The 230686-nt window shown below is 34.5% G+C and carries 186 protein-coding genes, 1 tRNA gene, 1 other RNA gene and 2 pseudogenes (2 of these 190 cut by a window edge); 81 read left to right on the forward strand and 109 right to left on the reverse strand.

Features of this window, described 5'->3' with window-relative positions; translation table 11 throughout:
* The 6 genes from QLQ96_RS20005 to QLQ96_RS20030 all read right to left on the reverse strand — a co-directional run.
* Positions 1–116 carry the beginning of an AAA family ATPase gene (locus QLQ96_RS20005; RefSeq protein ID WP_482492820.1) on the reverse strand. 1348 nt of this gene lie to the left of the window's left edge, so only the first 116 of its 1464 coding nucleotides appear in the window; the start codon lies at positions 114–116; its stop codon lies off the left edge, out of view.
* A 111-nt stretch (positions 117–227) separates the two neighbouring features.
* Positions 228–1346: a vWA domain-containing protein gene (locus tag QLQ96_RS20010; protein ID WP_482492822.1), complete on the reverse strand. Its 1119-nt coding sequence runs from the start codon at positions 1344–1346 to the stop codon at positions 228–230.
* Positions 1347–1452: 106 nt separating this feature from the next.
* Complete coding sequence (locus QLQ96_RS20015; protein WP_482492823.1) at positions 1453–1851, reverse strand: YchJ family protein; 399 nt, start codon at positions 1849–1851, stop codon at positions 1453–1455.
* Positions 1823–2056: a hypothetical protein gene (locus QLQ96_RS20020; protein WP_095931642.1), complete on the reverse strand. Its 234-nt coding sequence runs from the start codon at positions 2054–2056 to the stop codon at positions 1823–1825. Before QLQ96_RS20020 ends, QLQ96_RS20015 begins: the two co-directional genes overlap by 29 nt.
* A gap of 84 nt (positions 2057–2140) precedes the next feature.
* Positions 2141–2296, reverse strand: coding sequence for a hypothetical protein (locus QLQ96_RS20025; protein WP_482492825.1), 156 nt, complete (start codon positions 2294–2296; stop codon positions 2141–2143).
* Positions 2296–2838: a hypothetical protein gene (locus QLQ96_RS20030; RefSeq protein WP_482492826.1), complete on the reverse strand. Its 543-nt coding sequence runs from the start codon at positions 2836–2838 to the stop codon at positions 2296–2298. The genes QLQ96_RS20025 and QLQ96_RS20030 overlap by 1 nt, the downstream gene beginning before the upstream one ends.
* Positions 2839–2923: 85 nt before the next feature.
* On the opposite strand from QLQ96_RS20030, the gene QLQ96_RS20035 reads away from it, so the two are divergent.
* From QLQ96_RS20035 to QLQ96_RS20055, 5 genes and pseudogenes are all read left to right on the forward strand, one after another.
* Positions 2924–3169 (forward strand): hypothetical protein, encoded by a 246-nt coding sequence (locus tag QLQ96_RS20035; RefSeq protein WP_482492827.1) that lies wholly within the window; start codon positions 2924–2926, stop codon positions 3167–3169.
* Between the two features lie 216 nt (positions 3170–3385).
* Positions 3386–3826, forward strand: coding sequence for a KTSC domain-containing protein (locus QLQ96_RS20040; protein WP_482492829.1), 441 nt, complete (start codon positions 3386–3388; stop codon positions 3824–3826).
* A 262-nt stretch (positions 3827–4088) separates the two neighbouring features.
* Complete coding sequence (locus tag QLQ96_RS20045; protein ID WP_482492830.1) at positions 4089–4850, forward strand: DUF4369 domain-containing protein; 762 nt, start codon at positions 4089–4091, stop codon at positions 4848–4850.
* Positions 4851–4868: 18 nt separating this feature from the next.
* A pseudogene (locus tag QLQ96_RS20050) lies at positions 4869–5255 on the forward strand (TlpA family protein disulfide reductase); the annotation flags it as partial.
* 480 nt (positions 5256–5735) lie between these two features.
* Positions 5736–5816 (forward strand) — tRNA-Tyr (locus QLQ96_RS20055).
* Positions 5817–6198: 382 nt separating this feature from the next.
* Here the strand turns inward: QLQ96_RS20055 and QLQ96_RS20060 are convergent.
* Positions 6199–7101 carry a helix-turn-helix domain-containing protein gene (locus tag QLQ96_RS20060; RefSeq protein WP_482492832.1) on the reverse strand — a complete coding sequence of 301 codons (903 nt, stop codon included), beginning with the start codon at positions 7099–7101 and terminating at the stop codon, positions 6199–6201.
* 178 nt (positions 7102–7279) lie between these two features.
* On the opposite strand from QLQ96_RS20060, the gene QLQ96_RS20065 reads away from it, so the two are divergent.
* Both QLQ96_RS20065 and QLQ96_RS20070 read left to right on the forward strand, forming a co-directional pair.
* Entirely contained in the window at positions 7280–8101 is an 822-nt protein-coding gene (locus QLQ96_RS20065) for an SDR family NAD(P)-dependent oxidoreductase (protein WP_482492833.1), read from the forward strand.
* 46 nt (positions 8102–8147) lie between these two features.
* Positions 8148–8687 carry a carboxymuconolactone decarboxylase family protein gene (locus QLQ96_RS20070; protein ID WP_482492834.1) on the forward strand — a complete coding sequence of 180 codons (540 nt, stop codon included), beginning with the start codon at positions 8148–8150 and terminating at the stop codon, positions 8685–8687.
* Between the two features lie 54 nt (positions 8688–8741).
* On the opposite strand, the gene QLQ96_RS20075 is transcribed toward QLQ96_RS20070, so the two are convergent.
* A complete protein-coding gene (locus QLQ96_RS20075; protein ID WP_482492836.1) occupies positions 8742–9647 on the reverse strand; it encodes a helix-turn-helix domain-containing protein in 906 nt (301 codons plus the stop codon).
* 37 nt (positions 9648–9684) lie between these two features.
* Complete coding sequence (locus tag QLQ96_RS20080; protein WP_482492837.1) at positions 9685–10488, reverse strand: SDR family oxidoreductase; 804 nt, start codon at positions 10486–10488, stop codon at positions 9685–9687.
* A 237-nt stretch (positions 10489–10725) separates the two neighbouring features.
* Between QLQ96_RS20080 and QLQ96_RS20085 the strand changes: the two genes are divergently transcribed.
* From QLQ96_RS20085 to QLQ96_RS20115, 7 genes are all read left to right on the forward strand, one after another.
* A complete protein-coding gene (locus QLQ96_RS20085) occupies positions 10726–11550 on the forward strand; it encodes an SDR family NAD(P)-dependent oxidoreductase (protein WP_482492839.1) in 825 nt (274 codons plus the stop codon).
* Between the two features lie 123 nt (positions 11551–11673).
* A complete protein-coding gene (locus tag QLQ96_RS20090) occupies positions 11674–12408 on the forward strand; it encodes a hypothetical protein (RefSeq protein WP_482492840.1) in 735 nt (244 codons plus the stop codon).
* A gap of 41 nt (positions 12409–12449) precedes the next feature.
* Positions 12450–13289, forward strand: a complete 840-nt coding sequence (locus QLQ96_RS20095) for an alpha/beta fold hydrolase (RefSeq protein ID WP_482492842.1) — start codon at positions 12450–12452, stop codon at positions 13287–13289.
* 276 nt (positions 13290–13565) lie between these two features.
* Entirely contained in the window at positions 13566–13697 is a 132-nt protein-coding gene (locus QLQ96_RS20100; protein WP_482492844.1) for a hypothetical protein, read from the forward strand.
* A 213-nt stretch (positions 13698–13910) separates the two neighbouring features.
* On the forward strand, positions 13911–14798 hold the full coding sequence (locus tag QLQ96_RS20105; protein ID WP_482492846.1) for a helix-turn-helix domain-containing protein: 888 nt from the start codon (positions 13911–13913) through the stop codon (positions 14796–14798).
* Positions 14799–14987: 189 nt separating this feature from the next.
* Complete coding sequence (locus QLQ96_RS20110; protein WP_482492847.1) at positions 14988–15788, forward strand: helix-turn-helix domain-containing protein; 801 nt, start codon at positions 14988–14990, stop codon at positions 15786–15788.
* Between the two features lie 88 nt (positions 15789–15876).
* Entirely contained in the window at positions 15877–16734 is an 858-nt protein-coding gene (locus QLQ96_RS20115) for an MBL fold metallo-hydrolase (protein ID WP_482492848.1), read from the forward strand.
* Positions 16735–16813: 79 nt separating this feature from the next.
* On the opposite strand, the gene QLQ96_RS20120 is transcribed toward QLQ96_RS20115, so the two are convergent.
* Entirely contained in the window at positions 16814–16969 is a 156-nt protein-coding gene (locus QLQ96_RS20120; protein ID WP_482492849.1) for a hypothetical protein, read from the reverse strand.
* Here QLQ96_RS20120 and QLQ96_RS20125 point away from each other — a divergent pair.
* The 7 genes from QLQ96_RS20125 to QLQ96_RS20155 all read left to right on the forward strand — a co-directional run bounded on the left by QLQ96_RS20125 (position 16968) and on the right by QLQ96_RS20155 (position 24440).
* Positions 16968–17534, forward strand: a complete 567-nt coding sequence (locus QLQ96_RS20125; protein ID WP_482492850.1) for a YbhB/YbcL family Raf kinase inhibitor-like protein — start codon at positions 16968–16970, stop codon at positions 17532–17534. The genes QLQ96_RS20120 and QLQ96_RS20125 overlap by 2 nt on opposite strands.
* 150 nt (positions 17535–17684) lie before the next feature.
* Complete coding sequence (locus QLQ96_RS20130) at positions 17685–18824, forward strand: L-dopachrome tautomerase-related protein (RefSeq protein WP_482492851.1); 1140 nt, start codon at positions 17685–17687, stop codon at positions 18822–18824.
* 3 nt (positions 18825–18827) lie between these two features.
* Positions 18828–20333, forward strand: a complete 1506-nt coding sequence (locus QLQ96_RS20135; RefSeq protein ID WP_482492852.1) for an L-dopachrome tautomerase-related protein — start codon at positions 18828–18830, stop codon at positions 20331–20333.
* A gap of 31 nt (positions 20334–20364) precedes the next feature.
* The gene (locus QLQ96_RS20140; protein WP_482492854.1) at positions 20365–21303 is read left to right on the forward strand and encodes an NADP-dependent oxidoreductase; all 939 of its coding nucleotides are present in this window, start codon (positions 20365–20367) and stop codon (positions 21301–21303) included.
* A gap of 90 nt (positions 21304–21393) precedes the next feature.
* Positions 21394–22308, forward strand: coding sequence for an AraC family transcriptional regulator (locus QLQ96_RS20145; protein WP_482492855.1), 915 nt, complete (start codon positions 21394–21396; stop codon positions 22306–22308).
* 111 nt (positions 22309–22419) lie between these two features.
* Positions 22420–23277: a helix-turn-helix domain-containing protein gene (locus QLQ96_RS20150; protein WP_482492857.1), complete on the forward strand. Its 858-nt coding sequence runs from the start codon at positions 22420–22422 to the stop codon at positions 23275–23277.
* Positions 23278–23396: 119 nt separating this feature from the next.
* Positions 23397–24440: an alpha/beta hydrolase gene (locus tag QLQ96_RS20155; protein ID WP_482492859.1), complete on the forward strand. Its 1044-nt coding sequence runs from the start codon at positions 23397–23399 to the stop codon at positions 24438–24440.
* A 404-nt stretch (positions 24441–24844) separates the two neighbouring features.
* On the opposite strand, the gene QLQ96_RS20160 is transcribed toward QLQ96_RS20155, so the two are convergent.
* Positions 24845–25318: a hypothetical protein gene (locus QLQ96_RS20160; protein WP_482492860.1), complete on the reverse strand. Its 474-nt coding sequence runs from the start codon at positions 25316–25318 to the stop codon at positions 24845–24847.
* Position 25319: 1 nt separating this feature from the next.
* Positions 25320–26276 carry a heme-binding domain-containing protein gene (locus QLQ96_RS20165; RefSeq protein ID WP_482492862.1) on the reverse strand — a complete coding sequence of 319 codons (957 nt, stop codon included), beginning with the start codon at positions 26274–26276 and terminating at the stop codon, positions 25320–25322.
* A gap of 330 nt (positions 26277–26606) precedes the next feature.
* Here QLQ96_RS20165 and QLQ96_RS20170 point away from each other — a divergent pair, with 330 nt between their 5' ends.
* A complete protein-coding gene (locus tag QLQ96_RS20170; RefSeq protein WP_482492864.1) occupies positions 26607–27725 on the forward strand; it encodes a LytTR family transcriptional regulator DNA-binding domain-containing protein in 1119 nt (372 codons plus the stop codon).
* A 532-nt stretch (positions 27726–28257) separates the two neighbouring features.
* On the opposite strand, the gene QLQ96_RS20175 is transcribed toward QLQ96_RS20170, so the two are convergent.
* Positions 28258–28977 (reverse strand): hypothetical protein, encoded by a 720-nt coding sequence (locus QLQ96_RS20175; RefSeq protein ID WP_482492865.1) that lies wholly within the window; start codon positions 28975–28977, stop codon positions 28258–28260.
* A gap of 881 nt (positions 28978–29858) precedes the next feature.
* Here QLQ96_RS20175 and hxlB point away from each other — a divergent pair.
* Both hxlB and hxlA read left to right on the forward strand, forming a co-directional pair.
* A complete protein-coding gene (gene hxlB / locus QLQ96_RS20180) occupies positions 29859–30410 on the forward strand; it encodes a 6-phospho-3-hexuloisomerase (protein WP_482492866.1) in 552 nt (183 codons plus the stop codon).
* A 36-nt stretch (positions 30411–30446) separates the two neighbouring features.
* Positions 30447–31085, forward strand: a complete 639-nt coding sequence (gene hxlA / locus QLQ96_RS20185) for a 3-hexulose-6-phosphate synthase (protein ID WP_482492867.1) — start codon at positions 30447–30449, stop codon at positions 31083–31085.
* 378 nt (positions 31086–31463) lie between these two features.
* On the opposite strand, the gene QLQ96_RS20190 is transcribed toward hxlA, so the two are convergent.
* The 4 genes from QLQ96_RS20190 to QLQ96_RS20205 all read right to left on the reverse strand — a co-directional run bounded on the left by QLQ96_RS20190 (position 31464) and on the right by QLQ96_RS20205 (position 42251).
* The gene (locus QLQ96_RS20190; protein WP_482492868.1) at positions 31464–31847 is read right to left on the reverse strand and encodes a hypothetical protein; all 384 of its coding nucleotides are present in this window, start codon (positions 31845–31847) and stop codon (positions 31464–31466) included.
* A complete protein-coding gene (locus QLQ96_RS20195; RefSeq protein ID WP_482492869.1) occupies positions 31847–32752 on the reverse strand; it encodes a hypothetical protein in 906 nt (301 codons plus the stop codon). The genes QLQ96_RS20190 and QLQ96_RS20195 overlap by 1 nt, the downstream gene beginning before the upstream one ends.
* A gap of 69 nt (positions 32753–32821) precedes the next feature.
* Entirely contained in the window at positions 32822–41368 is an 8547-nt protein-coding gene (locus QLQ96_RS20200) for a T9SS type A sorting domain-containing protein (protein ID WP_482492871.1), read from the reverse strand.
* Between the two features lie 7 nt (positions 41369–41375).
* Complete coding sequence (locus QLQ96_RS20205; protein WP_482492872.1) at positions 41376–42251, reverse strand: tail fiber protein; 876 nt, start codon at positions 42249–42251, stop codon at positions 41376–41378.
* Positions 42252–42827: 576 nt separating this feature from the next.
* On the opposite strand from QLQ96_RS20205, the gene QLQ96_RS20210 reads away from it, so the two are divergent.
* Positions 42828–44504, forward strand: a complete 1677-nt coding sequence (locus tag QLQ96_RS20210) for a tetratricopeptide repeat protein (protein ID WP_482492873.1) — start codon at positions 42828–42830, stop codon at positions 44502–44504.
* Positions 44505–44914: 410 nt separating this feature from the next.
* On the opposite strand, the gene QLQ96_RS20215 is transcribed toward QLQ96_RS20210, so the two are convergent.
* Complete coding sequence (locus tag QLQ96_RS20215; RefSeq protein ID WP_482492874.1) at positions 44915–45529, reverse strand: YciE/YciF ferroxidase family protein; 615 nt, start codon at positions 45527–45529, stop codon at positions 44915–44917.
* Between the two features lie 384 nt (positions 45530–45913).
* On the opposite strand from QLQ96_RS20215, the gene QLQ96_RS20220 reads away from it, so the two are divergent.
* Together QLQ96_RS20220 and QLQ96_RS20225 are read left to right on the forward strand one after the other, a co-directional pair.
* On the forward strand, positions 45914–46084 hold the full coding sequence (locus QLQ96_RS20220) for a hypothetical protein (protein WP_482496989.1): 171 nt from the start codon (positions 45914–45916) through the stop codon (positions 46082–46084).
* A gap of 54 nt (positions 46085–46138) precedes the next feature.
* Entirely contained in the window at positions 46139–47857 is a 1719-nt protein-coding gene (locus QLQ96_RS20225) for an FAD/NAD(P)-binding protein (RefSeq protein ID WP_482492875.1), read from the forward strand.
* Positions 47858–48057: 200 nt separating this feature from the next.
* On the opposite strand, the gene QLQ96_RS20230 is transcribed toward QLQ96_RS20225, so the two are convergent.
* The 5 genes from QLQ96_RS20230 to QLQ96_RS20250 form a co-directional block, all read right to left on the reverse strand.
* On the reverse strand, positions 48058–48405 hold the full coding sequence (locus QLQ96_RS20230) for a DDE-type integrase/transposase/recombinase (protein ID WP_482492876.1): 348 nt from the start codon (positions 48403–48405) through the stop codon (positions 48058–48060).
* Positions 48406–48720: 315 nt separating this feature from the next.
* Entirely contained in the window at positions 48721–48966 is a 246-nt protein-coding gene (locus tag QLQ96_RS20235) for a hypothetical protein (protein ID WP_482492878.1), read from the reverse strand.
* A 4-nt stretch (positions 48967–48970) separates the two neighbouring features.
* Positions 48971–50317 carry a TolC family protein gene (locus QLQ96_RS20240; protein ID WP_482492879.1) on the reverse strand — a complete coding sequence of 449 codons (1347 nt, stop codon included), beginning with the start codon at positions 50315–50317 and terminating at the stop codon, positions 48971–48973.
* Between the two features lie 16 nt (positions 50318–50333).
* Positions 50334–53426 carry an efflux RND transporter permease subunit gene (locus QLQ96_RS20245; RefSeq protein WP_482492881.1) on the reverse strand — a complete coding sequence of 1031 codons (3093 nt, stop codon included), beginning with the start codon at positions 53424–53426 and terminating at the stop codon, positions 50334–50336.
* Between the two features lie 11 nt (positions 53427–53437).
* On the reverse strand, positions 53438–54478 hold the full coding sequence (locus tag QLQ96_RS20250) for an efflux RND transporter periplasmic adaptor subunit (RefSeq protein WP_482492883.1): 1041 nt from the start codon (positions 54476–54478) through the stop codon (positions 53438–53440).
* A 132-nt stretch (positions 54479–54610) separates the two neighbouring features.
* On the opposite strand from QLQ96_RS20250, the gene QLQ96_RS20255 reads away from it, so the two are divergent.
* Complete coding sequence (locus QLQ96_RS20255) at positions 54611–55507, forward strand: helix-turn-helix domain-containing protein (protein ID WP_482492884.1); 897 nt, start codon at positions 54611–54613, stop codon at positions 55505–55507.
* 293 nt (positions 55508–55800) lie between these two features.
* On the opposite strand, the gene QLQ96_RS20260 is transcribed toward QLQ96_RS20255, so the two are convergent.
* Positions 55801–57261, reverse strand: a complete 1461-nt coding sequence (locus QLQ96_RS20260) for a M28 family peptidase (RefSeq protein ID WP_482492886.1) — start codon at positions 57259–57261, stop codon at positions 55801–55803.
* A gap of 343 nt (positions 57262–57604) precedes the next feature.
* On the opposite strand from QLQ96_RS20260, the gene QLQ96_RS20265 reads away from it, so the two are divergent.
* The 7 genes from QLQ96_RS20265 to QLQ96_RS20295 all read left to right on the forward strand — a co-directional run bounded on the left by QLQ96_RS20265 (position 57605) and on the right by QLQ96_RS20295 (position 70509).
* Positions 57605–58192 carry an RNA polymerase sigma factor gene (locus tag QLQ96_RS20265; RefSeq protein ID WP_482492888.1) on the forward strand — a complete coding sequence of 196 codons (588 nt, stop codon included), beginning with the start codon at positions 57605–57607 and terminating at the stop codon, positions 58190–58192.
* Between the two features lie 208 nt (positions 58193–58400).
* Positions 58401–59444, forward strand: coding sequence for a FecR family protein (locus tag QLQ96_RS20270; RefSeq protein WP_482492889.1), 1044 nt, complete (start codon positions 58401–58403; stop codon positions 59442–59444).
* 254 nt (positions 59445–59698) lie between these two features.
* Entirely contained in the window at positions 59699–63013 is a 3315-nt protein-coding gene (locus QLQ96_RS20275) for a SusC/RagA family TonB-linked outer membrane protein (protein WP_482492890.1), read from the forward strand.
* A 12-nt stretch (positions 63014–63025) separates the two neighbouring features.
* Positions 63026–64402, forward strand: a complete 1377-nt coding sequence (locus QLQ96_RS20280) for a RagB/SusD family nutrient uptake outer membrane protein (protein WP_482492892.1) — start codon at positions 63026–63028, stop codon at positions 64400–64402.
* 22 nt (positions 64403–64424) lie between these two features.
* A complete protein-coding gene (locus QLQ96_RS20285; protein WP_482492894.1) occupies positions 64425–65411 on the forward strand; it encodes an ABC transporter ATP-binding protein in 987 nt (328 codons plus the stop codon).
* An 11-nt stretch (positions 65412–65422) separates the two neighbouring features.
* Positions 65423–67684 (forward strand): Gldg family protein, encoded by a 2262-nt coding sequence (locus QLQ96_RS20290; protein ID WP_482492895.1) that lies wholly within the window; start codon positions 65423–65425, stop codon positions 67682–67684.
* Between the two features lie 11 nt (positions 67685–67695).
* Positions 67696–70509, forward strand: coding sequence for a M16 family metallopeptidase (locus QLQ96_RS20295; protein WP_482492896.1), 2814 nt, complete (start codon positions 67696–67698; stop codon positions 70507–70509).
* Positions 70510–70696: 187 nt separating this feature from the next.
* Here the strand turns inward: QLQ96_RS20295 and QLQ96_RS20300 are convergent, their stop codons facing one another.
* The 6 genes from QLQ96_RS20300 to QLQ96_RS20325 all read right to left on the reverse strand — a co-directional run bounded on the left by QLQ96_RS20300 (position 70697) and on the right by QLQ96_RS20325 (position 75237).
* Positions 70697–71611 (reverse strand): NAD(P)/FAD-dependent oxidoreductase, encoded by a 915-nt coding sequence (locus QLQ96_RS20300; protein ID WP_482492898.1) that lies wholly within the window; start codon positions 71609–71611, stop codon positions 70697–70699.
* 374 nt (positions 71612–71985) lie between these two features.
* Entirely contained in the window at positions 71986–72408 is a 423-nt protein-coding gene (locus QLQ96_RS20305) for an organic hydroperoxide resistance protein (RefSeq protein ID WP_482492899.1), read from the reverse strand.
* A gap of 1 nt (position 72409) precedes the next feature.
* Positions 72410–72844 carry a MarR family winged helix-turn-helix transcriptional regulator gene (locus QLQ96_RS20310; RefSeq protein WP_482492901.1) on the reverse strand — a complete coding sequence of 145 codons (435 nt, stop codon included), beginning with the start codon at positions 72842–72844 and terminating at the stop codon, positions 72410–72412.
* A 28-nt stretch (positions 72845–72872) separates the two neighbouring features.
* Positions 72873–73505 carry an NAD(P)H-dependent oxidoreductase gene (locus QLQ96_RS20315; protein WP_482492903.1) on the reverse strand — a complete coding sequence of 211 codons (633 nt, stop codon included), beginning with the start codon at positions 73503–73505 and terminating at the stop codon, positions 72873–72875.
* Positions 73506–73734: 229 nt separating this feature from the next.
* Positions 73735–74160 (reverse strand): DUF2141 domain-containing protein, encoded by a 426-nt coding sequence (locus tag QLQ96_RS20320; RefSeq protein ID WP_482492905.1) that lies wholly within the window; start codon positions 74158–74160, stop codon positions 73735–73737.
* A gap of 12 nt (positions 74161–74172) precedes the next feature.
* Positions 74173–75237, reverse strand: a complete 1065-nt coding sequence (locus QLQ96_RS20325) for an NAD-dependent epimerase/dehydratase family protein (RefSeq protein ID WP_482492907.1) — start codon at positions 75235–75237, stop codon at positions 74173–74175.
* A gap of 216 nt (positions 75238–75453) precedes the next feature.
* On the opposite strand from QLQ96_RS20325, the gene QLQ96_RS20330 reads away from it, so the two are divergent.
* Positions 75454–76002: a TetR/AcrR family transcriptional regulator gene (locus QLQ96_RS20330; protein ID WP_482492908.1), complete on the forward strand. Its 549-nt coding sequence runs from the start codon at positions 75454–75456 to the stop codon at positions 76000–76002.
* Positions 76003–76071: 69 nt separating this feature from the next.
* Here the strand turns inward: QLQ96_RS20330 and QLQ96_RS20335 are convergent, their stop codons facing one another.
* From QLQ96_RS20335 to QLQ96_RS20350, 4 genes are all read right to left on the reverse strand, one after another.
* A complete protein-coding gene (locus QLQ96_RS20335; protein WP_482492910.1) occupies positions 76072–77100 on the reverse strand; it encodes a rod shape-determining protein in 1029 nt (342 codons plus the stop codon).
* A gap of 765 nt (positions 77101–77865) precedes the next feature.
* Complete coding sequence (locus QLQ96_RS20340) at positions 77866–78621, reverse strand: helix-turn-helix domain-containing protein (protein WP_482492911.1); 756 nt, start codon at positions 78619–78621, stop codon at positions 77866–77868.
* Positions 78622–78755: 134 nt separating this feature from the next.
* Complete coding sequence (locus tag QLQ96_RS20345; protein ID WP_482492912.1) at positions 78756–79793, reverse strand: SDR family NAD(P)-dependent oxidoreductase; 1038 nt, start codon at positions 79791–79793, stop codon at positions 78756–78758.
* Positions 79794–80402: 609 nt separating this feature from the next.
* Positions 80403–80768, reverse strand: coding sequence for a winged helix-turn-helix transcriptional regulator (locus QLQ96_RS20350; RefSeq protein WP_482492914.1), 366 nt, complete (start codon positions 80766–80768; stop codon positions 80403–80405).
* 133 nt (positions 80769–80901) lie between these two features.
* Here QLQ96_RS20350 and QLQ96_RS20355 point away from each other — a divergent pair, with 133 nt between their 5' ends.
* Positions 80902–81684, forward strand: coding sequence for an SDR family oxidoreductase (locus QLQ96_RS20355; RefSeq protein ID WP_482492915.1), 783 nt, complete (start codon positions 80902–80904; stop codon positions 81682–81684).
* A 20-nt stretch (positions 81685–81704) separates the two neighbouring features.
* Positions 81705–82028 carry a nuclear transport factor 2 family protein gene (locus QLQ96_RS20360; protein WP_482492917.1) on the forward strand — a complete coding sequence of 108 codons (324 nt, stop codon included), beginning with the start codon at positions 81705–81707 and terminating at the stop codon, positions 82026–82028.
* A gap of 124 nt (positions 82029–82152) precedes the next feature.
* On the opposite strand, the gene QLQ96_RS20365 is transcribed toward QLQ96_RS20360, so the two are convergent.
* The 5 genes from QLQ96_RS20365 to QLQ96_RS20385 form a co-directional block, all read right to left on the reverse strand.
* Entirely contained in the window at positions 82153–82647 is a 495-nt protein-coding gene (locus QLQ96_RS20365; RefSeq protein WP_482492918.1) for a hypothetical protein, read from the reverse strand.
* Positions 82648–82812: 165 nt separating this feature from the next.
* Positions 82813–83667, reverse strand: a complete 855-nt coding sequence (locus tag QLQ96_RS20370) for a helix-turn-helix domain-containing protein (RefSeq protein ID WP_482492920.1) — start codon at positions 83665–83667, stop codon at positions 82813–82815.
* A 228-nt stretch (positions 83668–83895) separates the two neighbouring features.
* Positions 83896–84474 carry a hypothetical protein gene (locus QLQ96_RS20375; RefSeq protein WP_482492922.1) on the reverse strand — a complete coding sequence of 193 codons (579 nt, stop codon included), beginning with the start codon at positions 84472–84474 and terminating at the stop codon, positions 83896–83898.
* A gap of 263 nt (positions 84475–84737) precedes the next feature.
* On the reverse strand, positions 84738–85892 hold the full coding sequence (locus QLQ96_RS20380) for an acyltransferase family protein (protein ID WP_482492924.1): 1155 nt from the start codon (positions 85890–85892) through the stop codon (positions 84738–84740).
* 102 nt (positions 85893–85994) lie between these two features.
* Positions 85995–86900: a LytR/AlgR family response regulator transcription factor gene (locus tag QLQ96_RS20385; RefSeq protein ID WP_482492925.1), complete on the reverse strand. Its 906-nt coding sequence runs from the start codon at positions 86898–86900 to the stop codon at positions 85995–85997.
* Between the two features lie 537 nt (positions 86901–87437).
* Between QLQ96_RS20385 and QLQ96_RS20390 the strand changes: the two genes are divergently transcribed.
* Together QLQ96_RS20390 and QLQ96_RS20395 are read left to right on the forward strand one after the other, a co-directional pair.
* On the forward strand, positions 87438–88442 hold the full coding sequence (locus tag QLQ96_RS20390) for a DUF1852 domain-containing protein (protein WP_482492927.1): 1005 nt from the start codon (positions 87438–87440) through the stop codon (positions 88440–88442).
* Between the two features lie 29 nt (positions 88443–88471).
* Entirely contained in the window at positions 88472–89500 is a 1029-nt protein-coding gene (locus tag QLQ96_RS20395; protein ID WP_482492928.1) for a methionine synthase, read from the forward strand.
* A 142-nt stretch (positions 89501–89642) separates the two neighbouring features.
* Here QLQ96_RS20395 and QLQ96_RS20400 read toward each other — a convergent pair whose 3' ends face one another.
* Entirely contained in the window at positions 89643–90359 is a 717-nt protein-coding gene (locus QLQ96_RS20400) for a hypothetical protein (RefSeq protein WP_482492930.1), read from the reverse strand.
* 292 nt (positions 90360–90651) lie between these two features.
* Positions 90652–91644 carry a bile acid:sodium symporter family protein gene (locus tag QLQ96_RS20405; RefSeq protein WP_482492931.1) on the reverse strand — a complete coding sequence of 331 codons (993 nt, stop codon included), beginning with the start codon at positions 91642–91644 and terminating at the stop codon, positions 90652–90654.
* Between the two features lie 225 nt (positions 91645–91869).
* On the opposite strand from QLQ96_RS20405, the gene QLQ96_RS20410 reads away from it, so the two are divergent.
* Positions 91870–92331, forward strand: coding sequence for an Lrp/AsnC family transcriptional regulator (locus tag QLQ96_RS20410; RefSeq protein WP_482492933.1), 462 nt, complete (start codon positions 91870–91872; stop codon positions 92329–92331).
* 163 nt (positions 92332–92494) lie between these two features.
* Here QLQ96_RS20410 and QLQ96_RS20415 read toward each other — a convergent pair whose 3' ends face one another.
* Complete coding sequence (locus QLQ96_RS20415; protein WP_482492935.1) at positions 92495–94741, reverse strand: DUF6055 domain-containing protein; 2247 nt, start codon at positions 94739–94741, stop codon at positions 92495–92497.
* Positions 94742–95256: 515 nt separating this feature from the next.
* Here QLQ96_RS20415 and QLQ96_RS20420 point away from each other — a divergent pair.
* A complete protein-coding gene (locus QLQ96_RS20420) occupies positions 95257–97845 on the forward strand; it encodes a tail fiber domain-containing protein (protein ID WP_482492936.1) in 2589 nt (862 codons plus the stop codon).
* A 294-nt stretch (positions 97846–98139) separates the two neighbouring features.
* The gene (locus tag QLQ96_RS20425) at positions 98140–99798 is read left to right on the forward strand and encodes a tail fiber domain-containing protein (RefSeq protein WP_482492938.1); all 1659 of its coding nucleotides are present in this window, start codon (positions 98140–98142) and stop codon (positions 99796–99798) included.
* 718 nt (positions 99799–100516) lie between these two features.
* Here QLQ96_RS20425 and QLQ96_RS20430 read toward each other — a convergent pair.
* From QLQ96_RS20430 to QLQ96_RS20470, 9 genes are all read right to left on the reverse strand, one after another.
* On the reverse strand, positions 100517–101155 hold the full coding sequence (locus tag QLQ96_RS20430) for a response regulator (RefSeq protein WP_482492940.1): 639 nt from the start codon (positions 101153–101155) through the stop codon (positions 100517–100519).
* A 48-nt stretch (positions 101156–101203) separates the two neighbouring features.
* Positions 101204–103135, reverse strand: coding sequence for an OmpA family protein (locus QLQ96_RS20435; RefSeq protein ID WP_482492942.1), 1932 nt, complete (start codon positions 103133–103135; stop codon positions 101204–101206).
* Between the two features lie 16 nt (positions 103136–103151).
* Entirely contained in the window at positions 103152–104063 is a 912-nt protein-coding gene (locus tag QLQ96_RS20440; RefSeq protein ID WP_482492943.1) for a PorP/SprF family type IX secretion system membrane protein, read from the reverse strand.
* 74 nt (positions 104064–104137) lie between these two features.
* On the reverse strand, positions 104138–105856 hold the full coding sequence (locus tag QLQ96_RS20445) for a T9SS type B sorting domain-containing protein (RefSeq protein ID WP_482492945.1): 1719 nt from the start codon (positions 105854–105856) through the stop codon (positions 104138–104140).
* A 166-nt stretch (positions 105857–106022) separates the two neighbouring features.
* Positions 106023–113624: a hypothetical protein gene (locus QLQ96_RS20450; RefSeq protein ID WP_482492946.1), complete on the reverse strand. Its 7602-nt coding sequence runs from the start codon at positions 113622–113624 to the stop codon at positions 106023–106025.
* Between the two features lie 356 nt (positions 113625–113980).
* Positions 113981–114625 (reverse strand): response regulator, encoded by a 645-nt coding sequence (locus tag QLQ96_RS20455; RefSeq protein WP_482492947.1) that lies wholly within the window; start codon positions 114623–114625, stop codon positions 113981–113983.
* 77 nt (positions 114626–114702) lie between these two features.
* Positions 114703–115020: a sensor histidine kinase gene (locus QLQ96_RS20460; RefSeq protein ID WP_482496991.1), complete on the reverse strand. Its 318-nt coding sequence runs from the start codon at positions 115018–115020 to the stop codon at positions 114703–114705.
* Entirely contained in the window at positions 115017–116153 is a 1137-nt protein-coding gene (locus QLQ96_RS20465) for a sensor histidine kinase (protein ID WP_482492948.1), read from the reverse strand. The genes QLQ96_RS20460 and QLQ96_RS20465 overlap by 4 nt, the downstream gene beginning before the upstream one ends.
* A 99-nt stretch (positions 116154–116252) precedes the next feature.
* The gene (locus tag QLQ96_RS20470; protein WP_482492950.1) at positions 116253–116414 is read right to left on the reverse strand and encodes a hypothetical protein; all 162 of its coding nucleotides are present in this window, start codon (positions 116412–116414) and stop codon (positions 116253–116255) included.
* Positions 116415–116687: 273 nt separating this feature from the next.
* Here QLQ96_RS20470 and QLQ96_RS20475 point away from each other — a divergent pair, with 273 nt between their 5' ends.
* Both QLQ96_RS20475 and QLQ96_RS20480 read left to right on the forward strand, forming a co-directional pair.
* Positions 116688–117629: a helix-turn-helix transcriptional regulator gene (locus tag QLQ96_RS20475; RefSeq protein ID WP_482492951.1), complete on the forward strand. Its 942-nt coding sequence runs from the start codon at positions 116688–116690 to the stop codon at positions 117627–117629.
* A gap of 108 nt (positions 117630–117737) precedes the next feature.
* Positions 117738–117896 (forward strand): hypothetical protein, encoded by a 159-nt coding sequence (locus QLQ96_RS20480; RefSeq protein WP_482492952.1) that lies wholly within the window; start codon positions 117738–117740, stop codon positions 117894–117896.
* Here the strand turns inward: QLQ96_RS20480 and QLQ96_RS20485 are convergent.
* The gene (locus tag QLQ96_RS20485) at positions 117868–118056 is read right to left on the reverse strand and encodes a hypothetical protein (RefSeq protein ID WP_482492953.1); all 189 of its coding nucleotides are present in this window, start codon (positions 118054–118056) and stop codon (positions 117868–117870) included. The two genes, QLQ96_RS20480 and QLQ96_RS20485, sit on opposite strands and share 29 nt — an antisense overlap.
* Before the next feature lie 126 nt (positions 118057–118182).
* Here QLQ96_RS20485 and QLQ96_RS20490 point away from each other — a divergent pair, with 126 nt between their 5' ends.
* Entirely contained in the window at positions 118183–118398 is a 216-nt protein-coding gene (locus QLQ96_RS20490; protein ID WP_482492954.1) for a hypothetical protein, read from the forward strand.
* Here the strand turns inward: QLQ96_RS20490 and QLQ96_RS20495 are convergent.
* Together QLQ96_RS20495 and QLQ96_RS20500 are read right to left on the reverse strand one after the other, a co-directional pair.
* The gene (locus QLQ96_RS20495; RefSeq protein ID WP_482492955.1) at positions 118395–118718 is read right to left on the reverse strand and encodes a hypothetical protein; all 324 of its coding nucleotides are present in this window, start codon (positions 118716–118718) and stop codon (positions 118395–118397) included. The genes QLQ96_RS20490 and QLQ96_RS20495 overlap by 4 nt on opposite strands.
* Positions 118719–118736: 18 nt before the next feature.
* Positions 118737–119024: a hypothetical protein gene (locus QLQ96_RS20500; RefSeq protein WP_482492956.1), complete on the reverse strand. Its 288-nt coding sequence runs from the start codon at positions 119022–119024 to the stop codon at positions 118737–118739.
* A 6-nt stretch (positions 119025–119030) separates the two neighbouring features.
* Here QLQ96_RS20500 and QLQ96_RS20505 point away from each other — a divergent pair, with 6 nt between their 5' ends.
* On the forward strand, positions 119031–119132 hold the full coding sequence (locus QLQ96_RS20505) for an SWIM zinc finger family protein (RefSeq protein ID WP_482492958.1): 102 nt from the start codon (positions 119031–119033) through the stop codon (positions 119130–119132).
* On the opposite strand, the gene QLQ96_RS20510 is transcribed toward QLQ96_RS20505, so the two are convergent.
* Positions 119112–119621 (reverse strand): hypothetical protein, encoded by a 510-nt coding sequence (locus tag QLQ96_RS20510; protein WP_482492959.1) that lies wholly within the window; start codon positions 119619–119621, stop codon positions 119112–119114. The genes QLQ96_RS20505 and QLQ96_RS20510 overlap by 21 nt on opposite strands.
* Before the next feature lie 394 nt (positions 119622–120015).
* Here QLQ96_RS20510 and QLQ96_RS20515 point away from each other — a divergent pair, with 394 nt between their 5' ends.
* Positions 120016–120987 (forward strand): IS1595 family transposase, encoded by a 972-nt coding sequence (locus tag QLQ96_RS20515; RefSeq protein WP_482492960.1) that lies wholly within the window; start codon positions 120016–120018, stop codon positions 120985–120987.
* A 161-nt stretch (positions 120988–121148) separates the two neighbouring features.
* On the opposite strand, the gene QLQ96_RS20520 is transcribed toward QLQ96_RS20515, so the two are convergent.
* Positions 121149–121304 carry a hypothetical protein gene (locus tag QLQ96_RS20520; protein ID WP_482492961.1) on the reverse strand — a complete coding sequence of 52 codons (156 nt, stop codon included), beginning with the start codon at positions 121302–121304 and terminating at the stop codon, positions 121149–121151.
* A 62-nt stretch (positions 121305–121366) separates the two neighbouring features.
* On the opposite strand from QLQ96_RS20520, the gene QLQ96_RS20525 reads away from it, so the two are divergent.
* From QLQ96_RS20525 to QLQ96_RS20535, 3 genes are all read left to right on the forward strand, one after another.
* Positions 121367–121639 (forward strand): hypothetical protein, encoded by a 273-nt coding sequence (locus QLQ96_RS20525; protein ID WP_482492962.1) that lies wholly within the window; start codon positions 121367–121369, stop codon positions 121637–121639.
* A 108-nt stretch (positions 121640–121747) separates the two neighbouring features.
* Positions 121748–122125, forward strand: coding sequence for a hypothetical protein (locus tag QLQ96_RS20530; RefSeq protein WP_482492963.1), 378 nt, complete (start codon positions 121748–121750; stop codon positions 122123–122125).
* A 4-nt stretch (positions 122126–122129) separates the two neighbouring features.
* Positions 122130–122489, forward strand: coding sequence for a hypothetical protein (locus QLQ96_RS20535; protein ID WP_482492965.1), 360 nt, complete (start codon positions 122130–122132; stop codon positions 122487–122489).
* 90 nt (positions 122490–122579) lie between these two features.
* Here QLQ96_RS20535 and QLQ96_RS20540 read toward each other — a convergent pair whose 3' ends face one another.
* Positions 122580–123560 (reverse strand): helix-turn-helix domain-containing protein, encoded by a 981-nt coding sequence (locus QLQ96_RS20540; protein WP_482492967.1) that lies wholly within the window; start codon positions 123558–123560, stop codon positions 122580–122582.
* A gap of 533 nt (positions 123561–124093) precedes the next feature.
* Between QLQ96_RS20540 and QLQ96_RS20545 the strand changes: the two genes are divergently transcribed.
* From QLQ96_RS20545 to QLQ96_RS20555, 3 genes are all read left to right on the forward strand, one after another.
* A complete protein-coding gene (locus QLQ96_RS20545; protein ID WP_482492969.1) occupies positions 124094–124282 on the forward strand; it encodes a hypothetical protein in 189 nt (62 codons plus the stop codon).
* Between the two features lie 418 nt (positions 124283–124700).
* Positions 124701–125672, forward strand: coding sequence for a hypothetical protein (locus QLQ96_RS20550; protein ID WP_482492970.1), 972 nt, complete (start codon positions 124701–124703; stop codon positions 125670–125672).
* Positions 125673–125751: 79 nt separating this feature from the next.
* Positions 125752–126519: a hypothetical protein gene (locus QLQ96_RS20555; protein ID WP_482492972.1), complete on the forward strand. Its 768-nt coding sequence runs from the start codon at positions 125752–125754 to the stop codon at positions 126517–126519.
* Positions 126520–126876: 357 nt separating this feature from the next.
* Here QLQ96_RS20555 and QLQ96_RS20560 read toward each other — a convergent pair whose 3' ends face one another.
* The 3 genes from QLQ96_RS20560 to QLQ96_RS20570 all read right to left on the reverse strand — a co-directional run bounded on the left by QLQ96_RS20560 (position 126877) and on the right by QLQ96_RS20570 (position 129079).
* The gene (locus tag QLQ96_RS20560; protein WP_482492974.1) at positions 126877–127467 is read right to left on the reverse strand and encodes a Crp/Fnr family transcriptional regulator; all 591 of its coding nucleotides are present in this window, start codon (positions 127465–127467) and stop codon (positions 126877–126879) included.
* A gap of 644 nt (positions 127468–128111) precedes the next feature.
* Positions 128112–128483, reverse strand: a complete 372-nt coding sequence (locus QLQ96_RS20565; RefSeq protein WP_482492976.1) for a helix-turn-helix transcriptional regulator — start codon at positions 128481–128483, stop codon at positions 128112–128114.
* A gap of 200 nt (positions 128484–128683) precedes the next feature.
* On the reverse strand, positions 128684–129079 hold the full coding sequence (locus tag QLQ96_RS20570) for a response regulator (RefSeq protein ID WP_482492978.1): 396 nt from the start codon (positions 129077–129079) through the stop codon (positions 128684–128686).
* Between the two features lie 307 nt (positions 129080–129386).
* Here QLQ96_RS20570 and QLQ96_RS20575 point away from each other — a divergent pair.
* A pseudogene (locus QLQ96_RS20575) lies at positions 129387–130667 on the forward strand (MFS transporter).
* A gap of 360 nt (positions 130668–131027) precedes the next feature.
* On the opposite strand, the gene QLQ96_RS20580 reads toward QLQ96_RS20575, so the two are convergent.
* The 6 genes from QLQ96_RS20580 to QLQ96_RS20605 form a co-directional block, all read right to left on the reverse strand.
* Entirely contained in the window at positions 131028–131702 is a 675-nt protein-coding gene (locus tag QLQ96_RS20580; protein WP_482492980.1) for a DUF4397 domain-containing protein, read from the reverse strand.
* A 35-nt stretch (positions 131703–131737) separates the two neighbouring features.
* Positions 131738–132184: a DUF2141 domain-containing protein gene (locus QLQ96_RS20585; protein WP_482492981.1), complete on the reverse strand. Its 447-nt coding sequence runs from the start codon at positions 132182–132184 to the stop codon at positions 131738–131740.
* 239 nt (positions 132185–132423) lie between these two features.
* The gene (locus tag QLQ96_RS20590; RefSeq protein ID WP_482492983.1) at positions 132424–133185 is read right to left on the reverse strand and encodes a LytR/AlgR family response regulator transcription factor; all 762 of its coding nucleotides are present in this window, start codon (positions 133183–133185) and stop codon (positions 132424–132426) included.
* Complete coding sequence (locus QLQ96_RS20595) at positions 133166–134224, reverse strand: sensor histidine kinase (RefSeq protein WP_482492985.1); 1059 nt, start codon at positions 134222–134224, stop codon at positions 133166–133168. The genes QLQ96_RS20590 and QLQ96_RS20595 overlap by 20 nt, the downstream gene beginning before the upstream one ends.
* A 183-nt stretch (positions 134225–134407) precedes the next feature.
* Positions 134408–134989, reverse strand: coding sequence for a porin family protein (locus tag QLQ96_RS20600; protein WP_482492986.1), 582 nt, complete (start codon positions 134987–134989; stop codon positions 134408–134410).
* A gap of 454 nt (positions 134990–135443) precedes the next feature.
* Positions 135444–136274 carry a M57 family metalloprotease gene (locus QLQ96_RS20605; protein WP_482492987.1) on the reverse strand — a complete coding sequence of 277 codons (831 nt, stop codon included), beginning with the start codon at positions 136272–136274 and terminating at the stop codon, positions 135444–135446.
* 523 nt (positions 136275–136797) lie between these two features.
* Between QLQ96_RS20605 and QLQ96_RS20610 the strand changes: the two genes are divergently transcribed.
* Positions 136798–139512 carry a S8 family serine peptidase gene (locus QLQ96_RS20610; RefSeq protein WP_482492988.1) on the forward strand — a complete coding sequence of 905 codons (2715 nt, stop codon included), beginning with the start codon at positions 136798–136800 and terminating at the stop codon, positions 139510–139512.
* An 86-nt stretch (positions 139513–139598) separates the two neighbouring features.
* Here QLQ96_RS20610 and QLQ96_RS20615 read toward each other — a convergent pair whose 3' ends face one another.
* The 17 genes from QLQ96_RS20615 to QLQ96_RS20695 all read right to left on the reverse strand — a co-directional run bounded on the left by QLQ96_RS20615 (position 139599) and on the right by QLQ96_RS20695 (position 168920).
* The gene (locus QLQ96_RS20615) at positions 139599–140231 is read right to left on the reverse strand and encodes a hypothetical protein (protein ID WP_482492990.1); all 633 of its coding nucleotides are present in this window, start codon (positions 140229–140231) and stop codon (positions 139599–139601) included.
* A gap of 157 nt (positions 140232–140388) precedes the next feature.
* Positions 140389–141846, reverse strand: a complete 1458-nt coding sequence (locus tag QLQ96_RS20620) for a catalase (protein WP_482492992.1) — start codon at positions 141844–141846, stop codon at positions 140389–140391.
* A gap of 291 nt (positions 141847–142137) precedes the next feature.
* Positions 142138–143499: a DUF3108 domain-containing protein gene (locus QLQ96_RS20625; protein WP_482492993.1), complete on the reverse strand. Its 1362-nt coding sequence runs from the start codon at positions 143497–143499 to the stop codon at positions 142138–142140.
* A gap of 132 nt (positions 143500–143631) precedes the next feature.
* Positions 143632–144126 carry an energy transducer TonB gene (locus tag QLQ96_RS20630; protein ID WP_482492995.1) on the reverse strand — a complete coding sequence of 165 codons (495 nt, stop codon included), beginning with the start codon at positions 144124–144126 and terminating at the stop codon, positions 143632–143634.
* Positions 144127–144319: 193 nt separating this feature from the next.
* Positions 144320–145327, reverse strand: a complete 1008-nt coding sequence (locus tag QLQ96_RS20635) for a VOC family protein (RefSeq protein WP_482492996.1) — start codon at positions 145325–145327, stop codon at positions 144320–144322.
* A gap of 39 nt (positions 145328–145366) precedes the next feature.
* Positions 145367–146224: an SDR family oxidoreductase gene (locus QLQ96_RS20640; RefSeq protein WP_482492998.1), complete on the reverse strand. Its 858-nt coding sequence runs from the start codon at positions 146222–146224 to the stop codon at positions 145367–145369.
* Positions 146225–146386: 162 nt separating this feature from the next.
* The gene (locus QLQ96_RS20645; protein WP_482492999.1) at positions 146387–146596 is read right to left on the reverse strand and encodes a Crp/Fnr family transcriptional regulator; all 210 of its coding nucleotides are present in this window, start codon (positions 146594–146596) and stop codon (positions 146387–146389) included.
* Between the two features lie 261 nt (positions 146597–146857).
* Entirely contained in the window at positions 146858–147154 is a 297-nt protein-coding gene (locus QLQ96_RS20650) for a hypothetical protein (RefSeq protein WP_482493001.1), read from the reverse strand.
* 113 nt (positions 147155–147267) lie between these two features.
* A complete protein-coding gene (locus QLQ96_RS20655; RefSeq protein WP_482493002.1) occupies positions 147268–151962 on the reverse strand; it encodes a hypothetical protein in 4695 nt (1564 codons plus the stop codon).
* 88 nt (positions 151963–152050) lie between these two features.
* Positions 152051–154507 carry a hypothetical protein gene (locus QLQ96_RS20660; protein WP_482493004.1) on the reverse strand — a complete coding sequence of 819 codons (2457 nt, stop codon included), beginning with the start codon at positions 154505–154507 and terminating at the stop codon, positions 152051–152053.
* Positions 154508–154514: 7 nt separating this feature from the next.
* Positions 154515–155858 (reverse strand): PKD domain-containing protein, encoded by a 1344-nt coding sequence (locus tag QLQ96_RS20665; protein ID WP_482493006.1) that lies wholly within the window; start codon positions 155856–155858, stop codon positions 154515–154517.
* A gap of 79 nt (positions 155859–155937) precedes the next feature.
* Entirely contained in the window at positions 155938–157245 is a 1308-nt protein-coding gene (locus QLQ96_RS20670; protein WP_482493007.1) for an IPT/TIG domain-containing protein, read from the reverse strand.
* A gap of 21 nt (positions 157246–157266) precedes the next feature.
* Positions 157267–158112: a hypothetical protein gene (locus QLQ96_RS20675; protein ID WP_482493009.1), complete on the reverse strand. Its 846-nt coding sequence runs from the start codon at positions 158110–158112 to the stop codon at positions 157267–157269.
* Positions 158113–158208: 96 nt separating this feature from the next.
* Complete coding sequence (locus QLQ96_RS20680; RefSeq protein WP_482493011.1) at positions 158209–158925, reverse strand: hypothetical protein; 717 nt, start codon at positions 158923–158925, stop codon at positions 158209–158211.
* Positions 158915–161767, reverse strand: a complete 2853-nt coding sequence (locus QLQ96_RS20685) for a fibronectin type III domain-containing protein (protein WP_482493013.1) — start codon at positions 161765–161767, stop codon at positions 158915–158917. Before QLQ96_RS20685 ends, QLQ96_RS20680 begins: the two co-directional genes overlap by 11 nt.
* 3 nt (positions 161768–161770) lie before the next feature.
* A complete protein-coding gene (locus tag QLQ96_RS20690; RefSeq protein WP_482493015.1) occupies positions 161771–166927 on the reverse strand; it encodes a T9SS type A sorting domain-containing protein in 5157 nt (1718 codons plus the stop codon).
* 4 nt (positions 166928–166931) lie between these two features.
* Positions 166932–168920: a fibronectin type III domain-containing protein gene (locus QLQ96_RS20695; protein ID WP_482493017.1), complete on the reverse strand. Its 1989-nt coding sequence runs from the start codon at positions 168918–168920 to the stop codon at positions 166932–166934.
* Positions 168921–169401: 481 nt separating this feature from the next.
* On the opposite strand from QLQ96_RS20695, the gene QLQ96_RS20700 reads away from it, so the two are divergent.
* Positions 169402–170172 carry a DUF2490 domain-containing protein gene (locus QLQ96_RS20700; protein WP_482493019.1) on the forward strand — a complete coding sequence of 257 codons (771 nt, stop codon included), beginning with the start codon at positions 169402–169404 and terminating at the stop codon, positions 170170–170172.
* Between the two features lie 15 nt (positions 170173–170187).
* Here the strand turns inward: QLQ96_RS20700 and QLQ96_RS20705 are convergent, their stop codons facing one another.
* Positions 170188–171177 carry a YheT family hydrolase gene (locus QLQ96_RS20705; RefSeq protein WP_482493020.1) on the reverse strand — a complete coding sequence of 330 codons (990 nt, stop codon included), beginning with the start codon at positions 171175–171177 and terminating at the stop codon, positions 170188–170190.
* A gap of 298 nt (positions 171178–171475) precedes the next feature.
* Between QLQ96_RS20705 and QLQ96_RS20710 the strand changes: the two genes are divergently transcribed.
* The gene (locus tag QLQ96_RS20710; RefSeq protein ID WP_482493022.1) at positions 171476–172852 is read left to right on the forward strand and encodes a sensor histidine kinase; all 1377 of its coding nucleotides are present in this window, start codon (positions 171476–171478) and stop codon (positions 172850–172852) included.
* Positions 172853–173053: 201 nt separating this feature from the next.
* Here QLQ96_RS20710 and QLQ96_RS20715 read toward each other — a convergent pair whose 3' ends face one another.
* Complete coding sequence (locus QLQ96_RS20715) at positions 173054–173743, reverse strand: SIMPL domain-containing protein (protein WP_482493024.1); 690 nt, start codon at positions 173741–173743, stop codon at positions 173054–173056.
* Positions 173744–173794: 51 nt separating this feature from the next.
* Entirely contained in the window at positions 173795–174433 is a 639-nt protein-coding gene (locus tag QLQ96_RS20720) for a rhomboid family intramembrane serine protease (protein WP_482493026.1), read from the reverse strand.
* Between the two features lie 112 nt (positions 174434–174545).
* Here QLQ96_RS20720 and QLQ96_RS20725 point away from each other — a divergent pair, with 112 nt between their 5' ends.
* On the forward strand, positions 174546–175418 hold the full coding sequence (locus QLQ96_RS20725) for a lysophospholipid acyltransferase family protein (protein ID WP_482493027.1): 873 nt from the start codon (positions 174546–174548) through the stop codon (positions 175416–175418).
* Between the two features lie 323 nt (positions 175419–175741).
* Here the strand turns inward: QLQ96_RS20725 and glmM are convergent, their stop codons facing one another.
* Positions 175742–177130 (reverse strand): phosphoglucosamine mutase, encoded by a 1389-nt coding sequence (gene glmM, locus QLQ96_RS20730; RefSeq protein ID WP_482493028.1) that lies wholly within the window; start codon positions 177128–177130, stop codon positions 175742–175744.
* 203 nt (positions 177131–177333) lie between these two features.
* Here glmM and QLQ96_RS20735 point away from each other — a divergent pair, with 203 nt between their 5' ends.
* The 9 genes from QLQ96_RS20735 (at position 177334) to QLQ96_RS20775 (ending at position 192181) form a co-directional block, all read left to right on the forward strand.
* A complete protein-coding gene (locus QLQ96_RS20735; protein ID WP_482493029.1) occupies positions 177334–177918 on the forward strand; it encodes an acyl carrier protein phosphodiesterase in 585 nt (194 codons plus the stop codon).
* 20 nt (positions 177919–177938) lie between these two features.
* A complete protein-coding gene (gene ggt / locus QLQ96_RS20740) occupies positions 177939–179627 on the forward strand; it encodes a gamma-glutamyltransferase (protein ID WP_482493030.1) in 1689 nt (562 codons plus the stop codon).
* 71 nt (positions 179628–179698) lie between these two features.
* Positions 179699–181483 carry a chloride channel protein gene (locus tag QLQ96_RS20745; protein WP_482493031.1) on the forward strand — a complete coding sequence of 595 codons (1785 nt, stop codon included), beginning with the start codon at positions 179699–179701 and terminating at the stop codon, positions 181481–181483.
* Between the two features lie 64 nt (positions 181484–181547).
* Positions 181548–182501, forward strand: a complete 954-nt coding sequence (locus QLQ96_RS20750; protein WP_482493032.1) for a Fic family protein — start codon at positions 181548–181550, stop codon at positions 182499–182501.
* Between the two features lie 101 nt (positions 182502–182602).
* Positions 182603–185434, forward strand: coding sequence for an excinuclease ABC subunit UvrA (uvrA, locus tag QLQ96_RS20755; protein ID WP_482493033.1), 2832 nt, complete (start codon positions 182603–182605; stop codon positions 185432–185434).
* A 241-nt stretch (positions 185435–185675) separates the two neighbouring features.
* A complete protein-coding gene (locus QLQ96_RS20760; protein ID WP_482493034.1) occupies positions 185676–185807 on the forward strand; it encodes a hypothetical protein in 132 nt (43 codons plus the stop codon).
* 18 nt (positions 185808–185825) lie between these two features.
* Positions 185826–186554, forward strand: coding sequence for an LOG family protein (locus QLQ96_RS20765; RefSeq protein ID WP_482493035.1), 729 nt, complete (start codon positions 185826–185828; stop codon positions 186552–186554).
* Positions 186555–186823: 269 nt separating this feature from the next.
* A complete protein-coding gene (locus QLQ96_RS20770; protein ID WP_482493036.1) occupies positions 186824–189571 on the forward strand; it encodes a gluzincin family metallopeptidase in 2748 nt (915 codons plus the stop codon).
* Positions 189572–189760: 189 nt separating this feature from the next.
* Positions 189761–192181: an alpha-ketoacid dehydrogenase subunit alpha/beta gene (locus QLQ96_RS20775; RefSeq protein ID WP_482493037.1), complete on the forward strand. Its 2421-nt coding sequence runs from the start codon at positions 189761–189763 to the stop codon at positions 192179–192181.
* 184 nt (positions 192182–192365) lie between these two features.
* Here QLQ96_RS20775 and kdsB read toward each other — a convergent pair whose 3' ends face one another.
* Positions 192366–193100: a 3-deoxy-manno-octulosonate cytidylyltransferase gene (kdsB, locus tag QLQ96_RS20780; protein WP_482493038.1), complete on the reverse strand. Its 735-nt coding sequence runs from the start codon at positions 193098–193100 to the stop codon at positions 192366–192368.
* Positions 193101–193158: 58 nt separating this feature from the next.
* A complete protein-coding gene (locus QLQ96_RS20785; RefSeq protein WP_482493039.1) occupies positions 193159–194568 on the reverse strand; it encodes an ATP-dependent DNA helicase in 1410 nt (469 codons plus the stop codon).
* Positions 194569–194848: 280 nt separating this feature from the next.
* On the opposite strand from QLQ96_RS20785, the gene QLQ96_RS20790 reads away from it, so the two are divergent.
* Positions 194849–195670 (forward strand): DUF3822 family protein, encoded by an 822-nt coding sequence (locus QLQ96_RS20790; protein ID WP_482493040.1) that lies wholly within the window; start codon positions 194849–194851, stop codon positions 195668–195670.
* On the forward strand, positions 195667–196272 hold the full coding sequence (locus tag QLQ96_RS20795) for an RsmD family RNA methyltransferase (protein WP_482493041.1): 606 nt from the start codon (positions 195667–195669) through the stop codon (positions 196270–196272). The genes QLQ96_RS20790 and QLQ96_RS20795 overlap by 4 nt, the downstream gene beginning before the upstream one ends.
* Positions 196273–196363: 91 nt before the next feature.
* On the opposite strand, the gene QLQ96_RS20800 is transcribed toward QLQ96_RS20795, so the two are convergent.
* A complete protein-coding gene (locus QLQ96_RS20800; protein ID WP_482493042.1) occupies positions 196364–198478 on the reverse strand; it encodes a TonB-dependent receptor domain-containing protein in 2115 nt (704 codons plus the stop codon).
* Positions 198479–198617: 139 nt separating this feature from the next.
* Between QLQ96_RS20800 and QLQ96_RS20805 the strand changes: the two genes are divergently transcribed.
* The 3 genes from QLQ96_RS20805 (at position 198618) to QLQ96_RS20815 (ending at position 200960) form a co-directional block, all read left to right on the forward strand.
* On the forward strand, positions 198618–199973 hold the full coding sequence (locus QLQ96_RS20805) for a sensor histidine kinase (RefSeq protein ID WP_482493043.1): 1356 nt from the start codon (positions 198618–198620) through the stop codon (positions 199971–199973).
* Positions 199974–199983: 10 nt separating this feature from the next.
* Complete coding sequence (locus QLQ96_RS20810) at positions 199984–200670, forward strand: response regulator transcription factor (RefSeq protein WP_482493044.1); 687 nt, start codon at positions 199984–199986, stop codon at positions 200668–200670.
* Between the two features lie 95 nt (positions 200671–200765).
* Positions 200766–200960: a hypothetical protein gene (locus QLQ96_RS20815; RefSeq protein ID WP_482493045.1), complete on the forward strand. Its 195-nt coding sequence runs from the start codon at positions 200766–200768 to the stop codon at positions 200958–200960.
* A gap of 101 nt (positions 200961–201061) precedes the next feature.
* On the opposite strand, the gene QLQ96_RS20820 is transcribed toward QLQ96_RS20815, so the two are convergent.
* Positions 201062–202309 (reverse strand): cation:dicarboxylate symporter family transporter, encoded by a 1248-nt coding sequence (locus QLQ96_RS20820; RefSeq protein ID WP_482493046.1) that lies wholly within the window; start codon positions 202307–202309, stop codon positions 201062–201064.
* Between the two features lie 29 nt (positions 202310–202338).
* Positions 202339–202668, reverse strand: an RNA gene (gene rnpB, locus QLQ96_RS20825) — RNase P RNA component class A.
* 124 nt (positions 202669–202792) lie between these two features.
* On the opposite strand from rnpB, the gene QLQ96_RS20830 reads away from it, so the two are divergent.
* Positions 202793–203086 carry an SH3 domain-containing protein gene (locus QLQ96_RS20830; protein ID WP_482493047.1) on the forward strand — a complete coding sequence of 98 codons (294 nt, stop codon included), beginning with the start codon at positions 202793–202795 and terminating at the stop codon, positions 203084–203086.
* A gap of 264 nt (positions 203087–203350) precedes the next feature.
* Here the strand turns inward: QLQ96_RS20830 and QLQ96_RS20835 are convergent, their stop codons facing one another.
* The 5 genes from QLQ96_RS20835 to QLQ96_RS20855 all read right to left on the reverse strand — a co-directional run bounded on the left by QLQ96_RS20835 (position 203351) and on the right by QLQ96_RS20855 (position 205770).
* Positions 203351–203722 carry a LysM peptidoglycan-binding domain-containing protein gene (locus QLQ96_RS20835; protein ID WP_482493048.1) on the reverse strand — a complete coding sequence of 124 codons (372 nt, stop codon included), beginning with the start codon at positions 203720–203722 and terminating at the stop codon, positions 203351–203353.
* Between the two features lie 6 nt (positions 203723–203728).
* Entirely contained in the window at positions 203729–204208 is a 480-nt protein-coding gene (locus QLQ96_RS20840) for a BON domain-containing protein (RefSeq protein ID WP_482493049.1), read from the reverse strand.
* Between the two features lie 119 nt (positions 204209–204327).
* A complete protein-coding gene (locus QLQ96_RS20845; RefSeq protein ID WP_482493050.1) occupies positions 204328–204621 on the reverse strand; it encodes a type II toxin-antitoxin system RelE/ParE family toxin in 294 nt (97 codons plus the stop codon).
* Complete coding sequence (locus tag QLQ96_RS20850) at positions 204614–204865, reverse strand: type II toxin-antitoxin system ParD family antitoxin (RefSeq protein ID WP_482493051.1); 252 nt, start codon at positions 204863–204865, stop codon at positions 204614–204616. Before QLQ96_RS20850 ends, QLQ96_RS20845 begins: the two co-directional genes overlap by 8 nt.
* Before the next feature lie 107 nt (positions 204866–204972).
* Positions 204973–205770: a hypothetical protein gene (locus tag QLQ96_RS20855; protein ID WP_482493052.1), complete on the reverse strand. Its 798-nt coding sequence runs from the start codon at positions 205768–205770 to the stop codon at positions 204973–204975.
* Positions 205771–205951: 181 nt separating this feature from the next.
* Here QLQ96_RS20855 and QLQ96_RS20860 point away from each other — a divergent pair, with 181 nt between their 5' ends.
* The 3 genes from QLQ96_RS20860 to QLQ96_RS20870 all read left to right on the forward strand — a co-directional run bounded on the left by QLQ96_RS20860 (position 205952) and on the right by QLQ96_RS20870 (position 208336).
* Positions 205952–206518 (forward strand): hypothetical protein, encoded by a 567-nt coding sequence (locus tag QLQ96_RS20860; protein ID WP_482493053.1) that lies wholly within the window; start codon positions 205952–205954, stop codon positions 206516–206518.
* A 61-nt stretch (positions 206519–206579) separates the two neighbouring features.
* Complete coding sequence (gene dnaX, locus QLQ96_RS20865; protein ID WP_482493054.1) at positions 206580–207665, forward strand: DNA polymerase III subunit gamma/tau; 1086 nt, start codon at positions 206580–206582, stop codon at positions 207663–207665.
* Positions 207666–207892: 227 nt separating this feature from the next.
* A complete protein-coding gene (locus tag QLQ96_RS20870; RefSeq protein WP_482493055.1) occupies positions 207893–208336 on the forward strand; it encodes a DNA polymerase III subunit gamma/tau in 444 nt (147 codons plus the stop codon).
* Between the two features lie 37 nt (positions 208337–208373).
* On the opposite strand, the gene QLQ96_RS20875 is transcribed toward QLQ96_RS20870, so the two are convergent.
* Genes QLQ96_RS20875 through QLQ96_RS20900 form a run of 6 tightly spaced genes read right to left on the reverse strand, consistent with a single transcriptional unit; the run spans position 208374 to position 213663 of the window.
* On the reverse strand, positions 208374–208952 hold the full coding sequence (locus QLQ96_RS20875) for an NAD(P)H-dependent oxidoreductase (protein ID WP_482493056.1): 579 nt from the start codon (positions 208950–208952) through the stop codon (positions 208374–208376).
* 54 nt (positions 208953–209006) lie between these two features.
* On the reverse strand, positions 209007–209567 hold the full coding sequence (locus tag QLQ96_RS20880) for a Crp/Fnr family transcriptional regulator (RefSeq protein ID WP_482493057.1): 561 nt from the start codon (positions 209565–209567) through the stop codon (positions 209007–209009).
* A 3-nt stretch (positions 209568–209570) separates the two neighbouring features.
* Positions 209571–210152, reverse strand: coding sequence for a TMEM175 family protein (locus tag QLQ96_RS20885; protein WP_482493058.1), 582 nt, complete (start codon positions 210150–210152; stop codon positions 209571–209573).
* Between the two features lie 17 nt (positions 210153–210169).
* On the reverse strand, positions 210170–211060 hold the full coding sequence (locus tag QLQ96_RS20890) for a Ppx/GppA phosphatase family protein (RefSeq protein WP_482493059.1): 891 nt from the start codon (positions 211058–211060) through the stop codon (positions 210170–210172).
* A 33-nt stretch (positions 211061–211093) separates the two neighbouring features.
* Complete coding sequence (gene ppk1 / locus QLQ96_RS20895) at positions 211094–213172, reverse strand: polyphosphate kinase 1 (protein WP_482493060.1); 2079 nt, start codon at positions 213170–213172, stop codon at positions 211094–211096.
* A gap of 5 nt (positions 213173–213177) precedes the next feature.
* Positions 213178–213663, reverse strand: a complete 486-nt coding sequence (locus QLQ96_RS20900; protein WP_482493061.1) for a SixA phosphatase family protein — start codon at positions 213661–213663, stop codon at positions 213178–213180.
* Positions 213664–214160: 497 nt separating this feature from the next.
* Between QLQ96_RS20900 and QLQ96_RS20905 the strand changes: the two genes are divergently transcribed.
* The 4 genes from QLQ96_RS20905 to QLQ96_RS20920 all read left to right on the forward strand — a co-directional run bounded on the left by QLQ96_RS20905 (position 214161) and on the right by QLQ96_RS20920 (position 226321).
* Entirely contained in the window at positions 214161–214709 is a 549-nt protein-coding gene (locus QLQ96_RS20905) for a hypothetical protein (RefSeq protein ID WP_482493062.1), read from the forward strand.
* A 35-nt stretch (positions 214710–214744) separates the two neighbouring features.
* Positions 214745–223306: an HYR-like domain-containing protein gene (locus tag QLQ96_RS20910; RefSeq protein WP_482493063.1), complete on the forward strand. Its 8562-nt coding sequence runs from the start codon at positions 214745–214747 to the stop codon at positions 223304–223306.
* Between the two features lie 138 nt (positions 223307–223444).
* The gene (locus QLQ96_RS20915; RefSeq protein ID WP_482493064.1) at positions 223445–224362 is read left to right on the forward strand and encodes a PorP/SprF family type IX secretion system membrane protein; all 918 of its coding nucleotides are present in this window, start codon (positions 223445–223447) and stop codon (positions 224360–224362) included.
* Between the two features lie 12 nt (positions 224363–224374).
* Positions 224375–226321, forward strand: a complete 1947-nt coding sequence (locus QLQ96_RS20920; RefSeq protein WP_482493065.1) for an OmpA family protein — start codon at positions 224375–224377, stop codon at positions 226319–226321.
* 115 nt (positions 226322–226436) lie between these two features.
* Here the strand turns inward: QLQ96_RS20920 and QLQ96_RS20925 are convergent, their stop codons facing one another.
* The 6 genes from QLQ96_RS20925 to pyrR form a co-directional block, all read right to left on the reverse strand.
* Positions 226437–226925 (reverse strand): CAP domain-containing protein, encoded by a 489-nt coding sequence (locus tag QLQ96_RS20925; protein WP_482493066.1) that lies wholly within the window; start codon positions 226923–226925, stop codon positions 226437–226439.
* 205 nt (positions 226926–227130) lie between these two features.
* Entirely contained in the window at positions 227131–227775 is a 645-nt protein-coding gene (gene pdxH / locus QLQ96_RS20930) for a pyridoxamine 5'-phosphate oxidase (RefSeq protein ID WP_482493067.1), read from the reverse strand.
* A 60-nt stretch (positions 227776–227835) separates the two neighbouring features.
* Positions 227836–228741: a ribonuclease Z gene (locus QLQ96_RS20935; protein WP_482493068.1), complete on the reverse strand. Its 906-nt coding sequence runs from the start codon at positions 228739–228741 to the stop codon at positions 227836–227838.
* A gap of 93 nt (positions 228742–228834) precedes the next feature.
* Positions 228835–229167 (reverse strand): ribonuclease Z, encoded by a 333-nt coding sequence (locus QLQ96_RS20940; protein WP_482493069.1) that lies wholly within the window; start codon positions 229165–229167, stop codon positions 228835–228837.
* Positions 229168–229361: 194 nt separating this feature from the next.
* Positions 229362–230288 carry an aspartate carbamoyltransferase catalytic subunit gene (locus QLQ96_RS20945; protein ID WP_074658379.1) on the reverse strand — a complete coding sequence of 309 codons (927 nt, stop codon included), beginning with the start codon at positions 230286–230288 and terminating at the stop codon, positions 229362–229364.
* A gap of 184 nt (positions 230289–230472) precedes the next feature.
* Positions 230473–230686 carry the 3' end of a bifunctional pyr operon transcriptional regulator/uracil phosphoribosyltransferase PyrR gene (pyrR, locus tag QLQ96_RS20950; protein ID WP_125722863.1) on the reverse strand. It continues 326 nt past the right edge of the window, so the window shows 214 of its 540 coding nt (coding positions 327–540); the start codon falls outside the window, past its right edge — the gene reads right to left on this strand; its stop codon occupies positions 230473–230475.

The raw sequence follows: 230686 nt of genomic DNA on the forward strand, positions 1-230686 counted from the left end.
GGTTTCCCCGATTTGATTTTCTCACGAAGATTATTACGCAATTCATCCTTTATGCTTGTACTTTTATATCCAGCGGCTTTTAATTGACCTAATGTCTTTATAGTATTTATTTCCATTGTATTGAAATGTAAATTTTTATTATTTGTTTTGTTTTTAAAGAAATGAGCGTTGCGTTATTCATCCTCAAAAGAAACCTTAGTATCTTATAATCTTAGCAACTTAGAACCTTATTTAACTCTCTTTTTCCTATTCGCTTCGTAATCTTCAAAAATCATTTCGCCTAAACCTTTCAGTCCTGTATAAAATGCCTTTCCTTGATTTGCTTCTGTAAACTGATTTACAAAACGCTGTAAATATGGATCTCTAGCAATCATAAAAGTCGTAATCGGAATATGAAGTTTTCTAGCTTGTTGTGCTTGCGTGTAACATTTGTCAACAATATATTCATCTAGACCGTTACTGTTCATATAATAAGAACCATCACGTTCGCGTACACAACTTGGTTTTCCGTCGGTAATCATGAAAATTTGTTTGTTGGTATTTCGCTTTCTGCGAAGAATATCCATCGCCAATTGCAAACCAGCAACGGTATTGGTATGATAAGGCCCAACTTGCAAATAAGGCAAATCTTTGATTGGAATCGTCCAAGCATCATTTCCAAAAACTAAAATATCTAAAGTATCTTTCGGATATCTTGTTGTGATCAATTCTGCCAAAGCCATTGCTACTTTTTTAGCAGGCGTAATTCGGTCTTCGCCATACAAAATCATACTGTGACTGATATCAATCATTAGAACCGTACTCATTTGCGCTTTGTATTGTGCTTCTTCGACAACCAAATCGTTTTCAGTCAGCATAAAACTTTCAACTCCGTTATTAACTTGAGCGTTTCGAAGACTTTCCGTTAGTGAAATTCTTTCTAAACTATCTCCAAAATTAAATTCACGGAATTCGCCAGTATGTTCGTCGCCATTTCCTGCATGTTTCGTTTTATGATTTCCACTTCCAGAACGTTTTAAATTTCCAAAAATCTGATCCAAAGCTTGCTGTCTAATTGCGCGTTCGGTTTTTGCGGTGATGCCCAAACCAGAACTTCCATCGCCTTTTACTTCATCTCTGATGTATCCTTTTTTCTTCAGGTCTTCGATAAAATCGTCAATAGTGTAGTTTTCGTCGGTAAGTTTATATTCAATATCCAGTTCCCGAAGCCAGCTTATTGCTTCATCAAAATCACCCGAAGTATGGGTGATCAACTCTTTAAAAATCGTAAAAAGTTTGTCAAACGGAGACTGAAAAGGAGCTTCGTAAGTCTTAAAATAAAAGCCTTTTTTAAATTCGTTTTTCATAAACCTAAAATTACATCTTTTTAGAATTATGAAAAACGAATCGTTTATTAATTTTTAGTTAAAATATTTAATTAAAAATTAGAGCTAACAGTGTTAGATATAATAATTATTCAAACTTTCCATCCAAATAATACCAAGCGCCATTTTCAAATTTAAAAGTTGAGAATTCGTAATGCACTTGCGGTTTATTATCTGAATCTAAAAAGTAAGCTTTGAATTCGACCGTATTTTCAGAAAAACTCAAAATTTCCAATTTCTGCCATTTGTTAGAAACTGCCCATCTTAAAATTTCAGGTTTCGAATAATATTTTCGTTCAGAAATATAAGTTGTTCCCATAAGGTAATCGGCATTATGAGTCGCATACGCCGAATATCTTGATCGCATTAAAGCTAATGCTGAAGGCGCTTTTGGGTTATTGCTTAAATATAATCCGCAGCAATTTTCAAAAAGCAATCCTGTGTCACAGAAGCATTTTTTACTCTCCATCAACAGGCTCTTCTCCATTAATTTTAACGTGAAGCTGATTCAATAAAACTTGATAACGAGTTATTTCGCGAACTTCTTCATCTTCTTCAGCAAAATCAATCATTTCGTCTAATGTTTCGCTAACCTCTAACAATTTGTTGTTTGCTTCTCTGTCGTTTTTTGCAGCAATCAAATCAATGATTTCTTGCACGTTTGCTTTTAATTCTTCGAATTTACTATTCATGTGTTTTTTTATAATTTTTTTGTTTCAGGTTTCAAGTTTCAAGTTCGTTGCGTTAACTTGCAACATGAAACGTTAAACTTGAAACTATTTTTCTTCCTCTTCGTTTTTACTTTCGTTGAACTTTTTTACGATTTCTTTTAGCTTTTCTTTACGAGCCATTTCTGCTTGTTTTGCTTTCGCCTGAGCTTTATGCAATTTGTCGTTGTGCTTTTTGATGTTTCTTTCGTTATTTCTTCCCATTACACCTCTCTTTTAATTTGTTCTAACGTTTTTTCTGTGAAAATCAATTCGTTGATGATTTTTTTTCGCAAATCATCAATATCATCATAATCGAAATATTTTGCCCAAGAAGTCAGTTGCTGCAGATTTCGAACTTGTTTTAATCTTTTTGCGGTTTCAAAACTCGTTCTTAAAACTGCTTTTCCATCATATTCTGGATTATTCTTGTGCTCATAATTAGCCAAATTATTTTCAAAATCAGCTTTTATATAGTACAATTTTTCTTCGGCATTGTCTGGGTAAAACGCTGACCATTTTGAAAAACCAATTTTAGTTTTCGATTCCGTTTCTGGATTTCGGGCAATTAACCGCCATTTGCTATTCGCCAGCCTTCCCCAATGGTTCGAAACGCGATACATTCCTTCTTCTGTATAATAATAGGTACTTCCTGCTTTGCTTTCAAATTGCTTTTTCAAACCTTCAATTGCATTTGGAAGTACTTCATTAAAAGCGCAAAACGTATTTTTAAAAGAATTAGGATGTGGTTTAAAATTTTTCTGCATGTGCAAATATACTCAGATTACGGCGAACTCCCTAAACCAAACATTAATTGCTTACCTTTGCTCCATAATCTCAAAATAAAAAATCATGTCTAAAGATTTAGAACAAAAAATGCCGCAAAAAGGAGTTTTTACAGGTATTATCGAAAAAGATGAAAATAACAATTATTTCTGTGGAGTATATCTTTTAGACTATAAAATGGTTGAAGCCAAATTTAAAGTAGGCGATTGGATTACAATAAAATCTATTATTGAAAATCCAAGCGATATTAGCTACAAACAATATCCAAAAAAATCAAGAAACTTCGATAAAGCGAATCATAAACCGGAATAAATTTAATTATGAATTGTGAATTATAAGTTATGAGTTTTTATTGTTGTGTATAAGCTAGCAATTCATAATTCATAATTCATAATTCATAATTAAAAAGGATTATTTTTTGCATCAAAACTAAAAAGTTAAAAAAAAGTGTACCTTTGCAAAAAATTTGTCGATTTGAACTAATTAATATCAATTTCAAACTAATAGACAAGTAGTTACCTTTTATTTATGAAAAAAATAGTTGAATACCGCAAGTTACTTAATGTAGAAAAAACTGCAGAGTTAAAAGATTTAAAGACAATTTATCGTAATGCGATGAAAGAATCTCATCCTGATAAATTTGTAGGAGACGACGCTGGTTTAAAAGATGCAGAAGAAAAAAGTAAAACAATTATCGAAGCTTACCACTTTTTAGTAAGTATTCACCCTGATACAATCAAACTTAATTTACCTGAATATACAGAAACAATTTCAACTTGTTCTATTACAGATTACAAATTTGTTGAAGGTCGTTTGATTATTGATTTTTCTAACGGAAGTGTTTACGAATACATCAGTGTTCCTAAAGCAACTTACGTGAAAATGGTAAATGCAGATTCTCCTGCAAGATTTGCAAAAAGACATATCTTAAACTCTTTTACTTGGAGAAAGAAAACAAATCAAGAATAGTTTTATACTACTATATTTTACAAAAAAGCACTCTATCAAACGAGTGCTTTTTTTGTGCCTAAAATTCAAATATTTGAACACAGATACCTCAAATAAGTTTCATATTAAGAGTTTTAAATCAAATTAAGGCAACAAACACGCTGATTTCATGCATTTTAAGCCTAAAAAAACTATAACAAAATTTTAGGTTGTAAAATTCTGTATGTTTTATAATTTTAGATACTTTTGTTGCACAAATCAATTAACTAATTAATTTTTTATAATGAAAAAAATACTTTTTGTACTTACAGCTTCTGCAGCTATCATTTCTTGCAGCAAAGTTAAAGATGGAGAATACCTTATTACTGGTACTGCTACAGGGATTGAAAATGGAAAAACTATTATCTTACAAGGTCAGGATCCTGCTACAAGAATGCCACTTTCTCTTGATACAGTAAAAGTTGAAAACGGAAAATTTGAAATAAAAGGAAAAGTTACTGAGCCAGCTTTTCATACTTTAATATTACAAGGTGCTAACGGACCTATCCCATTTATCCTAGAAACTGGAGAAATTAAAATTGCTATTGATAAAGATAGTATCCACAAATCTAAAATTTCTGGAACTTACAATAATGATGAGTATGTAACTTTCATGGAAGACATGAACAAAACTCAAAAAAGTTTAATGGATTTCCAGAAAAAGAACAATGATAAAATGAAACAAGCTCAACAAGCACAAGATACAGCAACTATCAATAGCTTGATGAAACAATACATGGAAATTCAAAAAGAAGTTCAAGAAGGAAGCAAAAAGAAATATTTAGCTTACGCTGAAAATCACCCAAAATCTTTCCTTACAGTTTTAATTATTCAAAGTTTATTGAATGATCCAACTGCTGACATGAAAAAATTAGAAGGTCTTTACAATACTTTAGAAGAGCCTTTGAAAAGTACTGCTCCTGGAAAAGAAATCAAAACTAGATTTGGTCAAGCAAAAATGCCATCTGTTGGTGCAACTGCTCCAGCGGTAGGTAGCGCTAAGTGAAGAGCCGATTTTTCTGCTCCTAATCCAGAAGGAAAAGTAGTATCTCTTAAAGAAAGTTTAGGTAAAGCAACTATTGTAGATTTCTGGGCTTCTTGGTGTGGACCATGCAGACAAGAAAATCCTCATGTTGTGGCTCTATACAAAGAGTTTCACTCAAAAGGATTAAACATTGTTGGAGTATCTTTAGACAAAGACGCTGCAAAATGGAAGGAAGCTATTGCAAAAGATGGTTTAACTTGGACTCATGTTTCTAATCTGAAATTTTGGGAAGAGCCAATTGCAAAACAATATAATGTTGAATCTATTCCTGCAACTTTTATCCTTGATGCGTCAGGAAAAGTGGTAGCACAAGATTTAAGAGGCGATGAATTGAAAGCAAAGATTCAAGAATTGCTGGCAAAATAATCCTCTCTTTAAAAAAATTAAAAATCTCCCTCGTGGAGATTTTTTTGTTTTATGTCATATCGAAATTAAAAAAATAGAATTTCATCCTAAAGAAATAAAAACTTGGCATAAAAAAGATTTTACAAAGATGAATTAAGCTGAAGGAATGTTTCAAAATTTAGAAAATCGAATTGAAAAACAATATCAGTTGAATATTTTTCCATCAAATTTTATTTAATTCATCAATGAAAGCAGTGCTTGACAACTTTATTCAATGCAAAATCCAAAGTAGAAACCACAAACTTACCATAAGCCTATTCCTACTTTTTGAAATAATTTAAAAAAAACTTCAAATTAGCATTTTTTATTTTATTCAATTCCAGCGGATTAAAAAATAACTTTAAAATAACTTAAAATTAAGTCATTTTTTTGTTTGGAAATGTAGAAAGAGTTCCTATCTTTGCCACCGCTAAGAACAACTAAGCAGAACAAGCTGAGATCGGGGAGATACTCAAGCGGCCAACGAGGGCAGACTGTAAATCTGCTGTGTGAACTTCGCAGGTTCGAATCCTGCTCTCCCCACAAAAAGGGTATAAGTTAGTAAAACGAAAGTTTTTCAATCTTTTCAAAAACCCATAAAAAACGCGGTAAAGCCTGCAAATCGTGAGATTCGCAGGCTTTTTTGATTTATTGCAGTTTTCAAATTTTATAAAAGTGCTCAAAGTTCAAGGGGCAAAATCGATGCACATTTCATCATGCACAGAAGACATTCTGCCCTTGGCAATTTAACAATAGAAGAATTTCATAACCTGCATCCTTCAGTGCAAAAATAAGCATCCTTAATTATTCTTTATTAAGAAGCCCGTTATTCTTTAGCTTATTTCTAGGATGCTGACTCAATATCACTTTTTATTCATCGAAATAAATTTCCTAAGTTTCAACATAAGTATAATAATAGAATTTTCTAAGATAACGTCCTAAATTCCAAAGGTCTCAATCCAGTTTGCTTTTTAAATAATCTTGTGAAATATGATGGGCTTTCGAATCCAAGGTCATATGCTATTTCTGCTATATTTTTGTTCGATCCAAGAAGAAGATTTTTTGCTTCTTTAATCAAATGTATATGAATATGATCTAAAGCTGTCTTGCCTGTTTCCTGTTTCAGCACATCGCTTAAATAACGAGTCGACAGCAACAATTCGCCTGCTAAATAATTTACTGTTGGCAGTCCGATGGAAAGATGCTGTCCGTTTTCAAAATAACTGCTCAATATTTTTTGAAATTTATTAACTGCGCTTCCCGATACATTCATACTTCTATCAATAAACTGCCGTTTATAAAAACGATCCGAATATTTTAAGATAGAATCCAGATGAGATAAAATAATTTCGCGGCTGAATTCATCCTGGCTCACATCGTATTCATTTCTTATTTTATAATATAGTTCCCATAATATTTTATCTTCTGCTGGGGAAGTATGCAGGGCTTCATTTATTTCATACTCAAAGTATCCATACTTTTTTATCAGTTCGTGAAGGGCATGCCCCATAAGATATTCCTCATGAAAAAACATGACAAAACCTTTCTCTGCAAATTGAACATTGCTTACTTCTATGGTCTGCCTCGGTTTCATAAACACCATCGAGCCGTTGCTGTGATCGTACTGTGTTTTACCATACAAAATATGGCCTGATTTTATCTTTTTAAGTGCAATCATGTAGAAATCTCCTGTAAATCTATCCTCCCCTACAGAATAGGTCATAAGTTCTTTACAGGTCATTACACTAACCAAAGGATGCTTCGGCTTTTCAAAACCACTTTTTTCATGAAGCTCCGAAATGCTTTTGTAATGACTTATTTTTTCCATCCTGATTGTTTTAATAAATGTAACGATTAATAACTACCACAAATTAACAAAAATATATTCAAAAATACCTTCATCGTATTTATGTGCTATTCTTCCGCTGAAATGGGATATTCCTCCAAGCATCTTAACTCTAACTTTGTCCTATCAATATGAAACAATTTAAAACAATTTTAAAATCATGAAAAAAACAATTTTTATAACAGGAGCTTCAAGAGGATTTGGAAAATTATGGATCGAAGCATTATTAAAAAGAGGAGACAATGTAGCGGCGACATCAAGAACAATTGACGCTTATAAAGATTTGTCGGCAAAATACGGATCACAATTTCTCGCTATTAAACTTGATATTACCGATAAAGCAGCAGTAGCCACAGCAGTACAATCTGCAAAAGAATATTTTGGAACATTGGATGTAGTGATCAATAATGCTGGTTACGGCGTTTTTGGTGCTGTGGAAGAAGTAAGTGAGAAAGCAATTAAGGATGTTTTTGAAGCCAATGTTTTTGGAACATTATGGGTAACACAGGCTGCGCTGCCAATTTTTCGTGAACAGGGACATGGGCACATAATTCAGTTATCAAGTGTTTTAGGGGTTTGGTCTCTGCCAACTCTAGGCATTTACAACGCTACAAAATTTGCGGTAGAAGGATTTACTGAAGCATTAGCAGATGAAGTTAAAGACTTTGGAATCAATGTTACTCTAGTTGAACCAAATGGATATGCAACAGATTTTGGCGGAAGTTCAGCTGTTGTAAGTGAGTCAATATCTGCTTATGATAAAGTAAAAGAAGCATTGGGAGCAACAGAGGGTTTATTGCCGGAAGATTATGGAAAACCAGAAGCTACAGTTCCTGCCATCTTAAAACTGATTGACAGTAAAAATCCTCCTCTGCGTTTATTTTTAGGAAAAGTCGGCCTGAAAAAAACAGAACGTGTGTATGCTGAAAAATTAAAAACCTGGAATGACTGGAAAGAAGTTTCTGAACAGGCTCATGGTTAATTATATACAATTAAGCAGCACCTTAATAATTTAATAAAATACTATCATGAAAACAATTTCAGTTCCTGCAAAGGACCAGTTAAGCAAAACTTCACAATCAATTCTGGAGGTTGTACAATCTAAAATGGGAAAAATCCCCAATCTGTATGCCACAATCGGTTATTCTTCGGCAGCTTTAAAGGCCATGCTGGATACAGAAAGCGCATCATCTCAGGATTCATCATATAGTGCTAAGGAAAGAGAAGCTATTAATCTTATAGTATCACAGGTTAACAATTGTGATTACTGTCTGGCTGCACACACTATGCTTGCTAAATTGAAGGGATTTAGTGAAGAAGATACGATTAACATTCGTAGAGGCGAATACTCAGACGCAAAAATAAATGTCGTTCTTCAATTGGCAAGATCTATCGCCGATAACAAAGGCAACGCAAAGCAAGCTGATCTGGAAAACTTTTTTGAAGCAGGTTATGATGAAAAAGCACTGATAGAATTAACAGCGCTGATTTCCTTAAGAAGCTTTACCAATTATGTTTTTGCTAATACCAAAATTCCTGTAGATTTTCCTGCCGCAGTTGCTATCTAAAATTTGAAGACCAGCTTAAAAAGCTGGTCTTTCTGTTTTAATATAACGCAGGTCTTACTGTGCAAGTCTAAAATTCTTTGGCGATTTTCCCGTTTTCATTTTAAATATTTTACTAAAATGAGAGGGATGATCGAATCCTAAACCATATGCAATCTCACTTACAGATTTACTAGATCCCCATAAAAGTGATTTAGCTTTTTCCACTAACTGAAGATGAATATGCTCGATGGTGGTTTTACCAGTATACTTGTTTAGAACATCAGATAAATAATTGGCGGATAAATTTAACTGTTCGGCAAAATATGTCACTTCGGGAAGTCCCTTATCCACTAAATCATCAGCTTCAAAATAGTTTTGCAGCAGATTCTCAAATTGCTGTATGACATCGTTGTTTACTTTGGATCTGGTTAAGAACTGACGATTATAAAAACGGTCACAGTATTTTAGCATAAGCTCAAGATTGCTGACAATCAAACCTTGTGTGTGTTTGTCGATGTTCTGCGAATATTCCGCTGTGATTTTTTGAATACTTTCTTCTAAAGTTTTTCTTTCATCATCAGAAATATGCAGGGCCTCGTTCACATCATATTTGAAAAAAGAATAAGCACTAATATTTTTCCTGAATAAAGATCCATAAAGTAAATCCGGATGAAAGGCAAGAAACCATCCTCCTTCAATTACCGTGTTTTCACTTGGGCTCAAAACCTGATTTGGCGCTGCAAACATTAAGGATCCTTCTTGAAAATCATAAGCAGAACGACCGTATTTCAACTCTCCTTTAAATTTTTTAAAAATAACAGTATAAAGCCCAAGTCTATAAAAGGTATTATTGTCTCCTCTATTACCTTTCTTTACTGTCTTCAAATCAATTATTGTAATGAGCGGATGTTTGGGGCTTCCGTAATTGTAATAATCATGAAGAGCAGCAATTGTATCAATATCTACAAAATTTGTCAACATACTTTGCTATGATTAAGATCTCAAATATAGGCTAATTTCAATTTCTCATCAATTTTAAATAAACATCTTCTGCATTTTTAGTCTTCAGGTCAATATAATACTGGGAATCATCACCTATTACATAACGCAGTTTCATAGCTTCATCTGTTGCGGCATTCCATATGGCTTCTGCCACCTCTTCTGAGCTTGCTTTTGATAAATTTTCTGTTCTTTTAATGAATTTTGGAATGAATGAGGTTAATTCAGCATTATATTCCTGGATAGTGTTTTGAATCATTTCTATTCCGTTTCTGAAATTGGTAGGAACACTTCCCGGTTCAATTATTTTTACAGCGATATTTAAAAATGTTAATTCATGTGATAATGCTTCCGAAAATCCTTCGACTGCAAATTTTGAACTGCTGTAAAAGCTGGAAAACGCTCCTGCATTTATACCTCCAAAAGAAGAAATATTAATGATTGTACCATTTTTGTTTTTCCTCATAAATGGAAGAACCGCTTTGGTTACTTCCATCAAACCAAAGACATTTACATCAAACTGTCTTTTTATTTGTGTTTGGTCAGCAGCTTCAAAAACCCCCATCAAGCCATGACCTGCACTATTGACCAAGACGTCAATAGTTCCGAAAGCATCTGCCCCTTTTTTGACTGCCTCCCTAATATTGAGACTGTCCGTTACATCTAATTTTACCAAAAGTACATTCTCTAATTGAGAAAGTTCTGATTCCTTTTCCGGTGAGCGCATTGCAGCGATAACATTCCATCCCTTGCTATTAAACAATTGAGCGCTAGCTTTTCCAAATCCGGAAGAAGCTCCTGTTATGAATACTGTCTTTTTCATTATTAAAATAAGTTAAAATTTATTCTGCAAAGTTCCTTCTAAAGCATCACATGGATTTATGTATTTCTTGGTATTTCGTATACATTTCTCTGTCATAAAAGTTTTGAACGATTTAATTAATCCTCATTCGTACTTCTGTGCTATTCTTCCGCTGATATGTCTTATTGCTGCTGATAGTGGAGAAATATCTTTGTACTATCAATTTAAAACAATAAAAAATATTAAAATTTAGAAATCATGGCAAGAATAATTTTTATCACGGGAGCATCTAGAGGATTTGGAAAACTTTGGGCTGAGGCATTTTTAAAGGCAGGCGATAAAGTAGCGGCGTCTGCTAGAAATATTTCAGCGCTGGATGATTTGGTTACAAAACATGGCGACAACATACTTCCAATTTCATTAGACGTTAATAAAAAGGACGAAGTAACAATAGCCGTAGCAAAAGTTAAAGAACACTTTGGTACTATCGATATTTTAATCAACAATGCCGGTTTTGGTCTTTTTGGAACTGTGGAAGAAACAAGTGAAGAACAAGCGAGAGCACAAATGGAAACCAATTTCTTCGGATTATTATGGGTAACGCAAGCCGTGCTCCCTGTAATGAGAGCTCAAAAAAGCGGACACATCATACAGGTTTCAAGCTTTTTAGGCATTACTACCTTGCCCTTATTAGGCCTATACAACGCCTCTAAATTTGCAGTCGAAGGGCTTAGTGAAACCATTGCAAGTGAAGTTGCCCATCTTGGAATCAAATTTACACTAATTGAACCAAACGGTTTTGCCACGGAATGGGCCGGAAACTCGGCTGTGCAAACAACAGCTGAAATTGCAGATTATAATATTGTAAGAGAGGCTTTTGCATCATCAGGTGAAAATCCGGAAACATGGGGAAAACCAGAAGCTACAGTAGAAGCAATAATGAGGATTGCAAATAGCGCAAATCCGCCCCAACGCTTATTGCTTGGAAAAATCGCCTACCATACCGTAAAAGAAGTATATACAAAACGTCTTCTTGAAATTGACCAGTGGAAGGAAGTAAGCATATCAGCTCACGGACACTAAAAAACAAGTTACAAAATCGTATTTCAGCACTGCTTTATAGTGGATTTAAATCATCGCGCCCACTGCACACATTATACTTTAATCAAAAACATTTTGAAAATAACCCATTTAAAAACTAAAAAAATGAACGCATCAACGCAACAATTAGTAAACAAAGTTATTAAAGCTCATGGAGGCCTAGAGAATGCAGGCAAATTTCAGACTTTAAAACTGCATGCCAAGATAGATGGCGCAGTATGGACGGTAAAAGGGCATGAAAATGCTCTGGGAGATGTAGAATTTACCGGATCGCTGACAGAACAGAAAGCTTCATGGAAAAATCTTTTTCAGTCTGGATATACAGCAAGTTTTGAACTCGGAAAAGTAGCTCTTTTTGATGAAAAAGGAGCATTGATTGAAGAATTAAAAAATCCGAGAGAATCATTTATGGGACATACCGTAGAAACACCTTGGACAAAAACGCAATTGGTCTATTTTTCTAGTTATGCAACCTGGAATTACGCTACAACACCATTTAATTTCTTGGTGCCTGGAGTAGAAATCAATCAATTGGAAGACTGGAATGAAAAAGGAGAAATCCTTCACAGATTAGAAGTGATTTTCCCTGATGGATTTGCCACACACAGTAAAAGGCAGATATTTTATTTTAGTGCCGATGGTTTATTAAAACGTCACGATTACTGGCCTGAAGTTTTAGGTGGTTCATCTGCTGTACAAATTATAGAAAACCACAAAAATTTCGATGGAATTATAACGGGGACTAAAAGAAATATCTATGTGCTTAATGACGCAGACAACAGCTATTCAACGGATCTTGTATTAGTTTCTATTGATATCCTGGATGTATCATTCGAATAAACAATAAAAGAATTATTAGCCATTCTTAAAATTATAAAATCATGAAAACTTCAGAAATAAATGCTTTAACAGCGCCAACACAGTACTTAGAAGTAAACGGAGTTAATTTTGCATACCGCAGATTCGGAAAACCCTCTGCCATTCCGTTAGTAGGATTTCAGCACTTCACCGGGACATTAGACAATTGGGATCCTCTTATTTTAGACGGACTTGCAACAGAAAGAGAAATAATCATTTTTGATAATGCTGGTATTGGAAACACTTCCGGAGAAACTCCCGATAATGTTCTAACAATGACCAATGATGCAGTAAGCTTTATTAAAGCATTAGGGATAAATAAAATTGACGTATTAGGCTTTTCTTTAGGAGGTTTTATTGCTCAATATTTAGGAGAGCAGTATCCTGATTTAATCAACAAAATAATTATTGTTGGCGCAGCTCCTCAAGGCACAAAAGCGCTTCATAATTTTCCTGAGCTTATTGGCCGAGCACAACAGAAGGAACCTATGGAAATTTTTCTATATATTTTCTTTACTTCATCAGAAGAAAGCAGAAACAAAGGAAAGGCAGTATTGCAACGTTTACATAATAGAACAGAAGACAGAACAAAGACTGCCACGGAACAAGCGGTAATAGCACAAATGAAAGCTATTACACATTGGGGAACCGAAACACCTACAATTAACCTGAAAAAAATACTGCATCCGGTTTTGATTATACAAGGAAGCAACGATGAAATGATGGATTCCGACAGTTCGTATACTTTATTTAAAGGACTATCCAATGCTATACTCACTTATTACCCTGATGCCGCACACGGCTCTTTTTATCAGTATCCTGAGTTATTTATCAATCAGGCTAGTCATTTTTTGAATAATTAAATTATTGCTTTAGTCTTCAAATGGTATTCTTTTCTTCAGTCCGATAATTAAAAAACCACAGGTAAAATGTTTTTCCCGTCAAGATAAGTCATAAGCTATTTATAGGCCATCAAAATGCATTCATACAAGTGAAATTTATACTCATGAAAAATATTCTACGTGGTTCTGTGGTATTAATCCGCTGATATGTAATATTCAAAAAAGACAAACAAAAAATATCTTTACTGTAAATACACAATTGGAAAAATTAATTATAAAAGAACTAAAAAATAAATTATGAAAACAGCAGTAAATACTTCCGAAACAAAATTCGCTGAAATCGACAGCAGAAAAATTACATACCGTCTATTTGGTTCGTGTACGCCATTGGTTCTGACCAACAGATTCAGAGGTATTTTAGATACCTGAATCTTTTATTTTTTGAAGCTTTAGCTCAGAAAAATCAAGTTCTGATTTTTGACTATCTAGGAATCGGACAATCGGAAGGAGAATTGCCCTTGGATATTTTGGAAGTAGCTGGAGAAGTTGACTGCCGGTTATATTAATTTATTTTTAACTTAAAAATCTTTGGATCTGCTTTATTGTTAAGGCAGATTCAATTTCCTATTTAATTCATCTGAGATGAAACATTACAAAACCTTAATCGAATTACATAAAGACAATATGTGGAACGCTCCCCATAATCCATTGTTTAGCGTTACTGGCTGCCAGCACGATTTTAATCTTTTAGAGAATCAATTTACAAGCGACAGCTATATGATCGCTTTTAAAAAAATTAAACATGGAGGTTGCTCATATGGCAGAACAGAATTCGACCATGCCAATTTCGTACTGCTTTTCGCAAAACCACGCGATATTATCGAAACGAAAGATTTTGAACTGGAAGAAAATGGATTTATAATTTTTATTCATGAAAATTATATCGATAGTACAGAATTTCAGACCAACATAGAAAAGTATGGCTTTTTTGAATATAAAAGTGACGAAGCCCTTCATTTATCTCCTAAAGAGGAAGCAGTTATATCAGAACTTCATTATAAGGTATGTATTGAATATCATGGAAATCCCGATGAATTTACAAGGGAAATCATTCTAAGTCTGATCGATTCCATTTTAAGGTATGCCAAACGTTTTTATAAAAGGCAGTTTATCGACAGAAAACAATTATCACAAAAGACAGTTTCTCAATTCATCACCTTTATCATAAAGTATATTAGGGATGGAACTCTGCTTAGCAATCCTATGCCGGACAAAACCGATATAGCCGATGAATTAGCAGTTTCTTCAAAATATCTAGATGACTTGCTCAAGCATGAAACAGGAAGAAACACTACTGAAATTATACAGTTGCACATTCTCCGCGAAGCAAAATATTTATTGCAGTTGGGAGACAAAAATGTATCCCAGATTGCTTTTTACCTTGGATTTGAAAAAGTGCTTTCGTTTACAAATCTGTTCCTGAAAGAAACGGGAATACACCCATCAAAATTTAAGCAGAGCCTAAATTGATCTTCTATAACCATAAAAAAATGGCAACCATTTTAACCCAACAGATTTTTTTAAAGCAATCGATATCAATTTAAAATCTAAAAAATAATCCACTCATTTCATTCTGCCTTTTCAGCAAAGTATATTTTGGCCTTTTTAACAAACTTGCAATTGCTTAAATATGCAGATCTTTGTAAAAAATTAATCGACATGATACAACAGTCCCATTCTTTACCAATCAGTTTCGCATGTCATGCATCGCGCTGGAAGGATGGCGAGCAATTTGTGACAGAACACAGTCTTGGACTTGTGGTTACAGGAGAAATGGAGCTTGATAATGGAAAAACAAAAGAAATATTATCAGAAGGCGATATCTTTTTCTGCAGAAAAAACCAATTAGTGAAATTTAAGAAACTTCAGGGTTCTGAAAATAATTTTAAAACCATTACAGTTTTTTTCAGCGAAAATGTCCTGCTGAATTTTGCAAAGGAGTTCAGATACAAAACATACGGAAATAGAGAGATTTCTAAATTTGAGATAACGGATAATAAGAACCTTATTAAGCATTTTATGGAGTCCCTGCTGGCATACGAGGATTTTTTAGAAAACGACAGGAACCTTTCGGCGCTTAAACAAAAAGAGGCGTTATTGCTGCTCATGAAAAATGACGCTTTTTGGCAGAATATATTATTTGATTTTAACCAGCCTGTTAAAACAGATCTAGAAAATTTCATGTCTGAAAATTTTCACTTTAATGTCCATTTGGAACGTTTTGCGTACCTGAGCGGTCGGAGCCTAACTTCCTTTAAAAGAGATTTTAAGACTATTTTTAATGAATCTCCTGCCCGATGGATTCTTAAAAAACGCCTTGAAACTGCGTATAACCTGCTTTTAAATGAAAAAAAGACCTCTGTTGAAATTTATCAGGATTTAGGTTTTGAAGACCTCTCGCATTTTTCATATGCCTTTAAAAAACAGTACGGCACCTCCCCTTCAATGCTAGGGATTTAAAACACTTTAATAAAACATTTTACGGTGAAGCTGCAGATTTTATCTGCGGACCGCCCTCTTATTCTATAATTTTAATACTTTGCTTATAATGAAAACAAATCTTAAACTTTTACCCGGAGTACTGCAATGGGAAATTGGAAATAAAAAAATAACCGTTATAAATGATGGTTACTTTACCGCAGGAAAAGGCTATTTAAATCATTTGCCTTCAGAAAATATTGGCGCTTTTCTCAACGAATCGTTCAGACCTGAAATTCCTACTCTTACCACAAATATTTTTTTAATCGAAAGCGATGAAAATGCCCCAATACTGATCGATACAGGCATGGGAAATAAACTTGCCCCAGATATGCAAGGGCGTCTGCTGGAAGCACTGCGTTTTATAGGGATCGCACCAGAAAAAATAGGTAGTATCCTTCTAACACATCTGCATGGTGATCATTTCTACGGTTTAGCGGATAAAAATGGAAGCAAAATTTTTACTAATGCCAAAGTTTGGGTCTCAGAGCAGGAAGAGAACTACTGGATGAATCACGAACATACAAACGCCCATGATATCCAAAATGCCCTTGATATCCGAGAATCCCTAAGCTTATATGAGCGTCTGGATTCAGAAGTCGACAAAATTTTTGACGGTATAACTGCAGTTCCTCTTCCAGGACATACTCCGGGGCATACTGGTTTCCTGCTGGAATCTGAAGGCGAGAAACTTTTATTCTGCGCTGATATCCTTACCATACCCGCTATTCAGGCAGCAATGCCCGAGATAGGGTTTGCTACTGATGCCGATCATGATCAGGCTGTATCAACAAGAAAATCTGTATTGCAAAATGCCGCAAAAGAGCGCCTAATTCTTGCTGGTCCGCATTTCGAGTTTCCCTGTCTAAGCTATGTAAAAGCTCAAGGAGAGGGATACATTCTAATACCTAAACAGTGGTTGTCCTAATTAAATTTTCATGATCCGACAAACCTTCTTAACCACTTTAAGAAGGTTTGTCTTTTTTAAACAAATGCATTGATAAGTCTTAAGGCAACCCCACTCGTGCCCCACACTCTTTCTTACCTTTTTTTCTACTGTTTAAACCTTTAAACATACCATAAGCACAGCATGCTTTCTCATGAACTTTGCAATGCCAGACTGAAAAGCTGGCATCAATAATTTTAAAAATATAATCTATCATGGAAACTTTTTCAATTAAACAATTCATTTCTGCAGGCGCTTTTATTCTGTCTGCTTTCACATTGCATGCGCAAAGCGCTAAAACTTTTACTTTAACAAGTGCCGGCCTTGGCGGACAGCTGACTAAAGAATACTATTACAATGACTGGGGAGTAAATGGAGGCAATATTTCTCCTGACCTTCTTTGGGAGAATGCTCCTGAGGGCACCCAAGCTTTTGCTGTTACTATGTATGATGCAGCTGCGCCTACAGGAAGCGGATGGTGGCACTGGGTATTATTTAATCTTCCAAAAGGAACAAAATCATTGAAAGCCGGTGCTGCAAGTGTGCATCCTGAATTATTGCCCGTTGGAAGCATTTCTTCTTTAAACGATTTTAAAAAATATGGATATGGAGGACCAGTACCTATTCCTGGCAGCGGTTTCCATCCGTATGTAGTAACGGTGTATGCGCTTAAAAACAGAATTAATCTGGATAAAGAAGCAAATCCAGCTTTGGTTGGTTTTAACCTGGGAGCTGCCACTATAGCTAAAGCATCAATAACAGCGTATGTGTTTGTCCCTTAAATTCTATGTCTGAAATTGCCCTCTTAAGGGCAATTTCTTCTTTAAAACACTTTCAAAACGTCTTTTTGTACTATTAAAACCTAAAAACGTACTATATAAATTGAGTCATTCAGGCTGAAATTTGTACTTATAATTTTAATCCATATTATCATGAAAAAACATCTAATACTCATTGCAACTGCAGCTCTGCTGGGCATTTCCTGTGGCAATAAAGAAAATAAAGATATTAAATCAAACGAAAACACAGAAACACAAAGCAGCGCTTCACAATTGCAAGCTCCCGAATTAGAAGAGGTTTTCGCAGACAGCATTTACCAGCTGACTGGAGTAGCCGTATCCCCTGACAATCGAATATTCACAAACTATCCTTACTGGCTGGATAACCACCGCTATTCTCTGGTAGAGGTTAAAAATGGCAAACCTATTCCTTATCCCGATAACCAGTGGAACAGCTTTAAAAAAGCAGATGATGGGGATAATAAATTTGTATGCGTCCAAGCTGTCGTCGCAGACGAAAAGGGATACCTATGGGTTGTTGATGCAGCAGGCATCGGTCTTGGTCCGGTTTACAAAAACAGCAATAAAGTCATTAAAATAAAACTTGCTGACAACACTATTGAGCGAGTTTATAAATTTCCTGAAAATACAGCTGGCAAAGACAGTTACATAAACGATATAAGAATTGATAACGTCAATGGTTTTGCCTATATGACAAGTTCATCAAACGGCGGGATTGTAGTTCTTGACATTAAGTCGGGAGAATCTCGATTGGTGCTGCACGATTCCAAAACAGTCCTTTCTGATCCCGCATATCATTTTTCATTCGACGGAAAAGAATTCTCTAAAGCTGACGGCAGCATCCCAAAAATCAATTCTGATGGTATAGCGCTCACGCCAGACAAAAGCTGGCTTTATTATAAACCGCTTACTGATGATAAACTGTACCGCATCAATACCTCATTGCTAAGGGATTTCTCAACCCCGCTGGAGACCATAAATGAAAAAGTTCAAGATCTTGGCCACTTTATCACAACCGATGGGATGGAATTTGACAAGCAGGGCAATCTGTATCTTGGAGATCTGGAAAAAAGCAGCATTGTAAAAATCACTCCCGACCTAAAAATGCATACTCTGATAACAGATCCTGAAAAATTAGTGTGGCCGGACAGCTACAGCATTTCCACTGACGGATATCTATACATTTCCATTTCCCAGATTCAGCTTATGCCGTGGTTTAATGCTGAGAGCAAAACCAAAGAGCCCTATAAAATCCTTAGATTAAAACTTTAATAGATGAAAAAGGAAATTTTGAAATATGCAGTCTTGATTACTGCGTTCTTATCTGTATTGGAAGCACATTCTCAAAAAGCGCAAAAATTTTCATTTAAAGACTTACCTTCCAAACAATTAAATGAGTTGCTTACACGTAGCACTATTTCTGGACAATCGGGCACTATAGGATATTTTACGTATAAAAAAGGTGCAGTTGTTCCTTTACACCAGCATCTTAACGAGCAGTATTCCATTATTACGCAAGGAAGTGTAAAAGTATTGCTTGATGGCACTGAAATTCTGGTTAAAGCAGGTGAAGGGATTATTATACCTCCAAATACACCACACAGCTTTACAGCACTTGAGGATAACACAATTGATATTGATTTTTTCAGCCCTGCCAGAATGGACTGGCTGGCCGGCACTGATAATTACTTTAAAAAATCCGCATCCGCAAATTTAAATGAAGCACAATGGAACGGAAAGCCTTTTAAACCTGAAGCATTTGCAGAAGTAAGCGCAGCAGTTGGAAATATAGCTTATACTCCGCAAGGTGATCTCATATATAGCCAGCATCCTTTCTTTAACCCTGATATCCGCGTTATGCGATATGACGCCGCAGCCAAAAAAAGTTTCCCATTCCCCAATATCCAATGGAATACCCCGCGTTTGACCGATGACCATTATTTGAGCAATGTGCTGGGGATCCGCAATGATGCAAACGGAATAATCTGGATGCTGGATATGGGTCAGAGAAATGCGGTAACTCCAAAGATTGTGGGCTGGAATACTCTGACAGACCAATTGGAAAAAATATATTACCTGCCCCAATCAGCACTGGATAGAACTTCACAGCCAAACGATATGGTCGTAGACACTAAACATGGCGCGTTTATCATTGCTGATGAAGGGATCGGAAATGGAGGCAACGGCAGTAAAGCAGCTTTAATCGTAATTGACATGAAAACCGGAGCTGCCCGCAGGCTTCTGGAAGGCACAAAAACTACAGTTCCCGGAGATGCTCCAACTGTAATTGATAGAAAAACCCTTTCCTTTAATGGCAAACCGCTTTTGGTTGGATGCGATGGAATTACCGCAGACCAAAACTTCGAATGGCTTTATTATGCACCGCTCAATGGAAGCAAAATATACCGCCTAAAAATTAAAGATCTTTTGAATGAAACAATTACTGGCGAGGACCTAGAGAAAAAGATAGAAACATATTCAGATAAGCCAAATAATGGAGGCATAAGTATCGACAGTCAGGGAAACCTTTATTTGACTGCACTGGAAGATAGCAGTGTAAGTGTTGTTTTAGCCTCGGATCGAAGTCTGCATAAATATGCTGCAGATAAAAATATGCTTTGGCCTGATGGTGTCAGCTATAATGCTGCCGATGGCTATATGTATGTTTCCGCCGCACAGGTTCACCTGGGCAGCCCATTTAACAATGGCAATAATAACGCAAAGCCTCCCTTCTATATCTTTAGGTTTAAACCTATTGCAGAGGGAGTTCCATTTAGATAACAATACTTACAAATTAAAAAATACAATAAAAATGAAAGCAATAATTATAAACGAACCAGGGAACACGGATAAACTAATTTATACTGACGTTCCAAATCCTATTATTAATGAGAATGAAGTATTGGTTCAGATAAAAGCCATAAGCATCAACCCTGTAGATGTAAAAACCCGAGCAGGAAAAGGGGTTTTCGGAAGATTAAAAGAATCTTTGCCAATTATTTTAGGCTGGGATATTAGCGGGATTGTTACTGAAGCCGGGAGCAGATCAGGATTCAAAAAGGGTGACGCCGTTTTTGGAATGGCAAATTTCCCCGGTCATGGTAAAGCATATGCAGAATATGCGGCTGTTCCCGGAAATCAGCTTGCCTTAAAGCCTTCTAACATTTCACACTCTGAAGCGGCGGCGGCTACTTTGGCGGCTCTTACTGCGTATCAGGCAATTATGCATAAAGCAAATGTTCAGCAGGGCCAGAAAGTTCTGATTCACGCCTCTTCGGGAGGTGTAGGACATTTTGCTGTTCAGATTGCTAAGTTTTTGGGAGCGGAAGTAACCGGAACATCGTCATCAAAAAATAAAGACTTTGTTTTGGGTCTGGGAGCCGATCATCATATTGATTATCATGGCTACAACTGGACTGAAAGCCCATACAGTTATGATTTTATCTTTGATACCGTAGGAGGCGATAATATTGACAATTCCCTTGAAGTGGCTAAGAGCGGCAGCACGCTTATCAGTATACCGACAGGCCTGAATGAAGCAGTAACTGAAAAAGCAAATGCAAAAGGAGTAAATGGATATTTCTTTCTGGTAAGCTCCAATGGCCAAGACATGAAAGCAATTGCAGATCTTCTACAAAAGGGCATCATCAAATCTCATGTTTCACAAACTTTTGATTTTAAAGATATGGATAAAGCGCATGAGTATGTGGAAGCAGGAAGAACTGTAGGGAAAATTATCGTCACTTTATAATTTAATAATGCCTGTATTGTCAATCTGACTCTACAGGCATACTATTAAAATAGGAAGCATATTTCTTTTAATGCAAAAAGATCTGGAACTATGCAGTTTTTTTATACCATCAAGGGAGGGAAATTTTTATATTTGCTCTCCAGCCATACAGAAAAAAAAAGGGTTATGCACATCGAAAATTCTTTACAGCCTTTTGATATAGAAAAGGAAACACTTGCACAATGGAGCCGCCGTCCGCACCAGCATAATTTCTTTGAGCTGGTCTACATACAAGAAGGAAGCGGCACTCAATGCATTAACAGCAGCCAGCTTGATTATGCAAAGGGCAGCATTTTTCTTCTGCCTCCGTATGACTGCCATTCTTTTCAAATTACCACAGCTACTACATTTGTATTCATTAGGTTCAATGCATTGTTTTTTAAAGAAGATAAACGTACAATGATGGACTACAGCCAATGGTTTAGCAATCTGCATTATATCTTAAGCAGTTACAATAGGACTCCTGGTGATGTAATACATTCTGAGGCTGACAAAATGGTTATGATCAGTCTTATAGAAAGCATGTGCTTTGAGAACCAGCAGACCGCTTATTCTGAATCGATACTAAGGACCAATATGGTTGCAATGCTGAATTTATTGCTGAGAAATTTTGAGAACAGCTTTCTGGAAAGACACAAAGATAAAGATATCCAGACAAGAGATCTTTTGCAGTACATCCAATACAACCTTTTTGATAATGTAAAGCTTAAATCAGAGACAATAGCAGCGGAATTTAATTTATCTCCTACGTATGTGAGTGAGTATTTTAAAAAGAAAACCGGAGAAAGCCTTAAAGAATATATTTTAAAAGCACGCGTGAATGTGGCGCAGAGCCGCTTGGAATATTCTGGACAGAGCCTAAAAGAAATAGCTTATGATCTTGGTTTCACAGATTCCAGCCACCTCAACAAAGTGATTAAAAAATACTATGATGATTCAGGAACATCATGCAGCAGCTACCTTTAATTTTTTACAGTAAAGATGAAAAATTAACAAATCCTTAATTCTTATCGTTAGTCAAATAATTTCATGCTTTAAGCTGAAAAGGCAATTATTCTCTTCATAAAAATATCGCAAATGGACAATCCCTCTCCTATATTTGAATCAAACCATAAAAAACTGGGCCTGATTTCCTTTAATTCGGATAATTTGGATTTGCTGGAAAAAGAAGCGTTCCGCCACTACATTAAAGTGCTATTGGTTCCTGCAGGATATTCACTGACGGTAGATTTCAATTTATATCAGACCAAAAATGCAGCACTATTTTTTATAAATACAAATCAGCATCTGGAGTTTCATGCCGCAAATGAAGATTACTCTTTGCTGATTCATTATAATAGAGATTTTTACTGCATTCAGATACATGATGAGGAAGTGGCATGTGACGGACTTTTGTTTAACAATATTTTCGAAGTCCCGAAAGTTGACCTTCTGGAAGAGGAACTTCAAAACGTTAGGCAGTTATTCAGCCAAATCAAAAATGAGCTCAATTTTCAAGACCGGTCGTCAGAGGAAATGATCCGAACATACTTAAAGCAGATCATAATCCGTGCAACAAGACAATGGAAAAAACAGAATCTTGAATCCCAGCAGCTTCATCATGTAAATAGCGAGCAGGATTTTTTCCGCAATTTCAGCAGGCTGGTAGACATACATTATAAGCAGAAGCACAGTGTAGCCGAGTATGCTGATCTTTTAAATCTTGCACCCAAAACAATTTCAAATAAATTCCATAAGCTGAACTTGGAGAATCCCAATGAAATGATTAAAAACAGGATCATTTTAGAAGCCAAGCGGCTCTTGCTTTACAGCGATTTGAGCATCAAAGAAATTGCATATGAGCTCGGATATGAAGATCCTGCCTATTTCAACCGCCTATTTGCCCAAAAATCGGGTAAAACGCCTGCTGTTTTCAGAAAAGAAATTAAAAGCTAGCTACGATTATACTGCAAAAGGAAAAAAGTACAATTTATATCGACTTTCTAATCTTTATTTACACTGCAGATGTGCCATATCTTTGCCTCATCAAAATATAACAGTCAAAATTAAAAATTATGAAAACTCTTTATTTAAAAACATTGGCCTTAGCTTCAGTATTGAGCTTTAACTCTAATTTGATAGCACAATCAAACCCGGCATCACAGGATCCGAACATCGGTAAAGACACCAGAGAATTTCTAAAAGCGCTTAACAGCGGTGATGGAAAACCATTGGAGACCCTGTCTCCTAAAGACGCAAGATTAGTTCTTCTAGGAGCTCAAAAATCTGTAACATATGATTACTCTGACATTGAAGAATCTGAAAGAACCATCACAGAAAATGGCCAGACCGTAAAAATCCATATCATAAAACCAAAGGGCGCAAAAGCGGGACTTCCAGCCTTTATGTTCTTTCATGGTGGAGGTTGGGTCTTGGGAGATTATCCTACGCACAAAAGATTGGTACGCGATCTGGTTGTTAACAGCGGTGCTGTAGCGGTTTTTCCTGATTATACCCCTTCTCCTGAAGCGAGATTTCCGATTGCCATAAATCAGGCGTTCGCAGCAACAAAATGGGTTTCTGAACATGGAAAGGAAATTGGCGTGGACGGCAGCAGACTTGCAGTAGCAGGTAACAGTGTAGGTGGAAATATGGCTGCGGTTGTAGCACTAATGGCAAAAGATAAAAAAGGTCCAAAGTTAGTTCAGCAAGTGCTATTGTGGCCTGTTACAGATTCAGATTTCAGCAGAGATTCCTACACCAAATTTGCTCAGGAGAGATTTTTGACAACTCCGTTAATGAAATGGATGTGGGATAATTATCTGCCTGATTCTAAAGAGAGAAATAACAAATATGCCTCTCCTTTACGTGCATCATTAGAAGAACTTAAAGATTTACCTCCCGCTTTGGTTCAAGTTGCAGAAAATGATATTTTACATGACGAGGGTGTCGCTTACGGCAGAAAGCTGGATGAGGCTGGTGTTCCGACTACCATCACAGAATATAAAGGTTTTATCCACGATTATGGAATGCTAAATCCTTTGGCTCATATCCCAGCTGTTCAAGAATCTGTTTTGGATGCAGCAACTGCTCTTAGAAAAGCATTATTTAAAAGATAACAGATCTTGGAGGGGATACCTTTTTTGCAACAACTATTAGTAATCTCAATTTTAGATAGCTCAAATAAAAACAATCAAAACAAAATCTATCAATTTATCTAAAAAAAGTTACTTTTGTTTTTGCAAAATGAATTATATTACTACTAATTAACAAGTTACTTAGCCACAAATGAAGAATCGATCGTAAATCGTGGCACTCGAGTTTTTAAAAAATAAAAATGCAGGAAATATGCGGGTTTCAAGCCTAAGGTTCGAATCCTGCTCTCCCCACTAAAAAGGTAAAGCCTGAAAATCGCAAGATTCTCAGGCTTTTTTGTTTTACACAAAATACATTCCGTCATCACCAGCTTTGGAAGCTTTTATAATTTATGCGAAACCCCATTAGACAATTTAATTAGTACTTTTTAAGGAAGAACTGCCATTTTCTGATGTAGTATGTATTTGATGCTTTTCAGATTTCCCAAAGTATCTTTTTTAACCTGCATTGGATTGCCTTCTATTTTCTGATAAAGCACTGGTTCTTTTTCTGAAAGCAATTCCAGTGTTTCAAATGAAATTAATTTTCCTGGAATAACGGCACCAATCCAATTTTGGTCGGGCTTTTGGTTCCATGTTATGCGTATGAGCTTCTCGCCTGCTCTCATAACAGAATCATTATCAGTAATTCTTTCAATGACTTTTTGATTTCCGTACAACACTGATGTCGTCTGTTTTTTAGTATTTATAGCAGAATTAATAACCATCAAACCGGCTACTTTATCTTTTAATTGATCTGGCAATGAAGCTTCTTCGTTATAAATATTCTCATTTGTTTTATCAGAACATCCGAAAAGGAAAAACAAAGAAATAAGTGCTGTAGAATAATATATTGCTTTCATGTTATTGTTGTATTGGAAGAGTAAATACGTAATCATTTTTTTTCATAGGCTGATGGCAGTTCATGCATTCTATTACAAAATCAGCCCTTTTCCCGTACGGGATTAATTCTGTAGTTTTAAATCGTGCAAATCCCCAGCCATAGGTTTTCGCATACTTCTGATTGTCTTTAATCATATATTCAACTTGCTTAAAAGCTCCTTGAGAAATATTTCCGTCTTCATCTTCAATTTCATCATACGCTGCTTTTGCCAAAATAGTTCCGTTTGGCCACGGATTTGTTTTTTTGTCTTTTATGGCTTTAACCGCAATGTCATTCCCATAGATAATACGCATTGTTCCGTTGTCGAGACGCTGGGTTGTACTTACTACAGCCCATTTTTTATAATCATCGATATAACCAATTCCGTTAATTGTTTTTGGATTTTTTGTTGCGCTTTGCTTTTCCTTCAACGCATGAGTTTGATCTTTTAGAGCGTGGATTTTTGCAGTATCCTGAGGAATATTATTTACTCTTAAACTCCAAATGTATTTTTTAAGTACATTCAGGTCTGCTTGAGATATTTTCGCATTTGGATGCACCATCGTATAACTGCTCAATGGCATTGCGCCTTGTGCAACCTGATTGACAGATTCCCAAAGTTTTGCTTTTTGGTCTCCAGGAGCTAATTTATCCCATTCTGAAAAATTAAGTCCTTGCCTTCCATCTTTAACATGTTGTGCCACGAGCCAATAAGCAGGAGCAATTTTATCATACCAATTCAGTTTGGTTTCATTTGAATGACAATCGTAACATGAATTTCTAAGAATTGCCTGAACTTCATGTGGCAATTTTACTTCTCCTGTCACAGGCGGATTTGTAATTTCCGGACGGACGAATTGCACTCCAATTAATAATGCGAGTACAATTACAAGCAAAATTAAAAATGTTTTTCTCCTGTTCTTTTTTTGTTTTTCCATACTGCTTTTTTTTAATCAATTTTATCTTTTTCTAAAAATGAACTTCATTTTCTACTTAAGAAAACTAGAATCTAAAAAATATAAATTGGGGTGTTCTGAAATTTTCTGGTACAAAGGAAGGCTTGCAGGGCTATTATAATTAAAGAAAAAAGTGCGAAAGGGAAAAAAAGAACTTAAAAGGGAATAAAAAATAGTTGAACGAATGTAGACTCATCTTGTAAAAATCTAATGAATCAAGTCTTTTTAATTTTTAAAAAATATCTTCTATAGAATCATCCTTTTCAAATCAGATTATTAATTAAATTTGACTTACCTATTCAAAAATTTCCCATGAAAAAAGACAAGCTTTATCTTTTTACATTTTTATCATTAGTTCTAATTGTATACATCTGCGGTTATTTCAGCATGAATTATTTGGTCGATTTAAGCACCGAACAGTTTCTGAAAATCCAGATTGAATCCAGCAAAAGAGAAGCCAAAGAAATAGGCAATTTGGTTTCTTATCAGGCACAGCAAATTAATAATCCGAAAGTGATTATTGATAATGTCCAGAAAAGCATTGAAAAAACAGATATGCAAACCGGATTTATCTGCATGTTTGACCATACGGGGAAAGAAGTGTGTCATCCAAATCCGGAAAAAATTGGCAGAATGGCTGGCCCAGACGAATCCTATATCTCTAAAACAAATAATGAAATTGATCCTAAGGATTTTTATTCTTATTTAAAAAACAAAACAGAAGGCGGTGGTATCCGAAACTTTAACGATCCAAAGCGAGAATCTGAAATCATTTATTTATATCCCGTAAAAAATACCGAATGGATTATTGCTTCTCATGCCAACTTAAAAAAGATTAATGAGCAAGTCAATAATCTGAAATTTTATTTTATTCTGGTTTATATCGCAACCGGAACATTGATTATTTTATTGTCCTTTTTTATGATTCGCCTTTTCGGAAGCCGTTATGAAAGAAAACTGGAAGCCAAAAACGAACATCTTTTTAATGAAGTAGTAAGCTTGTCCAAACTAAATTACGAGTTAACAAATTACAAATCGAAATTAAAATCTGATTCTGTTTTAAAAACTCAAGAAAATGAAGTTTCCTCATCTAGCAAAAAAAGAATCTTGACTCATTTGAAAAGCGAAATTGTAACGCTAGAGATTGAGCAAATCGCCTACATCTACATGGAAAATACCATTACTTATGTAAAAGACATAAATAGCAAAACATCAACCAGCAACAACAGTTTGGAAGAACTTTTTAATGAATTAGACAGTAATGTCTTTTTCAGAGCAAACAGACAATTTATTTTATCAATTAAAGCCATTACAAAGATTCTAAAATATGGCAATAATCAGCTGAAAATTGAAGTTGAACCTAAATCTGCAATTGACATTATTATCAGTAAAAATAAAGCCGCTGAATTTAAGGGATGGCTGAACAGATAATTAGCATGTCTAAGGCAACAGAGCCTACTCTTGCACGGGATTTGAAAAACTTTATCTTTGACAGGGGAAAATTGACTGTCTTAATTATAATGTATGCTGTTCATTATATATTCTCATGATATTAATTGCTGTATTAGCCGAGGGAATGTCCAATGTATAATAACAAATGCCATTTTCTACATTAAATGCATTTAATGGGCCTCCAGTAGCACCGAGAGATTGAAACTGTTGTAATTAGGCTTAAAATAATTTTTTTCATAATTTTTATAGTTCCCGACACTTTTTGTGTTTTGGCTTTGGGATTTAAAATAGCCATTAACTGTTATATTCTTTATTCAATTTTGATAAAATGACTTTATTTTCTATAGTTTTATTTTATCACATTTTTCAATATCAAACATACAAAACCATTTTATTTATTTTAAAGTTTTTTCATATTAATATCATCACAAAATTGTGAAAAACTCCTTTAAATAATAACCAAAACACCGATACTCAGAAATAATATTTACACTCTTCTAGCCTACTCGTTTTAAAACAATAATGAAAATCCCATCGTATACTTTGTAAGTAAATCGATTCCGAGAAGAATGATTATCAACACTATAAAAACTATAAAATACGTGATGCCCTGCGCTTTTCTATTGAATTCTAAAGTATCAGCATCAATAAAATAATCGGAGTAAACAGCAGGAGAGATTTTTAAGTGTGGACAAAATAAAGCAGCACCTTTCAGGAAATGAGCAATTAATTGATATTTATTTTTCGGAACATACGACATTCCATTCTCTGCTGTAGAAAAATGAATTGGAATTCGCGCACCGTCTTTAAAACCAAAAATATAACTTGGAGAATATTTTGTCCCGATTTTTCTATCGATATCACTCACATACGGTTCTATACTTTTTCCCAGTTCTTTGTATAAAACACTTTTAACCGTACCATCAAATTGTTGGTGGTGCAAACCGTCACGATCAATACAAATCAAGATTACCTTTTTAAGCCTATGTCGCTGATAATTTTTGTAAAGTCCCCAAACACCCCAAAGGACTAAAGGAAAATAGATGACATTGAAGATAATCTCATTGTTAGACATTTTGCTATTGTGCTCCAGCTGAATGCTCAATGGAAGTACAACTAATAAAGCAAGCATCGCGATAAATAAAAGTCCGAACATGACGTACATTACAATAGTAAGAACCAGATTACGTTCAGAAGATATTTTTGGGAAATTTTCTTTGGTATAAATCATTAATTTTTTGGCGCTTAAAAGGATTTATTAAAATTGAATTAATCTTTATAAATGACGAATTAAGATTTTATCGTCTCTGTCAAATTAAAACAGAATAAGTCAAAGAATAAAATTTATAGGCTATTTTTTTGTTTAAAAAACACTATAAAAACAAACTACACAATGCAACAAGACGAAATCAAATCACAAAAAAGTCCGCTATTAAATAATAGCAGGTTTCTTGAGCTTTGGGGGTAGCTCTTAAAATAGCAACTAGACTATTTCTATTTGTTTTCTACTTTTTCCAAAGCAAAATTAATCCCTAACGGATTCTTTATCATTTTAACGTTTATGGGAAACTCAGGATTCTTGACAATCCATATTTCGGCTATTACATGCAAAGTATCTACTTGTTTTCCGTCAATAGAAACACCCTCTTGTTTTCATTTTTATCTAAGTCATACTTTATATTATTGGATACGAAAAATTCCTTTGTTATTAAATCTTGATATGCCGATCTGGAAATCATAAAAAAAGTTTCATTTGGTTTTAAATTTAAAACAGGCGCAGTTTCTCCCTGATTTAATATACTTGTGAAGGCAAAACTAAAAGAAACTCCAACAGATCTTCAGAACGAACGGGCGCAAATTTATACCACATAGTCGTGTTTGTATAACATCGATACATTTTCCAGCCCTATTTTTGCATTAGTAATACCACTGCTTAAAAGATGCATAAACTCCCATTGCTTTAAAGAAACTGATTTTTTTTCTTTCATTCCATTGATCAGGAATTAAAATTGGCAATATGCATAGTCAGAAATTCCAATAGCATCGTTCATTTGAATGATGGCAGGCATTTACGTGCCTATTTTTAATTGATAAAATATAAATTTAAATAGTTTGATAATAGAACAACTTCACACAATCTTAAAGGAAAACCTAAAATTGGCAGACCAAATCAATCCCCAGGAAATTGATGAATTGGTTGACAAAATTAAATCAGCCAACCGAATTTTTGTTATGGCTGCCGGCAGAAGCGGACTTGCGTTAAAAATGGCTGCAATGCGTTTAATGCATTTAGGCTATATAGTATATGTGGCAGGCGAAACAACTACCCCTGCTATTCTTGAAGGAGATCTACTTCTCTTGGCCTCTGGATCTGGAACTACTTCTACTGTAATAACTGCGGCAGAAAAAGCAAAAAAACAAAATGCAGCAGTTGCCGTCATTACAGCCGACGCAAAAAGCAGACTGGCTGAATTAGCAGATACTATAGTACTTATAAATGCTGCAACAAAAACAGACTTTGGCGTATCTGTTTCTACACAATATGCAGGAAGTCTTTTCGAACAATTTACCTTATTTATACTGGAGAGTATTTTTATGAGCCTATGGCAGGAATCTGGTTTAACCAAAAAAGACCTGTGGCCTAAACACGCTAACCTAGAATAACTTTTTTTTTACATTATTTTTTTTAACATTTTAGACATGACAAAATTACAAGTAGCAATTGATTTACTTACTACAGAAGCTGCATTAGAACTTGCAGGAAAAGTAGCCCCTTACGTAGATATTATAGAATTGGGTACTCCCCTAATTAAAGCAGAAGGTCTTAGCGTTGTAACAGCTATGAAAGCCGCTTTCCCTGAGAAATTAGTTTTTGCTGATATGAAAACTGCAGATACTGGAGCCTTGGAAGCTGAGATGGCTTTTAAAGCTGGTGCAGATTTGGTTACCGTAATGGGAACTGTTGATGATGCTACAATTAAAGGTGCCATTGAAGCTGCGAAAAAATACAACAGACAAGTAGTTGTAGATACAATTGGAGTAAAAGACAGAGTACAGAGAGCTAAAGAAGTTACCTCTTTTGGAGTAGCTTTTGTTGAATTACACGCTGGTCTTGACGAACAAGCTTTGCCTGGATATTCTGTACAAACACTTATTGGCGAAGGTAGAGAAGCAAAAGTGCCTTTCTCTATTGCAGGAGGTGTAAACATCGATACCATTAAAGATGTTGTTGCCGCAGGCGCAACTGTAGCTGTAGCAGGTGGTGCCATCTATGGTGCCAATGATCCAGCGGCAGCTGCAAAAGCATTAAAAGATGCCATAAACAGTGCCACGGTATAACACCATATTCTTAAGGCTGGAATATAACTATATATTCCAGCCTTAAATATTAAATTTTCTTTTTCATCCCTGACTCAATCAAAGGTGTAATCTTATAAACCCAACGCTGAATCGTGGCATGATCCACAATCACTCCTCTAATTTTCATTATTTATTCAACATCGCGATAACTAAGAGTAAATCTTAATTTGAACTATACCGCCTGAAGAATTATGTATTTTGAATAACAATGACCTTTAGTATTCATTTTTTGATCGGTCTAAAGTTCTAAAGGTAAAAGTTATTCCCAAATGCGACAGAACCTTTTTTAGTCATTATATTAATAAAATAGGGCCGCCAATAATTGACGACCCTATCTCAAATAAAACTTTATCTCTTTTATTCTACCAATTCGAAATCTCCCTGATCAACATATTTAAGAACTGCCTTATAGTTACTTCCAACAATTTGTGCAGTATTATTACCATTAACCAGCGTAATTGGATTCGTTTGCGAAGTACTCGTTGTAAAAGTCATTGTATAAGTTGTACCGTTTACAGAATAATCTACTCTGAAAGGCCTATTAATATCAACAAAATTAGTTTCGATCTTTATTCCATATTTTACATTTGGACTGATGCATTCGTTTTCAGATAATTTGGTACCATCTGCATGTACAAAAGAAATTGATTTAGAATAAATAGCCGTTTCTTCACTTTCAGAACAGCTAAAAAACAAAAACATGACTAGTGCTAAAATATAGTATTGCTTAATTCTCATCATTATTGTTTTTGATTTATTACTATTTCTTTATTTGTACTGCCTATTGTTACGGTATATTTACCTGCTTCTAAATTATCAAAAACAGTTTGGCCATTTTGAATATTCTGGCTGGTAATTTTGACACCGTTTTTCGTTAAATCAGCTGGAATGTTGTTTTCATCATATAAAACTTTAATAACGCCGCCAGCATAACATACTGCATCTTTTTTATAAAATTGTGCGCTGCCTAATTTTACGGTTACCGTCCATTGTTTTACAACTGACTGATCTTCTGAAAGCACCTGAAACTGCACCGGATTTGTAAAATCTATAGAATTTGATCCTGAAGTTTTAGCAGTTGTTCCTATAAACAATCCCGCTCCAGGGCTTAATTCAAACAAAGCATTTAATGCCGAAACATTCGTTCCTTTAGCAACATAAAGTGTTATTTCTGAACCGTTGATAGTTTTGGCCGTTTTTAGATCTTTAAAACTAAAATCTGTAATTTCAGTTGCATTTCGCAAGGCTGGGCTTGCAAAACTATAAGACTGAAATAGATCACCGTAGTGTTTGTTGTTTTCGAATACTTTTGTTTTTTCTACATTTTTAACAGCATTTTTTGCGGCATCATAGATTTTGAAACTCACCACTTCATTATCTGTGTTAGCAAAAACAGTTAAGTAAACTACATACTTTTTTTCGCTTGACACATAAATCGGACTGGCAACTCCGCGACATTCTCCGTTAACAAAAGCTGCTACTTTATCATTAGTGCTGGTTAAGTTTTTTCCATCAACATTGATGAAACCTTCAAACGACATGGTATATTGAAATTTATTTTCATTTACTGACCAGTCCGGCGATTGGCCAAATACAGTACTGCTTATTATAAAAAGCAATAGTGTTATATGGATATAATTTCTCATTTTTAATTGATTATAAACTCCTAAAACAAACTTTAAGAAAGATGTTTTAGGAGCTCAATTATTGATTATTTAATTTTTTATTGCTTTGGTTCTAACAAGCTTCCCATCTACTTCAACCTCAACAATGTAAACACCTTGTGCAATACTTGGAGAAACTGAAACTACATTGTTACCGCTTTCAATAACCGTTTTTTGGCTGAATACCAATTGACCATTTACTGAAAAAAGCTTGATATACACTTCCTGCTTTTTAGCTGCGTTCAATTCTATATTTAAAGTAGTTGCAAATGGATTTGGATAAATGCTGTTTTCGCTTTTTGAAACTTCTTCTAAAATAACTGGATTCGTAATTGTTCCCAGCACTTCATTTCCTTTAAAAGTGAATGATTTAGAAGTTCCTTTTTTCGCAAATCCATCTCCTAGCGTAAACGAAAGTTCTTCTGTATCATCTCCGAAAATGGTAATGAAGCTCAATTCTTTTCCGTTTATCATCTGGTTTCTTGCATTTCCTTTTAAAACACCTTTTGAATCATATACATACAATTCATCATATCCTTTTGGAAGTAAAACAACAGCATTCATATTTTGTGAATACGAACTGAACTCTGAAGTGATTTCTTCCTGTGTTTCATTTGAAACAGATTTTCCAGTTTTGCTTCTCTCCAAATTATCAGGGTACTTGAATGTCTGTGATTTACTTGATTTAATCATGTAACCTTGGCCTGCCTCTAAATATTTTAAAGTTCCGTTCCATCCAATAATTGGGTCGTAGATCGCAAACAAATTCTGCGATTTAATAACATCTCCATCAGCAGCTTCAAAATAAGCCAAAGCTTCATTTGTTGTTTGATTAGATCCTAAAGGATAAGCAACCCAATTCCAGTTTTCTTTCATAGGGAAACTCCACGTCGCAACGTCTACGCTTTTTCCTTTGATTTTTAATGTCTGTGCTTCTGTTACGTTTATTTTATACATTTTAGAAGATGAAAGTCCTCCGTTTGCACTAATTGTACCAGACCATCCGCTGTTTTCAGGATTTGATTTATCTTTAAAATAAGTATCAAGCAATGCAGGAGAATGACTCAAAATACGGTTAGAAGTTTCTAACGTCAGATTCTTAGTTAAGGCATTTAAATCTGAGAAATTAGTATCATTGGTATTTAAAGAAACCCATGTCCATCCTTTATTCAATTTAATTTCCTGTTCTACTAAACCTGAATTCACGAAAATATAAGGCTTGCTTAAAGTTCCTAAAACTTCATTATTCATGAAATTGATCGATGGATTAATCTCCACAGAAGCTTCTAAAATTTTACCTTGGGAAGCATCCCAGATTTTAAATTTCAAATTTTCACCTGAATTTACATTGCTGTAAATCGTTAAAAATGCAAAATATTCTTTGTAAGCTTCGTTGTAAACCAGTTTTGCAGATCCTCTTACTTCTTCGTTATAGAAAGCAGCAATTTTATCATACGAATCAGCAGACAATACACCGTCAACTTTTATTTTTCCGATGATATTCATACTATAATCAAAACGAGTCGGATCAACATTCCAGTTAGGTTCTGGAGCCAACACTCTTAGTTTTACCTGTAATTTTTGGTCGTAGCCAAAATCAGTCTGCAAGTATAAATTCTCCAGATACTCTCCTACCGCAACGTTTTCATCGACAGTTGCTTTAATTGTAGTTTTAGTGTTAGGATCAATACTTCCAGTCGTTTTACTTAAACTTAGCCAGCTTGGTATATTGTTAATGGTATACGGCTGTTGTTTTCCTCCTTTGTTAACTAGTGTAATTTCGAAAGTCTTAGTTTCACCGCTGTTTTTAGTTAGGTCAACAATTTCGTTGTATCCTTCTGCAAACCAGCTTACTTCGTTACGATTAACATAGGCTGTCCAAGTAACTGGAGATTCCTGCATATTATTGGCACTATCAAACATTCTGTGTACCGTAATATCTAAAATTTGTCCTTCTAATGATGCCCAGTCAGTTATAACTGGCGCTATAATCATTTCGCCATCTTTAATAACATTTGTGGTTACAAATTTAACTAACTGACGTTCTGGTTTTATCGCAGGAGCATCATTTGAATAATTCACTGTTCCTCCGCTTAAAACTGCGTTGTTTGCTACGACAGTCTGATTGGTGTCTGCATGGTAATATCTTGGTCCGTTTGCTGTAACCGGATCTGGGGCATTCAATCTTGAATACAATAATAAACCGATGCTTTCAACATCAACTTCATTATAACTGTCTCTGTTGATTTGCTCTACATTACGAAGCGTATTCCATAAACGGAATTCGTCTATTTTACCTGTAAATGTACGATCAACCGTTTCTTTTCCAGAAAGATCTTTTGCTCCTCTTGCTCCCAACCAGATTTTATTTCCAGAGAAACCTCCAATAGCCGTCATCTGATTTGAAGATACTAATTTCGTATCTACATAAGTTCTCAATGATCCTACTCTATTGAATGATAAAGTTACATGGTGCCATGCATTATCAGAAAGTCCTTTAGTTGTTAAAACATAAGACTGGCCTTCGCTTTTCAATAAAAGATTACCAGAATTATTCATATCAACAGACCATTTATTAGATAATCCATTGCTTTGAACAACGTCTGTTCCGTCACCTTTTCCATTTGAGAAAATAGTAGCTTCCTGCGAAGTTGCTGTTTTAATCCAAAACTCCATTGTAGCGTCCATTTCTTTAGTAATCTGAACAAAATTTACATTGTCCATAATCAAATACTGTCCGTTATTAAAGTCGTATGAAGTTCCTTTTGGTTTAATATCCCATGAAGCATTTACAGTTGCATGTTTAAACCTCACTAAATCTTTGGCTAAAGCGTCTCTTCCTTCGTTCATTGGCCATAAACCAACCAGATTTGCTTCGTTACCCATTAATTTAGAGTACATTTTTGAATATGAATCTTCTCTGCTTAATGTTTTATTCCATAAACGCAGATCGTGCATGTTTCCTGTAAATGAGTTTCCACCTACTGTTACAGCGTTATTATTAGCAAATTGTGCATTTGCTTTACCGCTTTTAGAACCAATTTCAGTATCATCTTCAAAAATTCTATAATCACCATTGGTGCTGTTGTATGTAAAAGCATAATGGTGGAATAGATTATCGTTTTTCAATTCTCCCTGAACAGTTACATCTCCTAGTGTGAAAGAAATATTTCTGTTATTCAATCCAATGTTTAAACCGCCATCTTGAGAAATAATAGAAGCGCTTGAAGCTTTGGTTTCATTGTTCAACCAGAATTCAAGACTTAAATTTCCTGAACTAATTTGCGGACTGTTGATTACCGCAGTATTGGTAGCTCCTTCGAAACGCAAGCTTACATTATGATCAATTTTTAACTGATTCGTCTGTCCTTTAATTTCGATTGTACTGACAGCAGGATTATAGAAAATACTCTCATTAAAGCTTACTTTCAAATCTTCGCCAGCGCTTAAAATTCCGTTTGTTGGCAATGGTGTTCCAAATAAAAGAGGCGCACTTAAATCAACAGTTCCTAAAATAATTTCAGAAATAAATTCTGTGTCATTTGTACAAGTGCTTCTCGCTCTAATTTGATATTTGCCATCTGCTAATTTTAAACCAGCAATATCAAAATTGTAAGTTAAAGTAGTCGCAGCGCCAATAGATGAAATCTGAGTTTCTTTGTTATTTACTGCTTCATTATAAAACTCAGGAGTTCCATAATATGTTTGAAGGCGAACCCAGTTTGGACTTGTCGCTAATTTATACTCAAGATCAATTTTCTTAAAGCTTTTAAACTTGGTATTATAACCAGTCAGATTTATAGCTAATGGTTTAGTTGATCCATCAGTATTAAAGGCTTTTTCTCTATTATAAACCCAAGTGTTTAATGGAGCACTTACCGTTACGCTTGAACATGAAGGAACGAAGCTTGCCGAAATAAATACTTCTGAACTTACATCTTCACCGTCACATAATGACTGAAGTCTGATTTTTATGTCTTTGTAATCGTAAATATCTGAAATAGATTTGCCTAACGTCAGTTTATAAATCACTTCTTTTCCATAAGGCACGTGAACAATTGTACCGTTTGGTTCAATGTTAATTATGGCATTATTTGGATTAGTAGTATTATCTACAACCAATAAGAAATCGGCATCAGAACCAGATACGCTATTGTTTTGAAGTTTTAATTCGAACTCTGCTTTTTTAGTTTCTACCACATTAGAAACATCGTTATCTGTTACAGTAAGCACAGGAACTTCTACTTTTTGAGTAGCAAAACTTAAATTTTCGCGTTTATCTTCTGGCAATTCGTTAATTATAGTCGCTGTATCGCTGTACAAACTTTTATTGTAGAAATGAGTTTGTTCTGCATCTTCATATGGACAAGAAGTTCTCCCTCCTTGTGTGATGAAAATTGGTCCGTTACCATCAAAAGAGTTTACAACATCAACACTTAAAAAGTTTGCTTTATCATTGTCTTTAAAAGTATAACTTATGTTGGTTGTTGATGCTTCTTCTTCAGATAAAGATGAATTGATGTCTTGTTGGAAAAATGCTTTTGTGTTAGACTCCATACCTACTTTGTTTATTGAAAAACCAAGTATTACAGCTACTGACTCATCAATAACTAAATTGTATGAAGTTGTAGTAGCAGATACTACACTTGTTTCTACACTGCGCGAATACGATCCTAAACCTGCATCAAAAGATACATTTTTCTCAAATTCAGATCCAATCAAACTTTTAAGCTTATCCGAATCATTAAGCTTATTGGTCAATCTTGCTTTAGCCGCAGGATCGCTGTATTCGTTAAGTGCTTTCTTAACTTCATTATTGAAATTTGTCACAACTCCAGATAAATCATTTTTATAAGCCGCACGATCATTTTTAGCCGCAAATTTTACTTTTTCGTTATCCAAAATGACTTTTCTCCACAATCTGATCTTCTCTTCGTATTCTGCTCTCTTTTGCACATTGGCAGCAGAGTTCGGGTCTGGTCCATTTAAATTATTTGAAATGAACGATTCATACTCTGGAATCAAAGTAGTCAAAATATGTTTTTGCGAATAAATAAAGAATGTTTCAGTTGGTTTATCTACAAAACTCAATGCCTTTTGCTTGCTTATATAGACTGGCGCACTTGACGTACCTAAGTTTATATATTCGTTTGCTGCTAAAGGTACAGATTGACCATTTACAAATTTTTGAGGTATTGTTTTAGACGTTTCAATATTATCGTACGAACCATAAAATATATTTTTTGAATTTCCGATATATAAATCTCCATCTGAACCTACATAATCTGTAGCATCACTTGTTGAAATCGTTTTATTAAAAGTGTAAGTAGTAGTTACCGTTTTACCATCTTGAGAAGTATTAGAAAGATTAACACCTGTAACGGCTGAATTTTCTTGTTCTATTGACACTTTCGGCGTTGGAACCAAACCCCCTTGAAGCTCAAAATACATTCCGCCCGCGATTGTAAGTTCTTGTTCTACACCTTCCTGATGTGCCAAAGAAGATTCTGCAGTGAACGAAATGCTCTGACCTGATTCAAGCGAAGCAGAACTATTAGAACCAGGAGGGTCTCTTAAAATAATTGCAGGAACATCTGGTGCTGCAGTTACAAAAGTCTGGCTTCCGTCTGCTTTTCCTCCCAAGACAATTCCAGTATCGTTGAAATTTTCAACTGGATAATCCACTTCATTCAATCGGTATTTTAAAGTACTTTTTATCTCAAATGGAGGCGTAATCGAAGGAATTCCTCCTTTAAATGAATACGTTAAAGTGCTTCCGTCCGCTGTAATTGTTTCTGAACCTGGTAAAGCCAAATTGTTTGTTTTTACCAATTCACCATCTGTTACTGGCACTTTTACTTCTACAGCTGTACCTGAATCATTATTGGTATAACGTTCGAAACGATCCATGACAATTTTGTATGGAAAAAACTGCGTATAAACTGGTTTTGCAAAGTTTACTGTAGAAACCTGTGTTCCCCCAACAGAAATAGCCGCATCAGAAGTCTGCTGCGTTACTTGCAATACAGGAGTAGATCTGTACGTAAAACTCTTCTCGTAATGATAAGGTGTTCCCGATAAGGTTTTCTCTACATTGTTTTCTTTATACTTAAATTCGGGTGTTTTAGTAACCGGAATTTCAGAAAAATCAAATGTTTCAGTAGTTCCTACTTTTAGTAATTTAATGTTGGAATTGGATTTAATTTCCAAATCATTAGCATCTAAATTATATTTTAAAGGCATTACTGCAACTCTATATTCTCCAGAAGCTGGATTGGTTTTATAAGTATACTTAGTGTAATTCGTAACACTCGCTCCAACTGGTGCATAACCTAACGTAAAATTAGCTTCACCAATATTATTTTTGGCACTAACTTCTAGATTTTTTGTAACTCCAGCATCAATAATAGTTTTTGTTACTACATTATTTCCACCAAAACCAATAACCTTTTCTGCTTCTACAGCACCTCCTACTACCTTACCTACAACTGTAACTCTAGTTGTATCTATAAAATAAACGGGATCATTAGAATCTTCAAAAAATTCTTTAAACTCACTTGTAGTAGCTGGAAAACGTCCATTATAAACAAATTGATGTCCGTCTTTTTTTATTGTAATGTAATGTTTTCCAATAGGCACACTTATATCAAAGTAACCATTATCATCAGTAACTACAGGAATATTATTCGCGTCAAGCACAATATTTCCATCAATATACACATTGGCTCCTACTGTAAATATTTTAGCATAAATATCTAAATAATCATCTGATTTATCTAAAGGAGTTCCTGCATCATTTTTCCAGTATTCCCCTTTTGAATATTTTGTACCGTTAATTTCATAATAATTATATCCTTCATCTAGAATATTTGCACCTCCTGCAATCCATGTACCTGCCTTATCATTATCTGCTTTTCTGTAAGATGGAAAAACTTCGCGAGTATCATACGCAACTACACCTTTAAAACTAAACGAAGACTGATCGACAAAGTCAATTTTGTTCACCACTTCAGAACCTAGTCCTAAATAAACTAACTGCTGGTTTGGTTCAAATTTATGCTGGCCGTACATTGGAGTAATGTTATACGATTCTCCTGTACCAGAATACTGAATCGCACTGATTTGGTAATTTCCATTACTATCTGTTACTCCTAAAATACCTAATTGAGAGGTTGTAGGATAATTATTAGCTTCTGAAGCCCATAAAACTTTATTGCTTTCCGCTGTATTTGCGTCCCAAAGTTTACCGTGGTTTTCGTTATAATTAAAACCGTTACGAGATAAATCGTAAGCATAACTTCCTGCTTTTTCATTAGCTCTCAGATACGTTACCATTCTAGAATCATTTCCGCTGATAAATCTTGAATAATCTGTTCTAATTACAGACGATTCTAATGCTGCTTTCCAGATTCTTATTTCATCAACGTAACTTGATTTTGATCCTCCGACTTTGGCATTATCCCAAGTTACTCCTGAAAGTTTTGTTTTACCAGTAGGGATTACTGCACTAAAATCAATATCCTTGTAAGAGGCATCAACTGTTTTTAGTTTGTTTATTTCTTTAATGTAATCTTCTGAAATCTGTCTTCCGTTAACATATAATAATGGAATTTGATTGTCATTTACAACCACTGTAAAATGCACAAAAGAGTTATTGAACTCTGAAACAGGCACAAGCACGTCATTTCCTCTCGAGTTTAAATTACCTGAAGGGAAATAATTGTTTAATGAATATTTGCTTCCGCCAATAGTAACATCAAGTGATTTAGCCAACGGATTTAATTTTACCGTAACATCAAGATTATCTGCACTTTTCGAACTCGAAAGATTAAACAATCTAATAGCCGCTTCTGAATCGCTTGCATAAGCTCCATTTGGTTTTACCCAAGCTTGCAAAGTTGCTGCATTTGAAATAGTTGTGCTTAAATCTTTAAGATCAATAAACCCCGAAGCAGGAATATTCAACGCACTTCCTTTAGCAACAGCACTTCCGCTTGGAGTTGCTGTAACTACAACATCTTTAACTGGGTTTCCGCCTTTATAACTAATGTTACCCGTTACAACTGCTGTTGGATTTCTGTATCCTATACCGGTAATGTAGGTACTATATAATATTGGCGTTGCACTAATTCCCTGAGCTTCTACTTTATATTCGTATAAAACTCCTCCTTCTACATATTTATCTTCATAAGTAGTTTCTGTTGGAGAAAGACCCACTATTAAATTGAAAGGAAGATTTCCTGATTCTGAATAAATCCTTCTATATATCTTTATACTTTTTACTAGGTTTTCATTGGCTCTTAAGTCCCATGTAATTAAAACTTTATCTCCATAAAACCCTTTTGAAACAGCAAAAGATTCCTCAGCAAATGTGTTATATAAATACAACGTATTCCATGGGAAACGAATATCAGCCGGAGTTGTACGTCTTGGTCCTGTTTTATTTTGTCCTAAAAAAGGAAGACCAACCTGTATGCTAAACCCTTTGTTTTGTATAGCCTGTGACACGGGGACTATTTTTGCTCCTTTGGTATTTTGAGCATAAAGTCCCGCTCCCAGAAAAAATATTCCGAGAAACGCAATTATTTTTTTCATCATTACTGCTTTACAATTTAATGATATAGTTGACACCGTAGTTAACAGGTCTTGTTTCTAAATCCCCAAAATCAGCCGTTGAGCCACTTATATTATGTGTATGGTTACCAGAATCTGGTATTGTTCCTGCAGAAGCGATATCAGGCTGACCAACATTGTCATCTGTTTGAATAGCAGTAAACTTTCCGGTCATACTTAAAAGTTGATCATAATTTCCATTTTTATGGGTATGATTACCAGCAGTATCGGTAGTTAATGTACCTTTATTATGTGAATGCTTTTCAAGACTATCATCTTGTGTTCCTTTTAAGGCCGGTCCAGGCTGATTATTTACGGGACTGTTTCCTGTACCTCTTAAAAACATACCTTGCAGGTTAGGCGCATTATTTCCAACCATAGCAATTAGAGCTTTAGCTGTTGATGGTAGCGCTGCTCCGTTACAAAGTGCCCAACCTTCTGGAGCTACAGTTCCGATAAAAGGCATGATAGAACCCGTTGGAACACCGTTATTCGCAGAAATTGCATACGGCACATGACGTAGTTTTTCGTCTGAAATTACTTCTGAGCCTTTTTCAATTCTAAGGTAAGAAGCATTATTAGCAAATAAACTGTTGTTTACTGCTGTTGGATCAATTACATCTGAAAATACTCCAAACGCATCAGTGGTTACATTTCTAGTAACTTTATAAATAGTCTGTTCGATACTAGAAGCATCCAAATAATATAGCGTAAACGTAAGATTAATAGTTTGATTTGTCAAAGCAGTGTTGTTAGCATCTCTTGCGATACCCTGCACCGCTATTCCCGATTGAGAAGCTGAACTTTGGGCATAATTTGATATTGTTGCACAAAAAAAACACAACATTAAAAGTAATTTTGATTTCATAGATATCATTTAAAAATTAATAATTTCGAGTGGTAAATGATCCTTTTTAGGATCTTATAATAAGCACCGAATATATTTCAAAATAATTACTTTATTAAATAATAGGGAGAGACAAAACGAGGACAAATGAGTGGCTGAAAATTCACAAAAAACTAATTTACAAACACTTCAAAAAAAAAGGTCTAGTTTCATTTTTACAAAAAACAGTATTTAAGCTAAATTTTCAAGGTTTATATTTGAATAATCAACAAACAATTCATGTGATTTCTGCAACAAAACCAATTCTTAAACTAAGCTAAATTCATAAGAAATTTCACTTTTAATATATTGTAACTATAGCAATTAATTTGCTTTTTTGCCATATTTCTCTTTAGTACTAAAGACGCTTTTAAATAGAAGAAACGAACTTTTATTTTCAGAATTTCAAGATGAAAAATTTCAGGATAATGTTTTAAAAGAATGAAGATTTCTGTTCATTTATTTTTCAGTAAAGCATTTATTTTCATAGTTTTGTCAATCAAACAAGCCACTTTTTCCAAAATGATTTCCTGTACAAAAAAAAACACACTATTTTTTGTGTTAACCACCTTTGTTTTTTTTACAAAATTACACTCTCAGGAACTATATCCTCCTTCTAATGATTTGATTAAAAATATTGAATCGATAATTCTTAAAGAAAATAATACCAAAAAAGATACTATAGCACTAAAAAAACGTCTTTCTTATTTACATCAATCATCCAATAAAAAATTACATATTTTAAATCATGCACTGCTGGCAAATGGTTTTTCTGTTTTCTTTGACAGAATCAATAACAGAAGTGAACATTATTTTCTAAAATCAATAGAAGAAGCGAAAAAGCTAAATGATCCCGCACTCATCATTTGGACCCAACTAAATTATTCGCAATACTTGTATTATTATTGTCAGATTGATAAACTCATTCCAATTGTACTCAAAACAATGGAAGAAAGTAATCAGGTTAATCCCTCAGAAATGATTTTACCCGAAGAAACTTTTAAATTCTTTGGCTGGATTATGTCTACTGTAGAAGATAATTCTGCTATTAGCTTTTATAAAAAAGCAATGCATTACATGGAGAAGTCTTCTTCAGAATCTGCCGGTATTTTAAATGCCATTGGCAACTGTTATCTTAGAAATAAAGATTTGGGAAATGCAATGCGGTATTTTAATCAATCTGAAACCATCGCATTAAAAATAGGTGACAGTATCCGATATGCAAAGATCTTAGGGGATAAGGCACTCGTTTATGAAAAAAAAGGAAAACTAAAAGATGCTGTCGGTTTTTTAAAACAAGACATTTCTTATTCTCAAAAGTTTCAAATTGATAAGAATGAAATGTATGCTTCTATATTATTGGCAAGAATTCTTTTAAAACTGAATGAAACCGCTAAAGTTGAAAAAATTCTGGCAAGAGCCGGGAAAATTGCAACTTCAAAATCGTATTACAGAAGTTCATTAAAAGAAGTAATCGAATTAAAACTTCTTGTTTTAAACGGCAAAAATCCTGAAAAAGAATTGTTACTAAGACGTCAGCTGAAAGTAATTGAGGAATATTTACTGAAGACAAACGGTAATACTGTATTGCAAAGATCGTATTGGCTTATTCAGAAAAAGAAATATGAAAATGATACTAAAAACATCCGATTGCAATTACTACAAGGAGAAAGAACGAAGAATCTCTATATTATCATTTTACTCTTAACTATTGTATTAAGTTTTATCACGTACAGTTCTTTAAACAAAAAATTAAAAGCAAAAAGAATAAAACTTGAAGATGACCGACTACTTTTTGAAAAGATGCTTAAGGATGCTAATTCTGATATCCATACTTATTCAGAGTACCTTAAAAATAAAAACAAAAAGATATCCATTTTAGAAAATGAACTGGAAGAAATTAAAAACTCTAATTCGATAGATCTGGAAAATGAAAAAGACAAACTTCAGGAAATATTGAGCTCTCATCTTATGACAGATAAAAATTGGGGTGCATTTAAAAGAGAATTCATCAAACAGCATGGTGATTTTTACAACACTATAATTGATAATTTTCCGGAATTAAAAGAATCTAATCTTAAAATAATAATGCTACAGAAATTAGATTTTAATAACTACGAAATGTCAAATTTATTGGGCGTAACAATTGATGCCATCAAAAAAAGCAAACAGCGATTGAAGAAAAAACTAGGCGATAAATATGATTTATTGTTTGAAATTATAGATTTGAAGTAAGAGAAGAAGTATATCATTGTAATCTTTTGATAAACTGCATCATTTAGCCAATGGTTTGTATCTCTTCTTTTTTAATCCAGCCAAGGGGTGAAGTGGATATTTTTTTGACAAAAAGGGTTCGGCAGTCGAGCTACTTATTTTCTCAATTGTTAACATTTTTAGTTTTGTGGCAGAACCGTGGCACATTCTATTTTGAAAACAAGAAATCCAACAAAAAAAAAGGCTCTAAGAAGCTTACGTTTCAAATTGTATTACCCAACAAAATGGGTAAAAGAAGCAAAAACCAAAGTTCTTTCATTCTTTTCAAAAACCTATAAAAACGTGGTAAAGCCTGCAAATCGAAAGATTCGCAGGCTTTTTGTTTTACTGCAGTTTTCTATAATTTTAATTATGGAAATTGCAATTTGAATTTAATTTTGATCTTCTTCGTTTGCGTCGAAGTTGATTGTATTGTAGGCCGCTTCTGTGAGCGTGACATCGGCCTGTTTTTCTTCTGCCAGGGTTTTCTCCAGCAACAGCACCGCATCATCCTCTCCAAGAGTTGTTGCAAAGGCAGCCAGTGTTCCGTAAGTAGCAATTTCATAGTGCTCAATTTTTTGCGATGCTGCAATGATCCCAGCATCTCTTACTGCTCCTGCTTCGGTTTCCTCCATAATGCTTTCGCCCTCTTTTATAAGTCCTTCCATCGCGTCGCATTTTTTAGCCGCTGCTTTCTCTCCTACCGATTTGAAAACTTCTTCAAGTCTTGCAACCTGCTTTTGGGTGACTTGAAGATGGTCATTAATCGCCGTGATCAGATTCTCAGATGTTGCATTTTTGGCCATATTTGGCAGGGCTTTTACCAGCGCTTTTTCCGCCCAATAAATATCTTTAAGCGAATCTACAAACAGCTCTCTCAATCCCTCTGCAGCAGAAGGTTTTGCTTTTACTGTTCCTTTAGAAGCTGTTTTGGATGCTGTCGGCTTGGCAGCTTTAGATGTGGTTTTGCTTTTCGCGTCTTCTGTTTTTTTTATTGCAGTTTTCATATGAGTTTTTTTAAAGTTAATACGGCAAATTTACAGCCTGCTTCCCGCTGGCATCTTACAGCTTTTCAAATGATTCTTACAGTATTTAAATATTGATATACAGACAATTGACTTGTATTTACTTTTAAATAAAAAAGGAGGAAAATTATAAAAACAGCAATAAATTATGTAAGGCCGCAAACGGTTTTAATGATGAAATTTACTTTAAATCAAAAGCGTATGAAAACATTTATTGAAAGCTATGCATTGTTCGCCTATTTTCTGTTGCTCTCCCTTGGATCTGTACTCACGGGTCTTGCCATATTTTAGTACCAAGGCAGAATACCATCTGGCAGATGAGACCACTACAACAGAAGAAATTTACTCGGCAATCGTGCTGCAGGAATTGATCAGACAAGTGAGGTGAAAGCTGTCATAATGGAACTGAACGGGACACTCAGTGTTGTAAAAAAATCCTCTACTGAAAGCTCGCTCGATGATTTAGACTTATCAAAAGCAAAAATAATTTCTGATCCCAACAGTAAAATTATAGATCGAAATCACAAAATTTTGTAAGGCGTTTTTTCGTCATATGGACTACTTTTCATTAAAAATCAAGAGATGGATCAAATGAAAAAAAAGATAGCAATTTTAGGTGGCGGCCCAAGCGGACTCTTTCTCTATAAAAGGCTTGTTGAATATGGGAGTACAGAGCTTGATGTAACTATCTATGAAAAAAAGAGCATGCTTGGCGCCGGAATGCCTTACAGCGGTGAAGGCTCCAATAGTGAACATGTAACAAATGTGTCTGACAATGAAATACCCGACATCGTCAGTTCTGTAGAAGAGTGGATAAAAACTGCTCCAGCCGAATTATTGGAAAGATTTGATATCAATTCAGGCAATTTTAATGAATACAAAGTACTGCCGAGAATTTTATTTGGCCACTACCTTTCCTCACAATTCGATCTTCTGCAGCAGATTGCAGCCATAAAAGGAATTACTACGACAATTCTTTATGAGACAAATGTTACCGACATTATTTACAAAAAAGAGAACCGAAAAGTTTGTGTTGCAACAGAGAATGATCAAACAGAATTTGATTATGCCGTGATCTGTACAGGACACAGCTGGCCTAAAAAATATGAAGGAAAGGTAAAGGGATATTTTGATGCTCCCTATCCGCCTTCGAAACTGGAATTGAAATTAAATCATGCAGTGGCTATACGAGGATCTTCGCTTACGGCAATTGATGCTATACGAACTTTAGCCCGATATAACGGTAAATTCATTAAAGAAGATGACGGAACACTATGCTTTGAAAAAGCAAAAGACTGCCCCGATTTTAAAATGGTAATACATTCCAGAAGTGGTATGCTTCCTGCTGTTCGATTCCATTTAGAGGATTCTCATTTATCGCACGATTCTCTGCTGACTAGAGATGAGATAGACGAGCACCGCAAAGGAAACAATGGATTCCTTTCACTTGATTTTGTTTTTAAAAGAAATTTCACAGAAATTTTCCGCACCAAGGATCCTGATTTTTACAACCGCATCAAAGACCTTTCTATTGAGGAATTTGTGGAGGAAATGATGGAACTTAGAGAACGTTTGGATCCTTTCCAGCTTTTAAAGGCAGAATATATTCAGGCAGAAAAATCTATAAAAAGACAGGAATCTATTTACTGGAAAGAAATGCTGGCAGTTTTAAGTTTTGCTATGAATCATCCGGCGAAATACCTTTCGGCCGAAGATATGCAGCGTCTGCAAAAAGTATTGATGCCTCTTATATCTATTGTGATTGCTTTTGTCCCGCAAAAATCCTGCAGCGAGCTTCTTGCTCTTCATCATGCCGGTGTTTTGGATATCACAGCGGTAAATCAGGATAGTTCTGTTGAACCTCAGCATGGCGGCGGTATTATTTATAAGTATATCGATGAAAATCAAAATCAGAAAGCCGAATATTATAACACTTTCGTAGATTGTGTGGGACAGCCGCATTTATCCTATGAAGATTTCCCTTTTAAAACATTACTTTCTCAAAAAGCTGTAAGTCCCGCCACTTTAAAATTTAAATCAAATGAGGCGGCAGAAACAATTATAGAAAACGGAAGTACGCGAGTGGAAAAAAATGCAGACGGAAGTTATTCTCTCCAAGTTTCTGGAATTGCGATTAATGACAACTTTCAGATCATTGACCAGTACGGATCTTATAATGAAAACATCTATATTATGGCTGTGCCTTACATTGGCGGATTTAACCCTGATTATTCCGGCCTAGATTTCTGCGAAGCTGCTTCTCTGAGAATTGTTGAAGATATTTTTAAGGAAGAGGTTTTTGACATGTAAAGCAAATGCTCCTGTTATTGCTTAGCAGGGTTCTGTCGCATCTGTCAGAATCAAATATAAGAATTTAAGTAATTAAAATTTAGGCAGCCAATTTGCAGAATGATTTAAACATAGTTATCCTTGGTCTAACCATCTGATTCTTGCTCAGCATATGCACAACTTCAATTCCACTCAAGGTTGGTCTGGCCGATTCAAAACTTTTAAAACCTAATCCGTTTTTGTATCCTCCATTTTATAAATAGATGGTCCTGTTTTACAATACTGTTGAGATATTTGCACTGCCGGATTTTAATCTTTGAGAACGAACGCTTGTTATAGACTTTGATAGCAACAGTATTTGAACCGCTTTTATCAATATTTACTACTCTTGGCCTGTAGTTACTGCTAATTGCTTTAATTAGAAATGACTGAGCGCTCGTTCTCTTCCTTTTTCTGGTCAAAAGAAAGTCTACTGTATTGCCTAATTTATCTACTGCTCGATATAAATAACACCAAATACCTTTTACTTTTATATAGGTCTCATCCATCTCCAACTTGACCCCACTCATCCTTTTCTCTTCTTCATCCCTGACTCAATCAAAGGTATAAACTTACAAACCCAACGCTGAATCGTGGCATGATCCGTAATCGCCCTCTAATTTTCATTATTTCTTCAACATCGCTATAACTAAGTGTGAATCTTAATTTGAAATTACCGCCTGAAGAATAATGCATTTTGTACAACAATGATCTTTAGTGATCATCGCTTGATCGGTTTAAAATTTTAAAGATAAAAGTTATTCCCAGATGCAACAGAACCACTATATGCTGCTTTGCTTATTTCTCTTGTCTTCCATTTTTTTATCATGCTTAATCTCCAAAAATCATGAACGCTTCCAGTTTTGATCTTCCAGATCATAATAACGAACGTAATCCAAATTGTAACAATCAAGTATAATCGTTATTTCATTCTCATAAATAGTATGCAAAATTCTTATAATTTTCAAATTCTCAATAAATTCATATTCCAGCTCAGAACTGATTGCTTCAAGATCTTCTCTGAGCCAGAACTCATCATATCTGTCTTTAAATTTTACTTTGAAAAAATAGGTATATGCACTCCTTTTCATGATACTATCGAGCGGTAACCTGTAAATATTTTGCCACTGCAGTTTTGTACTGACTTTTTGCTTCGATAAGCTTATCTTGTGTTTCTGTTTTTAAAACCTGCGCTTCGAGCAGATCAGACAATTGAATCATGCCATTGTTATAGCTTTTCTGGCTTACCGCTAAATTTTCCTCTGTCTGCAAAAGCGTTGCCTGAATCAAACGTATTTTTTCATTTAATTCCACTACATCTGTCCATGCCTTTTCCATTTGCAGCAGCAATAATCCTCTGCTGTCTTCCAGTGAGTTTTTAGCTATGGATTCCCTTAATTTGAGTTCGTTTAATTTGTGCTTTGCGCCCCACCAGTCAGAAATAGGAACATTTAGGGAAGCATAAGCCATCCCATTACTAGCACCGCTCTGGTTTCCTTCAAACTGATCCATGTAATAAGCCGTAACCCCGACTCCAAGACTAGGCATATAATCCGCTCTTTTAAGTTTTGTTTCCAACTTTGAAGCCTGGGTCGCTTTTTCAAAAAGCTGGTATTCTGCGCGACTGGCAAGCACCGTGTTATGCTCAACATAATAATTGGCAGGCTGCGAAAGATCGGTCAGGCTACTGCTTAAGATAATTTCAGGGTTATAATCGGCTCCGATTGTCTGGCAAAGCTGCATTAAGGCCAGTTTTCTTGCGTTTGCAAGCTGTATTTTACTTACTTGAAGCTCATGCTGTTTGATCGTTACTTTGAGAAGATCATTCTTAATGATCATGCCACTTTTAAAAGCGACATTGACCTGTCTATAAAGCGTATCTAAAAACTGAATATACCCTTCTAGGGTTTTTTGTTTTTCCTGCACAATTATAACCTGCCAATACTGCTGCTCCGCTGCAAGAATGATTTCATCAGCTGTTAAATGCTTCTGTCTCTCCTTTACCTCTACGTTCAAACTTGTAAGTTTGTTTGCTGTTTTAATCTTCCCGCCGGCATAAACAGGCTGCAGGACATTTACATAACCTAATCCAACCTGATTGAAGAGCCCCATATTGACATCGGGCATATAGGCAAATTGGGATGCGGTGGCTAAGTTGACCGCATTGCCATCATATACCGGCAGGTTGCCCCCCTTCATTTTTATTTCCAAAAGAGGATCCAAAGCCTGCATCCCGATAGCGGATGCAGTAACTTTTGGAAAATAATTGGTAAACATCTCCTGCTTAGATTCCTTTGCTGCCTCAAGCTCAAGGGTACTGTTTTTTACTTTACTATTATTTTTTACAGCCATGCTTTTAATCTGCTCTACTGTAAGCTGTGTCTGACCATATCCTGAATGCATCATTACAAGGATTAGTACTAGTATCTGTACGTTTTTCATTTTTCTTCTCTTTTTTTTAAGCTTTTACGCTTAAATTTTCATTTTTATAAGCCATCCAATACAGCAGTGGTAGCATGGTAAGGATAAATACCATGGATATTAAAGTCCCGAAAAATATTACAGTCCCCATAGGTCCCCAGAGCGGGCTTTTGCTGATAATCATGGGTATTACCCCCATTGAGGCGGCAAGTGACGTAAGCAATATAGGCCTCATCCTTCTTTTTCCAGCTTCCATGCAGGCCTCAAGCACCCCCATATCGGCATGATGGCGAAGTTCTTCAATGTAATCATACATAATAATACCGTTTCTGACAATAATCCCTATCAGACTCACAAGTCCCAGAACTGCTGTCATGCTGAATTCCATATCCATTAGCCAAAGTCCGAATGCCGCTCCGAAGAAACTAAATGATGTCGAGGCGAATACCAGCGAAGCAAGGCTTACCTTCCTGAAATGAAAAACCAGTATAAAGAAAATAATAGTTATAGAGATCAGAAGTCCTGCCGCTATTTTTGGAAGCTGGTCACTGGTATCTTCTTTAATCCCGCCATAAGAAACCGAAATATTTCTGCTGTCAATTTCTTTGGACATATTATTCACAATATCTTCAACTTCAGATTGCGTTATGTTGGCTTTATTTCCCCTCTTTAGATCTATATAGACCGACAGGGTACGCACTCCGTTTCTGCGCACGATCTGTCCTTCATTCCAGCCGTTTGTCACCTTGGCTACCTGTCTAAGGGGCACGGCAGGCGTAAAAAGACCAGAAACATATTCATTTTCAACATCCGAGCCCTCAGGATCTTTGCCCTTCCATTTTGATTTAAGAATTACAGGAACTTTATAATCCCCTTCCCAGACCGTTGTGATCGGAAGACCTCCAAATCTTGAAGTAAGACCGATTCCCAGCAACCCTTCATTGATCCCTAATCGATTGGATTCGACAGGATCTACACTTATGGAAATATCAGGAAGTATCTCCTCATAATTGGTATATATCCTTTGTGGCGCATCCAGTTTTTTGATTTCACCCTGCAGTCTTGCTGCCACTGCTTTTAAATCCGAAATGCTATCACCGCTCAAACGCACCTCTATATCGGCATCTACACCAGCCTGATAATCCAGCTGTTTAAATTTAATGTAGGCATTTGGATAACGTCTGGCATATTTTTCAGCGTATTCGTCCAAGAGCTCGATTGTCGCTTTACTCGATACTGTATTTACAATGAACTGGGCGAAATTAGGTCCTCCAATTTTTGGCGCATAAGTAGTATGAAACCTTGGAGAACCTGTCCCCATAAAAGTGGTTATAGACACAATGCGCTTATCTTTTGAGAGTACTTGGGCCATGTCTTTGGCAACCTTTTCGGTCTGGGCAAGCGCACTTGCCTGAGGCAGGAATATTTCTACCGCAAATTGATTCCTCTCTGCTGTCGGAAGTATTTTTAAAGGAAGATTAACAAACATTATAACCCCCGTTGCAACGAAAATAAGACCAATACCAAAAGTGATTTTCGGAAACAGGAAAACTTTTTTAAGCACCGCATCATAAAAAGACTGCACATAATCCATAAAGGATTTATGGCGCTTTTTACCTGTCGGCGCAGAATGTATTCCTTTTTTGATAAAAAAGTATTGCAAAAAGGGAACAAATAAAACCGCAATACCAAGAGAAATGGATAAGGTGATTAATATAGTGCATGGAAAGGCGCTTAGGAAATCATACATCATTCCTGTAAATGTGATCAAAAAAGGAAAAAACGTTATTCCGATGGCAAGCGTGGCAGAAAATATTGCCTTAAAATATTCACGGGCGCTGTCAATGGCCGCTTTTTTCCTTTCAATCCCTTCGTCGAGCTTCTCCAGATAGCTGTCAACGATAACTATGGAATTATCCACAATCATTCCCAGCACGACAATAAGCGCCGCAAGGGTTACGGTATTGAGTTCAATTCCTACGGCAAACATGATTCCCAAGGAAATAAATATGGTAATTGGAATGGTTGAAGCCGCTACACCTGCAACACGAATGGGAAGAAAAACAACTGTCACCAGTATCACCGCTATAATTGCAATTGCCAATTCCTCTAAAAATGAATGGATAGAAGCATCTACAACCTGCGGCTGGTCTGCTATTCGGTAAATTTTCACATCAGAGGGAAGTGTTTTCTCAAACCCCTTCAACACCTTATCTACATCTTTTCCGTATTGCACAATGTTATAGCCAGGGCGCATTTCAGTTGAAAGAACAAGGCACTTTTTGCCATTGCTTACTGTATAGCTAGATGCTTTAGGATATTCGCGCACTACTTCAGCCACATCTTTCAGACGTATATGATTTCCCTGAGGGTCAGAATAAATAATCTGTTCTTCCAAATCACGTTCTGAGGAAAATGGTCTTGTGATATGAATGGGCACCACCATTTCGTCATTATCAATCACGCCAGAAGGACCAATCATTCCCTTGGTTAAAAGAGTCTGGTAAAGGCTGTAGAGATTGATGCTGTAGCTGGCCACTTTTTCCTTGTCCACATAGATGCTCAACTGCTCGTTCTGAACCCCATAACGCCTTAGATTCGATACAGATTCCACAGATCTTAATTTATTTTCCAAAGCTTCAAGATATTCTTTAAGCTGTCGGTAGGTTTTGGTATCAGATTCCAACGCAATTAAAAGTGCAGATGTATCACCAAAATCATCATTAGCAATGACGGCAAGAACACCTGAGGGCAACTGCATTTTGAAAGTGGAAAGACCATGTTTTATTTTGGACCATACTTCATCCTTATTGGCTACTTCGTCGTTCAGTTCCACAAAAATGTACACCATTCCATCTCTTGACTGGGAGTAGGTTTTTGACTTTTTTACTTCTTTATAGGTAAAAAGAAAATTCTCTAAGGGTTTGGCAAGCTGCTCTTCAACCTCAGCAGACGTTGCGCCGGGATAGACCCCTACTACAACACCTTGGCGTATGGTAAAGACAGGAAACTCCTGTTTTGGCATCCTATATAAGGCAAACATCCCAAATAAGACCAGCGTTAAGATAAGCAGCAATACAATCTTATTGTACTTAATTGCCGAGGCTATAATTCCATTATTTTTATCCATTGAACTTTTAATTAATTATTAGCCTTTACGATGGTTCCCTCACTGATATTTTGATATCCTGCGGTAATTAAATGATCTCCCTGCTGAAGGCCATCGGTTATTTTGACCCCGTTTTGGGAAAGACCGCCCAGCTTTACTTCCTTATAAACCGCCTTATTATCTTTAGCCATAAGCCAAACAAATCTTTTCCCTGAATAATCTACCTGCACCGCAGTGACAGGAACAACAATGCTGCTCTTTGAAGCAGTGCCCCACAGATAGGTACGGCACACCATTCCTGGAACAATTCTCCCTGAAGGATTTTCTACAAGCAGTTTTATATCATAAGTATGGGAAACTGGATTAGCAGTAAAGCCTTTCTCAATCAATTTTCCCTCAAAAACTGCATCTCCGAGAGCAGAAATGATGACCTTTGCTTTACTTCCTTCATGCATATCTGAAATTTCACCCTCAGGTATTGCTGCCTTTATTTTGACATTCTCAATATTGATAATGGTAAAAACTGGACTGCCAGGCATCACATTGGCACCCGTCTCTAAAAATTTTTTCCCCACTATACCTTCATGAGGAGCATAAATAGTGCACTGCTGCAGATTTTTCCTTGCAATTTCCTCACCTGCCCTTGCCTGTTCTAATTTGGTTTTAACATCTACAAATTGAACTTCCGGCAGGCTTTTATCCTCATACATAGAGGAAAGCCGTCTGTAGGCATCCTGAGCCTGTTTTAATGCAGCTACAGATAAGTCATGAGCATTTTTTTGAGTTGTCGTATTAAGTCTGGCAAGAAGCTGTCCCTTTGCAACTTTCTGTCCCTCGGAAACATACAGCTGTTCAATGGTTCCGGGAAGGATAAAACTGATATCTACCGTCTTACCACTTTCAACAGTTCCAATATATTCCTGCGCATAAGAGTCATTATCTGAACTAATGGTCTGAATCCTTACAGGGATTGCTGTTTCAGGTTTCTGGCTGTCTTTTGAAGTACAGGAAAATATCGAGAGGATTGATAATATCCCTAAAAACTTGAACGGAATAAATTTTAACTTGTTCATTTTCTCTTTAATTAGGTTTTAGTATACCGCAAAGATCCTCCATTAGTATAAGTCCGAAGAAATCAAATTATCGTCAATGATGTTCAAAATGTCGCTTTTTTATATCTTTATCCTGTAAAAGCTTAAGAACTCATGAAAAGAGACCTGTACAGTAAAATTTCAATTGACCATTTTGCAAAGCAGCTGCATGTTGATGTACTGACCGATATTGAGGGTTTCATCATTTCAAGAAATTCAACCAAGGTGGAAGAACATGCAATTGATTTCAATCATCCTAATATAGTAGAGGGTATAGCCTTGGTATTTTGTAAAAAAGGGAATGGTAAAATCCGTATAAATCTGATTGAATATGATGTGGCTGAAAATACACTGCTGCTGATCCTGCCCCAGAGTATTGTTCAGATAAACGAACAGAGTAAAAATCTAAGGATAGAGTTCCTCCTATTTACATTCGACTTCATTTCAAACATCAAGCTTCCAATGCCGGTAGGAAATATTGTTAAAATAGTAGAGGATAAAGCATGCTGGCAATTAGATCCCCAGCAGTTTAAAGAATTACTATTAGTTCATGAGCTGATAGTGAATCAGTATCAAAAAAAGGTTTTGTACAGGGAGCACATCATTAAAAGCTTTTTATCGGCGCTTCTCTATCAAATTTTACAGCTGTATTCAACCAAAGATGACAGTTCTGCACTACAATATAAAAACCGCAAAGAAGAAATTCAAATGAAGTTTGCCGCCCTTCTTTATGAACATTACAAAACAGAAAGAAGTGTTCAATTCTATGCTGAAAAACTGCACTTGACACCAAAATATTTTTCAAAAATAATAATGGAAGTAAATGGAAAATCAGTTCTGGAATTGATCGACGAAATGGTGATTATGGCCGCAAAAGCGCTGTTGAAAAGTTCAACTCTTACTGTGTCGCAGATTGCTGATGAGCTAAATTTTGCCAATCCTTCTTTTTTTGGAACTTACTTTAAAAAAAGAGCCGGCCAAACTCCCATCCAATACAGGGGCCTGCCGTAGCAATATATCAAATAGCCATTGCAAAACCATCGATTATGGTTATTAAACAAAAAAAAAGAGCTGTTTGCCAACAGCTCTTTCAAGGTTTTTCAAGTAGTGACAAGCTTACTAATTCAAATATACTTTTAAATAAAAAACGAATAAAAATCCAATTAAATTTTAAAATTCCTGCGTCTTGGATTTGCTGCAGTTTTTCATGATTATAAAGATTAAAAATTTAATTATTAAATAGCAAAACTGGTCATTTAGAAAATATTTCAAATGTATTTTCTAAAAATTAATAACTCGACGAATTAATCTTTTCTAACGACTTGAGGTCGTTTTGGGTCGTTGGCTAAATACCAGCCGGTTCTGTAAATCCACTCCGTCATTTTATGCAGTTTTGCAAAATCAATGTTATCCGACTCATCCATCGGAGTATGATATTGACTGTGTAATACACTAGTAAAAAATACGGCTGGAATATTTTTTCTGGCATAAGGCAAATGATCTGATCTAAAATAGAAAAACTCAGGATGTTCCGGTCTATCCCAAAGTTTATCGAGTTCAAATTTAGGTCCTTCCTCATTGGCTTTTTTGGCAACATTTACAAGATCAGGAGAATTTTGATGCGGATCGCTTGAACCTAAAAGTGCTGCCTGATTGATATCATTTCTTCCGATCATATCACCATTCAAAACGGCAATAATATCATTTTCAGGTACTGTCGGATTTGACGCATACCAGCTTGATCCTAATAATCCACGTTCTTCTGAGCCATGAAATACAAATAAAGCCGATCTTTTTCCTGGTTGTTTTTTAAAAGCCCTTGCAATAGCAAGCATGGCTACGCAAGTGCTCGCATTATCATCTGCCCCATTGTAAATCGAATCTTGCCCGTATTTTTGTCTCACACCGTCATGATCCTGATGTCCGCTAAAAAGAACATATTCATTCTTTAATTTCGCATCCGTACCTTCAACTTTTCCGACAACATTCACTGAAGGATATTTATACGTTTCAGAAACTACTTCCGCCACTAAATGTTCTTTACTGTTTTTTAGAAATTCTAACTGATCATTATGAACCCAAAAAGCAGGCATTCTAGGCGGAGCAGGCATTTTATCGCGATAGCCTTCAATTCCGTAAACTCCACGCGTCATTTGTGGCTCAACCTCAGACCAGCTTTTTTCTCCCAATGCATCAGCGACAATAATAAGTGCGGCTGCACCGCGATAAGCTAAATCTTCGTAATATTTTTGTTTAACAAAGCCAGGATAACGTCTCTCAAAAAGCGAAATATTATCAGCTATTCCATCTATAGAAGCAGTTATGACCACAGCCTTTCCTTTTACATCAATCTTTTTGAGATCTTCTGGAGATATATTTCCCAAAAAAAGCAAAGGCGCATCAACTTTATTTGTTGTGGTTTCTGCAATTAGAACCTCGCTCCATAATTTGAACGCTTTTTGTCCTATTTTGAATTTAGAATAATTGGTAACCTGGTGTCGGTAAAGGTCAAAAAACTGAAAAAAAGTACCATCATCACCCGCAGGCAACATTCCTGCTTCTTTTGCTTTTTCTGCCAACCATACAGATACTTTTAATTCATCTAAAGTTCCAGCTTCACGACCGTTAAAATGGTCACCTGCCATTTGATACATATCCGTTTTAAGCCCCTTTAAAGTAAGGGCGCTGACCAACGGTTTTTTTATATGCTGCGAAAAAACAATATTACAGCCTAAGCTGAAAAATAAAAATAACTTCTTTTTCATAATTTAAAATATTGAATAATAGATTGAATATTTTCTACAAAAAGAAGAGCTTAAAAAAAAAGACAAAGCTATACTTTTTATAAATATAGTTTAAAAAAGAATAAAATTTTAATTTACATTCTGCTTAATTTTTAATTAAAACAAGACTTAACTTACAATGTATCAATTACCAAGATTACATGATTTTGAATCTTATTCAAAAGAGCAGCATTTATTTTTACAATAATTTATTATTTTAATCATATACTGTTAAAACAACATTTTACAGGAATGGTTTGCAATAAATAATAATCAATTAAAAAAAAATAAATAATATTGTGAATTGATTGTTTACCAAAATAGCATGTCTCAAAATTCTAATCTAGCGGAACAAAAACTTCTTCTTGAGTTATCTCAAGGAAGTGAGCTTGCATTTACAGTTATGTACAACAAGTACAAAAACATCGTTTATTCTACAGCTTTAAAAATTACTAAATCAAAAATTTTAGCTGAAGAAGCCGTTCAAGATATATTTCTAAAGATCTGGCAGAATAGAGAAAATCTAACCGAAATCACTAATTTTGAAAATTACATCTTCATTATTTCTCGAAATCATTTATTCAACTCAATCAAGAAAATTGCTCGAGAATCTTCTATTATATCTGAAATTAATATAAAAGATGCTGGCTTAATCGACACAGACAACACGATTAGAGATGAACAATACAATACTATTTTAAATCAAATCGTAGAACAACTGCCGCCACAGCAGAAGAAAGTTTATCAAATGGCAAAAAGAGATGGTTTGAGCCATCAGAAAATTGGTGAAGATTTAGGAATTTCTACAGAGACAGTAAAAAAGCACATGGCGCAGGCTTTAAAATTTATACGCCTAAAAATTTCACCCTACATGAATATCTTCATGTCTCTTCTTCTATTGATCAAATCATAGCAGGCTAAGGATTTTTCTTTCAAAAAAGCCTGATTACACTTTTTTTTACATTTTTTTTACTTTCGACTACTCCCTCCCCTTTTTTAAATGGTCTTTATATAAAAAGGCCATTACAAACATGGCTTTACCCTAAAAATTAGAAGGGCTGAAAAAAAAAAAATCCAAAATCTATCATTAACCAAAAAGTATTAATCTAATCTACGAAAAAATGTCGCAAAAAAAGTTCGAAGAATTATTTGAAAGCTATCTCCAGAATAAATTATCTGAAGCAGAACATCAGCAAATGATGAAAATAATTCAGCAGGGTGCTTATGATGATTTTCTAAAAGAAAAAATTCAGAATCTGTTAGAAAAAGATGATGCAGCTGAAGTAATGGATCAAAAACAAGGAGATGATATTCTTCAATACATTTTATCTAAACCTCAAACTGCAATAAAAGTGCTATCTCTTGATCCAATGAGAAGAAACAGAAAAAAAATACTGCAGTCTATTTTAGTTGCTGCCAGTATTATTGTTCTTATCGCAATTGGCAATTCTTTTTTCTTTCAACAAAAATCATCTTTGACGGCTCCTGCAGTTAAACAAGATGTTGTTGTGGCAGACAATTTAGTAGATTTTAGCGGTAAACAATTAGTACGTCTTCCCGACGGAAGTACCGTTTTGTTAAATGATCGCAGCAGCTTAAAATACCATCAAGATTCGTTTGGCAAAAAAACGCGTGAAGTAACCTTAATCGGTGAAGCTTATTTTGATATTAAGCACAATGAAGAAAAACCCTTTATTGTACATACTGGGAAAGTTCAAACTAAAGTTTTAGGTACGGCTTTTAATATTAATGCTCAAAATTCTTCCGATAATATCGAAGTTACCGTTACACGTGGTAAAGTTCAAGTTGGAGATGCCGAAAAAATCTACGGCGTCATTACTCCCAATCAACAGATTAAAGTGGATAAAACTACTTTAAACTATGAACAAAACAACATCAGCGCCGCTGTAGTGACAGAATGGAAAAGCAATTACTTGATTTTGGATGATGTAAACATGGCTGAAGCAGTTTCTTTGATTTCTCAGAAATACAAAGTTTCGATTTTAGTTGCTAATGACAAGATTAAAAACTGCCGCATCACAGCTAGTTTCTTAAATGAAGAAGATTTAGATCATGTACTAAAAGTAATCTGCAGTGTTATTGAAACAGAATACCGATACAATAAAGGCGGTTCTATCGTAATTGATGGAAAAGGCTGTGAGTAAAAATGAAATACAAGAGCGGACTAATCTCCTACTTAGAATGCTTTTTAAAATGAAATATTAACCTTTAAAACAGAAAATTAACCAAAAACCAAATTAAAAAAGCCATCCAGCTCCTACACCAGATGGCTCAAATTTTTAACAATTAATCCAGTAACTATTAAAAAACAAGCAAATTTATGAAATTACGCTATAAAACAACCATGTTTGACAGTGAAAAAAATTCGTCTTTTTTTCATTTGTCAAAAAAAACCATTATGATTATGCGAATCAGTTTATTCCACATTTTCTTACTGACCTGTGGTACTCATATGGTCTTTGCTACCGAAATGAGTGGCCAGAATCTAGAGTCTATATCTGTTGATATCGAACTTCATAACCAAGATATCAAGACGCTATTCAAAACAATAGAAAATAGAACCGGATTACTTTTTGCCTACCAACCGCAAATCATAGAAGATTTCCCAAAAGTAACTACCCTGCGTGGACGCCGAAGCGTTAGTGATATTTTAAACAATGTATTTGAAGGCAGTAACCTCGTCTTTAAGCAAGTTGATAAGAATGTGGTGATTTATAAAAAAGACATTTCAAAATCATCGGCATCGGCCGTAATTGTAATTATTAAGGATGACGCTGATTATATGCTTGAAGGTAAAGTCCTTGATGAGAAAGGCCAGCCGCTTCCTGGTGTAACTTTATTTCTTGTAGGAGGTAACAAACAGGGGATCTCTGATTTTGACGGTCGTTTTTATATTAATCTGCCATCAGGTAAACACACTTTAAGAGTTTCGTATCTAGGATACAAAACCCAGGATGTAATTGTTGAAAATCAAACTTCTATCACAATCAAAATGCAGCCTGACTTAGCTAAACTTGATGAGATTGTTGTTATCGGTTATGGAACCACAACTAGAAGAACATCAACTGGATCCGTAGTTAAAATTACATCTGAAGATATTGAGAAACAACCCGTAACCAACATTTTACAAACGCTTCAAGGTAGAACTCCTGGAGTTTTTGTAACGCAGACTTCTGGATATGCTGGAAGCGATATGAATATCAGTATTCGAGGCAGAAACTTTATTGCTGGCAATAATCTGCCGCTTTATATTGTAGATGGTGTTCCTTATATCGGAGACGACATTAAGCAGCAAGTACAGGATCAGAATGTAATTAGAGGTGCACAAAAATCGACAAGCCCTTTAAATATCATTAATCCGAATGATATCGAAAGCATTGAAATTCTGAAAGATGCAGATGCGACAGCCATTTATGGTTCAAGAGGGGCAAATGGTGTTGTCCTTATTACAACAAAAAAAGGAAAATCTGGAAAAACCGAATTTACAATTACTACCAATTCAGGAGTTTCTGAAGTAGCCCATATGATTAAAACATTAGATACTCCTGCTTATCTTAATATGCTGCAGACAGCATTGGACAACAATGGCGATACGGCGTCTAACTTCAGTAATGGTATTGCGCTTACAGACTGGGATCCTAATGCTTATACCAACTGGCAGAAAAAACTAATCGGAGGAACTGCTAATTTTAATAATTATTCAGTGTCATTAAAAGGTGGTAATGAGACAACTAATTTTCTTTTAAGCGGTGCTTATCATAAAGAAACTACTGTAGTGCCAGGAGATTTCAGTTACGATAAATTCTCAACTAACTTTAATATCAATCACACCACACTTAATGATAAATTAAAAGTGGGAGCATCTGTGATTTTTGCTACAGATAATAACAAACTTCCTTTTTTTGATATTACCAATTATGCAATCGGTACCGCGCCAAATCATCCTTTATACAATCCAGACGGAAGTTACTATTGGTCACCAGATTATTTCAGTGATATCAATCCGCTTGCCGCTTTAGGAAAAAGAGTGGATGATAAAGGACTGAACTTAATTACAAGTTTTAGCCTTCAATATGAAATTGCAAAAGGTTTTTCTTTTAAAACAGATTTAGGATACGGAAGAGCGCAGATGCAAACCAAACAATTTATGCCTTCATCTGCTTCCAACCATGTATATGATGAAGCAAATGGATTTGATTCTAATTTTTCAAGATCTTACACCACTTCAACCAACATTACCAATAATTTTACTGTTGAGCCCCAGCTTAATTATACAACAGCATTATGGAAAGGAAACCTTACAGCGCTTCTTGGAGGTTCGTGGCAGAACAGAAAATCAGAAATGCCTGCTTATGTTAATTCCAGTGGTTACAGCTCAGACAATTTGCTTGGAAATCTAGCCACTGCAGAAAATGTTACGGCAAACAATGGTTCGGTAGAATATAAATACATTTCTATTTTTAGCAGACTTAACTATAATATTGAGAACAAATACATCATAAATCTTAACTTTAGAAGAGATGGTTCTTCTCGATTTGGTGCCAATAATCGTTTCGGAAACTTTGGTTCAATTGGAGCGGCATGGGTTTTCACTCAAGAAAATTTCATGAAAAATATCCCAATATTAAGTTTTGGAAAACTTCGTTCAAGCTATGGAGAAATAGGAAGCGACGAAATTGGAGATTACCAATATGCGGACACTTTTGATACCCGTACGTATGGAAATGGACTTCCTTCCATGACGGCGTCAAGAATTGCAAATCCGAATATCAAATGGGGATTAACAAGAAAATTTGAGGCTGCTTTGGATTTAAGTTTCAATAACGACCGCATTTCTTTCAGTGCTGCTTATTATAGAAACACTTCGAGCAATCAGTTAGTGGGCTATACGCTTAGTCCGCAGGCAGGATTTACAACTTATACGGCAAATTTACCTGCAGAAGTTGAAAACGAAGGATGGGAATTCACCTTAGGAACAACCAACATTCGTACTAAAAACTTTAGCTGGTCGACTTCTTTTAACATTTCGACCAATTCAAATAAACTGATTTCATTTCCTGGAATAGAGTTTACAAGCTATTACTCACAGTATGTTGTTGGAAAACCTTTAGGAGGTCGTTTTTTACAAACTTTTACAGGTGTTGATGCTGATGGCGTTGCCCAATTTGAAGATGCTAACGGAGACGGGAGAATTTCAAACGGTTTTGCAGAAACTGGCATAGGAGACAGAAAATATTACGGGCCTACTTACCCTAAATATTACGGAGGAATATCAAATACCATAACTTATAAAGATTTTACACTCGACTTTTTATTTCAATTTGTAAAACAAGACGCGACTACTTTAATGGCAGTGACAGGAACACAGCCAGGCTATCCTTACGGAACTGCTAATTTTCAGGTAGATGAATATAATGCTTATTTAGCGCAGGGTAATACGCTGAGTTCTGGTTTTCTAGACAGCTATTATGATTACATCGGCTCAAATGCTGTTCTTACAGATGCATCTTATATAAAACTAAAAAATGTTAGTGCTTCATACCAGATTCCGTTAAGTGAGGCTACGAAAAAATATTTACAAGCCGTACGTGTGTCGCTTCAAGGGCAAAACTTATTAACCATTACAAGCTACAAAGGACTTGATCCTGAAACACAAGGTTTAGCCCTGCCTCCATTGCGCACCATAACTATTGGAACTCAGTTTACATTTTAAATCTAAAAAATCATGAAAAATATTTCTAATAAATATATCGCTGTATTTTCGTTTTCAATTTTACTGGGATTAACAAGCTGTGACAGCGATCTAGAAGTTGAGCTTCCGAGTAACCAATTATCATCAGAAACTGTTTATTCTTCGGATGTTACAACAGAAGCTGCCGTAAATGGAATCTACCAAAGTATGGTCTCTGGTTTTTATTACAATCAAATACATACTACTCTTGGACAAACATCAGATGAGCTTATACTGGCAAGCGGTTTAAACAATACTTCTATTACTAATGAACTTATTGATACTGATGGAGCAATGAGCAGTATGTGGACAGAATTATACAAAACTATCTACAATGCAAACAATGTTGTAGAAGGAATTAATAAAAGTACCTCGCTCTCTCCAGTAAAAAGCAGACAATGGATAGCTGAAGCTAAATTCCTTAGAGCCTACTCTTATTTTTACTTAACTAATATTTGGGGCAGCGTACCTTTAGTATTAACAACCAATGTAGATGTATCAGCATTACTGCCGCAATCGACTCAAGAGGTTGTTTATGCTCAGATTATTAAAGATCTGACAGAAGCCTCACAAGATCTGCCAGTAAATTATAGTAACTATCGAAATGAAAGAATAAGAGCTACAAAATGGGCTTCTGAAACTTTGTTGGCGAGAGTAAATCTCTATTTAGGAAGATGGGCCGAAGCCGCTAACCACGCCACTGCCGTAATTAATGAATCTGGCACTTACAATATGATTACTGATTTATCAGCTACAAATAGTCCTTTTATTGCAGATAACAGCGAGTCAATTTTACAAATACCATATTTCAATGTGCAATATTCTTACGAAGGATCTTCTGTTTTTGTAAATGCAAACACGGCTACATACCTATTGAGAAACGGAAGCACTTTATTTGATGCAGATGATGCCCGAAAAACAAACTGGACAAGAAATATTACTGGTACACAGGGCAACCTCTCGGGTGTTGCTCCCACTAAATACAAGAACAGATTTGGTTCTTCTCCTATTGAACGCTCAACAGTTCTTAGACTGGCTGAATTGTTTTTAATACGTGCTGAAGCCAGAGTGCAGTCTAATGATATTACTGGAGCACAGGAGGATATTAATGTAATTAGAAACAGAGCTTTACTTGAAAATACTACTTTAACAAATCCTGCTCAGCTTCTGGATTTAATTGCTCTTGAAAGACAGCGTGAATTTTTTGCCGAAAACGGACACCGTTGGTTAGATCTTAAAAGAACCAATAAAATAAACGAAACTCTTTCTGTTTTAACGGATAAAATCTGGACTTCTACCGATGTTTTATATCCAATTCCGGACACGGCGCTTCGTTCGAATCCTTTCTTAAAACAAAATTCAGGATACTAAATACTAAAAAATTACCGCAGGAATGGAATTAAAAAACATTCCTGCGATTTTAAAGAACACTATGGAAACAACAATTGTAAGAGTTGAGGACTTGTCGCATCAATATAGTAAGGATTGGGCAATACAAAATATTAGTTTTGAAATTAAAGAAAACAGGATTTTAGGTCTTTTAGGATCAAATGGAGCAGGAAAATCGACCACAATGAATATTCTTTGCGGGGTTTTAAATCAAACGCATGGCAATATTTTTATTGATGGAATTAACTTAAAAGAAAACCCAGTTGAAGCCAAAAAACTAATTGGCTTTTTACCGCAGACACCGCCGCTTCATCTTGATTTAACTGTCGATGAATATTTGATTCATTGTGCGCAATTAAGATTGGTGCCAAGAGAAAACTTAAGAAATGCGGTAGAAAAAGCAAAAGAGAAATGCGGCATTTCGCACTTCAGCCATCGATTGATAAAAAACTTATCAGGAGGTTACAGACAACGTGTTGGAATCGCTCAGGCTATTATTCACGAGCCGAAATTGGTAGTACTTGATGAACCGACAAACGGACTGGATCCCAACCAGATTTTAGAAGTTAGAAATTTAATTAAGAAGATTGCCCAAGATAAAGCCGTGATTTTTTCTTCACACATTCTTTCTGAGGTTCAGGCTACATGTCAGGATATCAGAATGATTGAAAACGGCCATATGGTTTTTGCAGATACTTTAGATGCTTTCAATAATTATATTGAAGCCGATAAATTAACCGCAAGTTTTGAAAACCCGCCTGCGGTTACTGTGTTTACAGAAATTTCTGAAATTAAAGATGCTGTTTTTCTTTCACCAAAAAAAGTACAAATTACTTTTAATGGATCACAGGAGATAGCTGAAAAAATTATCGCGATGAGTGTTCACAATAACTGGAAACTGCGTGAAATTCAATTCGAAAAAGTATCACTCGATGAAATTTTCGCACAGTTGTCCAAAAAAGCGCCTTCTAAAAATTCTACTCTTTCTTAAAAAGCAAATAAATGAAAACAATATACAGAATAGCTAAAACTGAGCTTAATACCATGTTTTACTCACCGGTGGCATGGGTTGTTTTAGTCATATTTTCAATTCAGTCCAGCTGGAAATTCTTCGATTCTATTGAACGTTTTGAAAAAGCACAAAAAATAGGACAGTCATTAGACAATTTGTCACAGATCGTATTTTCAGGATTTAGCGGTCTTTATACAGAAATGCAAAACTATTTATACTTATATGTTCCACTTTTGACAATGGGTTTAGTGAGCCGCGAAATAAATAGCGGCTCCATTAAACTCTTATTTTCGTCTCCAATAAAAATTAAAGAAATTGTCTTAGGAAAGTACTTGGCAATTGCCGCTTATTGTATGCTGTTTGTAGCAATATTGGGGATTCAGGTTATTATTGCAGGATTTTCAATTGAAAACCTGGATTTTAAATTCGCCATTTCAGGTTTGATAGGTTTGTATTTATTGGTTTGCACCTATGCCGCGATCGGACTTTTTATGTCCTGCCTTACGTCGTATCAGGTTGTAGCGGCTATCAGTACTCTTGTAGTTTTGGCGGGATTAAACTTTATTGGTAAACTTTGGCAAGATATCGAAGTTATCAAAGACTTTACCTATTTCTTGTCTATCGCAGGACGTGCAAATGAAATGCTTGAAGGTTTAATTATTAGTAAAGATGTACTTTACTTTATTTTAGTAAGTGCTTTATTCATTGTTCTTAGCATCTATAAACTGCAAACAGGAAGAGACGCTCAGAGTATTTCAAAAAGGGGGGTAAAATATGCCTTATTAATTGTTGTTGTTTTTTCGCTTGGTTTTGTCACCTCAAGAGCCTCACTTACATTCTATTATGACATGACCCGAACGAAGGACAGAACTCTTACCCACAATAGTTTAGAGATAGTGAAGCAGATGAGCGGGCCTATTAAGATAACTGCTTATGATAATATTCTGGATGCCAATTACTACATGGCAATGCCTTATTTTCAAAACCAGGACATTGAAAGTTTTGCTAAATACACCCGTTATTTACCGCAGATAGAGATGGAATACGTATATTTTTATGATACCTCTGAAAATGCAGAGCTTTATGCACAAAATCCTGGATTGAATGATAAACAGCTGGCAGAAAAAATGGTGGAATCTCAGGATATGAAATTAAAAAAATTGCATACGCCTGCAGAAATTAAAAAAATTATTGATTTAGCGCCAGAACAAAATCGAGTAGTAAGAACTGTAGAATACAACGGAAAAAAAACATTCTTAAGGTTTTATGAGGATTTTTTCAAAGCTCCGAGTGAAAAAGAAATCTCTGCCGCTTTAAAAAGATTGGTTTTAAAAGCACCAAAAGTGGTTTTTGCATCTGGGAACATGGAGCGCAGCATCGAAAAAAACGGCGACAAAAATTATAAAACATTTGCCAACGAAATTACATTCAGATATTCATTGATCAATCAAGGATTTGATGTTGCTTCTGTAGATATCAACGCGCAGAATATTCCTGCTGATACTGATATTTTAGTTTTGGCAGATCCGAAAACACAACTGAGTCAGGGTGCTGTTGACCGAATCAATACGTATATCGATCAGGGAAAAAATATAATGCTTTTAGCTGAGCCTGAAACGAATTCTGCTTTGGCTGCCATAACTGAAAAACTAGGGATCAGTTTTACAAAACAAGCTCTGATACAGGATAGCGAGACTAACTCGCCTGATTTTCTGGTAACAGAACTTCAAAAAGAGGTTGACTCTTCTGTAATAAAACTTTATAAAATCAAAAATCCAATTCCGTTTTTAGGCAGCAGCGGTATTACAGCAGTAAAAGATACTGGATTTAAAGTAACGCCGCTTTTAAAAACAAATAAGCAGCCGGTTTGGGAATCTAAAACGGGTATTGCTTCTTTTCCTCAAGAATTAAAAGCTATGCCTTCACAAAAATCAATTCCGTTAGTGGTAGCCTTAACCAGAACGATCAATGGAAAACCACAAAAGATAATAGTTGCTGGTGATGCCGATTTTATGGGTAATGCCGAGTTAAGCCGAGCTGGGTCTGGAACATTTCAGTTCGTAACCGATATTTTCAGCTGGTTCAGCAATTATGAATTCCCTATTGATACGACACGCCCGATTAAAACCGATAATAAGATTACGATCAGTTCTAATCAGTTATTTATTAGCAAAATAGCGTTCATCGGATTATTTCCTTTATTGATAATATTAAGTGGCGCTTTCCTATTGATTAGAAGAAACAGAAGATAAAAAACATCAGAATGAATACTAAAAAAAATATCATCTTTGCGGTAATGGCCTTCTCTTTTCAAGGCGCATTTTCGCAGTTCAAAACCACTATTCCACTGGATAAAAATGTTACAACTGGAAAATTAAAAAATGGATTAACATATTACATTCTTCATAATGAAGAACCCAAAGACAGAGCCAGTTTTTATTTTGTTCAAAATGTTGGCGCTATTCTAGAAGACGACAATCAAAACGGATTGGCGCATTTTCTGGAACACATGGCTTTTAACGGAACTGAACATTTTAAAGGAAAAGGCATCATTAAAATGTTAGAAAAAAACGGTGTAAGCTTTGGTAAAGATATTAATGCGTATACGGCTCAGGACGAAACAGTGTACAACATCAGTACTGTTCCTGTGACAAACGAAAAACTAATCGATTCTACGCTTTGGGTTTTACATGATTGGTCTGGTTCTCTTTCTTTAACTAATGAAGAAATTGATGCAGAAAGAGGTGTTATCAGAGAAGAATGGAGAACACGCCGCACAAGCGGTTTCCGTTTAAAAATGCAGACAGATCAGGTTTTATACAAAGGTTCAAAATACAGCAAAAGAGATGTTATTGGTGATTTAAATATCATCAATAATTTCAAATATGCTGAATTAAGAAACTATTATAAAAAATGGTACAGACCCGATTTACAGGCTGTAATCATTGTGGGAGATGTTGACGTAAAAGCAATGGAAGAAAAAGTAAAAACTATTTTTTCTGGAATTCCATTAGCCAAAAAAGCAACGCCAAGAAACTACGAAGCAATTCCGAAGCATAACGAATTGTATTTTGGGACTGCATCAGATAAAGAAGCTTCTTCAACCACAATTACATTACAATATGTGTTGGACGAACCTTTGGTAAAAGACAGTATTGCGACTCGCAGAAACGTGATGAATTCTTTTTATACCAATATTCTAAACAATCGTTTTAAAGAATTAATTCTAAAAAATCAAAGCAGCAGTTTAGGATTTAATGCTTATTTTGAACCTATTTCAAGATTAAGCACCTCTTTTAATATTTCAGTTGGTCCAAAAAAAGGGAAAAATCTAGAAGCTTTTGAAGAAGGTTACACAGAAGCGGAACGTTTAAAACGTTTTGGCGCTGCACCAGCAGAACTTGACAGAATAACAAAGCTATTTATTAGTTCTTATGATGATTTTATTAGTAATAAAGATAAAGTCGAAAACGACAGCTGGGCCGAAAAATTGATGAATTATTTCTTAAAGGCAAAACCTTTTCTTTCTGCTGATGACGATTATAAGCTAATCGTTGGCATTATAAAAAGCATCACTTTAGAAGAATTAAATGCTTACATAAAAACCATTCAAAAACCAACCAACCAAATGCTTTTGGTTACTGGTTCTGACGAAGACAAAGCAAATTTTCCAATTAAAGATGCTTTCGCAGATGTAATGAAAAAAGTCGAAAACAAGACTTTGGAGCCTTATACTAAAAAAGAAAACAATGAACCTTTAATTGCTAAAGAATTAAAACCTGCTGCGATCCAAAAAACATTTGAAGTCCCAGGAATTACTGATGCAAAAGGTTATACTCTAGAAAATGGCGCCAATGTAATTTTATTGCCAACGACTTATTCTCAAGACCAGATTGTTTTAACTGCTTTTTCTAAAGGGGGTAAATCCTTAATTAAAACGGAAGATTTGGCATCTGCTGAAATCGCGACGGTACTTGCGAGATCATCTGGTTTGGGCAATTTTGACAATATTAGTTTAAAAGAAAAACTTGCAGGCAAAATAGCGCAGTCTGCTCCGTTTATTAGTCAAAACACGCAAGGATTTCAAGGAAGTTCTAATAAAGCGGATTTTGAAACTATGCTTCAATTGCTTTATCTTTCTGTAGAAGCTCCGCGTTTTGACCCTAATATTTTCAACATATTAAAAGAGCAGTATAAAAACCGTTTAGAAACAATCAAAAAAGATAATGAAAATGCGTTTAAAGATGCTGTTGATTTAGCCAATTCAAATAATAATCCTAGAACATTTATTTTTAATGACAAATTTCTGGAGAATATAGATTTACAAAAAGCAGAAGCTGTCTATAGAGATAGAATCAAAAATGCTTCCGATTTTACTTTTGTTTTTGTTGGGAATATTCCAAACAATGCTTTAGAAATGATTCAAAAATACATTGGAAACTTAAAATCAAATCCTGCTGTTAAAGAGACTTTTGTAGATCATAATCTGAATCCAAAAAAAGGAAAAACAGTAGTGAGTTTCAACCGCCCTATGGAAGTTGCAAAAAGTACTATTTATGTGAATCTAACTGGAAAAACAGAATACACCAAAGAAAACGCCATGACCATGTACATCATCGGCGAATTATTATCTAAACGTTTTCTTCAAACTATTAGAGAGGAAGAAGGCGGCAGTTATGGTGTAAATGTTGGCGGAAATCTGGACATTATTCCAAAACCTACTTTCAGCCTTGCTTTGACTTTTGACTGCAATCCTGATAAACAAGAAAAATTAATGCAGATTGTCTGGAAAGAAATAAACGATTTAAAATCAAATCCAGTCAACGCAAATGATTTGGAAGACATCAAAAAAGCGCTGTTAAAAAACAGAGAAGAATCACTCAAAACGAACTCTTTCTGGGCGACAACTTTATACAATTACAGTTTAAATCAGATTCCGTTTTCTTTGGATGAAGAATATAAAAGTTTAATTTCTAAAATTAACCAAAAAACTATTCAGCAGTTTAGTAAGCACGTTTTGGATAGTTCAAGTAGCGTTGAAGTGATTATGAATCCTGAAAGCCAATCAGGAAAGTAAAACTTCCGAATACATTTTTTTTATTTTATTAGTCTTGAAAGGCTGTCTTAATTGACAGCCTTTTCTTGGCTACGTTATCCTCAAACTCTTCAAATCCAGTCATTTCATATTATTAATCAAGCTGCATTCAGGTGCCGGATTTGCGCGTTCACAACTCCAAAATGTCTATTTTATACGGCATTTTTTGTCATTTTAAAAAATCTTCTTCTGCCATGGCATTATTTAAAAATACACCGGTATTGTTCCCTGTGGATATGGCATAAGATACAGCACGAAGAGGATTTGTATTGTCTCCACATGCGAATATATCCTCTACCGTTGTTTGCTGGAATGCATCTACTTGGATAAGTCCCTGTTCGGTCAATTGGCAACCCAGTGATTCGGGGATTTTACAGTGCTGTTCAAAAGGAGGCCTCGAGTAAATTGCTTTTAACTGAAAGGTTGAATTGTCAGAAAAAATTATTTCTTCCACTATTCCGTCTTTATGATTCAATGAGGTAATTTCCTTTTCAACAACTGAAATATTGTGCCTTTTGATTTCATCAGCCTGCTCTTTTGTTAATTCGGACTTTCCATTGGTAAATATAGTCAAGTCCTTTGTCCAGCTACTAATGAGCCGAGCTAAATGAAATGCGCCATATCCATTTGCAAAAATTCCTGTTTTTTGATTTTTCACTTCATATCCGTGGCAATAGGGACAATGAAGTACTGTAATTCCCCAACATTCAGAAAACCCCTTAATGTTGAGCATCTTATCTTTTAATCCTGTAGCAAAAACGAGTTTTCTAGCTGAAAATATTTTTCCTGACTGGGTGGCAACCGTAAAACCTTTATGCGTTTTTACTGCATCAACTGCAAGATCAGTTACGAATTTAACCGTGTCGTATTTCAAAACCTGTCCTTTTGCTTTCTCTGCAATTACGCTTGGTTTTTCCCCGTCCTGCGTAATGAAGTTATGTGAATGGGGCGTCTGCCGGTTACAAGGCAGCCCGCTGTCGATAATTAGAACATTTCTTAATGCCCGGCCCAAAGCCATTGCCGCGGAAAGTCCTGCATAGCTTCCGCCAATTATGATTACGTCAAAATTTTTGTTATCTGTCATTTAGTCAAAAATTAAAAATGATGTTAATGGTAAAGATAAAACAGATATGCAAATCAATTTTGTTTAAGGCTGTAAAATGTGTAAAAAAGACCAAAAACTTTAGAATCAGCAGTTCAGCTTTTCCAGTTTATGAAAAGGCACGTCTATCATCTTATCCCCGACTTTGAAAATGATCAGTTTAATTCTTATCTTAAATAATTACAAACTATATCAGAAAAAGGAAAAAAAAACTTCCTGATCCACAATCAAATATTCAAAATATAAACCTCCAAAAATTCACTAATTTTTGGAGGTTTATAAAATCGTTTATAACGGATAATAGTTCTTTTTACAAGATCTAGCTTGTTCAAATTCAATTTTTACAACTATCAATCTTAGTTATTTGTCACTGAAAGCTTAACTTCAATATTAGATCTTGTCGCATTTGAATAAGGACAAATCTGATGTGCTTTTTCTGTTAATTGCTGCGCTTCTTCAATAGAAACTTCCGGAATATTCACATTCAGCTCTACTGCAAGTCCAAAACCACCGTCTTCATTTTGTCCGATGCTTACTTTTGCAACTACTGAAGTTTCACCTGTTTTAGTTTTTGATAAACTTATAATGCGATTCAGCGCACTGTCAAAGCAAGCTGAAAATCCTGCTGCAAAAAGCATTTCCGGATTTGTGAAATCATCGTTGGCTCCGCCTAAAGCTTTTGGCATTCGCACGTCAAGATCCAATATTCCGTTTTCACTTTTTACATGCCCATTTCTTCCGCCCTTCGCAGTAACGCTTGTTGTATATAATGTTTTCATTTTATTTTTGAATTTTATGTAAAATTTTCTGAACAGTTTCTTTAAGTTCAAATAAATCTTCTGATGTTAAATTTAATTTTTCCTGCATTTTTAATGGAATTTCACATGCTTTTTGCTGCAAATTTCTTCCTTCATCAGCTAAAAAAATTTCAACTACTCTTTCATCTTCTTTTTTTCTTTTTCTGATAATAAAACCTTTGGCTTCAAGTCTCTTCAAAAGGGGTGTTAAAGTCCCACTATCCAAATACAGTTTTTCGCCAATCTGATTTACAGTCAATTCATCCTTCTCCCAAAGTACCATCATCACAAGATACTGCGAGTATGTAATATCAAGTTCATCAAGAAATGGTCGGTACAAACTGATTATTTCCTTAGCAATTACGTAAATAGGAAAACAAAGCTGGTTTCCCAATTGAAGAGGATGGTTATTTTCCATAGTCAGATTATAAAAAGTAGAATGAAAATTATTTTCTAATGATAAATTCCTCCATAGGAATTCTTACTTTCTTCATTTGAGAAAGCCAGTCTTTTTCGGTATCACTGTAACCTAGATATAAAAGCGTAACACTTTTCAATCCTAATTCTCTAAGTCCCAAAATATCGTCTACCACTTCATTACTAAAACCTTCAGCTGGAGTAGAATCAATCTTTAGTTCGGCAGCCTGAGCCATCGACAGACCTAATGCAATATAAGTTTGTCTTGCTGTATGGGCAAAATGTTGTTCAGGAGTTTGTGCGCCATAGATTTGCTTAATCTGATCCGTATAACTGCTGAAGCGTCCTCTTGGCAATTCTCTTACATCTGTGTGATAATCATAAACTTTATCGATTTTTTCATTAGAATAACTGTCCCAAGCAGCAAAAACCAATACATGAGAACAATCTCTCATAACTTCCGGATTTAATGCGCCTTTTACCATCTTCTCTTTCAATTCCTGATCTTCTACAACAATCACACGGAAAGGCTGCAATCCAGATGAAGTCGGCGCCAGTCTAGCCGCTTCCAAAATTTTATCTAAATCTTCTTCTGAAACTTTCTTTGTTGAGTCATATGCTTTAACGGCATGTCTCCAGTTTAAATCTTCTATTAATGACATAGTTTATTATTTTTAAATTAAAAATCTGACTCTTAAAAATGTTTGAATCAAATAACAAATGCAAAGATAGAAAATTATTAAATTGTGCACAATTTAATTTTGCAAACATATTTTTAGATGAGCAAAATTATTGATTCCACTTTATACCTAGGGATTGTATTAAAAGACATTCAACTTTGCGTATTGCAACTTTTCTAAATAAAAAAATAAGCCAAATTCAAAAAGTTTTTTATTTTCCAACCAATGCAATGCTGGTTTTGGTGGATTGATATATCGCAATTTTAACATCGCTAAAGTTAGGAGCAGAGAATTTTGGCTTATAATTTTTAGAAAATCCAAAGCCTTCGGTCGGATAACCAATGAAATTTCGGTCACACTTTCCATTACTATTTAGGTCTTGGTAAACTGCAACAGCATAATCGCCATCGGGAAGATTTTTGAAAGTATAGTCCACTTTATTTCCAGTGGCTTTTACTTTTGCAGTGGCAATTTGCGACTCCTCTTCAAGAAAACCTTTCTCCTTATCGTACAATCCAAAAAAAACATAGCCCCTGCTAGGTTCTATACTGGTTACTTCTACGCTGAAATTGTGTTGTGCAAAAATTGCTGAATTAACTGTTACGAGAATTATCAAACTTATTATTTTAGTTTTCATAAATAATAGTACTTAGGATTTACAATAAAGCTTTTCTAATTTCTTTTCATCCAATTGATTAAAAAAGTGATTCATTTCTTTCAAATTGCCTTTTTTATAAGCATGATAAGGTTCTGATTGTGAAAGCAACCATCTTTTGATAAGACTTCTAAAGAGGAAAGTGAATTTTTTCTGCAATGGAGAAATTTGATTGCTAACCATCTCGAAATAATCATTTAAATTTTGTTGTCGAAAAGCCAAGATATGTTCCAAATTTTCACCGTCTTTTAAAATGCCGCAATGAAAATTTTTCTCAGCAAATGCCTTCTGTGGAAAATCAGCTTCGCCTAAGCCAAACTTATCAAACATTTTGTCCAAAAAAGATTTATATGAAATAACACAGTCAGCTCCTCCTCCTAAATTGAATATCTGTTTCTCTAATTTTTTCTGTTGATCAATTGCTTTCGCAAAAGCGCTACCCGTATCTTTTGGAGTACAGATTTCCATTGGCGTTTCCAACGGCATGTGAAACATCAATTTGGATATTTTATGATTGCCCATAATCGCCGCCAAGCGAAAAATACTCCATGTTAATTTAGAATTTTGAATTAACGATTCACATAATACCTTGGTTTCTCCATACTGATCACCCGGACTGGGCTGTAAAATATCAGTCACACTGATTTGGGGATTCTTCATCCGATCACCATAAACTGAAATACTGGAACTAAAAATTAAATAACAATCCGGCGAATTTACTTCTAAGGCGCGAATAAGATTTTCTGTTCCTTTTACATTGACGCTATAAGCCAAGTCAGGATTTATATCAGCAAGTGGCGGAATTATTGCTGCCAAATGTATAGCGACATCTTTATTTTTCGCCACTTGCAGTACTTCTTGACTATTGCTGATGTCACCGTATACGATCTCCACACGAGATTTGAAAGGAGTTAGTTTTTTAACCGTTTTTGTAGATTTTACATCAAAAACGGTTATTTCATAATTTGGAAATTGAATTAGATGCTGCAAGGTTTCAAAACCAACAGTTCCAGATGCTCCAGTAAGTAATATTCTTTTTCTTGATATCTTATTTTCCATTGTTTTAAATTTAAAAACTGCCTTTTTTATTCACTTAAATATTGAAGAAAAAGCTATTTTTATTATACAATATGTTCTACATTTAACTTTGTGTTTGATTATGATCACTATGTAAAGCTATTAAACTGAAATTTATTTGTTGTTTCAAAATTGTTCTGCGTTGTACAATACGGAACATAAACAAACACATTTGTAGCATAAATAAAATAATTTGTGATGGATTTAAGAAAAGACAGAAGGATTCGATATACTAAAATAGTATTACGCGAAGCATTATTCAGTTTGCTGCAGGAGAAAGAATTGAGCGAAATTACCATTACCGAACTTTGTAAAACAGCTGACATCAACCGTAATACATTTTATCGACATTATACTATTCCGTTAGATATACTACTTGAAATGGAGGAAGATGTTTTTGAAAGATTATCGGCTGTTTTGCGTAAAAGCACCAATATGGATGATGTAATATTGCTCAGCTGCCAATTGTTGGAGAATGATAAGCAGATGAGCAAAATTGTGTTTACCAAAGCAGATGGAAGCGGTATTCTGTCACGGATTCTGGCAAGTGTTCGAAATAATTTTCCGGTGGAAAATCAAATCGAACTTACTCCAGAAATACAACCTTTTGCAGAAATGGCTTACCAATTTGGCGAAAAAGGAAGTATCGCTGTCATTAAAAATTGGATTGAAAACGACTTCTCTGTTCCCGCCGAAAATATCGCACAAATGATTAGTTACCTGGTAAACAAACTCAATAAATTATAGTTAGTTATTTTGTACCTGATAGCATTTTTGCCATAAAAATTAGGCAAATCAAATCTTTGAGATATAACTCTATTTTATAAGTACACTTTTGTATTTAGCTATGTTTTTTAAAACAGTTCCTGTCCCTTTTACCACTGCCCTCAATGGATCTTCCGCAATGTAAACTGGCAGATCTGTTTTCTGGGAAATTCTTTTATCCAAACCGCGAAGCAACGCTCCTCCTCCCGCAAGGTACAATCCTGTATTATAAATATCTGCTGCAAGTTCTGGTGGTGTTACTGACAAAGTTACCATAATGGCATCTTCAATTCTAAGGATTGATTTGTCTAAAGCCCTTGCGATTTCTCTAGATGTAACCTGTACTTCCTTCGGCTTGCCTGTAAGCAGGTCTCTACCTCGAACCATCATATCGTCTGGCGCATCTTCAAGCACTTCGATTGCTGATCCCACCTCAATTTTTATCTGCTCTGCTGTAGCCTCTCCGATGTAGAGATTATGATGTGTTCTCATATAATACAATATATCCCCAGTAAAAATGTCTCCTGCAATTTTTATGGATTTATCGCAAATGATTCCACCAAGTGCAATAACCGCAATTTCTGTAGTTCCTCCTCCAATATCAACGACCAAACTCCCCTTGGGAAGCATTACATCCAACCCCATACCTATAGCTGCCGCCATTGGCTCATGAATTAAAAAAACTTCTTTTCCATTCACTCTTTCGCAAGACTCTTTTACGGCTCTCATTTCTACTTCTGTAATACCGCTTGGAATACAAACCACCATTCGTAATGCTGGAGTGAAAAGATTTTTCTTCATTTCAGGAATATTTTTTATAAACCAACTGATCATTTTCTCCGAAGCATCAAAATCAGCAATAACTCCGTCTTTAAGGGGACGGATCGTCTTAATATTCTCATGTGTCTTGCCCTGCATTAAACTTGCTTCTTTACCAACAGCAATAATTTTTCCGTTTCTAATATCCCTTGCTACAATAGATGGACTGTCCACAACAATTTTTCCATCGTGAATGATCAATGTATTAGCTGTTCCAAGATCCATAGCGATTTCCACTATCATAAAATCAAATAAACCCATATCATATCTTTAATGTAAAAACGGTGTCATCATTGATTTATTCTTTAGTAAATCTTAAAATAATTCAAAAACAATTAAAATAATTTCATAAAACAGCTGTTCCAAAGCCTTATTTACTTTATAAACATAAACCTAATCTATGTTTAAAATCTTTTAATCTTAATTTAAATTATATTCGTTTAGGCTTTTAAATCATCAAAATATGTCGTTGTTTCTTCAATTAAAGGTTACATCAATTCTTTGGCTTTTGTATGTTTTAAAATGGGATCAATTTGTCCTCCCAAAAATAAAACCGTGTCCCATTTTTCCTGATCATTTCTCACTGGTCAAGATAACTATGAATCCTTAACTATTTCGAAATTGAACACAGGCGAAAAACAAAGCAAATAACTTAAAATTAAAACATTACAAAAAATGGGCGTTTTATTTTTATGGCAAAATCGCAGCACTTCCAATTTTTAGGAAACTAAAAACTCAGCAAAATAAAGTACTGATGAGCTAAGGTTCAAAACCGTATACTAAAAAGTTCGGATGTCCAGATAGAACAAAAAGGAAGAAATTCAGCCACTGAAACTCTTCCTTTAATTCTTCAATTCAATTGATTTTTTTGATAAATACAATATTCATCTACACCTAATCAATTGTTGTTCGACCGAAAACATGAATTGATTTATTTCAGTCTGCGTAGTTAGGTTTGAGTAGATGAGTTAAATATCAACATTAATGGAAATGCATAGATCATTACAGCCAAAATATTTTATAGATCTAATTGGATGTGTTGCTAGTTTTATTTAAAAATGCTGTAGGACTCTTACCAAATTGTTTTTTGAATGCATATGAGAAATGAGATAAATTTTCAAAACCCACTTCGTAATAGACGTCAATAGGTTTTCTGTTCTTTTTTGCTAATTGGAAATATGCCAGTTCGAGTCGTTTTTGGGTGATCCATTTTTGTGGTGTAGTATTGTATGCTTTTTTAAAATCTCTCTTAAAGGTGGTTAGGCTTCGCCCAGTCAGGTACCCAAATTTTTCTAAAGGCATATTAAACATATAATTTCGCTCCATAAATTCAACAAGGTTGATTTTATGCGGCTCAGAAAAGTCAGATAAGATATTATCGATATCCTTATCCAAGGAGCTTAAAACGGTAATTGCTTCCTGAATTTTCAATTGGGAAAGTTCTTGTGGCAATTTGTAGTTTAGGTCAAAATATGGCAATATCGAAGCAAAAAAACTATCAAGCAAAGGATTTCGTGGTAATGGCATGACACAATCATTTTTAGAAACCAAAGTGGTTTGCAGTTTCTTTTGTTCGTAAAATGTCATTAAAACTTCCTGAGTCAGTTTTACTATAATTGCTCTATAAGGCAAGCCGTCTTTATCAGATTTAATCAATGTAGATAGTTGATTCCTAGGAAACAAAAGAGTATCACCCGATCCTAAAAGATATGTTTTATTTGATTGAATAACTTTTAATTCACCTGAAATTACTCGAACAATACAATGTTCTTCCGCAATCATTTCTGTATTCTTATGAGTTGACCCGCTGCAGGTGAAAACAATCTCTGCGTAATTATTGATCTGTCTTGTTGCCATCATGTAAAGTTAAAAAAAGAAATAAGATTCAGCTAAATGAATCTTATTTCCTCCTACTATTAAATATCAAATTTTACCTGAGTCAATTCTTCGCTTATTGCCCAAAGTTTTTGTGCCGATTCCGCCTTCAGGGCAAATGGTGCAACACCTCCAAATCCGCCGGGGTTTCTATAGGCAGCAGCAATATTTTCATAATTGGCTTCGTCGTACTGAGCTATCTCGACGTCTTCTAGATACACCCCTCCAATGTTTTCCAGTTGAGGACTTGTTGCAGCCCACACTGTTGTAGCAGCTCCCTGTTCTTTTGTTTTTTGTATGTTTTTCATCGCAGCTTCAGCTTCAAGATTTGGTGTGCCATCAGCATGTAAAATACCCAATGTAACAAAATCATCAAACGCTAAATGCCTGCCCAGATTGGTTTCCAGAATCAAACCAGGATGCAGAACATAGGCTCTTACACCAAATGGTTTCGCTTTTTTATCCAATTCTACCGTAAAAAGCACATTTGCAGTTTTAGACTGACCATAAGCTTCAAATTTATCGTACTCTCTTGCAGTATAGTTTACATCATCAAAAAGAACTGGTGAATAATGGTGTGATGAAGAGGAAACCGTCACGACCCTTGCGCCATTTGCTTTTTTTAAAGCATCCCAAAGTCTGGCTGTTAGATGAAAATGGCCTAAATGATTTGTCGAAAATTGTCCTTCATAACCACGTTCATCACGCTGCAAAGGTGTCCACATTACCCCCGCGTTGTTAATAAGGATATCAAGAGGTCTTCCCGATGCCAAAAAGTTCTCTGCAAACGTGTCAATCGACTTAGGATCTGTTAGATTCAATGTATCTGTTTCTACATTTGTAATCCCTTCTAAATTTTGTTTAGCTTTTTCTGAATCCCTAGAAAGAACTAATACAGTGGCTCCCGCTGAAGTTAATGCTTTAGTAATTTCTAAACCAAGACCGCCGTCGCCACCAGTTACTATTGCTGTCTTACCAGTTAGGTCTATACCCTTGATGACATCTTTTGTTGTCGATTTTGCATTGAAGCCTGAACCTATTGGTTTTTGTAATGCTCCATTGTAATTAATTTGTTCCATCTTTATTAAAGTTTTTATTAAGACAAAGATAGAATGCGTTGTTTGACTCAGTTTTGTTTTAAGGTCCGAATAACTTTGTTTTAGAGACCAGCGCTATTAAGAACACACAAGTGCTTTAAGATTAATAATCAAGTGTTTAAGTTTTATAATACTGCTTATTCAATACAGTTTACAAATATACTATTTAGCCTTTTTACTGATTAAAAAAGCTGATTGTAATTAATTCTACCGTCGTAATACACAAAAAGAATCTTATGATTAATTTTTCAATTAGAAATTTGACTTGGCTAAAATTTAAATCTACATTTCTAAGCTAGAGCAAGCAATTCTACAATTCAGACTTATATTTGGGATAAATCATTAGTATCATAAAAACCTGACATCCATAAAAATAAACGCTTTAATTTATATCATATAAATAAAGTTTTGTGGCATAATCATGATATATTGGCGTTTTAAAAGTATCAATCCGTAAAATTCATACACTAAAAAAGTTAGTTTCGAAACTGTATTTGCAAGAACTGCATGCAAAATCTGAAGCTCTTATTTTTATTTCTTTTTTGTTTTTTTTTCGCAAAATGCATTGTACATCAGCGGGATGCAAACAAATCATTGGCTTGACTCCAAACGTTTCAAAATCAAGGTTCGTAAACGTGCCTCATGCTCATCTCCCCAATTACCAATAGCTGAAATTACCGGAATTAATGTTTTTCCAAAATCTGTCAAACTGTATTCAACTTTAGGAGGCACAACAGGATATATAATCTTTGAAACGAGTTCGTGTTCTTCTAATTCCTTCAGCTGAATATTTAAAACCCTTCGTGAAGCATCAGGTATTTTACGTTGCAGTTCACTTGGTCTTTTATGCCCTTGATCAATAAACCAAAGCAACCGTATCTTCCATTTACCATAAAGTACTTCACCAATTAGATCAAGACCACAGTTTAAGTTCGGGATTGTTTTTCTTTCATACATATTGCAAAATTAACATATATACTAATCTGTGCAATAGGGAATAATTCATCCCTATCTGAATCGTAACTCCGTACTTGTCAAGAACTAACATACTTCCGAGATTTGTACTACGAAATTTAAAAAACTATATAAGATGAATTATCAAAATGAATTATCAGGCAAAATTGTGTTAGTAACAGGAGGCACAAAAGGAGCTGGAAAGGCAATTGCAGAAAGACTGCTGCAGGCTGGGGCAACAGTTATCATTACCGCAAGAAACACACCGGAAAAAGAAAACGCCAATATGCATTTCATAGCTTCGGATTTAAGCAAAGCGGAAGGAACTAAAGAAGTCATCGACGAAGTGCTGTCGGCTTTCGGAAAACTGGATATTCTAGTGAACAACCTCGGCTCCTCATCAACGCCAGCAGGAGGCTTTAGCGTGCTTTCCGACGAAGACTGGGAATCGACCTTTCAGACGAATCTCCTTGCTCCTATTCGACTTGACAGGGGATTTTTACCGCAGATGATAAACCAAAAGAGCGGTGTTATCATTCACATAGCTTCTATTCAGGGCAAACTCCCTTTGCATGATTCTACTCTCCCGTATGCCGCTGCAAAAGCGGGCCTTATCAATTACAGCAAAGGCCTCTCTAAAGAAGTATCTTCAAAAGGTGTGCGCGTGCTAACTGTTTCTCCGGGGTGGATTAATACATCTGCATCGAAAGATTGGCTAGGTGAGATTGCAAGAAACGCAAGCAGTACAGTGGAAGAAGCGCAACAAGGCGTCATGCATGCGTTGGGCGGAATACCTTACGGCAGACCTGCCGAACCTGAAGAAGTGGCTGAACTAGTCGGTTTCCTTGTTTCTCCAAGAGCCGGCTATCTGACAGGAACTGAATTTGTAATTGACGGAGGCACAGTACCGACGATTTAATAATCTTTAAAAACTATAGCATGAACTTACCGAAACTTATAGGAAATCTAGTCAATGCACAGAACAGCTTTGACAGCATTGCTTATGCTGACTGCTTTTCCGAAACCGCCGTGGTATATGACGAAGGCAGAACGCATAACGGAAGACGGGATATACAGCATTGGATCGACGAATCAAACAAAAAATACAGATCAGTAATGATACCTCTCGAATATATCGAAAATAATGCTTCAAGCATCTTGACAGCTGAGTGCTCAGGAACTTTTCCGGGGAGCCCCATTACATTAAAATTTCATTTTGATATTGCTGATGGGCAAATTCAACATTTAAAAGTAACGGAATAAATAATGATAAGAGAGCGATAGAAAATCAATCACTCTCTTAAAAAAATGAAGCATTACTTTTCAATTAAAAGCCATTTTTTTCTTTCCATGGTTTTTATTACTTAAAACAGCTCTCCTACCTGACTTACAGTTCCGCAGCTCTATTAATGGATTTTTGCGTTCTAAACTGAAAAATAGATCCCGCGGCAAACAACAACAGTAAAATAAGGAGCGTATTGCCGATTACAGGATCTTTGATATCTTTCGCCAGCGGATGTCCCAACGGAATTCTGGTAAAAGTTTCATTAACCGTTGGAACCAGAGACAGGAAGAAGCTCAAAGACAGCCAGAAGTTTTCAAAATAGCGCGCTCTCGCGCTATTTTCTCTTTTTGAATTCAGAAAATAGGCTCCCAATACCAAAAAGATTATAAAAATAGAAAAGGCATGTCCAGGATTAAATCCGCCGTGTTTGGAGATTCCTAATGAAGTTAGGCAGGCAGCGATTGTTGCGTAAAAATATATTTTGCCCGATAATGCATTCAAATTGATTTTACCGTATCTGATAAAATCTGCTGCTGCTGCCACAATTGCCGCAATACCTATTATTGTGTGAAAAATTCCTAAACTTGATAATCCCATTTTTTTATGTTTTAAATTTGTTTGAAAATACATGACAAAATTCCGACAGATCAAGAGGAATGTTTTGGCCAAACAGTCCAATTATTTGGCTATCTAGTCCACAAAAAAAGCATCCCTCAAATAAATCTTAAGAATGCTTAAAACGTTAAAAAAAAATGTCTATAATTACAGGTTTCTGAATCTATGTCGGTAATTTGTGGGACTGATAGTGTATTTCACAGTAAAACTCTTGGTGAAATTTGCCAGATCATTAAATCCGCAATCAAAAGCTATTTCGGTAATGCGCTGATCGGAAACCCTAAGCAATTCAGCCGCTTTCTCTAGCTTTTTTGTTTTAATGTAATTGGCTGGAGTATCCTGATATGCTTTTGCAAATTCGCGTTTAAATGATGACAAGCTCAGATTACTTTGCTGCGCCAGCTCTTCAATTGTGAGCTGCGAAAATAAGTTTGCCTCAATTATTTGTCTAAAAGTATAAGCCACAGAAGAAAAAAGCTGCGATAATATAAGCTGCATGGATTCTGAATTTTGAGTTTGAGACAGCAGAAGTATAATTTCTTTTACTTTAAGCACCAAAATATCTTCGTTGACCAGAGATGGATTTTCAAAATAAAACAGCAGCCCCTCAATGTACTTTTGAATTAAAAAATCATTATTTATCTTCTCGCCTGACTTATTCGATATTGCATTCTTAGGTTTTTGAAGAAGGGACGGAAGTTCCCTGTCGTATATTTTTTTTAGTATCTCAGGATAAAACGTTACGATGACAATTTCACAATTGCTCTCTGGTTTTGAGTTGTAAAGCCTCTTCCCAGATTTTATGCAATTTAGTAGCAGCGAATAATTGGCCACAATACTAAGCTTCCAGCCATTAGACTGATAATCAGCCTCTCCTTCTTTGACGTATAAAAAGCAAGCCTGTTCCGCTACCGGAAAGTCAAATTTAAACGGCGACACCAATTCAATCTTCTGAATCAGTGTCTTGCCATACAGTTCATATTTTTTATAGTTGTTTATCATAACTTCCTATTCTCTTCCCTACTCTATTATTTAAAGACGCTACAGCACCTTTTCCGCTCGCTTTATAATGCCGGAATCAAAAGAAATAACAAACAATATAAAATATAAAACAGCTCGAAGGACGTCTTAATTTTTATGCGATATTACTATAAATCTCTGATTTTCTGTAAATGTTTAGATGGAATAATTAATCGGTAATACACCTACCACATTACCAAAATCGAGGGGTTAATTATAATACTCTGATATTTTAATAATGGTGCTTTTTTCTTTTTCTAAAATCTCTATGCCTTCAGAGATTAGATTATCTTCTGGATCATCATCTTCAAACTCCAAAAAATAGGATGAATCGCCATTGTCATTTTTTTTAAATCGGCCTTCAATGAGCTTTTGGCAATAATTGTCAAATTTAAATTTGCATGCTATATCGTTGATTTTTCTTATTAGAGAAGTATCCGATTCTCTATTTGGGTAAATTGTTGTTTTAATTTCTACAGAACTGATGAAATGGTTGCATCCTCCTTTATATACAGTTAGAGTGTCGTCATTGTAGACTAATTTGGCTTTGTTGGTTTTTGAATCCCAAACATATTCTTTGATTTCAAGCTCGTTGAGCCATTCCTCTGTTATTTTTTTGTAATTGTCATCAAATACGCAATCAGAATCGTTTTCTGATCCGCTGTCAGCTGATGTAGAAATCGTGTCGGATTTGCTGTTTTTAATTGCAGTATTTTCGGTGTGCGTTTTTTTTTCCGAACAGGAAATTACTGCAATCAATATCAAAATACAACAGAATGCTTTTCTCATAGAATTATTTTTAGCTGGAATTTATATTGGCAATGTCCGGCTTATCTGCCCCAAGCTGGGTCTACAGGCGGGACGGATGCCGGTATTCTTATGTTTTCAAAAATAGATTTTTTATTTCAAAAACCATCAGCATAATTTAAAATCCGGCGTTCTTGGAATTTTGATGGATTAGCCCCAACGCTACAATTCTCGAACCATTTATCAGAAGATTTAAATGTTCTTAATAAATTATAGTTAGAATTTCATTCACTTAAATAAGGATATTAAATGATTTTCTTTACTCCTGGAATCAATAAAACAAGCGAACCAAATATAAAACTGCATACTACTATTAAAGGGGTCATGACCAAAAGTTTTACTGCAGGATCAATATCCCAGTTTCTGACGCATAATGTAAAAACAACTATAATTAATGGATGAAAGATGTAAACCGCAAAACTGCTTCGTGATGCTTTAGTGAGCAGTTCTGACGTTTTATTCCAGTTTCTTTTTCCCTTAATTAAAAGCGTTGTCAGAATGGAAATGCCAATCATTTGTTCCCATACTGCATATAGCAGTGCCTGCCAGTTAAATCCTCCTGAAAACCAAGAAGATGGTGTGTTGAGTTTGAATTTTACAATAAAAAATACAGGAAAAAATAACAGGCAAAACCAGACCGATTTTTTGAGCTGTTTACCCGTTTTTTCTGAAAGTTGATCAAACCAATTGTTTTTTGAGGCCAATAAGCCAACAATGAATAAGGCAATATATTGCGGGAAATGCCCTAGCTGAAATCCAAGCGGTTTAAGAATCCATCCAACAGGAAATATAATTCTAACCAAAAAACTAATAATTCCTAAAGCTATTGAAAATAATAGTATAGAACGAGAATTTGGTACGGCTATAGGTTTATCAAAAGTAATTTTGAAGATCTTTCTTGCTGTTGCATAAAACAATGTAAAAAATAGTAGAGCAGCTATGAACCATGTAACGCCTAAGTCGATCCAGCTGTTATAGCCACTTAGATATTCGAAGAAAGTAATATGATGCTTCTTCCCAAAATAATAAACCAAATAACACATAAATGGAGTAAGAATGAAAGAGTAGAATAGTATTGGAGTTCCCAGTCGAATTAACCTGTCTTTAATGAATTTAGAGATTCCTTTTCTTGAATAGGAAGAGCTGGTAAAATAGGCTGCCAATAGAAAGAAATAGCCCATAAAGAAAGATTGATTAATGCTAATACATGCTGTTGTAAGAATACGCACTCCTAAAAGACTGGTTTCTTCATTATAGTACCAACCTTCAGCAGAACTATAAGCAATAAAAGTGTGGTGAAGTATAACCAATATGGTTAGAAGAACTTTGATATTATCGATGTAAAGAAGTTTGTTCGAAGACCCGGAATCATGTTTCTTGGAAGCAATTGAAGTTGTCATAATAATTTTGGTTATTTGTTATTGATGGCAAACGTACAATAAGAAACTATAGTTAAGTAACGGGTTGTTACTGATAACTAGGTTTTGTGATGAACAACAAACTTAAGCACTGCATTTGCTGCGAAGCTTCTGGTAGTAAGTATTGAAACTATCAACCTGCTTTCTTGAAACTGGAACCTTAACATCAGTTTCGTTGAATGAAAGCAGATATCCTTGTGAGTTTCCAGACACTTTTTCAACCTTAAACATATTTACTAAATAAGTTCTGTGGCATCTAAAAAAGTGTGGATAATCTATTATTTGATTTTCAAATTGAGTTAAAGAAATCCTTTTTACTTCTGTGGTAATTTGGCGATCATTTGATTTTGTCAACTCAATGTAATTGCCATCAGCTTTTACAAAAAGCAACTGATCTATATTTAAGCTAAAATTATCTTGTTTTACTTGTGTGCTAATAAAAATATCTGAATTTAAAGCTGCTTTTTCGGGTTCGCCTTCTAGCGGAATGAATTGAAGAATGAATGGAGATCCTTTTTTGGACTCCAAATAAAAACTGGATAATCTTAGAAAAAAATAAAAAAAGACACCAGCAACAAGACAATTTCTAATTTCTTCAAAAAGGTAATTCCACGACCAGTTGTTGGAATTGGTATAAAGCAAATCCCGCATTAAAAAGCTGGTTATTCCAATAAAAATCAATAAAAATCCAATATAAAGATATTCTTTGAGTAAAGTCCATTGCATTTTATTTTTGACTTGCCTGAAATAATTCAGTGCTCTAAAATAAACAAACAGGATAAGAGCTGGAGCCAAGGCATGTAAAAAACAAATAAAGAAATAATGCATCCTTAGTTCAGGATCATAAACACCAAATGGTTTAAATGCTAAAAGAAATAGTAAAATCACGAGAAAAACAACGGCTGAACTTTTTACCAGATTTTGAGATTGATATCGACGGGGATATTCAATTTCATTTCGTAAATGTTCTGTGTTGATGTAGAATGGCATGTTAAAGATTTATTTGGGAATAAAAATACAAAAAATAACAAACTCATGGCTTTTGAATTATTTTGATTAAATCATGGAAAAAAGCCTGAGAATCTAAATTCTCAGGCTTTTAAATTTTCTAGTAGCGGGAACAGGATTCGAACCATTCTTTTTCATCATTTTCAATACCTGCGTATTTTCTATCCAACCTTCTTTTTTGAATCATTAAATTCTTTAATAAACAAATGCAGGAAGTGAATTTTTAAGATTAGTAAATTCTCTTTAGCAGTTAATCTACCATCTTTTTTAAGTGCTCTAAGCAGTTTCAATCAATCATATCAAAGTTCTTTAAAGATTAATTATCTGTTTTCTTACATTTCTGTATTTCAAAAAAGTTTAATTAACTTAAAATTAGAATTAAAAAAGAGCAATTATCTTATTTAAACCAATAATTTGATTTATTAATCTTTAATATTGAAATTTGCAAGACAAAATCACTAAAACCAAATCAAACAAAAGCGGTCATAGTTGAAGATTAAAGAATAAACGGAAAGAAATATGGAAAATACTCAGAATACAATCAAGAATGATTTTGTGTTCACGCTAAAGAGCACTTGTCTAGATGAAAACTACCACCCCTCAAGTGAAACGCGTCTGACAACCAATTTTGCAAACCTGGCTAGAGGAGATAATCGACAGCAAAACTTACGTAATGCTTTAAATATGATTAACAATCGATTTAATGCATTGGCTCCTTTGGATAATCAAAAAGCAGATCGTTACCTTGTAGAACTTGAAATCATTACAGTAACGATGAGTATTGATGATAAAAATGGCATTAGCAATCTGCCGTTGATTGAAGTTTTAAAAACGAATATTTTTGACCGTAAAACCAACCAGCGTATCGAAGGTATTGCTGGGAATAACTTTTCTTCTTACGTACGCGATTATGATTTCAGTATTTTATTGATCGAGCACAATAAAAATAAACCTAATTTTTGTATTCCTGAAAATTTCGGCGATTTACACGGAAAACTTTATAAGAGCTTTGTAAGTTCAGATACTTATAAAGAGCACTTTAAGATGTCACCGATCATTTGTCTAAGTGTATCAAGCAATAAAACTTACACTCGCACTGAGTATCAGCATCCGGTTTTGGGTTTTGAATATCTGCAGGATCAGTATTCCATTACTGATGAATATTTCTCTAAAATGGGCTTAAAAGTTCGTTTTTTCATGCCTCCAAACAGTGCTGCACCGATGGCTTTTTATCATTCTGGAGATCTACTTGCTGATTATACTGATCTTGGACTAATCAGTTCAATCAGCACAATGGAGACTTTTCAGAAGATTTATCGCCCTGAAATTTACAATGCAAATTCGGTGGCTGGGAAAATTTATCAACCTAGTCTTAAACACGAAGATTACTCACTGACTCGCGTTATTTATGACCGAGAAGAGCGCAGCCAGCTGGCAATTGAGCAAGGTAAATTTGCAGAAGAACATTTCATTAAGCCTTACAAAAATGTCTTAGAAGAGTGGTCTGCCAATTTTGGTCTTTAATTAATACAACACATTAAATTATTTTTATTATGAAGAAATCATTGCCAACCTCAATTGTTGGAAGTTTACCCAAACCTGCTTGGCTTGCACCACCAGAAAAACTTTGGTCGCCTTGGAAATTAGAAGGAGATCAGTTAATTGAAGGGAAACAAGATGCTTTGCGCATTTCTTTGCATGAACAGCAATTGGCAGGGGTAGATATAATTAGTGATGGCGAGCAGACACGCCAGCATTTCGTAACCACTTTTATCGAGCATTTAAGCGGTGTAGATTTTGAAAATCGTAAAATCGTAAAAATTCGTAACCGTTATGATGCAAGTGTTCCCGTTGTTGTAGATCAGGTTGCACGTCAAAAATCAGTGTTTGTTGATGATGCTAAATTTTTACGCAAACTGACTGATAAACCTATAAAATGGGCTTTGCCAGGACCAATGACAATGGTAGATACGTTGTACGATAACCATTATCAAAGCCGAGAAAAATTGGCGTGGGAATTTGCGAAAGCACTAAATGAAGAAGCAAGAGAACTGCAGGATGCAGGCGTAGATATTATCCAATTTGATGAACCTGCTTTTAATGTGTTCTTTGATGAAGTTAACGATTGGGGAATGGCAGCATTGGAAAGAGCCATTGAAGGTTTAAAATGCCAAACTGCGGTGCATATTTGCTACGGTTATGGAATACAAGCTAATAATGATTGGAAAAAGACATTGGGCTCAGAGTGGCGTCAATACGAAGAAATTTTCCCGAAAATTCAAAAATCTAATATTGATATTGTGTCTTTAGAATGCCACAACTCAAAAGTACCTTTTAATTTAATTGAACTCGTTCGCGGTAAAAAAGTAATGGTTGGGGCAATTGATGTGGCAACGAACACTATCGAAACACCTGAAGAAGTTGCTAATACCCTACGCAAAACTCTTGAGTTTGTAGATATCGAAAATCTTTACCCTAGCACAAACTGCGGTATGGCTCCTTTGTCTCGAAATGTAGCAAGAGGCAAGTTAAGTGCTTTAAGCGCAGGAGCAGAAATTATCCGCAAAGAATTTTCAATTTAGTTCCAATTCCAATGCATTAATTGGAAAACGGTATCCTTGTGATTCCTCTGTCCGTAGAGTTTAGCTAAACTCTACGGACTATAAATTTAGAAACTATTGCTCCCTCACCATCTCTTGGTGATTGCCCAAATCCGCGTTAGCGTTAGTGTTTATATATTTGACATTTTATACTATCTGAATATTTTTTAGCAATTGGTTTTATCCAATCGTTAAGTTCAACTGATTTATTATCTGTCTTTATATATACTCTATTCAACGTTTTTCTTTCTATTTGGCCTTCTGCTAATACTGACATATTATCTCTTCCAAAAGCCATAATAGTATCATTAATTTCTCCGTCAAAGTAAATTTTCTTATTTACTCCATAATGAGCTTCCACAGTATGTATATTGTAAAAATATCCACCAGCAATACAAGAAAGTGTAGTTAAATAAATGAGAATTCTTTTTGTGGAAATTTTATAGACTATTAAAAATCCTAAAGAAATTAATACTAAATAAATAATCACTAAATATACAAATTCGTGACCATTAAGATTATTTACAATTTCGTATAAAGGGCCACCAAAAAATAAAATTGCGACATATAAAATTAGAAAGACAAAAGGCAAAAGAAATATTATATTAATCAATACAGTATTATGTTCCTTTTTAACAATCCTAAAAATTGTATCTGCAACAAACCCTAAAAATAAAAAAAATAAAATAATGAATAACAAAAATGCAATACCTAAACCTACATCCGTTGGGTGCTCTTTTTGTCTATTTGCTTCAAATGCAATTTCTGAATAATAATATAATCCTAAAAGAGGAACACTAACTATAAATAATCTTTTCAAAAAGCTTTTTAATATGTTCATTTTAAAATATATTTTTTTTTAAAAATTAAGCCTATTTTCGGATTTGCCAAATCATTCAGACATAAAATCATTGGGGTTCTTTCCCAATTAAGTTAAGGATTAAATGATGATTTGATTGAAGATTTCTGATTAACGATTTTTGATTTCAGATGTGTGTGCCTCAAAAACGGCATATTCTTTATTCATCTACGTAAAATCTTAAATCAAAAATCGTTAATCTACAATCAAAAATTTTTTAACTGGCATTTAGTTCTTTCCCAAAAAAATAAAGAGCCACCGAACATAAATAAAATTACATTTCTTTTCGTCTAGCCATACGCTGAGCGATGATGCTCGCGGCAATCAATTGAAAAGCATGGTAAAGCATGAGTGGCAATAATACGATGCCAGTGATTGTACTGTGCTGAAAGAGTACTTTAGACATAACAGTTCCGTGTACCAATGACTTTTTAGATCCGCAAAATAAGACCGTAATTCGATCTTCAACTGAAAAGCCAAACAAACGGCTTAGTAGTCCGACACAAAAGAACACAGCAAAAAACAAGACCATCATTCCTACGGCAAGTCCCGCAAGTTCAAGGACGGTGAAGCCATCAAAAAGATGTTCGGAGAATGACTTGCAAAACGACGTGTAAATGATGCTGAGGATAATTCCCTGATCGAAATATTTGAGCTGTTTTTTATACTTTTCTGCAATGGCGCCAAAACGGGAGTTAAGGCTAATACCAATGATGACAGGCAATAAGACTTGAAGAATCAGCTTTATAAAAATATCAGTAACATCAAAATCACCTGTTGCAGAAGCGATGAACAGTCCAACCCAAAGTGGCGTTACCACTACTCCGATCAAACTGGAAATACTCGCATTGAAAATGGCCGCAGAAATGTTACCTCTAGCAATGGAAACCATAACTACAGAAGATGAAACTGTAGAGGGTAAAGCCGCTAAAAAAAATACACCTAGCCAAAGCAGCTCGAAACCGTTGTTGACAAACAAAGGGCGAAATGCCAAAACGATGAGCGGAAAAAACAAAAAGGTTGTTAACTGTACGACAATGTGCATTTTCCAGTTGGCAAGCCCAGCTTTTAGTTTCTCAACACTCAGCCTAAGTCCATAAAAAAAGAAAATAAACGACACGCCTAAATTGGCAATCTCTTCCAAAGAAATAGGTTCTTTGATCATGCCTGGCTCCGGCAAAAAATAAGCCAGCAAAATCATGGTGGCGATCATTAACAGGAAACCGTCTAAACCTGCTTTACTTAATACTTTTAATAACTTCTCCAATGTCTTCTTAATTTATTCCTCCATTTATCGCCCCGCTTTAGCAGTAGAATAATTGGATCATTTATTTATATGTTTTCAGCTTAATTCTCTATGCAAAATTATCTTATAGAACCAAAAAAGCTAATCAATGCTATCAGTTAAGAGAATTCAGCTATTTTATTACATAAAACAAGTTTTATATACTTTTTAAAATGTATTTTTGAAACTTAAAAAGATTTTTTTGCTATGGAAGAACTCGATACTACCGATCTGCTTTTGCTGAAGATACTAGGAAACAATTCTAGCTATACCATAAAGGAACTTGCTGCGCAGGTAAACCTGTCACCAACTCCTGTGCTACAGCGTGTAAAAAAGCTGGAAAATAATGGCTACATCAAAAAATACATCGCCTTAATTGACCATGAAAAATTTGGGCATGGATTTACCGTTTTTTGCAACATCAAACTCAAACAGCATGACCGCAATATCGGAAATAGCTTTGTAAAGGATATTATGGAAATCGATGAAGTAGTCGAATGTTATAACATTTCTGGAGATTATGATTTTATCCTTAAGGTCTTCGCCAAGGATATGAAACATTATCAGAATTTTGTCTTTAATAAATTAGGATCCGTTGAAAGTATTGGTAGCACGCAGAGCACTTTTGTGATGTCGGAGATCAAAAATCTGCATAATATTACAGTCTAAGAAAGTAGATTTCATACATCACAATCATAAAAAATTTCAAAAAAGAAATACTTTATAAATTAAATTTATTCAAACAAAAAAAGCCTGATTTAAAACAATCAGGCTTTTAGTATTTTAGGGCTAAATTAAATTTTTGAAATCAATTTATACCTGTTTATTCTTATCACTTTTTGATAATAGATCTGGTTACAAAATCGTTTCCGGTCTGAATGCGTACCATGTAAATGCCTGGAAGCAAAGCACTGCAATTGTAAGACACATCGATTCTTCCCACTTCAAAAATCTTATCGCAAATTGTATCGATTTTTCGTCCATTGACATCAAACAACGAAATAATAACTTTCTGCTGCTCTGTCTGCATAAAAGATACTGTTAAGTCTCCTCCTGTTGGATTTGGAAAAATGCTCAGACTGACATCAGCAGATTCTTCAGCAGACTCCTGAATTGTCTTTTTAGCGGAAAGCGTTGGAACTGTACATGTCGGCGTTGTACTAAATGCCATTGATGCTGCAGAGAAGTTGGTAAAAGCGGCATTAATATCTGTATTAGAGACATCTGAGGCACCTTTTCCATCGCATTCTGTTCTTCCATTTCTCCAATAAGGAAACTGCAGATAAACTCCGGCAGTAGAACAGCTGCCTATTTCTGCGTCACCTCCAACCACAACTGAACCTCCAAAGTTTCCTGCAAACAGCATGGCATTTCCTTTTATGTTTGCGGTATTGGCTACAGAACCGCCTTCCATCCAGGCATTACCTTCCAAAAGGGCACTACCTGATAAAGTTGCATTATAAATGCATGCGTTATCTCTAACAATTGCATTACCGCTGATATTGCCACCCTCAACCATTGCATATCCTTCTATGCGCGCATTTCCAGAAATGGTACCGCCTCTAACAATTGCATAAGGCCCAACAAAAACAGATGATGCAACATTGGCGTTATTAGAAATCCATCCTCCCCCATTTGCATGTATACGGCCGTTAGTTTTAAGAAACTTTCTAAAGTCGGCTGCCGGCTGATAACCTTCAGGATTTGCATTGGCAATTTTAAGTTCATACGGATATCTTCTTTGTTTCGGATAACCAACATCCATATTGTAATTTACGTGTGTTTTTGGAGCAGAAAAAACTACTAAAAAAATGCCTGTTTCAGAAGCTGTATTTAAGGTAAATGATGCTTCCCCATCCGTTTTATACATTGGACTGTAACGAGATACTGTCCCGTCAGATTTTGTAGTCACAAAACCATATCTCCAGCCAGCCTGAGTTGGATTTACCTCAGCATGTCCTTTAAATTTAATGGTAACTTTTTTTTCTGTCCCCGAACAAGTTGGGTACAAAGGAATGATATTCATTCCGTAATCCTGAGGCACCCAGTCATTATTGGTATAAAACTGATCATTTGTTCCAGCTACTTTAGTCAGAAGCGTGTACTGTCTGCTGGTGTAACGAGGCATATTGTTTTGAATAAATTTATGTGTTTCCCTGATTTTCTTGCCAAAATTACTAGCAGCATTTATTTGCGAATTCCATTGAATCGGATAATCAAAAGCAGGCTGACGCTGAGCGTAGCCCCATAGATAATCATTAAGCTGTTCTTGTGTAAATCCTTTTAGCCTTTTTATTGTTTCCAGAGGATGTTCCTCATTTTTTGATTCTGCCCACATTCTTCTGGTAAAATCAAAACCATCCTTTTCCTGCACATAATACATCAAATGAAAATTAGTATAGTGATGTCGATTAGAAGACCACATAAACTGTCTTGTTTGTATCCATCTGGTAAGCGTTCCATCAATTTCTGCCCATTGCGGATAAACCTGAGCTCGCATAAAATTGGCATGTCCTTCAAAAAACGGACCAGCCCAATCATAGCCTGCGAATGCAGTTCCGTTGCCCGGATTTTCCTGAATCCTCATCATCATCTGCAGCGTATGTGCAAATTCATGCGATAAAGCACCTCCGTCTCGCGTTGCCTGTGGGTGTACAAACATCGCTCCTATGGTATTGCTAAAAGAACTGGCATGCGCAAAAGCTGTAAGCCTGTCATCGGTAGAATTCCAGGTATTCATCACCATGATGATGATTTTGTACTTTCCTACATTAGTTGTAGGCGCATTGCTCACAAATTTCAAATCTGTAATATAGCGCTTAAAACTACGCTCAAGGGTATCTGCAACCGCCTTGGGAGTAAAACGTAATGTTGCATCTGCATATCCTGCCGGATTCGTGCCTACCTTATCTCCCCAATACAAAACGAAATTTGTAGACTCATATCTTCTGTCGTTGGAGATCTTATTGTAAAATTCATTGCTGGGATTACTCCATTCTGTAGGCGTGAATAAAGTCTTCTGTGAAATTGCAGTGTAACTGCAGAGAAAAAGAACAACTTGTAAAAAAAGTGTTTTCATATAATAATTGATTTAGGGTTCAGGAGCATTTATTCTTATGACTTAAAACCACCCATGCAACGTGAAAATATGAATATCCTAAATTGACCATTGCCTTAACATGGCAGAACTGGGTTCTTACAAAATAGGTCTGATAATCATACAGCACAATCTCTCTTCATTTATAATAACTAAGAATAACAGTACAAATCTGCACCTAATTATTTTTATAAAGTTTGAAAAAGTTCAATGTTTTTCAAATGTTTATCCCTAAAAACAACTTTCTTAACAAATGTTAAATAAATTTCTGCTCGTTTTTTTATCCAAAGCGTTCTGAATATACATAGTGTAGAAATCTGCATTATCTTACTGTCTAGCTCCACTCCATCAAAAACACATTTTACTTCACTGTAGTACTTAATCTACATATATTGAGTATAGCGTTCTACGTTTCAACCAAGGCTGTCCTTATAATTTTGCTCCTCATAAAATTATAATCCTTTCTAGATTTTAATAATAGTTTAAACACAGAATTAATGGAAACAAAGAAAATTTTAGGAGCAGTCACTTTACTGCTTGCTTTAGGTATGGGAAGCGCCTACGCGCAAGTTGGAATGCCAACCAACAATCCTCAAAGAAATGCACAATTAGATTTGAATGGTGCCAATAGTCAAAACAATAAAGGTTTATTACTGCCAAGAGTTTCTTTGGTTGCTACCGATAATGTAGCGCCGCTTATAGGAACTGTTCTGTCTGGTATGAAAGTGTACAATCTTGCTACAGCCGGATCTGGCGCGACCGCCGTAACACCAGGAGAATATTACTACGATGGTACAAAATGGGTGCGAATTGCAAGCGAAGGTAGTGGCGCGAGCGGTGCCGAACCTTGGTACGATGTAGCAACTCAAGCAGGTGCAACAGCCAATACTCAAGATATTTACCAAATAGGGAAAGTAGGTATAGGTACAGCAACACCTAGAGCACAATTAGAGGTAAGTAAAGATGCATTGATTAATGGTCTTACTATTGGTTTGGCTGGTGGACAAGGAAGTACTAATACCGCTGTTGGTTCTTCTGTGCTAAGGAACAATTCTACAGGAACTTATAATACTGCAGTTGGGATTGGTTCGCTTCAAAATAATAATTCAGGATATCAGAATTCTGCATTGGGTAGCAATGCACTTTCATTAAACATGGGAGGGAGTATGAATTCTGCAATGGGGTCAGGCTCTCTGCGCTCAAACACACACGGAAACCAAAACTCAGCAATGGGTGTCGATGCACTTAAAGCAAACACTACAGGAAACAATAATACAGCATTAGGATATAATTCACTTTTGGCAAACACCACTGCTAGTTTTAATACAGGAATTGGCGATTCTGCTCTGTCTTCAAACATTACAGGGAGTCAGAATACATCTGTTGGTGTCAGTGCACTTCGGTCTAACACAGAAGGAAATGATAATGCAGCACTGGGTGTAAATGCACTTCTGTTTAACACAACAGGAAATGAAAATGTTGCAATGGGTTCAAATGCGCTTCAAAAAAACTTAACTGGAAATAAGAATACAGCAGTAGGTATCAGAGCGCTTCAAGCAAATACAACAGCCGATTATAATACAGCGATTGGTGCTTCTGCACTTGCAGCAAATACAACAGGGACTTGGAATTCAGCAGTGGGTACGGGTTCACTTGCCAATACTACAACTGGAAGTTACAATACATCAATGGGCGTTAATGCGCTTAATACAAACACCACAGGGCATGATAATTCAGCAATGGGTGTTAGTGCGCTAAATGCAAACACCACAGGTAATAATAATTCAGCATTTGGTGTCAGTGCGCTTATAAATAACACAACAGCAAATGATAATACAGCAATAGGCTACAAAGCACTTGCTAGTAATACTACCAAATCTGGTAATACAGCAGTAGGTTCCCTAGCACTTCAGAATAATACAACAGGAGGTTCTAATACAGCTATTGGCCACCAGTCACTAATGTTAAATACTACAGGTGCTAATAATTTAGCAGCAGGAATACAGGCATTAGCTTCTAATTTGAGCGGAAGTGCTAATATAGCGCTAGGTAGCAGTGTGCTTTACAGTAACGTGGGGGGATCTGGAAATGTAGGAGTTGGTAATAACGCACTCAGTTTTAACACTGAAGGTGGTGGAAATATAGCATTAGGTCAAAATTCTCTTTTTTCAAATAAAACGGGATCTAATAATATCGCAATAGGTTCTCTTGCCTTAAATAGAGTGGTGACTGGGAGTAATAACATAGCTATTGGAGATGAAAGTGGTGGTGGTAAAGGAAATAATAATATTTGCATTGGCAGATATACTAATACTCCTGTAGATGGCGATAATCAAATGAGTATTGGTAATCTTATCTATGGTACTGGTATGACTAATGTTGCTGGAGAAGGTAATATTGGTATTGGGACAATTAACATAGGGAATAAATTACAGGTAAAAGGCGATATTGGTGTAAGTGCATCAGGTAATCCTGTTTCTCCTAATGTTGTTATTGGTACAGCACCTGAAAACGGAACTTATATATCTGGAGGTCAAGTAGGTATTCAAAGTACACTTCAAAACTTATTGCTTTCTAAGCCAGCAGGCATTACTAACCAAGGATGGGCAGCATACTTTCTTGATTTTAGAGTAGGAGGAAATAGCGTTGGAGGAATCGCATATAGTGGCGGAGCTACGGCAGTTATTTCTGTAAGTGACAAACGTTTGAAAGAAAACATTGTAAACACTCACTATGGTCTTTCTGATGTAATGAAAATTGGCATTTTTGACTATAACTATAAAACAGATGCTGAAAAAACGCTTAACACAGGTGTAATGGCACAAGACCTTTACAAAGTTATTCCTGCTGCGGTAAAAGTTGGAGGAGATGATGCGAAAACCAATCCATGGGCTGTAGACTATGCAAAACTGATACCAGTATTGGTTAAAGGTATGCAAGATCAACAAGCACAAATTGAAGATCAAAAATCGGAAATTCAGTCATTGAAAAAATCTCAACAATCACAAATTGAGGAATTAAAAAACAATCAACAGTCACAAATTGATAGACTTAAAAAAGATATCGAAATGTTGAAATCAAAATAGTATTTTATAAAATAGTTGAAAAAAGCTGCTCTTATTATAGAGTGGCTTTTTTTTTGCGTTTTTATTGTAGTAAGTAACTCTGTAAAGAGAATCTATTCTGCATTTTCCTCGCAGTTTTGTCATTTGAGAAGATGTGTAAAAAATAACTTTTCTAATCTAAGTCCAAAGACACAAAAATATGGCTGTAGTTCTTAAACTACATTAATTCAAGCCATTATACTACAATTTGTTACAATGTGCCAATTTACTTTTGCATCGCGAATACTCCTCTCAAAGGGTTTAAATAAAAAAGTAATGAAAAAGAAAAGAAATTTTGCTACAATGGCGGTACTTTTAGTTCTAGGAGCAGGTAGCGCATATGCACAAGTTGGAATGCCAACAAACAATCCTCAAAAAAATGCACAATTAGATTTGAATGCAAATAATAATACCAACACCAAAGGTTTATTATTGCCAAGAGTTTCTTTAGTTGCGACCAATAATGTTGCGCCACTTATAGGTACGGTATTATCTGGTATGAAAGTTTATAATATCGCTACAGCCGGAAGCGGCAATACAGCAGTTACTCCAGGAGAATATTTTTATGATGGTACGAAATGGGTTCGTGTCGCAACCGAAGGCGGAACTGCTAGTGGCGAACCTTGGTATGATGTAGCAACTCAAACAGGTGCAACAGCCAATACTCAAGATATTTACCAAATGGGAAAAATCGGTATTGGAAATAACAACCCTCAGGCACAATTAGACGTAAGTAAAGATGCCTTGATTAATGGTGTTACTATTGGTTTAGGAGGAGGACAAGTAGCAGATAATACCGTAGTAGGTTACAATTCACTTAGGTTAAACACTAGTGGAAATCAGAATTCAGCCTTGGGTGCCAATGCGCTTGCGTCAAATACAACAGGAAAAAAGAATACAGCAATAGGCATCAGAGCACTTCAAGAAAACAGAACATCTGATTATAATACAGGATTAGGCTCTGACGCGCTTGCAGCGAACAATGGCGGTTCTTGGAATACAGCAGTAGGTACTGGTGCCCTTGCGAACAATCTAACTGGTAGTTATAATTCTTCAATGGGGGTAAATTCCCTAGTGAATAATACTACTGGTTCTTATAATTCAGCAATAGGGATAAGTGCACTTACGTTAAACAATACAGGACATGATAATGTAGCAATGGGAGTTAATACGCTTGAGTCAAATACAACAGGATTGTTTAATGTAGCATTTGGTAATGGTGCGCTTCAGAAAAATACAATAGCAATTGGCAGCACTGCAATAGGACATCAAGCACTTGTCAATAGCACGGGTGATTTGAATACAGCTGTGGGTTATCAGGCGCTTTTAAGTACAACAACTGGCTCACGTAATGTAGCACTAGGTGACATTGCGCTTCATGCTAATACTACAGGAAGCAATAATTTGGCTCTCGGAAATAGTGCTGGTCAAAGATTAACTACAGGCAACAATAATATACTTATCGGTAATAATTGTGATGTTCCAAATAATACAGGTAATAACCAGATCAGGATAGGTAACACATTTATGGAATATGCAGGTATTCAGATACCATGGACTGTAACATCCGATGCAAGATTAAAAACAAATGTAAAAAATAATCCATTGGGACTTGATTTTGTAAAGCAATTAAAACCTGTTGTATATAACCGTTTTACCGATGACGGCAACGGAGTGAATAGCAAAAATGAATATGGTTTTATTGCCCAAGAAATAATGGCAACGTTGGAGAAAAACGGTGTGAAGCTTGATAAAACTGGTATGATTTCGTACGATGAAAACGCAGACAGATATAGTGTTCGCTACAATGACCTTATCTCTATTCTTACAAAAGCGGTACAAGAGCAACAAACAGAAATCGAGACATTAAAAAAAGAGCAACAATCACAAATTGATGCTTTGAAAAAAGAAATGCTAATGCTAAAATCAAAATAGTATTTTATAAAATAGTTAAAAAAAGCTACTCTTAATGGAGCAGCTTTTTTTTGTGCAATATTGTAAGGCACAATCTTGTCAGGCTGAGCGAAGTCGAAGCCCCCGCAAAGTAACCACCCAGTTTGTCATTTCGCCAGAAAAGATCCGAACGATAGCCAACAGGCGAAGCAAATCTCTGCAAGTGACATCAGTTATCAAAATACCCAATCTTTGTCAGGCTGAGCGAAGTCGAAGCCCACGCAAAGTACCCCCCCAGTTTGTCATTTCGCCAGAGAAGATCCGAACGATAGCCAACAGGCGAAGCAAATCTCTGCAAGTAACATCAGTTATCAAAATACCCAATCTTTGTCAGGCTGAGCGAAGTCGAAGCCCACGCAAAGTAACCACCCAGTTTGTCATTTCTAACGAAGTAAACCCAGGCGATAGCCAACAAGGCGAAGCAAATCTCCACAATAAAAAAATCCCATTCTGTCAAATGGAATTCTATTTATAAATTTCCGTTCTTCAAAATTACAGCAAATAGTATATCAAAGCTCTCTCCTATTTTTTTGTTATTGATTCTCAACAAATAAAAAGGGCTAACCTTAATTAAAAAGTTAGCCCCTTTCTCCAATATGAACATTAAAATTTCTTCCTGTTTTTTGTTTTTAGAATACGCATTAGGAAGTTTGGCAATCTTATTTTTTTTGCATTTAGTTAATCGGTAATGCTCTATTTTCTAAGAATTTTTAAAATAATAGAGGTTAAAAATATTGATTAACTTAGACAAATTATCAATTTCTAATTTCTCGAAAATTCTGTTTTTATAGCTACTCACTGTCGTTTTCTTGATATTAAGCAGATCCGCAATTAAATCATTGCCGGCACCTTCTACCAGTAATTTAGCAAATTCAATTTCTTTATTTGACAATTGTTCAAGCGGATTTACTGGTTTCCCAAAAATATAAGAATCCATTATTTTATCCTGAATGTTTTTACTAATATACTTTCCATTTGTAAGCACAGCATCGACAGCTAATTTAATTGTCTCTTCAGTGCTTAATTTGTTCAAATAGCCATTTACACCAGCATTCAGATAACGTACAGCATAAATTTCTTCATCATAACCTGAGAAAATCATAATCTTAATATCTGCCTGAATCTTCTTTATGGTTGGTATTATACTCAAACTTTTTCCATCAGGGAAATTAATATCTAAGAAAAGCAAATCTATTTTTTCCTGATTTACAAGTTTTAAGATATTCAAAAACGTAGCCGTCTGCAATATTTTCGCAGACGGATAGGTTTCTTTTAACAATAGAGCAACTCCCTGACGAATCATGCTATGATCATCTGCAACAAGAAAAGTAAGTGCCATATCTTTAAAATTAAATTATTCGAAACATCTGATCTTGAATTTCTATTTTTACATTTGAGTAATAATAAATTCTGATCTTCTATTCTCTTGATGTTCTTCATCAGAACATGTTGAAATTATTTTTCCTTCACAATTACAATTATTTAACAATTGCGACTCTCCATAGCCTCTACCTGTAAGTCTATCTTTGCTAATGCCTTGTTTTATCAGCCATTGTATAGTCGATTTGGCTCTTCTGTCAGACAATTGCAAATTGTAAGTTTTTGATCCCCTACAATCGGTATGCGAACGAATATCCAATTTCATAGTCGGGTTATCTTCCAAAGCGCTCAAAATTTTCTCTAAATCTAAAATTGCTTTCGGCGTAATATCCGATTTAGCCACGTCAAAATAAATATTTTTTATACTAAAACTTTTCGCTAAATCATCCCCAACCTTTACCTTGAAAATTGTTTTTTCTAATGCAAACGACAACGTCAAACTTGCTTTTCCACTAGTTTCATTAATAGTGACAGAAACTTCTTGAGTGCTGTAATTTTGCTTTTCTGCCCTCACAAAGTAGGCTTTACTGCATTTTACTATAAATGAATACCTTCCTGAAGCATCAGCAATCATTGTATTTACAGGCTTCATTTCAGAATCAAACAAAGTAACTTGAGCTTCAGGTAAAACATTTTTAGTTTGTGCATCAGTAATCACTCCGTTTAATTCCAGTTCACATTTAGCTTCTTTAAAAGAAAAAATATCATCTGAACCATTACTTTGAGTTCTATTTGAACTAAAATACCCGCTTTTCGTTTTTGTATTAATAATATAAGCAAAATCGTCTTGAGGAGAATTGATATCAGATCCTACATTTTGAATATTACTTATAGCACCATTCTTATCAATTTTCCCAACAAAAATATCTAATCCGCCTAATCCTGGATATCCGTCTGATGCAAAATAAATTTCATTTTCATCTGTTACATAAGGAAAACTTTCTTTCCCTTTGGTATTGATGCTTGGACCCAAATTCACAGGAGTACCATAGCTGTCATTTCCTCTTATGCTTACTTTAAAAATATCAGAACCTCCCCAAGTTCCAGGCATATCAGAAACAAAATACAGAGTCTTCCCATCAGGGCTTAGTGCCGGATGCGCCACACTGTAGTCATCACTATTGAATGGCAATTCTTTGATATCTTTCCAATCGTTTCCGTCTTTAGTGGCTTTATAAAGCTTCAAAAGGGTAATATTATTTTTATTGGCTCTTTTTTTTCCGTCGTTAAAGTTGTTACGAGTAAAGTATACCGTTTTACCATCTTTGGTAAACACTGGTGTAGACTCATTATACATTGTATTCAATTTGCCACCAAATTTGGATGGTTCTCCTAATGTACCGTCTAGCTTCAACTCTGCCGAATACAAATCAGTACAATACCCACCATTCCAAGGATTTACTTGGCTTACATCTCTCGCTGAAGCAAAGACAAGACTGTTTCCTAAAAAAGCACTTCCATAATCTGATTTATCAGAATTAATACCAGCATTTGCAACAGCATAACTACCCGAATTTTTATTGATTACATCTAGATAATTCTTTTGTTCTTCAGCTAAAAGTGCTCTATTATCAGTTTTATCCATTTTGTAAAACTCCTTGAGCATATCGTCTGCCTTGGCATAATTTCCTGTTGCTTTGAGTGATTGAGCATAACGGTAATAATACTCCGCTTCCTTATTGTCAGGCATTAAAAAAAGTTGCTCATACCATTTCAATGCATTTGCATAATCGGCTTGAAAATAATAGGCATTACCTAATTTTCCCAGCATATCTGCTGATTTATGGCCCTTTTCAAATACCTTCTCATAAACCTTCACAGCATCTACGTAAGCACATTTTTCATACTCTTTGTTTCCCTTAATCACTTCACCTTTCTGGCCATACGAAACACAAGAGAATAAAACTGCTGCTGATAAATATTTTATTGTATTTTTCATATCATTAATATACTATTTAGAAAAATCTTGGTGATACGATACTACTACCTCGTTTTACAAATTCAAATCTCAAGAATATTTCATGCGATCCTGAGTTGTAATGTGTAAGCTTTGTAGTTTCTCTATCATATCCATATCCAATATACATTCCTCTTGTTATTTGAAAACCTGCCATTGCACTCACAGCTGCACCCCATCTCCAAGATCCTCCTACCACAAACTTTTCATTAAACATAAAATTTCCTGATACATCCAACTGTAAAGGCGCTCCTTCGGTTCCTTTTAATAAAAAGGCAGGTTTGAATTGTACAGAAGGGCTTAAATCAAATACATGTCCTCCTATTAAGTAAAAGTGCATCTTATCCATGTAAACTACACGCTCGTTATCTTTGTATCTAGATGTCTGCAAAAAAGAAGGCACTGATATTCCAACATAAGTTTTGTCAGAATGAAGATAAATCCCTGCTCCTATATTAGGGCTAAACTCATTTTTTACAGTCGCAAGATTTCCATCTGAACCATCAAAAATATTTAGCTTTTCTGTGTCTAGACTAAAAAGGTTTGCTGTTCCTTTCAATCCAAAAGACAAATCATAAAAAGTCGAAACTGGAATTGAATACGAAAGGTCAGCCGAAATATTATTAGTATTTGTAGGTCCTATACGATCGCTTACAAAAGACACACCTGCTCCTAATCCTGAATATCCTAAAGGCGAACTTAACGCAAATGTATTGGTAACTGGAGCTCCTTCTAATCCTACCCATTGTGTTCGATGTAATCCAAACACGCTCAAAACCCCTCTGCTTCCCGCATAAGCCGGATTAACATTTGCTGTATTGTACATATACTGTGTATACTGTGAGTCTTGTTGCGCAAACATGCCTACACTCGCAAAAAACAATAGGGTTATTAAAAAAACATTTTTCATCTCTCAATTATTTATTTTTTATTGTTTAATATCCCACTGGAGCCTTTATTAACTCCAGTGAGTATTAATTATAGTTATCTGTTTAGATATAAGTATCCAGATTTTTCTTTCCTGTTGCCCTTGTTATCTGAGCATTTCAAGACATAGAAATAAGTTCCGGTTGGCAAACCTGAAGCTTGCTTAATAGTAGCTCTTCCTTCAGATATACCTGTGAAGTAATTTCCATTTTCACCGTATTTATCTGTTTCATATACCTTAACTCCCCAGCGGTTGAATATCTCGATGTGATTGTTCGGATAATTTTCCAATCCTTTTATAATAAGTACATCATTGATTCCGTCGCCGTTTGGTGTAAGTGCATTAAACACTTCTATTTCTCCGCCTTCATTGCAATCACGGTTCGCATATTCAGGACTCTGAGGAACTGTAACGTGCTCTTGTTTAGAATCACATATATTAAGCGGATCTGTTCCATCATTTACCTCTGTTCCGTCAATTACACCATCTCCGTCTGTATCAGGTTTCTGTGGATCGGTTCCTCGAGTGATTTCCTCACCATTAGTCAATCCGTCGCCATCACAATCTTGAGCGTTCCATTCAGGGCTTCGAGGTAATGTCACATGTCCTAATTGGTATGAACAACCATCTTTAGGATCTGTACCATCTGTAACTTCTGTTCCGTCAATTACACCATCTCCGTCTGTGTCAGGTTTCTGCGGATCGGTTCCTCTAGTGATTTCCTCTCCATTCGTCAATCCGTCACCATCACAATCTTGAGCGTTCCATTCAGGGCTTCGAGGTAGTGTAACATGTCCTAATTGGTATGAACAACCATCTTTAGGATTTGTTCCATCTGTAACTTCTGTTCCGTCTAGAACTCCATCTCCGTCCGTATCTGGATTATATGGATCAGTACCTAATTCGATCTCTTTTCCATTTGTTAATCCGTCATGATCACAATCTGATGCATTCCAAGCTGTACTTGCCACTGGAGCACTACATCCGTCTGTAATACCCGCTGCCAATGTGTATACTGTATAAGTATTTGGTACAACAGTTACATTAGTTGTAATAGATCCTGAATTGAGCGTACTACTTTCTCCGAAGAGTGAAGTTGCATCTACTGTAGCAGGAATCTCTACCCATTTCATGCCATCCCAACCTACTATTTTAAGACTGCTTAAATCAGATGCTGTAAGCATCGCTAGATTTGTAGATGTGTTCCATGACAAAGTGATTTTTGCAGCAGTATCTCCGTTTATATCCCAGTATCCAACAGTGCTTACTCTATTTATTCCAACATCTTTTGATGTTGTTGAGAAGATTTCCCCTGTAGGCAACCTTGGTTCGTCACCACCTTTTAAGCTTGATGTTATAGCTACTCCTGGATCGACAGCATAATAAGCAGCATCTGCAGGTGCACTAAGCGAAGCAGCCGAAACAGCTACTGGGTTGTACTGACCATTGTCTCCAATAGGAAAGGTAAACTTACCTGTCTGATACGACTTTACGTAACCGTCGACGTGAGCTGCATCGGAGGCACCACTCCAAGTGGTTCCCGCCATAAAACCCAAATACCCGGCAGGCATGCTACGATCAGTACCAACAATCCCTGGGAGTACTCCACTGCCTCCTGTGAGAAAGCTAAAATTACCCCCATGTACAGTAGCCTGTCCTCCGCCAAAAACGTAGGTATTCCCTAAAGTGCCCGATTGAGACCAGCCAAGTGTGGACCACAAAAGTGCAAGGAACATTAATCCTGGCTTATTTTTAAAATTTATTTTTTGATTCATTATGAACTCTTTTATTGAGGTTTCATTAAATTATCTTTTGGTTCCCTTGATTTAGTATTGACATAACTCACCAGTACAAATACAAATAAGACACCCTAGCACATTTTATTATTTTTTAAAAGTTTTTAATTCTAAAAGGCATCGGGTGACTAATTTGTATTACTTTCTACATTTTAGAAAGTGTATACCACATTTTTTGCGATGCACTGTACATGATTTGATAAGCTACATTTTGTCCTACATAAGCCGTATTGCCAAAAGGCGCTGCAGCCGCATCAATATTTATTGCACCTCCATCAATAATAACATCATTATTTGAAACATCAGCACCAATACGCTTAATAGTGTATACCACTCCATCTACAGGAGTTGCAGGTAAACTAACAGTAACATTGCCTGCAGTTGCATCTACTAAAATGACATTATCAGTTGCTAGTATAGAATAGTTCATATTTGTAAAATTGTTCTTAAGAATATTAGTTGCTGGAGTACCTGGTTCTCCTTTTTCTCCTTTTAAAGAAGCTAAATAGTCGATAGTACTTTTTCCGTTGTTGCCAGGAAGCTGTTCCCAAACTTCAAATGCTGATTTTCCGTCAATACCATTGGTTCCGTTTGCTCCATTTGTACCATCAATTCCATTTGCTCCATCAGCACCTTTTAAAGAAGCCAAATACTCAATAGTGGTTTTTCCGTTGTTCCCAGGAAGCTGCTCCCAAACTTCGAATGCCGATTTACCGTCAGTTCCGTTTGCTCCGTTTGCTCCATTTGCTCCATTTGTACCATCAATTCCATTAGTTCCATTTGCTCCATCAGCGCCTTTTAAAGAAGCCAAATACTCAATAGTGGTTTTTCCGTTGTTCCCAGGAAGCTGCTCCCAAACTTCAAATGCTGATTTTCCGTCTGTTCCGTTTGTTCCCTCAGCACCTTTTAAAGAAGCCAAATACTCAATAGTGGTTTTTCCGTTGTTGCCAGGAAGCTGCTCCCAAACTTCGAATGCTGATTTTCCGTCAGTACCATTAGTTCCATTTGCTCCATTTGCTCCATTTGCTCCGTCAATTCCATTTGCTCCATCAGCACCTTTTAAAGAAGCCAAATACTCAATAGTGGTTTTTCCGTTGTTGCCAGGAAGCTGCTCCCAAATTTCGAATGCCGATTTTCCGTCAGTTCCGTTTGTTCCGTTTGCTCCATTTGTACCATCAATTCCATTAGTTCCATTTGTTCCATTTGTTCCGTCAGCACCTTTTAAAGAAGCCAAATACTCAATAGTGGTTTTTCCGTTGTTGCCAGGAAGCTGCTCCCAAACTTCGAATGCTGATTTTCCGTCAGTTCCATTGGTTCCGGTTGCTCCATCAGCACCTTTTAGAGAAGCCAAATACTCAATAGTGGTTTTTCCGTTATTGCCAGGAAGCTGTTCCCAAACTTCGAATGCCGATTTTCCATCAGTTCCATTGGTTCCGTTTGCTCCATTTGTTCCGTCAGCGCCTTTTAAAGAAGCCAAATACTCAATAGTAGTTTTTCCATTATTGCCAGGAAGCTGCTCCCAAATTTCAAATGCCGATTTTCCGTCAGTTCCATTAGTTCCATTTGTTCCGTCAGCACCTTTTAAAGAAGCCAAATACTCAATAGTGGTTTTTCCGTTATTGCCAGGAAGCTGCTCCCAAACTTCGAATGCCGATTTTCCATCAGTTCCGTTTGTTCCGTTTGTTCCGTCAGCACCTTTTAAAGAAGCCAAATACTCAATAGTGGTTTTTCCGTTGTTGCCAGGAAGCTGTTCCCAAACTTCGAATGCCGATTTTCCATCAGTTCCATTGGTTCCATTTGTTCCATTTGTTCCGTCAGCACCTTTTAAAGAAGCCAAATACTCAATAGTGGTTTTTCCGTTATTGCCAGGAAGCTGCTCCCAAACTTCGAATGCCGATTTTCCATCAGTACCATTTGTTCCGTTTGTACCATCAATTCCATTAGTTCCGTTTGCTCCGTCAGCACCTTTTAGAGAGGCCAAATACTCAATAGTGGTTTTTCCATTATTTCCAGGAAGCTGTTCCCAAACTTCAAATGCTGATTTTCCGTCAGTTCCATTTGTTCCGTTTGTTCCGTCAGCGCCTTTTAAAGAAGCCAAATACTCAATAGTGGTTTTTCCGTTGTTGCCAGGTAGCTGCTCCCAAACTTCGAATGCTGATTTTCCGTCAGTTCCGTTTACACCATTTGTACCATCAATTCCATTTGCTCCATTTGCTCCATTTGTTCCATTTGCTACGTCAGCACCTTTTAAAGAAGTCAAATACTCAATAGTGGTTTTTCCGTTGTTGCCAGGAAGCTGTTCCCAAATTTCGAATGCAGATTTTCCGTCAGTACCATTGGTTCCGTTTGTACCATCAATTCCGTTTGCTCCATTTGTTCCGTCAGCGCCTTTTAAAGAAGCTAAATACTCAATAGTTGTTTTTCCGTTGTTGCCAGGTAGCTGCTCCCAAACTTCAAATGCTGATTTTCCGTCAGTTCCATTTGTTCCGTTTGCTCCATTTGTTCCGTCAGCACCTTTTAAAGAAGCTAAATACTCAATAGTTGTTTTTCCGTTGTTGCCAGGTAGCTGCTCCCAAACTTCAAATGCTGATTTTCCGTCAGTTCCATTTGTTCCGTTTGTTCCATTCGTTCCGTCAGCACCTTTTAAAGAAGCCAAATACTCAATAGTGGTTTTTCCGTTGTTGCCAGGAAGCTGTTCCCAAATTTCGAATGCTGATTTTCCGTCAGTTCCATTTGTTCCGTTTGCTCCATTTGTACCATCAATTCCATTAGTACCATTTGTTCCGTCAGCACCTTTTAAAGAAGCCAAATACTCAATAGTGGTTTTTCCGTTGTTGCCAGGAAGCTGTTCCCAAATTTCGAATGCTGATTTTCCGTCAGTTCCATTTGTTCCGTTTGTTCCGTCAGCGCCTTTTAAAGAAGCCAAATACTCAATAGTGGTTTTTCCATTATTTCCAGGTAGCTGCTCCCAAATTTCGAATGCTGATTTTCCGTCAGTTCCATTTGTTCCGTTTGTTCCGTCTGCGCCTTTTAAAGAAGCCAAATACTCAATAGTGGTTTTTCCGTTGTTGCCAGGTAGCTGCTCCCAAACTTCGAATGCTGATTTTCCGTCAGTTCCATTTGTTCCGTTTGTTCCATTCGTTCCGTCAGCACCTTTTAAAGAAGCCAAATACTCAATAGTGGTTTTTCCGTTGTTGCCAGGTAGCTGCTCCCAAACTTCGAATGCTGATTTTCCGTCAGTTCCATTTGTTCCGTTTGTTCCATTCGTTCCGTCAGCACCTTTTAAAGAAGCCAAATACTCAATAGTGGTTTTTCCATTGTTGCCAGGAAGCTGTTCCCAAACTTCGAATGCAGATTTTCCGTCAGTTCCGTTTACACCATTTGTACCATCAATTCCATTTGTTCCATTTGTTCCGTCAGCACCTTTTAAAGAAGCTAAATACTCAATAGTGGTTTTTCCGTTGTTGCCAGGTAGCTGCTCCCAAACTTCAAATGCTGATTTTCCGTCAGTTCCATTGGTTCCGTTTGCTCCATTTGTTCCGTTTGTTCCGTCAGCACCTTTTAAAGAAGCCAAATACTCAATAGTGGTTTTTCCATTGTTGCCAGGAAGCTGTTCCCAAATTTCGAATGCTGATTTTCCGTCAGTTCCGTTTGTTCCGTTTGTTCCATTCGTTCCGTCAATTCCATTTGTTCCATTTGCTCCATCAGCACCTTTTAAAGAAGCCAAATACTCAATAGTGGTTTTTCCATTATTGCCAGGAAGCTGCTCCCAAACTTCGAATGCTGATTTTCCGTCAGTTCCATTTGTTCCGTTTGTTCCGTCAGCACCTTTTAAAGAAGCCAAATACTCAATAGTGGTTTTTCCATTATTGCCAGGAAGCTGCTCCCAAACTTCAAATGCCGATTTTCCGTCAGTTCCATTGGTTCCGTTTGTTCCGTCAGCACCTTTTAAAGAAGCCAAATACTCAATAGTGGTTTTTCCATTATTGCCAGGAAGCTGCTCCCAAACTTCAAATGCCGATTTTCCGTCAGTTCCATTGGTTCCGTTTGTTCCGTCAGCACCTTTTAAAGAAGCCAAATACTCAATAGTAGTTTTTCCGTTGTTGCCAGGAAGCTGCTCCCAAACTTCAAATGCTGATTTTCCGTCAGTTCCATTTGTTCCGTTTGCTCCATTTGTACCTTTTAAAGAAGCCAAATACTCAATAGTGGTTTTTCCATTGTTGCCAGGAAGCTGTTCCCAAACTTCAAATGCTGATTTTCCGTCAGTTCCATTTACACCATTTGTTCCATCAGCACCTTTTAAAGAAGCCAAATACTCAATAGTGGTTTTTCCATTGTTGCCAGGAAGCTGTTCCCAAATTTCGAATGCTGATTTTCCGTCAGTTCCATTTGTTCCGTTTGTTCCATTCGTTCCGTCAATTCCATTTGTTCCATTCGTTCCGTCAGCACCTTTTAAAGAAGCTAAATACTCAATAGTTGTTTTTCCGTTGTTGCCAGGTAGCTGCTCCCAAACTTCAAATGCCGATTTTCCGTCAGTTCCGTTTGTTCCGTTTGCTCCGTCAGCACCTTTTAAACCGTCTAAATATTCTGTGATCGTTTTTCCGTCGTTGCCAGGAAGCTGCTTCCAAATTTCGAATGCCGATTTTCCGTCTGCTCCGTTTGCTCCGTCAGCACCTTTTAAAGAAGCTAAATACTCAATGGTTGTTTTTCCGTTGTTGCCAGGTAGCTGCTCCCAAACTTCAAATGCCGATTTTCCGTCAGTTCCGTTTGTTCCGTTTGCTCCGTCAGCACCTTTTAAACCGTCTAAATATTCTGTGATCGTTTTTCCGTCGTTGCCAGGAAGCTGCTTCCAAATTTCGAATGCCGATTTTCCGTCTGCTCCGTTTGCTCCGTCAGCACCTTTTAAAGAAGCTAAATACTCAATGGTTGTTTTTCCGTTGTTGCCAGGTAGCTGCTCCCAAACTTCAAATGCCGATTTTCCGTCAGTTCCGTTTGTTCCGTTTGCTCCGTCAGCACCTTTTAAACCGTCTAAATATTCTGTGATCGTTTTTCCGTCGTTGCCAGGAAGCTGCTTCCAGATTTCGAATGCCGATTTTCCGTCTGCTCCGTTTGCTCCGTCAGCACCTTTTAAAGAAGCTAAATACTCAATGGTTGTTTTTCCGTTGTTGCCAGGTAGCTGCTCCCAAACTTCAAATGCCGATTTTCCGTCAGTTCCGTTTGTTCCGTTTGCTCCGTCAGCACCTTTTAAACCGTCTAAATATTCTGTGATCGTTTTTCCGTCGTTGCCAGGAAGCTGCTTCCAAATTTCGAATGCCGATTTTCCGTCTGCTCCGTTTGCTCCGTCAGCACCTTTTAAAGAAGCTAAATACTCAATGGTTGTTTTTCCGTTGTTGCCAGGTAGCTGCTCCCAAACTTCAAATGCCGATTTTCCGTCAGTTCCGTTTGTTCCGTTTGCTCCTTTCAAGCCGTCTAAATATTCTGTGATAGTTTTTCCATCGTTGCCAGGAAGCTGCTTCCAAACTTCGAATGCAGATTTTCCGTCAGCTCCGTTTGCTCCGTCAGCTCCTTTTATACCGTCTAAATATTCTGTGATAGTTTTTCCATCGTTGCCAGGAAGCTGCTTCCAAATTTCGAATGCCGATTTTCCGTCAGCTCCATTTGCTCCGTCAGCGCCTTTTATACCGTCTAAATATTCAGTAATCGTTTTTCCGTCGTTGCCGGGAAGCTGCTTCCAAATTTCGAATGCAGATTTTCCGTCAATTCCATTTGCTCCGTCAGCGCCTTTTAAACCGTCTAAATATTCTGTGATCGTTTTTCCATCGTTGCCGGGAAGCTGCTTCCAAACTTCGAATGCAGATTTTCCGTCAGCTCCGTTTGTTCCATTTGTTCCGTCAGCTCCTTTTATACCGTCTAAATACTCGGTAATCGTTTTTCCGTCATTGCCAGGAAGCTGCTTCCAGATTTCGAATGCCGATTTTCCGTCAGCTCCATTTGCTCCGTCAGCTCCTTTTATACCGTCTAAATATTCTGTGATCGTTTTTCCGTCGTTGCCAGGAAGCTGCTTCCAAATCTCGAATGCCGATTTTCCGTCAGCTCCATTTGCTCCGTCAGCTCCTTTTATACCGTCTAAATATTCAGTAATCGTTTTTCCGTCGTTGCCGGGAAGCTGCTTCCAAATTTCGAATGCAGATTTACCGTCAGCTCCATTTGCTCCATCAGCTCCTTTTATACCGTCTAAATACTCGGTAATCGTTTTTCCGTCATTGCCAGGAAGCTGCTTCCAGATTTCGAATGCCGATTTTCCGTCAGCTCCATTTGCTCCGTCAGCTCCTTTTATACCGTCTAAATATTCTGTGATCGTTTTTCCGTCGTTGCCAGGTAGCTGCTTCCAAATTTCGAATGCAGATTTTCCGTCAGCTCCGTTTGCTCCGTCAGCACCTTTTAAACCGTCTAAATATTCTGTGATCGTTTTTCCGTCGTTGCCAGGAAGCTGCTTCCAAATTTCGAATGCAGATTTTCCGTCAGCTCCATTTGCTCCGTCAGCACCTTTTATACCGTCTAAATATTCTGTGATAGTTTTTCCGTCGTTGCCAGGAAGCTGCTTCCAAATTTCGAATGCAGATTTTCCGTCAGCTCCGTTTGCTCCGTCAGCACCTTTTAAACCGTCTAAATATTCTGTGATCGTTTTTCCGTCGTTGCCAGGAAGCTGCTTCCAAATTTCGAATGCAGATTTTCCGTCAGCTCCATTTGCTCCGTCAGCTCCTTTTATACCGTCTAAATATTCTGTGATCGTTTTTCCGTCGTTGCCGGGAAGCTGCTTCCAAATTTCGAATGCAGATTTTCCGTCAGCTCCATTTGCTCCGTCAGCACCTTTTATACCGTCTAAATATTCTGTGATCGTTTTTCCGTCGTTGCCGGGAAGCTGCTTCCAAATTTCGAATGCCGATTTTCCGTCAGCTCCGTTTGCTCCGTCAGCTCCTTTTATACCGTCTAAATATTCGGTAATCGTTTTTCCGTCGTTGCCAAGAAGCTGCTTCCAGATTTCGAATGCCGATTTTCCGTCTGCTCCGTTTGCTCCGTCAGCGCCTTTTATACCGTCTAAATATTCAGTGATAGTTTTTCCGTCGTTGCCGGGAAGCTGTTTCCAAATTTCGAATGCTGATTTTCCGTCAGCTCCATTTATACCATTCGCTCCATCTTTACCAGAAATCTGAATCCATTTATCATTATTACTAGGATCACGCAAATAAACTATCTTTGTAATTTCGTCTACATAAATATTTATTTTTCCATCGATACCATTTGCACCAGGAGCTCCATTACCTCCTGCAATACCGTCTTTACCACTTACCAAAGTCCATGAATTTGTTACTGGATTCCATAACCAAGTTCCTGTGTCATTTGTTACAATTGTCACACCTGAATCTGGCGCTCCAGAAACGCCTGAACCTGGTATCCCTGGTTCACCAGTTTTTCCAGCCTGCGATTCTACTAGTAATACCCAAGTTGCTACGCCATTTGCATCTGACATAAGCACTCTACCATTCCCTTGTGAACCATCTTTGATTGTTACTTTTCCAAGCTCTTTACTGATAGAAAACTTGTTGCTGTTGGTTGACTCAACCTCCAGATTAACATCATTACCAATTGTGGTCGGGTTTTTTCCGACTTTTACTTGCGCATGAGTTTCTACACTATAGAACAATCCCAAAACCGCAATAAATTTGAAAACATGATAATTCTTCATTATTCGATTTGTTTTTTAATTAAATACCTCTCCATATCAACCTCATACAATTGCACTGATCAAATTGACAACTAGAATGAGATTTTTATTTCGATGCAAAGTAAAATCACAAAGCACCTTCTCTTTGTAGTGCGATATCTTCATAATTTGTAGTCCACATACTACATTGATAATTGAAGGTTTATACAAGCCTAAAAAGACTCTGTATAAAACAAACAAACGCTTAATTTTAAGTCATTTAAAAAACAAAAAGGCGACCCCTAAAATGGAATCGCCTCATTCAACTAACACAAACTACATATCTCTGGACTACAACAACCAGATTTTTATTTTAACTGACATACTCAACTTAATTTCTACACTTCATCAAGATCATAGAGCCTAAAAAGCCCTATTAATGAAGACAGGTTCGTAATACCTAATTTTTCAAACATTCTAATTTTATAGGTACTTACTGTTGTTTTTTTAATATTTAACTTTTCTGCTATATTATTATTAGCACTTCCGCCAACCAATAATTTGGCTATTTCAATTTCTCTATTTGATAATTGTTCTAATGGATTAACAGGCTTTTTTAAAATATAAGAATCCATAATTTTGTTTTGTATATTTGGACTAACGAACTTACCATAAGAAAGTATCGAATTTACAGCATGTGCAATCTCTTCTTCTGTACTTAGTTTATTTAGATAACCACTTGCGCCAGCGTTCAAATATCGAACAGCATATACATCTTCGTCGTAGGCAGAGAAAATCAATATCTTGATATCTTTCTGAATTTCCCTTATCGTAGGAATTATACTGAGACTTGTTCCGCCAGGAAAATTAATATCCAATAAAAGCAAATCAATTTTTTTGTCTTTTACCAGTTTTAAAATTTCCAAAAAATTGCTTGCCTGCAAGATGTTTGCAGATGGGAAAATATCTTTCAGGACAAAGGCAACTCCTTGTCTTATCATAGTATGATCATCTGCAACTACAAATGTTTTGTTTGATTCCATTTCTTAAAAATTATATAATTATACCATTGACTTATTGTCTAAAAACATTCTTAAAGCATTTAAATTTATCTAATTCCTTATGCCATGATAAAGTTTTGATTAGTGAATTGGTATTCTAGTTCAACAGTTTCCATTTCGTATTTATACAAAAAGACAGTAAACTTTACTTCTGTGCCTAAATTCAGTTCGCTTGTTATTTGAATGTCTCCTTCTAGCATTTCGACAAGTTCTTTGCATAAATTTAATCCGAGTCCCATACCTAGGTTATCGACTTTCTCAGAAATCTCTCCCTGATAATATGCTTTAAAAACATTTTTCAAATCTTTTTTGGATACACCAATTCCGTTATCTTTTATTATTACTTCCAGTTTATATTGCTCCGGAGAAACATCTATGCAATCTGCAAAACTTTAATCTCTCCTTTATTCGTAAACTTATTTGCATTACCTATAATATTGTAAAATAGTTCCTGTATTTTTATTAAATCGGTGTATACAATAATATCCGAATGAAAATTCAAATTAAAATCAAGTTTATTGCCTGTACTTTCGACCATATCTTTTATTCCATGAAGCGTAAGGCTTAATTCATCTTTCAAGCTAAAACAACTTGAATTCAATTGAAGTTTTTTACTCTCACTTTTCAAAAGATTTAAAACCTGGTTTGACATTAATGAAACCGAATTTGTTGTAAACTGTAATAATTTTAAAGAATCATTTAGTCTTGCATCATTATTTTGCTTGTAGATTGATTTGCAATAAAGTGAAACAATATTTAGAGGCGATTGTATTTCATGAGTGATCATCCCCATAATTCTATTTTTAAAATCTAAATTGCTTTGAATTTTATCCTGATCACTTTTCAAACGTTTTTCATACCAAAAAGTAATGTTCGTAAAAATGACAAGCAAAATCGTAACCACCAGTACTAAAGCCAACAAGTACTTTCTGAAATTTTTATTACTATAATGTTCATTATTAGTCGCCAGCCTGATTTTTTCTTCCAAAAGATCGAGTGCTATATTATATTGACTTAATAATTTATCATTTTCTTTCAGCAATCTTTCATGCTGAGACATTATTTCTGAATTTTTATTACCAAGAATTTTTGTCCACAAATCAAAACTTAAATCTTTATTTTGATTAAAACCATAAGCTGAAAAATTATATGCACCCTTTGATTTTGAAAAGCTCGAATTCATTTTTGCAGCATTTGAAAGACTAACCAAATTATATTGAAGAGAATCAATATGAGTATAATAATGTCTTATGAAAAAATTATTCCCCGTTTTAATGTATCTGCTTAAATCTTCTTCACTTTCATACAATTCATTTTTTGTGCGGTTAAAAATTTGCTTCGCTTGCAAATAATATCTTGTTTTTTCCTCCAAAAACTTTAGTTCAGAGTCGTGTTTTTTCTCTCTGTAAAATATTGTAAGTAATATTATTTGCATCACTATTATGCTTGATAGTAATATGAAATGCAGCGATCTTCTATATCTAAATCCAATTTTTTTTAATCTGAACATCTTCTAAAAAATTTTGTTATTTAATACTTTGTAAATGGAATATATATTAATATCTCAACTAGCTTTTATTCAGTAATCGATACCTAGCCACAACAAATATTATGTGTTGCGTAATAGAATTAATTCTTCTTCGCTAATCATATTCAAAATAAAATATCTTAAATGAGGTGTTATTAAATCTTCCAATTCCAAAAGTGTCAAAAAATCAAAATATGTACTAAGTAGATTTTCTATAGAGTGTTTCTTTTCTTTTGTTTTCATATATAATATTTAGGTTTAAAATTATTGTCGTTTTGTATGCAGCAAATTTATAACTACACCAACACAACAAAATGACAGACAAGACTTTAAAACATAGAAAAAAGTTCAATTTGATGATTGATTACCACAAAAAATAAAATAACTTTATACTAAATATTTATTTTCAAACTATATTTAAGGAACAGGAAACGAATTTTTAATACTGTTAAAAACAATAAAATATGTATAAAAAAAAATCATTTTTATTGTGTCTCTCCAGATTGGCTAAGTGATATGGCGCAGGAGTTACAAGCCGAAGTAATAAACAGCAATACGCTTATTCTTCCTGAAGCGGTTGGAAGCGGTTATTCCTTTTTTATTCAGGTTATCCCTGGAATTGCAGTCATGCTTTCAGATTTTACATTGAAAGCTCCATTGAAAATCAGAAGAATTAATGATGATGTTCCAAGAGTTGTTTTCCATTATGACATTAGTGATTTTGAAAATCAAATAGTTATAAAGAATAACAAACATAAAATTGGACATGCGGAAAAACTAGGCCTATCAATTTTTGATTTAAGGAAAGACAAAACCAGTTTTGAACCAGCAGTTGGTCGAAGAACTTATGCGATAAGCCTGTTTATAGACAAAAAATTATTATTTGAATTGGTTGACAATGATTCTAAAAAAGAGTCTATTAATCAAAGAATCAATTTTTTGAAAAAAAACTTATTCTATACCATAGATATTGACGGCGATAGTTTATTGCTTTTAACTTCTTTGAAAGACATGCCGTTATCGACAACTTCTTTCGACACTAACCTTCGTGGACTATCATTAAAGTTATTGTCCAATACTTTTTTAAAATTTTCTGAATTTAAAACAGATTTACCAGCAGCGGATATTGATGGATTAAACAAATCGAAAGAATATTTATCGAAACACTTGCACGATCCTTTTCCTTCTATCAGTTTTCTTTCTCGAATAGCGGGCATGTCAACAACTAAATTTAAAGTTTTATTCAAGAAATATTTTCAAAATACACCAAAGAATTTATTTATCCGAGAAAAAATGACGGAAGCAAATAAACTTTTACAAAGCGGTGACTTTTCAGCAATATCTGACATTATTAAAGAATTAAATTATTACGAATTAAACTATTTTTCCAAAAAATACTTTTCTGTTTTTAAACGAAAACCAATTGAAGATTTTGTTAAAAAAAACACTTCAAAATAGGATAATTAATAAATTAAGGTAAGTATACCCTTTTTACACCAGAATTTTTGAAATATTCATTTAACTAAAATCGCCTTTTTATAGGGCGATTTTTTAATTTATAAACTTATGGAAATAAAAACACACCAACAATATTTAGAAGAAAACTATGGAGGTCTTATGAATGAAATAATTGCTCTTTTAAAGAACAACTCCGTAGGAGAAAATATTGAGATTTTAAAAGAAGTTGCAAATAAACTTAAGGAAGCTTCTTACTTAAGAGAATAGTTAAATCATTTATATATTTACTCAAAACTTCAATATTAGTACTTATTATAGCTTGGTTAGATTCAATTCTATTTAATTGAGCTTTTAATTCTTTAAATTCATTTTCTTGTGCTTTAGCAAGAGTAATAATATTTGAGTTCACATTTTGAATAGTATCCATGATAAATGATTTTTAATTAAGTCAAATATATCAAAAACACTAAAACACAAACCAAGTACAAACCCCTGATTTTTAACAACAAACCCTCTTAGACTTTTCCAAGAGGGTTTTTAACTTTTTAGACTTATGGAAAATTTATATGAACTATCAAAAGAAGAATTGATAGAAAAAATTGGGTTATTAGAGAATCAAATCAAAAGCTCATTAATGGAAAATCTTACTCTGACAAATTTTTTAATAGCTACAACTACTGATGCAATAATTACTATTAAAAGATTAAAAACAGACGGAAATCCAATCATATATGAGCTCTTTAAGAAAAAACACTCTGATTTGTTTTAAAAAGCATTATAAATAATACGTTTTATGTCTCCATAGAAAAGTTTGTCAACTTTATTTTTAGCTATGTCAGTGCAAGTGAATAAGACTTCTGCTAAAACACCTTTTTCATTACTCTTTACATTGTTTTGGTTTATACCATGTTTTTCAATAGTTTTAAAGGTAAGCTCATAAACTTTAGCTCTTATACTTTGTTCATAAGTATGCCAACTATCTATTATATTTTGGGGAGATTCACTTTCTTTACTTTTAATATTCGTAAGTATGCCGTCTAAAAAATTTTGCAGATCTTCACTAAAAGCGTCTATTAAGTCTTGATTCATAATATATTGGTTTAAGTGTTACTTCACATGATATTGCTTTGCGTCCGCAATATACATATCTATTACTTCATTAGTGACAGTTTTCACCATATTAATAGCTTCCTGCTCAGTGAGACCCATGGATAATCTATGTTCAACGAAATTCTTTAAGCTGGCTTGGTAAAAATTAGAAATTAAGGTTAGTATTAACATCGTTTCAACTTCAGTATTTCTGAATTCTTTAATATCCTGATTGGTTTTTATCTCATCAATCAGAGATTTTTTCAGTCTCTTCTTCATTTCAGCATGCAATTGAGGTCTTGACATAGAAGAATGATTTTGCTTCTTGTTGTCAAAGAATTGAGCATAAATTACAAATGCAACTGCTCCTATAAATACAAGTGCAAGCATATTTTAGTAGTTAAGTTTCTTTAATTCTCCTAAATATTCGCCTGTTGCTGTGCCTGTAGGGGTTATAAAACTGAACTTAAAACCATAATTACCGTTTGAGTTATTAGTTACGATTATGCTATTAATTACTGTTGTGGTTAAGCTTTCTTTTGAAAGTATATTTATATAGGTGTCATTTTTGAATTTACCTAACCCCATTGCTCTTATATAAGCATTTGAGTTTAGTGTGTATGTTGTGCTAATTAAATCTGTAACAGGACATTGTTTGCAACTTGTACTTAATTCAACTTGAAAGTAAGAAGTCATAGGGTTATTAGTAAAAGCTAATATAAATGATGTGGAGCCAGAGTTATTTTCGTAGACTCTTTTGATCGTAGCTTCTGTAAAATAGTACTTTTCTCCATTGTATTCTATGTAATTATCATTTGTGGAGTTGTTAGAATCACTTTTTGATTCGTCAGAGGAACAGCTGAAAAGGGCAAAAACAGATAGAAGAAGTAGAATTTTTTTCATGAGGTTTGATTTATTCCACCCAAACCCGAAGTGAAGTTGCTTTATAAGAAAGCGTGGGTTTGTAACCATACCAAGAATCGGGGTTCTGGACAAACCTTGCACCAAGATAAGTTACGCCCACGCCAAAGCATGAGCATAGTCTTATTATCGTGTGGTGCAGTTGAAATTGTCCAGATTTCGATACCATGATAACAGCTAACGCTTATATTTTCAATCCTGTAAAAGTAGCAAATTACAGCAGATTTCAAAGAATTGGAGTACAAAAATATCCTAACTATCTTTGTATTCAGGTCTTTAAAAATTATCCGAATGTTAAAACTAGCACTTTATTACACTAATTTATTGTTTAAGTGTAAAAAAGGTAGTATATTTGGGTAAGAAAAAATTAAGACCTATGTTTAATAAGGATTTCAATTCGATACTGGAAGTAGCAAGAGAGTTTTCTACTGAACAGAAATGTATTGAGCATTTAGAAGCTCTTTATTGGGAAAACAAACCTGTAAGTCCTTTTCATGAGGATAGTGTAGTTTATAAATGCAAAGGCAATAAATACAAATGCAAAACAAGCGGTAAATACTTTACAGTTAAGACAGGCTCTATGTTTGACAACACTAAGATTGAACTTCCAAAATGGTTTATGGCGATTTATTTGGTTACAAACCATAAAAAAGGAATCAGTTCCGTACAGCTTGGAAAAGATTTGCAGATTAGCCAAAAATCAGCCTGGTTTATGCTTATGAGAATCCGAAAATGTTTTGGAATCGAAAACGACATTGACGATAAATTTGACGGAATATGCGAAGCTGACGAATCATTTTTTGGCGGAAAAAATAAAAACCGTCATAAAGATAAGAAAGTCGAACAGTCACAAGGAAGAAGCTTTAAAGATAAAACGCCTGTAATTGGAGTATTGCAAAGAGGAGAATCTGAAATAGTTGACGGTAAAAAAGTTATGATTTCTCCAAGCAAAGTAAAGTGCATTGTTGCGCCAAACACAAAAAGAGAATCAATACAGCCGTTTATAAAATCATTTGTAGAAAAAGATACGGTTTTAATCTCAGATGAATGGCACGGATACAGAGGATTGGAAAATCATTATGACCATCACATTGTAGACCACGCTAAAAAACAGTATGTAGATTTCGACAACCCTGAGATACACAGCAACTCAATTGAGGGATTTTGGGGAATAATGAAAAGAAGCTACAATGGAATTTATAATTGGTGGTCAAGAAAACACATTCAAAATTACGTTAATGAACACGTGTACAGATTCAATCTGAGAGAACAGAGCAACTCAGAAAGATTCAATTACATTATTGCAAATTCACAGATAAGAACAAAATACAAACAACTGACAGCTTAATTATGGTAGAAGAACTGAAACAGCATCGAGATTACAATGACTTCTATAACTTTTTAAAAGAAGATAAGAGTGAAAAAGCAAAACAGCTTATGGAAAAACTAGATTCTTTTAACGATGAAGAGTACCCAACTTGCGCTTATAACATATTCAAAGGGGAGCTACTATATAAGGTCTTTTTGCAAGTCTTTTAACAGTCTTAATAAATCCCTCATTTCTTGTTTTTCGTAAGGGCTTCGTTGGGTATCAATGTATTCTCGAGATAAAATTTCAATAATTTCGGATTGGGCAGTAATAATCTCAATTAGTTTATCTTCCATAAATAAGAGTTTTTTCCAAAGATAAAATTTATTCACTAATTTTGAACTTTAAACACAATGATTTGAAAATACTAGAAAAAGAAAAGCTTTTGCAGGACGAAAGCATACACAAGACAGAATTTGAACAACAATGGTATTTCAGTCTTGAAGATATGGCAGAGTATTTACAAGAAGATTTATCAGAGGTTGAATATTTAGAACTTCCGCTTTTAATTGACGGAAAAAGAAAGACAGTAAAAACAGCTATTTTTGAAGATATTGAAAAAGGGCGCAAAAAAGAAGAACTGTCAGACTTTAATAAAGCACTTCTAAAAGCTAGATATTTTAAGAAATAAATTAGAGCCTCTAAACAAAGAGGCTTTTTCTTTTATAATAGGAAAATATTTTAAGTAAATTATTATGAAAAAATGTATTTTTACAATTTAATTCATAATCTACTACATATGTTGAAATGGTCAGAAATAGCAGAAAACGCTACTTCCCAAGGATATAGATCAAATGTTGTAAAACCTTTAAGCGGAATGGTAATTGTATTACTTGCTGGCTCAGCAGGATTGTATATGGTTAAAAGTTTTGTGTTTGCAAACATAGTAGGTGGTCTTGCAATCATGCTAGTGTTTGTATTTGTCATCAGCTACTGCTATTGTTTATTTAAAAATCCAGACTTATTGAGGTCAGAAAAGTACAATTTAGAAAAAAGTGCAATTGAAAAAATAGCAATAACAGGAGACAGCAGAACAAATTCTAATATCATACCACCAGTAATGGATTATGTAGTAGTAGAAGAGTCCATGAGAGAAATTAATAACGGACAAGAATAGAAAAATGAAAACATTTGTAATAATGTTAACCGATATCCCTTATAAAGACAGCGATATAAAATTTGCGGAATACATCGAAAAAAATAACTTTGAGTTTTGGAGAAGGACACCTTTAAATTGGATTATTTTAACCCCAGACCATATAAATGTTCATGATATAATCTCTGCAACAAATGATGCCTATGGGGATATTTTTATTACTGTTCTTAGGGTTGATATACAAGGATTTGGAGGTGCTTATCAAAAAGACACGTCATCAAATGCAGAAAGCCCTTTTAAATGGTTTACGGATATTAAACAAGAGAATTTTATCCCAAGATGGGAAATTAATAATGAGAAAAAATTAAAGCCTCTAACTAAATAGAGGCTTTTTTATTTAATAACCGCACGCAAAAAACTAGAATCTCAAAAATTCTGGTGTAAAAAGGGTATACTTACCTAAATTAAAATGAGTTTAAGTTCTTTTTATAAATGTTAATGGAGAAACGCCAAAATGCTTTTTAAATCTGAAAATAAAATAAGAATAATCATTAAAATTGAGTTCTTCCGCAACTTCTGAAATAGTGCGTTTTTCTTCAGTCAAAAGTTCTTTGGCTTTTATAAGCTTATGATACATAAAAAAGTTGTTTGGGGTAGTTCCGCTAACTTTTGCAAATATCTTTTTAAATTTAGATTCAGACATATGGCTTTTTTCAGCAATATATTTTATCGATGGGAAAACGCCATACACATTGTCTATCAAATAATGCTGAATAGCAATTATCGTTAAAAAGTCTTTTTGATCTACCTTTTTGATAACAATATTATCGTTTAACATTTGGATTAGATAATCTGAAACTAATAAATGGCTTGCAGAAATTAATGCCAGCTTAAATGCGCTTCCTGAAACTGGAATTTTCTGCAAATCTTTTAAAACAATACTACTGGCGGTAGAAATTCTATCAAATTTAACGAATGTGTTTTGTTCGACATCCATTATCTTATCAATATTAGATAAAAATTCAGGATTTTTACTCGCAAAATATTTTACTTTACTTTTTTTGAGAAATACGCAAAGTGCTGTTGTTTTGCTACCAGCTCTTATTGTATAACTGGTTTCTAAAGCACTGTCTATAATGGATAAATTATATCCCAAACGTCCCACATCATAAAAGAAATTTCCATTTGCTTTTCGAGCTTCACCTTCAGTTAGATCATAGTAAAAACCTATAAAATCCTTTTTGGCATTCCTTTGAATAAATTGCACATCGGTTTTATATTCGGCATTGATATATAAAAGCACCACATCATGTCCGCAATCTACAAAATACCTAACACCTACATTAATTTCTTCAGGCATTACAATAAAATTTCCTTCAATTTTTCCTCCTAATTGTTCTGCATAAGATTCAACCCAATCTAGATCAGCCCCAAAAGAATGCTCAACTGTAATCATCTATTTAATTTTTTAAATGAATATGGAAAAACTCTAAATTCATAATAATAAACCATCAAATTTGACAATTTAATATATACAGATATCTATTAACTCTCAAATATAACAAATATTCACATTACTGAAAATCAAATGTTTGGATTTGATATTAAAAATATTCTACCCTTTTGATTTATTTGGCTTATAAGTTTTCAACCTCATTTTTGACACTTAATTCTCTCTGATTTTTGTAGAACTTTTGCTTCATAATTTAAAAAGTAATACTGCAAAGCTTTTAGCATGCCGTTCTATTTTTTGCAATATTCTATTCATACTAATGATCAAAAATCAAAATATATTAAGCATAAACCAAACTTAGATTTTTTATAAAATCCTGCTTTATTGCGTTGCTTTTGCACTTTCCAAGAGATTCTCAACGAATGTTTAATAATTAATATAAAATATAGAAATTATGGAAGCTCTAAATCAAAATTGCCACTTATTATTATATATTTGATTATAAAAAAAAACTGACTTTTTGAAAGTATATATTAATGGCAGTAATACTATCGCAGAAACCTAAAAAAGAAGATATAGCAATGCATAAAATTTGGAAATTAAAAGAATCTAAATCAAATAAAGTAATCTATAAGGGAAATCCAAGAGAAAATGATTTAAATCGTTTAAATTTAGAATCCAGCGATTATACTTTTTTAAAAGATTCGTTTACTATTCCATACTAGTGCTCGCAATTGCAAATCTTGGAAGCTTAAAAATCACTATCGGATATATAATTCTTTAGGGAATAGCAATATTTTCGTTAGTAAAAAGGTTAAAATCCAGAAGTGAAACTGAATTTCTTAAAGATAAATACTACCACCAAAAACTACTACAACGGATTTAAGGAATTAAACTTAATGATAAGATGGTTTTGATCTGCAGAATCCGAAAACAGGGTGCAATTCATTATCAAACCCACTGTGTAACATAAAATCAGGTTGGATTCGATGGAGAAAGGGAAACAAATTATTAATTGACTATTTTACAACAAGCTAACGAACGAAAAAAACCAAGGCACAACAGATTGGATAATTGGCTTAATTGAGTTCCAAACCCGCTGTATTACCGTTTCATGCAATGCATCCAAAACCACTAAACAAAATGAAAAAACAAACATTATATTTAATTGTAACCATTTTATTTATAAGCTGTAACTTAAAGAAAGAAGATAAAAATAATGTAAAAATAACACAACCAAAAACCGAAGAAAAACCTATTGATGAAATAAAAAACATTGAACAAAATGGAAAATCTTTTTATGAATGGTATTTCAAAAATGACTTTCCAGATTGTGGAGTCGTCAAAGATAAAAATGAAAAATGCTTAATTGATACAATAGGTTATTTTAAATTATTAAGAGAATTAGGAACTATTTCTGAAAAATTTATTAATAAAGAAAAACAAAGATTATTAAGCTGTTCAGAATTTATTTCTACAATTGATTATTCGGATTACGAAAAGGCTGAAGCTTACGACTACGATCAATATTGTGGTGACTTCTATTATATGTATTGGATAAAAAGTCAAGAGCCGCCAAGCAGTTTTTCAGTAAAAAATATAAAAAAAATTGATCATAATCTTGCAACTTTAGATATTTATGAAAATTATGGTGAAAAAGACGAACCGCTATCAAAAATAACTTTAGAAAAGGAGGGCGCTATTTGGAAAATTATTGAAATAAAATTCATAAATCGTGAAGAAACCAAAACAGAAAAAACTCTAATTTATAGAAAGTGGAAAAATACAATAGTTACTTTACATATTAGTCAAGAAGGTTTAGCATTTGAATACCACGGACAATGCATGTATTTCTATCCTATAAAGAAAATTAGTGAAAATGAGTTTGAAATGATATGGTCAAACAATATGGATTGTTCTTTTGACAACGGAACAAGCAACACATTTAACTTAAAAGATTTTCCAACAATAGGCAAACCATTTGCTAAATTCAAACTAAAAAATGATATTCTTTACGCCGAATACTATTATAAAGATTGGGTAAAGAAATACACTGAACAAGTGGCAGATAACGTATTTACATCGAAATATTTTATAAAAAATGAAGAAAACTAACCGAATATAAGTACTAAAAGGCAACAGCCATTAGCTGATAGTTTACTAAAAATCAATTTATATAAAATAAATTTCAAAAATGAAAAAAATACTTTTATTACTAATTATTTCTGTATTGATTTTTTCTTGTACTACTAAAGTTGTGAGACCCAAATTAACAGGGATAATCGTTGATGAGTTCGAAGTTCCCATAGATAGTTGTAAGGTTGGAGAAACATTTACGGATAAAAATGGACGATTTGAATTATCAGAAATAACACATACGGGATTTGTTAGTCTCTTTGGGAGAACACCTATTTTTATAAGTGAAGAAATTATAAAGAGCGGTTATGAAAAAAAACTGTTAAGCGGACGAAGCGGACGGGGAGGTGTCTCAGCAGGAAGCTTTTGGGATATGGATACTATTCGTTTAAGAAAAATTGCTACTAATTTTTCAGTAATAAAATTAAAAGACGTGTGGCTTGCAGGAATAACCAAAAATTTAGACACTATCTTTTTAACTAAAAAAGATCAAGAATACGATGAAGGACAAATAGATTTTATTTCAAATAAATGCGACACATATTCAAGAGGATACTATTTTTTAGGAATAGATAATCTTCCTAAGAATGTTTTTGAAAGGCATATCGAATTGGATTTAACAGCCAACACTTTAAAAGTTAAAAGAGTATTAATTTATGGAGATACTATCACAAATGAAAAAACAAAATATGATACCATTTATACACAAGGCAAATGGAAACAAGAACATAAAACAATATCCTTGCATACTAATTTACCCGAAATAAATGGAGTTTACAACGTAGTGGATTTTAATTATAACTCTTTTCAATTAGTCAAAAAATAGTTTATATTTTAAAAAAAAACTTCTTTTAAATTAAAACGTAATTAAGTCTTATAAAAATATGTTGGCGAGCAAAAAAACCTCAGCTAACAGCTACTACTGCTTTTTGCGGTTGCTAAGAGATTACTTTTGAACGTTCCCATAATTTACTTAAAGTTTAGAAATTATGGAAACTCTAAATCAAAATTGGAAGATTGCATCGGAAATTAGATTAGTTAACAAATCCAAGGTACAAACCTCTGAAAACGGCAGATCAAATCATCTACAAATACTTAACTATTTTGAAATCCTTATGGGGTCAAGGTAAGACAGACTACTTTAAAAATAAAGCTAAAAGTTGATTTATTTCTCAAGACGTCCCTACTTTAATCTGCTTAAGTGGACTGGAGAGATATTGAGGTAGGATGCAATGCAATGCTGAGGAACACGCTGGAGTATATTTGGAAACCTTTTATTCATGTCCTTGTAACGCACCAGAGGAGAATTCACATACATAGCCTTTATCTTATCATTGACAATAAAGAAATAATCCTCGGTAATCAGTCTGCCTAATTTTTGACCATTTTTTAAATGAAGATATATATTCTCAAGCATTTCATGCGATATGATCAGAACTTGGGTATCCTCCATGGCCTGAATGGAGAAACTCGCGGGAATACCTTTTAAAAAGCTCTCATAGTCAGTTCCAAAAGTGTTTTCCAAACAAAAGTGAAATGTCTTTTCCTGATCCTTGTCGTCAATAAAATAGATCCGCAACAGTCCACTTACCACAAAATAAATATTAGAACAAATGCTGTGTTCCTGAAAGAGGATCTCTTTTTTCTTAAAGGTTTTCATTTCCAGCATACTTATGCAGTACTCTAGCTCAGATTCGGAAATCTCTATATAACTGCGTATTAACTCATAAAGCCTCAGAAAACCATTGTTTTCCCAATCAAAATTTTCTTTCATTTTTCTGTTTTTATTCCCTACACAATACGACAAATGATTTTTAAAAACAAGTATAACCAGTATTACTAGGGAATCTACCACTTCAAAATGAGTGACTCATCAGGCAAAAAGTTGCTTTTTATCCCTGCACAGCAACCTTATTTCTTTCCTGTTTCTTTAGCGCAGAGGCTTTTATGATAATTGATTATGCCAGATTTACCATTCCTGATCAAGAACTGCTAAAATACTTTGCAAAAACTTAAAAAATATGGACATGATGATCAAAAATATGGATACAAAAAATAAGTTTTTAAATTTTGAAGATGCTTATTTTTGGCAAAGTGAGTCTGTACTATGAAGACTTTAATGCATTATATGCAAAATTATAAAAAACTGTTGTATGAGAATCGGAGCATTTTGTATTATCGAAAGTTATGAATGCCCCACAAGGATTTTTCTTGATAAGAAATGTAAGATCAATTTGTATGTCCCAAGTATTTAATTGAGAGCTAACTATTGGATGGGCCGAATGCTCTCTTCTACCGATGCATTTTTCAAATATCAATCCCGTCTTTTCCGCCAACTGATATGCCTTATGTCTCAATGCAGATCATCCGAATGGAATCGTTGCTCATTTACTGGACAGATCCATGCCGGATAGAATATTAAAGAATGCCAAATCTTTCCTTGTAGGTTTTAAGTTCCTGATCTGTCTTGTTGAGAAGTTTTTCCAAAAGCACTATTTTATCGCTAAATAAACCGTTCAGATAAAATTTATCACAATGATTATATGCCGTGTAAGGTTCCTTTGAAATATTGGACAAATAGGCATTCTTATCAAATTGGATGACAGCCTGAAGTTCCATTTCAAAGATTACAGCAATTGCCTCTAATTTTTCAAAACTGATATTACCCCTTCCGTTTTCGAGTTTACTGTAGCCCGCCTGAGTAATTCCCAGCATGTCGGCCATATGAAGTTGGGTATAATTTTTAAGTTCTCTGATATTTCTAATATTTTCATTAATTCTTACAGCCATTTAATATGCGATTTAATTCGCTATACAAATTGACCCAATAATCCTCTGCAATAAACAATCTCATGCCCCCCAATGCAATAAGGCTTAATATAACAGCAGATAAAGGATCAATGTATAGTAGATAATTTAAAAACAGTGCAAATAAAAGGAGTAAAAATTCCTGGTGCAATAACAAATGTTAATCCTTTTTCTTTTTTTATTCATTCCCTCATGACAGGCTCTAGTATTGGCTGCAATGAGCCAATAAGATCTTTTAAACTATTCTGCTTTTTCAAAAACTGTACTTTTTTGAATTTCGCAGCAGCATCTTTAACCAGAGCTCCAGAATGACCTGAGTACAATATAACGGGAATTTTTTCAAGACCGTTTATGTTCCGAATTAGTGTAAGAAATTCAGAACCATCCAAATATGGCATATGATAATCAAGAAAAATCAAATCTGGAAATTTCTTTGCTTCCTTCAGCATTTTTAGTGCATCAAGTGCATGATTTTTAACCGTGTGTTTAATCTTAGAATTGACTGCATTTACTGCCAAACCAAAGATTTCTGCATCTTCAGCGTCATCATCAACCAGTAGAATATTCCTGTATTTCATATTGCTAAATTAAGTTTTTACTCCATCTAATATTTATAGCTTTTTTTACAATTGTTATACAATTTCAAATCAAAGAAAAAAGTTTCAGTGCAATTACTGACCATATCGGAGATTACCAATAGAGTAGTTTGCATATGAATATTTATCTCTGACAACATCTACTATTTGTATCATTTAACAAAGTAAAAATGCTACAACTTCTTAACTGATTTATGGAGGTCTACTTTACAAACAAGTAACATGGAAAAACAATTCTTTCCTGTTGGGTTTGAATTCGTATATTCGGCCTTTATTTTGAAAAAAGAGAATGATTGCAAATTTGAATGAAAAAAAATCCTATCCATGGATTGTTGTTGGCTTGCTATGGTTTGTTGCTTTATTGAATTATTTAGACCGACAAATGCTCTCCACTATGAAATCCGCGATGATGGATGACATTCCTGAATTAGCTAAAGCTGAAAATTTTGGTCTTTTGATGGCTATTTTCCTTTGGATATATGCGCTTATGAGCCCTATTTCGGGAATTATAGCCGATCGATTTAACCGAAAAAGAATAATTATATGAAGTCTTTTTATCTGGTCAGGGGTGACTATGGCGATGGGGTATGCATCAACTTTCAATCAAATTTATATTTTGCGTGGTATTATGGGTTTTAGCGAAGCTTTTTATATCCCTGCCGCTTTATCCCTAATTGCAGATTACCATCAGGAAAAAACACGCTCTTTTGCAATTGCAATTCATACTACCGGAATTTATTTAGGACAGGCACTCGGTGGTTTTGGAGCTACTATTTCTAAGCATTTTTCTTGGCATTTCAGCTTTCACTCCGTAGGGTTACTAGGCGTAGTTTATAGTTTAGTACTCCTGTTTTTTTTACGGGAAAAGAAAGTATACTTTTTTAATCCTTCAAAAAATTCACCTGTCAGCTATGAATTCAGACAAATGTTCAAAGGATTGGGAATATTATTTGGCAATATCTCCTTTTGGGTTTTGCTCTTTTATTTCGCTGCACCAAGCTTACCGGGTTGGGCAGCTAAAAACTGGTTACCCACCTTATTTACCGAAACTTTACATTTAGACATGTCTCTCGCGGGACCAATGGCAACGGTAACTATTTCGATGTCTTCTTTTTTTGGTGTTTTAATTGGAGGTGCCATTTCTGACAGATGGGTGATAAAAAATCTTAAAGGACGAATTTACACCAGTGCTATTGGATTATTTCTTACCATTCCGGCATTGTTTTTATTTGGATATTGCTGCAGTATAGAGTCTATTATTTTTGGCGCTATCCTTTTTGGACTTGGATTTGGAATATACGACACGAATAATATGCCCATTCTTTGCCAGTTTGTTGCACCTCGCTACAGGGCAACAGGATATGGAATTATGAATTTTGTGGGCATTTCAGCCGGAGCTATTATCACCGAGTTTTTAGGAAAAGCAGCCGATAATGGAGGAATGAGAAACGTTTTTGTACTACTCTTATTTGTAGTGGTTACTGCCATCGTTTTGCAACTGGTGAGCCTGCATCCCAAAACTATTGATATGACTGAGGAGAATGAGATTAAAGAGAATCAATCTCATTGAAGAAAAGTAGCAAAACCATCTATTATAAGTAAGGCGTACGCTAAAAGGGTAAAAAAAAGTAAAACGAAAGTTTTTCAATCTTTTCAAAAACCTAGAAAAATGTAGTAAAGCCTGCAACTCTTAAGATTTGCAGGCTTTTTTTAATTTACGGCAGTTTTTAAATTTTATAAAAATGCTCAAAATTTCTATGGTAAAATCGTGACACATTGCCTCGTCTGGAAAAAGTGCCACATAATTAAAGCTTGCCTTTTAAACATATACCTTTTCTAACTTTCTATTTTAAGTTATTTGTTGAGACACAACTTTAAAAAGATGTCAAAATTGGAATTAAGTTCTTAAAAATTCCAATTTACATACGACTTAATTATGCGAAATTTGTTCGATACTGTATCCTGATGAAGACGATCCAGCAATAAAAACGGTGTAGACTTTTCCAGCTGCAAAATCTGTAGCAGGCAGCGTTGCCAGATTATCAGATGCACCAGTTCCGCGTACCTGAATCCCTACCGAACCAGCATTAATTTCAGTGTAATTGCTCTGACTATAGCGTGCAACATTTGAAGCAAGATTATTGCCTTGAGCATCAAGAAAATCTAAATTAGCAGGAGCTCCACCGCTTAAATGAATGAATTTTACTTTAGCTTTTCCACTGGCTGGTGCAGTAATGTTGTCTTCATAAAGCCTTACTTCTGCATCGTCTCTCGATTCTCCCGTAAGATATACGGTATATCTCCTGTCATCGCCAAGATCAAGTTCCTCAGTGGCATACAAATCATTATCATTTTCATCTCTAAATTGGCTTACCAGATTTTTACCGACGGCCACATCATGATAACTTACCGAATGTTCCAAATAGCTCAAATTACCAATGTAGGGAATGTTTGCCATAACAAATTTTTGTGATCCTGAGTTGGGAGCCGCATTTACGACTTTAAGACGCGCAGAACCAAATGGATCTACTTCATTATTATCACAAGAAGATAAAAAGATCAGTGCCGCTGAGGCCATTAATTGAATAAAGATTTTCTTTTTCATAATTTTAATTTTGGGTTTTACTTTTTTTAATCAGATTACATGTATTTTACCATAATGGTAATTTTATTGCTCGTGCTTTTTATAGTGATTTTAAAATCATCAAATTCAGGTTTTTTCATCTTTTCCATAAAGAAATTAGAAAAACCAAAACCTTCTTTTGGTATACCTATAAGGTTTTTGTTTAGTTCTCCATTTTTATTCTCATCATCAATAAGTGTGATGCCATATGTGCCTGGATCGAGGTTACAATTAATGATTAACAGGTCATTACTAATTGTTTTTTTATCAAAGACTAATTTTTTCGAAACTTTTTCATTTTCGTAATCTTCGCTGTTTTTAAAAACATTTAGTATAATTTGTCCTTTTTCTGAGCGGATGCCCGAAATTTTAATAGTGGTATTTTGTCCATAAGAACGACCAACGCATAAAAGGATTATCAAGACTATAAGCCAGCCTTTTAGAGGGATTTTCGTTTGAATCATTATATTTGAATTTTAAGATTTTGTTCTGCGAAAATAGCAGAGCAGTTTCTTAAAAAGCATAAAAAATAAAGTCAAACGGACAATCTTACGGGTGAACCGTATCGTAGAAAAAAAGTCTTTTAGAAAGAATTAAAAATGGAAAAATATTCACAAAAAAAGCCATAATATGATAAATGACAGAATTTCTCGCAAATAATATTGAAGCCTTTAAGCAGTAATCTTAATTGTTTTTGTAGAAATCAATTTTCTAACCATGCCAATACTTTAGACCTTTTCTCTCTGCTGACAAAAACATCTTTATGAAAAGGAAATGTAAGGTTAATTTTTAGCTTTCGCGGAAAATAATCTGTAACATCGGCTATGGCATTTCGGTTTACGAGAAGCTGCCTGTTCATTCTGAAGAAAATTTTGTTTGTTCTTTTTTCCAGATCCTCAAGACTTTCTGTTAAACTGTAACTCCTGCCATTGTGTGCCAGCATAACTGTTGCTTCCGCTTCAACATAAAACAAAGCGATTTTTTCTAAGGCAAAAGGAAGAAGGCGATCTCTATATTTTACCATTATAGTGCTGCTGACCGGCTGCTGAAGATTGGAGATCGTTTCCATTGCTTTTTGATACTGTGCAGCAATCTGACCGCTCATTATTTGCTGCATGTTATGAAATTTGCTTAGAGCGACTTTCAATTCGGCTGCACTAAATGGTTTTAAAATATATTCAATGCCATTGGCTTTAAAAGCATCAAGAGCATATTCATTAAAAGCCGTACAAAAAATGACTGGAACATTTAAAGGTACCGTTTGAATAATTTCAAAACTCAAACCGTCTCCTAACTGAATATCGCTAAAGATAAGATCAGGCTGCGGATTATTTTTAAAATAAGCAATTGCCTCTTTAACAGAACCTAGAAGGGCAATGATTTCTATTGCGGCATTGCAGCTTTTCAGGCTTGATGCTAAATCTTCTGCTACGAGCGATTCATCTTCAATAATTATGATTTTCATCGGTATTTATTTTAAAGCTTACAGAAAAAGTTACGCCATCGTTGTTGATTATAATTTCATTTCCGGACCAAATCAGGCAGCGTTCAGCCAGATTTGCCAGGCCGCTTTTTAAAGATGTTTCACTGGGACATCTTACATTCATCGTATTGGATACTGATATGTATTCTCCTGTTTGCTCTATTTTTATCCGTAAGGGCTGCTGTTTGGTAAATCTATTATGCTTGATTGCATTTTCTGCCAGAGGCTGAAGCGAGAAAGTTGGCACAGTACATTTAAGCATATCCGCATCATTTATTTTAACATCCCATTCTAAGGCTTCTCCAAATCGCATTTTCTGCATTTCAAGATAGTTTTGGCAAAAATCCAGTTCTTCCTGCAATGTAGTAGCCATGCTGTCATTAAGGGTTACGGCACTTCTGAGAAATCCGGCCAGCTGTATCAGATAATGCTCTCCAAGGCTAAGGTCTTTTTTATAAAGGGCTTTGAGCGTATTGAGAGAATTGAATAAAAAATGCGGATGTATCTGCTGCTTCAAAAGCAGATTTTCGGCTTCTGCAGTGCGAAGCTGTAATCTTGAATTTTCAATTTCGGCTTGTGTTTTAGCTAATCTTAAAATCGCGAAATCTTGCAATAGCAATACTAAAATAGTGATAAAAACAGCTTCCATTAAAAATGTCATAATTAGCTCTATGCTGTAAGCACTCCAAGATATATGCGCCATGTAAGCGAAAAAAGGCCATAATAACATTTGAAGAAAAATGGAAGTGCAAAAGCTTGCCAAGTAACGCCAAAGCCTGAATTTAATAATATCATTAGGGAATTTAACCGCACAAAATTCTAATATTGCTGAAAGTGAAAAAGTTACGGTAAAAATATAAAACATACTTTTTAAGGTCATAAAAAGTATAAGAGCAACTGAATTTTTAAAAATAACAAGAAAAAATAAAGCAATTAACGAGATTAACAACGTCAAAAAAACGTTCATTTTATAAATCTCCCTCAAAATTAAAGGAGAGAAAGATTTGGCGATATTATTCATGATTATGGTTTCATATTTTTTGCTGCAGATCTCAATCCGTTTTATTTTAGGCATTCGAAATTTAGGAAAAGTACAAAAAATAGTAATACTGCTTTCGTAATTTTCAACAACAAATAATACCGCCTGTAAATGCAGGAGGTATTATTTGACTCTCAGTTTTTTTTAAGATGAAATTTATCTGATTTAAAAAATGTAGAAAAGACTGACTTGTGACATATGATTTTGAAAATCAGTATTTATAGTCGTTGATTTTGTTTTGCTGATGTCAGTCAATCCCATATAATAGCGCGCTCCAATACCAAGTCCGTTTGAAAATTGATAGCCGATACCCCCAACCATACCGGCATCAATTTTTTCTGCAAAATCAGCATCGTTATTAGTAATTTCTTTAAAGTCCTGCGAAGCCAGAATTCCAACTTGAGGGCCCGCTTCAAAATACAATCCAAAATTGGTTTTATATTTTACGACTATTGGTACAGAGATGTACGAAAGTTTAACATCTTTTCCATCAGAGAATTCGCCTTTTAATTTGGCGCCTTGCGTAGAATATAAAAAGTCTTCCTGTATAGACCACTTTTGATTGATATCAAAAGTGACAATTGCGCCGGCATGAAATCCGGGCAAACCTTCGGTATCAAAATTGGCGTTGTAAAAATCACTGTAATTAGCACCGGCTTTCAGGCCAAAATGGAGTCTATCAAAAAGACTTTGGCTAAAAGCGCTTGAAGAGACCAGAACAATGCAGAGCAAAAATAAATTTTTCATGATTTACTATTTTTAAATGTTATCAGGCAAAATGCCTTTTTTAATTTGATAGCACAAACATAAAAGTCATGATAAAAAGAACTCTTAAAAAATTAGCTCAAACGGACAAAATTGGGCGGGAAACGGTATTGCATATTAAAAAAGATTCTGCTCGCTTCTGTCTTGCTGCGAATAAAAATCTTTTATCGTTCGCTGTAAATCTACAAACTGAAGCACTACAATTTCCTGATCACCATAAAATTCTTTCAAGGTTTTGCTTTGAAGCGCCAGGATTTTAGAGCCAATAATTTTTTAAAATGCTTTTTTAACTGCAAAATTAGATACGTTAGAATTAAAAAAATACCTCATATAAATTTTATGAAACTAATTTATTTCTTTGTAAACCAATAAAAAAGGCTGCTTCATAAACTATGAAACAGCCTTTCTTATTTTGCAAAAGTCCCTTATTTAAGTGTTAGTATAGATAATTTAGAGCTGTAACATCATTAGCGTTAAAAGCTCCAGTCTCATTTGACCCGAAACATGCCCTCATGTAAGAGGTGGCATCATATCCTGAAGGCGTTCCTGGAATAAGAATGGCTCCGACACCGGCAGTTCCTTCGTTTGAATTCTGCCCGCAGCTTTGACGGCTGAACCAGTCTGTATGACGAAGACCAATACAGTGTCCTATTTCATGTGCCGCCACGTGTGCATTTACGTTTGTTGAATAAGAATCCAATCCAGAATATAATGTAACTGAATTATATGGATTCCCTCCAGAAGGAAAACCTGCCACTCCGCCAGCAGATCCAGTTTGTCTTCGCACCACAATGTTTGCTCCCGAAGTGCTTGAACTAAAAGTCAGTGTAAAGTTTATAGACAATCCTAAATTATTGTATCTGTTTATAGCAGCCTGCAGTCCATTACGCATATTGGTAGTCAGGGCAGTAGTACCTGTACCTGATAAACCAACTACTCTAATAGTTCTTGGAGCTGACACTAAATTAGTCGTGCGATATTGTTCTGTAGTAATGCCTCCGTGAAGATCCATTTTGTTTAATTGCTCTTGTGTGATGATAATATCACCCTCAACCAGAAATGCATCCTCAGCTACACCCTCTAGATTAGTATTCTGGATCACCTGAACATCTGAAGTGTTTAAAGAAAGTGATTTTAGCTTGCTTAAAACCTCTGGTGTTACTTTAAGAGACTCTTGAGCAGATGGTGTTTCCTGATCGTCTTTATTACAAGAAAATAGCACTAAAGCTGCTAATGGCAAGATTAGAATTGATTTGATTTTTTTCATAATAATTTCATTAATTTGTTAAATAAATTGATAGATAGGGCTTCTTTTACAAAATATTGTAATATTTATTATCAAATTTATATAAATTTTAATCTTAAAATACTTATAAAAATAATATTTAACAAATTTAACACTTTTTGTTATTTTAATTAAAAACATTTTTTTAGTCATAATTATCTGATATTGCTTCCCAACTCGCATATTCAGTAGTGTTTTGTTAATCAAAGCATTAAGAGTATGATAAACTTTTCAAAATTATATTTGGCTAAAGAAGTTTAAAAAATGGCGTATAATTCTGAGTAAGATCCAAAAATATAACCGCAGCTTGTCAAATAAACTTTATTTTAAATGGATTTATAAGATTCGGCAGGAAATAAAAAATAATAAAATTTTTACAAATATTTTAATAACTTTGGATTATATGCAGCGGATTTCAAAACAAACTATTATCTGTAAAGTTGCTTTTTGCCTAATCAGATCTAAGAGGTGCTAACACTTCCAGCTGCCTTAACACCTGCAGTACATGAAGGCTAAAATTACTTTTTTCATTATTATGATCACCAGTATCAGTCTATCCCAGAGTTCTGATAAATGGAAACAATACATAAAAAAAGAAAATGAAATAAAATTTGAAAAATATTATTTTACCTCTTTAGAAAATGCACATCGAAGCGGCTATAAAATTGTAAAGAAACTCGACAATGCTTTTTGTATTATTGAAAGTCAAAGTGCTAGATATAACAGACGTCTGCAAAATATTCTTTCTGTTAATGATCTATGGAAACTGCCATCCAATTTTTCAAACCATAAAGAAGACAGATCGTATATAATTGCCTCTGATTCTCTTCAAGTATTAATTGCTGACTTGACATTGCTAGACATCTCTGATATCAAAATACTCGATAAACATCTTGTAATCATAAAGAGTGATTCCAAAAAAATTGTGGATCAGGTTGCAGCTCTGAACAGCGTCTCTTCCATTTCACAAGAATCGCTACTGCCCAAAGCGGAATCTAAAATAGCAGACCAGAATTTCAGCACTAATCTTATCAATAAAGCTCATGCAAATTTTCCTAATTTAAATGGTGAGGATCAGACTGTGGCAATCAAAGATGATTTTTTTGATGTAAATGATATTGATCTTTTCAATAAGCACATTGCTTCTACACTACAATCTACTGCTATATCCGACCACGCAACGGCAATGGCCACTATTGTTGCCGGCTTAGGAAATAGTTCTGCATTGGGAAAAGGAGTCGCCCAGAAAGCAAAGCTTCTATCCTCTGATTTTTTGAATATTTTTCCAGATGAGATAGCGGCTTTACAAGGAGCTTCAACTGTAAATCACTCCTACGGTACAGTAATAGAGAATTTTTATGGTTCGCTTGCTAATGCTTATGACAATCAATTGTTCTTAAATCCAGATTTGACTCATTGCTTTTCTTCTGGAAACACTGGTCTTCAGGGGTATAAATCTATTACTGGAAATTTCAAACAGTCTAAAAATAGCATCGCATTGGGCTGTATTGATCAAAACGAAGTGATTATGCCTTTTTCTTCAAAAGGTCCAGCTTATGACGGTCGGATAAAACCAGAGCTCGTAGCATTCAGCACACAAGGGACTTCAAATTCCACAGCAATGACTACAGGAATTATAACCCTTATGAAACAGCATTATAAAAATATAAACAATGCCTCCCTGAATAATGCCGCAACAAAAGCAATTTTGATTAACAGCGCTAAAGATTTAGGTAATAAAGGGCCTGATTTCACCTATGGCTATGGCAGCATTAATGCGGACAAATGCCTAAAAACCATCAGCGAAAACAGAATCATATCAGGTAACTTAACATCCGGACAGACCGAAACGCACACCATCGTAATTCCAGAAAATGCGAAAAATTTAAAAATAACACTAGTGTGGAATGACCTGCCAGCTACAATTAACAGCAATATAAGTCTAATGAACGATTTAGATCTGGAAGCCATTACAGCTGATAGTGCTGCTTTTTTACCCTGGATCCTAAATCCCAATGCTCCAGAACAGCAAGTAGTGAGAGGAAAAGACAAACTTAATAATATAGAACAGGTTACCATTGAAAACCCTGTATCAGGAACTTGTACCATAAATATTAGCGCTGCGTATATTTCTAATACTTCCCAGCTGTATAGCATCGCTTATGAATATGAATTGGAAAATCAATTTCAATGGAACTACCCCGTTACAAATGATAATTTCCCCTATGATGGCAAAACGATTTCGCCTTTTAAATGGAATTCTTCCTTTTCTGGTCTCTCTGGAGAATTGGCTATCAGTTATAATAATGGGCAGACTTGGGAAATTATCGCAAATGGCATCAATCTAGATTCTGGACAATTTATCTATACTCCTCCTGAAAAAAGATTTTCAAAAGCAAAATTAAAAATGACAATCGATGGTGCCGATTATATCTCTGACAGCTTTATCGTTTCCTATGATCTAAACATCCGTACGAGTTTAGTTTGCGACGGCACAACCGAGATTAATTGGGATAAACCCGAGGGTGTGGTTGCTTTTAATATCTATCAGCTCGCAGGAGATTACTTTGAATTTAAAAAGCAGATAACAACCGCTGATTATGCCTATACAGATGGAAAGGTTTATACTGTTACTCCAGTATTTGAAGATAATGAAGGCATAAAAAGCGAGTCAGCATTGCAGTATGCCCAAAACTCAAATTGCTACTTTGAACTAGCCTTCGCTGAAGTTTACCAGAAAAATAAAGTAAAGATTGATGCCAGCCTTTTCAGTTTATACAATATCAAAAGCATTGAGCTGGTAAAAATGGTCCATAACACTCAGAATGTAATCGGCACAATAAATGATGTCAATTCAAAAACGTTCTCTTTTCTAGATGATCAACCGACTGACGGCAGCAATAAATACAAAATAAATTTAATTTTAGAAAATGATAAAGTCGTGAGTTCTTCAATCCTGGACACTAATTATTTAGACAACGGAATGTTCTTTATCTACCCTACGCTATTAGGCAAAAATGAAGAATTATTTATTGAAGCCCAAAAAGAGGAGCAAGCCACTTTCTATCTCTACGCCATAGGCGGACAAAATATAATTGCAACTCCCTTGGTTTCTACAACTAATAGCATCAATCTGAAAAATACTGCCTCTGGAATTTATATCTATAAAATAGTCACAGCTTCAGGCGAAGTCCAAACAGGGAAAATAGCCATTTTTTAAATGGTCTGCCGAGTTCTGAAAATATGATAAATAAACCGCTATGTTTTAACGTCTTTATATTTCGATAAATGCAAATTCAAATAATATTATCTTGAAGCAAGAATAGTCAGCATATCTTCTAATTTAGTTTTTAAGACATCTACACTTTGATGTCCGAAATATGCACCCGAGATATTATGATTCTCATCGAAAATAATAAATGACGGAGTTCCTTGTAATTGATTAAGTGTAAAGGTTTCTCCTAATAAAGGAATCTGAGAATAGTATGATTTTACTTTTGTTACTAAAATCTCTTTCTCAATCTCAGAAAAATTTGTAAAGTTTGGAATAGCTTCACAAATTAATTCGATCTTATTGGAACCAATAAACTGCTCAGAGGTCGTCATACAATCAAAAGTAATTGGAAAATCAGGGATTTCTGAATACTTAGAAGTTCCATGTTTTTCAGCGTAATATTTTTTAGTTTCTCCAACCAATGTACCATCATACAACAAGAGTTTTAAGCTTGCTTCATTATTATATTCAAAATCTTCAAAAGCAGTGGCTATTCCAATAAAGCCAACTTTTTCATTAAATGCTCGATAAAGATCATTCATAATGGGAAAACCATATATAAAACAGCCAGGACAATTAACTTGAAATATAAATGCTATATTAAGCTTTTTAGGAGTAAATTCCCCTTGAAACAATTCTTTTACGTTGAGATGAAATTTTGACATCGATAAAAATTTATTATTATACATTTTTATTACCTGATAATGATTGCAAATACAATACAAAAGTAGTTTAGGACTATTAACAAGTTAATAGTCCAGTTTTTATAATAATTAAATTTTTCTGGTTTTAATTATTTTCTACAGCTTAAACATCATTTATTTATGACAGCACTTCGCTAATTTCAATTCCTAAAGCCTTTGCAACGCCTTCCCCGTATGCTGGATCAGCTTTATAGCAATTTTGGATGTGTCTTATTTGAATAAATTTCTGAGCTCCTCCTACTTGTTGGGCAGTATTTTTAAACAACAGCTGTTTTTTTTCTTCTGTCAGCAAACGGAAAAGCAAACCTGGTTGCGTAAAATAGTCACTATCATCTTCTCTGAAATTATATGCATAAGCATCTCCATTAAGTGTTAACGGTCGTTCTTTAAATTCTGGCTGTTCTTGCCATTCGCCAAAACTATTAGGTTCATAATGCTTTCTTCCTCCATAATTTCCGTCTATACGCATTGCACCATCCCTATGAAAACTGTTATAAGGGCATTTTGATGCATTTACTGGAATCTGGTAATTATTAACTCCTAAACGGTAACGTTGTGCGTCTCCGTAAGAAAACAAACGTCCCTGAAGCATTTTATCTGGAGAAAAACCAATTCCTGGAACTACGTGTGCTGGATTAAAAGCGGCTTGTTCTACTTCTGCAAAATAGTTCTCTGGGTTTTTATTCAATTCAAATTCTCCAACTGGAATTAATGGAAAATCGCCTTTTAACCAAACTTTCGTTAAATCAAAAGGATGGAAACGATAGGTTTTAGCCTGCTCTTCTGACATGATTTGAACAAACATTTTCCATTTTGGGAAATTTCCTTCTTCAATAGCGTTAAATAAATCTCTCTGATGGCTTTCTCTATCTCCTCCTACTAATTTAGCCGCTTCTTCGTCAGAAAGGTTTTCAATTCCCTGTTGCGAAACTAAATGGAATTTCACCCAATGCCTTTCGTTTTGAGCATTAATAAAACTAAAAGTATGGCTTCCAAAACCGTGCATTTCTCTGTAAGATCTAGGAATTCCTCTGTCGCTCATTACAATAGTAACCTGATGCAAAGCTTCTGGCAGTAATGTCCAAAAATCCCAATTGTTATCGGCGCTTCTCAAATTAGTTTTTGGATCGCGTTTTACTGCATGATTCAGATCAGGAAATTTCATCGGATCGCGGAAAAAGAATACTGGCGTATTATTTCCTACCAGATCCCAATTGCCTTCATTGGTATAAAATTTCATGGCAAAACCACGAATATCTCTTTCAGCATCAGCAGCACCTCTTTCTCCAGCAACTGTAGAAAAACGTACAAACATTTCTGTTTTTTTTCCAATCTCCGAAAACAAGTCTGCTTTTGAATATTGGGTAATATCATGAGTTACTGTAAAAGTTCCGTATGCACCAGAACCTTTTGCATGCATTCTCCTTTCCGGAATCACTTCGCGGTCAAAATGCGCCATTTTTTCAAGAAACCAAAAATCTTGCAGTAAAACAGGTCCGCGAGGCCCAGCAGTTTGAATGTTTTGATTGTCTGGAACTGGAGTTCCTGTAGCAGTAGTAAGCTTTTTATTTTCCATTGGTTTAGTAATTAAGTTATTCAACATTAATCGTAGTGATATATGATAAAATAGATTTTTCAACTACAATACCAAACACACAAATCATTAATTATCAATAACTTAATATGAAAAATAAAATTTTTAGTTTTTATATTTCGCTAATTTATGCTAGAAAATTATGAAATATAATAAATGGCGTAGTGCAACAACATATAGAAACAATTTCTTATTAGAATAAAAAAAGCAGCCTTGTGGCTGCCTTTTTGTAAAATTGATGAATTAAACCTTTCTTAAACTTTCGAAATTGAATTACATTTCTTTTAAGTTAACTTCTTTTTTATCTCCATCTTTATCTATGGTTACCCTTTTCTCAATATTAGCTTTATCATTATAGGATTGTGTCGCTGTTCCATAATTTGTTGAGGAACCTTGATAACCAAAATAATTATAATAATTTGTATAACCAGATACGTATGAATAATTGTAAGAGTTAGTAAAATCAAAACTAACCATAACAACATAAGTACCAGGCATCAGATCTACAAATTCGAAATGTCCTTGATCGTCATAAACTTTGGCCTTTTTTATACCATAACCAAAATCAGTATTCAAAGGTACTTCTGGCATTTTTTTCTGCTTACGAATTTTCTTGTTGACCTCTACCCATTCTTCATAATAAGCTGAACTTGGAAAAAGAGTAATTTCTGTGCCCCTTGGTGCAAATTGTTTCTTAGCAGTATTCACTAAACCTCCCAATTTCTTACCAGAGTCTGATCTTGCATAGGCTGTCCCAATTATAACACTATTACCATTGGAAATTTGCTGTGCAACCTCCTCTTTATTAAATTTGTTTTTAATAGGCTGATAATCTAACTCTTCGTTAACTGTAATTTCCCACATTCCATTAGCCATAGACATTTCGCGCTGCCACAAACGATGATCTTTTTTGTCTATTACGTAATTATAAGTGGCATTGGTGCTTTCTTCCAAAACTGTGACAAGCCATGTCTCGTGCTTACCTGTTCTTGGAGAATTATAGACATAACTTTTTACCTCTTTGATGGTGTAATATTCAACAAGTACATTTGACTCATCATTATAGTAGAACTGCGGAAAACGGCCTTTATACCCTACATCTAACGGCAATGTTCCAAGTAAATGATCGGCCAAGTTGAAGTCAAAATACTCTACCTTAGGCTGAAGCTTTAGTTTTTTATCTTTTTTAGTTTTCTTAGAATAGAAATTACCCGTAATAATTTCAGCAAAGTTGAGATTTAATTTTGCATTTTTTGTTTCGTCAGAATAACTTATAGCTCTAAGAGTTTGAGCATCTGCTGTACTAATACGTGTGGTAGGTTTTCCGTTATCTTTTGGGGTAAAAGTATTATTTAACGTTATTTGATTATTAGCCAAAGTTATGTCGTACGTCAATGTTCCCATATTTTTCCATTCTGTATCTTTTACATAATAGACTGTATAGAGTGATTTTCCGGGTTTAATATACTTTGTGTTGATATCCTTACTTCCAGGAACAATTGCTTTTTGTCCGAATGTTATAAATGGAAGCAGAATGAATACATAAAAAAGTTGCTTTACCAAATTAGGTGTTCCGCTTTTTAAAAATCCTAATCTTATTAAGAAAAAACTATCTGTAATGTTACCTTTCATCATAATTATTTTGATTGGTCACAAATTTACGGACATCAAACACAAAAAAAAATACCTGATTTCATGGTAGTTTACTATAAAGAGTTACTTTAAATCTTCTTTCAAATGATTTACGAATTGTTTGGTAAAAGGAGTCTACTGAATATAATAAGGAATACTATACAAACAACGTACTGGATTTCCATCTTTCTTAGCCGGAATCCAATCGGGACATAGTTTTAAAACTCTTTCTAATTCTTTTCCAGTTCCATATCCAATATCGCGAAGAATTTCTATATTAGAAACACTTCCATCTTTTTCAATTATAAAATTGGCAAAAATACCACCTTGAAGCGGATCATCATTATCCGGATCTTTTGGCACAATATATTTTTTTTTCAAAAAAGCATAAAATTTCTGTATGCCTCCAACATAATCTGGCTTAACATCAACTTCCATTGGTTTGTAAATTTTATTATAATCTACTGTAGAGTCTGTGTCTTTTTTAACTGTTTTTTGAAGTGTACTATTTTTATTCTTTTTAGGAAACTCAATTGTTTCTAAAGCCGAATTTTGCGATGCAGGAACATTTTTATCCTGACAGCTAAAAAACAATACTAAACTAACAATAGTAAAAAATATTCTTATCATAGATTTTTACTTTAAGATTAAGGTTTGAGTTTTTTATACATTTTCTAGAAGTAAAAAAACGAAAATTATTCAATTATATAAATAAAAAATCTTTCAGATATCATAAATGAAAAATAAAGAGAAAAATTTGGAACCTTAAAAAGCCAGAACTTTATTAGTCTGGCTTTTTAAAACTTTCAAAACAAATCAAAAGTTATTCTTTTTGATCTACGAAAACATACAATTTCTGAACTTTACCATTTTCAATTACAAACAAATCCATTCCGCTTACTACAGCTGGTTTTGCTTTTGAACCAAATTGCCAATACAATCGAGCAATATTATGATTGGTTTCTACAGATTTTACAGTAAATTTAAAATCGGGATTTTTAGTCTGAAGTTCTACAATAAATTTACTGATATCCTCAATTCCTTCAGCGATAAAATGACGATCTACCATTTCCACATCAGAAGCGTAAACTTGATTCAATAAAACTTTGCGTTTTGCTTCGTCTTTTTCATTCCAAATTTTAAGGTGATTTTCGACAATTGCTGTATTCTTTTTAGCATCTAAATCAGCTTCCAAAACTTTTTTCACTGTTGCGTTTTTTGGAGACCATAATATCATTTTTGGATTCGCTTTTTCATATCCTTTCCCGTTTGGATATGAAACCAATTCCATTTTAGCCCCCCAAGGAGTTTCAAAATAAACCCAAGTTTCTCCAGCTGTATCACCAGAAGGCATTGTAAAGGGTTCTCCTAAGATTTTTACTCCTTTGCTTTTTAAATATTCTACTGATGCATTAATGTCATTTACATAAAAAGCGATGTGAGACGCTCCGATATCGTCTGTATTCGGGTGCGTTTTGCTTCCTTTGTTGTCAGCGTATTCAAAAACTTCAATGCTTGCTCCGTTTCCTGCATTGACCATTTTAATGGTTACAGCTCCAGTATTCGGATTGATATTATTTAATTTTTTCCAATCAGCGTCAAGCGGAATTGGCCCTAATTGTGTTACTGGTTTGAATTCAAGTACATCGTCAAAGAAGGTAACCGCTTTATTTAGATCGGGCACATTGATTCCGACATGATCAATTCCGACGATTCCTGCGTTTGTCTGTGCGAGTGTTTTTTCTGAAGCAGAAAAAAGTATTAGTAAATTAAGCATTGCTGCTGCTGAAGTTTGCACTTTTTTATTTGATTTATTATGAGTTGTTTTCATGATATTATATTTATTATTGATATTGATTTTAAGTATAAATTAATTAGTATAAGCTGCTACCCATTTTGCTTTAATATTAGCACGAGCTTCAATAAACTCTTTGTCAGTTCCTTGAGCGATTGCGTCAAGCGGAAAACGAAGTGGTCTCTCCCCTTTTTTCATGCTTACCAATTCTAGAATACCATCAGCAATAGTTTGCGGATTCATATCGAATTGCGCCATTTTACCGAATAATGCAGTTCCTAATGCGTTGAATTTTTCTGTTGCTGCGTCGCCATATTCTTCAATTATTTCAGTTTTATCGGCATGAATACCAGCTTTTGATCCGTTATTCATTTCTGTTGGATAAACTCCTGGCTGAATACTTACGTTTTCGATTCCGTAATTTGCTAGTTCGTCTTGTAAGCCTTCTGTAAAACTTTCTACGACCAATTTTGATGCGATGTATGGAACCATAAAAGGAAGTGTGTGGCCGCTTGCTCCAGTTGTAATGTTAATTACGAGTCCGTTTCTTTCTTTTCTCATTGATGGTAGAACCGCTTGATACATACGAAGAACGCTATAAACGTTTACATCGAACATTTTACGAACTTGATCAATTGAATATCCTTCTAAAAGACCAAAACCGCTTACTGCTGCGTTATTGATTAAGACATCAATTTTTCCGTATTTAGTGATTACTTTTTCAATTGCTTTGCTAACTGATGCGTCATCTGTAACATCGATATCTACTACTTCGATGTTTTCTATTGCTCCTAATTCTTTCGCGGCAGCGGCATTTTTATCATTTGTGTTACGCATTCCTGCAATTACTGAATGACCTGCATTTGCTAATGTAATAGCTGTTAATTTTCCAAAGCCTGTACTTGTTCCTGTAATGAAAATTGTTTTTGACATGATTTCTACTATTTAAATGTTTATAATGTTTGTTTCTTTTGAACATTACAAAGTTGCGACGAATGCAAAACGTACACATTGATTAGAAATAAGTAAAAACTTGATATAGATCAAGAGTTTGAAGAAGGCATAAAAAAAGGAGCTTTAAAAGCTCCTTAGATATTATTTCTTTGCCGTTTGTTTCCGAATACGGCTGAGTGTTTCTGGTGTCATGCCCAAATATGAGGCAATCATGGTTTGCGGAATCCTAGAAGCAAAACCTGGATATTTATTTACAAAGTTCAAATACTTTTCTTCTGCTGTTAAAGTCAGTGAAGCTTGAATTCTATTTTGAGCGGCGATAAAACTTCTTTGCAGGATAGTATTAACCATATAATTAAAGGCTGGAATTTCTCTGCACAGTAATTCAAAATTCTCATGAGTAAAAAGAACCAATTCTGTGTCTTCGATAGCATCAATATTAAAACGAGAAGGCTGTCTTTGTCTAATAAATTTTCACTATAATCTGTTTGTAAAACATAGAATTTATCTGTTTTCCAAAACCTACAATCTGTCTCCATCTACTTCGCAAATAAATCATTTCTTACCATTGCTTTTTTGTTTTACTTATATTAATTCAAAAAACAACTTGAATTACAAGGTTACTTTAAAATTTTCATCATTAAAATCTAAGCGTAAAAACTCATTCATAAGTGCTGATGGAAAGGCATAATTTGTTTTTAATTCCCATTCTTCCGTGATTTCTAATTTTTCAAAAAATCTCTCCATAAGAAATTCTCTGTTTCCTTTTATGGTTATAAGAATCCATGTAGAACTATTATACCCTTTATTTTTAGGTATGATGAATCTTTTGATTTCATCATTGTTTTGTTTGTTTACGTAAACCTCAAACATCTTTTCTACAAATTTTAATATTATATTCTGAGTCATGAAAATTAGTAAAAACTTGCAAAATATTGAGGAAAATAATCGCATTAAAGCAAAAATCCGTTTGAGAATTCTCAAACGGATTTTTTAAATTATTTATTGGCTCTTTCTAGAAATTACCTAAAATTATTAGTGTTTTTATACTTATAGACAAACTCATTTGCCTGTTTATTTCCTGGCAGATTATACTTCATTAGTATTTCATAATTTCCATAGCGCATAAATTGAAAAATACTACTATTAAATTTCTGAACAAGTGCCATAGCGCCTGGTTCTCCATTAACGTGTGAATTAACTATTTGGTTATTCAAATCTACCCAATCCTCTTTGTAAAGTAACGGCATATTGTATTTAAAAGGGAAATTACCCCTCATCCAAGATTGATTAACATCATTTTCTAAACTGGTCATATAGTAGGCATTTAACGGAATTGCTTTTGCAGGAATAACTCCTAACTCGCTAGTATCTCTATTCGTAATAGAGAAAGTACCGTTTAAAGGATAATCTTTATACAAATAAGGATAAATGTCTGTTCCGTAATATTGATCATTTAATTTAGATTCTGCTATTATTACAGGTTTATTATCACTATAAGTTACCCCTCTAAGCTCAACTAAATCAAAGGCTTCTTGACTTGAAATAGTGTTTGTCAAATAAATGACATCTGAATATAGAACTCCAAAATTATAGTTTTGAGTACTGATTGCATTCATCTTAGATGCAAAGGTCTTGTATTTACTTGTATTGAATGAATAATTTAAACGATCAATGCTTCCTTCTGCTTTAGACAAAGCATCGGCTTGATTTTCTTTTATTTGAATATCATTACCGTCATTATCAATTGTACTTGTTTTAGTAGATGATGCTGTAGACTTCGATCCATTTTGTTTTAAATTACTAACGATTGAGAAGTTGTACTTCTTGTCCTGATCAATATTTGGCAAGTTATAATATACTTCATTTGAAGTCGTATCATAATTAAATGCTATAGCTTTTGAGTTCGAAGTTCCATCTTGATCTACCTTGATGCTAGTCTCCCAACTTGCGTCTTCAAACAAATAATCCTGACCACGCTTAAGCTGAATGTATCCTTTTGGATACTCTTCTTCAAGGAAATACTTTTGATCTACAATTGGATACGAATATTTAATATTAGTAAGCGGAATATGGTTTGGTGCGCCCCCTGTTGTAAATATTCTTTCCTCATATTCTGTAGCTACTTTTCCGTCTACTTTTATAGGCTGGAATGCGCCATTTACCATTTTTTGGAAACTAACCTCAACTTGAACTTTCAATTCTTTATGAGGAGGAAGAATATCTGTCGAAACAAAATTAACTCTGTCTTTCATACTTCCCCATTCAAAAACTCCCGGAATTTCTTTTGTTCCATCAAATACTTTGAACTTTTCTAATATTATTTTATAAGTCACATCACCCGAGTCTTCAGGAACTACAAAAGCTTCATTAACTTTCATTGAAAACGCGGCTTGTGGCACAGCAAAAACATCTATATCGGTCGAGCTTTGTTTTGGAGTCACATCGGTGATCAATTTAATTCCTCCAAGCGGTGATCCATTTTCAAATTGACATTCTTCGCCGATTTCAAATTTAAACCTGAATTTTCCTTTAATCAAACCTCCTAAGATATTCATGTTTCCGGCCATATATCCTCTCATCCAAACTGGATTTGGCAATTTGGCCTGCAATAAAACAGCGGCTCCACCAGAAATGATAGGCACTTTTAATTTTAAGAAAGCCAATTTAACCCTAATTCCAAGTTCGCCCTGAAGGTAAGCGTAAGATTGTCCATTAGCGTACCAGCCATTTATTCCCACAGTTTTTCCAGTGTTTGAACATCTAGCTTCTTGATAATCTTTAAGCATAATATCGAATCCCATTCCTGCTTCAAAACGTGCGTAAAAAAGCAAGAAACTTAAATCTCCTGTATCAAAATCTAGACTTGCTCCAAAGGCCAAACCTCCTCCATTTGCCAATGCATTTTCATCACGCATATAGTCTAGTTCTTTTAAATCGACACCTAAAATATTAGCTACTTTTGCTGGTGGCGGTGGACTTCCTGGAAGTAATGTTCCTGCCATAAAATAACTAGTGGTTTTTAAGAACATTCCAGCTATTCCTATTTTAATTCCGCATCGATCATCTGGTGTCCCCATGTACATATACCAATCTTTTGGATCTTTATGGAAGACTCCCCAACCTGCTCTTCCACCTTCTCCAATTCCAGAAAGAAAATTACCTGGCGTATTGATATATACATCCATTGTACCATGCATCGAATGATTTTGAAAATCAAATTCTATAGCAGATGCCATTTTTATTCCAACTGCATCTGTCAAAGGATCTGGTATAGCTTCTTTTGCTTTCGGGAGAAAGGTATTCACAAAAGACCCAATCATTTCGCTTGTACTCATGTTAAAAAGACTTTTCTTAGCAGTCAAATTAGATTTAACCTTTTGCACTAAAGAAACCATGTCTCCCAATCCTTCAATCTCGGCCATAACTTTTGCTTTACCAAAAATTGCCAACCTGTTTACTCCTCCTTTTGAGTTAAAAGCTATTTCAAATCCAGCTTCACCATTACAAACTTTCTCAGAGCCAACATAAAAATAAATTAAAGCTTTAACCCCTAAATTTATTTTTTCGTCTGGTCGGTAACTTAGCCCTGAAGGAGAAAATTCACTAATGGATATATCCTCATTTCGACGCATTTTATAGTAGGCACCACCCGCAAAACCATTAATCATAAAAGGCGCAGGTGTGGCATGAATTTTTACAGATGCATCAAAATACCAATATCTAAAACTTGTGCGTCCAAAAATAGCCTTTGCTTTTACATTAACTACCTCTGCAACGTCAACTTCCAGATCTGCATTGAATCCGTTACCGTAGACAGGATCTTTTTCCATCAGGATAAGACTTCCGTTAATGGTAAGTCCGCTGAACTTACAATTTACGCTTATCGCCGAAACATCCAATCCGTTATACTTGCTGCGTTGCCTATACCCGTCATCAACCATTTTGCCTAAGATCCCAATTCGTGCTGTAGCTCCGGCTCCGCTATTTTCATCCATCAAATTGATTCCTAGATCAAAATCAATTCTCGAATCATCTCCATTAATAGCTACATTTATATTACCAATCGAAACAGGGAAATTTCCAAAGGTGACCATACCTTTATACCCCATATTTCGAACTGAAATAATTGGTAAAACAGTCTGCAATTGCAGGTTTTCAAAAGAAATTCCTTTAAAATCGACTGTCTTTTTCCCTTCTACATCGTTGTCATCTGTCGCTCCTTTATTGGTTCCAAAAGAAACTGATCCGTTCAAATTTGCTTTAGGCAAAAATTTTCCATTTAATAGTTTCAATTCAATAGAACTGTTAGGCAGTAGCAATGCCCTAGCTTTCCAAATATCAAAAGCGATTGAATCTTTTGTAACTACTACCAGCTGCTGCTCTTGCATCGATATAAAACCAGTATACTCCAATCCCGCTCTATTCGTTTGTGGAGCTTTTTCAGGTTTTGCGCCACTTGCAGGAGTTGCAGGCGAAGTGGTTGCAGGTGCAGTGGTTACAGGTTTTTCTTTTTTCTCTTGCGCAACTTTACTAATTGGCAAAAGAATCTGACCTTTTAAGTTTGCTTTTATAAAAGTATTGGCCGCAATCGTTACATCAATATGGTCTAAAGAATAAGCCCATGATTTTTCTTGACTGGTTATACCACGATCTAATGGGAAAACATTATCTGCATAAAAGGTTCCCGAAACTCCAAACTTGTCAATAATAAGATTTTGAGCGCCTACATGAATTCTTTCTTTATTTGAAGCTGTATCTGTGGTTTGAAATTCCTTTGGCAAACCTACATCAAAAGTCTGGACAAATACACCTTTCCATGCTTCCTGACTAGGTACTAAAAGTGCATTTTTTGTATAATACTCAGGAAAAACTACAGTAGGATTATTTCTTAAATCACTTAAATCTAAAACCGCATTACTGACTAAGAACTGAAAATTACCTTCAAAATCTTTTCCATTACGCTTATCTTTCATAACAAAAGGCTGCAGCGTTACGTTGACCAAAATATCATTCCAGCTGCTTGCTAAGAAATTAAACTCACCTCTAACCCGATTAGGAATCTGAGCTGTTTTTCCGTTATAATAAGTTTTAGGAACTGTTGCTTTTTTCTCGTCGACCGTTTTGGTTGTCGGATCAATTGGAAGTATTAAATCTTTCGAAAACTCAACTGCTCCTGAAATTTTCATTTCTTTAAAACCATCGCAGTCAATTGTAACATAAGTTAAGTCATCGTTTACATTACCCGTTGCCATATCAAAACCGCCATACAAAGATACCTGCCACTTATTGTCGCTAAAAGGAATATCAACATTGCCTAATAATACTAATTTCGCTTCGCCTATAATACCTCCTTGATGTGATAATTTAACATTATTTGCACCAAAGAAAAGCTGCATCGGCTGCCCGTTTTTATCTTTCTGCGGAATATCCACTCGACAGAAAACTGTCAAAGTGGTGTATTCTGGCGTAAAAGTAGCTTTTGTAACTCCAATAGAATATTGAACATTACTTATGGTTTTTCTAATACCAATTGGCAACTCTACCAAATCTTCGTTCGAAAATTTATCTACCCAACGATCAGCGGCTTCAATCTTTTGGATTGAACTCGAAGCGGCACTTAATTCTTTTGGAGGTGCAATATCCTGCCCATAAGAAAAGACAACTGAAAGCATAATAAGCAATGCCGCAAAATGTATTTTGTAATTTTTTTTCATAAGCAAATCATTCTGTTTTTTTGAAAAATAGAGCATACCGACTTCTTTTATATTTTACTCTCTTTTACTGCAAAAGAGTTTGTTTCTATTAATTATTCTTTAAAAACTTAAAATCAACCTCTTGACCATTAACATTTTTCAGTGCCAAATCATGATAGAATGGAATTAATTTGATTTTTATTTCTTCAATTACTTCTGCATCTGTTTTTTTATTCTTCATCATTTTAAAGAAATCGCCTAGTTCTTCTTTATTGAAAGCAGAAAGGTTTTCATTTTGATGGATTTGATCGACAGGTGTATTTGAAAGTATGCCAATCTCATTAATCATCCATCGGTGCACTAATAAAGGCTGTAACTTTTTATTTTTTCGATCTACAAGTTTTAAATAAGAATTATAGCTTACTTTGTCTGTCACATCTTTTTCATCTACACCGTGCATCTTATGTTTATTTACTCTTCCTAAAGCCATCACATAATCATTCTCATATCCTTCATCTTTACGAGCCATTTCTTCTCTTAAACTTTTTACAGTTTCATGAATATAATTGTCGTATTTGTTTAAGATGTCATTATTTAAATCATACGCTTTTAAATAATTCAAAGCTTTTTCTTTGAAGCTGTCATCATCTGGAGTCAAAGTAGTAAGCGTTAACAGATGCTCTAATTCATCCGAATCATCTTTAGGCATTGGACGAAGTGCTGACTGCATTTCTTGAAGCTGTTTTATAATTTCATCCCTCGTTCCTTCGTAGGTCTTGTCTTTATGATTTATTTTTAGGACAGGATTTGAAACTGTTTCTTTTTCTTTTTTAGGCGCTTTCTTTTCTGGCAATTTGATTTTATCAAGCGAACAAGTATAATTTAAAGTAGCTGTTAAATCGTTAAACTTATTTGTATTGGTACTGCTTCTAAACATTGAAATAACGTTTAAACCAAAATTGTGTCGCTGAAACATTACATAGCTATTGTTAAACTTAACTCCAAATACAGAACTCGAATTCATATTTCCTTGCGAATTATTATATAGAAAACCAAGATTTGTATTTAGCTTGTCTTTGAATAGTTTTTTTGAAGCTCCAACTGAGGCTCCTGTAGAAGAATTATTATTTCTGCTTACTTCGTTTTTGGTATAATTCAATGAGCTGTTTAAGGACACTTTCGTTGCAAGAAAAGTAACCGTATGCGCCAAATTATAATTTTGAACCGTACTCGCCTGACCTTTCCTAATTACTCCCCCTTGTTCATTTGCCTGACCCGCGATACTATAATTGAAATTCAAATTTTGATTTCTTTTTTTTCCGAAAGCATAAGACATATTTACATTGGCATTTTGAGACAATTGTCTGTAATCTAAAGTATCTGCCTGCACCACATTAGGATTGTTTATAAGTTCGAACTGATCTAATTTTTTGTTCGTATACGTAGAAAAATTAGAATAACTACCCGTAACGTTTATTTGATCTGTAACTCTATAATTCATATTAATAGAACCAACGACACGTTTCGTATCTTGCTTTTTAACTTTATCCAAATCGTCTTTTTGAAATCCTAAACTGGTTGAAACTGTAATTTTATCATGATAAAAAGGTCTCGCAAAACGCAACGCGATGTTTTCTAAATCATTATTAAAATATAGTGCTCCAAGAGTATTGTAATTAGGATCAATGCGTTCGTAAGTTAATCCGACAGTACTTTTTTGAATATTGTAATCGAAATTAACATTGAAGGCATTCATATAACTTGTACTTTCTTTACTAGAAAATATTCTATCTCTAAAACCTCCGCCAGAAAGTCTTTCACTTCTCGTATCGTCTGTTAACACAGACAAAGCGTACTCTACATTTAAATTTAAATTCTTAACAACCGAAGTACTAAAAATTAAACTGTTTACAAAGTTCTCTTTTGGCGTAACTCCTTTATCAGTGATCATATTTAATGAGTTAGCATCGTCTTTGGCATAAAAACCAATCCAACCCAATTTATATTGCGCTTTCTCAAAACCAACTTTTGCGCCATAACCAAAACGCTGGTATACAGGAATTCCTCCCATCGCATTTTCTTCAGAAACTGCTTTAAGCAATTGTCCTCCCATTAAAGCTACTTTAAATGGTCCATTAGGAGTAAGTTCCAATCCGACTCCTTTAAACGGATAACCGCTTAATGTGTATGGCGAAAATGTCATGCTCACGTTCCCTATATAGGCTTTTACCCATTTATATTTGGGCATAATGCTTAATCTGTTAAAATCAAATGGAGCGGTATAGCCTAAATTTTCTCCCTGATTCGTAAAACTATAAAATAACGGAACGCTAAAATTAAAAGCACTGATGTTCAAGCTCCCAGAAAATAGATACGTGAAAGGTTCACGCGAATTTTCAATATTAGAATTGTAATACATCATATTGGCATTAATATTACCAGTTACCTTAAAATTAGGTTTATAAAAATTCTGCAAATCTACATCCTGCGCATATCCTTTCCTGCAAAAACAACAGGCAAAAACAATACAGAACCAAAACAAGATTTTATTCTTTTTTATCTTCATTTATTGGTTATTGTTTTTGAACTTTGATATCGCATAAAATGTAAGAACTTGAACCGTTCTTTACCATTTCTTTGATTTTAATGGCTCCTTTTCTGCCGTCTTGTGTTTTAAATAAAATGATTCTCGGATAGGTAAAACCAAATTCCTGTGCTCCTCCAGCGGTATAACTTATGTTTAGTGATTTTATCGGCGTATCATTTACCATACTATCAAATTGCGCTTCGGTAAAGTTTAAACCGCAATTGCACAAATTTTGAGAGTTTACGAAAATGGTACTCTGTGCATTTTTTATTGCTAAAAATCCATAGTTATTCGCCTGATCTGGAGAAATGAATCTGTTGTATGTAAAATTGCTGTTTAGCCCTTGAAATACAATATCTATTAAACTGCTATTCTGATCGTTAATTTCGTTTGCTTTATAAACTTCGCGCGTAACTGTCGAGAACATTGCACCAATATTATTCCCGTTATGCCCTGTATTAATTCCTAATTTGACATTTGCAAATGTTCTCAGATTTGTATCTGGAAGAACTGTAATTGTCGATTTGAAAACTTGACTTGTTTTATCATTAAAAGCTTCCAAAGTAACTTCATGAGTTCCTGCGCTTGTAAAAACAACTGTAGGATTCTCATCTGTCGAAACAGCTGGATTTCCTCCTTCAAATGTCCATTTATAACTTGTAGCACTAATTGATTTGTTGGTAAAATCAATCGTTACAGGAGCTTCATAATCATCATCTTCAAATTTTGGCTCGTACGTAAACAAACTCACCAAATATGGATTAACTGTAATGGTCTTAGTCTGTTTTTCAGATTCGAAACCATTCGACACAGTCAACGTTATGGTGTGTTCTCCAGGAGTTGTAAACACAACATTTGGCGGTGTTTTTCCAGTAAAAGAAGCTGGTGAACCATCTTGAAATTCCCACTTAAAAGTTAAACCTTCTCCAATCGTTGAATTCTTTAAAACTACCTCAACAGGAGAATAATTACTATTTACGATTTCATGAGAAAACTCAATATTGATTCCGTCTTTTATTTCAACCGTCTTAGTGAATTCTCTGCTCTCGCCATCTACATTTTTTGCTATTAATTTAATGGTATAAGTTCCCTGCTTACTGTATAAAATCTCGCCAGGATTTTTAGAGTTTGAAACAGACGGATTTCCTCCTTCAAATGTCCATTCATACGTATCTGCACCCGTTATTTTATTATCAATTTTAATAACAACGGGTATTGATTCATCCTGATCGACATACGAAGTGGTAAATTCACCTTCTATGGCTATAGCAGTTTCTTGATAACAAGAAGTAATAATAAAAAGTAAAAATAAGAGTAAAGTTTTTTTCATTCAGTACATTTTAAAACACTGCAGTTATTAAAAAACTTCAGTGTTTTTCTTTATTATAGAATCTTCTATTCTTTAAAAATTACAAGTAACGTTTGATGATTTTATCCGTAGAAATAGCCCACACGATATTATCTTTATAGCCAATTGATCTTATAGCTTGACTATTTGTGTAATCAAGAGTCCATGTTTTTGCTCCATCTACCGTTTTGTAAATTTTATTTTCTAAAACAGCCCAACCTGTATTTGCATCTTTAAATGTGAATTTTGTGAATTTTTCTCCCGTATAAACTTTAGCCCAAGTATCGCCACCATCTGTAGTTTTGTAAAAGGTTGTAGAAGTTGTTCCTTTAATTAAAAGAAAACCGTTTGTTTTATCAGCAAAAGATATTTCGTTTACATTCGAATTTGGTTCATTCTCCAAATAGTGCTCTTTCCAACCGTCTGTTTCGTTGCTTTTAAACAAAACAAATGGATATCTTACTGTTTTTATCGTTTTTTGTCCAGCTATCCAGATATGATCATTATCAATTTCTACAGATTTATTGACAGCTCCTTGATCATAACCTACATCGTTTAAATGTGCATCATAAACTTGTGTAAAGTCAACACCATTAGAAGTTATGAAAACATCGCCAAATTGTGTAACTATAGTTCCATTTGTCATATTATCATCAACATATAAACAATACGAAGTCTGAACCTCCTTTCCTCCAAAATTTGCAAATGTGTCAATTCCTAAATAACCTCCTTTTGCAATTTTTGATATTCCAAAACCTGTGTGAGACCATCCTTCATCATTTTTAGTTGCATAGAAACCAGCACTAAAACCATTAACTGCCCATTGATTCCAGGTAACTCCACCATCTAATGTTCTATAAACTCGAGCCCCGGTTATATCTGAATTTACATAAATTACTTTATCATTAAGAACCATAATGCGTGGTATTCCACCATCTTCTTTTAACGTGTTTTGCTGCGTTACCCAATTTGTAAGCGAATGAGCTGGAAAAACAGCAATATTTCCACCATAACCATTCGTAATCTCATTATAGACCTCTTTATTTAAGATTGTTAAAATAATCTTTGGTACTATTTTTTCAGTTTGTGGCAAAACAAACTTAATTTCGGTAGCTGAAGTCGAAACAATTGTTGCGTCCAATCCATCAAAAGTTATTTTAACGTCAGTAACCTTGTCAGGAAAGTTTTCTCCATTTATTGTAATTGTTTCACCAACTTCGCCAGCGTTTTTAGAGTATGATGTTAATTTTGGTGTTTTTACCACCACAACTGGTGGTTCAGGAGTTGAAGAGTTATCAGAATCCGAGCTACAGCTACCTAATATCAATAAAAATTGCAATAAAGCAATTGCTAAAATTTTGTTTTTCATTTCTTTTATCTATTTCTATAATTATTTTCCTGTATTGTATTTACTTCCTAAAGTGTAACCGTTGCCAATCAACACTCTCACGATATTCATTGCCGTAATATCTTGGCTCATTTTGTACCCAATTGGATTTCCTCTATTTTCGAAAGTTGCTTTGAAAACTTTCCTGTCGAATATAATCACTTCTTGATTTAATAATTTATCATACCCAGAGAACATGCCACCTCGGGCAAACCATGTTCCAACTAAATTATTATCAAGATCTAACACCTCATATTTTAAATCTCCATTTGAAGAAGGTGAAGTCATTTTTATAAACCCAATTCTTTTATCGTCTAGGTTTTGATTTTGTGCCTTAACGCTAAAAATGGTACCATAATCATCAATCGCTAATTGATAGGTGTCTGCAATTTTATTCGCATTATCCACTTCGCCTTGAACTCCTAAACGCTTTGCAGCTATACCTGCTGAAGCACCAGAAACAAAACTGTCTATTGCTTCTTTATTTAAACCTTCTGGTCCGAACATATTTCTGTCCATTAATTCATAGACAATACTACGGTCATAATTAAAAGCACTGAATTTTCTGCTTTTATTCTTAAATTCAATTTCGTTAATCTTTCCTGTAGCGAGATCTTTTATTTCGATCCATGGTAAAACTAACGATTCCTCATTTGGTGCTTTTTTTAACTCTGCTGTAATCGCATACGTTTTATCTAAACTCAAAATTGTAAAAATCGGTTTTTTACCCTCTACAAAACCAACCGTTTTTTCATCTAGTTTTATTTCTCCCTTGTCAATTTTTATTTTTTGTGCAAAACTGCAAATGCTGATTAGCGTTATTATTAGGGTTAAAATGTTTTTTTTCATGGGTAATTTTTGTTTTTATTTTAATATCACTTTGTGTTCACGAGCAAGATGTTCACGATAGCAGGAGTTTTAAACTATTGTAACTTCTCATTTTTTCTATTCAAGAATATTAAGTACTATTTCTTCTTTATCTAAATAAAATACGTATTCTTCTTTTCCCCAAGTCATAGAAAATTCATTTGTATTCCTCCATCCTTTATTGGTGAAAAATTGAGGAATGGCCAACATTTCGTTTATATCAAGCTTTTTCCAAAGAATTGGATCATAATGTTTTTTAGTACAGATATCAATCTTTTTTACTTCCTCGCCTTTATTTTGGTAACACAGACGATATTTATTTTCACTATAACCAGCTAGTTCTTCATACCAACAAATAGTCTTTCTGTTCCTATTTTTAAAATCTTCAATTTTTCTGTAATAACCATTAGATTTTATTTTAGTTTCTGCATCAAAAATCCTTTGTTTATCTATTTTTTGCAAATCAAACAAACGACACACATATTCTACAATTAAATCGGAAACGAAGCTTATTTTTTGATCATCCTCAAGCTTAACAAATTCTTCCTCATTAATATAAAGATTTAATGACCATATGCCATAAGAAGTAGGACCATTAAACCAATTACTTCTCATAGAACTGGTAAAATCAAATCTCAAAATAGTAGTCATTGGCAAAACTAAAGGTTCGCTCTCATTCATTAATCTTCCGTACACTTGACATAAGCGGCTAATAAACCCCAATCCTTGTGCAACATATATAGATTGAATGCCATCTGTGTTATTTCTAAATTCTTTTACTATTTTATTTTCCATATTTAAAAATTTGTTCCTTAATCCATTCAATCGCCTTTTCAGTTCTTCTAAATTCATCATCAAAGGTATCACCAACAACAAAACAAGGCCTTTTATGATGTGATGGTAATTGTCCTTGATTATTACTGACATAAAGAGCAATCATAGATCGTTCAATAATATAAGCCGTTTCTTTACTTACTTCAACTGGTGTTACCCATGTATAAAAGAAAGTAAAATCGGGATCTTCTTTATTGAACCTCACGCGTTGATATTCTGGTCGCGGATTACAATCTTCATTTCCTACACTCTTAAAATTTGTCTGACATGTCATCCCATATTTTGCAATACTTAATTGCTTAGTTGTTTTTTCTATTTTATAAATGCAATACACTTGACAGTTACCTCCTCCTGTTTCATCTTTTGGCAAAGCATGAGGTATGGTAATAGGCACTCCAATTGGAGGATTTTTAACATAACCCTGATCGTCATCAGTGCTCTTAATTAAAATTGGTTCCGTATCAGGCAAATCTAAAACTTCCCCGTGATGAAAATTGACAGTTATAGGACCTCCAAAAAATTTAATTAAAACATAACCTAAAATCGCAAAACCTCCTCCTCTAACAAATGCTGCTCCTGTAAGTGCTGTTTCTCCTATACCTAAACTCGTAAGCATAGATCTTAATAAACCTTGTGAAGAACCTTCAATTAAAACAAGTGCTATAGTAGCGTTTTCTGCCCCTTCTTTTTCAATTTTATCTTTAAAATATTCCTTAAGGCGATCAGTGTCAGTATCAAAATATTCTTTTCCTTCCTTATCAAAATAACCCATAAAGTGCCATTTACCAGATTCTTTCTTATACTTTGCCTTATAGGAATATGGACCTAATGTAAATGCAACCAATGCTCCTTTTTCTACTTTTAAATCTGGATAAGTCTCATTTGGATAAACAGATTCTAAATCTAAATTTGTTGCATTTTTTAAAATTATTACATCTCCACTTGGTGTTGGATAAATTTTATAATCTTCAGGATCATTTAAGACAATCTCTCCATTATCTAAATCTTGACAGTTATTATCAACATATTTAGAAACATCCTTATAAACATCTATAATTTCTTTCCTATTTTCTACACTTTGATTTCCTGTCGCTACTCCATCTTTTGACACATTATCAACAAAGATCGGGTCTAAGTTGTTCACGCGTTTTTGTAAATCATCTGGAAGATTTTCTGTTTTTGCTAATTCTTTATACTGAGAATTTGCCTCATTTAGATCTTGCCATACTGTATTCTTTCCTTCAGCATATTCCTTATCGTTAATTGTTCCTGCTAATTTTTGATTATCTAGCTCTTCATCTCTCTTTAGTAAATCAAGTATTTTATCAACAACGGATTTTCCGTCATCAATAATCTCGTTGATGTTACCAACATTTCCCCACTGCGGATTATAACTAGTCTCAACAATACCACTTATCAATTGATAGTCGGTATTTATTACAATATCTTTAAACTCAACCGCTATCTTAGTATCTCCTAAATAAGGCACAACAATATATCCTTTACCTGAGTAGGGACTGTTTTCTCCCTGCAATTCTAAAATAGTTACAGGGAAATCGCCAGCCTTAAACGTTTCGCTTTGAATTAGATTGGTTAGTGGTTTTTGGTTCTGGATATTGATTTGCGGTACAATACCACAATTGTAAGCAGGAACACTACTAGTTTCTGTTGGCGTAGTGAAAGTACTTACATTAGAATAGGTAAATGACTGAACGCCATCTTCTGCTGGATCACAGCTTGATCCAACTCTAAATTCGTAGGTAACTCCTGGCTCTAAATTGGTGAGTAAACTTTGTCTGTTTAAACTATTTGACGAAAACCATTGTGCATTTCGGACACCTTGTTTTTTATATTGTACTTGATAACGGGTATGTTCTGGCGCTCCTTCCCAAGTAATTTTTACACTTTTTGAGTTTTGAGATTCGCTTAATAAAAATGTTGGTGCAGCACAAGATGGAGTGTATTTAAACGAATATATTTCGCTATAGCCATCATTTTTGAAAATAGCATTTTCTGAAAGTCCAGTTGTTGAAATTGCTCGCACTCTCCATGCGTAACGCAAACCTGGAGTAAGTATCGGCATACTCAAATTGTACAGAATAGCCGTGCCATATAAAGTTTCTTCGTATAAAGTCGGTGACATTTGAAACCCAATTTGTGGATCTAATGTTAGATCTAAAAGCTGTTTTAGTTCAAATTTATACGATATGTTTGTTGCGTTAATCTGACGCGGTGTCCAAGTAAATAAAATATTAGGAAACTCTGTCGCAGCAATTTGTTCGTTTTTCTGTGGCGTATTTAATAATGGCGGATCATTTAATATCAAATATAAATTAGCGCAACTTTTTTGAGATATTTTTTGGTTGGTTACAAAATCATACATCTCAAAGCAAAAATTATACATCCCTTCTGGCAGCGGATTCGCATACTGCGCTGGAGTGAGTCCTTGCAAGTTTTCTAACCTAAAAAGCGATGCAATATCGACATTTGTTAAAGTTTGAAGTTCCCCTCCATTTATATATATTGGTCTTTGTTCCTGTGCATAATCAGAGGTTTGGATATTTAGTCCGTTACCTTGAATATACATTTTTAAGCGTACTCTTCTTTGCGATATTGAAATATCGGTTGGGTTAATCAGCAATTGCATCTTAGTATCCATGCTTGTCGCGTAGTCGGATATTTTGACGCTGTATGGACTATTAAAAACTGGCGTTAATTGAACTGGATATAATTGCGCATATCCAACTGCATTAAAAAACAGAATTAGAACAAAGAAATATATGTTATTGAAAAGGTTCTTCATTTTTTAATTGATGATAATTTTTTTAACCAATGTTTGTTGTCCCGTCTCTAATACGACTATGTATACTCCAGATTGTAATGAAGTATTAAAATCTACTTCGTACTTTTTCTTTCCTGATTCTTGTTTCTGAATCATCGTATTTTGTCCAGAAGAAGAGAACAATCTTAAATTTATCGCACTGATGTTTTCTAAATTTACAATTGCTTTAAAATTACCATTGCTCGGATTTGGGGTTACAATAAAATCTGTAATAAATTGCGATGCTGTTTCAGTATTTGGCAATGTGCCGCGTTTTTCTACCATAATGTTTTTGGTAAAAACAGCATAACATTCTCCTTGTGTCTGCTTCAAACCAATTGAATAAACTCCGGTTGCATCAAACTTCAAAGTGATGTATTTTTCTTTTTGCTCTACAACTTTTACTCCGCTTGGAATAACCCAGTCTGTACTTTCACCAAAAGGATTACTTGTATTAACCAAAATTACTTCCTCGTCTAAATAAGCTTGAGAACTCAATAAAAATTCTGCGCTAATTGCCATCTGACTTGTTTTTACCACAATTTCGTCTTCGCCGATACATCCTAAAGCTGTAGTCACTTTTACATGATAAGTTCCTGCTTTTGATACATTGATTTTTGCTTCATTTGAAGTGAATCCGTTTGTAGATGTCCAACTGTATTTTGCCTGTGGATCTTTATTTGTAGCATCTACATCTAGACTTTGGTCACTACATAAAGTTCTATCTGGACCAACGTTAACAATAACAGCTTCTGGATCTTTTAAAACAAATCTCTTTTTGTAAACACAACAATCTGGGCAAGTAATGGTAACTTCATAATTTCCAGCAGAAAGATTATTCAAATCTTTGGTAACCGCTCCAGTATTCCATAAATAAGAATATGGCAAATTACCGCCTGCAACATTAAGTTCAATCGATCCATCGTTTCCTTGATAACAAATAGGATTTTTGACAGTTTCAGTAGTTAATATTCCATTAGGATCTCCTACGAAAATACTTCCCTGCACCATACAACCTTTTGCATCTGTCACTTTTACAAAATAATTATTTGTTGTAATGTTTTCTATTTTAGGAGTTGTTTCTCCGTTTGTCCACTCATACGTATAAGGTGCTGTTCCTCCTGTTACATGCGCTTCTGCCAAACCATCATCACCAGTTGTACAGCCCACATCAAACTTAGTAAAAGTCAATTTCAATGGATCAGGCTGCGGAATATACTTCTCAACATCAACTTCTTTAACTAAAACATTATTTACATAAGTTCCCAGTTTTATTCCGTTGGCATCTTCAATATTTAAAGCGTAATTTCCTTCTGAAAGATATTCAGCTGTATCTCCTATGTTGTTCCAAAGAGCCCAAGTACCGTTGGCTTGTTTTTTCTTCCAAGTATAGAAATAAGGCAATCCGTTATTTTTTTCTCTTGCAAGCTGAATCCCTCCTGTTACATACGCTTTTAAAATTCCGTCCTGCGATTCATCTCTTTGATTATCTTGAGGAGCAGCATCTGTCTCATTTCCAAATTCGTTGCTTACATTACAAGAAATAGTACGAATAACCTCAAAAGTAACTTCAAGCGGATCTGGATCATCTAATTCCGTCACAGAATTTGCTACTGTACAGCTTGTTTTATATGTTGCTGCATTGTAATTAGCATCGCGAACTGTTAAACTATAGGTTTCTTCTGGAAGTCCGTTTAAGGTTATTGTATAAACACCATTGCTAAAACTCGTTGTCGTGGTAGTTTGCACTACTCCTTTATTGTTTTTCCATTCAAACCAATAAGTGTTATCTGCTGCTATTGTCCCACCCGTTACTTCTACAACAATTTTTCCATTTGTCGCTTTGTAGAAACTAGGATTTAAAACCTCAGTATATTTAATAGAAAGCGGTGCATCAGGTCCATCAATAAAAATCTCGGCATAGGCAGAACAGCCTTTTTTATCTGTTGCGATTACCCAATAATTTCCTTTCTTTAAAATAGTATTCTGATCTGATTCAACTTCATTAGACCATACGTAAGTGTAACCTCCGCTTCCTCCTTCTGCAATTGCAGTTGCCCATCCATCGTTCCCATCATAACAAAAAACATCTCCTTTATCAATTCTTACAGATAATACTGGAGGCTGATCCATTAATTGAATAGAATCTTTTGCAATCCAATTTCCATTGGTATATGTCCCTAAAATTATATCGTTACTATCTCTAACATTAAGTGCATATTTCCCGTAAGAAAGGTTTGAGATGATAGAATCTTGTACAGCTAAATCTTTCCAAGTGCCGTCGTCTTGCTGTTTTTTCCAACTAAAATAATACAGAAGTCCTTTATTTTTATCCGACGTAAGTATTGTTCCTCCAGTAACGTGCGCTTTTAAAATCCCATCCTGAGATTCGTCGCGCTGGTTATCTTTTGGATTAATGTCTGTATTTTTTCCATACTCATTTTTGGCGTTACACGAAATAGTCTGAACGATTGTAAAAACCACTTTCAAAGGATCAGGTTCTGTTAATTGTATTTTTGATCTTAAAACAGAACAATTATCGATTTGATTTGCCGCTTCATTATAGTTTTTATCCTTGATGGTTAAATAATAAAAATCTGCTGGAAGATTATCTAAGGTTAAAGTAAAAACTCCATCTATTATTTCGGATGTTACAGTTTGTAATACTTTCGTTGAATTACTCCATTCGAAATCATATAATCTTCCTTGATTTTTTGCTGGGTCAAATGCTGTTCCTCCTGTAATTTGAGCTACAATTTTTCCGTTGCTTGCTCCCGAGAAAGTAGGTGTTTTTATTGTTGAATAAGCAATCTTTACCTCTATAAGAGGTTCGGTTATCTTAACACTATCTTTTACAAAACAGCCTTTTATAGTATCGACAACATCTACATAGTAAGTTCCAGCAGCTAAATTTTTTATTTCATCACCTACAACTCCATTATGATCTGGCCCGTACCAAGTGTATTTATAAGTAGATTTTCCATTCTTGATAGATGCTTTAGCTCGGCCATTTGTACCTTCAAAACAAGAAACATCTGTTGAGTCAATTACAACTTCCATTGCATCAGGTTCTACAATTGTAGTATCAACTGCTATTGGAGTTTGTTCTGTTAATGTATAAGTTCCACGCATTATTCCGTTGGCATCTTGTACATTTATAGAATAAGTTCCTTTAGGAAGGTCTTTTATTATTGAATCATTTACCTTCAAGTCCTCCCAAACATCTTTAGAAACCAATTTTTTCCAATGAAAAATATATGGCAATCCCTTGTCGAATACTTTTCCTCCTTTTACTAAAGCTACTAAACTACCATCTGAAGCTAATTCATCCTTTTCAACTCCTTTATCACCAAGGTTTGCCGAATTACAAGAAATATCTCGTCTAACTTTTAGTTTTATTTCAATTGGTTCTGGATCATCTAAAACAGCAACATCTTTTAATTTTAATTCACAATTAAATTTATCTGTCACTTTCAAAGAATATGTCCCTTCAGGAATATTACTTAACGTAATGGTATAAATGCCATCAAAGAAACTCCCCTTTGATTTACTTGCATCTATCAAATCTCCTTTTTCATTTCTCCATTCGTAAGAGTAACTATTATTATTGATTAAGCTTCCGCCTGTTATTGAAGCAATAACGCTTCCATTCGCTGCTTCAAAAAATGTTGGATGATAGAGAATAATGGGGCTCGACAAAACTAGTGGTCCAGCAGGCTGTTTGATTTCTTCAGATAATTCTTTTGGATTGCCAACTGTTTTTTCTGCTATACATCCAACAGTATCTTTATCGTTTCTTAATTTTCTAACTTGAACAAAATACATCCCTAATCCAAGGCTTTCAATAGTAGTATTACCTCCATTTCCGAAAGTATTCCAAGAAGCTCCTTTGTTTAAAGAATATTGATAGATTCCGTTTTCAATTCCTCCAGTAGCACTAACGTTAATGGCTCCATCACTACCCAGATAACAGTTAATGTCATTTCTCTTCGTAATAGTAAAATCAACAGGAGTTGGAGAAGTTATTTTAAATTCAATTTTATGCTTTGGATCCAAAACATAGGTATTTGCTCCAAGTTTATTTGGCTCTTTGTACCAGCCTATTAATGATACACGATAATTACCTTTTGCGAAATCATACGGAATTTCGTATGTTAAATCATCTCCAATTACAACTGTCTCATTTTCTTTTGTAGAATAAACCTCACTCATTGGTATCCCTTCATCAGTTAGTTGCAAAACCGAAATTCTTAAAGATTCGCCTGTAGCTAATTTTGAGCTAAACTTCAATATTGCTCTACCGTCTTTCGAATTAAAACAATTTGTCTGAAGAGGGTTTACTCCATCAATATGTGGTGCTGATTTGGCATAAAGCAATTCAACACCTGTACTATAAGCATTTGCTCTTAGAGTGATTTTTTTACCAACTGCTTGAATAGGTAAAAAATCTTTACACTTAATGTCTAAGAAATTTTTTCCTAGATAACTTGCTGGTAAACTCCTCCATGTATCAATGTATACCCATCTCAAACCAATTCGAATTCGTGTTTGCTCTCCTTCGATATGATACATCCAATTGAAAAATTCACTCCTTACATTATCAGTCGCAGGCACTTTAATTGAACTTTCAGTACCTATTATATTATTATTAGTATCTGGATTTATTAAATTGATAATTGGTCTAGATGTTATGGTAACTTCACCGTCAATTTGTCGATCGCCAGCATCAATATTTTCAAATTCTGTAAAGTTATAAACTCTTGAAAAATCTCTTGAAACTTCTGGATTACCACTATTATAATATGCAGAACAATTTGAATTACCTCTCCTATTTACAGTTCCAAAATGTAGTTTTACAATTGGATCATTTTCATAGTAAAGTATATTATCATAATTTATAGCTTGGTTTACATAATTTTGGCTATTACTTTTATAAGTACCAAAATGATTTAATATTCTTGCATTTACCTGAAACTCCGAAGAAATCCATTGCAATCCTCTAAAATTACCACAACTACCCGCTCCACCAGCTCCTACTTCACCAATAATAGATAATTTATAATAAGATTGAGCAGTCAAATTTACCTGAGCATACCCTAATCCGCAAACCAATAAAACAACAAATAAGTAAAATTTCTTCATAGGCTTAATAAATAACCGTTAATGTCTCTGCTTTTGCTGGACTATCGCTTTCTAGATTTGGAACCAGATGGTACTCGTATTCCTTATTAATTTTTAAATTTTTATCTTCTAAAGTGAAAACAGTGCCGTTTAATTCTTTCCATAAAGTTGGCGGCAATCCCTTTTCATTTTTATAAATACTAAGGCCTAAAACTTTGCCTTTGTTTTTTGCATAATCCCAAGAGAGTAGAATTTTTTTGTTTTCTCTGTCTGCTGTTCCCTGCAAAAATGTAATGACTTTTACTGGTGTAAAGTTTAAAACACTAACTGTTACAACAGAATGGTCTAATGATGACCAAAGGTTGCTTTTATCTTTAGCCAGAATAGCATATTGATAAGTCTTCTTATTCTCAACTCTATCATCTGTAAATTCCTGAATAGTGTCGTTTATTTGCTTTATTTCCAGCCATTTTTCCTGTCCTTTTTCTCTCCTTCTCAAACTGTGAGCGACAACATCTTCACTGTAGCTTCGTATCCATTTTAATTGTACTTTGCCATCTTTATTATCGTAATCTTTAAAAATAGGTGCTGCTGGCGGAATTTTATCTGGCTTATCTAAAACTAAAATATCAGAAGGATCAGAGACATTGTAACGCATGTCTTCTGCAGCAATTCTATAATAAACTTTGCTATTCGTCATTTTTAAGCTTACGCTATCTTTATACTCTGTACCGATATAAGATTGATGGTAAATATCTACAAATTCCTCACCTGCAGTATTCGCCTTTAAGATTCTATATCCGCGTAAATCCTTTTCCATATTAGGTTTCCATTTCAGCCTAACCGTTCCAAGACTATCAATAACTCCTTCAAGACCAATTGGTTTAGCTGGGGGGATAGAATCGACTGGCTGTACCAGCATACTTTGAGAGGTTAATCTTTGATTATTTTTTCCAACAACTGAAATTGTAAAATAGTTAGATGGATAAAGATTGTCTTTGAATTTGAGTTTTCTCTCAGATGGCGGAATAAGTTTAGAAACAACTTTGTACGGTCCTTTATCAGTATTTGCTAAATTAATTTCATAACCTTTAATAAATCCTTCCGATTCTTTTGGATAATCCCATTCAAGATTAACTTCATTTGAGTTTATAATCGCATAATCTACTAATCTTGCTGGAGTTACTATAGCCGCAACACCCGTCGCTGTAATCGGTTTTGTAAATTCTCCTTTTTCTCCAAACGAAGTTATCCCCTGTAGTCTATAATGATAAACTTTGTCATTTACACTCAGCGTATCAACATAATACATATTTTTAGCCGGATTTTCGTCTTTATCATTTAAATTAACGAGTGCCGTACCTGATATTGGTGTATAATTGATTCCATCCGAGGATTTCTCTACCATATAAGAAGTATAAATCTTTTTGAAAGTTTGATAATCCCAAGAAAGCAGTACTTTTCTATCATCTGGAACTGCCATAAAATCTGTTGGAGCGGGAAGAATGGTATAGTCTCTCAGCCCAATCATATAAGACGATTCTTTTACTTGTGGACTTTCAAAAACACTAATTTGGTAAGCGTATACTTCATTTGCTTTTACGTTCGTATCAACGTAACCCCAACCCGCTTTTACAGCACCTTCAAAACTCATATCTGCAGCATACAAAGCAAAAGTATAACGCTGATCCAGTTCGTCAGCCATATTTACAATTTTGGCTAAATCACCTTCTTTTGCACTCGTTACTTCGAAACTTTCGCCATAGATAGATTGAGCAATAATAGCGGCATTATTGTCTTTCTGAACAAAATCAATCCAAGAATCTAATGGTTCGGGAGTTAATGGTTTAGCAGTAAGAAGCGTTTTTTCTGGTTTAGGCAAAACTACACCGTCTCGTAAAACGGTAGATCTTGTAATTATAAATCCTTTTTTATTTGCTTTCTGCCATTCGACTGGAGAATTAATAGCCCAGCGAACTAAAATTTTATCCTTTTGTGCTCTCGCATTGACCATTACGGTAGGACGTTTTTTAGTCTGAGAATAGGATACCGATATAAATAATAAAAAGAAAAAAATAAACTTATTTGGGGACATTAAGATGTAATTATTTCCATGTTAAAAAAAACAAAAGTAGTATTTTAATTATTACTTAAATATTTTTTTTTAACTTATAGGAGCAGCGAAAACAATCGAAACACATAAGTGTTTAACAAACAGTAAAATAACTTTCTTTTTTAACAAATCTACTGCCTTCTCTCAAGTTATTTTTTCTAAACTTATAATATACTTTTTGCATATTTCATTTATAATGTAGTTTTATTGTATTTTTGATAACATACTAAACAACAATACCTTATATTTTTTAAGATTTTAAGACAATAAGTGCTAAAATAAAACCAAAGTATAATATTGTGGAATATAAACTTTTTAATGCAAGGACTGCGCTGAAAGAGCCTCAAAAGAAATTTACTTTAACTAATTTCTATCGTACGGTATGAAAAACAATTTTATCGGAATTCTTCTTTTCGTGTTTCCTCTGACAGTATTTGGGCAAGCTGATCAAAAAAAAGAAATCAACCATCAGCTTCAGACTTGGGTTTCAATAAATACAGTTACCAAATTTGCAGATCATTGGGGCGTTATTGGTGACTTTCATATCAGACGAAACGATTTTGTATCCGATCCGAGTTTTTATTTTATACGAGGCGGTATCAGCTATATTCCAAATTCAAATGTTTCAATAAATGCAGGTTACGCTCATATGTGGCTGGCTCCTTCAAATCCGGATTGGAGCACTTTCGCAGATGAAAACAGGATTTACCAGCAAGCACAATTAAATTCAAAAGTTGGAAATGTGAGTATTTTGCAACGTTTGCGAAATGAGCAGCGCTGGCAGGAAAAAATGGTAGATGATAAACCTAGCGGAGATTGGCGTTTTACCAATAGAATTCGCTATTTGATGAGTTTTACTTTTCGAATTTCAGATAAAAAATCTTGGCCATCGATGGTTCTTTCAGATGAAATTCTCTTGCATTTTGGAGAAGAAGTGGTTTATAACACAATGGATCAAAACCGCTTTTTTATCGGAATAAAAAAAAATATAAATCCAAAATGGAGTTGTGATTTTGGTTATATGAATGTTTATCAGCAAAAATATTCAGGTTACCAATATGATATGAATCATACCATTAGATTGTTTTTTTATCTCAGTACGAGCATTAGAAAAAAAATGCCCTCAGAGATTGAAAACTCTGGCGACGAATAAAACACTAGTCGTTAATTAAGATTTTCCTATACTCGAAGTATCGTTAAACTTGAAAGATTCAAAAAAACCAAAAGCTCTTTTCTCAGCATAAGAATACATTGAATCGCGAAGAGGAAAAGCACAATGCCCACCATATTTTGGAGTTTCCAAATAAACAAATGCACTATTTTTGGCAATAGTTCTTGGATAGCATCTTTCTCCTAAAAATGGGTCGTCAAGCGAATTAATGATTAAAACTGGCGTTGTAATATCTTTAAGAGAAAACTCTGGAGAAACACGATCATAATAATCGTCTTTGCTTGCAAAACCATGTAACGGCGCTGTAAAATACTGATCTACTTCATCAAAAGAGGTTATTTTATCAATTTGATCACTATTTATAAAATCCGGAAATTGAGCTGCTTTATATTTCAGTTTCTTTTTAATATCAATAGTAAAATTCTTTAGATAAACTCTATTAAAACCTTGTTTAAGCACTTCTGCACTTGTTGCAATATGTGTAGGCACCGAAATAGAAACGGCAGCTTTTATGCGTTCGTCTATTTTTGTCCAGCCTAAATAATTCAACAGCTGAACGCCTCCCATAGAATATCCGATCAAATAAATATCTTCAAATCTTTTTTGCAAAACAAACTGCACCACTTCATCCAAATCATCAACGGCACCATGATGGTACAATCTTGGAAGACGATTCATTTCTCCGCCACAAGTACGATTGTTCCAAGCAAAAACAGAAAATCCTTTTTCATGAAAGTAAGTTGCACAGCTATTATTGTAAGTTCTTCTCGAATCGCCCTCTAAGCCGTGGCACAAAATAACCGCCTTCTTCGGGTCATTTAAAATATAATCAATATTGATAAAATCTCCATCGCTTAATTCCTTCTTTTCCCTAGTGTACCCAGGAACTTCAAATCTTTTTACCAATGCGGCATAAATGGTGGAAACATGCCTATTACGATGAATAATAGAAGGAGAATTGTATTCTGATTGTTCAATTAATGGCATAACGAAGAGTTTTTTGGTACTTTATACAAAAGTAAGAAATCATTCAACATGTAATTTAATTCTTTCTTTTTATTTTGCTTTTTTTACAATTTTAAGAAGAAATTAAAGTCAAAAATAAATCAAGCTAATTTAAACATAAACTGCAGTTGATTTTAAAAACAGATAATGGAACACATTTCGAAGAAAATAAACTGTTAAATGTTCCTTAACGCCTGTCTTGTAGCGCCATCGCTGACTTTAATATTTACTTAATTTGTATATTTGTAAAATCGATTTTTAAAAAGTAAAATCCCTGTAAATGTTCGAACTCTTACCGGTAGATCCAAAAACTATATTCCTACTTTACTTTTGGGGCAATTTATTTACCTGCGTACTTATTTTTAGTTTTTCCTTTTCGTATGCGACTAGCGACAACAGAAGAATTTTAAGGTGGTTTGGTTTGGGCAAATTAGTACTTACTCTTGCTTGGATATTGGCTCTTATGCGAAATATCATTCCTGATTTTGCTTCAATTAATATTGCTAATTCTATGATTCTTAGCGCCTGCTGCTTTGAAACGATGGCAATGTTATCTCTTATTGTAACGCACGCAAAAAAGCATTATCGGTTTCAAATAGCCATAACTGTAGCGGCAATATTGTTTTTTAATATTTCGACCCTCTTTGACGCAACAATGAACACTCGCGTCATTATTAGCAGTATTGGTATATTTATGATTTATCTGCTGCCAACGATAACTTATTTTACAGAAAAGGAAAAAAGCTTTTTCAAGACTTTTTATGTTTTGTGTTACACAGCATTCGAAATTTTAATTGCCATAAGAATAGTTCACCGATATCGACATCCTCAAGATTTACTTATTTCTACTGGTCTTTTTGATGGTTTATATAGCATTTGTTTATTTCTATTGACTTTAATCGGAATTGTAGGCTTTTTACTTTTAGTGAAAGAAAAACAGGATCATAAAATCAAGAAATTATTAAATGATAAAAACCAGTTCTTTTCTATTATTTCTCATGATTTGCGAGGGCCATTAGGATCTTCTGTTTCGCTTTCTGAAATTTTACTTGAAAACATAGAAAAATACAGCCGAGAAGAAATTAAAGAGATTTCAGAACTTCTGCATGATTCAAATAAGAACATTTACAAATTGCTTGAAAACCTTTTAGATTGGTCTCGAGTACAAACCGGAATGATTGCATTCAATCCAAAAAATGTACTTTTGAATGCCTTGATTGAGGAAAATATTGAACTGAGCAAAAATGTCGCTTTAAATAAAAATATAAATATCACGTTTGAATCGGCTTATTTTATTGAGGCAGAAGCAGACAAAAATATGATTAGCACCATCTTGCGAAATTTACTAAGCAATGCGATTAAATTTACCGACAAGAACGGCGAGATTAAAGTCAAGCTGATTAAAACAAACCAAAAAGTAGAAATTTCTATTACAGATAATGGAATCGGGGTTCCCGATGATATAAAAGAAAAATTATTTAAAATCAACGGAAAAGTTCTCCAAAAAGGAACAGAAAACGAACTCGGCAGCGGACTCGGATTATTACTTTGTAAAGAGTTTATAAACATTCATAACGGAAAAATTTGGGTAGAAAGTGAAGAAGGAAAAGGAAGTACGTTTAAGTTTACGCTCCCTATTATAAAATCACAATACTAAAATTCTAAATTCCAATTCTCATTATGTCTTGCTGAGCGAAGTCGATGGATCTCATGCTAAATCATTACTGTGTATCTTATAACGCGTGTCCTTCGACTTCGCTTAGGAAGACAAGCCAGGTGTGAGTTTTTAAACAAAAAAAATCCAAACTCCAGTTTTAATTGGAATTTGGATTTTTAAATATTGGTATTTTATAATCGTTTAATCTAATACAAAACTTACGCTAACATTTGCTGTAATTTCGATTTCGCCAATTGCTAAAGTTTCGTTTGAAGCTCCCATTGCATCTGCTTCTTTCATTCTCATTGAAGCGTACATTGGCTGTGGGTGGTAAACTTGAGAATTATCAGAGATTGTAAAAGCCTTACCCACTTTCTGTCCTAAAACAGACACATATTCTTCAGCTTTTACTTTCGCATCTTTCATCGCTAATTTTCTAGCTTCAGATTGGTATTGCGCTAATTTAGATGATTCGAAAGAAACTCTGTCAATTCGGTTAATTCCTTGCTGAACCAATCCTTCCATTAATTCATCGTATTTAGCTAAATCTTTTACCACGATTTCTACAGTCTGTACTGCATTATAAGAAGTTTTCTTTTTCTCATAATCGTACTGCGGATTAAGAGCTACTTGTTTTGTTTTAAAATCTGCCGTTGGAATATTCATTTTTTTGATGAATTTTAAAACAGCATCCATCTTTTCGTCGTTTTGTTTTTTAACGTCTTTAGCATTATTCCCTTTTGTTTCAACAGAAGCTGAAATACAAACTTGATCAGGTGCTACTTTTACTTTTCCTTCTCCGTTAACATTAATTAAAGGTACTTGTTTGATTTCCTGGCCGTAAGACATAGTCATAAACATGATTGTTAAAAATAATACTAGTTTTTTCATTTTTGTTAGATTTTAATATTTAAAAAAGACATTCCAAAAGTTATGCCATCATTACAATTTCCCCAATTTAGCCATTCCGAAAAGTATCAAAATCGGAATTGCGAGAAGGATTACCATCATTGTATGCTCTGTAAGCAATGAAGGCATTTTAATCAAAGTAATCAAATATCCTCCTATAGCACCTCCAAAGTGTGCTGTATGTCCAATATTGTCATTTTTGGCTTTCATTCCGTAAATTGAGTATAATAAATACAAAATTCCAAAAATATAAGCCGGCATCGGAATGACAAAAAATATTCCGAGCATCATGTCTGGCTGCAACAATATTGCTGAATACAAAACTCCAGTTACAGCACCAGAAGCACCAACCGCACGATAACTATAATCGTTTTTATGGAATAACATGGTAAGAAGGCTTCCGAAGATTAAGCTACCAAAATAAACCAAAGCAAAAGAAAAATTGCCTAGCCAGCTTAAAACAACAGGAGCAAAAAAATACAAAGTCAGCATATTAAAAATTAAATGCATCATGTCTACATGCAAAAAACCCGAAGACAACATTCTAATTTGCTCTCCCGAACGAATGCTTCCTACATGAAATTCGTATTTTCTAAAAAAATAAAGATCGTTAAAACCTTTGTAACTAATAACAACGTTCGCAATGATAATCGCTATTAAAATAAAATTCATAAGTACTAATTATTGTGAATTGTAAATATAATCATTCTTAAAGATAAGTTAGCAAGAAAGCAAAATATCAATCATTAATCATTTTTAATTTATCTTTGTAAAAAAAAATTACATGCAATTTCTTGTTTATATTTTAGCCTACCCATTACTTTGGCTTATCTCTATACTTCCATTTCCAGTATTTTATCTGTTCTCAGATTTCGTCTACTTCCTAGCGTACAGAGTAGTAGGGTATCGTAAAAAAGTAGTTCGCGCAAATCTAGCGCTTACTTTGCCTCATTTGAGCGATGCAGAAAGAAAAGTGATAGAAAAGAAATTCTACAAACATATGTGCGATATGTTTTTGGAAATGATAAAAACTATGAGCATGTCTCCTAAAGAAATGGAAAGAAGATTCCATGTAACCAATATTGATCTTGTTCAGAATTATGCTAAAAAAGGAAAAAGTATAATTCTTGTGGCTTCGCATTATGCAAGTTATGAATGGCTTTTAACTATCAATCCAAAACTTGGATTTCAGGGAGTTGCTGTTTACAAAAAACTGGCTAATCCTTATTTTGACAAGTTGGTTAGAAAAATCCGCACTAAATACAATACCGAAATGATCGAAACCCGAAAAGCAATTCCAACAATGGCACAACATCAGCGTGATGGGGTTTTAAGTTTGTATGGTTTAGCAAGCGATCAGTCTCCTAAACTAGATCGAATTTTTCATTCGATGAAATTTATGGGAGTGGAAGTTCCCGTACATACAGGAGCAGAAATGCTGGCAAAAAAATATGATCTAGGGGTTATTATGGTAAAAGTAAAAAAGGTGAAAAGAGGATTTTATGAGGCTACATTTCTTACGCTTGCTGATAATTCAAAAGAATATTCAGATTTTGAAATTACAGAAATGTATTTGAAAGAAGTAGAAAAACAGATTCTAGAAGCCCCAGAATTTTATTTGTGGACACACAAAAGATGGAAACACCGCATTGAATAATATTTCCAAATATTTAGTATAAAGTCCGAAAAACATTTGCTGTTTTTCGGACTTTTTGTTAGATGCTTATTTTTTTTCCACAGATTATTTATGTATTCCATAGGAATATCTGGTCGGTAGTAGCCAGATTTAAACGAGGTTATACGTTCCAGAGGAACGTTTGATTAATCGAAAATGAATGCCTTTTGAATCAGGTGTCGCTACAGGACACAAATGCAAAACACCACCATTTTTTTTACCGACGAGACATTCCTACGGAATGAAAAATAAAACCTCTTTAGAAATTTCCAAAGAGGCTTTTTGTATTTCAAAAACTGAAAATTTTAGATTCCAGCAATTACTTTAATTTCATCAATAATTCGAAGTGCCAATTTATCTGCCGCATCTTGAGAAGGCGCTTCAGTATAAATACGAATAATTGGTTCTGTATTTGATTTTCTTAAATGAACCCATTCTGTAGCAAAATCAATTTTTACACCATCAATTGTCGAGATATCTTCGTTTTTATATTTCTCTGTCATTTGAGTTAAAATTGCATCAACATCAATTTGTGGTGTCAATTCAATTTTATTTTTGCTCATGTAATATTCTGGATAAGAAGCTCTCAAAGCAGAAACCGACATTTTTTTGTTTGCTAAATGCGTTAAAAACAAAGCAACACCTACCAAACTATCTCTTCCGTAGTGCAATTCTGGATAGATAATTCCGCCGTTTCCTTCACCACCGATAACAGCGTTATTTTTCTTCATTAATTCAACCACATTCACCTCTCCTACAGCACTTGCTTCGTAGCTTCCGCCGTGTGTGTTAGTAACATCTCTTAAAGCACGAGAAGATGACATATTAGAAACGGTATTCCCAGGAGTTTTGCTCAAAACGAAATCTGCGCAAGCAACCAAAGTATATTCTTCACCAAACATTTCTCCGTCTTCGCAAATAAAAGCCAAACGATCTACATCTGGATCAACTACAATACCAAGATCTGCTTTTTCTTTTACCACAAGCTCAGAAATATCCGTTAAATGTTCTTTTAATGGCTCTGGATTATGAGGAAAATGTCCGTTTGGTTCGCAGTATAATTCTACCACTTCAACTCCCATTATTTTTAGCAATTTCGGAATGATGATTCCTCCAGATGAATTTACTCCATCAACAACTACTTTAAATTTAGCTTCTTTAACCGCTTCGATATCAACCAATGGCAAGTTTAAAACTTCATCAATATGAATATCCATATAACCGTCATTAGAAATAACTTCGCCTAAACTATCTACATCAGAAAAATCAAAAGCTTCTGCTTCAGCGATTTCAAGTATTTTAGCTCCGTCAGCTCCACTTAAGAATTCACCTTTAGCATTTAATAATTTTAAAGCATTCCATTGTTTTGGATTGTGAGATGCTGTTAAAATAATTCCGCCATCTGCTTTTTCCAAAGGAACAGCCACTTCAACAGTTGGCGTAGTTGAAAGCCCAAGATCGATAACATCGATTCCTAAACCAATTAAAGTATTCACTACTAAATTATGAATCATTGGTCCAGAAATTCTCGCATCACGGCCAATTACAACAGTCAATTTATCTTTAGCAATATTATTTTTTAAGAAAGTTCCGTACGCCGACGCAAATTTCACTGCATCAACAGGAGTTAGATTATCTCCCACTTTTCCTCCGATCGTCCCACGGATTCCAGAAATAGATTTTATTAGAGTCATTTTTGTGAGTTAGGGTTATTTTTTTACAAATATAAAAAAGTTACCGAGTTACTAAGGTGCTAAGTTTCTAAGATTTTAAATTTAACTTATAAGAAACTACTTATTTCTCGTTATTTTTATAACAAAATCATTTGAAAAAGTTTTTATACATTTACTAAATAACTTAGAATCTTAGCTACTTAGGTTCTTAGAAACTTTAAAAAATGAATTTCTTAGCCCACATATACCTTTCTGGAGAAAATGATTTAATTAAAATCGGGAATTTTATGGCTGACGGAATTCGCGGAAAACAATTTGAACATTTCCCCGAAGATGTTCAAAAAGGAATTTTACTCCATCGATTCATAGACACTTATACCGATTCTCACGATATTTTTAGAACTAGCACCAAACGCCTTCATGATAGATACCATCATTATGCAGGAGTTATTGTAGACATTGTTTACGATCATTTTCTAGCCAAAAACTGGGAAAAATATTCGGATGAAAAATTGGAACTTTTTGTCAACAGGTTTTATCATTCCTTACACGATAATTACGACATTTTAACCGAAAAAACACAAGGTTTAATGCCTTATATGATTGAAAGAAACTGGCTTGTAAGTTATCGTACAACTGAAGGAATTCAGCATATTTTGACTCAAATGGACAGAAGGTCGAAGAATATTTCTCAAATGCAATTTGCCGTTGAAGAACTTATTGAGTTTTATGATGAATTTGAAGAAGAATTCACCCTTTTCTTTGAAGAAATGAGAGTCCAAGCCAAAGCAAAACTGCTTTCGCTCTAAAACAATTTAATTTTATTGACATGAAAAAAATTACACTCTTAATAGCTCTTTTATATCTAAATAGCAGCAATGCACAACAGGCCGTTTCTAAACCAACCGGATTAGTGGTCACTAAAGCCATGGTAGTTTCTGCCCGCGAAGAGGCTTCAAAAATTGGTTCTGATATTATGAAAAATGGAGGAAACGCTTTTGACGCTATGGTTGGAACCGAATTAGCTCTTGCGGTTGCTTTTCCGTTTGCAGGAAATATTGGCGGCGGCGGATTTATGGTTTACCGAAAAGCAAATGGCGAAGTTGGTTCTTTAGATTATCGCGAAAAAGCTCCATTAGCGGCAACAAAAGATATGTTTTTGGATAGCGAAGGCAATGTCATAAAAGACAAAAGCACTGAAACTGCACTTGCAATAGGAGTTCCCGGAACAATTGCCGGAGTTTTTGCGGTTCATAAAAAGTATGGTACAATGCCAATTTCAAAAATTTTAGAACCTGTAATTGCATTGGCCGAAAGAGGTGTTATTGTTACCAAAAAGCAGGAAAAAAGTTTAAGTGATTATCACGATAAAATTGTAAAAATAAACGGAGAAAATTCTCCAGTGTCGAAAGCTTACAAAGAAAACGATACTATAAAATATCCCGCGCTAGCGAAGACTTTAAAAAGAATTCAGAAAAAAGGAAGAAACGAGTTTTATAAAGGTGAAACTGCCAAAATTTTAGTTGAATATCTTAAAGGAAAAGGCGGCATTATTACCATGCAAGATTTGGCAAAATATGAAGCTAAATGGAGAAAACCGCTTCAGTTTACGTATAAAGATTTAAAAATAACTTCGATGTCTCCGCCAAGCAGCGGTGGAATTTGTTTAGCACAAATCTTAAAAATGCTAGAACCCTACGATTTAGCCAAAATGGGACATAATTCGCCAGATGCAATTCAGGTTATTGTGGAAACTGAAAGAAGAGCTTATGCTGATAGAAGCTATTTTTTAGGCGATCCAGATTTTGTCAAAATTCCGATGAAAGAATTATTGGATCAAAACTACCTGCGCGAAAGAATGGCAAGTTTCAATCCTGAAAAAGCAACTTTATCTACAGAAATTAAAGAAGGAAAAGTGAATTATGCCGAAAGTACAGAAACCACACATTATTCAATTGTAGATCAATTCGGAAATGCAATTGCGGCTACAACAACTTTAAATGATGGTTATGGTTCTAAATATTACTGCGCCGAATTAGGTTTCTTTTTGAATAATGAAATGGATGATTTCAGTGCTAAACCTGGATCTCCAAATATGTTTGGTTTAGTTGGAAATGAAGCGAACAGCATTGCACCACAAAAACGTATGTTAAGTTCGATGACGCCAACAATTGTAGAAAAAGACGGAAAACTTTTTATGGTCGTGGGAACTCCGGGAGGCTCAACAATTATAACTTCTGTTTTGCAAACGATTTTAAATGTTTATGAATATAAATTAAGCATGCAAGAAGCGGTTAATGCTCCTCGTTTTCATCATCAATGGCTACCGGATTTAATTACTTTTGAACCAAATACTTTTGAAACTAAAACTATAGACTCTTTAAAAGCGAAACATTATATTATCAATGAAAAACCAACTCCAATTATTGGGAAAGTCGATGCTATTTTGGTTTTACCAGATAACAAATTAGAAGGAGGAGCAGATTTTAGAGGAGATGATGCAGCATCTGGTTTTTAATTGTTCTTGATTTTATTTTTTTTAAAGAAGATTATAATTTAATTTTGTAAGATCGGTAATTTTAAAATAGAATGATAAAAAAATATTTCAGACGACTTGAAAGTATAATTGCTTTGGCTCAATCTTTAATGACTCCAAAACAGTTTCTTTTTTTATCTAGCGTTTTAACAGGAATATCATGTGCTTTCGCAGTAATTGTGCTTAAAACATTCGCACACAGCGTTTTTTCTTTTGCAACTTATATAAACGGGATTCTAAAACTAAGCTTTATTAACAGTATCTTACCTATAATTGGTATTTTATTGACGGTTTTGGTAGTAAAAAAAGTCCTTAACGGAACAATTCAAAAGGGAACTTCACAAATCCTTTATGCCGTTGCTAAAAAGGCAAGTATTATTCCGAAAAAGCAAATGTACGCACAGATTGTTACTAGTTCGTTAACGGTTGGTTTAGGAGGTTCTGCAGGTTTAGAGAGTCCGATCGTGGTAACTGGAGCCGCTTTTGGATCAAATTTCGCTCAAAATTATAAACTGCAATACAAAGATCGAACTTTATTAATTGGATGCGGAGTTGCTGCCGGAATCGCTGCTGCGTTTAATGCACCAATTGCAGGAGTGCTTTTTGCAATTGAGGTTCTTTTGGTAGACGTTAGCATTTCTGCCTTTACTCCAATTATGATTTCTGCTGCAACAGGGGCTTTGGTTTCTGCTATTGTTTTAGACGAAAGCATTTTATTAAGCTTCAAAAAACAGGAAACATTTGACTTTCATAATATTCCGTTTTATGTTATTTTAGGAGTTTTAACTGGATTGGTTGCCATTTATTACTCGAGAAATTTTCAGAAAATAGAACACTATTTTGCCAAACAACAAATTAATCCTTACAAAAAGGCTTTAATTGGTTCGTCATTATTGGCTTTATTAATTTTTATTTTCCCAACTCTTTTTGGTGAAGGTTACGAAAGCATCAAAACATTATCTGACGCAGATCCCGGACAGTTATTAGACAACACTTTGTTTGCCGATTTCAGAAACAATCAATGGGTTTTGCTTCTATTTGTTGGCGCTACAATGATGGTAAAAGTTTTTGCCTCTGGACTAACTATTGGAAGCGGTGGTAACGGAGGAAACTTCGCTCCTTCTCTATTTTTGGGATCTTATCTGGGCTATTTCTTTTCTAAATTTATAACGCTGATCGGTTTGTCAAAACTCCCAATTAGTAATTTTACGATGGTCGGAATGGCGGGAATTTTGAGTGGTTTGTTTCATGCACCCCTTACTGCTATTTTCTTAATCGCAGAAATTACTGGAGGTTACGGTTTAATGATTCCGCTTATGATTGTTTCTTCAATCAGTTTTGCTATTTCTAAGCGTTACGAAAAATATTCGCTTGATGTGAAAGGTTTGGTTAAAAAAGGACATGCTTTTACCAGCAATAAAGATTCTAATATTTTATCGACTTTAGAAATTGACACGATCATTCAATGTGATTATTTAACTGTTCATCAAGATGAAAATCTAAGCAAACTAGTCGATCTTATTTCGCACTCTAACCAAGTTGTTTTTGCAGTTGTAAATAATGAGAAAGATTTAATTGGTGTCGTTCATTTCAATGATATTCGTGAAATTATCTTCAATTCATACCGCGTAAAATACACATTGATTAAAGATGTAATGAAAGCACCATTGTCTACTATTTCAACCCTGGACAGCATGGAAATAGTAATGAAGAAATTTGAAATCTCAAAATCGGCTTTTCTTCCTGTTTTAAGAGACGGAAAATATTTTGGTTTTATTTCCAAATCAATAGCGCTTGAAGCTTACAGAACAAAACTTCGTTCTATGACGATTGAATAAGATTAATATCGGATAAGTTAAAAATTTTATTTATCCGATATTAAAACATAATTTTGTTCACATTATGTGGAATATCGATTTAACATACAGATCAGAATTTGAATCAACCTTTGACAGATTGTATCAAAAAAGGCGAGAACTGCAAAACAGCAGACCACTGCCAAATATTGCTTTGAACAAAATACGAGAAAGCCTTTCACTAGAATGGACCTATAACTCTAATAGTATCGAAGGAAACACACTTAGTTTGAGAGAAACCCAAATGGTAATTCAAGAAGGAATTACTATAAAAGGCAAATCTCTTCGAGAGCATTTTGAAACACATAATCACGACAAAGCAATTGATTATCTCTACTCTATTGTTGATGAAACATATAAACTAAGAAGCATAGATATTCTATCTCTTCATGGCTTGGTAATGCGTTCTATTGAAGAAGATTTTGCAGGAAGAATTCGAAACGGAGGGGTTCGGATTTCTGGTGCCAATTTTATGCCACCAAATGCCAATAAAGTTTCCGATTATTTAGATCAATTGATTGATTTCATTAATACAAATCCGTCACGTTTAAACGATATTGAACTGGCAACGGTTTTTCATCATAAATTAGTCTGGATTCATCCTTTTTTTGATGGTAATGGCCGCACTGTAAGATTGAGCATGAATTTATTGCTAATGCGTTGTGGTTTTCCGCCAGCAATCATCCTCAAAAATGATAGAAAAAAATATTATGAAGCCCTCAATCAAGCTAATAACGGCAACTATCAAAAACTAACACTTTTAATGTGCCAGGCTTTAGAAAGAACTTTAAACATTTATCTTAGCGCAATGCCAGGTGCAGATCTTGATTACCAAAAAATATCAGATATTGTAAGCGAACCAGAAACTCCTTACGGTCAAGAATATATTAGCTTATTGGCTCGAACAGGAAAAATTGATGCATACAAAGAAGGCCGAAATTGGTACACAACTAAAGAAGCCATTGAAAACTATATGGCAACCCGAAAAAGAAAACGCTAATTTATGATTAGCGTTTTTTGTTACTATTTGTAACATAAACTTTTGCTATTGAGCACTAAAAGAATAAATCAAAGTGGTAACTTTGCGTTTTGCTCAAAATTATGTTAGATAAAGATAATACCATAGAAGTTCTTGGCGCAAGAGTTCACAATCTAAAAAACATTGATATATCTATTCCGCGTGAAAAACTAGTTGTAATTACTGGTTTGTCTGGTTCGGGAAAATCATCTTTGGCATTTGATACAATTTATGCTGAAGGACAGCGCCGTTATGTTGAAACATTTTCTGCCTATGCAAGACAATTTCTTGGCGGTTTAGAGCGCCCTGATGTTGATAAAATCGACGGACTTTCTCCTGTAATTGCAATTGAACAAAAAACAACTAGCAAGAGTCCGCGCTCTACGGTTGGAACTATTACTGAAATTTACGATTTTCTAAGACTTTTATACGCGCGTGGTGCTGATGCATATAGTTATAACACTGGCGAAAAAATGGTCTCGTATTCTGATGAACAAATTAAAGATTTGATTATTCAGGATTATAACGGAAAACGCATCAATATTCTGGCTCCCGTTATTAAAGCCAGAAAAGGACATTATGCTGAATTATTCCAACAAATTACAAAACAAGGATTTTTGAAAGTTCGTGTAAACGGAGAAGTTCAAGATCTTGTTGCGGGAATGAAATTGGATCGTTATAAAACGCACGATATCGAAATTGTGGTTGATCGAATGGTGATCGAAGATAATCCTGACACTCAAAAAAGATTATCGGAAAGCATCAATACAGCCATGCATCATGGAGAAGATGTATTAATGATTCTAGATCAGGATTCTAATGAAGTGCGTTATTTCAGTAGAAATTTGATGTGTCCTACAACAGGAATATCGTACCAGAATCCAGAGCCGAATTTGTTTTCGTTCAACTCTCCAAAAGGTGCTTGTCCGCATTGCAACGGATTAGGAACGGTACATGAAATTAATGCTAAAAAAATTATTCCGAATACGAAATTATCGATAAAAGCTGGAGGTTTTGCGCCTCTTGGCGAATATAAGTCTTCTTGGATTTTCAAGCAATTGGAAACCATTGGAGAAAAATTTGGGTTTAAAATAACCGATCCGATCGAGAAAATTCCCGAAGAAGCCATGACGATGATTTTATATGGTGGAAAAGATAAATTTTCTATCAACTCAAAAGATCTTGGCGTAACTAGAGAGTATAAAATTGATTTTGAAGGAATTTCGAATTTCATCAAAAACCAATATGACGAAAGCGCTACAACTAGCATAAAACGTTGGGCAAAAGATTTTATGGATGAAATTAATTGTCCAGTTTGCGATGGTTCTCGTCTTAAAAAAGAAGCTTTATTTTTTAGAGTAAACGGAAAAAATATCACCGAATTGTGTGATATGGACATTTCAGATTTAACGGCTTGGTTTCAAGATTTAAACAGCCATTTAACTGAAAAACAGCTTCTAATTGCTTCTGAAGTTGTAAAAGAAATCAAAGACCGTTTGAACTTTCTGATGAATGTTGGTTTGAATTATTTGGCTTTAAGCCGAAGTTCAAAATCACTTTCTGGTGGCGAGGCGCAGCGTATTCGTCTGGCAACACAAATTGGCTCTCAATTGGTTGGCGTTTTGTATATTTTGGATGAGCCAAGTATTGGTTTACACCAAAGAGATAACGAAAAATTGATTCAGTCTCTAGAACAATTACGCGATATTGGAAACTCTGTAATTGTGGTGGAACACGATAAAGACATGATCGAAACTGCCGATTATGTAATTGACATTGGACCAAAAGCTGGAAAATACGGAGGAGAAATCATTAGTATTGGAACTCCAAAAGAAACTCTTAAATCAAATACTATTACTGCTCAATATCTGAATGGTAAAATGAAGTTTGATATTCCGAAAGAAAGAAGAAAAGGAAATGGTAAATTCTTGAAATTGACTGGAGCAACAGGAAATAATCTTAAAAATGTTTCTATTGAAATTCCATTAGGTCAGATGACTTGCGTTACAGGAGTTTCTGGAAGCGGTAAATCGACTTTAATTAATGAAACGCTGTATCCGATTTTAAATGCGTATTATTTTAATGGTGTAAAAAAACCGCAACCTTATAAAAAGATTGAAGGTTTAGAACATATTGACAAAGTAATTGATATTGACCAAAGTCCGATTGGTAGAACGCCACGTTCGAATCCAGCAACTTATACAGAGGTTTTCACTGAAATTAGAAATCTTTTTACGATGACTTCTGAAAGTATGATTCGCGGTTATAAAGCAGGTCGTTTCAGTTTTAACGTAAAAGGCGGACGCTGCGAAACCTGCGAAGGTTCTGGTGTAAGAACAATCGAAATGAACTTCTTACCAGACGTTTATGTTGAATGTGAAACTTGTCAAGGAAAACGTTTCAATAGAGAAACTTTAGAAATTCGATACAAAGGAAAATCTATTTCAGATGTTTTGGATATGACGGTTGATGAAGCGGTTCCTTTCTTTGAAAATATTCCGAAGATTTACAGAAAAATCAAAACGATTCAGGATGTTGGTTTGGGTTATATTACACTTGGACAGCAAAGCACAACACTTTCTGGTGGTGAAGCGCAACGTATTAAGCTTGCTGGAGAATTGTCTAAAAAAGATACAGGAAATACGTTTTATATCTTAGACGAACCTACAACAGGATTACACTTTGAAGACATTCGCGTTTTAATGGAAGTAATCAATAAATTGGTTGATAAAGGAAATACAATTCTAGTGATCGAACACAATATGGATGTTATAAAACTTGCGGATTATATTATTGATATTGGGCCAGAAGGCGGAAAAGGCGGCGGACAATTGGTCGCTAAAGGAACTCCTGAGGAAGTAGCAAAGAATAAAAAAAGTTATACTGCTAAGTTTTTGAAAAAAGAACTAGAGTAAAAAAGTACATCTTTGTCAAAGTTTAAAACTTTGACAAAGATAAACCCAAAAAGATTTTCACGCATTATATATCTGATAATGAATCAAAAACCTTTATTTGATTATTATCGCAAGATTACTTTTGGATTATAATTTGTGTTTTCTGTAACAATTCTAGAAAAAAGCGTTAATTTAGTGTCCGCTTTTTTTGAAATATTCAAAGTTTTGAAGAACGATTTTTCAATTAAACCAATTGTTTATTTTGAAACCAATTGCCCTAGCCCTGATGGGAGCGGCATCCTTTTGTGGTGGGGTTCACCACAAAAGATACAGCGGACAGCAGGAATCAGCTCCTTCTTCCGCAACTTTAAATGACATTAAAATAACAAAATAATAAATTAAAATACCTAAAATGAGATTAGAAGATTTTGATAATGATGAAGATAAAGTAATTCAGGATCGTTTGAAACAAAAAACGTGGAATGAAGTTAAAACCAATGACAGCTGGGCAATTTTTAAAATTATGTCTGAGTTTGTAAATGGTTATGAAAGTATGGGACGTATTGGTCCGTGCGTTTCGATTTTTGGATCTGCAAGAACAAAACCAGATGACAAGTACTATTTATTGGCTGAAAAAATCGCTTACAAAATTAGTAAAGCGGGTTACGGTGTGATTACAGGAGGTGGTCCCGGAATTATGGAAGCTGGAAATAAAGGTGCGCATTTAGGTGGCGGAATTTCTGTTGGTTTGAATATTGAGCTTCCGTTTGAGCAGCATTTTAACCCGTATATTGACCACGATAAAAACTTGAATTTTGACTATTTCTTTGTTAGAAAAGTGATGTTTGTAAAGTATTCGCAAGGATTTGTGGTTATGCCAGGAGGTTTTGGAACTTTGGACGAAATGTTTGAAGCCATAACTTTGATTCAGACTAAGAAAATTGGAAAATTCCCAATTATTTTGGTTGGAGTTGAATTCTGGTCTGGATTAATTGACTGGGTAAAAACTGTTTTGGTTGAAAAAATGCATACAGTAAGTCCAGAAGATTTAAACTTATTTAAAATCGTAGATACGGAAGACGAAGTTGTTGATGTTTTGGATAAATTTTACAAAAAGTACGATTTAAGTCCGAATTTCTAAATTTAATTATCGCAGACGAGACTGTATTTCGCTGTGAACATCATACCGTTTATCGTTAAATTACGTAAAGTATCGTAAAAATTGAAAGCTGTTTTTTAAAACAGCTTTTTTTATATTATTTTTACAAAAATCCGAAGTCTTAACATGTCCGTAACATAAGTATATCTGATAATTTTTTAAGCCATTATTTGAAAGCACTTTATAAAGTTATTTGTCTATTTTTAGCTTTATCATTTTCGATAAAACTAACTGCGCAACATCTCTCTAAGATGGAAGTGGCGGTAAATCTCGAACTTAAAACACTAAATATAAAACAGGACCTTACGTATCATAACACTACAAATGATACTTTGGATTCGATTGTTTTAAACGATTGGAATAATGCTTTTGCTGACAAAAATACACCTCTAGCAAAACGCTTTTCGGATGAATTTTACAGAGGTTTCCATTTGGCAAAAGCTGTAGATAGAGGAAAAACGACGATCATAAACTTAACAGAAACTAATTTTTCTGCTCTGGAATGGGAAAGAAACACTCAGGATCCTGACTATATTATTGTTAAGCTGAATCGCAAACTTCTTCCAAACGAAAAAATCGATTTACATCTCAACTATATTGTAAAAATACCAAACGATAAATTCACTCATTTTGGCTTTACTCAAAATGGAGGTATGGCATTAAAAAACTGGTTTTTAACCCCTGCCCGTTTTGAAAATGGTCTTTTCGTAAAATACAACAATTTCAATCTAGATGACATTGCTAATGCTGTAAGCGACTACGAAGTTGAAATTAAAATCCCAAATCAGTATTCTATTGCTACCGATTTAAATTCGGTTTCAACAGATGTCACCAATCAGAACTACAGCATTTACTCTTTTTCAGGAAGGAACAGAACAGATTTTAGTCTTTACATCGAAAAAGAAAATAGTTTTAGGACGTATGACAATGGTTCTTTGCAGGTTCTAACGAATTTGAAAAATAAAAAAATAGACGAAATTCAGAAAGCCATTATTATTAATCGCGTAGTTTCTTATGCCGAGAAATTTATTGGCCAATATCCGCATGAAAAAATAACTATTTCTCAGGCCGATTATGATCGAAATCCGTTTTATGGTTTAAATCAGTTGCCTTCATTTATTAGTCCGTTTCAGGATGATTTTATGTTTGAGATTCAATTTTTAAAGACTTTTTTAAACAATTATCTTAAAAACAGCCTTCGTTTAGACCCTAGAAAAGACAATTGGGTTTATGATGGAATCCAGATTTATACGATGATGAAGTATATGGAAGAACATCATCAGAATGAAAAAATGTTGGGAAAACTTTCAGACATGAAACTCTTTAAAAGTTACAACATCACCAATCTAACTTTTAATGAGCAATACAGCTATTATTATATGCTGATGGCGCGTAAAAACTTAGATCAGCCTCTTGGTGACCCGAAAAACACGCTAATAAAATTTAACGAACAAATTGCTAGTAAATATCGTGCTGGTTTAAGCCTTAGCTATTTAGATGATTATCTAAATCATGATATTGTTACGGAAAGTGTAAAAGAATTTTACAATCTGAATCAATTTGGGCAATCGAATCGATATGATTTTGAAAAAATTTTAACTCAAAAAAGTCCAAAAAATATCGATTGGTTCTTTAAAACCATTATCGATTCGAGAGATATTATAGATTACAAATTCTCAAATGTTTCAAGAACAGCAGACAGCATTACGTTTTCTGTTAAAAACAAAACTGGAATCTACGCTCCTATTCCGATTTACGGAATTAAAAAGAAAGAAGTCGTTTTTAAAGAATGGATTGAACCAAAAACAGAAGACTCGGTTTATGAATTCAGTCGAAAAAATGCCGATAAAATTGTCATTAATTATGATAATGAAGTTCCAGAATACAACCAGAGAAATAACTGGAAATCTCTTAAACATGTTGCGCTGAATCGTCCGTTAAAATTTAATTTTGCTAAAGATTTAGAAGATCCAGACTACAATCAGATTTTATACATTCCGACATTAACTTATAATTATTATGATGGTATAACGCCTGGAATTCGTTTTCATAATAAAACCATTTTAGACAAACCTTTTAATTTTGACATTAATCCTGCGTATTCTATAAAAGCAGGTACGCTTTCTGGATCTTCAGCATTTTCGTGGAATCAATATTACAGAAACAGTACCTTATATAATGTGCGTTATTCAATCAGTCAAAATTATTTCCATTATGCACCAGACGCGACTTATTTGAGGCTAAATCCTATGGTTGTGTTTCGCATTCGCGAAAAAGATTTCAGAGACAATAGAAAACAGACATTTTTATTCCGTCAGGTAATCGTAAATCGTGAAGCGAGCACTTATATAACTGATAATTCAACACCTAATTATTCAATATTTAATACTCGTTATTCTAACACAAAAACAGAATTAATCGATCATGTGAATTTCATGACCGACTTACAGTTTTCTAGCGGATTCGGAAAAATTTCTGGAGAATTAGAATACAGAAGATTATTTGAAAATAACAAGAAGTTAAATTTACGATTATACGCTGGAAGCTTCGTATACAACAAAACAAACTCAGATTATTTCAGTTTTGGTTTAGACCGACCGACAGATTATTTATTTGATTATAATCTATTCGGGAGATCAGAAAGCACTGGATTCTTTAGCCAGCAGTATGTTATTGCCGAGGGAGGTTTTAAATCGCAACTGCAACCTGCATATGCTAATCAATGGATGACCACCTTAAATGCAAGTTATGCAATATGGAACTGGGTAGAACTTTACGGAGACATTGGTTTCTTGAAAAACAAACACCAAAGCGAGTTCTTTGCCTACGATTCAGGAGTGCGTTTAAACTTGGTTCCAGACTACTTTGAGCTTTATTTTCCTGTTTATTCTAATAACGGCTGGGAAATATCACAACCTAGATACAATGAAAAAATACGATTTATAATTACTTTCTCACCAAAAACATTAGTTACTCTTTTCACTCGAAAATGGTTTTAATTAAATAAATTTTAAACAAAAACTTGCGGAATTATCAATAAATTTAAATTACACATAAAAATAACATAAATAAAATACGTAGTTTATGATTTTGAATACAAATAATTAAATTATATTTATTTTAAAGAATTATGATTATTGATTGTTTTTAAGTAATTTTGCGACGTAATAACATGACCCTACAAGATTATGATAAAAGAAAAAAACAATACTACACTGACATTTGAAGATTTCAAAACTGAGGTATTGAATGACTATAGAATTGCTGTAACAAGCCGTGAATGTAGTCTTTTAGGTCGAAAAGAAGTATTAACAGGAAAAGCAAAATTTGGAATTTTTGGCGACGGAAAAGAAGTTCCGCAGCTCGCAATGGCAAAAGCTTTTAAAAACGGAGATTTCCGTTCTGGATACTATCGCGATCAAACTTTTATGATGGCAATCGGTGAATTGAATGCAAAACAGTTTTTTGCTGGTTTATATGGTCATACCGATTTAGCTTTTGATCCAATGTCTGCAGGAAGACAAATGGGCGGACACTTTGTAACGCACAGTTTAAACGAAGATGGTTCTTGGAAAGACTTAACTAAACAAAAAAATTCAAGCTCAGATATATCTCCAACAGCAGGACAAATGCCAAGATTACTTGGTTTAGCTCAGGCTTCAAAAATTTACAGAAACGTTGACGGAATTACCATTAAAGATAAGTTTTCTGTTAATGGAAATGAAGTAGCTTGGGGAACTATCGGTAACGCAAGTACTTCTGAAGGTTTGTTTTTTGAAACTATAAATGCTGCAGGAGTTCTTCAAGTTCCAATGGTAATGAGTGTTTGGGATGATGAATATGGAATTTCTGTTCACGCAAGACATCAAACTACAAAAGAAAATATCTCTGAGATTTTAAAAGGATATCAGCGTGATGAAGATTCTAAAGGTTACGAAATCTTTAGAGTTAAAGGCTGGGATTATGCAGAATTGGTTTCGACTTACGAAAGAGCCGGAGCAATTGCACGCGAAGAACATATCCCAATTTTAATTCATGTAAACGAATTAACACAGCCACAAGGCCACTCTACTTCTGGTTCTCACGAACGTTACAAAAATGCAGAGAGACTAGCTTGGGAAAGAGATTTTGACTGTATTCGTCAAATGCGTCTTTGGATGATTGCAATTAATATTGCTTCTCCAGAGGAATTGGCAGAAATTGATTTTGAATTAAAGAAAGAAGTTTTAGAAGCTAAAAAAGAGGCTTGGAATGCTTTCATTAATCCGATTATTGAAGACCAGAAAAATCTTCTGACTTTATTGGCGCAAATTGCTGAAGCAAGTATCAACCATAAAGATAAAATTGAAAAATATATTACAGAGTTAAGTGCCATAAAAGCTCCTTTGAAAAAGGATATGCTTTCTAGTGCTCGAAAAATTCTACGTTTTATAGAAGTTCCGAATAGCAGAAAATTACTATCTGACTGGATCACAAATTACATCGGAATTACTCAGGAAAAATTCAGCAGTAATTTACATTCAGATTCTGAACAAAATATATTTTCAGTAGAAAAAGTTCTTCCAAAATATGCAGAAAATGCAAAACCAGATTTGGATGGAAGAATGATTTTACGTGATAATTTTGATGCTTTATTTGCGAAATATCCTGAAACTTTAATTTTCGGTGAAGATGTTGGAAACATCGGAGACGTAAATCAAGGTTTGGAAGGCATGCAGGAAAAATACGGAGAACTTCGTGTTGCCGATGTCGGAATTCGTGAAGCAACTATTATTGGTCAAGGAATCGGAATGGCTTTGAGAGGTTTGCGACCAATTGCTGAAATTCAATATTTAGATTATTTATTGTATGCTATTCAGATCATGAGTGATGATTTAGCTACTTTACAATATAGAACGGTTGGTAAACAAAAAGCACCGTTAATCATTAGAACTCGCGGGCATCGTTTGGAGGGAATCTGGCACTCTGGTTCTCCAATGGGAATGATTATCAACGCGATTCGTGGAATTCATGTTTTAGTTCCAAGAGATATGACACAAGCTGCCGGTTTTTACAACACTTTGTTAGAATGTGATGAACCTGCTTTGGTTATCGAATGTTTAAACGGTTACCGCTTAAAAGAAAAAACTCCGCTTAACTTTGGTGAATTTAAAACACCAATTGGAGTGGTTGAAACTTTAAGAGAAGGTTCTGACATTACTTTAGTTTCTTACGGATCAACTTTAAGATTGGTGATGCAAGCAGCTAATGAATTAGCAGAAAAGGGAATTGAGTGTGAAGTTATTGATATTCAATCTCTACTTCCTTTTGATGTTAGCAAAGACATTGTAAAAAGCATTGCTAAAACAAATCGCCTTTTAGTAATTGACGAAGATGTTCCTGGTGGAGCTTCAGCGTTCATTTTACAGCAAGTTTTAGAAGAGCAAGACGCTTACAAATATTTAGACAGCAAACCGCAGACTTTGGCAGCAAAAGCACACAGACCTGCTTACGGTACTGATGGTGATTACTTCTCTAAACCTTCTGCAGAAGATATCTACGAGAAAATTTACGACATGATACATGAAGTAAATCCTTCTAAATATCCTGCTTTATATACTAGATTTTAGATTTTAGATTTTAGATTTTAGATTTTAGATTTTAGATTTTAGATTTTAGATTTTAGATATAAAAAAACGCTCCTGATGGAGCGTTTTTTATTGTTATCTTTTTGAATAAAGAAAATACTGTCAATAACAAAGAATCAGTTAAAATCTGCGTTTTCGTGAAATCGAATCCGTTTAATCAGCGTCCTTAAAGATCTCTCAACATAGTTTTCGCTCTTTCCAAATCCTCCGCAGTGTCGATTCCGATTCCAACGTGAGTGGTTTCGACCATTTTAATACGTTTTCCGAATTCTAAATAACGTAATTGTTCTAACTTCTCAGAAGCTTCTAGAGATTTCATTGGAAGGCTGTAAAAGTCCAATAACGCTTGTTTTCTGAAAGCATAAATTCCAATATGCTGAAAATATCTCACTCCAACATTTTTCTCTCTTGGATACGGAATTACAGAACGCGAAAAATACAATGCGAACTGCGATTGATCTACTACAACTTTCACATTATTCGGATTATTGATTTCTTCTTCATCTGAGATTTCGCGCATTAGCGAAGCCAAATCAATCTTTTTATCTGCATCGTTTTTAAAAACCGATAAAACCTGCTCTAAAGGTCCAGCTTCTGTAAAAGGTTCGTCACCTTGTACATTTACCACAATATCAACATCAAGATCAGCAATAGCTTCAGCAATTCGGTCGCTTCCAGATTCGTGTTCTTTGATGCTCATAATTGCTTTTCCTCCATTAGAAACAATTTCATCAAAAATTAAATCAGAATCTGTTACTACAAAAACATCATCAAACAATTTTGTAGAAACTGCGGCTTCATAAGTTCTAAGAATTACTGTTTTTCCTCCTAAATCCTGCATTAGTTTTGCTGGAAAACGTGTTGAAGCGTATCTCGCTGGAATTACTGCTATTATTTTCATTTAAACTTTTATATTTTTTAATTTTCATTTCCTGATTGATAGTTTCTATTTTTTGAAACTATTCCTCAAAACTCTCGTCTTTAAATCCTATCAAATATAGCTTATTTTTAGCACGCGTCATCGCGGTATAAAGCCATCTGATATAATCGGTATCGATGCCGTTTGGAAGAAATGGCTGTTCAATAAAAACAGTATTCCACTGTCCTCCTTGCGATTTATGACAGGTTATTGCGTAAGAGAATTTTACTTGCAGTCCGTTAAAATATTCGTTTTCTTTTACCTTTTGAAATCTTTTGTATTTAGTGGATTCATCTTCATAATCTTTCATGACTTCTTCGTACAAACGATTCGATTCTTCATACGTTAAAGAAGGCGATTCGCTTGTTAAAGTATCTAAAATCAAAACCGTTTCGAAAGGCTTTTGCTCTGGATAATCGACCATTCTGATTTTTACTTTTGCAAACTTAAATCCGTATAATTCTTTGATTCCGAAAAGTTCTAAAACTTCAATAATATCACCATTAGCAATAAATCCAGCTTCATCAGTTTCTTTCAACCAAAAATAATTGTTTTTTACCACCATTAAGAAATCCCCAGCCGAAAGTTCGCTTTCTTTAAATAAAATTCGGCTTCTGATTTGCTCGTTGTACTGATTCGCACGTTTATTAGAACGAACAATAAAAGCAGTATCTTCAATGCTATAATTGCTGTACGCCGAATTAATTGCATCCTGAATATCGTAACCATCGGTCAGTCGAACGATATCTTTAAACTTTTTTACATTGAATTTGAATTCGGTTATAAAGCTCTCTTTCAGCAATTCACGCAATTCCGTCGCATTGAACAAAATTCCTGAACTTTCTTCCTGACGCATTACTTCGTCCAATTCTATATGTTCAATTTCTTTATCGTAATGAATACCCAAAGTCTGAATATCAAGCGCCGGGCTGATATCTAAATTTACGGGAGGCAACTGTGCAGTATCTCCCAAAAGAATCATTTTGCAATTATTTCCAGAATATACATAATTGATTAAATCGTCTAAAAGCGAACCGCTATCTAATGTGCCATCTGAAATCATCGAAGCCTCATCGACGATAAAAATAGTATTTTTATGCTTGTTGACTTGTTTGGTAAAAGCCACTCCACCGCCAGAAGATTTCTTCGGGAAATAGATCTTTTTATGAATTGTAAATGCTGGATTATTCGAATAATTGGCAATTACCTTTGCTGCACGTCCTGTTGGAGCCAGCAAAACATATTTTTTATTGATATCACCCAAATTATTTACAATAGTAGAAATAACGGTAGTTTTTCCAGTTCCGGCATATCCTTTCAAAACGAAAATCGTGTCATTTTGAGGTTCGGTTAGAAAGATTGCTATTTTCTGAAAAAAAATATCCTGTTTGTAAGTTGGTGCAAAAGGAAATCGTTTTTGTAAAGTGCCGTAAAACTGTGCAGAATTCATAAAGTAATATTGAAATACAAAGTTCGCCTTTTTCAGTAGCAATATCAAGTTCCAACAACAATGTCAATCGAAATAAATATCAAAAAGTATCAAATAGCAATCCATAAAAACATAACTAATTAATTTTCAATTAAATAAAACCTTTTCTTAACCTTGTTTTAAATTTCAAGTCAAATTGTTTTTTGAAATTGCAATTATAATTGTTCCTTTTTAATTTGTAAGTTTGTGGTCGCTTAAATTCTTTCTTGATTTAAAACAGGTAACGAATTGTAAATCAACTATGTCATTGCAAAACACTAACATTACTTCAAAAAATTACAGAAAACTTTCTATTCAGGTTTCACTGACTGGATTTTCATATTGCTGTTTTGATACTTTAAATAATATCATCACATCTTTTAAAGAAATAAAGTTTGACACTTCTGGCAAAACATCTCGAATTGAAGATTTATTCAACGATGCTTTCAAAAATAATCCTGAATTAAAAAATACTTACGATGAAGTAATGGTTATTCACAACAATAACCTTTCGACTTTTGTTCCGACTGCTTTATTTGACGAAAATTATTTAGGAAGCTACCTCCAATACACTACAAAAGTATTTGAAACAGACCATTTTAATTTTGATCAGATTCCTAATTATCAGATGAATTCGGTTTATATTCCCCATGTGAGCATCAACAATTTCCTTATTGATAATGTAGGTTCTTTTAATTATAAACATGCTAACAGTATTTTGGTTGAAAAACTTCTGGACAGCTCAAGAAACAATGACGACAAGAAAATGATCGTCAATTTTAATCCAGGAAATTTTGAAATTATCATCGTGCAGAATCAAAAGCTATTGATGTTTAATTCGTTTGAATACAATACTCCAGAAGATTTTATCTACTATATTTTATTTACAGCAGAGCAAATGGGCATGAATCCTGAAAGTTTCAAATTAGAATTATTAGGAACAATTTCAGAAAATGATCCGTTTTATGCGATTGCTTACAAATACGTACGCCATATTTCCTTCTTAGACGTTTCAAAACTTCAAGAAAGAAACAGCTTTACAGCAGCTCAAAATCAAAAACATTATATCTTATTTCAATCATGAGAATCATTTCAGGAAAATACAAAGGACGCAGAATTTTTCCGCCAAAAAATCTACCTGTAAGACCAACTACCGACATGAGTAAAGAAGCATTATTTAATGTTTTGAATAATCATTTTAGTTTTGACAGTTTAAAGGTTTTAGATCTTTTTTCGGGAACAGGAAATATCAGTTATGAATTTGCTTCACGCGGAAGCGCACCAATCACTTCGGTTGACGGCGATTTTGGATGTGTAAAATTCATCAAACAAGTTTCGTCAGAATATGATTTTGATATTGCGGCAACTAAAAGCGATGTCTTTAAATTTTTAGAAAATTCTAAAACGACTTACGATATTATCTTTGCAGATCCTCCTTATGGATTGGATCAGAATACTTTCGAAAAAATTGTTTTAACAGTTTTTGAAAGAGATTTGTTGGAAGAAGATGGAATGATGATTATCGAACATTCAAAATATACAAAACTCGATCACATGATTAATTTTTCATTCCAGAAAAGTTATGGCGGTTCTTTTTTTAGTTTCTTCGAACTAAATTCTACCGACGACGATGAAGAATTGCCTCATGATGAATCTAAAAAAGATTCTGAAGAAGACGAAGGATAATCTTTTAAATTTTAAATATTGAAATCCCAAATTCCATTTTTTCCCTAAGCGGGATTGGAATTTGGGATTTTTATTTTGGAATTTCTAATTTCTATCTAATTCGGTTTTCACTTTCATTCACGCTTTTTTGTTTAAATTCAGAATCTTTTACTTTTCCGAAAGAATAACGAACTGCAATAGAGATTTCGTTTGCATCGACCAAATAGTTAAACTTTGAATTGATATTATTTACCGTAAAAGCATCTGTATAACTCGTTTTTTTAAAAATATCATTGTAATTTAAAGTACAATTCCAGTTTTTTCCAAATGCTTTTGCCAGCGACAAATCGAGTATAAAATTGGCTTTTCGTTCAAAAATTCCGTCGTTTTGTTTTGTCGTTCCCCAGAAAGAAAAAACGAAAGTAAAATACTTTGGCAATTTGAATGTATTATTCGAATAATAATACAAATAAGGTTTTGAAGAATGTAAAAGCGCTGTATCGTCTTCTACTTTGCTTTTTACAAAAATTAAAGAATTTGATGTTGTCCAGAATTTATAGGTAAACGGAAGCGTAAAATCTATTGTAAAGCCGGTTTCTCTTTTAAAATTAATATCGGTAATCATTAAAACATTTGTTTCCTCATTAAATACTAAACTCGGATTGGTTACGTCTTTGGTCTGATAATAACTTAATTTTAAAGTTTTGTCGTGATATTGAAATGAACTCGAAATTTCATCAACAAATGCCGGTCCTAAATTTATACTGCTTCCGTACAAAAAATACGGATTTATATACGTAGCAATTTGACTTAACGAAGAATATTTAGGTCTCACGATACTTTTAGAATAATTTAAATTAATGCTTTTTGTGCTGTCAATAGTAAATGTAAGATCGGCTTTTGGGAATAAATTGGTGTAATTTTTATCGATCGAAGGCGAAACTTGTGTTTTAAACTTTGCATATACATTGGTATTCTCCGTTCTTAATCCGAATGAGAAATCGATTTTTTTAAGTTTTCCTGAAAACTGAACATAAGCCGCGAGATTTTCTTCTTTAAAATCATAATCAGAAACTTCAGTTTTATTTTCCTTAAAATCAAAAATGTCTGCGTTTGATTTAGATTTCGCTTTTAAATACAATCCGCCATATTCTAAAGACATTTCATTTTTAAACTTTTTCTCCAAATCTATTCTTCCAGAAAAAACATCAACATTAAATTTCTGATCGCGGTTTTGAGAGAATTCAAAATCCGTTTCATTAAAATTATTTTGTATCAAACTCAACAAATGCTGATTGTAATTGGAACCCTGAAAACCAATAAACAACTTAGTATCAATAGCTTTTATTTTCTTAGAATAATTAATGAACGAATTAATAAAATTCTTTGAACTCGAATTGTCGCTAAAAGTAAAAACATTATTTACCTGATTCTGGTTTTGGTTAAAAGTAAACGTATTGATATCGAAAGTATCGTTTCGCATTTTGCCGTTTATATTAACCGATAAATAATCGTCTTCATTGATTTTATAAAACACGCCTCCGCCAAAAACATATTCCTTCACATTTGAATTGGCTGTGACATCATAATTAGAAACAATTGAAGATTTCGGAATCTCATATTCCAAACTATGATTTTCCCACGAATTTCGTCGATTGTAATTAAAATTGGCTTTCCATTCTAATTTATCTTTTTTAAAACTGGAATTAAAGCCTAAATAATTGTTGAAGTTTCTTTTAAAAGAAGCTACCTCAGAAATTTCAGTTTTAAAACTGTCTTTTTTAGTCAGTTTTCTGGTGATTAAAATCACAGCGCGACCTTCGGCTTCGTATTTGGAAGATGGGTTTTTAATGATTTCTATTGTTTTAATATCCGCAACAGACAAAGCATTTAGATCGTTCATTGTTGCCTTTTGACCGTCAATATAAATTAACGGATTTCCTTTTCCGATAATCGAAATACTTTCGCGATCGCTGCTTATTTGAACCGATGGAAGTTTTGAAAGCAAATCAATCGGATTTGGAATGGTATTGTAAACCGAATTGGCGACATCAATTTTTATATTTCCGTTCGAGTTGGTAATCGTTTTTTTCTCCTGATTAATTACAACTTCATTTAATTCATTTGAAATTGAATCTTTTGGGGTTTCATTCTGAGCATTCGCAAAAAATGAAAGACAAAAAAGTAAAAGTGTAATAAGAAGTTTTAAGGGCAAATATAAATTCATTTAAAAATTAGAATTGGTTAGCATTGCTGCAAAAATGCTTTGAAAACACAGTTCTGAAAGTTAATCGTAGGTTAATGCAAGGTTAATCTGCTATTTGTTTCTTAAAAACTGTATTTTTGAAACAGCATTTCAAACCAATATGAAACAAAGAATCAATTTATTAATCGCATTTTCTGTCGTCGCGCTAATTGTACTTATGACAGTGCAATGCTATTTGGTAAAAACTGCTTACGAATATAAAGTGGCGCAGTTTCATACGCAGATTAAAAACGAAATTGGCGCTATAACAAACAATTACAGCGATATCGATTCGGCATTGGTTTCTAGAAAAGAAATGCTGTACAAAAGCCTTTCAGAAAAATACATGAAAGGAAAAAAGAGCAAATTAGATATTAAAAATGGTGTTTTGAATACCCAATTTCAGAGTGCGATTACGCAGAAAATTCAAAGAAAATTTGAAAGAGATTTACCTGATTTTAAAATTGATTTTGCGATTGTTCTAAATAAATTTATTCTCTACAACGAACAAGAAACAGATACAATTTTCTCTGAAAAGCCTTTTATCCAAAACAAATTATACGGAAATCTGACTTCATTAAATCATGCTTTTTTGGTACGAAGTTATGTCGGAACAACAAACGGAACTTTTGAAAACGAGGAATATAAATTATTGACCGAAGATTCGATGTACGTTTCTGTTATTGATTGGGAGATGATTATTTTGAGGCGAATGATGTTTATTCTGATTCTTTCCTTCTTCTCAATTGCAACCTTAATCAGCCTTTTTGTAATTGCGATTAAGGCTTTAATTAAACAGAAAAAAGTAAGCGACGTTAAAACCGATTTCATCAATAATATTACGCACGAACTGAAAACGCCTTTGGCAACTTTAGGAATTTCGACAAAGATTTTAGCGCAGAAAAACATTCGTGACAACGATGAAAATTTCAATTCGATTGTAAATACGATTTCACGCCAAAATAATCGTCTTCAGAATCTGATTGATCAGGTTATGGCAAATTCATTGGCTGAAAACGAAATTGAATTACAAAAAGAAAAAATAGAAGCCGAAGATTTTCTGCTTTCTATTGTGAACGATTTTAAAATTACTTTTCCGAAAATCACGCTCGAAACCGATTTTCAGACAAAGAAAACTATTTTGGTTTTGGATAAATTCCATTTAACAACTGCTTTCTTAAATGTTTTGGAAAATGCTGTAAAATACGGTTCGAACACAATTACAGTAAAAACAAAAATTGTCGAAAAACAATTTTCAATCAGTTTTGAAGATGATGGAATTGGGATTGCCAAAAACAAACAAGCCTTTCTTTTTGAGAAGTTTTACCGTGTCGAGCAAGGAAACCTGCACAATACAAAAGGTTTAGGTTTAGGATTGTATTATGTTGACCAAATCGTAAAAGCGCATCAGGGTTCTGTAAACGTGATTAGCGATTTAGGAAAAGGAACTCAGTTTACTATTTTATTAAAAGTTTAATTCCCTTATTTTGAAAAGATTACTTTTAGCCGAAGACGATTTTGACTTTGCGACGATTTTAAAACAATATCTAGAATTGCATCAATTTGAAGTAATCTGGGCAGAAAACGGCGAAATAGCTTTAGACTATTTTAAAAACCAAGCTTTTGACATTTGTATTTTTGATGTGATGATGCCAAAAATGGATGGATTTTCATTGGCTGAAAAAATAATTAATATCAATCCTGAAATTCCATTTATTTTTCTAACAGCAAGAAAGTTAAAAGAAGATAAAATAATCGGTTTAAAATTGGGCGCAGACGATTATATCGCAAAACCTTTTGAAGTTGACGAGTTGGTGCTGCGTCTACAAAATATCCTAAAAAGAATCGAACAAAAAAGAAGTCTTGAAGGAAATAACATAATCGAAATCGGTTCGTATATTTTTGATAACGAACGTTTAACACTTAATAATAAAAACCACGTTCAGCAGCTTACAGAAATGGAAGCTTCTCTAATTGAATATTTATATCTCAATCATAATCAGCTATTAAAAAGAGATCAAATTTTGATGTCAATTTGGAAAAAAGACGATTATTTCTCCGGAAGAAGTATGGATGTTTTTATCAGCAGACTTAGAAAATATTTCAACTCAGATCCGAAAATAAAAATAGAAAGTGTTCGAAATATTGGATTAGAATTTAAAATAGAAAAATAGATCCTGCAAATCATATAATTTCAGCAAACAATTGTATAACAGTAATTAAGAATTATGAATTTAAATTTGTTAGAGAACTTTTAAATATAACAATCATGAACCTAAAAAGATTTTTCGGTGGGTTACTTACAATCCTCGGAATTATAGGACTTATTTATACAGCCGTTATTTTTGCTGGCACATCTGGAGAAACCAGAGATATAAAATCACTTATTATCTACGGAATATTAGGAATTGTCTTTTTTATGTCGGGCATTGGTCTGGTGAAAACCACAAAAGACGAAAGCTAAAGCACTTGCCACAAAGGCACTAAGTCGCAAAGGCATTTTAACTTATTTGTGTCAAAGCAAAATTTAAAAAAACTTTGCGATTTAGCGTCTTTGCGGCAAAATCACTCCACGACTGGATCAAGATTCAACTCAGTAAAATCTCTTTCTGTTTTTGAAATTATTATCGTTGCGACCGTGTTTCCTATTAAGTTGGTAATCGCTCTGGCTTCACTCATAAATTTATCTACTCCCAATAAAAAAGCTAAACCTTCAACTGGTATTTTGTGCAAAGCTGTTAAAGTAGATGCTAAAACAATAAATCCGCTTCCTGTTACGCCAGCCGCTCCTTTCGAAGTAATCATCAAAATTCCGATAACGGTCATAATTTCGAAGAAACTCAAATGCACATCATACAATTGTGCAATAAACAATACCGACATCGAAAGGTAAATAGAAGTTCCATCCAAATTAAAAGAATAACCCGTCGGAATCACCAATCCAACGACCGATTTACTGCATCCCATTCTTTCCAATTTGACCATAATACTTGGCAAAGCCGCTTCAGAAGATGAAGTTCCTAAAACCAGTAAAAGCTCTTCTTTGATATATTTTAAAATCGAAAGAATACTTATTTTATAATATTTTAAGATGCTTCCTAAAATCAAAAACACAAAAAGTGCCATGGTTAAATAAACGCAAAGCATCAGTTTCCCTAACGGAATCAAAGTTTCCAAACCAAATTTACCTATTGTATACGCCATTCCGCCAAAAGCGCCAATTGGAGCGAGATACATAACGTACTTCAAACCAAAGAAAACCACTTTTGAGAATCGTTCCAAAACCAAAATAGTCTGTTCTCTTTTATGATAAAAATTTAATGCAATTCCGCAGATAATTGCTGCTAATAAAACCTGAAGCGTAAAATTAGATAAGAAAAACTTTAGCCAAGAAAAATCTTCAGCCGCACCGTTTGTGTATTGACTTGCATCTCCAAAAGTCAAACCCGATTTATCAATTTTTCCAGGTTTAAATATATAAGCGACAGTCACACCAATTGCCAATGCAACAGTCGAAACCACTTCAAAATAAGTTAAAGCTTTTACCCCAATACGGCCCACTTTCTTTAGATTTCCCATTCCAGAAATCCCTAAAACGATTGTCAAGAAAATAATCGGACCTATAAAAAGAGAAATAAGCTGAATAAATTTCTTTCCAAGAAACTCCATTTTCACACCATTTTCGGGAGAAAAATGTCCCAACAAAACGCCAGCAATAATGGCTATTAAAACCCAAAAAGTAAGATTGGTTACAACAGTTCTAAAAAGACTATTTTTAGGTTTTGAAGAAGAATTAGAAGTGGTAATATTCATGAAATGGTTAGTTAGTTTCACAAATATATAAAAAATGCAGACCTGTAAGCCGGATTCTGTTCTTGTCTTATTTTGCAACAAGACAATACCTTATCATTTATCTAGATCCAGCATTGCTACTGGACTCAATCTACCTACCCTTCGGCAACGAACGAGAAGCTCTTAAATGCCGATATACTTGGTATTTCACCGCATAGAGTTTACCTGGTTTCACTACAGCATTACCTGTACATACTTTCTGCTGCACTTGTCCTAACTCCGATAAATCGGAGCCGACGGGCGTTACCCGCTATGCTTCTCTGTGGTGTCCGGACTTTCCTCCCTCCGCCGAGGCGGACGACGATAAGGCGGTCTGCGCTGCAAAAGTAGCGATTTAAGAGCTAACAATAATGATTTTAAATTTCAGATTTTATGAATTTTATCATAACATTTTAATTTTAAAATAGTTATCTTTAAAAATCTATAATTTAAATTCAGTTTATCATGAAAAGAATGTATCATTACGCAACTGTTTCAAAGGCTTTAGATCAATTGAATGAGAAAGGATTTACGTGCGATTTTAATCGAAATGCAGATGTGATTAAAAAAAATCCTGAGAAATTTGAAATTGTTCATGTGTATCGATACGAGGGTGAGTCGGACCCAGCGGATGAAGCAGTTGTATACGGAATTAAATCGACTTCGGGTAAAAAAGGAGTTTATGTCGCTGGTTTTTCGGCAGATTCAGATCAGGAAACAGCAAAATTTTTATTTGATTTAAGTATTAGGGGAAGATAGTTTTCAGGAGCTAATTCCCGCTATCCGTTCCAATCTTTTATGGCGAACACCGCCACAAAAGGATTTCCACTTCTATCGGGGCTAGGGAATTGGGTTTCAAAAGAAAAATCTTTTTAAATCAAATAAAAAAAAATGAGAATAAAATCGATTCAATAATCTATGTCATTCTGAGAAACAGCGATTTCCTTCGTTGCTCAGAATGACATAAAAATAAAAAGCCCATCAAAAAAATGACGGACTTTTTAAAACACCATAACATTAGTATTACGTCGTTGGTATTTTCAATTTCCATCCTGGCTGAATTAAATCAGGATTAGAAATAATATCTTTATTGGCTTCAAAAATATCTTGCCACGTAACTCCATACGCTTTTCCAATTTTCGAAAGAGAATCTCCAATTTCAACTGTATATTCACGAGAAACGCCTTCTTCAACCTGAATATTCATCACCACATCAGCCGATCTATATTCTGGATCCAATTTTTCGTAAGCATTCCAAAGTTTTTCTTTATCTGCGGCTGTTTCTGCTGTCCCATCAATGTAAAGCACATTGTCTTGTTCTCTTACCTCCAAATTTGTGATTCCTAATTGGGATGCCAAATCTGTTACTTCTCTATATTTATCTTGTAAACTCATACCCTATTATTTTACGACCAATTTATTATCTACTTTTTTAGGCTTCAGCTCTTGAATGCTCTGCATTAAAGATTGTAATTTATCTTTCTTAATTTCTCCAGAAAGAGTCACAACACCACCAACAACCGTAGCACTGACCCCATCGTAAGCATCTACAACTTTGTGAATCGATTTATCTAATTCTGCATCTGAATTAATAACAACAGTCGCCGCAGCAGGTTCTTGATTGGCTCTAGCAATTTCACAGGTATTGACCACAGATTTTACACCTTTAGTAGCTCGAACACTTTTTTCAATATTTTTTTTGAAAATTTCGTCTTCGCAAGTTCCGGCTATTGTTGCAACGCCATCATGCACAGCAACTTGTATAGATGTAGCATCACCGAGTTTTTCTCTTATTGATTTTTCAATATCTGCATCGCTAGGCTTACATGACACCAAAGCAATACTAAGGCTCATTCCTAATAAAATGGATCTCATTTTCATAATACTTTCTTTTAATAATTAACTTTTTTAAAATTAAAGAGATTAATTATCAAAAGATTATATGATGTTGTGGTGAGTTTTATAAGTTTTTCAGTAACTTGGAATTATGGAATTAACTTTTAAAGTTTATTTTTCAAGTCCATTCTTCCATGAAGTATTCTGATTATCTCAATTTCCTTATTTGTAATAATCTGATAAAAAATAATATGCTCATTAGATTTATAACCTAATAATTTTGGAGTAACAATATCATATTTCTTGCCTAAATTAGAGTTATCTGCAATTTCCTGACAAGAACTAAGCAATAAAAGATAATATTTATTAGCTTGATTTTCCGACCATTCCTCGTATGTATAATTCCAAATATCTTCCAAATCTTCAACAGCCTTATTTGTCAGATAATATCTAGCCATTCAATTTTCTTTTCGCTTTTAAAATCTCAAGATGTTTTTTAGGATCAAAGTCTTCTGCTCTCCCACTATCTATTCCATCCTTAACAGCTTTTTTTAGAATAAGCAATTTATTTTCTTCTTCTTCCAAAAGACGTAATCCGGCTCTAATAACTTCACTAGCATTTTTAAATCTTCCCTCAGAAAGACTGTTTTCTATGAAATTCTCAAAATGATTCCCAAGTGATATTGATGTATTTCTTCCCATTTTTTTTATTATAAGACTACAAAGTTACCAATTTTTGGTACAATAAAATAACATTTTCTAATCAATCATAATGCCAATTAAACTTAATTAGGCAAATTATAAGTTTATCAGCTTCCTAATTTACCATATCGCTGTTGTTCAGAGAAATATATTATGATTGTTTTTCCATTTTTTCTGTAAGGATAAAACAACTCATAATTTCCATCACTTGAGCTATATCTTATTTCTTCATTATTTTTATTAAAGACTTCATTCAGATAAACTCTTTCTTCTTTAGTGGTTTTATAAATATAATTTACTTTCTGAGGCTGTATTGTATCATTATCCAAACTTTCATTATAATAAGCGCTGAATCCAAGAAAAACAGACGAACCATTAATTGAATCTTTTACAATTAAGGTTACACTCGGAAAGTTTTTATCTGTATCGGACAAAACTCTTAAAATTCCGGTTGTTTCTTTAATATATGCTTTAGAAAAAGTATAATTTAAAAGTTTATCACTATTTGGCTTATTAGATTCTACAACGGACTTGGCAGAACTGATTAACATTTTTTCTTTTTTTTCAGAAGTCAAATAATCGCCACCAAAAAGTATAATTAAGATTATTGGAAAAATCAAAAGCAAAGTAAGAAACTTGCGTCTATTTGATTTTGTATTTGTTGCGTCTTCATTTTTTCTTTCAGCAATTCTTGTCAAATTAAACATCATATTAACAATCAGAGATCCTGCCATAAGAGCAAGAATTCCGAGGATGCTCAGATAAAAACTTTCGGTCATGTTTTCTCTAAACACTTTTAGTCCAAAAACCTGAATTACGATAAATGTAAACACCCAATAAACTAATAAAAGTATAGATGCGATTCCAATGATATTACTTAATCTGACAATTTGTTTTGCGTTCATGAATTTTAAAATTAATCTTTTTGTTTCGATTTAAAAATAGTACATTTTTATTACAAAAATTTAATTATTATTGTATTTAAAAATTTAATCTATGAAGTTTAGCCCTCTTCTATTTTTTCTAATTATCTTCTTTCCTAATTATTCTTTTTCTTGTGAGTGCAAGCAAATTGATCGAGAAAAAATGGTAGAAATAGGATTAAAGTATGAAATTGTATTTTACGGAGAAGTTGTAAAAGTAGATTCTGTAAAGAGTGTTTATACTTTTAGAATTATAGAACTCTTTAAGGGAAAGTACAATTCTCAATTCATTACTCAAAAATATTCTGGCAATTGTTCTAATATTCCATCTTTAAAACAACTTTGGATTGTGTACGCTTATTTTAATGATGACAAAACTATCGAAGTAAGCGGCTGTTCTCCAAGTACTGGATTTAAACCTTATGGAAGTGGCTCCATCCCTCCTCCTCCAGATATCAAAATTTCTCAAAACATAGATGATAAAATAGAAACACTGTCTTTTTATATTTGGAATCTGAGATTTGAAAATCGAAATTTACAAGATTGGATTTACCAATTAGAAAAGTTAAGAGTCTACAAAAAATCTCAAAAAGAAATTTCTGATAAAGAAAAAACAGAGACAAAATTGGAAACTTACAACAGATATATTATCATTTCTTTGATAGTCAACATCGTATTATTTTTGAGTTTACTCTTTGTTATTTTGAAGAAAAAGAATTTCGCCAAATAACTAAAATCGGTTTTAAACAACGAAACAAAAGTCATATATTTGCTATCGAATAAAAAAGAATATGGAACAATTTGTAGTATCGGCACGTAAATATCGCCCGCAGACCTTTAAGGATGTTGTGGGACAAAAAGCCATTACCAACACTTTGTTAAATGCTATAGAAACCAATCACTTGGCTTCTGCTCTTTTATTTACAGGACCGCGTGGAGTTGGTAAAACGACTTGCGCTCGTATTTTGGCTCGAAAAATAAATCAGCCTGGATATGACGACCCTACTGAGGATTTTGCATTTAACGTTTTTGAACTAGATGCTGCTTCAAACAACTCGGTTGATGATATTCGTAGCCTTATCGATCAAGTTCGAATCCCGCCACAAACTGGACAATACAAAGTATATATCATTGACGAGGTCCACATGTTGTCTTCGGCAGCTTTTAATGCTTTTCTTAAAACATTAGAAGAACCGCCAAAGCATGCTATTTTCATTTTGGCAACAACAGAAAAACACAAAATTCTTCCAACGATTTTATCTCGCTGCCAGATTTTTGATTTCAAAAGAATCACGGTAAAAGACGCTAAAGAACATTTGGCTGACGTTGCCGAAAGTCAAGGAATCGTTTTTGAAGATGATGCTTTGCACATCATTGCTCAAAAAGCCGATGGTGCAATGCGTGATGCTTTGTCAATTTTTGACCGTGTGGTTTCGTATTGCGGAACAAATTTAACGCGTCAAGCTGTAACCGAAAACCTAAACGTTTTAGATTACGAAACGTATATTTCGATTACCGAATTACTTTTAGAAAATGAAATTCCAAAGCTTTTATTAGCTTATAACGACATTCTTGCTAAAGGTTTTGACGGACACCATTTTATTGCTGGTCTTGCTTCGCATTTCAGAGATTTATTAGTGAGTAAAACGCCTTCGACAATTTCCTTATTAGAAGTTGGAGAACAGGCACAGCAAATGTATGCTGCTCAATCACAGAAATGTTCTCAGGAATTTTTATTAAAAGGAATTGACATTGCAAACGACTGCGATTTAAAATACAAATTAAGTCAGAATCAACGACTTCTAGTTGAATTATGCTTGATGCAATTGGCCTCTATCAACTTTGATGGAGAAAAAAAAAAGCTGAGCAATTCATAATTCCGCCCGTTTATTTTAAAAATGGTGGGTATTCTATTGTTGAAGTCGAAAGTCCAAAGCCGAAAGCAGAAAGTCAAACTGCAACTTCAAACCAACCTCCTGAAGCTGTAACCGAAAATAAAACAGCTGTTTCTCAACCACAACAAGTTGCTGAAACTCCAAAAGTTCAAGCTCAAGAATCTCCAAAAATAGAAACAGACGGTAAACCAAAAGTTTCTGCTTTTTCTTTGGCTAGTATTCGAGCGAAAAAAGAATTGGAAGCAAGCACTAAATCGTACGTTAAACCAACTTCTGTTTTACTAACTGAAGAATTTAACGAAACCGATATGCGTCTTCATTGGAATAAATATGCAGAACGCTTAGGTCAAAAAGGACTTAAGATTATGGAATCAATTCTATTGATTAGTGACCCTGTTTTAGAAGGTACAACAATTTTTTACGAACTCCCAAACGAAGGATCCAAATTAGAATTTGAAAGCCAAATAAATGGATTGTTAGGGCATTTGAAAGGACATTTACACAACCACGACATTACAATTGAAGTAATTGTAAATGAACAAGCTCAAACCAAAAGAGCTTATAACGATCAAGATCGATACAATCGTTTCTTAGAAATCAATCCAAACATTGAACTTTTACGTTCAACATTTGGATTGGATATAAATCTTTAATTTTTGCTGCTACGAATTCTCCTAATTTTTAACGGATTTATTTGTTTTTGAGTCCGAAACTGTAGATTTTTTCAAGCCATTTTTTTCTTTGTTCTTCGTTAGAACCTTTTATAATTCCGACGTAACTCACTTTTACAGGTTTTATACCGCAAAATTCTAAAGTCGATTTTTTCAATTGATTAACGCTTGGTCTTCCGTATAACAATCTATAATACCAACTCGGCTGATCTAAAGTTGTGATGATGTGAGCTGTTTTTCCTTTTAGCAATTTATCCCACCAAACTGAATTTTCTTTGTATTGAAAAGCCATTCCCGGAAGAAACAAACGATCAATAAATCCTTTGGTTATGGCTGGAAGTCCGCCCCACCAAACAGGATGAATCCAAACCAAGTGATCGGCTCTTTTTATTTTTTTCCAAGATTCCAGTAAATCTGGCTCTAGATCTGTTCGCTTTTGGTAGCCAAACTGCAGATTAGGATTGAATTTTAAATTGGCAATTGTTATCGTTTCTACTTGTACGCCAGAAGCAATTGCGCCATTTTTATAAGCTTCTGCAATTCCGAAATTGAAACTTTCGGCGTTTGGATGTCCGTTTATAATTAGTATTTTTTTCATATTGAAGTTTTTCAAAAATACTATTTGTACATTTTTTTTTACTGGACAAATGTCCTATAAAACAGCTTTTCTAATTCGGCTTAAATGTCTTGGTGTAATTCCTAAATAAGAAGCTAAATATTGCAAAGGAATTAACTGTATGTATTTTTGATGATTCTGATACAATTCTTGATAACGCTCTGCGCCTGACAGTTTCTGAAAAGAAATCATTCTTTTATGCAGATTTACAAATTCCAATTCAGTCAATTTTCGGCCAGTTTCCTGCCAATTGAATCCTGATTGATACAACTTCTCCAGACCTTTTTTATCAAGAATTTGAAGTTGCGTATCGGTTAGCGCCTGAATATTTTCTTCTGCTTTTTCTTCTGTAATAAAACTGGCAAAAGAGGCCATAAATTCATTTTCAAAAGCAAAACAATTGGTGATTTCGTCACCTTTGTGATTAACGAAAAAGGAACGGAGAATTCCTTTTTCGATAAAAACTATTTCGTTGCAAACCTGATTTTCAGTCAATAAAAGTTCTCCTTTTTTTAAAGTGCGAAATGTAATTAAATCATCTAAAAGACTTAATTCGTCAGTAGAAAAATTTTGAATGGACTGAAAAACAGATTTCATAAACTATTCATTTGAAGCAAAAATTCTCCCAATTCTTTTGTCTGGAATAAGCCATAACATTGCAACTGTAAAATAAGCTGCTCCAGAAACCCACTGGTTAAAGAATGCCGTAACAATTCCGATTACATACAAAACTAAAGATATTTTACCTTTTAAGTCTTTCTTAAGTGCTGTTCCCAAAGCAGGATTGCTTCCTTCACTATTCATAATCGTATATTGTAAAATAATATAAGAGATTGCAGAAAGAAGTAGCACAATTCCATAGAGTGTCATTGCGGCATTTGCAAAATTATGTTCTCCCATCCAAGCAGTAGAAACAGGAATTAAAGAAAGCCAAAACAAAAAGTGCAGATTACTCCACAAAATTTTTCCGTTTACTCTAGTTAAACTATGAAGTAAATAGTGATGGTTATTCCAATATATCCCAACATAAATAAAGCTCAAAATATAACTTAAAAACTTAGGAATAAGCGGTTTTAAATCTGCAAATTGATGTCCTTCTGGCGCTTTAATTTCCAAAATCATAATGGTAATAATGATTGCCAAAACGCCATCGCTAAAAGCTTCTAGTCTGCCTTTATTCATTAAAAAATATATTATTATTAAATTTTACCGTAATACATTGCTTTTACAATACCATCAGAAAGTCCGATTTTAGGGACATAAATCTGGCGCGCTCCACTCCATTTCATCGCGTTTAAGTAAATGCGAGTTGCATGGATAATTACATCGGCACGGTCAGAGTTAAGACCTAATTCAGCAATTCTTTGTTCGTATGTCAACGAATTTAAGAAGGCATATTGCGAGTTAACATAAATGTACGAAAGCGGTTTTTCTTGCTGTTTTCCAGACATTTTAAACAACTTATTGATGTTTCCTCCAGAACCTATGAGTGTTACTTCTTCGTAATCGGCTGTGTTGACTTTAATCCATTTTTCAATTTCATCCCAAACCACATCATGCACCATGTTGTTAAGCAAACGAACAGTTCCTGCTTTGAAAGATCTTGACGTAATCATTTTTCCGTCAGAGAATAAAGTAAACTCGGTGCTTCCGCCACCAACATCCACAAAAAGATACGTTTCGTCTGATTTAATTAAATGATGCAAATCTGTAGAAGCAATAATTGCCGCTTCTTTTTTACCGTCGATAATCTCGATTTTTATGTCGGCTTTTTTCTTAATTAAAGCCACCACTTCTTTTGCATTATAGGCTTCGCGCATTGCAGAAGTTGCAAACGCCATATAACGCTCTACTTTATGTACTTTCATCAAAAGGTTAAATGCTTTCATGGCATCAACCATTCGATCTATATTTTCTTGTGAAATTTCTCCAACAGTAAAGGCATCTTGCCCTAAACGAATTGGTACACGAACAAGGGAACTTTTGTTAAACTGCGGTTCTTTCCCTTCTTGTTCCACAACGTTAGCGATCAAAAGCCTCATGGCATTCGAACCGATATCTATCGCTGCAAACTTCCTAATATTAATCATGCTCACTTTATGATTTGAAAATTGTATTTATTATTAATTTACTTTTTGAGGAACCTCTTCTAGTATTGCTACTTTATTCTGATAATATTTATAGGTTTCAAATTGTGCTCTAAATGGGGCATGATGATTTTTCGGCTTATATTTATTATCCAATTTGTATGAATGATATCTTACTTTTACGTTTCCTTTCCAGCCAATGTTAAAGTTGTCGATTAGTTCTTTCTTAATTTCAAGATCGTAAATCGGACAAGTAACTTCTACCCTAGCATCAAGATTTCTAGTCATAAAATCGGCAGACGAAATGTAAACTTCGGTTAAACCAGCATTTCCGAAAATATAAACTCTTGAATGTTCTAAGTAATTGTCTACAATACTTATAGCTTCAATGTTTTCACTCATTCCTGGAATCCCTGGAATTAAACAGCAAATTCCTCTTACTTGAAGCTGGATTTTTACTCCTGCATTACTTGCTTCATATAATTTATCGATCATTTTAAAATCAGACAAACTATTCATTTTTAACTTAATATGCGTTTTTCTACCTGCAAGCGCATGAAGAATCTCGCGATCGATCAGTTTTATAAATTTTGTTCTCGTATAATGAGGCGATACAATTAAATGCTTGTATCTATGAACTCTATAATTGATATCAAAAAATTCAAATATTTTTGAGGTATCTTTCAAAATTCCCTGATGACAGGTTAAAAGCGTAACATCGGTGTAAATTTTCGCTGTTGACTCGTTGAAATTTCCTGTTGAAATAAATCCGTAACGACGGTTTTTACCTTCTTCAAATCTTTCGATTACGCAGATTTTGCTATGTACTTTTAGTCCTTTCATACCAAAAATAAGTTCGATTCCTTCAGTCTGCATCTGTTCTGCATACGAGATATTCGAAGCTTCATCAAAACGTGCCTGAAGTTCAATCTGTACAACTACTTTTTTACCGTTTTTAGCAGCATTGATTAAAGAACTAATTACTTGCGAATTTTTAGCTAAACGATATAAAGTAATTTTGATGCTTGTGACTTTCGGATCTAAAGCCGCTTCACGCAAAAACTTGGTCAAATAAGAAAAAGACTGATAAGGCGCGTGAACTAAATAGTCTTTTTTAGAAATTTTTTCTAAAATACTGCCTTCTAAACTCAAACCTGGAACCGGCATAGGTTCATTTGGTTTATATAATAAATCGTAACGTCCTAAATTTGGAAAACCCATATAATCGCGGCGATTATGATATCTTCCCCCTGGAATTATACTATCTGTTTCTACAATTTTCATTTTATCTAAGAAAAATTGCAGCGTATCTTCTTCAATTAAATTGTCGTAAATAAAACGAACCGGTTCTCCGATACGACGGTCTTTTACAGAAGAAGCGATCTTTTCAAGCATACTTTTACTCAAATCGCTGTCTATATCTAATTGCGCGTCACGGGTAATTTTGATCATGTGAGCAGAAACACTCTTATAATTAAATATATTAAAGATATTTTTCAGTTTAAAACGGATAACATCATCAATTAAAATAACATAATGCTTATCGTCATCAGAAGGAAGGACGACAAACCTGTTGATGGTTTTTGGGATTTCTATTAAAGCATATCGAACCTCATCATTAGCCAATTCTAAACGAACAGCCAGATAACCTAAAGTATCTTTTAGAATTGGAAAAACTGCTAGATCATTTAAGATGATGGTTACCAGTTCTGGACTTAATTTTTGATTATAAAAATCTTTTAAGAAACATTCTTGTTTAGGCGTAATCTGTGTTTCATTTATAATAAAAATATTTTCAGACTCTAGCTCAGCTTCGATATTTCCTAGAATACGTAAACTTTCAGATTGCTGCTGAATTACGATTTCAGTAATATCTTTAATTAATTGATGAGCAGAAATACCACCTAAATATTTTTCGCCAGAAATACCTGAGAGGCTTAATCTCCGAATGGCTGCATACCGAACTCTAAAAAATTCATCTAAATTGTTTGAAAAAATTCCAACAAAACGCAGTCTGTCTAAAAGTGGCACTGTGTTGTCTGCAGCTTCCTGAAGTACTCTTGCATTAAACGCTAACCAGCTTTTTTCTCTATCGATATATTTCTGTTCGTACACTGTAATTATTTTAAATCTTTGGGGAAAATAGTTTTATGTGTTTTGCCCTTATGAATCGTATCCCAGCTTTCGGCATCAAATTGTAATGACACAAAGCCTGAGGTTGGAACATTTTCTATAAAAACATCCCCAAATTTATTAACAAAATTTGTAATAGCCTCGTTATGTCCAAAAAGAATAACGCTTTCAAAACTATTATCACACGATTTGATAACTTTTTCGAGTTGCTTATCATCAAATGTATACAACTCGTCTTTATAAACAATACTTTCTATAGGATAAGAAATGTTTTGCGCGAAAATCAAAGCAGTTTCTGATGCTCTAGCGGCAGTACTGCTCCAAATAATATACATTTTAGGAAGGTACTCTGAAATATTTAATGAAACGTCGTGCGCATCCAAAATTCCTCTTTTCATTAAAGGACGGTCAAAATCTTTTAGTGGTGCTTCCCAGCTAGATTTGGCATGACGTATTAAAATAAGATTTTTCATAAGCAGCAAAATTTAAGAACCTGGCTTCCAGGTTATTTTTTAATTAAGTTTCTAATTTACAAAAGAAATTCTAAACCTTTTCTATTTTTTATTTCTGTTAACACTATAAGGAAATTTTAACAAGAATACGTTATTCGCAAAACATTAACATTAACAAAAACAGAAACGCAAAAAACTGCTTTTTATGCAATTCATCCATTAAATCAGTATTTAGTCGATATTATACATTTTTCTAAAATTTTAACTAAATAATTGATTTTTAGATATTTACACTGCTCAAAACAAACTCATTATCATCAAAAAAGCAATAACTTGTACGAAAAAATTCTACTTTTTTGAGTTAAAAAAAAGTGTTTTTGAGTCAATTTTTCATAAAAAAACAACACTTAAACGACTTTTTAGGTTAGTTACAGATAAAAAAATCATATTAGAAAAACTCTAATATAACTTTGATTCTGTTAAAATTTCATAAATACTTTAAAATAAAATCTTAAGTTATGAAAACTAAATCTACTCTTGAAAAAGCAGTGAAGTTTGTAAGCAATTGTAAGTCTATTTTTTCTTGGAAAAATATTTTTGAGAAAAATTTATTGACGCTAATCCTTTTTTTAGTTGCTACAATTTCATCAGCGCAATCAGGTTCGTGCAATGCAACTCTGATTGTCGAAAACAACGGAAACATCAGGAGTACTCCTCTCGATGGAACTTACTACTCAATGGTTTTGACGAACAACAGCTCCTCTTCAGACACTTTTGTCATAAGCTCAAAGAACATTAATTCTTCTTGTGCGAATACTGACGGAAGCTCTACTGCAGGAAATGTTGCAGTCAATACTGATTTTATAGATTCCTCAAGAAGTTCTCTAAGCGAAATAACGCTTAGCGCTGGAGAATCTGTGAATTTCTACATCCACATTACGGTTCCTGCAGGTACCTCAATAAAAAAATGGTCTTGCAACAAGATTACTGCAACTTCAAAAAACTGTACCAACTATGCAGCTGATACTGTTTTACACACCTTCATCATTAATCCAGTTAATGATTAAACGAGATATATCAAGTTTCTTTAAAATGATTTAAAATGGAAAAACAATTACTTTTTTTAAACAATTTTTTACGAGATATAAAAAAGATACAATTTCTTGTATTATTTCTTCTGTCATCATCAATAGGTTTAGCACAAACGATAACTACGAACAAAACTGTAACGGCGAATGCAACTAATTGCGGTGTTGTAAATGTGAAAGTAGATGTTACAGGTGCCAATCCGATTACTCGAAATTCAGATGTGGTTTTAGCGATCGACGTTTCGGGTAGTATGGGTAATACTATTTCAGGAGATTTTAAAACCTCGATGGATTACGCTAAAGATGCTGCATTGGCATTTCTTAATCAAGCAAAGGCAAATCCTCAAAACCGAATTGCAATTGTTGCTTATAGTACTACTGCTTCATTAAAAATAGGTTTAACTTATTTGAACGCTACTGGTGTAACACAAATAACGAATCAAATCAATGCTTTACAGGCTACTGATTTAACCAATATTTATGCTGGTATTGTGAGATCTGAAACAGAATTGGAGACCAACGGCCGATTCGATTGTAGTACTGCAAGAGCAATAATTCTACTAACTGATGGAGTTACAAACCGAACTGGCACGAATGGAAATACAAATTGTAGTGTCAGCAAAACGTCTCAATGCGTTACAGATGCTATAAACGCCGCAACGAATGCTAAGACTACAACAAAAAATAGTGTTGTATTCAGTAATCAAGTTTTTTCTGTTGGACTATTTGGAGGTATCAGCGGAAATATAAACACCAATAATAGCGATCAAAATATTGCTAAATATACTTTAGATGGTATTCAAGGAAGCGCTGCTTATATTACACAAAGCGGGGCTAATCTTACTGCTATTTACAATCAGATTGCTACTCAAATCTCATGGGTTGCTCAAAGTTTGGTTGCTAAGGAAACCATTATTCCTGGCTTTACGATTAGTGCCATTACAACAAGCAAAGGTACAGCTTCATTAGCTGGCCAAGTGATTACTTGGAATACCGATTTCTTAAACTCAGAAACCATAACTCTAAATTATCAATTGACTCCAACAGGAACAGCTTGCGGAAATCAAACGGTCAGTACTTCTACATTGAATTATCAAAATTCAACGTGCGCCAATGATTCGAAAGCCATAACTAGTCCGAGTTATTTTGTTCCGTGTGCACCTGCAATTACAGGAACTCTCACAGCGTGTGGTTCTACTACTTTGACAGCTACTACAAATGCGGCTTCACCAACTTATGTTTGGTACAAAGACAATTCAGTATTGCCAAACCAAACTTCTTCTACTCTTGTAGCTACAGCGAGCGGAGTTTATAAAGTAAAAGTAAAAAATGGCGCTACTAATTGCGAATTAACTTCTGCTGATGTAACTGTTTCAATTAGCCCAGCGGCTGCGCTTGTAGCACCTGCTAATGCAAGTATTTCTGGATGCAGTACTGCAGCAATAACAGGACTACCATATAGCACTGCGAGCACAAATATCACACTTGCTCAATTAAATACAGCAGGAGGAACATTATCTAACAGCGGTTCAATTGGAACTTATACAATATCTTATTCTGATACTGCAACAGGAACATGCCCAACTGTGGTTACCCGTACTTTTAAAGTTACGGCAGGCTGCGGAACTGTCACAGCTGTGCAAACTATTTCAATTAACGATACTACTGCGCCTACTTGGACAACTACAAGTAATGCTCTAAATACTACTTTACAATGTAGTGACACAGCAGGATTGGCGGCAGCTCAAAATCAATCTCCAGCTGCAACAGACAATTGCGGCGGAACAGTGACTTACACAAAAGTGAGCGGAACTTTCACAGCAGGAAACTGTGCGAATTCAGGAACTTACACCAACACTTGGACGGCTAAAGATGTCTGCAATAATACATCATCAGTTTTCACACAAGTGATCACTATTCAGGATAATACTGCACCAACTTGGACAACTGCAAGTAATGCTCTAAATACTACTTTACAATGTAGTGACACAGCAGGATTGGTGGCAGCTCAAAATCAATCTCCAGCTGCAACAGACAATTGCGGCGGAACAGTGACTTACACAAAAGTGAGCGGAACTTTCACAGCAGGAAACTGTGCCAATTCAGGAACTTACACCAATACTTGGACGGCTAAAGATGTCTGCAATAATACATCAGCTGTTTTCACGCAGGTGATTGCTATTCAGGATAATACTGCTCCTACATGGACAACTGCTGCAAATGAATTGAATGTTACTCTTCAATGCAACGATACGGCAGGATTGGCGGCAGCTCAAAATCAAGCTCCAGCTGCAACAGACAATTGCGGCGGAACAGTGACTTATACAAAAACAAGCGGAACTTTCACTGTAGGTAGTTGTGCAAATTCAGGAACTTATACCAATACTTGGATTGCTAATGATGTTTGTAATAATGCTTCTACTGTTTTCACGCAAGTGATCACTATTCAGGATAATACTGCTCCAACATGGGATACAGTAGCCGGAACTTTAAATATCACTCTTCAATGCAGTGATGCGGCAGGATTGACAGCAGCTCAAAATCAGGCTCCTGTGGCTACCGATAACTGTGGCGGAACAGTGACTTATACAAAAACAAGCGGAACTTTCACTGTAGGTAGTTGTGCAAATTCAGGAACTTACACCAACACTTGGACGGCTAAAGATGTCTGCAATAATACGTCTAGCGTTTTCACGCAGGTGATTACTATTCAGGATAATACTGCTCCGACTTGGACAACTGCTGCAAATGAATTGAATGTTATCCTTCAATGCAGCGATGCGGCAGGATTGGCAGCAGCTCAAAATCAGGCTCCTGTGGCTACCGATAACTGCGGAGGAACAGTAACTTATACAAAAGTAAGCGGGGATTTCGCAGCTGGAAACTGCGCGAATTCTGGAACTTATACCAACACTTGGACTGCTAAAGATGTCTGCAATAATACATCGTCAGTTTTCACGCAAGTGATTACTATTCAAGATAATACTGCTCCAACTTGGACAACTGCAGCAAATGAATTGAACGTTACACTACAATGCAGCGATGCGGCAGGATTGGCGGCAGCTCAAAATCAAGCTCCAGCTGCAACAGACAATTGCGGAGGAACAGTGACTTATACAAAAACTAGCGGAATTTTCACTGTAGGTAGTTGTGCAAATTCAGGAACTTATACCAACACTTGGACTGCTAAAGATGTCTGCAATAATACGTCTAGCGTTTTCACACAAGTGATCACTATTCAAGACAATACTGCGCCTACTTGGTCAACTGCAAGCAATGCTCTAAATACTACTTTACAATGTAGTGACACAGCAGGATTGGCTGCAGCTCAAAATCAGGCTCCTGTGGCTACAGACAATTGCGGAGGAACAGTAACTTATACAAAAGTGAGCGGAACTTTCACTGTAGGTAATTGTGTAAATTCAGGAACTTATACCAATACTTGGATTGCTAATGATGTTTGTAATAATGCTTCTACTGTTTTCACGCAAGTGATCACTATCGAAGATACAACAGCGCCAAGCTGGTCAACTTCAGTAAATGAATTGAATATTACCCTTCAATGCAGCGATGCGGCAGGATTGGCGGCAGCTCAAAATCAAGCTCCAGGTGCAACAGACAATTGCGGTGGAACAGTGACTTATACAAAAGTGAGCGGGGATTTCGCAGTAGGAAACTGTGCAAATTCTGGAACTTACACCAACACTTGGACTGCTAAAGATGTCTGCAATAATACATCTGCTGTTTTCACTCAAGTGATCACTATTCAGGATACTACTGCTCCTACTTGGACAACTCAAGCGGGTGCTTTAAACGTAACTTTACAATGTAGTGATATTTCAGGATTGAATACTGCTCAAAATCAAGCGCCTGTGGCTACAGATAACTGCGGTGTAACAGTGAGTTACACCAAAACAAGTGGAACTTTTACTGTAGGTAAATGTGTAAATTCAGGAACTTATACCAATACTTGGATTGCTAATGATGTATGTAATAATGCTTCTACTGTTTTCACACAGGTGATTACTATTCAAGATACGAGCATCCCAACTTGGACAACTCAAGCAGGTTCTTTAAATCGCACTGTTGAATGCAGCAACGAACAAGCTTTAGCTTCTGCTCAGGCTTTATTCCCAACTGCTTCTGGCGCTTGCGATCTTGATTTAACAAACATTACAAAAGTAAGCGGACAGTTTGTTGCTTCTCAAGAATGTGCAAATGCAGGAACATACACCAATACTTGGACTGTGAAGGATGATTGCGGTAATACTTCTGAGACTTTCACTCAAATAATTACAATTCAAGATACTACTGCTCCTACTTGGACAACAGCTCAAACAGCTTTAAATGTAACTGTAGAATGCAGTGACGCAACAGGGTTAGCGAATGCTCAAGCAATGTTCCCAACTGCTTCTGATTTATGCGATACTGATGTTTCTGACATCACTAAAATAAGCGGACAGTTTGTTGCTTCTCAAGAATGTGCAAATGCAGGAACATACACCAATACTTGGACAGTAAAAGATGATTGTGAAAATACTTCTAATACTTTCACTCAAATAATTACAATTCAAGATACTACTGCTCCTACTTGGACAACAGCTCAAACAGCTTTAAATGTAACTGTAGAATGCAGTGACGCAACAGGATTAGCGAATGCTCAAGCAATGTTCCCAACTGCTTCTGATTTATGCGATGCTGATGTTTCTAACATCACTAAAGTAAGCGGACAATTTGTTGCTTCTCAAGGATGTGCAAATGCTGGAACATATACCAATACTTGGACCGTAAAAGATGATTGTGGCAATACATCTGAAACTTTCATTCAAATAATTACAATTCAAGATACTACTGCTCCAACTTGGAATACTGTTGCTGGAACTTTAAACGTAACTTTAGAATGCAGCAATACCGAAGGACTTGCAATAGCTCAAGCTCAGTTTCCAACAGCTTCAGATTTATGCGATGCTGATGTTTCTAACATCACTAAAGTAAGCGCACAGTTTGTTGCTTCTGAAAGTTGTGCAAATGCAGGAACTTATACGAATACTTGGACCGTAAAAGATGATTGCGGCAATACATCTGAAACTTTCACTCAAGTGATCACCATTCAAGACACTACTGCTCCAATGTTTACTGGCAATCTTCCTTTAGACATTGAAATATCTTGCGATGCAGTTCCTGAACCAGCAGAAATGCATGTTTCAGATAATTGTAATGAAGATATACCAATTGTATATTCAGAAACAAAATCAGGTATTGAAAATGATTGTCCTTCTAATTATACTTTGACTCGCACTTGGAAAATTAGTGACTGTGGAGGGAATATCACAACTCATGTTCAAGTTATCACTGTGAGAGATAAAACAGCTCCAACTGGAACAGCCCCTCAAAGTGTAACCGTAGCCACTATTGATGCAATACCTGTAGGAAATCCATCAGATATAACAGATGAAGCCGATAATTGCAGTCCAACTGTAAATGTTAGTGTTGCTGACACAAACAATGGAGGAAATGGTTGTGATGGAACACCATATATCTTAACCAGAACTTACACTTTAACTGACTGTTCAGGAAACAAAACCGAATTGGTTCAAACCTTCACAGTTGAAAGTAAAGTTACAGTTAGCGGAGTTCCAACAAACACAAGCTGTTTTGGAGGTACAGATGGTAGCATTGCTGTAACAAGTAGTCCTGGTTCAACTGTAGTAATTACAAATGAAAATAATCAAGTTGTAGGAAATACTAATTTGCCAGCAGGAACTTATACATTAACTGCAACTGCACCAGTAAACGGCGAAAATCAAGTTTGTACCGCAACTGCAACAGTTGTAATTACTCAGCCTACTTACACTGTAAAAATTTCTGGACAAATTATCAATGTAGATACTAATACTCCAATCGCAAATGTACCTGTTACTTTGATTCCTCAAGGAACAACTCCAGGACCAATACAAATGCGTATTACAGGTGCTGATGGAATGTACAGTTTCTCTGGAATGCCTGCAGGAGATTATTTAGTGCAAGTGCAAGATGCTAATTTGAATAGTGCCTACCAATTATACCCAGTTGATTCTAGCTTGTTCTTTACTACTCTAGAAGATTGTAAAATCCAGACTCATAATTTCGAATATGGAACTTCAAAACTTCCTGTTCTTGGAGATTACGTTTGGTACGATACCAATAGCAACGGAATTCAAGATGAATGGTATGATGCCAATAATGATGGAGCTATAACTAAAAACATTCCAGATTCAAATGGAGCCGTTGATTACAGCTTATGGGAATGGATAGATCTTAATGGAGACGGAAGCTATACTGGCCCTCTAAATGTTGGTGAATTAAATGCCGGTGGTTTCGGAAATGCACTTAGCCCGAATGTAATTGTTGATGGTCCGAATGGATATCATAAAGAAGTTATTGTAGGAATTGCAGGATTCTGGAGAGACCGTCCAGAAAGTGAAAATCCATATGGAGAATACACTGTAAAATTGGTTCGAGATGCAAATTTCGACATAATGGCTGCTAACTTAGGATTTACTGGCTTAGTAAAAGTTATTCCTTCAATGTCTGGAAAAAACATAACTGGAAAAACAAGTAAAACGCAATTACATACCGTTTGTAAAACAACAACAGATAGCGGATATGTAGTAAATGTGACTCCAGAAGATTTGGTTCATTTAGATCTTGATTTCGGTGTAAGCTGTAAAGAATACAAAGACATCGTTGCTAATGATGACGCTGCAGGTCCAATTGCAGGAGTAAATCATACTACAACTAATGTTTTAAATGTATTAACAAATGACACTTTAGAAGGAAATCCGATAACTGCATCCGAAGTAATTATAACAACAGTAACACCAAATGAATTTTTACAATTAAATAGTGATGGATCTGTTGATGTCTTGCCAAATGCTCCAATTGGAACTTTAACAATGGTATATCAAATCTGCGAAGCCGATCAGGCAGACAACTGCGATACTGCAACTGTTACAGTTACAATCGAAGCTCCTGTAATGACCGTTACTGCATCCTCAATATGCGTAAATGATGTTCCTTACATAGATTATGTGGTAACACCAGTAAACTTTACTCCTGTAAATGGCGTAACAATTGCTTGGGCTGACAGTAACAACAATGTCGTAACAACAATGGAGAATCAGCCATTAAGTGGTCGTGCATTATGGCCAGGAACAATTGTAGACGAACAAGGAAAAGGAATTGACTGGCCAGGCTGGATTTTTGAAAACAACAGATGGGTTGAAGGAACGGATGGATTTGAAAAATTACGTCCAACCACTAATGTAACTTTCACTGTTAATCCGAGTCAGACTATTACAATTAATTATCCGCCGGCAGATCCTTATTGTACTGCAAGACCAACATTTGCAATAGTTGCGAATGATGATAATCCTGCACCAATAATAGGAGGTCCAACACAAACTACGGTAGGTAACGTTTTAACAAACGATACATTAAATGGTACTCCAGTAAATATAAATGATGTAACATTAACTACAACTGTACCTGATCCAACAGGATCAATAACAGTTAATACTGACGGAACTATAAATGTTGCAGCAAATACACCAGGCGGCACTTATACATTGACTTATCAAATTTGCGAAAAGGCCGATTTTGGCAACTGTGATACTGCAATAGTAACTGTTATAGTGATTTCTCCTATAGTAGCAAATGATGATACCTTCAGTAATATTGGATGTAACTCTTTCGGAATAGTAGGTAATCTGTTAAGTAACGACTTAATCGGAAGAACTCCTATAACAATAGATTTAGTAAACTTCACACTTATTGCAGAAGGAAACAATACCAAAACAGATCCAAATATTACTGTTGATGGTTCTGGAAATCTAAATGTATCTAGCTTGACACCAGCGGGAACTTATACTTACAGCTATACAATCTGTGACAAATTAAATGCTGAAAATTGTGATTCTGCAACGGTTACAATTATAGTGATTCCAAAAGGTGTTGTAGAAGTTAGAGGCTCAGCATGTAACGATGATTCAACATTGGTTAACCTAAGTAGCCTGCTTCCTGAAGGAAGTCCTTTAACAGGAGTTTGGTTAGATAGAAACAATACCAATGCTCTTCAGGGAGGCATTCTTAATCCGTTTGGTTTAGCATTAGGCAATTACGCTTTTGAATATGTGATAGCCGATGAAAGATGTCCAAGAAGTGTAGTTTTAAACATGGAAATCAATGATGATTGTAAAGTCTTAGCTTGTGGTAATGTGTTAGTTCATAATGCTTTCTCTCCAAATGGTGATAACATAAACGATTTCTTCAAAATTGACAATATTGATGAAACAACTTGTTATCCAGGAAATACTGTCGAAATATATAATCGCTGGGGAGTTTTAGTTTTTGAAACTACAAATTACAACAATACAACAAATGCTTTTGATGGAACTTCAAGAGGAAGAACCACTGTTAAGCAATCTGATGGACTACCAACTGGAACTTATTTTTACATTATTACCTATAAATCTCTAGATGGAAACAACAATGTTCAAGATCATAAATTAAATGGGTATTTATATCTATCAAAATAACAATTAAAAAATACGCTGTAAAAGCTCTTTTACAGCGTATTTAAGAAGGTTGATTTTTTGACTAATTGCGATTAAGAACACATTGAAATTCAATGTTATAAAAAGTCAATAGTAATTATTAAATTAATAAAATCTACTATGAGAACAAAATTATTTTTCTTCGTCATTCTGTTAGTTACATGTTCAGGGTATTCACAGCAAGATGCACAGTATACACAGTATATGTACAACACAATAAATATAAATCCTGCCTATGCAGGTTCTCGTGGAGCATTTAGTGTTTTTGGCCTTTATCGTACCCAATGGGTAGGTCTTGATGGTGCACCAGAAACAAGCAGTTTCTCAATCAATACACCAATAAACAATAGCAGACTTGGTGTAGGAGCCTCAATAGTTAGCGACAAAATTGGTCCAACAAATGAAAACAACATCTCAGCAGACGTATCTTACACAATTCAGACATCCGCAGATTTTAAACTTTCATTTGGTATCAAAGGAACAGCAAATATCTTCAATTTAGATGTAAGCAAATTAAATCCTGGAGATCAAGGCGATCCTCAATTTCAGGATTTAAATAACAAATTTTCTCCAAATGTTGGTGCCGGAGTTTACTGGCATTCTGATAAGGCATATATTGGTTTATCTGTTCCTAACTTTATTGAAACAAATCGTTATGACAATAATGATGTTGCAATTTATAAAGACAAAATCAATTATTACTTAATTGGAGGTTATGTATTTGATCTTGATAAATATCAATATATAAAATTTAAACCCGCTATTTTAACCAAAATGGTTCAAGGGGCACCTTTGCAAGTAGATTTATCAGCCAATTTTATGTTCTACGATAAATTTATGATTGGTGCGGCCTATAGATGGAGCGCTTCTTTAAGCGCAATGGTTGGATTTCAAATCACAGACGGACTTTATTTAGGTTACGGTTATGATCGAGAAACCACCAAATTAAACAATTATAATTCAGGTTCACACGAAATTTTCCTGCGCTATGAATTCTTCTCAAACAGAGGCAAAATGACAACTCCTCGTTTCTTCTAAAAATAAGGTATCATGAAAAACTATACACTACTTTTCGTTATAATTATAGGCGCTTTTTCATTTAGCTGTTATGCTCAGCAGTCAAAAATAAATTCTGCAGACAAAAAATATGACAACTATGCCTATGTAGATGCAATAAAAATTTATGAAAAAGTTGCCAATAAAGGCTACAAATCTGAAGACATGTTTAAAAAACTGGGAAATGCCTATTATTTCAATTCAGATTTTGAAAATGCAGCAAAATGGTACGGTGAATTATTTGCAATGAACCCAACAAATGTTGAGCCAGAGTACTATTTTAGATATGCACAATCTTTAAAATCAACTGGAGATACAGCTAAGGCAAATAAGCTTTTGGAAGAATTTAATGCTGTCTCAAAAAATGATAATAGAGGTAAACTTTATAAAGATGATGTAAATTATTTGGACCAGATAAAAGCAAATTCTGGGAGGTACCAGATAGAAAACGCGGGTATAAATAGTAGGTACTCCGACTACGGATCATTTGTTTACAATAACAAAGTTTATTTTGCATCTGCGAGAGATACCGGAAATTTTACGCAACGCAAACACAAATGGACAGGAGAATATTTTACTAATATTTATGATGCTGATTTAGATCCCGCAACTGGCACCGCATCAAAAGTAAATAAATTTAAATCGGCCATTAACACCAAATTTCATGAGGCTTCTCCTGTTTTTACCAAAGATGGAAAAACAGTTTATTTTACTAGAAACAATTACATCGACGGAAAAAAAGGTAAAGATGAAAGCAAAATCACTTTAATCAAGCTTTACAAAGCGGAGCTAGGAAAAGATAATAAATGGACCAATATTGCTGAGCTTCCTTTCAATAGCAACAACTACAGTACTGCTCACCCAGCTCTTAGTCCAGATGAGAAAACATTATATTTTGCCTCTGACATGCCTGGTTCTATTGGAGAATCTGATTTGTATAAAGTAAGCATAAATCCAAATGGGAGTTATGGCACGCCTGAAAATCTCGGAAATACAATTAACACAGAAGGAAAAGAAACCTATCCGTACTTAACTTCTGAAAACGAGATTTATTTTGCTTCTGATGGGCACCCAGGTTTAGGAGGTTTAGATGTTTTTGTCGCCAATATTGATAATAATGGAAAAATAAGCAATGTCCAAAATGTGGGAGCTGATGTCAATTCTCCAAAAGATGATTTCGCTTATATCATTGATCCAGAAACAAGAAGAGGTTTTTTCTCTTCCAATAAAGATGGCGGACAAGGTTCTGATGACATTTACAGATTTCTAGAAACAAGAAGACTAAAATGCGTCCAAGAACTTTACGGCACAATAACAGATGCCGAAACAGGAGTTACACTTCCAGGAGCAAAAGTCACTTTGTATGATGATCAAATGAACCTTAAAAATTCTGCCATTGCAGATGCCTCAGGTTTATACACTTTTGATGTAGAATGCGGAAAAACATACTATGTAAGAGCTGAAAAACCAGAATATACAACAAGAGAACTAAGCATTACGATTGACAAAGCAAGCGGAAAAACCAGTCTTCCTATTGCATTGGAAAAAGCAACTTGCAAGGTTACTGTGGGTGATGATTTAGGAAAATGTTTCGGAATCAAAATGATTTACTTTGATTTAGATAAATCTAATATTAGAACTGAAGCAGCTCTTGATTTAGAAAAAATACTGGTTGTTTTGAACGATTATCCAACTATGAAACTTGACATCCGTTCGCACACAGACAGTAGAGCTTCTAATCAATACAACGAAGCTTTATCTGATCGTAGAGCCAAATCAACCGTTCAATGGCTGATTAAAAACGGAATCGCTCCAAACCGATTAACGGGAAAAGGCTATGGCGAAACAGAACTTGTAAACAAATGCTCTGATGGTGTTCCATGTACAGAAGAAGAACATCAGGCAAATAGACGAAGCGAATTTATTATTACTGCTTTATAACCTCAAAATAGAACCCAAAAAAGCTGCCTACATGGCAGCTTTTTTAAATTTAAAAAGTCGCTGCAATTCTATGAATCACAACGACTTTTAAAAAACCAACCTGTTCAATATTCTTTTATAACTTAACAAAAATGTTAGTGTAATATTTTTTTCCTGTAGAAGAATCTGTTGTTACAGATAATCCAAAATGGGTAAAATCGCCCACGATATTTTCTTTATGACCCGGACTATCTAGCCAAGCTCTTACAGCTGCATCCGGAGTTTTGTAATTGTAGGCAACATTTTCACCTACTTTCTTCGCTCCCAACACATTAGTCATATTAGTCGATCTAGCAACAAAATCGTTATGATCTACAACATTATTCTGAATCATGTATTTATTATGCTCTTCACATTTATAAGATATATGATTAACTGTTTCTAAAGCATTTAAACCAATACTAACACGGTATTCGTTTATTAACTTCATTGTCTCTATTTCGGTATCGTTGTAAGTGTAGTTTGCGACAAGAGCTTCAGTTGGACTAGTGGTGGTATCCAAGCTTGCTTCAGCGTTATCAGCAGAACATGCGTTCATTGCGACTAGAATCGCAATGAACAACATGACGCGCATAATCTTTTTCATAATCATCAGCATTTTAGCGGTTTAAAGTAAATGTGGGGCAAATCCTTTAAATTTATCTTTGAATTAAATTTGTTTGCTTTTTTCTATACCAAACATATTCAATTCACCGTTAAAGTGCAAAATTAATCGATGAAATACATTAATTTATATTTTTAATATGTAAAATTCCTACGTATAAATACCTTTAAGAAGATAACCTCTCGATCTTCCAAGAAAAATCTGACTGGCTTGTATATCGAATTCGATCATGAAGTCTATTTGGTCTTCCTTGCCAAAATTCTACTTGCAGCGGAGTCACAATATAACCTCCCCAATTTTCGGGTCTAGGAATTGTTTTTCCTTCAAATTCAGTTTCCAGTTTTTTTAAGTTCTCTTCTAAAAAAGTTCTCGACGGAATCACGTCACTTTGATGCGAAACTAAAGCGCCTAACTTACTGCCATCAGGACGAGAATCAAAATAATTATCAGAAATAATTTCAGATGTTTTCTGCGCGATTCCTTTTATAATAACCTGACGTTCCATTTCTTGCCAAAAAAATGACAAACAAATATTCGGATTTGCTTCGATAGCTTTTCCTTTTTCAGAATTATAATTGGTATAAAATATAAATCCTTCTTCAGAAAATTTCTTCAATAAAACCACACGAGATTTTGGGAAACCATCCAATCCAATTGTCGAAACCGTCATGGCATTTACCTCCCCGCTTCCGCCAAAATCCTCAACCTCATGAAACCATCGGTTAAAAAGATTAATCGGATCCTCAGGAATATTAGTTTCTAATAATTCACTTTTTTCGTAAGACTTTCTATAATTGCTTAAATCGTTCATGATTTATTATTTTAGATTGCTGATTTTAGATTTCTCTAAATTCAACTCATAATTTATAACTTATAATTCAAAGCTAAGACCGTCATCTCCTAACAGAACATTTGGAAAGACTGTTTCTGCTTCTTTCTTAAATGCTTCTATTCCATCATATCGTGTTGAATAGTGCCCTAAAATCAATTGTTTTACATTTGCTTTTAAAGCAATATTTGCCGCTTCTTTTGCAGTTGAATGCAATGTTTTTTCGGCTAGTCTTGCTTCCGATTCTAAAAATGTTGATTCGTGGTATAAAACATCTGTATTCTGAATAATTGGAATTATTTCTTCATTATAAACCGTATCTGAACAGAAGGCATAACTTTTTACTGGCGGAGGATCAAAAGTCAGTTTTTTATTTTCAACCACAGTTCCGTTGTCAAGGGTGATATCGCTTCCATTTTTAATTTTCTGATAATAAGCAACATGAATATCATAACGCTGAACTGCCTCAATATCTAATTTTCTTTCATCTGGTTTTTCTTGAAAATGATAGCCATTCGTATAAACGCGATGTTTTAACGGAATCGTTTTTACAATCACCTTTTTATCTTCAAAAATAACTTCACTTTCTTTCGATTGTAATTCGTGGAAAAACAGAGAATAAGTTGTCCAAGATTCCGTCAATTTTAATTGAAGTAAAATCAGTTCTTTAATTCCTTTAGGACCGTAAATATGTAAATCCGTGGTTCTTCCTAAAAGCGAAAAAGTCGAAATAGTTCCAATCAATCCATACAAATGATCTCCATGAAGATGCGAGATAAAAATGTGATTGATTTTTGAGAATTTAATCTTGTTTTTACGAAGCTGTACCTGAGTTCCTTCACCACAGTCAATTAAAAATAATCTGTTCTTAATCTCTAAAACCTGTGAAGTCGGATTAGTAAGCGTTCTGGGAGTTGCGGCATAACAGCCAAGTATCGTTAATTTCATTATTAATTTTAAATTTTAGATCGCAGATTTTAGATTACAAATATTTTAGATTCAGCATTCAAAAATCTAAAATCTAAAATCAGAAATCTAAAATCAAAAACCTAGGTCTCTTTCAATTTCTTCCATTTCGATAATATCGTGAGCTTCCAAAAGTGAAGGAACTACAGCTAATTTATCTGAAATAGCATTAAAATCAAGCTCTGTTGCTACAATTACAAACGATTTTTTTGCTTTTTTCTGAACTTTAGAAAGTGGTAAAAAAGCTTTTATATCATTTTCTGAAATATTAGAATCTGAAGATAAATCGATTATAATATTTTGTTTTTCAAAGGTTTTAATTTGTTGCGTTACTTTTTCCAAGAAAGCATTTACATCTCCTTGTGTATCTTTAATCGTAACGGTATGTCCTTTTTGATCTACTTTCATTTTTTAATTTGTGGGGCTTATAAAAATTGATTTTCTGATAGCTAAGGTACGAAGTTTTTTTATAGTTTTAAGTCACAGTCACAGTATTCAGTTTTTTTACTATGACTGTAAACTATCTGCTTAAAAGGGTTTTCAGTCTAAGTTTTTAAGTTTTCAATAACTGAAAACTGCGACTGCGACTGAATACTAAAAATCTACTGAATCTTAGAAGCCAAAAGATAAATAACTGCCATTCTAATCGCTACACCATTCTCAACCTGATTCAAAATCACAGAATGATCAGAATCTGCAACTTCAGAAGTAATTTCTACTCCTCTATTAATTGGTCCTGGGTGCATGATTACGATTTCTTTTCCTAGCGAATCCAAAAGCGGTTTGTCAACTCCGTATTGTTGTGCGTACTCACGAGTTGATGGGAAGAAATTCACATCCATACGTTCGTTTTGCACACGAAGCATATTCGCAACGTCACACCATTCTAAAGCCTTGCGTAAATTCGGTTCAACCGTAACTCCAAGCGATTCAATATATCTTGGAATCAACGTTTTTGGTCCGCAAACTTTTACTTCTGCGCCTTGCATTTGCAAAGCGTATATATTTGATAAAGCTACTCTTGAATGCAAAACGTCACCCACAATAACCACTTTTTTCCCAGCTACATCGCCCAGTTTTTCTCTAATCGAATAACTGTCCAATAAAGCTTGCGTTGGATGTTCGTGCGCGCCATCACCTGCATTTACGATACTTGCTTTGACATTTTTAGATAAAAAATAAGCCGCTCCGGGATTGGAGTGGCGCATTACAACCATATCAACTTTCATCGAAAGTATATTATTTACAGTATCAATCAAGGTCTCTCCTTTTTTAACCGACGATTGAGCCGCAGAAAAACTGATAACATCAGCAGATAAACGTTTCTGCGCTAATTCGAAAGAGAGTTTGGTTCTGGTACTGTTTTCGAAGAAAATATTGGCAATGGTGATATCTCGTAATGAAGGAACTTTTTTAATCGGTCTATTAATGACTTCTTTAAAATGATCTGCCGTTTCAAAAATCAGGTTAATATCATTCTCGTTGATATATTTAATTCCTAATAAATGATTTACGCTTAATTCTTTCATGTTTAATGTTTAACTGTTTATTTGTTTAATCGTTTTTTGCCGTTTAATCGTTTATTTGTTTTGTCGTTTAATCGTCCTCTTTTGGACGTTAAATCAACAAACAATTTCACGCTTCAACTTTTATTTAATTGAATAATCGAAATGAATCGATTAAACAATTAACCGATTTAACGATTAACCAAATTTAATTTGTCACTAAGTGAACAACATCTTCACCATCATTTTCTTGCCAGCTTACAATCACTTTTTCGCCATTAATAGCATCTACCTGACGACCGCGATAATCGGGCTGAATTGGTAAATGACGGCTAAAACGTCTGTCGATTAAAACCAACAATTCAATTTCTGAAGGTCTTCCAAAAGATTGAATGGCTGTTAATGCAGAACGAATGCTTCGG

This window comes from Flavobacterium sp. B167r, from assembly GCF_056824315.1.

Bases quoted from the DNA above. Each gene is read 5' to 3' on its own strand.
- QLQ96_RS20010 (WP_482492822.1), bottom strand. From the start codon at position 1,346: ATGAAAAACGAATTTAAAAAAGGCTTTTATTTTAAGACTTACGAAGCT.
- QLQ96_RS20015 (WP_482492823.1), bottom strand. From the start codon at position 1,851: ATGGAGAAGAGCCTGTTGATGGAGAGTAAAAAATGCTTCTGTGACACA.
- QLQ96_RS20020 (WP_095931642.1), bottom strand. From the start codon at position 2,056: ATGAATAGTAAATTCGAAGAATTAAAAGCAAACGTGCAAGAAATCATT.
- QLQ96_RS20025 (WP_482492825.1), bottom strand. From the start codon at position 2,296: ATGGGAAGAAATAACGAAAGAAACATCAAAAAGCACAACGACAAATTG.
- QLQ96_RS20030 (WP_482492826.1), bottom strand. From the start codon at position 2,838: ATGCAGAAAAATTTTAAACCACATCCTAATTCTTTTAAAAATACGTTT.
- QLQ96_RS20035 (WP_482492827.1), top strand. From the start codon at position 2,924: ATGTCTAAAGATTTAGAACAAAAAATGCCGCAAAAAGGAGTTTTTACA.
- QLQ96_RS20040 (WP_482492829.1), top strand. From the start codon at position 3,386: ATGAAAAAAATAGTTGAATACCGCAAGTTACTTAATGTAGAAAAAACT.
- QLQ96_RS20045 (WP_482492830.1), top strand. From the start codon at position 4,089: ATGAAAAAAATACTTTTTGTACTTACAGCTTCTGCAGCTATCATTTCT.
- QLQ96_RS20060 (WP_482492832.1), bottom strand. From the start codon at position 7,101: ATGGAAAAAATAAGTCATTACAAAAGCATTTCGGAGCTTCATGAAAAA.
- QLQ96_RS20065 (WP_482492833.1), top strand. From the start codon at position 7,280: ATGAAAAAAACAATTTTTATAACAGGAGCTTCAAGAGGATTTGGAAAA.
- QLQ96_RS20070 (WP_482492834.1), top strand. From the start codon at position 8,148: ATGAAAACAATTTCAGTTCCTGCAAAGGACCAGTTAAGCAAAACTTCA.
- QLQ96_RS20075 (WP_482492836.1), bottom strand. From the start codon at position 9,647: ATGTTGACAAATTTTGTAGATATTGATACAATTGCTGCTCTTCATGAT.
- QLQ96_RS20080 (WP_482492837.1), bottom strand. From the start codon at position 10,488: ATGAAAAAGACAGTATTCATAACAGGAGCTTCTTCCGGATTTGGAAAA.
- QLQ96_RS20085 (WP_482492839.1), top strand. From the start codon at position 10,726: ATGGCAAGAATAATTTTTATCACGGGAGCATCTAGAGGATTTGGAAAA.
- QLQ96_RS20090 (WP_482492840.1), top strand. From the start codon at position 11,674: ATGAACGCATCAACGCAACAATTAGTAAACAAAGTTATTAAAGCTCAT.
- QLQ96_RS20095 (WP_482492842.1), top strand. From the start codon at position 12,450: ATGAAAACTTCAGAAATAAATGCTTTAACAGCGCCAACACAGTACTTA.
- QLQ96_RS20100 (WP_482492844.1), top strand. From the start codon at position 13,566: ATGAAAACAGCAGTAAATACTTCCGAAACAAAATTCGCTGAAATCGAC.
- QLQ96_RS20105 (WP_482492846.1), top strand. From the start codon at position 13,911: ATGAAACATTACAAAACCTTAATCGAATTACATAAAGACAATATGTGG.
- QLQ96_RS20110 (WP_482492847.1), top strand. From the start codon at position 14,988: ATGATACAACAGTCCCATTCTTTACCAATCAGTTTCGCATGTCATGCA.
- QLQ96_RS20115 (WP_482492848.1), top strand. From the start codon at position 15,877: ATGAAAACAAATCTTAAACTTTTACCCGGAGTACTGCAATGGGAAATT.
- QLQ96_RS20125 (WP_482492850.1), top strand. From the start codon at position 16,968: ATGGAAACTTTTTCAATTAAACAATTCATTTCTGCAGGCGCTTTTATT.
- QLQ96_RS20120 (WP_482492849.1), bottom strand. From the start codon at position 16,969: ATGATAGATTATATTTTTAAAATTATTGATGCCAGCTTTTCAGTCTGG.
- QLQ96_RS20130 (WP_482492851.1), top strand. From the start codon at position 17,685: ATGAAAAAACATCTAATACTCATTGCAACTGCAGCTCTGCTGGGCATT.
- QLQ96_RS20135 (WP_482492852.1), top strand. From the start codon at position 18,828: ATGAAAAAGGAAATTTTGAAATATGCAGTCTTGATTACTGCGTTCTTA.
- QLQ96_RS20140 (WP_482492854.1), top strand. From the start codon at position 20,365: ATGAAAGCAATAATTATAAACGAACCAGGGAACACGGATAAACTAATT.
- QLQ96_RS20145 (WP_482492855.1), top strand. From the start codon at position 21,394: ATGCAGTTTTTTTATACCATCAAGGGAGGGAAATTTTTATATTTGCTC.
- QLQ96_RS20150 (WP_482492857.1), top strand. From the start codon at position 22,420: ATGGACAATCCCTCTCCTATATTTGAATCAAACCATAAAAAACTGGGC.
- QLQ96_RS20155 (WP_482492859.1), top strand. From the start codon at position 23,397: ATGAAAACTCTTTATTTAAAAACATTGGCCTTAGCTTCAGTATTGAGC.
- QLQ96_RS20160 (WP_482492860.1), bottom strand. From the start codon at position 25,318: ATGAAAGCAATATATTATTCTACAGCACTTATTTCTTTGTTTTTCCTT.
- QLQ96_RS20165 (WP_482492862.1), bottom strand. From the start codon at position 26,276: ATGGAAAAACAAAAAAAGAACAGGAGAAAAACATTTTTAATTTTGCTT.
- QLQ96_RS20170 (WP_482492864.1), top strand. From the start codon at position 26,607: ATGAAAAAAGACAAGCTTTATCTTTTTACATTTTTATCATTAGTTCTA.
- QLQ96_RS20175 (WP_482492865.1), bottom strand. From the start codon at position 28,977: ATGATTTATACCAAAGAAAATTTCCCAAAAATATCTTCTGAACGTAAT.
- hxlA (WP_482492867.1), top strand. From the start codon at position 30,447: ATGACAAAATTACAAGTAGCAATTGATTTACTTACTACAGAAGCTGCA.
- QLQ96_RS20190 (WP_482492868.1), bottom strand. From the start codon at position 31,847: ATGATGAGAATTAAGCAATACTATATTTTAGCACTAGTCATGTTTTTG.
- QLQ96_RS20195 (WP_482492869.1), bottom strand. From the start codon at position 32,752: ATGAGAAATTATATCCATATAACACTATTGCTTTTTATAATAAGCAGT.
- QLQ96_RS20200 (WP_482492871.1), bottom strand. From the start codon at position 41,368: ATGATGAAAAAAATAATTGCGTTTCTCGGAATATTTTTTCTGGGAGCG.
- QLQ96_RS20205 (WP_482492872.1), bottom strand. From the start codon at position 42,251: ATGAAATCAAAATTACTTTTAATGTTGTGTTTTTTTTGTGCAACAATA.
- QLQ96_RS20215 (WP_482492874.1), bottom strand. From the start codon at position 45,529: ATGAAAACTGCAATAAAAAAAACAGAAGACGCGAAAAGCAAAACCACA.
- QLQ96_RS20225 (WP_482492875.1), top strand. From the start codon at position 46,139: ATGAAAAAAAAGATAGCAATTTTAGGTGGCGGCCCAAGCGGACTCTTT.
- QLQ96_RS20230 (WP_482492876.1), bottom strand. From the start codon at position 48,405: ATGAGTGGGGTCAAGTTGGAGATGGATGAGACCTATATAAAAGTAAAA.
- QLQ96_RS20235 (WP_482492878.1), bottom strand. From the start codon at position 48,966: ATGAAAAGGAGTGCATATACCTATTTTTTCAAAGTAAAATTTAAAGAC.
- QLQ96_RS20240 (WP_482492879.1), bottom strand. From the start codon at position 50,317: ATGAAAAACGTACAGATACTAGTACTAATCCTTGTAATGATGCATTCA.
- QLQ96_RS20245 (WP_482492881.1), bottom strand. From the start codon at position 53,426: ATGGATAAAAATAATGGAATTATAGCCTCGGCAATTAAGTACAATAAG.
- QLQ96_RS20250 (WP_482492883.1), bottom strand. From the start codon at position 54,478: ATGAACAAGTTAAAATTTATTCCGTTCAAGTTTTTAGGGATATTATCA.
- QLQ96_RS20255 (WP_482492884.1), top strand. From the start codon at position 54,611: ATGAAAAGAGACCTGTACAGTAAAATTTCAATTGACCATTTTGCAAAG.
- QLQ96_RS20260 (WP_482492886.1), bottom strand. From the start codon at position 57,261: ATGAAAAAGAAGTTATTTTTATTTTTCAGCTTAGGCTGTAATATTGTT.
- QLQ96_RS20265 (WP_482492888.1), top strand. From the start codon at position 57,605: ATGTCTCAAAATTCTAATCTAGCGGAACAAAAACTTCTTCTTGAGTTA.
- QLQ96_RS20270 (WP_482492889.1), top strand. From the start codon at position 58,401: ATGTCGCAAAAAAAGTTCGAAGAATTATTTGAAAGCTATCTCCAGAAT.
- QLQ96_RS20275 (WP_482492890.1), top strand. From the start codon at position 59,699: ATGATTATGCGAATCAGTTTATTCCACATTTTCTTACTGACCTGTGGT.
- QLQ96_RS20280 (WP_482492892.1), top strand. From the start codon at position 63,026: ATGAAAAATATTTCTAATAAATATATCGCTGTATTTTCGTTTTCAATT.
- QLQ96_RS20285 (WP_482492894.1), top strand. From the start codon at position 64,425: ATGGAATTAAAAAACATTCCTGCGATTTTAAAGAACACTATGGAAACA.
- QLQ96_RS20290 (WP_482492895.1), top strand. From the start codon at position 65,423: ATGAAAACAATATACAGAATAGCTAAAACTGAGCTTAATACCATGTTT.
- QLQ96_RS20295 (WP_482492896.1), top strand. From the start codon at position 67,696: ATGAATACTAAAAAAAATATCATCTTTGCGGTAATGGCCTTCTCTTTT.
- QLQ96_RS20300 (WP_482492898.1), bottom strand. From the start codon at position 71,611: ATGACAGATAACAAAAATTTTGACGTAATCATAATTGGCGGAAGCTAT.
- QLQ96_RS20305 (WP_482492899.1), bottom strand. From the start codon at position 72,408: ATGAAAACATTATATACAACAAGCGTTACTGCGAAGGGCGGAAGAAAT.
- QLQ96_RS20310 (WP_482492901.1), bottom strand. From the start codon at position 72,844: ATGGAAAATAACCATCCTCTTCAATTGGGAAACCAGCTTTGTTTTCCT.
- QLQ96_RS20315 (WP_482492903.1), bottom strand. From the start codon at position 73,505: ATGTCATTAATAGAAGATTTAAACTGGAGACATGCCGTTAAAGCATAT.
- QLQ96_RS20320 (WP_482492905.1), bottom strand. From the start codon at position 74,160: ATGAAAACTAAAATAATAAGTTTGATAATTCTCGTAACAGTTAATTCA.
- QLQ96_RS20325 (WP_482492907.1), bottom strand. From the start codon at position 75,237: ATGGAAAATAAGATATCAAGAAAAAGAATATTACTTACTGGAGCATCT.
- QLQ96_RS20330 (WP_482492908.1), top strand. From the start codon at position 75,454: ATGGATTTAAGAAAAGACAGAAGGATTCGATATACTAAAATAGTATTA.
- QLQ96_RS20335 (WP_482492910.1), bottom strand. From the start codon at position 77,100: ATGGGTTTATTTGATTTTATGATAGTGGAAATCGCTATGGATCTTGGA.
- QLQ96_RS20340 (WP_482492911.1), bottom strand. From the start codon at position 78,621: ATGATTGCGGAAGAACATTGTATTGTTCGAGTAATTTCAGGTGAATTA.
- QLQ96_RS20345 (WP_482492912.1), bottom strand. From the start codon at position 79,793: ATGGAACAAATTAATTACAATGGAGCATTACAAAAACCAATAGGTTCA.
- QLQ96_RS20350 (WP_482492914.1), bottom strand. From the start codon at position 80,768: ATGTATGAAAGAAAAACAATCCCGAACTTAAACTGTGGTCTTGATCTA.
- QLQ96_RS20355 (WP_482492915.1), top strand. From the start codon at position 80,902: ATGAATTATCAAAATGAATTATCAGGCAAAATTGTGTTAGTAACAGGA.
- QLQ96_RS20360 (WP_482492917.1), top strand. From the start codon at position 81,705: ATGAACTTACCGAAACTTATAGGAAATCTAGTCAATGCACAGAACAGC.
- QLQ96_RS20365 (WP_482492918.1), bottom strand. From the start codon at position 82,647: ATGGGATTATCAAGTTTAGGAATTTTTCACACAATAATAGGTATTGCG.
- QLQ96_RS20370 (WP_482492920.1), bottom strand. From the start codon at position 83,667: ATGATAAACAACTATAAAAAATATGAACTGTATGGCAAGACACTGATT.
- QLQ96_RS20375 (WP_482492922.1), bottom strand. From the start codon at position 84,474: ATGAGAAAAGCATTCTGTTGTATTTTGATATTGATTGCAGTAATTTCC.
- QLQ96_RS20380 (WP_482492924.1), bottom strand. From the start codon at position 85,892: ATGACAACTTCAATTGCTTCCAAGAAACATGATTCCGGGTCTTCGAAC.
- QLQ96_RS20385 (WP_482492925.1), bottom strand. From the start codon at position 86,900: ATGCCATTCTACATCAACACAGAACATTTACGAAATGAAATTGAATAT.
- QLQ96_RS20390 (WP_482492927.1), top strand. From the start codon at position 87,438: ATGGAAAATACTCAGAATACAATCAAGAATGATTTTGTGTTCACGCTA.
- QLQ96_RS20395 (WP_482492928.1), top strand. From the start codon at position 88,472: ATGAAGAAATCATTGCCAACCTCAATTGTTGGAAGTTTACCCAAACCT.
- QLQ96_RS20400 (WP_482492930.1), bottom strand. From the start codon at position 90,359: ATGAACATATTAAAAAGCTTTTTGAAAAGATTATTTATAGTTAGTGTT.
- QLQ96_RS20410 (WP_482492933.1), top strand. From the start codon at position 91,870: ATGGAAGAACTCGATACTACCGATCTGCTTTTGCTGAAGATACTAGGA.
- QLQ96_RS20415 (WP_482492935.1), bottom strand. From the start codon at position 94,741: ATGAAAACACTTTTTTTACAAGTTGTTCTTTTTCTCTGCAGTTACACT.
- QLQ96_RS20420 (WP_482492936.1), top strand. From the start codon at position 95,257: ATGGAAACAAAGAAAATTTTAGGAGCAGTCACTTTACTGCTTGCTTTA.
- QLQ96_RS20425 (WP_482492938.1), top strand. From the start codon at position 98,140: ATGAAAAAGAAAAGAAATTTTGCTACAATGGCGGTACTTTTAGTTCTA.
- QLQ96_RS20430 (WP_482492940.1), bottom strand. From the start codon at position 101,155: ATGGCACTTACTTTTCTTGTTGCAGATGATCATAGCATGATTCGTCAG.
- QLQ96_RS20435 (WP_482492942.1), bottom strand. From the start codon at position 103,135: ATGAAAAATACAATAAAATATTTATCAGCAGCAGTTTTATTCTCTTGT.
- QLQ96_RS20440 (WP_482492943.1), bottom strand. From the start codon at position 104,063: ATGAAAAATGTTTTTTTAATAACCCTATTGTTTTTTGCGAGTGTAGGC.
- QLQ96_RS20445 (WP_482492945.1), bottom strand. From the start codon at position 105,856: ATGAATCAAAAAATAAATTTTAAAAATAAGCCAGGATTAATGTTCCTT.
- QLQ96_RS20450 (WP_482492946.1), bottom strand. From the start codon at position 113,624: ATGAAGAATTATCATGTTTTCAAATTTATTGCGGTTTTGGGATTGTTC.
- QLQ96_RS20455 (WP_482492947.1), bottom strand. From the start codon at position 114,625: ATGGAATCAAACAAAACATTTGTAGTTGCAGATGATCATACTATGATA.
- QLQ96_RS20465 (WP_482492948.1), bottom strand. From the start codon at position 116,153: ATGTTCAGATTAAAAAAAATTGGATTTAGATATAGAAGATCGCTGCAT.
- QLQ96_RS20470 (WP_482492950.1), bottom strand. From the start codon at position 116,414: ATGAAAACAAAAGAAAAGAAACACTCTATAGAAAATCTACTTAGTACA.
- QLQ96_RS20475 (WP_482492951.1), top strand. From the start codon at position 116,688: ATGGCGCAGGAGTTACAAGCCGAAGTAATAAACAGCAATACGCTTATT.
- QLQ96_RS20480 (WP_482492952.1), top strand. From the start codon at position 117,738: ATGGAAATAAAAACACACCAACAATATTTAGAAGAAAACTATGGAGGT.
- QLQ96_RS20485 (WP_482492953.1), bottom strand. From the start codon at position 118,056: ATGGATACTATTCAAAATGTGAACTCAAATATTATTACTCTTGCTAAA.
- QLQ96_RS20490 (WP_482492954.1), top strand. From the start codon at position 118,183: ATGGAAAATTTATATGAACTATCAAAAGAAGAATTGATAGAAAAAATT.
- QLQ96_RS20495 (WP_482492955.1), bottom strand. From the start codon at position 118,718: ATGAATCAAGACTTAATAGACGCTTTTAGTGAAGATCTGCAAAATTTT.
- QLQ96_RS20500 (WP_482492956.1), bottom strand. From the start codon at position 119,024: ATGTCAAGACCTCAATTGCATGCTGAAATGAAGAAGAGACTGAAAAAA.
- QLQ96_RS20505 (WP_482492958.1), top strand. From the start codon at position 119,031: ATGATTTTGCTTCTTGTTGTCAAAGAATTGAGCATAAATTACAAATGC.
- QLQ96_RS20510 (WP_482492959.1), bottom strand. From the start codon at position 119,621: ATGAAAAAAATTCTACTTCTTCTATCTGTTTTTGCCCTTTTCAGCTGT.
- QLQ96_RS20515 (WP_482492960.1), top strand. From the start codon at position 120,016: ATGTTTAATAAGGATTTCAATTCGATACTGGAAGTAGCAAGAGAGTTT.
- QLQ96_RS20520 (WP_482492961.1), bottom strand. From the start codon at position 121,304: ATGGAAGATAAACTAATTGAGATTATTACTGCCCAATCCGAAATTATT.
- QLQ96_RS20530 (WP_482492963.1), top strand. From the start codon at position 121,748: ATGTTGAAATGGTCAGAAATAGCAGAAAACGCTACTTCCCAAGGATAT.
- QLQ96_RS20535 (WP_482492965.1), top strand. From the start codon at position 122,130: ATGAAAACATTTGTAATAATGTTAACCGATATCCCTTATAAAGACAGC.
- QLQ96_RS20540 (WP_482492967.1), bottom strand. From the start codon at position 123,560: ATGATTACAGTTGAGCATTCTTTTGGGGCTGATCTAGATTGGGTTGAA.
- QLQ96_RS20545 (WP_482492969.1), top strand. From the start codon at position 124,094: ATGGCAGTAATACTATCGCAGAAACCTAAAAAAGAAGATATAGCAATG.
- QLQ96_RS20550 (WP_482492970.1), top strand. From the start codon at position 124,701: ATGAAAAAACAAACATTATATTTAATTGTAACCATTTTATTTATAAGC.
- QLQ96_RS20555 (WP_482492972.1), top strand. From the start codon at position 125,752: ATGAAAAAAATACTTTTATTACTAATTATTTCTGTATTGATTTTTTCT.
- QLQ96_RS20560 (WP_482492974.1), bottom strand. From the start codon at position 127,467: ATGAAAGAAAATTTTGATTGGGAAAACAATGGTTTTCTGAGGCTTTAT.
- QLQ96_RS20565 (WP_482492976.1), bottom strand. From the start codon at position 128,483: ATGGCTGTAAGAATTAATGAAAATATTAGAAATATCAGAGAACTTAAA.
- QLQ96_RS20570 (WP_482492978.1), bottom strand. From the start codon at position 129,079: ATGAAATACAGGAATATTCTACTGGTTGATGATGACGCTGAAGATGCA.
- QLQ96_RS20580 (WP_482492980.1), bottom strand. From the start codon at position 131,702: ATGAAAAAGAAAATCTTTATTCAATTAATGGCCTCAGCGGCACTGATC.
- QLQ96_RS20585 (WP_482492981.1), bottom strand. From the start codon at position 132,184: ATGATTCAAACGAAAATCCCTCTAAAAGGCTGGCTTATAGTCTTGATA.
- QLQ96_RS20590 (WP_482492983.1), bottom strand. From the start codon at position 133,185: ATGAAAATCATAATTATTGAAGATGAATCGCTCGTAGCAGAAGATTTA.
- QLQ96_RS20595 (WP_482492985.1), bottom strand. From the start codon at position 134,224: ATGAATAATATCGCCAAATCTTTCTCTCCTTTAATTTTGAGGGAGATT.
- QLQ96_RS20600 (WP_482492986.1), bottom strand. From the start codon at position 134,989: ATGAAAAATTTATTTTTGCTCTGCATTGTTCTGGTCTCTTCAAGCGCT.
- QLQ96_RS20605 (WP_482492987.1), bottom strand. From the start codon at position 136,274: ATGAAAAAAATCAAATCAATTCTAATCTTGCCATTAGCAGCTTTAGTG.
- QLQ96_RS20610 (WP_482492988.1), top strand. From the start codon at position 136,798: ATGAAGGCTAAAATTACTTTTTTCATTATTATGATCACCAGTATCAGT.
- QLQ96_RS20615 (WP_482492990.1), bottom strand. From the start codon at position 140,231: ATGTCAAAATTTCATCTCAACGTAAAAGAATTGTTTCAAGGGGAATTT.
- QLQ96_RS20620 (WP_482492992.1), bottom strand. From the start codon at position 141,846: ATGGAAAATAAAAAGCTTACTACTGCTACAGGAACTCCAGTTCCAGAC.
- QLQ96_RS20625 (WP_482492993.1), bottom strand. From the start codon at position 143,499: ATGATGAAAGGTAACATTACAGATAGTTTTTTCTTAATAAGATTAGGA.
- QLQ96_RS20630 (WP_482492995.1), bottom strand. From the start codon at position 144,126: ATGATAAGAATATTTTTTACTATTGTTAGTTTAGTATTGTTTTTTAGC.
- QLQ96_RS20635 (WP_482492996.1), bottom strand. From the start codon at position 145,327: ATGAAAACAACTCATAATAAATCAAATAAAAAAGTGCAAACTTCAGCA.
- QLQ96_RS20640 (WP_482492998.1), bottom strand. From the start codon at position 146,224: ATGTCAAAAACAATTTTCATTACAGGAACAAGTACAGGCTTTGGAAAA.
- QLQ96_RS20645 (WP_482492999.1), bottom strand. From the start codon at position 146,596: ATGGTTAATACTATCCTGCAAAGAAGTTTTATCGCCGCTCAAAATAGA.
- QLQ96_RS20650 (WP_482493001.1), bottom strand. From the start codon at position 147,154: ATGACTCAGAATATAATATTAAAATTTGTAGAAAAGATGTTTGAGGTT.
- QLQ96_RS20655 (WP_482493002.1), bottom strand. From the start codon at position 151,962: ATGAAAAAAAATTACAAAATACATTTTGCGGCATTGCTTATTATGCTT.
- QLQ96_RS20660 (WP_482493004.1), bottom strand. From the start codon at position 154,507: ATGAAGATAAAAAAGAATAAAATCTTGTTTTGGTTCTGTATTGTTTTT.
- QLQ96_RS20665 (WP_482493006.1), bottom strand. From the start codon at position 155,858: ATGAAAAAAACTTTACTCTTATTTTTACTTTTTATTATTACTTCTTGT.
- QLQ96_RS20670 (WP_482493007.1), bottom strand. From the start codon at position 157,245: ATGAAAAACAAAATTTTAGCAATTGCTTTATTGCAATTTTTATTGATA.
- QLQ96_RS20675 (WP_482493009.1), bottom strand. From the start codon at position 158,112: ATGAAAAAAAACATTTTAACCCTAATAATAACGCTAATCAGCATTTGC.
- QLQ96_RS20680 (WP_482493011.1), bottom strand. From the start codon at position 158,925: ATGGAAAATAAAATAGTAAAAGAATTTAGAAATAACACAGATGGCATT.
- QLQ96_RS20685 (WP_482493013.1), bottom strand. From the start codon at position 161,767: ATGAAGAACCTTTTCAATAACATATATTTCTTTGTTCTAATTCTGTTT.
- QLQ96_RS20690 (WP_482493015.1), bottom strand. From the start codon at position 166,927: ATGAAGAAATTTTACTTATTTGTTGTTTTATTGGTTTGCGGATTAGGG.
- QLQ96_RS20695 (WP_482493017.1), bottom strand. From the start codon at position 168,920: ATGGTCAATGCGAGAGCACAAAAGGATAAAATTTTAGTTCGCTGGGCT.
- QLQ96_RS20700 (WP_482493019.1), top strand. From the start codon at position 169,402: ATGAAAAACAATTTTATCGGAATTCTTCTTTTCGTGTTTCCTCTGACA.
- QLQ96_RS20705 (WP_482493020.1), bottom strand. From the start codon at position 171,177: ATGCCATTAATTGAACAATCAGAATACAATTCTCCTTCTATTATTCAT.
- QLQ96_RS20710 (WP_482493022.1), top strand. From the start codon at position 171,476: ATGTTCGAACTCTTACCGGTAGATCCAAAAACTATATTCCTACTTTAC.
- QLQ96_RS20715 (WP_482493024.1), bottom strand. From the start codon at position 173,743: ATGAAAAAACTAGTATTATTTTTAACAATCATGTTTATGACTATGTCT.
- QLQ96_RS20720 (WP_482493026.1), bottom strand. From the start codon at position 174,433: ATGAATTTTATTTTAATAGCGATTATCATTGCGAACGTTGTTATTAGT.
- QLQ96_RS20725 (WP_482493027.1), top strand. From the start codon at position 174,546: ATGCAATTTCTTGTTTATATTTTAGCCTACCCATTACTTTGGCTTATC.
- glmM (WP_482493028.1), bottom strand. From the start codon at position 177,130: ATGACTCTAATAAAATCTATTTCTGGAATCCGTGGGACGATCGGAGGA.
- QLQ96_RS20735 (WP_482493029.1), top strand. From the start codon at position 177,334: ATGAATTTCTTAGCCCACATATACCTTTCTGGAGAAAATGATTTAATT.
- ggt (WP_482493030.1), top strand. From the start codon at position 177,939: ATGAAAAAAATTACACTCTTAATAGCTCTTTTATATCTAAATAGCAGC.
- QLQ96_RS20745 (WP_482493031.1), top strand. From the start codon at position 179,699: ATGATAAAAAAATATTTCAGACGACTTGAAAGTATAATTGCTTTGGCT.
- QLQ96_RS20750 (WP_482493032.1), top strand. From the start codon at position 181,548: ATGTGGAATATCGATTTAACATACAGATCAGAATTTGAATCAACCTTT.
- uvrA (WP_482493033.1), top strand. From the start codon at position 182,603: ATGTTAGATAAAGATAATACCATAGAAGTTCTTGGCGCAAGAGTTCAC.
- QLQ96_RS20765 (WP_482493035.1), top strand. From the start codon at position 185,826: ATGAGATTAGAAGATTTTGATAATGATGAAGATAAAGTAATTCAGGAT.
- QLQ96_RS20770 (WP_482493036.1), top strand. From the start codon at position 186,824: ATGGAAGTGGCGGTAAATCTCGAACTTAAAACACTAAATATAAAACAG.
- QLQ96_RS20775 (WP_482493037.1), top strand. From the start codon at position 189,761: ATGATAAAAGAAAAAAACAATACTACACTGACATTTGAAGATTTCAAA.
- kdsB (WP_482493038.1), bottom strand. From the start codon at position 193,100: ATGAAAATAATAGCAGTAATTCCAGCGAGATACGCTTCAACACGTTTT.
- QLQ96_RS20785 (WP_482493039.1), bottom strand. From the start codon at position 194,568: ATGAATTCTGCACAGTTTTACGGCACTTTACAAAAACGATTTCCTTTT.
- QLQ96_RS20790 (WP_482493040.1), top strand. From the start codon at position 194,849: ATGTCATTGCAAAACACTAACATTACTTCAAAAAATTACAGAAAACTT.
- QLQ96_RS20795 (WP_482493041.1), top strand. From the start codon at position 195,667: ATGAGAATCATTTCAGGAAAATACAAAGGACGCAGAATTTTTCCGCCA.
- QLQ96_RS20800 (WP_482493042.1), bottom strand. From the start codon at position 198,478: ATGAATTTATATTTGCCCTTAAAACTTCTTATTACACTTTTACTTTTT.
- QLQ96_RS20805 (WP_482493043.1), top strand. From the start codon at position 198,618: ATGAAACAAAGAATCAATTTATTAATCGCATTTTCTGTCGTCGCGCTA.
- QLQ96_RS20815 (WP_482493045.1), top strand. From the start codon at position 200,766: ATGAACCTAAAAAGATTTTTCGGTGGGTTACTTACAATCCTCGGAATT.
- QLQ96_RS20820 (WP_482493046.1), bottom strand. From the start codon at position 202,309: ATGAATATTACCACTTCTAATTCTTCTTCAAAACCTAAAAATAGTCTT.
- QLQ96_RS20830 (WP_482493047.1), top strand. From the start codon at position 202,793: ATGAAAAGAATGTATCATTACGCAACTGTTTCAAAGGCTTTAGATCAA.
- QLQ96_RS20835 (WP_482493048.1), bottom strand. From the start codon at position 203,722: ATGAGTTTACAAGATAAATATAGAGAAGTAACAGATTTGGCATCCCAA.
- QLQ96_RS20840 (WP_482493049.1), bottom strand. From the start codon at position 204,208: ATGAAAATGAGATCCATTTTATTAGGAATGAGCCTTAGTATTGCTTTG.
- QLQ96_RS20845 (WP_482493050.1), bottom strand. From the start codon at position 204,621: ATGGCTAGATATTATCTGACAAATAAGGCTGTTGAAGATTTGGAAGAT.
- QLQ96_RS20850 (WP_482493051.1), bottom strand. From the start codon at position 204,865: ATGGGAAGAAATACATCAATATCACTTGGGAATCATTTTGAGAATTTC.
- QLQ96_RS20855 (WP_482493052.1), bottom strand. From the start codon at position 205,770: ATGAACGCAAAACAAATTGTCAGATTAAGTAATATCATTGGAATCGCA.
- QLQ96_RS20860 (WP_482493053.1), top strand. From the start codon at position 205,952: ATGGTAGAAATAGGATTAAAGTATGAAATTGTATTTTACGGAGAAGTT.
- dnaX (WP_482493054.1), top strand. From the start codon at position 206,580: ATGGAACAATTTGTAGTATCGGCACGTAAATATCGCCCGCAGACCTTT.
- QLQ96_RS20875 (WP_482493056.1), bottom strand. From the start codon at position 208,952: ATGAAAAAAATACTAATTATAAACGGACATCCAAACGCCGAAAGTTTC.
- QLQ96_RS20880 (WP_482493057.1), bottom strand. From the start codon at position 209,567: ATGAAATCTGTTTTTCAGTCCATTCAAAATTTTTCTACTGACGAATTA.
- QLQ96_RS20885 (WP_482493058.1), bottom strand. From the start codon at position 210,152: ATGAATAAAGGCAGACTAGAAGCTTTTAGCGATGGCGTTTTGGCAATC.
- QLQ96_RS20890 (WP_482493059.1), bottom strand. From the start codon at position 211,060: ATGATTAATATTAGGAAGTTTGCAGCGATAGATATCGGTTCGAATGCC.
- QLQ96_RS20900 (WP_482493061.1), bottom strand. From the start codon at position 213,663: ATGAAAAATCTTATTTTAATACGTCATGCCAAATCTAGCTGGGAAGCA.
- QLQ96_RS20905 (WP_482493062.1), top strand. From the start codon at position 214,161: ATGAAAACTAAATCTACTCTTGAAAAAGCAGTGAAGTTTGTAAGCAAT.
- QLQ96_RS20910 (WP_482493063.1), top strand. From the start codon at position 214,745: ATGGAAAAACAATTACTTTTTTTAAACAATTTTTTACGAGATATAAAA.
- QLQ96_RS20915 (WP_482493064.1), top strand. From the start codon at position 223,445: ATGAGAACAAAATTATTTTTCTTCGTCATTCTGTTAGTTACATGTTCA.
- QLQ96_RS20920 (WP_482493065.1), top strand. From the start codon at position 224,375: ATGAAAAACTATACACTACTTTTCGTTATAATTATAGGCGCTTTTTCA.
- QLQ96_RS20925 (WP_482493066.1), bottom strand. From the start codon at position 226,925: ATGTTGTTCATTGCGATTCTAGTCGCAATGAACGCATGTTCTGCTGAT.
- pdxH (WP_482493067.1), bottom strand. From the start codon at position 227,775: ATGAACGATTTAAGCAATTATAGAAAGTCTTACGAAAAAAGTGAATTA.
- QLQ96_RS20935 (WP_482493068.1), bottom strand. From the start codon at position 228,741: ATGAAATTAACGATACTTGGCTGTTATGCCGCAACTCCCAGAACGCTT.
- QLQ96_RS20940 (WP_482493069.1), bottom strand. From the start codon at position 229,167: ATGAAAGTAGATCAAAAAGGACATACCGTTACGATTAAAGATACACAA.
- QLQ96_RS20945 (WP_074658379.1), bottom strand. From the start codon at position 230,288: ATGAAAGAATTAAGCGTAAATCATTTATTAGGAATTAAATATATCAAC.